Annotated in this window: 221 protein-coding genes, 3 tRNA genes and 2 riboswitches (2 of these 226 only partly in view); of the genes, 102 read left to right on the top strand and 122 right to left on the bottom strand. The window is 65.5% G+C overall.

Features of this window, described 5'->3' with window-relative positions; translation table 11 throughout:
* Window positions 1–360: the 5' portion of a glycerol-3-phosphate dehydrogenase gene (gene glpD / locus KTJ87_RS01695; RefSeq protein ID WP_267137332.1), read on the bottom strand. Its footprint begins 1,233 nt before the window's first position; 360 of the gene's 1,593 nt are visible here — the first part of the coding sequence; its start codon is at window positions 358–360; its stop codon lies beyond the left edge, outside the window.
* 245 nt (window positions 361–605) lie between these two features.
* On the opposite strand from glpD (KTJ87_RS01695), the gene KTJ87_RS01690 reads away from it, so the two are divergent.
* On the top strand, window positions 606–1,367 hold the full coding sequence (locus tag KTJ87_RS01690) for a DeoR/GlpR family DNA-binding transcription regulator (protein WP_267137331.1): 762 nt from the start codon (window positions 606–608) through the stop codon (window positions 1,365–1,367).
* A 44-nt stretch (window positions 1,368–1,411) separates the two neighbouring features.
* On the opposite strand, the gene cysG is transcribed toward KTJ87_RS01690, so the two are convergent.
* The 11 genes from cysG to KTJ87_RS01635 form a co-directional block, all read right to left on the bottom strand.
* Entirely contained in the window at window positions 1,412–2,851 is a 1,440-nt protein-coding gene (gene cysG, locus KTJ87_RS01685; RefSeq protein ID WP_267137330.1) for a siroheme synthase CysG, read from the bottom strand.
* Window positions 2,848–3,810: a glycosyl transferase family protein gene (locus KTJ87_RS01680; RefSeq protein WP_267137329.1), complete on the bottom strand. Its 963-nt coding sequence runs from the start codon at window positions 3,808–3,810 to the stop codon at window positions 2,848–2,850. The genes cysG and KTJ87_RS01680 overlap by 4 nt, the downstream gene beginning before the upstream one ends.
* Window positions 3,807–6,434 carry a nitrate reductase gene (locus tag KTJ87_RS01675; protein ID WP_267137913.1) on the bottom strand — a complete coding sequence of 876 codons (2,628 nt, stop codon included), beginning with the start codon at window positions 6,432–6,434 and terminating at the stop codon, window positions 3,807–3,809. Before KTJ87_RS01675 ends, KTJ87_RS01680 begins: the two co-directional genes overlap by 4 nt.
* Window positions 6,434–6,763 carry a nitrite reductase small subunit NirD gene (gene nirD, locus KTJ87_RS01670; RefSeq protein ID WP_267137328.1) on the bottom strand — a complete coding sequence of 110 codons (330 nt, stop codon included), beginning with the start codon at window positions 6,761–6,763 and terminating at the stop codon, window positions 6,434–6,436. The genes KTJ87_RS01675 and nirD overlap by 1 nt, the downstream gene beginning before the upstream one ends.
* Complete coding sequence (gene nirB, locus KTJ87_RS01665) at window positions 6,760–9,201, bottom strand: nitrite reductase large subunit NirB (protein ID WP_267137327.1); 2,442 nt, start codon at window positions 9,199–9,201, stop codon at window positions 6,760–6,762. Before nirB ends, nirD begins: the two co-directional genes overlap by 4 nt.
* Before the next feature lie 5 nt (window positions 9,202–9,206).
* Window positions 9,207–10,910: an ABC transporter ATP-binding protein gene (locus KTJ87_RS01660; RefSeq protein WP_267137326.1), complete on the bottom strand. Its 1,704-nt coding sequence runs from the start codon at window positions 10,908–10,910 to the stop codon at window positions 9,207–9,209.
* A gap of 10 nt (window positions 10,911–10,920) precedes the next feature.
* Window positions 10,921–11,991 carry an ABC transporter permease gene (locus KTJ87_RS01655; protein WP_267137325.1) on the bottom strand — a complete coding sequence of 357 codons (1,071 nt, stop codon included), beginning with the start codon at window positions 11,989–11,991 and terminating at the stop codon, window positions 10,921–10,923.
* A gap of 70 nt (window positions 11,992–12,061) precedes the next feature.
* Entirely contained in the window at window positions 12,062–13,417 is a 1,356-nt protein-coding gene (locus KTJ87_RS01650; protein WP_267137324.1) for a CmpA/NrtA family ABC transporter substrate-binding protein, read from the bottom strand.
* A gap of 249 nt (window positions 13,418–13,666) precedes the next feature.
* Window positions 13,667–14,839 (bottom strand): ABC transporter substrate-binding protein, encoded by a 1,173-nt coding sequence (locus KTJ87_RS01645; RefSeq protein WP_267137323.1) that lies wholly within the window; start codon window positions 14,837–14,839, stop codon window positions 13,667–13,669.
* Window positions 14,836–15,420, bottom strand: a complete 585-nt coding sequence (locus tag KTJ87_RS01640) for an ANTAR domain-containing response regulator (RefSeq protein ID WP_267137322.1) — start codon at window positions 15,418–15,420, stop codon at window positions 14,836–14,838. The genes KTJ87_RS01645 and KTJ87_RS01640 overlap by 4 nt, the downstream gene beginning before the upstream one ends.
* Before the next feature lie 131 nt (window positions 15,421–15,551).
* Window positions 15,552–16,166 carry a pyridoxamine 5'-phosphate oxidase family protein gene (locus KTJ87_RS01635; RefSeq protein ID WP_267137321.1) on the bottom strand — a complete coding sequence of 205 codons (615 nt, stop codon included), beginning with the start codon at window positions 16,164–16,166 and terminating at the stop codon, window positions 15,552–15,554.
* Window positions 16,167–17,013: 847 nt separating this feature from the next.
* Between KTJ87_RS01635 and KTJ87_RS01630 the strand changes: the two genes are divergently transcribed.
* From KTJ87_RS01630 to KTJ87_RS01615, 4 genes are all read left to right on the top strand, one after another.
* A complete protein-coding gene (locus KTJ87_RS01630; protein ID WP_267137320.1) occupies window positions 17,014–18,186 on the top strand; it encodes a C4-dicarboxylate TRAP transporter substrate-binding protein in 1,173 nt (390 codons plus the stop codon).
* Between the two features lie 94 nt (window positions 18,187–18,280).
* Complete coding sequence (locus KTJ87_RS01625; RefSeq protein WP_267137319.1) at window positions 18,281–18,832, top strand: TRAP transporter small permease; 552 nt, start codon at window positions 18,281–18,283, stop codon at window positions 18,830–18,832.
* Window positions 18,829–20,133 carry a TRAP transporter large permease gene (locus tag KTJ87_RS01620; protein ID WP_267137318.1) on the top strand — a complete coding sequence of 435 codons (1,305 nt, stop codon included), beginning with the start codon at window positions 18,829–18,831 and terminating at the stop codon, window positions 20,131–20,133. Before KTJ87_RS01625 ends, KTJ87_RS01620 begins: the two co-directional genes overlap by 4 nt.
* 46 nt (window positions 20,134–20,179) lie before the next feature.
* Window positions 20,180–21,091: an SDR family oxidoreductase gene (locus KTJ87_RS01615; protein ID WP_267137317.1), complete on the top strand. Its 912-nt coding sequence runs from the start codon at window positions 20,180–20,182 to the stop codon at window positions 21,089–21,091.
* A gap of 30 nt (window positions 21,092–21,121) precedes the next feature.
* Here KTJ87_RS01615 and KTJ87_RS01610 read toward each other — a convergent pair whose 3' ends face one another.
* Window positions 21,122–21,514 carry a YybH family protein gene (locus KTJ87_RS01610; protein WP_267137316.1) on the bottom strand — a complete coding sequence of 131 codons (393 nt, stop codon included), beginning with the start codon at window positions 21,512–21,514 and terminating at the stop codon, window positions 21,122–21,124.
* Window positions 21,515–21,638: 124 nt separating this feature from the next.
* Between KTJ87_RS01610 and KTJ87_RS01605 the strand changes: the two genes are divergently transcribed.
* The 5 genes from KTJ87_RS01605 to KTJ87_RS01585 are packed head-to-tail and all read left to right on the top strand — an operon-like array spanning window position 21,639 to window position 25,381.
* Entirely contained in the window at window positions 21,639–22,454 is an 816-nt protein-coding gene (locus KTJ87_RS01605) for a sugar phosphate isomerase/epimerase family protein (RefSeq protein WP_267137315.1), read from the top strand.
* On the top strand, window positions 22,451–23,119 hold the full coding sequence (locus KTJ87_RS01600; RefSeq protein ID WP_267137314.1) for an EthD domain-containing protein: 669 nt from the start codon (window positions 22,451–22,453) through the stop codon (window positions 23,117–23,119). The genes KTJ87_RS01605 and KTJ87_RS01600 overlap by 4 nt, the downstream gene beginning before the upstream one ends.
* Window positions 23,116–23,547, top strand: a complete 432-nt coding sequence (locus tag KTJ87_RS01595; protein WP_267137313.1) for a hypothetical protein — start codon at window positions 23,116–23,118, stop codon at window positions 23,545–23,547. The genes KTJ87_RS01600 and KTJ87_RS01595 overlap by 4 nt, the downstream gene beginning before the upstream one ends.
* Window positions 23,544–23,900, top strand: coding sequence for a MaoC/PaaZ C-terminal domain-containing protein (locus KTJ87_RS01590; RefSeq protein WP_267137312.1), 357 nt, complete (start codon window positions 23,544–23,546; stop codon window positions 23,898–23,900). Before KTJ87_RS01595 ends, KTJ87_RS01590 begins: the two co-directional genes overlap by 4 nt.
* Entirely contained in the window at window positions 23,897–25,381 is a 1,485-nt protein-coding gene (locus KTJ87_RS01585; protein WP_267137311.1) for a class I adenylate-forming enzyme family protein, read from the top strand. The genes KTJ87_RS01590 and KTJ87_RS01585 overlap by 4 nt, the downstream gene beginning before the upstream one ends.
* Here KTJ87_RS01585 and KTJ87_RS01580 read toward each other — a convergent pair.
* The 6 genes from KTJ87_RS01580 to KTJ87_RS01555 form a co-directional block, all read right to left on the bottom strand.
* Entirely contained in the window at window positions 25,378–26,139 is a 762-nt protein-coding gene (locus tag KTJ87_RS01580) for a sugar phosphate isomerase/epimerase family protein (RefSeq protein WP_267137310.1), read from the bottom strand. The genes KTJ87_RS01585 and KTJ87_RS01580 overlap by 4 nt on opposite strands.
* Before the next feature lie 29 nt (window positions 26,140–26,168).
* Window positions 26,169–26,876, bottom strand: a complete 708-nt coding sequence (locus KTJ87_RS01575) for an ABC transporter ATP-binding protein (RefSeq protein WP_267137309.1) — start codon at window positions 26,874–26,876, stop codon at window positions 26,169–26,171.
* A 1-nt stretch (window position 26,877) separates the two neighbouring features.
* On the bottom strand, window positions 26,878–27,642 hold the full coding sequence (locus tag KTJ87_RS01570; RefSeq protein WP_267137308.1) for an ABC transporter ATP-binding protein: 765 nt from the start codon (window positions 27,640–27,642) through the stop codon (window positions 26,878–26,880).
* Complete coding sequence (locus tag KTJ87_RS01565; protein ID WP_267137307.1) at window positions 27,623–28,525, bottom strand: branched-chain amino acid ABC transporter permease; 903 nt, start codon at window positions 28,523–28,525, stop codon at window positions 27,623–27,625. The genes KTJ87_RS01570 and KTJ87_RS01565 overlap by 20 nt, the downstream gene beginning before the upstream one ends.
* Window positions 28,522–29,412, bottom strand: a complete 891-nt coding sequence (locus KTJ87_RS01560) for a branched-chain amino acid ABC transporter permease (RefSeq protein WP_267137306.1) — start codon at window positions 29,410–29,412, stop codon at window positions 28,522–28,524. The genes KTJ87_RS01565 and KTJ87_RS01560 overlap by 4 nt, the downstream gene beginning before the upstream one ends.
* A gap of 83 nt (window positions 29,413–29,495) precedes the next feature.
* Window positions 29,496–30,641: an ABC transporter substrate-binding protein gene (locus KTJ87_RS01555; protein WP_267137305.1), complete on the bottom strand. Its 1,146-nt coding sequence runs from the start codon at window positions 30,639–30,641 to the stop codon at window positions 29,496–29,498.
* 303 nt (window positions 30,642–30,944) lie between these two features.
* Between KTJ87_RS01555 and KTJ87_RS01550 the strand changes: the two genes are divergently transcribed.
* Window positions 30,945–32,594 (top strand): class I adenylate-forming enzyme family protein, encoded by a 1,650-nt coding sequence (locus KTJ87_RS01550; protein WP_267137304.1) that lies wholly within the window; start codon window positions 30,945–30,947, stop codon window positions 32,592–32,594.
* An 88-nt stretch (window positions 32,595–32,682) separates the two neighbouring features.
* Here the strand turns inward: KTJ87_RS01550 and KTJ87_RS01545 are convergent, their stop codons facing one another.
* Window positions 32,683–33,000 carry a 2Fe-2S iron-sulfur cluster-binding protein gene (locus KTJ87_RS01545; RefSeq protein WP_267137303.1) on the bottom strand — a complete coding sequence of 106 codons (318 nt, stop codon included), beginning with the start codon at window positions 32,998–33,000 and terminating at the stop codon, window positions 32,683–32,685.
* A 63-nt stretch (window positions 33,001–33,063) separates the two neighbouring features.
* Window positions 33,064–33,588, bottom strand: coding sequence for a VOC family protein (locus tag KTJ87_RS01540; protein WP_267137302.1), 525 nt, complete (start codon window positions 33,586–33,588; stop codon window positions 33,064–33,066).
* 115 nt (window positions 33,589–33,703) lie between these two features.
* Between KTJ87_RS01540 and KTJ87_RS01535 the strand changes: the two genes are divergently transcribed.
* Genes KTJ87_RS01535 through KTJ87_RS01525 form a run of 3 tightly spaced genes read left to right on the top strand, consistent with a single transcriptional unit; the run spans window position 33,704 to window position 36,627 of the window.
* Window positions 33,704–34,960: an aromatic ring-hydroxylating oxygenase subunit alpha gene (locus tag KTJ87_RS01535; RefSeq protein WP_267137301.1), complete on the top strand. Its 1,257-nt coding sequence runs from the start codon at window positions 33,704–33,706 to the stop codon at window positions 34,958–34,960.
* A 6-nt stretch (window positions 34,961–34,966) separates the two neighbouring features.
* Window positions 34,967–35,758: an enoyl-CoA hydratase/isomerase family protein gene (locus KTJ87_RS01530; protein ID WP_267137300.1), complete on the top strand. Its 792-nt coding sequence runs from the start codon at window positions 34,967–34,969 to the stop codon at window positions 35,756–35,758.
* Window positions 35,755–36,627, top strand: coding sequence for an SDR family oxidoreductase (locus KTJ87_RS01525; protein WP_267137299.1), 873 nt, complete (start codon window positions 35,755–35,757; stop codon window positions 36,625–36,627). The genes KTJ87_RS01530 and KTJ87_RS01525 overlap by 4 nt, the downstream gene beginning before the upstream one ends.
* Here KTJ87_RS01525 and KTJ87_RS01520 read toward each other — a convergent pair.
* Window positions 36,624–37,364, bottom strand: a complete 741-nt coding sequence (locus KTJ87_RS01520; RefSeq protein ID WP_267137298.1) for an SDR family NAD(P)-dependent oxidoreductase — start codon at window positions 37,362–37,364, stop codon at window positions 36,624–36,626. The two genes, KTJ87_RS01525 and KTJ87_RS01520, sit on opposite strands and share 4 nt — an antisense overlap.
* Before the next feature lie 110 nt (window positions 37,365–37,474).
* Between KTJ87_RS01520 and KTJ87_RS01515 the strand changes: the two genes are divergently transcribed.
* Window positions 37,475–38,392: an AMP-binding protein gene (locus KTJ87_RS01515; RefSeq protein WP_267137297.1), complete on the top strand. Its 918-nt coding sequence runs from the start codon at window positions 37,475–37,477 to the stop codon at window positions 38,390–38,392.
* A gap of 84 nt (window positions 38,393–38,476) precedes the next feature.
* Window positions 38,477–40,234, top strand: a complete 1,758-nt coding sequence (locus KTJ87_RS01510; protein ID WP_267137296.1) for an FAD-dependent oxidoreductase — start codon at window positions 38,477–38,479, stop codon at window positions 40,232–40,234.
* A 3-nt stretch (window positions 40,235–40,237) separates the two neighbouring features.
* Here the strand turns inward: KTJ87_RS01510 and KTJ87_RS01505 are convergent, their stop codons facing one another.
* The 6 genes from KTJ87_RS01505 to KTJ87_RS01480 are packed head-to-tail and all read right to left on the bottom strand — an operon-like array spanning window position 40,238 to window position 47,546.
* Window positions 40,238–41,611, bottom strand: coding sequence for an FAD-dependent oxidoreductase (locus tag KTJ87_RS01505; RefSeq protein WP_267137295.1), 1,374 nt, complete (start codon window positions 41,609–41,611; stop codon window positions 40,238–40,240).
* A complete protein-coding gene (locus tag KTJ87_RS01500; RefSeq protein WP_267137294.1) occupies window positions 41,604–43,235 on the bottom strand; it encodes a GMC family oxidoreductase in 1,632 nt (543 codons plus the stop codon). The genes KTJ87_RS01505 and KTJ87_RS01500 overlap by 8 nt, the downstream gene beginning before the upstream one ends.
* Window positions 43,232–44,167, bottom strand: a complete 936-nt coding sequence (locus KTJ87_RS01495; RefSeq protein WP_267137293.1) for an aldo/keto reductase — start codon at window positions 44,165–44,167, stop codon at window positions 43,232–43,234. The genes KTJ87_RS01500 and KTJ87_RS01495 overlap by 4 nt, the downstream gene beginning before the upstream one ends.
* A 10-nt stretch (window positions 44,168–44,177) precedes the next feature.
* Window positions 44,178–45,605 carry a dihydrolipoyl dehydrogenase gene (gene lpdA / locus KTJ87_RS01490; RefSeq protein WP_267137292.1) on the bottom strand — a complete coding sequence of 476 codons (1,428 nt, stop codon included), beginning with the start codon at window positions 45,603–45,605 and terminating at the stop codon, window positions 44,178–44,180.
* 2 nt (window positions 45,606–45,607) lie between these two features.
* Window positions 45,608–46,381 carry an enoyl-CoA hydratase-related protein gene (locus KTJ87_RS01485; protein ID WP_267137291.1) on the bottom strand — a complete coding sequence of 258 codons (774 nt, stop codon included), beginning with the start codon at window positions 46,379–46,381 and terminating at the stop codon, window positions 45,608–45,610.
* 22 nt (window positions 46,382–46,403) lie between these two features.
* Window positions 46,404–47,546 (bottom strand): thiolase family protein, encoded by a 1,143-nt coding sequence (locus KTJ87_RS01480; protein ID WP_267137290.1) that lies wholly within the window; start codon window positions 47,544–47,546, stop codon window positions 46,404–46,406.
* A 273-nt stretch (window positions 47,547–47,819) separates the two neighbouring features.
* Here KTJ87_RS01480 and KTJ87_RS01475 point away from each other — a divergent pair, with 273 nt between their 5' ends.
* The 3 genes from KTJ87_RS01475 to KTJ87_RS01465 are packed head-to-tail and all read left to right on the top strand — an operon-like array spanning window position 47,820 to window position 51,099.
* On the top strand, window positions 47,820–48,581 hold the full coding sequence (locus KTJ87_RS01475; RefSeq protein WP_267137289.1) for an SDR family NAD(P)-dependent oxidoreductase: 762 nt from the start codon (window positions 47,820–47,822) through the stop codon (window positions 48,579–48,581).
* A gap of 6 nt (window positions 48,582–48,587) precedes the next feature.
* On the top strand, window positions 48,588–49,403 hold the full coding sequence (locus KTJ87_RS01470) for a ThuA domain-containing protein (protein ID WP_267137288.1): 816 nt from the start codon (window positions 48,588–48,590) through the stop codon (window positions 49,401–49,403).
* A 22-nt stretch (window positions 49,404–49,425) separates the two neighbouring features.
* Entirely contained in the window at window positions 49,426–51,099 is a 1,674-nt protein-coding gene (locus KTJ87_RS01465) for an AMP-binding protein (RefSeq protein WP_267137287.1), read from the top strand.
* A 10-nt stretch (window positions 51,100–51,109) separates the two neighbouring features.
* Here KTJ87_RS01465 and KTJ87_RS01460 read toward each other — a convergent pair whose 3' ends face one another.
* Window positions 51,110–51,913: an SDR family oxidoreductase gene (locus KTJ87_RS01460; protein ID WP_267137286.1), complete on the bottom strand. Its 804-nt coding sequence runs from the start codon at window positions 51,911–51,913 to the stop codon at window positions 51,110–51,112.
* Window positions 51,914–51,923: 10 nt separating this feature from the next.
* The gene (locus KTJ87_RS01455) at window positions 51,924–52,466 is read right to left on the bottom strand and encodes a VOC family protein (protein ID WP_267137285.1); all 543 of its coding nucleotides are present in this window, start codon (window positions 52,464–52,466) and stop codon (window positions 51,924–51,926) included.
* Between the two features lie 226 nt (window positions 52,467–52,692).
* Here KTJ87_RS01455 and KTJ87_RS01450 point away from each other — a divergent pair, with 226 nt between their 5' ends.
* Window positions 52,693–53,379: a GntR family transcriptional regulator gene (locus tag KTJ87_RS01450; protein ID WP_267137284.1), complete on the top strand. Its 687-nt coding sequence runs from the start codon at window positions 52,693–52,695 to the stop codon at window positions 53,377–53,379.
* Window positions 53,380–53,448: 69 nt separating this feature from the next.
* Here the strand turns inward: KTJ87_RS01450 and KTJ87_RS01445 are convergent, their stop codons facing one another.
* From KTJ87_RS01445 to KTJ87_RS01435, 3 genes are read right to left on the bottom strand one after another with little or no spacing between them, the layout of a single operon-like run.
* Window positions 53,449–54,870 carry a 2-oxo acid dehydrogenase subunit E2 gene (locus tag KTJ87_RS01445; RefSeq protein ID WP_267137283.1) on the bottom strand — a complete coding sequence of 474 codons (1,422 nt, stop codon included), beginning with the start codon at window positions 54,868–54,870 and terminating at the stop codon, window positions 53,449–53,451.
* Between the two features lies 1 nt (window position 54,871).
* Complete coding sequence (locus tag KTJ87_RS01440) at window positions 54,872–55,885, bottom strand: alpha-ketoacid dehydrogenase subunit beta (RefSeq protein ID WP_267137282.1); 1,014 nt, start codon at window positions 55,883–55,885, stop codon at window positions 54,872–54,874.
* A gap of 12 nt (window positions 55,886–55,897) precedes the next feature.
* Window positions 55,898–56,863 (bottom strand): thiamine pyrophosphate-dependent dehydrogenase E1 component subunit alpha, encoded by a 966-nt coding sequence (locus tag KTJ87_RS01435; RefSeq protein WP_267137281.1) that lies wholly within the window; start codon window positions 56,861–56,863, stop codon window positions 55,898–55,900.
* Window positions 56,864–56,989: 126 nt separating this feature from the next.
* Here KTJ87_RS01435 and KTJ87_RS01430 point away from each other — a divergent pair, with 126 nt between their 5' ends.
* Together KTJ87_RS01430 and KTJ87_RS01425 are read left to right on the top strand one after the other, a co-directional pair.
* On the top strand, window positions 56,990–58,153 hold the full coding sequence (locus tag KTJ87_RS01430; protein WP_267137280.1) for an acyl-CoA dehydrogenase family protein: 1,164 nt from the start codon (window positions 56,990–56,992) through the stop codon (window positions 58,151–58,153).
* Window positions 58,154–58,162: 9 nt separating this feature from the next.
* Window positions 58,163–58,489, top strand: a complete 327-nt coding sequence (locus KTJ87_RS01425; protein ID WP_267137279.1) for a Rieske (2Fe-2S) protein — start codon at window positions 58,163–58,165, stop codon at window positions 58,487–58,489.
* Here KTJ87_RS01425 and KTJ87_RS01420 read toward each other — a convergent pair.
* From KTJ87_RS01420 to KTJ87_RS01400, 5 genes are read right to left on the bottom strand one after another with little or no spacing between them, the layout of a single operon-like run.
* Window positions 58,479–59,357 (bottom strand): alpha/beta fold hydrolase, encoded by an 879-nt coding sequence (locus KTJ87_RS01420; RefSeq protein ID WP_267137278.1) that lies wholly within the window; start codon window positions 59,355–59,357, stop codon window positions 58,479–58,481. The two genes, KTJ87_RS01425 and KTJ87_RS01420, sit on opposite strands and share 11 nt — an antisense overlap.
* On the bottom strand, window positions 59,354–60,103 hold the full coding sequence (locus KTJ87_RS01415; RefSeq protein ID WP_267137277.1) for a ThuA domain-containing protein: 750 nt from the start codon (window positions 60,101–60,103) through the stop codon (window positions 59,354–59,356). The genes KTJ87_RS01420 and KTJ87_RS01415 overlap by 4 nt, the downstream gene beginning before the upstream one ends.
* On the bottom strand, window positions 60,100–60,570 hold the full coding sequence (locus KTJ87_RS01410) for a MaoC family dehydratase (RefSeq protein WP_267137276.1): 471 nt from the start codon (window positions 60,568–60,570) through the stop codon (window positions 60,100–60,102). The genes KTJ87_RS01415 and KTJ87_RS01410 overlap by 4 nt, the downstream gene beginning before the upstream one ends.
* Window positions 60,554–61,837 carry an aromatic ring-hydroxylating oxygenase subunit alpha gene (locus KTJ87_RS01405; RefSeq protein ID WP_267137275.1) on the bottom strand — a complete coding sequence of 428 codons (1,284 nt, stop codon included), beginning with the start codon at window positions 61,835–61,837 and terminating at the stop codon, window positions 60,554–60,556. Before KTJ87_RS01405 ends, KTJ87_RS01410 begins: the two co-directional genes overlap by 17 nt.
* A gap of 19 nt (window positions 61,838–61,856) precedes the next feature.
* Window positions 61,857–62,618, bottom strand: coding sequence for an SDR family NAD(P)-dependent oxidoreductase (locus KTJ87_RS01400; RefSeq protein ID WP_267137274.1), 762 nt, complete (start codon window positions 62,616–62,618; stop codon window positions 61,857–61,859).
* A 176-nt stretch (window positions 62,619–62,794) separates the two neighbouring features.
* Between KTJ87_RS01400 and KTJ87_RS01395 the strand changes: the two genes are divergently transcribed.
* The 5 genes from KTJ87_RS01395 to KTJ87_RS01375 all read left to right on the top strand — a co-directional run bounded on the left by KTJ87_RS01395 (window position 62,795) and on the right by KTJ87_RS01375 (window position 67,006).
* A complete protein-coding gene (locus KTJ87_RS01395; protein ID WP_267137273.1) occupies window positions 62,795–64,078 on the top strand; it encodes a CaiB/BaiF CoA transferase family protein in 1,284 nt (427 codons plus the stop codon).
* Window positions 64,079–64,088: 10 nt separating this feature from the next.
* Entirely contained in the window at window positions 64,089–64,463 is a 375-nt protein-coding gene (locus tag KTJ87_RS01390; protein ID WP_267137272.1) for a Zn-ribbon domain-containing OB-fold protein, read from the top strand.
* Window positions 64,460–65,608, top strand: coding sequence for a thiolase (locus KTJ87_RS01385; protein WP_267137271.1), 1,149 nt, complete (start codon window positions 64,460–64,462; stop codon window positions 65,606–65,608). Before KTJ87_RS01390 ends, KTJ87_RS01385 begins: the two co-directional genes overlap by 4 nt.
* A 14-nt stretch (window positions 65,609–65,622) precedes the next feature.
* On the top strand, window positions 65,623–66,180 hold the full coding sequence (locus KTJ87_RS01380) for a nuclear transport factor 2 family protein (RefSeq protein WP_267137270.1): 558 nt from the start codon (window positions 65,623–65,625) through the stop codon (window positions 66,178–66,180).
* Window positions 66,181–66,313: 133 nt separating this feature from the next.
* The gene (locus tag KTJ87_RS01375) at window positions 66,314–67,006 is read left to right on the top strand and encodes an NYN domain-containing protein (protein ID WP_267137269.1); all 693 of its coding nucleotides are present in this window, start codon (window positions 66,314–66,316) and stop codon (window positions 67,004–67,006) included.
* A 39-nt stretch (window positions 67,007–67,045) separates the two neighbouring features.
* On the opposite strand, the gene KTJ87_RS01370 is transcribed toward KTJ87_RS01375, so the two are convergent.
* Together KTJ87_RS01370 and KTJ87_RS01365 are read right to left on the bottom strand one after the other, a co-directional pair.
* Window positions 67,046–67,627: a rhodanese-like domain-containing protein gene (locus tag KTJ87_RS01370; protein ID WP_267137268.1), complete on the bottom strand. Its 582-nt coding sequence runs from the start codon at window positions 67,625–67,627 to the stop codon at window positions 67,046–67,048.
* A gap of 66 nt (window positions 67,628–67,693) precedes the next feature.
* Entirely contained in the window at window positions 67,694–68,233 is a 540-nt protein-coding gene (locus KTJ87_RS01365; RefSeq protein ID WP_267137267.1) for an excalibur calcium-binding domain-containing protein, read from the bottom strand.
* A 143-nt stretch (window positions 68,234–68,376) separates the two neighbouring features.
* On the opposite strand from KTJ87_RS01365, the gene KTJ87_RS01360 reads away from it, so the two are divergent.
* Complete coding sequence (locus KTJ87_RS01360; protein WP_267137266.1) at window positions 68,377–69,045, top strand: hypothetical protein; 669 nt, start codon at window positions 68,377–68,379, stop codon at window positions 69,043–69,045.
* A 3-nt stretch (window positions 69,046–69,048) separates the two neighbouring features.
* Here KTJ87_RS01360 and KTJ87_RS01355 read toward each other — a convergent pair whose 3' ends face one another.
* The 3 genes from KTJ87_RS01355 to KTJ87_RS01345 form a co-directional block, all read right to left on the bottom strand.
* Entirely contained in the window at window positions 69,049–69,618 is a 570-nt protein-coding gene (locus tag KTJ87_RS01355) for a hemerythrin domain-containing protein (protein ID WP_267137265.1), read from the bottom strand.
* A gap of 112 nt (window positions 69,619–69,730) precedes the next feature.
* On the bottom strand, window positions 69,731–72,013 hold the full coding sequence (locus KTJ87_RS01350) for a glycosyl hydrolase family 28-related protein (protein ID WP_267137264.1): 2,283 nt from the start codon (window positions 72,011–72,013) through the stop codon (window positions 69,731–69,733).
* Window positions 72,014–72,187: 174 nt separating this feature from the next.
* The gene (locus tag KTJ87_RS01345) at window positions 72,188–72,589 is read right to left on the bottom strand and encodes a DUF4864 domain-containing protein (RefSeq protein WP_267137263.1); all 402 of its coding nucleotides are present in this window, start codon (window positions 72,587–72,589) and stop codon (window positions 72,188–72,190) included.
* 97 nt (window positions 72,590–72,686) lie between these two features.
* On the opposite strand from KTJ87_RS01345, the gene KTJ87_RS01340 reads away from it, so the two are divergent.
* Window positions 72,687–73,592 carry a CHAD domain-containing protein gene (locus KTJ87_RS01340; RefSeq protein WP_267137262.1) on the top strand — a complete coding sequence of 302 codons (906 nt, stop codon included), beginning with the start codon at window positions 72,687–72,689 and terminating at the stop codon, window positions 73,590–73,592.
* Here the strand turns inward: KTJ87_RS01340 and KTJ87_RS01335 are convergent.
* Window positions 73,571–75,151, bottom strand: coding sequence for a lysine--tRNA ligase (locus KTJ87_RS01335; RefSeq protein ID WP_267137261.1), 1,581 nt, complete (start codon window positions 75,149–75,151; stop codon window positions 73,571–73,573). The two genes, KTJ87_RS01340 and KTJ87_RS01335, sit on opposite strands and share 22 nt — an antisense overlap.
* Window positions 75,152–75,313: 162 nt before the next feature.
* On the opposite strand from KTJ87_RS01335, the gene KTJ87_RS01330 reads away from it, so the two are divergent.
* On the top strand, window positions 75,314–75,685 hold the full coding sequence (locus tag KTJ87_RS01330; protein WP_323371631.1) for a tellurite resistance TerB family protein: 372 nt from the start codon (window positions 75,314–75,316) through the stop codon (window positions 75,683–75,685).
* Here KTJ87_RS01330 and dacB read toward each other — a convergent pair.
* Window positions 75,682–77,166 carry a D-alanyl-D-alanine carboxypeptidase/D-alanyl-D-alanine endopeptidase gene (dacB, locus tag KTJ87_RS01325; protein WP_267137259.1) on the bottom strand — a complete coding sequence of 495 codons (1,485 nt, stop codon included), beginning with the start codon at window positions 77,164–77,166 and terminating at the stop codon, window positions 75,682–75,684. The two genes, KTJ87_RS01330 and dacB, sit on opposite strands and share 4 nt — an antisense overlap.
* Window positions 77,167–77,220: 54 nt before the next feature.
* Window positions 77,221–77,832 carry a nicotinate-nucleotide adenylyltransferase gene (locus tag KTJ87_RS01320; RefSeq protein ID WP_407650444.1) on the bottom strand — a complete coding sequence of 204 codons (612 nt, stop codon included), beginning with the start codon at window positions 77,830–77,832 and terminating at the stop codon, window positions 77,221–77,223.
* A gap of 127 nt (window positions 77,833–77,959) precedes the next feature.
* Between KTJ87_RS01320 and KTJ87_RS01315 the strand changes: the two genes are divergently transcribed.
* Complete coding sequence (locus KTJ87_RS01315) at window positions 77,960–78,907, top strand: MBL fold metallo-hydrolase (protein WP_267137258.1); 948 nt, start codon at window positions 77,960–77,962, stop codon at window positions 78,905–78,907.
* A 110-nt stretch (window positions 78,908–79,017) separates the two neighbouring features.
* Window positions 79,018–80,673 (top strand): energy-dependent translational throttle protein EttA, encoded by a 1,656-nt coding sequence (ettA, locus tag KTJ87_RS01310; RefSeq protein WP_267137257.1) that lies wholly within the window; start codon window positions 79,018–79,020, stop codon window positions 80,671–80,673.
* A gap of 85 nt (window positions 80,674–80,758) precedes the next feature.
* Here ettA and KTJ87_RS01305 read toward each other — a convergent pair whose 3' ends face one another.
* Window positions 80,759–81,325, bottom strand: a complete 567-nt coding sequence (locus tag KTJ87_RS01305; RefSeq protein ID WP_267137256.1) for an REP-associated tyrosine transposase — start codon at window positions 81,323–81,325, stop codon at window positions 80,759–80,761.
* Between the two features lie 227 nt (window positions 81,326–81,552).
* On the opposite strand from KTJ87_RS01305, the gene KTJ87_RS01300 reads away from it, so the two are divergent.
* The 5 genes from KTJ87_RS01300 (at window position 81,553) to KTJ87_RS01280 (ending at window position 84,433) form a co-directional block, all read left to right on the top strand.
* Window positions 81,553–81,759: a cold-shock protein gene (locus KTJ87_RS01300; protein ID WP_267137255.1), complete on the top strand. Its 207-nt coding sequence runs from the start codon at window positions 81,553–81,555 to the stop codon at window positions 81,757–81,759.
* Between the two features lie 191 nt (window positions 81,760–81,950).
* Window positions 81,951–82,532 (top strand): L,D-transpeptidase, encoded by a 582-nt coding sequence (locus KTJ87_RS01295; RefSeq protein ID WP_267137254.1) that lies wholly within the window; start codon window positions 81,951–81,953, stop codon window positions 82,530–82,532.
* Between the two features lie 63 nt (window positions 82,533–82,595).
* The gene (locus tag KTJ87_RS01290) at window positions 82,596–83,090 is read left to right on the top strand and encodes a histidine phosphatase family protein (protein WP_267137253.1); all 495 of its coding nucleotides are present in this window, start codon (window positions 82,596–82,598) and stop codon (window positions 83,088–83,090) included.
* Window positions 83,091–83,184: 94 nt separating this feature from the next.
* Window positions 83,185–84,174, top strand: a complete 990-nt coding sequence (locus KTJ87_RS01285) for a DUF2254 domain-containing protein (RefSeq protein WP_267137252.1) — start codon at window positions 83,185–83,187, stop codon at window positions 84,172–84,174.
* A 7-nt stretch (window positions 84,175–84,181) separates the two neighbouring features.
* Window positions 84,182–84,433 carry a hypothetical protein gene (locus KTJ87_RS01280; protein ID WP_267137251.1) on the top strand — a complete coding sequence of 84 codons (252 nt, stop codon included), beginning with the start codon at window positions 84,182–84,184 and terminating at the stop codon, window positions 84,431–84,433.
* Window positions 84,434–84,442: 9 nt separating this feature from the next.
* On the opposite strand, the gene gcvP is transcribed toward KTJ87_RS01280, so the two are convergent.
* The 3 genes from gcvP to gcvT are packed head-to-tail and all read right to left on the bottom strand — an operon-like array spanning window position 84,443 to window position 88,844.
* Window positions 84,443–87,286 carry an aminomethyl-transferring glycine dehydrogenase gene (gene gcvP / locus KTJ87_RS01275; RefSeq protein ID WP_267137250.1) on the bottom strand — a complete coding sequence of 948 codons (2,844 nt, stop codon included), beginning with the start codon at window positions 87,284–87,286 and terminating at the stop codon, window positions 84,443–84,445.
* A gap of 57 nt (window positions 87,287–87,343) precedes the next feature.
* Complete coding sequence (gcvH, locus tag KTJ87_RS01270) at window positions 87,344–87,703, bottom strand: glycine cleavage system protein GcvH (protein WP_267137249.1); 360 nt, start codon at window positions 87,701–87,703, stop codon at window positions 87,344–87,346.
* Between the two features lie 10 nt (window positions 87,704–87,713).
* Entirely contained in the window at window positions 87,714–88,844 is a 1,131-nt protein-coding gene (gcvT, locus tag KTJ87_RS01265) for a glycine cleavage system aminomethyltransferase GcvT (RefSeq protein WP_267137248.1), read from the bottom strand.
* 66 nt (window positions 88,845–88,910) lie between these two features.
* A riboswitch (glycine riboswitch) is annotated at window positions 88,911–88,984 on the bottom strand.
* Window positions 88,985–89,076, bottom strand: a riboswitch (glycine riboswitch).
* A 74-nt stretch (window positions 89,077–89,150) separates the two neighbouring features.
* On the opposite strand from gcvT, the gene KTJ87_RS01260 reads away from it, so the two are divergent.
* Window positions 89,151–89,714 carry a gamma-glutamylcyclotransferase family protein gene (locus KTJ87_RS01260; RefSeq protein WP_267137247.1) on the top strand — a complete coding sequence of 188 codons (564 nt, stop codon included), beginning with the start codon at window positions 89,151–89,153 and terminating at the stop codon, window positions 89,712–89,714.
* Window positions 89,715–89,780: 66 nt separating this feature from the next.
* Here KTJ87_RS01260 and gltX read toward each other — a convergent pair whose 3' ends face one another.
* Together gltX and KTJ87_RS01250 are read right to left on the bottom strand one after the other, a co-directional pair.
* Entirely contained in the window at window positions 89,781–91,103 is a 1,323-nt protein-coding gene (gene gltX / locus KTJ87_RS01255; RefSeq protein WP_267137246.1) for a glutamate--tRNA ligase, read from the bottom strand.
* 54 nt (window positions 91,104–91,157) lie between these two features.
* Window positions 91,158–91,586 (bottom strand): DUF1801 domain-containing protein, encoded by a 429-nt coding sequence (locus KTJ87_RS01250; RefSeq protein WP_267137245.1) that lies wholly within the window; start codon window positions 91,584–91,586, stop codon window positions 91,158–91,160.
* A gap of 45 nt (window positions 91,587–91,631) precedes the next feature.
* Between KTJ87_RS01250 and KTJ87_RS01245 the strand changes: the two genes are divergently transcribed.
* Both KTJ87_RS01245 and KTJ87_RS01240 read left to right on the top strand, forming a co-directional pair.
* A complete protein-coding gene (locus tag KTJ87_RS01245) occupies window positions 91,632–92,039 on the top strand; it encodes a metallopeptidase family protein (RefSeq protein WP_267137244.1) in 408 nt (135 codons plus the stop codon).
* 60 nt (window positions 92,040–92,099) lie between these two features.
* Complete coding sequence (locus KTJ87_RS01240) at window positions 92,100–93,050, top strand: 1-phosphofructokinase family hexose kinase (protein WP_267137243.1); 951 nt, start codon at window positions 92,100–92,102, stop codon at window positions 93,048–93,050.
* Here the strand turns inward: KTJ87_RS01240 and KTJ87_RS01235 are convergent.
* Together KTJ87_RS01235 and KTJ87_RS01230 are read right to left on the bottom strand one after the other, a co-directional pair.
* Complete coding sequence (locus KTJ87_RS01235; RefSeq protein WP_267137242.1) at window positions 93,047–93,640, bottom strand: NAD(P)H-dependent oxidoreductase; 594 nt, start codon at window positions 93,638–93,640, stop codon at window positions 93,047–93,049. The two genes, KTJ87_RS01240 and KTJ87_RS01235, sit on opposite strands and share 4 nt — an antisense overlap.
* 222 nt (window positions 93,641–93,862) lie before the next feature.
* A complete protein-coding gene (locus tag KTJ87_RS01230) occupies window positions 93,863–95,521 on the bottom strand; it encodes an NAD+ synthase (protein ID WP_267137241.1) in 1,659 nt (552 codons plus the stop codon).
* 212 nt (window positions 95,522–95,733) lie between these two features.
* On the opposite strand from KTJ87_RS01230, the gene KTJ87_RS01225 reads away from it, so the two are divergent.
* Window positions 95,734–97,140, top strand: a complete 1,407-nt coding sequence (locus KTJ87_RS01225) for an MORN repeat-containing protein (RefSeq protein WP_407650465.1) — start codon at window positions 95,734–95,736, stop codon at window positions 97,138–97,140.
* Window positions 97,141–97,252: 112 nt separating this feature from the next.
* On the opposite strand, the gene KTJ87_RS01220 is transcribed toward KTJ87_RS01225, so the two are convergent.
* Entirely contained in the window at window positions 97,253–98,782 is a 1,530-nt protein-coding gene (locus KTJ87_RS01220) for a cryptochrome/photolyase family protein (protein WP_323371564.1), read from the bottom strand.
* Window positions 98,776–99,453 carry an SDR family oxidoreductase gene (locus KTJ87_RS01215; RefSeq protein WP_267137238.1) on the bottom strand — a complete coding sequence of 226 codons (678 nt, stop codon included), beginning with the start codon at window positions 99,451–99,453 and terminating at the stop codon, window positions 98,776–98,778. Before KTJ87_RS01215 ends, KTJ87_RS01220 begins: the two co-directional genes overlap by 7 nt.
* A gap of 106 nt (window positions 99,454–99,559) precedes the next feature.
* On the opposite strand from KTJ87_RS01215, the gene KTJ87_RS01210 reads away from it, so the two are divergent.
* The 9 genes from KTJ87_RS01210 (at window position 99,560) to KTJ87_RS01170 (ending at window position 109,362) form a co-directional block, all read left to right on the top strand.
* Window positions 99,560–100,321 carry an NHL repeat-containing protein gene (locus tag KTJ87_RS01210; protein WP_267137237.1) on the top strand — a complete coding sequence of 254 codons (762 nt, stop codon included), beginning with the start codon at window positions 99,560–99,562 and terminating at the stop codon, window positions 100,319–100,321.
* A gap of 241 nt (window positions 100,322–100,562) precedes the next feature.
* Window positions 100,563–102,128: a 2-isopropylmalate synthase gene (locus KTJ87_RS01205; protein ID WP_267137236.1), complete on the top strand. Its 1,566-nt coding sequence runs from the start codon at window positions 100,563–100,565 to the stop codon at window positions 102,126–102,128.
* A 196-nt stretch (window positions 102,129–102,324) separates the two neighbouring features.
* Entirely contained in the window at window positions 102,325–102,636 is a 312-nt protein-coding gene (locus tag KTJ87_RS01200; RefSeq protein WP_267137235.1) for a hypothetical protein, read from the top strand.
* Between the two features lie 162 nt (window positions 102,637–102,798).
* Window positions 102,799–103,836, top strand: coding sequence for a rod shape-determining protein (locus KTJ87_RS01195; RefSeq protein ID WP_267137234.1), 1,038 nt, complete (start codon window positions 102,799–102,801; stop codon window positions 103,834–103,836).
* Between the two features lie 77 nt (window positions 103,837–103,913).
* Window positions 103,914–104,822 carry a rod shape-determining protein MreC gene (gene mreC, locus KTJ87_RS01190; protein WP_267137233.1) on the top strand — a complete coding sequence of 303 codons (909 nt, stop codon included), beginning with the start codon at window positions 103,914–103,916 and terminating at the stop codon, window positions 104,820–104,822.
* A complete protein-coding gene (locus tag KTJ87_RS01185) occupies window positions 104,815–105,351 on the top strand; it encodes a rod shape-determining protein MreD (protein WP_267137232.1) in 537 nt (178 codons plus the stop codon). Before mreC ends, KTJ87_RS01185 begins: the two co-directional genes overlap by 8 nt.
* Complete coding sequence (mrdA, locus tag KTJ87_RS01180) at window positions 105,348–107,285, top strand: penicillin-binding protein 2 (RefSeq protein WP_267137231.1); 1,938 nt, start codon at window positions 105,348–105,350, stop codon at window positions 107,283–107,285. Before KTJ87_RS01185 ends, mrdA begins: the two co-directional genes overlap by 4 nt.
* Window positions 107,282–108,430 carry a rod shape-determining protein RodA gene (gene rodA / locus KTJ87_RS01175; protein WP_267137230.1) on the top strand — a complete coding sequence of 383 codons (1,149 nt, stop codon included), beginning with the start codon at window positions 107,282–107,284 and terminating at the stop codon, window positions 108,428–108,430. The genes mrdA and rodA overlap by 4 nt, the downstream gene beginning before the upstream one ends.
* A complete protein-coding gene (locus tag KTJ87_RS01170; RefSeq protein ID WP_267137229.1) occupies window positions 108,427–109,362 on the top strand; it encodes a 2-hydroxyacid dehydrogenase in 936 nt (311 codons plus the stop codon). The genes rodA and KTJ87_RS01170 overlap by 4 nt, the downstream gene beginning before the upstream one ends.
* 68 nt (window positions 109,363–109,430) lie before the next feature.
* Here the strand turns inward: KTJ87_RS01170 and KTJ87_RS01165 are convergent, their stop codons facing one another.
* The gene (locus KTJ87_RS01165) at window positions 109,431–110,210 is read right to left on the bottom strand and encodes an SseB family protein (RefSeq protein WP_267137228.1); all 780 of its coding nucleotides are present in this window, start codon (window positions 110,208–110,210) and stop codon (window positions 109,431–109,433) included.
* The gene (locus KTJ87_RS01160) at window positions 110,207–110,809 is read right to left on the bottom strand and encodes a uracil-DNA glycosylase family protein (RefSeq protein WP_267137227.1); all 603 of its coding nucleotides are present in this window, start codon (window positions 110,807–110,809) and stop codon (window positions 110,207–110,209) included. Before KTJ87_RS01160 ends, KTJ87_RS01165 begins: the two co-directional genes overlap by 4 nt.
* A 223-nt stretch (window positions 110,810–111,032) precedes the next feature.
* Here KTJ87_RS01160 and KTJ87_RS01155 point away from each other — a divergent pair, with 223 nt between their 5' ends.
* From KTJ87_RS01155 to KTJ87_RS01140, 4 genes are all read left to right on the top strand, one after another.
* Complete coding sequence (locus KTJ87_RS01155) at window positions 111,033–111,686, top strand: ABC transporter ATP-binding protein (RefSeq protein ID WP_267137911.1); 654 nt, start codon at window positions 111,033–111,035, stop codon at window positions 111,684–111,686.
* Complete coding sequence (locus KTJ87_RS01150; RefSeq protein ID WP_267137226.1) at window positions 111,670–113,337, top strand: capsule biosynthesis protein; 1,668 nt, start codon at window positions 111,670–111,672, stop codon at window positions 113,335–113,337. Before KTJ87_RS01155 ends, KTJ87_RS01150 begins: the two co-directional genes overlap by 17 nt.
* A 2-nt stretch (window positions 113,338–113,339) precedes the next feature.
* Window positions 113,340–114,170, top strand: coding sequence for a 3-deoxy-8-phosphooctulonate synthase (gene kdsA / locus KTJ87_RS01145; RefSeq protein WP_267137225.1), 831 nt, complete (start codon window positions 113,340–113,342; stop codon window positions 114,168–114,170).
* A gap of 67 nt (window positions 114,171–114,237) precedes the next feature.
* A tRNA-Gln gene (locus tag KTJ87_RS01140) sits at window positions 114,238–114,312 on the top strand.
* Between the two features lie 55 nt (window positions 114,313–114,367).
* Here KTJ87_RS01140 and KTJ87_RS01135 read toward each other — a convergent pair.
* Entirely contained in the window at window positions 114,368–114,982 is a 615-nt protein-coding gene (locus KTJ87_RS01135) for a TetR/AcrR family transcriptional regulator (RefSeq protein ID WP_267137224.1), read from the bottom strand.
* Between the two features lie 162 nt (window positions 114,983–115,144).
* On the opposite strand from KTJ87_RS01135, the gene KTJ87_RS01130 reads away from it, so the two are divergent.
* Window positions 115,145–116,110, top strand: a complete 966-nt coding sequence (locus KTJ87_RS01130) for an NAD(P)H-binding protein (protein WP_267137223.1) — start codon at window positions 115,145–115,147, stop codon at window positions 116,108–116,110.
* Window positions 116,111–116,151: 41 nt separating this feature from the next.
* Here KTJ87_RS01130 and KTJ87_RS01125 read toward each other — a convergent pair whose 3' ends face one another.
* Together KTJ87_RS01125 and KTJ87_RS01120 are read right to left on the bottom strand one after the other, a co-directional pair.
* Window positions 116,152–117,006, bottom strand: coding sequence for a DMT family transporter (locus KTJ87_RS01125; RefSeq protein ID WP_267137222.1), 855 nt, complete (start codon window positions 117,004–117,006; stop codon window positions 116,152–116,154).
* A 50-nt stretch (window positions 117,007–117,056) separates the two neighbouring features.
* Entirely contained in the window at window positions 117,057–117,950 is an 894-nt protein-coding gene (locus tag KTJ87_RS01120) for a LysR family transcriptional regulator (protein WP_267137221.1), read from the bottom strand.
* A gap of 141 nt (window positions 117,951–118,091) precedes the next feature.
* Between KTJ87_RS01120 and KTJ87_RS01115 the strand changes: the two genes are divergently transcribed.
* From KTJ87_RS01115 to KTJ87_RS01055, 13 genes are all read left to right on the top strand, one after another.
* A complete protein-coding gene (locus KTJ87_RS01115; RefSeq protein ID WP_267137220.1) occupies window positions 118,092–118,604 on the top strand; it encodes a hypothetical protein in 513 nt (170 codons plus the stop codon).
* 162 nt (window positions 118,605–118,766) lie between these two features.
* The gene (gene ffh / locus KTJ87_RS01110) at window positions 118,767–120,257 is read left to right on the top strand and encodes a signal recognition particle protein (RefSeq protein WP_267137219.1); all 1,491 of its coding nucleotides are present in this window, start codon (window positions 118,767–118,769) and stop codon (window positions 120,255–120,257) included.
* Window positions 120,254–120,769 (top strand): GNAT family N-acetyltransferase, encoded by a 516-nt coding sequence (locus KTJ87_RS01105; protein WP_267137218.1) that lies wholly within the window; start codon window positions 120,254–120,256, stop codon window positions 120,767–120,769. The genes ffh and KTJ87_RS01105 overlap by 4 nt, the downstream gene beginning before the upstream one ends.
* Entirely contained in the window at window positions 120,766–121,311 is a 546-nt protein-coding gene (locus KTJ87_RS01100; protein WP_267137217.1) for a GNAT family N-acetyltransferase, read from the top strand. The genes KTJ87_RS01105 and KTJ87_RS01100 overlap by 4 nt, the downstream gene beginning before the upstream one ends.
* Window positions 121,308–121,604 carry a chorismate mutase gene (locus KTJ87_RS01095; RefSeq protein ID WP_267137216.1) on the top strand — a complete coding sequence of 99 codons (297 nt, stop codon included), beginning with the start codon at window positions 121,308–121,310 and terminating at the stop codon, window positions 121,602–121,604. Before KTJ87_RS01100 ends, KTJ87_RS01095 begins: the two co-directional genes overlap by 4 nt.
* Before the next feature lie 45 nt (window positions 121,605–121,649).
* The gene (gene rpsP / locus KTJ87_RS01090; RefSeq protein WP_267137215.1) at window positions 121,650–122,057 is read left to right on the top strand and encodes a 30S ribosomal protein S16; all 408 of its coding nucleotides are present in this window, start codon (window positions 121,650–121,652) and stop codon (window positions 122,055–122,057) included.
* 52 nt (window positions 122,058–122,109) lie between these two features.
* Window positions 122,110–122,253, top strand: a complete 144-nt coding sequence (locus KTJ87_RS01085) for a hypothetical protein (protein ID WP_267137214.1) — start codon at window positions 122,110–122,112, stop codon at window positions 122,251–122,253.
* Window positions 122,254–122,264: 11 nt separating this feature from the next.
* Window positions 122,265–122,774, top strand: coding sequence for a ribosome maturation factor RimM (gene rimM, locus KTJ87_RS01080; protein ID WP_267137213.1), 510 nt, complete (start codon window positions 122,265–122,267; stop codon window positions 122,772–122,774).
* 65 nt (window positions 122,775–122,839) lie between these two features.
* Window positions 122,840–123,001, top strand: coding sequence for a DUF1328 family protein (locus tag KTJ87_RS01075; RefSeq protein ID WP_267137212.1), 162 nt, complete (start codon window positions 122,840–122,842; stop codon window positions 122,999–123,001).
* A 40-nt stretch (window positions 123,002–123,041) separates the two neighbouring features.
* The gene (gene trmD / locus KTJ87_RS01070) at window positions 123,042–123,866 is read left to right on the top strand and encodes a tRNA (guanosine(37)-N1)-methyltransferase TrmD (protein ID WP_267137211.1); all 825 of its coding nucleotides are present in this window, start codon (window positions 123,042–123,044) and stop codon (window positions 123,864–123,866) included.
* 49 nt (window positions 123,867–123,915) lie between these two features.
* Window positions 123,916–124,302: a 50S ribosomal protein L19 gene (rplS, locus tag KTJ87_RS01065; RefSeq protein WP_267137210.1), complete on the top strand. Its 387-nt coding sequence runs from the start codon at window positions 123,916–123,918 to the stop codon at window positions 124,300–124,302.
* Between the two features lie 11 nt (window positions 124,303–124,313).
* Complete coding sequence (gene rpmE, locus KTJ87_RS01060; RefSeq protein WP_267137209.1) at window positions 124,314–124,535, top strand: 50S ribosomal protein L31; 222 nt, start codon at window positions 124,314–124,316, stop codon at window positions 124,533–124,535.
* A gap of 178 nt (window positions 124,536–124,713) precedes the next feature.
* Window positions 124,714–125,523, top strand: coding sequence for a division plane positioning ATPase MipZ (locus tag KTJ87_RS01055; protein WP_323371555.1), 810 nt, complete (start codon window positions 124,714–124,716; stop codon window positions 125,521–125,523).
* Between the two features lie 58 nt (window positions 125,524–125,581).
* Here the strand turns inward: KTJ87_RS01055 and KTJ87_RS01050 are convergent, their stop codons facing one another.
* Entirely contained in the window at window positions 125,582–125,950 is a 369-nt protein-coding gene (locus tag KTJ87_RS01050; protein ID WP_267137207.1) for a carboxymuconolactone decarboxylase family protein, read from the bottom strand.
* Window positions 125,951–126,131: 181 nt separating this feature from the next.
* Here KTJ87_RS01050 and purU point away from each other — a divergent pair, with 181 nt between their 5' ends.
* Window positions 126,132–127,016, top strand: a complete 885-nt coding sequence (gene purU, locus KTJ87_RS01045) for a formyltetrahydrofolate deformylase (RefSeq protein WP_267137206.1) — start codon at window positions 126,132–126,134, stop codon at window positions 127,014–127,016.
* A 51-nt stretch (window positions 127,017–127,067) separates the two neighbouring features.
* Here purU and KTJ87_RS01040 read toward each other — a convergent pair.
* The 4 genes from KTJ87_RS01040 to KTJ87_RS01025 all read right to left on the bottom strand — a co-directional run bounded on the left by KTJ87_RS01040 (window position 127,068) and on the right by KTJ87_RS01025 (window position 130,778).
* Window positions 127,068–127,144 (bottom strand) — tRNA-Arg (locus KTJ87_RS01040).
* A 53-nt stretch (window positions 127,145–127,197) separates the two neighbouring features.
* The gene (locus KTJ87_RS01035) at window positions 127,198–128,607 is read right to left on the bottom strand and encodes a sensor histidine kinase (RefSeq protein ID WP_267137205.1); all 1,410 of its coding nucleotides are present in this window, start codon (window positions 128,605–128,607) and stop codon (window positions 127,198–127,200) included.
* 18 nt (window positions 128,608–128,625) lie between these two features.
* Window positions 128,626–130,044: a dihydrolipoyl dehydrogenase family protein gene (locus tag KTJ87_RS01030; RefSeq protein WP_267137204.1), complete on the bottom strand. Its 1,419-nt coding sequence runs from the start codon at window positions 130,042–130,044 to the stop codon at window positions 128,626–128,628.
* 2 nt (window positions 130,045–130,046) lie between these two features.
* Window positions 130,047–130,778, bottom strand: a complete 732-nt coding sequence (locus KTJ87_RS01025) for a TVP38/TMEM64 family protein (RefSeq protein ID WP_267137203.1) — start codon at window positions 130,776–130,778, stop codon at window positions 130,047–130,049.
* Between the two features lie 312 nt (window positions 130,779–131,090).
* Between KTJ87_RS01025 and rpmH the strand changes: the two genes are divergently transcribed.
* The 3 genes from rpmH to yidD are packed head-to-tail and all read left to right on the top strand — an operon-like array spanning window position 131,091 to window position 131,885.
* On the top strand, window positions 131,091–131,225 hold the full coding sequence (gene rpmH / locus KTJ87_RS01020) for a 50S ribosomal protein L34 (RefSeq protein ID WP_267137202.1): 135 nt from the start codon (window positions 131,091–131,093) through the stop codon (window positions 131,223–131,225).
* A 28-nt stretch (window positions 131,226–131,253) separates the two neighbouring features.
* On the top strand, window positions 131,254–131,667 hold the full coding sequence (gene rnpA / locus KTJ87_RS01015; RefSeq protein WP_407650441.1) for a ribonuclease P protein component: 414 nt from the start codon (window positions 131,254–131,256) through the stop codon (window positions 131,665–131,667).
* Window positions 131,664–131,885 (top strand): membrane protein insertion efficiency factor YidD, encoded by a 222-nt coding sequence (yidD, locus tag KTJ87_RS01010; RefSeq protein ID WP_267137200.1) that lies wholly within the window; start codon window positions 131,664–131,666, stop codon window positions 131,883–131,885. The genes rnpA and yidD overlap by 4 nt, the downstream gene beginning before the upstream one ends.
* A gap of 5 nt (window positions 131,886–131,890) precedes the next feature.
* Here the strand turns inward: yidD and KTJ87_RS01005 are convergent, their stop codons facing one another.
* Window positions 131,891–132,532 carry a class II aldolase/adducin family protein gene (locus KTJ87_RS01005; RefSeq protein WP_267137199.1) on the bottom strand — a complete coding sequence of 214 codons (642 nt, stop codon included), beginning with the start codon at window positions 132,530–132,532 and terminating at the stop codon, window positions 131,891–131,893.
* Window positions 132,533–132,658: 126 nt separating this feature from the next.
* Here KTJ87_RS01005 and glpD (KTJ87_RS01000) point away from each other — a divergent pair, with 126 nt between their 5' ends.
* Both glpD (KTJ87_RS01000) and glpK read left to right on the top strand, forming a co-directional pair.
* Entirely contained in the window at window positions 132,659–134,233 is a 1,575-nt protein-coding gene (glpD, locus tag KTJ87_RS01000) for a glycerol-3-phosphate dehydrogenase (RefSeq protein WP_267137198.1), read from the top strand.
* Window positions 134,234–134,245: 12 nt separating this feature from the next.
* The gene (gene glpK / locus KTJ87_RS00995) at window positions 134,246–135,733 is read left to right on the top strand and encodes a glycerol kinase GlpK (RefSeq protein ID WP_267137197.1); all 1,488 of its coding nucleotides are present in this window, start codon (window positions 134,246–134,248) and stop codon (window positions 135,731–135,733) included.
* Window positions 135,734–135,746: 13 nt separating this feature from the next.
* Here glpK and KTJ87_RS00990 read toward each other — a convergent pair whose 3' ends face one another.
* Window positions 135,747–137,267, bottom strand: coding sequence for an AMP-binding protein (locus tag KTJ87_RS00990; protein ID WP_267137196.1), 1,521 nt, complete (start codon window positions 137,265–137,267; stop codon window positions 135,747–135,749).
* Window positions 137,268–137,359: 92 nt separating this feature from the next.
* Between KTJ87_RS00990 and KTJ87_RS00985 the strand changes: the two genes are divergently transcribed.
* The 4 genes from KTJ87_RS00985 to arsJ are packed head-to-tail and all read left to right on the top strand — an operon-like array spanning window position 137,360 to window position 141,507.
* Window positions 137,360–138,208 (top strand): arsenate reductase/protein-tyrosine-phosphatase family protein, encoded by an 849-nt coding sequence (locus tag KTJ87_RS00985; protein WP_267137195.1) that lies wholly within the window; start codon window positions 137,360–137,362, stop codon window positions 138,206–138,208.
* Window positions 138,209–138,212: 4 nt separating this feature from the next.
* The gene (locus KTJ87_RS00980) at window positions 138,213–139,226 is read left to right on the top strand and encodes an ArsJ-associated glyceraldehyde-3-phosphate dehydrogenase (RefSeq protein WP_267137194.1); all 1,014 of its coding nucleotides are present in this window, start codon (window positions 138,213–138,215) and stop codon (window positions 139,224–139,226) included.
* Window positions 139,227–139,244: 18 nt separating this feature from the next.
* Window positions 139,245–140,234 carry a DUF1036 domain-containing protein gene (locus KTJ87_RS00975; RefSeq protein ID WP_267137193.1) on the top strand — a complete coding sequence of 330 codons (990 nt, stop codon included), beginning with the start codon at window positions 139,245–139,247 and terminating at the stop codon, window positions 140,232–140,234.
* Window position 140,235: 1 nt separating this feature from the next.
* Complete coding sequence (arsJ, locus tag KTJ87_RS00970) at window positions 140,236–141,507, top strand: organoarsenical effux MFS transporter ArsJ (protein WP_267137192.1); 1,272 nt, start codon at window positions 140,236–140,238, stop codon at window positions 141,505–141,507.
* Between the two features lie 109 nt (window positions 141,508–141,616).
* On the opposite strand, the gene KTJ87_RS00965 is transcribed toward arsJ, so the two are convergent.
* Together KTJ87_RS00965 and KTJ87_RS00960 are read right to left on the bottom strand one after the other, a co-directional pair.
* Window positions 141,617–143,398 carry an IlvD/Edd family dehydratase gene (locus KTJ87_RS00965; RefSeq protein WP_267137191.1) on the bottom strand — a complete coding sequence of 594 codons (1,782 nt, stop codon included), beginning with the start codon at window positions 143,396–143,398 and terminating at the stop codon, window positions 141,617–141,619.
* A 63-nt stretch (window positions 143,399–143,461) separates the two neighbouring features.
* On the bottom strand, window positions 143,462–144,109 hold the full coding sequence (locus KTJ87_RS00960; RefSeq protein WP_267137190.1) for a YjbF family lipoprotein: 648 nt from the start codon (window positions 144,107–144,109) through the stop codon (window positions 143,462–143,464).
* 266 nt (window positions 144,110–144,375) lie between these two features.
* Between KTJ87_RS00960 and KTJ87_RS00955 the strand changes: the two genes are divergently transcribed.
* The 3 genes from KTJ87_RS00955 to KTJ87_RS00945 are packed head-to-tail and all read left to right on the top strand — an operon-like array spanning window position 144,376 to window position 148,814.
* Window positions 144,376–147,183, top strand: coding sequence for a molybdopterin oxidoreductase family protein (locus KTJ87_RS00955; RefSeq protein WP_267137189.1), 2,808 nt, complete (start codon window positions 144,376–144,378; stop codon window positions 147,181–147,183).
* Window positions 147,184–147,207: 24 nt separating this feature from the next.
* Window positions 147,208–147,948, top strand: a complete 741-nt coding sequence (locus KTJ87_RS00950) for a 4Fe-4S dicluster domain-containing protein (RefSeq protein WP_267137188.1) — start codon at window positions 147,208–147,210, stop codon at window positions 147,946–147,948.
* Window positions 147,948–148,814, top strand: a complete 867-nt coding sequence (locus tag KTJ87_RS00945) for a dimethyl sulfoxide reductase anchor subunit family protein (RefSeq protein ID WP_267137187.1) — start codon at window positions 147,948–147,950, stop codon at window positions 148,812–148,814. The genes KTJ87_RS00950 and KTJ87_RS00945 overlap by 1 nt, the downstream gene beginning before the upstream one ends.
* 141 nt (window positions 148,815–148,955) lie before the next feature.
* Here KTJ87_RS00945 and dtd read toward each other — a convergent pair whose 3' ends face one another.
* Entirely contained in the window at window positions 148,956–149,393 is a 438-nt protein-coding gene (dtd, locus tag KTJ87_RS00940; RefSeq protein ID WP_267137186.1) for a D-aminoacyl-tRNA deacylase, read from the bottom strand.
* The gene (locus tag KTJ87_RS00935; RefSeq protein WP_267137185.1) at window positions 149,393–151,126 is read right to left on the bottom strand and encodes an ABC transporter ATP-binding protein; all 1,734 of its coding nucleotides are present in this window, start codon (window positions 151,124–151,126) and stop codon (window positions 149,393–149,395) included. The genes dtd and KTJ87_RS00935 overlap by 1 nt, the downstream gene beginning before the upstream one ends.
* Before the next feature lie 138 nt (window positions 151,127–151,264).
* Here KTJ87_RS00935 and KTJ87_RS00930 point away from each other — a divergent pair, with 138 nt between their 5' ends.
* The gene (locus KTJ87_RS00930) at window positions 151,265–152,479 is read left to right on the top strand and encodes an MFS transporter (protein ID WP_267137184.1); all 1,215 of its coding nucleotides are present in this window, start codon (window positions 151,265–151,267) and stop codon (window positions 152,477–152,479) included.
* A gap of 26 nt (window positions 152,480–152,505) precedes the next feature.
* Here KTJ87_RS00930 and KTJ87_RS00925 read toward each other — a convergent pair whose 3' ends face one another.
* On the bottom strand, window positions 152,506–154,854 hold the full coding sequence (locus tag KTJ87_RS00925) for a mechanosensitive ion channel domain-containing protein (protein WP_267137183.1): 2,349 nt from the start codon (window positions 154,852–154,854) through the stop codon (window positions 152,506–152,508).
* Between the two features lie 107 nt (window positions 154,855–154,961).
* The gene (gene mtnA, locus KTJ87_RS00920) at window positions 154,962–156,062 is read right to left on the bottom strand and encodes an S-methyl-5-thioribose-1-phosphate isomerase (protein ID WP_267137182.1); all 1,101 of its coding nucleotides are present in this window, start codon (window positions 156,060–156,062) and stop codon (window positions 154,962–154,964) included.
* A 149-nt stretch (window positions 156,063–156,211) separates the two neighbouring features.
* Here mtnA and KTJ87_RS00915 point away from each other — a divergent pair, with 149 nt between their 5' ends.
* Complete coding sequence (locus tag KTJ87_RS00915; protein WP_267137181.1) at window positions 156,212–158,224, top strand: vWA domain-containing protein; 2,013 nt, start codon at window positions 156,212–156,214, stop codon at window positions 158,222–158,224.
* A 52-nt stretch (window positions 158,225–158,276) separates the two neighbouring features.
* Here KTJ87_RS00915 and KTJ87_RS00910 read toward each other — a convergent pair whose 3' ends face one another.
* A complete protein-coding gene (locus KTJ87_RS00910) occupies window positions 158,277–158,888 on the bottom strand; it encodes a hypothetical protein (RefSeq protein ID WP_267137180.1) in 612 nt (203 codons plus the stop codon).
* Between the two features lie 107 nt (window positions 158,889–158,995).
* On the opposite strand from KTJ87_RS00910, the gene KTJ87_RS00905 reads away from it, so the two are divergent.
* A tRNA-Met gene (locus KTJ87_RS00905) sits at window positions 158,996–159,072 on the top strand.
* Between the two features lie 74 nt (window positions 159,073–159,146).
* Here KTJ87_RS00905 and KTJ87_RS00900 read toward each other — a convergent pair.
* From KTJ87_RS00900 to KTJ87_RS00850, 11 genes are all read right to left on the bottom strand, one after another.
* A complete protein-coding gene (locus tag KTJ87_RS00900; RefSeq protein ID WP_267137179.1) occupies window positions 159,147–159,950 on the bottom strand; it encodes a competence protein CoiA in 804 nt (267 codons plus the stop codon).
* Window positions 159,951–160,089: 139 nt separating this feature from the next.
* The gene (locus KTJ87_RS00895; protein WP_267137178.1) at window positions 160,090–160,776 is read right to left on the bottom strand and encodes a hypothetical protein; all 687 of its coding nucleotides are present in this window, start codon (window positions 160,774–160,776) and stop codon (window positions 160,090–160,092) included.
* The gene (locus KTJ87_RS00890; RefSeq protein ID WP_267137177.1) at window positions 160,773–161,021 is read right to left on the bottom strand and encodes a hypothetical protein; all 249 of its coding nucleotides are present in this window, start codon (window positions 161,019–161,021) and stop codon (window positions 160,773–160,775) included. Before KTJ87_RS00890 ends, KTJ87_RS00895 begins: the two co-directional genes overlap by 4 nt.
* Window positions 161,021–161,170, bottom strand: coding sequence for a hypothetical protein (locus KTJ87_RS00885; RefSeq protein WP_267137176.1), 150 nt, complete (start codon window positions 161,168–161,170; stop codon window positions 161,021–161,023). The genes KTJ87_RS00890 and KTJ87_RS00885 overlap by 1 nt, the downstream gene beginning before the upstream one ends.
* Window positions 161,171–161,565: 395 nt before the next feature.
* Window positions 161,566–161,748 (bottom strand): hypothetical protein, encoded by a 183-nt coding sequence (locus KTJ87_RS00880; protein WP_267137175.1) that lies wholly within the window; start codon window positions 161,746–161,748, stop codon window positions 161,566–161,568.
* A 244-nt stretch (window positions 161,749–161,992) separates the two neighbouring features.
* A complete protein-coding gene (locus KTJ87_RS00875; protein ID WP_267137174.1) occupies window positions 161,993–163,276 on the bottom strand; it encodes a hypothetical protein in 1,284 nt (427 codons plus the stop codon).
* 242 nt (window positions 163,277–163,518) lie between these two features.
* A complete protein-coding gene (locus KTJ87_RS00870; RefSeq protein WP_267137173.1) occupies window positions 163,519–163,794 on the bottom strand; it encodes a helix-turn-helix transcriptional regulator in 276 nt (91 codons plus the stop codon).
* A 103-nt stretch (window positions 163,795–163,897) separates the two neighbouring features.
* The gene (locus tag KTJ87_RS00865; protein ID WP_267137172.1) at window positions 163,898–164,482 is read right to left on the bottom strand and encodes a hypothetical protein; all 585 of its coding nucleotides are present in this window, start codon (window positions 164,480–164,482) and stop codon (window positions 163,898–163,900) included.
* Window positions 164,483–164,490: 8 nt separating this feature from the next.
* Window positions 164,491–164,892, bottom strand: coding sequence for a hypothetical protein (locus KTJ87_RS00860; RefSeq protein ID WP_267137171.1), 402 nt, complete (start codon window positions 164,890–164,892; stop codon window positions 164,491–164,493).
* A complete protein-coding gene (locus KTJ87_RS00855) occupies window positions 164,892–166,187 on the bottom strand; it encodes a tyrosine-type recombinase/integrase (RefSeq protein WP_267137170.1) in 1,296 nt (431 codons plus the stop codon). Before KTJ87_RS00855 ends, KTJ87_RS00860 begins: the two co-directional genes overlap by 1 nt.
* 207 nt (window positions 166,188–166,394) lie before the next feature.
* Entirely contained in the window at window positions 166,395–167,303 is a 909-nt protein-coding gene (locus KTJ87_RS00850; protein ID WP_267137169.1) for an AraC family transcriptional regulator, read from the bottom strand.
* Between the two features lie 196 nt (window positions 167,304–167,499).
* Between KTJ87_RS00850 and KTJ87_RS00845 the strand changes: the two genes are divergently transcribed.
* From KTJ87_RS00845 to KTJ87_RS00795, 11 genes are all read left to right on the top strand, one after another.
* The gene (locus KTJ87_RS00845; RefSeq protein ID WP_267137168.1) at window positions 167,500–168,900 is read left to right on the top strand and encodes an aldehyde dehydrogenase family protein; all 1,401 of its coding nucleotides are present in this window, start codon (window positions 167,500–167,502) and stop codon (window positions 168,898–168,900) included.
* Between the two features lie 55 nt (window positions 168,901–168,955).
* Window positions 168,956–170,161 (top strand): amino acid ABC transporter substrate-binding protein, encoded by a 1,206-nt coding sequence (locus KTJ87_RS00840; protein WP_267137167.1) that lies wholly within the window; start codon window positions 168,956–168,958, stop codon window positions 170,159–170,161.
* 97 nt (window positions 170,162–170,258) lie between these two features.
* Window positions 170,259–171,125, top strand: a complete 867-nt coding sequence (locus tag KTJ87_RS00835; RefSeq protein WP_267137166.1) for a branched-chain amino acid ABC transporter permease — start codon at window positions 170,259–170,261, stop codon at window positions 171,123–171,125.
* Window positions 171,122–172,063, top strand: a complete 942-nt coding sequence (locus tag KTJ87_RS00830; protein ID WP_267137165.1) for a branched-chain amino acid ABC transporter permease — start codon at window positions 171,122–171,124, stop codon at window positions 172,061–172,063. The genes KTJ87_RS00835 and KTJ87_RS00830 overlap by 4 nt, the downstream gene beginning before the upstream one ends.
* Window positions 172,060–172,797, top strand: a complete 738-nt coding sequence (locus tag KTJ87_RS00825) for an ABC transporter ATP-binding protein (protein ID WP_267137164.1) — start codon at window positions 172,060–172,062, stop codon at window positions 172,795–172,797. The genes KTJ87_RS00830 and KTJ87_RS00825 overlap by 4 nt, the downstream gene beginning before the upstream one ends.
* Window positions 172,790–173,953 carry an ABC transporter ATP-binding protein gene (locus tag KTJ87_RS00820; protein WP_267137163.1) on the top strand — a complete coding sequence of 388 codons (1,164 nt, stop codon included), beginning with the start codon at window positions 172,790–172,792 and terminating at the stop codon, window positions 173,951–173,953. The genes KTJ87_RS00825 and KTJ87_RS00820 overlap by 8 nt, the downstream gene beginning before the upstream one ends.
* A gap of 11 nt (window positions 173,954–173,964) precedes the next feature.
* Entirely contained in the window at window positions 173,965–175,437 is a 1,473-nt protein-coding gene (locus KTJ87_RS00815; RefSeq protein WP_267137162.1) for an aldehyde dehydrogenase family protein, read from the top strand.
* Window positions 175,437–176,243, top strand: coding sequence for a coniferyl-alcohol dehydrogenase (locus KTJ87_RS00810; protein WP_267137161.1), 807 nt, complete (start codon window positions 175,437–175,439; stop codon window positions 176,241–176,243). The genes KTJ87_RS00815 and KTJ87_RS00810 overlap by 1 nt, the downstream gene beginning before the upstream one ends.
* A gap of 13 nt (window positions 176,244–176,256) precedes the next feature.
* Complete coding sequence (locus KTJ87_RS00805; RefSeq protein ID WP_267137160.1) at window positions 176,257–177,840, top strand: flotillin family protein; 1,584 nt, start codon at window positions 176,257–176,259, stop codon at window positions 177,838–177,840.
* A 92-nt stretch (window positions 177,841–177,932) separates the two neighbouring features.
* A complete protein-coding gene (gene plsY, locus KTJ87_RS00800) occupies window positions 177,933–178,529 on the top strand; it encodes a glycerol-3-phosphate 1-O-acyltransferase PlsY (protein WP_267137910.1) in 597 nt (198 codons plus the stop codon).
* An 84-nt stretch (window positions 178,530–178,613) separates the two neighbouring features.
* On the top strand, window positions 178,614–179,006 hold the full coding sequence (locus KTJ87_RS00795; RefSeq protein ID WP_267137159.1) for a DUF805 domain-containing protein: 393 nt from the start codon (window positions 178,614–178,616) through the stop codon (window positions 179,004–179,006).
* Here the strand turns inward: KTJ87_RS00795 and KTJ87_RS00790 are convergent.
* From KTJ87_RS00790 to KTJ87_RS00780, 3 genes are all read right to left on the bottom strand, one after another.
* A complete protein-coding gene (locus KTJ87_RS00790; RefSeq protein ID WP_267137158.1) occupies window positions 179,003–180,373 on the bottom strand; it encodes a glutamate--cysteine ligase in 1,371 nt (456 codons plus the stop codon). The two genes, KTJ87_RS00795 and KTJ87_RS00790, sit on opposite strands and share 4 nt — an antisense overlap.
* Before the next feature lie 63 nt (window positions 180,374–180,436).
* The gene (locus KTJ87_RS00785; RefSeq protein WP_267137157.1) at window positions 180,437–180,961 is read right to left on the bottom strand and encodes a hypothetical protein; all 525 of its coding nucleotides are present in this window, start codon (window positions 180,959–180,961) and stop codon (window positions 180,437–180,439) included.
* 120 nt (window positions 180,962–181,081) lie between these two features.
* Window positions 181,082–181,819: a 16S rRNA (uracil(1498)-N(3))-methyltransferase gene (locus KTJ87_RS00780; protein ID WP_267137156.1), complete on the bottom strand. Its 738-nt coding sequence runs from the start codon at window positions 181,817–181,819 to the stop codon at window positions 181,082–181,084.
* Between the two features lie 13 nt (window positions 181,820–181,832).
* Between KTJ87_RS00780 and ubiA the strand changes: the two genes are divergently transcribed.
* The 3 genes from ubiA (at window position 181,833) to KTJ87_RS00765 (ending at window position 185,189) form a co-directional block, all read left to right on the top strand.
* Window positions 181,833–182,798, top strand: a complete 966-nt coding sequence (gene ubiA / locus KTJ87_RS00775) for a 4-hydroxybenzoate octaprenyltransferase (protein ID WP_267137155.1) — start codon at window positions 181,833–181,835, stop codon at window positions 182,796–182,798.
* Window positions 182,799–182,867: 69 nt separating this feature from the next.
* Entirely contained in the window at window positions 182,868–184,826 is a 1,959-nt protein-coding gene (locus KTJ87_RS00770; protein ID WP_267137154.1) for an OmpA family protein, read from the top strand.
* A 36-nt stretch (window positions 184,827–184,862) separates the two neighbouring features.
* A complete protein-coding gene (locus tag KTJ87_RS00765) occupies window positions 184,863–185,189 on the top strand; it encodes a hypothetical protein (RefSeq protein ID WP_267137153.1) in 327 nt (108 codons plus the stop codon).
* Between the two features lie 97 nt (window positions 185,190–185,286).
* Here KTJ87_RS00765 and KTJ87_RS00760 read toward each other — a convergent pair whose 3' ends face one another.
* From KTJ87_RS00760 to KTJ87_RS00680, 17 genes are all read right to left on the bottom strand, one after another.
* Complete coding sequence (locus tag KTJ87_RS00760) at window positions 185,287–185,727, bottom strand: molybdenum cofactor biosynthesis protein MoaE (protein ID WP_267137152.1); 441 nt, start codon at window positions 185,725–185,727, stop codon at window positions 185,287–185,289.
* 2 nt (window positions 185,728–185,729) lie between these two features.
* On the bottom strand, window positions 185,730–185,981 hold the full coding sequence (gene moaD, locus KTJ87_RS00755) for a molybdopterin converting factor subunit 1 (protein WP_267137151.1): 252 nt from the start codon (window positions 185,979–185,981) through the stop codon (window positions 185,730–185,732).
* Entirely contained in the window at window positions 185,978–186,646 is a 669-nt protein-coding gene (pgsA, locus tag KTJ87_RS00750) for a CDP-diacylglycerol--glycerol-3-phosphate 3-phosphatidyltransferase (RefSeq protein ID WP_267137150.1), read from the bottom strand. The genes moaD and pgsA overlap by 4 nt, the downstream gene beginning before the upstream one ends.
* Window positions 186,647–186,694: 48 nt before the next feature.
* The gene (gene uvrC, locus KTJ87_RS00745) at window positions 186,695–188,566 is read right to left on the bottom strand and encodes an excinuclease ABC subunit UvrC (protein WP_267137909.1); all 1,872 of its coding nucleotides are present in this window, start codon (window positions 188,564–188,566) and stop codon (window positions 186,695–186,697) included.
* A gap of 343 nt (window positions 188,567–188,909) precedes the next feature.
* Window positions 188,910–189,695, bottom strand: a complete 786-nt coding sequence (locus tag KTJ87_RS00740) for an SDR family oxidoreductase (RefSeq protein ID WP_267137149.1) — start codon at window positions 189,693–189,695, stop codon at window positions 188,910–188,912.
* An 18-nt stretch (window positions 189,696–189,713) separates the two neighbouring features.
* Window positions 189,714–190,658, bottom strand: a complete 945-nt coding sequence (locus tag KTJ87_RS00735; RefSeq protein ID WP_267137148.1) for a calcium/sodium antiporter — start codon at window positions 190,656–190,658, stop codon at window positions 189,714–189,716.
* Window positions 190,659–190,661: 3 nt separating this feature from the next.
* Window positions 190,662–190,823 carry a hypothetical protein gene (locus tag KTJ87_RS00730; RefSeq protein ID WP_267137147.1) on the bottom strand — a complete coding sequence of 54 codons (162 nt, stop codon included), beginning with the start codon at window positions 190,821–190,823 and terminating at the stop codon, window positions 190,662–190,664.
* Between the two features lies 1 nt (window position 190,824).
* Entirely contained in the window at window positions 190,825–191,625 is an 801-nt protein-coding gene (locus KTJ87_RS00725) for a S49 family peptidase (protein ID WP_267137146.1), read from the bottom strand.
* A 76-nt stretch (window positions 191,626–191,701) separates the two neighbouring features.
* Window positions 191,702–192,463 carry an ABC transporter permease gene (locus tag KTJ87_RS00720; protein ID WP_267137145.1) on the bottom strand — a complete coding sequence of 254 codons (762 nt, stop codon included), beginning with the start codon at window positions 192,461–192,463 and terminating at the stop codon, window positions 191,702–191,704.
* Window positions 192,460–193,386, bottom strand: a complete 927-nt coding sequence (locus tag KTJ87_RS00715; RefSeq protein ID WP_267137144.1) for an ABC transporter ATP-binding protein — start codon at window positions 193,384–193,386, stop codon at window positions 192,460–192,462. Before KTJ87_RS00715 ends, KTJ87_RS00720 begins: the two co-directional genes overlap by 4 nt.
* A gap of 121 nt (window positions 193,387–193,507) precedes the next feature.
* Window positions 193,508–194,284 carry a Hint domain-containing protein gene (locus tag KTJ87_RS00710; protein ID WP_267137143.1) on the bottom strand — a complete coding sequence of 259 codons (777 nt, stop codon included), beginning with the start codon at window positions 194,282–194,284 and terminating at the stop codon, window positions 193,508–193,510.
* A 195-nt stretch (window positions 194,285–194,479) separates the two neighbouring features.
* Window positions 194,480–195,082 carry a hypothetical protein gene (locus tag KTJ87_RS00705; protein ID WP_267137142.1) on the bottom strand — a complete coding sequence of 201 codons (603 nt, stop codon included), beginning with the start codon at window positions 195,080–195,082 and terminating at the stop codon, window positions 194,480–194,482.
* A gap of 36 nt (window positions 195,083–195,118) precedes the next feature.
* Complete coding sequence (locus KTJ87_RS00700) at window positions 195,119–196,390, bottom strand: MFS transporter (RefSeq protein WP_267137141.1); 1,272 nt, start codon at window positions 196,388–196,390, stop codon at window positions 195,119–195,121.
* Window positions 196,391–196,513: 123 nt separating this feature from the next.
* Window positions 196,514–198,469 (bottom strand): OmpA family protein, encoded by a 1,956-nt coding sequence (locus KTJ87_RS00695; protein WP_267137140.1) that lies wholly within the window; start codon window positions 198,467–198,469, stop codon window positions 196,514–196,516.
* 97 nt (window positions 198,470–198,566) lie between these two features.
* Entirely contained in the window at window positions 198,567–199,349 is a 783-nt protein-coding gene (locus KTJ87_RS00690) for a metal ABC transporter permease (protein WP_267137908.1), read from the bottom strand.
* 12 nt (window positions 199,350–199,361) lie between these two features.
* Entirely contained in the window at window positions 199,362–200,099 is a 738-nt protein-coding gene (locus tag KTJ87_RS00685; protein ID WP_267137139.1) for a metal ABC transporter ATP-binding protein, read from the bottom strand.
* Window positions 200,096–200,581, bottom strand: a complete 486-nt coding sequence (locus KTJ87_RS00680) for a transcriptional repressor (RefSeq protein WP_267137138.1) — start codon at window positions 200,579–200,581, stop codon at window positions 200,096–200,098. Before KTJ87_RS00680 ends, KTJ87_RS00685 begins: the two co-directional genes overlap by 4 nt.
* A 70-nt stretch (window positions 200,582–200,651) precedes the next feature.
* Between KTJ87_RS00680 and KTJ87_RS00675 the strand changes: the two genes are divergently transcribed.
* Window positions 200,652–201,536 (top strand): metal ABC transporter solute-binding protein, Zn/Mn family, encoded by an 885-nt coding sequence (locus tag KTJ87_RS00675; protein WP_267137137.1) that lies wholly within the window; start codon window positions 200,652–200,654, stop codon window positions 201,534–201,536.
* Here the strand turns inward: KTJ87_RS00675 and KTJ87_RS00670 are convergent.
* The 4 genes from KTJ87_RS00670 to KTJ87_RS00655 all read right to left on the bottom strand — a co-directional run bounded on the left by KTJ87_RS00670 (window position 201,533) and on the right by KTJ87_RS00655 (window position 205,145).
* Window positions 201,533–202,165 (bottom strand): nucleoside triphosphate hydrolase, encoded by a 633-nt coding sequence (locus tag KTJ87_RS00670; RefSeq protein ID WP_267137136.1) that lies wholly within the window; start codon window positions 202,163–202,165, stop codon window positions 201,533–201,535. The genes KTJ87_RS00675 and KTJ87_RS00670 overlap by 4 nt on opposite strands.
* Window positions 202,162–202,938, bottom strand: coding sequence for an ATP-binding cassette domain-containing protein (locus KTJ87_RS00665; RefSeq protein WP_267137135.1), 777 nt, complete (start codon window positions 202,936–202,938; stop codon window positions 202,162–202,164). The genes KTJ87_RS00670 and KTJ87_RS00665 overlap by 4 nt, the downstream gene beginning before the upstream one ends.
* Window positions 202,935–204,002, bottom strand: a complete 1,068-nt coding sequence (locus KTJ87_RS00660; protein WP_267137134.1) for an ABC transporter permease — start codon at window positions 204,000–204,002, stop codon at window positions 202,935–202,937. The genes KTJ87_RS00665 and KTJ87_RS00660 overlap by 4 nt, the downstream gene beginning before the upstream one ends.
* 135 nt (window positions 204,003–204,137) lie before the next feature.
* Window positions 204,138–205,145 (bottom strand): sugar ABC transporter substrate-binding protein, encoded by a 1,008-nt coding sequence (locus KTJ87_RS00655; protein ID WP_407650464.1) that lies wholly within the window; start codon window positions 205,143–205,145, stop codon window positions 204,138–204,140.
* A gap of 223 nt (window positions 205,146–205,368) precedes the next feature.
* Between KTJ87_RS00655 and KTJ87_RS00650 the strand changes: the two genes are divergently transcribed.
* Window positions 205,369–206,583 carry an ROK family transcriptional regulator gene (locus KTJ87_RS00650; protein ID WP_267137133.1) on the top strand — a complete coding sequence of 405 codons (1,215 nt, stop codon included), beginning with the start codon at window positions 205,369–205,371 and terminating at the stop codon, window positions 206,581–206,583.
* A 56-nt stretch (window positions 206,584–206,639) separates the two neighbouring features.
* On the opposite strand, the gene KTJ87_RS00645 is transcribed toward KTJ87_RS00650, so the two are convergent.
* Genes KTJ87_RS00645 through ectA form a run of 4 tightly spaced genes read right to left on the bottom strand, consistent with a single transcriptional unit; the run spans window position 206,640 to window position 210,385 of the window.
* On the bottom strand, window positions 206,640–208,082 hold the full coding sequence (locus tag KTJ87_RS00645; RefSeq protein ID WP_267137132.1) for an aspartate kinase: 1,443 nt from the start codon (window positions 208,080–208,082) through the stop codon (window positions 206,640–206,642).
* A 39-nt stretch (window positions 208,083–208,121) separates the two neighbouring features.
* Window positions 208,122–208,508 carry an ectoine synthase gene (locus KTJ87_RS00640; RefSeq protein ID WP_267137131.1) on the bottom strand — a complete coding sequence of 129 codons (387 nt, stop codon included), beginning with the start codon at window positions 208,506–208,508 and terminating at the stop codon, window positions 208,122–208,124.
* Between the two features lie 5 nt (window positions 208,509–208,513).
* Window positions 208,514–209,806, bottom strand: a complete 1,293-nt coding sequence (gene ectB / locus KTJ87_RS00635; protein ID WP_267137130.1) for a diaminobutyrate--2-oxoglutarate transaminase — start codon at window positions 209,804–209,806, stop codon at window positions 208,514–208,516.
* A 51-nt stretch (window positions 209,807–209,857) separates the two neighbouring features.
* The gene (gene ectA, locus KTJ87_RS00630; protein ID WP_407650437.1) at window positions 209,858–210,385 is read right to left on the bottom strand and encodes a diaminobutyrate acetyltransferase; all 528 of its coding nucleotides are present in this window, start codon (window positions 210,383–210,385) and stop codon (window positions 209,858–209,860) included.
* 263 nt (window positions 210,386–210,648) lie between these two features.
* Here ectA and KTJ87_RS00625 point away from each other — a divergent pair, with 263 nt between their 5' ends.
* Window positions 210,649–211,131 carry a MarR family winged helix-turn-helix transcriptional regulator gene (locus tag KTJ87_RS00625; protein WP_267137128.1) on the top strand — a complete coding sequence of 161 codons (483 nt, stop codon included), beginning with the start codon at window positions 210,649–210,651 and terminating at the stop codon, window positions 211,129–211,131.
* 1 nt (window position 211,132) lies between these two features.
* Here the strand turns inward: KTJ87_RS00625 and KTJ87_RS00620 are convergent, their stop codons facing one another.
* Both KTJ87_RS00620 and KTJ87_RS00615 read right to left on the bottom strand, forming a co-directional pair.
* The gene (locus KTJ87_RS00620; RefSeq protein ID WP_267137127.1) at window positions 211,133–213,649 is read right to left on the bottom strand and encodes an ABC transporter permease; all 2,517 of its coding nucleotides are present in this window, start codon (window positions 213,647–213,649) and stop codon (window positions 211,133–211,135) included.
* Window positions 213,646–214,341, bottom strand: a complete 696-nt coding sequence (locus KTJ87_RS00615; protein ID WP_267137126.1) for an ABC transporter ATP-binding protein — start codon at window positions 214,339–214,341, stop codon at window positions 213,646–213,648. The genes KTJ87_RS00620 and KTJ87_RS00615 overlap by 4 nt, the downstream gene beginning before the upstream one ends.
* On the opposite strand from KTJ87_RS00615, the gene KTJ87_RS00610 reads away from it, so the two are divergent.
* A complete protein-coding gene (locus KTJ87_RS00610; protein ID WP_407650436.1) occupies window positions 214,340–215,041 on the top strand; it encodes an arylesterase in 702 nt (233 codons plus the stop codon). The genes KTJ87_RS00615 and KTJ87_RS00610 overlap by 2 nt on opposite strands.
* On the opposite strand, the gene ccoS is transcribed toward KTJ87_RS00610, so the two are convergent.
* From ccoS to KTJ87_RS00580, 6 genes are all read right to left on the bottom strand, one after another.
* A complete protein-coding gene (ccoS, locus tag KTJ87_RS00605; protein ID WP_267137125.1) occupies window positions 215,038–215,199 on the bottom strand; it encodes a cbb3-type cytochrome oxidase assembly protein CcoS in 162 nt (53 codons plus the stop codon). The two genes, KTJ87_RS00610 and ccoS, sit on opposite strands and share 4 nt — an antisense overlap.
* A gap of 3 nt (window positions 215,200–215,202) precedes the next feature.
* On the bottom strand, window positions 215,203–217,386 hold the full coding sequence (locus KTJ87_RS00600; protein WP_267137124.1) for a heavy metal translocating P-type ATPase: 2,184 nt from the start codon (window positions 217,384–217,386) through the stop codon (window positions 215,203–215,205).
* Complete coding sequence (locus KTJ87_RS00595) at window positions 217,383–217,841, bottom strand: FixH family protein (RefSeq protein ID WP_267137123.1); 459 nt, start codon at window positions 217,839–217,841, stop codon at window positions 217,383–217,385. The genes KTJ87_RS00600 and KTJ87_RS00595 overlap by 4 nt, the downstream gene beginning before the upstream one ends.
* Complete coding sequence (gene ccoG, locus KTJ87_RS00590; RefSeq protein WP_267137122.1) at window positions 217,838–219,262, bottom strand: cytochrome c oxidase accessory protein CcoG; 1,425 nt, start codon at window positions 219,260–219,262, stop codon at window positions 217,838–217,840. Before ccoG ends, KTJ87_RS00595 begins: the two co-directional genes overlap by 4 nt.
* Window positions 219,263–219,358: 96 nt before the next feature.
* Window positions 219,359–220,567 carry a lipid-A-disaccharide synthase-related protein gene (locus KTJ87_RS00585; RefSeq protein WP_267137121.1) on the bottom strand — a complete coding sequence of 403 codons (1,209 nt, stop codon included), beginning with the start codon at window positions 220,565–220,567 and terminating at the stop codon, window positions 219,359–219,361.
* A 32-nt stretch (window positions 220,568–220,599) separates the two neighbouring features.
* A protein-coding gene (locus KTJ87_RS00580) for a LysR family transcriptional regulator (protein WP_267137120.1) crosses the window boundary here: on the bottom strand, window positions 220,600–221,122 show its 3' portion. Its footprint extends 353 nt past the window's final position; only the last 523 of its 876 coding nucleotides appear in the window; its start codon lies off the right edge, out of view — the gene reads right to left on this strand; its stop codon occupies window positions 220,600–220,602.

Genomic DNA, 221,122 nt, shown 5'->3' with positions numbered 1-221,122 from the left:
GCCTTTCATCCACGGCATGACGACATTAAGCAGACGCGAGGTGGGCGTGTTGGATTCGAAACGCATATCTTTATGAAATGGCAGAACGAATCTCATCGGCCAGCTGATGTGGGGCATCGCTGCCAGCAACACTTCGCGCTCGACCAATGCCTCTCGGACCAGCCTGAACTCGAAATATTCGAGATAGCGCAGCCCCCCGTGGAACAGCTTGGTCGAGGCCGAGGACGTGGCAGAGGCCAGATCGTTCATCTCGGCAAGGGTCACGGACATACCGCGGCCAGCAGCGTCTCGGGCGATGCCGCATCCATTGATGCCGCCCCCGATCACGAACAGGTCGTCCACTGCGGTCTCGGTCGTCATCGAGCCCTCCCCTGCTCGTTTTGCGATAGCGGGACTGTGCCGCGAGACGCGCAACGACGCAATCCAAAATATTCGTTTCTGTTCCTTTTTTGAAAAACACGCACAAATCAAGCGGTCTGGGTGGGCTCACCCCCTCTCGCAGGACCCGCGAAACAGGGATAATTTGGAATAATTCGAATCCCCATTGTGTTCCTCGGCGCATTCACGCACCGTCAGGCCCACAACGAAGACAAACGAAAACGTCGATGTCACAAAGCTTTCGTCATCCCGAGATCCTCGAAATCGCCCGGCGCCAGGGGCAGGTCACTGTCGAAGGGCTGGCACAGCATTTCGGCGTGACGCTTCAGACGATACGGCGCGACCTGACCGACCTTGCCGATGCCGGTAAGCTTGAACGTGTCCACGGCGGTGCCGTCTTGCCTTCAGGCACCATCAACATCGGATACGAAGCGCGCCGGGCCCTCAACATCGCGTCCAAGGCCGCCATCGCCAAGGCGTGTGCATCGCGCATTCCGAACGACATCTCGCTGTTCCTCAACATCGGCACCAGCACCGAGGCCGTCGCAAGGGACTTGCTGCACCATGAGAACCTGATGGTGGTCACCAACAACATGAACGTCGCCAACATCCTTGTGGCCAATCCGTCCTGCGAGATCGTCGTGACCGGCGGGCACTTAAGGCGCCTCGACGGCGGCCTGATCGGGAATCTCGCCACCGACACGATCCGGAAATTCAAGTTCGATCTTGCCGTGATCGGGTGCTCGGCGCTGGACGGGGAAGGCGACCTGCTGGACTTCGACATTCAGGAGGTCAGCGTCAGCCAGGCCATCCTGAAACAGGCGCGGCGCACGTTCCTGGTCGCCGACCATTCAAAGTTCAAGCGCAGCGCCCCCGCCCGCATCACCTCGCTCTCGGAAATCGACGAGTTCTATACAGATCGGCCGCTTCCCGGAGACCTTGAACGTGCCTGTGCCGAGTGGGGGACCAAGGTGACTGTGGCGCCCTGATCGCCCGGGCGTGCCGATAGGGGCAAAGGTCGCTGTAGAGCGTGTTAGACACTTGCCAGTCCGGTCGCCTCACCACGAGGTGCCTCTTGAAGGACAGGAACGTGCACCCGGGGGGCGGCATGGGCACCCAAGGAGGCAGGCCAGGTGATGAGAAGAATGGCACAGCCGCCAATCTTCTCGCTCTGCATGATCGCGCCAATCCGGTCGAGCGGCACGCTCAAGAGCCTCTGGTTCGGCTTTGACAGCTCCACGCACACCCTTACGACCGTATCGCCCGCAAGACCTTGGGCAAAAAGCGCGGCGGCCACCCGGTCAGCCTGCCGCGCGCCCATGTAGATCGCCGTGGTCGTCCCCGGCCCTGCGAACCGCGTGCAATCTGGCAGCGGGTCTTCGGCCCGTCCCGTGGCGGTCGCAAGGATCAGCGTGTCGGTGATGCCGCGCTCGGTAAGGCTTTGGCCCAGCGCGGCACCGGCGGCGGACGCTGCGGTCACGCCGGGCACAATCTCGACCGGGATGCCCGCTGCCATTGCCGCCGCGATCTCCTCGCCTGCCCGCCCGAAGATGCCCGGATCGCCGGATTTGAGGCGAACCACGCGACGTCCCTTGCGCGCCTCGGCCACGATCACGGCGTCGATCTGCGCCTGCGGCCAGGCATGTGCGCCGACATGCTTGCCGACATAGACCCTTTCAGCGTCGCGCCGGGCCAGTTCCAGAACGTCCTTGTCCACCAATCGGTCGTAAAAGATCACGTCGGCTTCCTGCAATCTTTGGACGGCGCGCAGCGTCATCAGGTCCGCCGCTCCGGGTCCGGCGCCAACGAGCGCAATGGACCCCGCCTCGGACAATCCGGGCGCGGTGCCTTGACCGATGGCGTCCTTTATCATCCGGGCCGCGTCGCGTTCCGCCCCGCGCGTCCAGGCTGCGCGGGGGGCACCCTTGAACACCCAGGCCCAGAACGCGCGGCGACTGTCACGCGGAACGCTTGCGGCCACGGCGCCGCGCAGACGGCCAGCCAGTTCGGCCAATCCGCCGATCCTGGCAGGCAGCAGCGCCTCGATCCGTGTCTTCAGATCGCGCGCAAGAACCGGCGCCGTGCCCTCGGTTCCGATGGCGACCACCACGGGGTCGCGGTCTACGATGGACGGCGTGGTGATGTCGCACAGATCGGGCCTGTCGACGACATTGACGGGGCAGCGCGCCGCCTGTGCAAGGGCATGCAGGCAACTGTCCCAGCCGGGGCAGCCCGTCGCGACAAAGGCCATCGCCGCGCCTTCGAACAAGGCGGCGCTGACCGCGCCCGCGTGATGCGACGCGCTGCCATTTGCGACCAGCGCCGTCAGTTCGTCGTCGAGAGCGGACGAGGCCAGCACGATGACCGCATCGGTCTTGAGCATGAGGCGCGCCTTCTGCGCCGCCTGCTCGCCGCCTCCGGCTATGACAACACGGCGGCCCGTGGTCCGGATGAACATCGGAAAGCTCTTCATGCGGCGGCCTCCTGTCGATGCGGCCGTGTGGTCCACAGGTGCCGCGCCATATCCTCGGGCGCGGTCACGCCGAGCGTGTCAAGCGCAAGGGCCGCAGTCCCGATCACCACCGCCTCTGCGAAGGCATCATGCATGCGCCCCGACCACAGGCCCTCAAGCGTCGTCTCGGGCCGGGGCCCTTCGGCAAGCCGCACAGCGCCCGCTTCCATATCGGAGAATACACGTTCGAACGGGATGCCGCCGCGCAGGCCAAAGCCCGTGACCGGTTTGCCCGGATGTCTTTCGAACTCGCCGCCGCCGCCCTTGATGACGGTCAGGGACGGCCAGCCAAGCGCCCGTGCGGCGTCGGCCTGAAGCAGCCGGTAGGACGGATGGAACACACCCTGCACGCTTGCAGGTGCACGGGCGGGATTCAGCATCCGGGCAACGGTGTTGACGCAGGACCGAAGCCCAAGCTTCGACCGCAAGGACAACAGCGCGAAGAGCGTCGGATGAACTGCCTCGAGCGGCAGGTAGACAAGCCCATCACGATCAAGGGCGCTGTGCGCCTCGGCGGCGGTGGACGCGGCCGGAATGCCAGCGCCTGCAAGATGCGCGCGCACGGCGGCGTCGGTCCCGTTCCAGCCATGCAGCACCACGCGGTGCCCCGCCTGCGCCACCAATCGCGCTGACAGCAGGAACCACGGCAGCCCCCGCGTGCGCCCCGCGGCATAGCTTGGCCAGTCGAGCGCGGCCGCAGGCAGCGCGGGGCAAGCGTCTTGCGCGGCGCCAGCAAGCCCTGCGATCTCGTCCGCCGTTTCGCCCTTCATGCGCAGCAGCATCAGCAGCGCACCGACAGCCTCGGGCGCGGCCTGCCCCGACAGCATGAGCGTCATCGCATCCGCAGCCTCGTCGCGGGTCAGCGACCGCGACCTGCCGGGACCGCGACCCAGCGTGGCGACATGCACGGCGAGGCTCATTCTGCGGCTTCCCGGTGATGCAGCCGCTCCAGAAGGGCCGCGATTTCCGGCCTGCAAGAGCCGCAGTTCGTCCCGGCCTCCAGCGCGGCCCCTACCGCCTCGACGTTCATCAGCCTGCCGGTCTCGATAGCAGCCGCGATGGTGTTGACCCCCACGCCGAAGCAGGCGCACAGCACCGGGCCGGGGTCGGGCACATCGGCAGGCGTGCGGCCCGTCAACACGGCGGCGGGGGACGTGCCGGGCAAGCCGGAAAGATAGTCACGCATCACCGCCACTGGCTGCGGAGCGACGAACAGGGCGGCCAATAGGCGGCCCTCCTGCATCAAAGCGATGCGCGCCGTGCCGCGCGCGGCGTCGAGGATCGACGTCACCTGCGCGCCGGGAACGCCGAACAGGCGGCGCGCCTCGGCCTCCCAGTCTGACGGGACGCTGCGCCCCGCCAGTTCCGCGCGGTGCCCGGCGCCTGTCGGGGCAAGCGCCCAATAGGTGCTGTTGGGGCGGATCGGCTGCGCCGAGACGGCAAATCCATACCATGCGGCGGCGAACCTGCGAACCGACACGGCGGCGCCCTTGCTTTCGGGCTGGCCGGACACCGGGTCGGTCGCGGCGGGGACAAGGGCATCAATACGCCCCGTAGGTGCCGTCTCGCCGGTCCAGTGCATCGGTGCGAACAGTTGCCCGGGCCGCACGCTGTCGGTGACGCGCACGCGCAGGATCGCGCTGCCATGCGGGCTAGTCACCTCGGCGAGATCGGCGGCCTGCAAGCCCAGTCGCGCTGCATCGCCCGGATGAATGTCGAGGAACGGCTCGGCCAGATGCGCCGACAGCCGGGGGCTGAGACCGGTGCGCGTCATCGTGTGCCACTGGTCGCGCACGCGGCCGGTGTTCAGGCGGAAGGGATAGGCGGGCGATTCAGAGGCGGCGGGCGGGCGCGAGGTGACGGCGATCAGCCGGGCCTTGCCGCCGGGATGATAGAACGCGCCATCCGCGAAGAACCGCCCGCCTTTGCGGGACGACGTCACCGGCCAGCGGGTCGGCGGCAGGGCGGTGTATCCTGCGTCATCGAGGTCTGAGAGGCCCGAGATGTCGAAGTCGAGACCAAACCGCCCCGCGATCCCCGACAGCGCCGCATGCTCGCGAAAGATCTCGGCGGGCCCGGCATAGTCGAATGCCAGAGGCCAGCCCATGCGCTGCCCCACCTCGGCCAGGATCGCCCAGTCGGGGCGTGCGATGCCCGGCGGGGGCAGCACGGCGCGCTGGCGGCTGATGGTGCGGTCGGAGTTGGTGACGGTGCCGTCCTTTTCTGCCCAGGCGGCGGCGGGCAGCAGCACATCGGCCAGCCGCGCGGTATCCGTCGCGCCGGTCACGTCGCTGACAACGGTGAAATCGCACCCGGCGATGGCCGCGCGCACTGCGTCAGCCTCGGGCATGGATACGGCAGGGTTGGTGTGGATGATCCACAGCGCCTTGATCTGGCCAGCCCCCACAGCACGGAACATGTCGACGGCCTTCAGGCCGGGCGCCGTGGGCATCGCCGGGGAATTCCAGTGGCGGCGCACCGCCTCGCGGTGATCTGCATTCTCAAGATCGAGGTGGCAGGCGAGCATGTTCGCAAGCCCGCCAACCTCGCGCCCGCCCATCGCGTTGGGCTGGCCGGTGACGCTGAACGGCCCCATGCCGGGCCGCCCGATGCGCCCCGTAGCGAGGTGACAGTTCAGGATCGCGTTCACCTTGTCGGTGCCGCTGATCGACTGGTTCACCCCCTGGCTGAACACGGTGACGACACGCTCGGTGCCGGTCCACAGCTTGCAGAATGCGGTGATCTCGGCTTCGGTCAGGCCGGTGTCGCCCGCGTCCTGCCGGGCAGAGGCCAGCGCCGTCTCGAAACCCTCGGTGTGGCGCAAGTAGCCTGCCTCGACAGCGCCCGCCTCGTGCACCGCAAGAAGAAGCCTGTTGAACAGCGCCACATCGCCCCCCGGCGCGATGGCAAGGTGCATCTCGGCCCCGTCACAACTAGCCGTGCGGCGCGGATCGATGACCACGACCCTCGTGCCGCGCGCCTTATTGGCCGCCATCACGCGCTGGTGCAGCACCGGGTGGCACCACGCCAGGTTGGAGCCGACAAGGACCACCAGGTCCGCCTCGTCGAGATCCTCATAGGTGCCCGGCACCGTGTCGGTGCCAAAGGCCCGCCGGTGCCCCGCCACGCTGGACGCCATGCAGAGCCGCGAGTTGGTGTCGATGTTGGCGGACCCGATGAACCCTTTCATCAGCTTGTTGGCGACGTAGTAATCCTCGGTCAGCATCTGGCCCGACAGGTAGAAGGCCACGGCATCCGGCCCGTGCGCGGCGATGGTGTCGCGGAACCGGTCGGCGACCAGTTGCAGGGCGTCGTCCCAGCCGGTTTGCCTGCCATTCACCACAGGCGCGGTCAGCCTGTGTCCCAGTCCCACCGTCTCGCCCAGCGCCGACCCCTTGGAACAAAGCCGCCCGTGGTTCGCTGGGTGCGCGGGATCGCCCCGCACCAGCAGCCCGCCTGCCCCATCCGTGCGCAGCAGCACGCCGCAGCCGACGCCGCAATAGGGACAGGTCGAGCGGACTTCGGGCAAGGCGGCGCCGTCCATCATGCGGCGCTCCTCTGGCCCACCGCGGCGCCGTCGATCAGGATGCGGCCCGCCTCGATGCGGACCGGGAAGACGTCGATGCGAGCGTCCTCGCCCACTGCCGCCCCGGTTTCCAGATCGAAGACCCAGTTGTGCAGCGGGCATGTCACGCGGGTGCCGTGCACGATGCCTTCGGACAAAGGCCCGCCCTTGTGGGGGCAGGTGTTGGACGCGGCGAACACCTCTGCCGCGCCGGTGCGGAAGACCGCCACGCAGCCCGCGCGCGTCTTGACCAGGCGGGCGCCGCGCAGGGGAACGTCGTCGAGGGCGCCGATGTCGATCCAGCTCATTCCGCAGCCTCCAGCGTCAGGTCGGCAAGGGGGGCATAGCTTTGCGCGCGCGTGGCGGCGTGCTCGGCCCAAGGGTCCTTGCGATAGATGGATTGCGACAGCTCGAACGCGTCGATCAGGCGGCGACGCTCGCCCGGATCATCGACGACGCGCGCCTTGATCCAGTCGAGCCCGACCTTGGCGACCCATTTGTAGGGCCGGTCGAGATAGCGGGCATTCTCGCGGTAAAGCTGGATGAAGGCGACCGTCAGGTCGATCGCCTCCTGTTCGGTGCGCACATCGGCAAGGCGCCGGGTTTCCTTGAGATCCATGCCAGCCGCGCCGCCGACGCCCACCTGAAACCCTGAATCGACGCAGATGATGCCCACGTCCTTGCACGTCGCCTCGGCGCAGTTGCGCGGGCAGCCCGACACGGCAAGCTTCACCTTGTGCGGCGTCCACGACCCCCAAAGGATCTGTTCCAGCTTGATCCCAAGGCCCGTCGAATCCTGCGTTCCGAACCGGCAATGGTCGGTGCCGACGCAGGTCTTCACCGTACGCAGCCCCTTGGAATAGGCGTGGCCGCTGACCAGCCCGGCCTTGTTCAGATCGGCCCAGATCGCGGGCAGGTCTTCGCCCTTCACGCCCAGCAGGTCGATGCGCTGGCCGCCCGTCACCTTGACAGTCGGCACCTTGTACCTGTCGGCAGCATCCGCGATGGCGCGCAATTCGTCCGGTGTCGTGATGCCGCCCCACATCCGGGGCACGACCGAGAACGTGCCGTCCTTCTGGATGTTCGCGTGTTTGCGTTCGTTGATGAAGCGGCTTTGCGGATCGTCGAGGTAGTCCAGCGGCCAGTCGGCCAGCAGGTAGAAATTGATCGCCGGGCGGCAGACGTGGCAGCCATTGCGCGTCTTCCAGCCCAGTTCCTGCCAGACGGCCTCTTGCGATTTCAGCGGCATGGACTTGATCAGCCGCCGCACGTCCTCGTGGGTGTGATCGGTGCAGCCGCAGATCGCTTGGACGGCGGGCAACTTGAACGCATCGCCCAGGGTCACTTGCAACACCTGTTCGACCAGCCCGGTGCAGGTGCCGCAGGACGCGCTGGCCTTGGTCGCGGCGCGCACCGCCGCCAGGTCGCCAGCGCCGCCTTCGATCGCCGCGACGATAGTGCCCTTGCAGATGCCGTTGCAGCCACAGATTTCCGCCTCAGGCGGCAAGGCTGCAACGGCCGACAAAGGGTCCGCCGGGGCGCGCCCCTGATAGGCAGGTCCGAAGATCAACGTCTCGCGCATCTCCTCGATGTCGGTCTCGTCCTTGATAAGGCCGAAGAACCAGTTGCCGTCCGCGGTGTCGCCATACATCACTGCGCCGACCAGCCGGTCGCCTTCGATCACCAGCCGCTTGTAGATGCCGCGCGCCGGGTCGCGGTAGACGATATCCTCGCGGCCTGGCCCGTCCTTGAAGTCGCCCGCGCTGAACAGATCGCAGCCGGTGACCTTGAGCTTGGTCGCCACGTCCCTGACGACGAACGCGTTTTCCCGGTCCATGAGGCTGTCGGCGACGATCTTCGCCTGATCGTAGAGCGGCGCGACAAGCCCGAAGAGATGCCCGTCGAATTCCACACATTCGCCCACGGCCAGAATGTCGGGATCGCTCAGGCTTTGCATCTGGGCGTTGACGGCGACCCCGCGCGCGACCTCAAGTCCGGCGTCCGAGGCCAGCCGCGTTTCGGGCCGGATGCCCACGGCCATCACCACCAGGTCAGCCTCGAGGCCGGTGTTGTCCTCAAGCAGCACGCCCTCGACCCTGTCCGTGCCAAGGATCGCGGCGGTCGAGGCGCCGGTCATGATGGTGATGCCGCGCGCTTCCAGGTCGCGGCGCAGCAGATACCCCGCCGCCTCGTCCAGTTGCCGCTCCATCAGGTGGCCCATCAGGTGAAGGACGGTCACGTCCATGCCGCGCTCGGCCAGCCCTGCGGCGGCTTCCAGCCCCAAAAGGCCGCCGCCGATGACCACCGCCTTGCCGCCTTTGGCCGCCGCCGCGATCATCGCCTCGGTATCGTCGAGATCGCGGTAGGTGATGACACCCGGCAGGTCGCGCCCCTCGACCGGAATGATGAAGGGGGCGGAACCGGTGGCGACCAGCAGCTTGTCATAGGGCACCGTGCCGTTCTCGCCGGTGACGGTCTTCGCCGCGCGGTCAATGCTCACGACATGCTCGCCGAAGCGGCAGGTGATCCCGCGCGCGGCGTACCATTCGTCGTCATGGGTGACGATGTCGGCATAGGTCTTGTCGCCCGACAGCACCGGCGACAGCATGATGCGGTTGTAGTTGCCGCGTGGCTCGGCGTTGAACAGCGTGATGTCCCATGTGCCGGGCGCGGCGTCGGTCAGATGCTCCAGCACCCGGCCCGAGGCCATGCCAGCGCCGATCACGACGAGGTTCTTCGGTGTCATGTCATTCACTCCGCCGCTACGGCCCGGCGCGCCTTGGGCGAGCGGGCATCGGGTTTCGGGGGCTCGCCCGACGCAGGCGCAGGGTTGCCGTGTTCGTATTCCTCCAGGAAATCGAGCACGTCCTGCCGGTAGGCGTAGTAATCGGGGTGCTCCAGCAGCGCCTTTCGCGTGCGCGGGCGGGGCAGATTTACATCGGTGATCCGGCCAATCGTCGCGCGCGGCCCGTTGGTCATCATCACGACGCGGTCGGCCAGAAGGATCGCCTCGTCCACGTCATGCGTCACGCAGATTGCCGTCACCTTGGTGCGGCTCCAGACCTCCATCAGCACTTCCTGCAACTCCCAGCGGGTCAGGCTGTCGAGCATCCCGAAGGGTTCATCCAGCAGCAGCAGCTTGGGTGACAGCGCGAACGCCCGCGCGATGCCGACGCGCTGCTTCATACCGTTGGACAGATCGGCGGCGGGCTTGTTCATGGCATCCGCCAGCCCGACGCGTTCTAGGTAGTATTCCACCACGTCCTGCCGTTCCGCCCGGCTGGCCCTTGGATAGACCTTGTCGACGCCGATGGCGACGTTCTCTCGCGCGGTGAGCCACGGGAACAGCGACGGAGACTGGAACACAACCGCACGCTCGGGATCGGCGCCACGCACCTCTCGACCATCCAGCTTGATCGCGCCTTTCGAAATCTCGTTCAGCCCCGCCACCATCGTCAGCGCAGTGGACTTGCCGCATCCCGAATGGCCGATCAGGCTGATGAACTCGCCCTTGCGCAGCTTGAGGTCGAAATCCTCGACCACGGTCAGCGGACCCTTGGGTGTCGGATAGACCTTGTGAACCTGCGAGAATTCCACATAGCGCTCGTCCAGCGCCGATTGCGCCGCCGTGGCGACGGCCGCCGGCACGCCGTGGATCGGGGTCACGTCGGGCAGAAGGCGCGTGCCTTCCACCTTGGCCTCGATCCCGACATCCATCAGGTAGCTCGTTACCTGAGCGCGAAGCCGCTTGAAGGTCTGGTCGTTGTTCATCGCTGTGCGGTCGCGGGGCCGCGGGATCGTCACACGGATCTCGTCGCCCAGCGTGCCGTCGGGGTTGAGCGGAATGATCCGGTCCGCCAGTAGGATCGCCTCGTCGACATCGTTGGTGATCAGCACGCAGGTCTTCCTGTCGGCTTCCCAGATACGTTCGATCTCTTCGGCAAGATTGCCGCGCGTGAGAGCATCGAGCGCCGACAACGGCTCGTCCAGAAGCAGCATCTCGGGGTCCATCGCCAGCGCGCGCGCCACGTTCACCCGCTGCCGCATCCCGCCTGACAATTCCGCCGGACGCCGCCCGGCGGCGTGGCTAAGCCCCACCATGCCGACGTAATGCGCGACCTTGGCCGCCCGTTCGGCGCGTGGCAGGCCGGGAAATATCGTATCGACCGCAAGGCCCACGTTCCCGTTCACCGTCAGCCAGGGCATCAGCGAATAGTTCTGAAAGATCACCCCGCGCTCGGGCCCCGGCTGCGTCACCGGCTTGCCCTTGAAGGTGACGGTGCCGCTGGTCGGCTTCTCCAGCCCGGCCATCAGGTTGATGAGCGTCGTCTTGCCCGTCCCCGAAAAGCCGAGCAGCACGAGGAATTCTCCCTCCTCGACGGACAGGTCGATGTTCTTCAGCACCGGCGTCTCGCCATAGCTTCTGGACACGTTCTTCAGTTCGAGAAATGCCATTGCCCCGACCTCAGCGATTGTTGGTGAAGGTAAAGAGCGACTGGATCGTGAACATCAGCCGGTCCAACAGGAAGCCGATGATGCCGATGGTGAACACCGCCACCATGATCCGGCCAAGGCTGTCGGAACTGCCGTTCTGGAACTCGTCCCAGACGAACTTGCCCAGACCGGGGTTCTGCGCCAGCATCTCTGCCGCGATCAGAACCATCCAGCCCACACCAAGGCTCAGGCGCAGTCCAGTGAAGATCAGCGGCAGCGCGGACGGCAGCACCAGCTTCTGTATCTTGGTCCAGGTGTTCATCTTGAGGACCTTCGAGACGTTCACGAGATCCTTGTCGATGCTTGCCACGCCCAGCGCCGTGTTGATGAGCGTCGGCCAGAGAGAACACAGCGTCACCGTGATCGCCGAGACCAGAAAGGATTTCTCGAACCAGCCGTCATCGGTGACGTAGACCGCCGAGACAACGATCGAGACGATGGGAAGCCAGGCCAGTGGGCTGACCGGCTTGAACACCTGCACGATCGGGTTGAGCGCGGCATTGGCCGTCGCCGACAGCCCCGCCGCGATGCCAAGCGGCACGGCAACCACGGTGGCCAGCAGAAAGCCGAAGAACACCGTTTTGATCGAGGTCCATATCTGTTGGTAGAACGTCGGCGCGCCGGTGAAGGCGCGTTGCACCGGCTCTTCGCCGTTGGCGATCCGCTCGGCGTTGCGTTCGTCTTGCCGCGCCTGGAAATCGGCGGCCCGCTCGCGGGTGCGCACGGCATCCTCGTTCAGTCCGACCGCCTGTTCCCAGACCTGCGCAGGCCCCGGTATCGCGCCAAGCGACGTCTGCACCTGCGGTGCAAGAGTACCCCAGAGGACAAGGAAGGCGAGGATCGCAAGGATCGGCACGCCCAGCAGGCGCCAGACTTCCCCCAGGTGCGCCTTGGGGTTGTCGCCTGCCCCGATGCGCAAAAGCGGCGTGATCCAGGCTAGGCCGAGCACCCTGAACCAGGTGTCGGCCTTGGTGATGACGGCAAAGCGCCGCTCTCGGCGCGCCTCGCGGTCGGCGTCATAGTTCGGGTCGACGATCGTCATGACGGTTTGGCCCTGTTCTGAAGAATGAAACAAGGCGGCAGCGGGCAGACCCCGCCGCCGCCGGTTTGGGTCAGCCCTGCACTTCGCCGTCGACGACCAGTTGCTCGCCGGTCAGGCCGATGGGAAAGCTGTCGATATAGGCGTTCGGTGTCCGGCCATCATAGGGGATGCCGTCGATCAGGTCGGACGTCGCGGGCCGGAACCCGTCAGAGTCCCAGGGGAAATCCGCCTCGTTGGCCAGCCCGTCCTCGACAAGGCTGCGCGCCGAATCAAGGTAGATGTCGGGCCGGTAGACCGACTGCGCGACGTCCTTGTACCACGCATCTGTCTGCGGCTCTGCGATCTGGCCCCAGCGGCGCATCTGCGTCAGATACCACACCGCGTCCGAGTAATAGGGATAGGTCGCGTTGTAGCGGAAGAAGACGTTGAAGTCGGGAACCTCGCGCACATCGCCCGGCTCGTATTCGAACGTGCCGGTCATCGAGGCGGCAAGCGTGTCCACGTCCGCGCCGACGTAATCGGGATAGGACAGGATCTCGACCGCCTCCATCCTGTTGGCGTTCTCTTCGGCGTCCAGCCACATCGCGGCGCGGATCAGGGCGCGCACCAGGGCCTTGGTGGTGTTGGGGTTCTGTTCCACGAACTCGGCGGTCAGGCCGAAAACCTTTTCGGGGTTGTTCGGCCAGATCTCGTAGTCGGTGATGACCGCGACGCCGATGCCGCGCTGCACGGCGGCCTGGTTCCACGGCTCGCCAACACAGTAGCCAAAGATCGTGCCCGCCTCGAGCGTCGAGGGCATCTGCGGCGGCGGCGTGACCGACAGGAAGACGTCGGCGGCGATCTGGCCCGAGATGTCCTGCGGGCTGTAATAGCCGGGGTGCAGGCCGCCAGCGGCCAGCCAATAGCGCAGCTCGTAGTTGTGGGTCGACACCGGGAACACCATGCCCATGTCGAAACGGGTGCCTTCGTTGCGGAACTGTTCGACCACGGGCGCGAGGGCCGAGGCGCTGATCGGGTGCACCGGGCGGCCATCGTCCATCGAGGGGATGTGCGGGCGCATAAGGTCCCAGACATCGTTGGAGACCGTGATGCCGTTGCCGTTCAGGTCCATCGAGAACGGCGTGACGATATGCGCCTCGGTGCCATAGCCGATGGTCGCAGCAATCGGCTGGCCCGCCAGCATGTGTGCGCCGTCGAGGGTGCCGTCGATCACGCCGTCCAGCAGAACGCGCCAGTTGGCCTGCGCCTGAAGCGATACGAAAAGGCCCTCATCCTCGAAATATCCGCGTTCATAGGCGATGGCGAGCGGCGCCATGTCGGTCAGCTTGATGAAGCCGAAGGTCAGCGTGTCGACCTCGAGATCCTGCGCCGCAAGCGGAGTAGACAGCGCGGTCGTCGCGATCAGGGTTGCGATCATCCGTTTCATTCGGGTGTGTCTCCTTGGGTGCGTCCGGCCTGGAAAGGACCCGGACAAATGACAAAAAGCCGCCAACCAAGTCGCCATGGGCGACAGGGTCGAGCGGCTTTGCTCAGCAATCCCGTGCGGTGGGAAAATTCTTGCCGGAGACGCCATTGCCTTCCGTGCACTTCGACGGTGCGCAGAGGCCTGAAGGGGATCAAGTGGGAATTGCTGCAATGCCGCATTCCCGGACGCGCAGTGCCGGGAATTTGTGCGTCAGTCCGCGAAGGGATCAAAAATCCGTCCGTCGAAAAACCTGTCCCGCTCCAGAATCAGGCGTCCCGAGGCAGAGGCAACGGCGGTCCTGTGGCTCAGCGAGCCTTCCAGCTTGTCCGAGGCGCCCGGCATCTCGGCGCCGGTTCCCTGCAGGGCATTGCGGTAAAGATCGCTGCGAAAGACTGCGGCGGCCCGCGTCATCGCATCCGCCTTGTCCAGCCCCGCGCGCCCGGCCAACTGTTCCGCGATCCACCTGGCCTGGCTGCGCCATGGAAAGGTGGCAGCGCCCCGGTGGAACTCCACAAAGCCCGGAACCTCGCGCACGTCGCCCTTTGGCGAGATCGTCAGATGGCCCGAGAGCGCCCGGTCGAGGATCTCGGACGGCACGCCCAGCCAGCGGCGGCGCGACAACAGCTCGGCGGCGGCCGTCCGGCTTTCGGGGTGCGACAGCCACCGGCCCGCGCGCCAGACCGCCCGCATGAGGCGACCCAGCAGATGCGGTTCGGTCTCGGCCCAGTCGGTGCGCGTGGCCAGTACCTTTTCTGGCGCGAATGACCAGATCGCACAGCCCGGAAGCAACAAGGCACCCGATCCACGCTCGACCGACACCGACCCCCATGGCTCGCCCACGCAAAAGGCGTCGATCTCGCCAGCAGCAAGGGCCTGCGCCATCAGCGGCGGCGGGATCGTCCTGATCTCGAATCCGATGTCCGCCAGCGGGGTCGCCGACCGCCAGACATGCAGCAATTCGACATGCATCGAGAACGGGAACGGCACGCCAATCACGAGGGACGGCCCCGCCACCCGCGCAAGCGCCGCCCCTGCCGCGCCCGCATCGGCGAAATCGAAGGCATATCCCGAAGCCGCAAGCGCAGACTCGAGCGCGCGGCTGATGCCGATCACGTTGCCATTGGCCGACAGCACCGACACCGCGGAAATCGCCGTCGTGACCCCGCCTATCCCCAGCGCCATCGCCACCGGGACCGGCGAGGGCAGGTGCGCCGCGTCGACGCGGCCAAAGGCCAGCATGTCGCGCACCGATGACCACGAGGGCGCCGCGACCAGATCGAGCGACAGCCCCTCGGCCTCTGCAAAGCCAAGCTCTTGCGCGACGATCAGCGGGGCGGCATCGACCAGCGGGATATAGGCCACAGGCAGCGAAACCGCCTTCATCGCAAGAGCCCCGCAGCCGTCACCAGCGCCTCTGCGACCTCGGCCACCCGGCGGCCCTGGTCCATGGCCGCCTTGCGCAACAGCGCATAGGCGTCGTCTTCTCCGATCCCCTTTGCCTTCATCAACAGACCCTTGGCCCGGTCGATTACCTTGCGCTCTTCCAGCGCGCGCCGCGTCTCGATCAGTTCGGTGCGCATCTGCCGGATCATCTGGAAACGGGCGATGGCGGTGTCCATCACCGGCTTCAGCCGTTCGGGCTGCAGGCCGTCGACGACATAGGCCGAAACCCCGGCCTCGATCGCGGCGCGGGCAAGGCCGCCCGCCGCACCCGAGACGAACATCGCCACCGGGCGTTCCAGCGGGCCGGTCGCCAGCGTCAACTCCTCAAGCATGTCGCGCGTCGGATTGTCGATGTCGATCAGCACGACGTCGGGCATGAACGCCGCGATCCGCCGCGACAGCCCGGTGACATTGCCGATGACGTGGACATCGTAGTCGCCGCTGTCCTTCAAGGCATCGACAATGGCGATCGCGCGGTCACGATCCTCTTCGACGACAACGATGGTCAGGGGGGCGGTCATGGCCCCCGAATGCTGCGGTTGCACGCAGCGCGCAAGACCGGCGATCGCCCACATCGCGCGGCGTCCTCGCCGCGCTTATTTTTTGCGCAAGGACTGACGGGTTCGCCCGTTTTGTAGCGACCCGCTGGGTTTCACCAAAGCCGCGTCCTGTAGGATTCGTCCAGAAGGCAGTCGACCTCATCCGCAGAGACGGGCATTTCTGCCTGGTCCTTCAGCATCTCGCCAAGCGTCGGCATGTCGGAACGCGCAGGCCAAGTCTCGGGCGCCCAGAGCTTCGAGCGAATGAACGCCTTGGCGCAGTGCAGATAGACCTCGTGAACCTTCACGACCAGGACAGCGCGCGCGGGGCGGGTGTTGACGTGCATCTCGCGGCACAGATCGCCGTCCAGCGTCAGCCGCGCCTCGCCGTTGATCCGAAGCGTCTCGTTCATGCCGGGGATCATGAACAACAGCCCGACCGCCGGGTTCTCGACAATGTTCTCCCAGGTATCGAGCCGATTGTTGCCGGGGCGATCCGGGATGGCGAGGGTCCGGTCGTCCAGCACGCGGACAAATCCTGGCTGGTCCCCCTTGGGCGAGACATCGCCCGTGCCCGATCCGCCCTGCGAGCCGATCAGGACAAATGGCGATCTTTCGATGAAACGGCGGGAATGCACGTCGATGCTGCGAAGCTGCTTGCGAATGGCGACGTCATGGGCCGGCTCGAAAGCATCTCGCAACTCTTGCCGGGAGGTGACGAATTTCATGGGGCGTGTTCCGTATGCGTTAGGGGCTCTGTGCGCATTCGATGTTAGCCGCCATCGGCCAATGCCATCAAGGATGCCGCGCCGAACCCGACACGCGAAAGCGTCAACGATTCCGTCTTCGCCCAGAGAGACATCGAGATCGTCGTCGGCGATCTGAACTTCAGCTATGACGACGAGCGCATTCCGAACTACGGAACGAACGTGCCGATGGTCCACGACGGCGAGTTTGTGATCGCCCCGGAATAGATGGGAACGAAACAGCGCCGGTCGCATCGGGCGACACCCTTGAATACATGCCTTCCGGGTCCTCGTTCGGGAGGCATTTCGTTTGCGGCAGGATACCTGCGAGGTTCTGCCCGCCAACGCGAAAAAGTCGGGCGCCGCACGCATCTTCGCCTTGGGCATGGCAGGCTTGTATCCGTGCATCCTGTCTGGCGTATGCGGCACTTGGAGGCGCATGGCAGCCTGCCGCCCCCGCCATAGCGCATGCGACGCCCTCTCTTGCTTCCGTGATGCACGGACTGCGGCTCCGCAAGGGACGTAGCAATCAGAGGGTGGTGCATCTCACTTGCATACTTAAACCACCTTATTGCATATTGACTTGCCGTCAATCTTACACAAGGATCGAGCGCATTACGATTTGGATGCCCGGGGACATCCCGGTGACCGACACGGCACGAACAGGGGACACGTCCGCCGGACCCGCGCAGGTCAGACCGTCGGAGCGGGAGGAACACCAGCCCCAGGCCATCGTCGGAACGAACTCGAAGACTTCGGACTGCGCGGGCAAAGCGACCGCCGAGATGGCTCGCCTTGTGCCGCGCGCATATTTTCCAGGGAGGGAAACATGAAGATCAAAGTGGGAAACCCAGCATTCTCCAGCCTGTCGAGGCTTGCACTCGCCGCCGCCGCGATGGGCTCGATCGTCGCCGCACCGGCGACGGCAAAGGAACTGCGCTATGCCGTCGGCCTGCCGGAGAGCAGCTACAACTACGATGCCGCCGTCGCCTTTTCCGAAGAACTCGCGGAAACCACCGATCTCGACGTGAAGGTGTTCGGGATGTCGCTGCTCAGCCTGAACGAGATCCCGGGCGGGATCCGTGACGGGTTGGCGGATCTCGGTTACACGCTGTTTCCCTACTTTCCGGCTGAATTTTCAGAGCTGAACCTTCCGGCGAACCTGTCGATGCTTGCCACCTCGGGCACCCCGGCCACCCATGCCGGGCCCGCGATGATCGGCGCGTCGATGGAATACATCATGCTGAACTGCGAGGATTGCCAGACGCAGCTCAAGAGCCTGAACACGGTCTACCTCAGCGGCGGCGCGGCCGTGGACTACGGGCTGGTGTGCAACACCCCCGTGCGCACCATCGAGGATATCGCAGGCAAGCGGGTCCGCACCGGCACGCCCGACATGGGCCGCTTCGTCGAGTTCTACGGAGGCACGCAGGTCGCGCTTTCCGGCAACGAGATCTATGACGCGCTCAGCACCGGCAACGTCGACTGCTCGACCAACTCGCCAGAGAACCTGACGGGCCTGCGCTACATCGAAGTGGTGGATTCGATCACCCACCTGATGCCCGGCAGCATGTTCTCGGGACTTGGCACAGCGAACATCAACCGTGACACTTGGGCCGGCCTGACGGAAGACGAACGCCGCGCCGTCATGGAGGCCGGGGGCCGCCTCGCCCTCACCGCCTGGCAGATCCTCAAGGAACGCAACGAAGCGGGTCTCGAGGCGATGAAGGCCGAAGGCAAGGACGTGTTCCTTGTTTCCGACGCAGACCAGGCGAAGATCACCGCGTTTGCCGAGCAGGATTTCGCGACGGTCGTTGCGCAGTTCACCGAGCAGTACGGGCTGAACGACGTCGAGGCGAAAGCAGAGACGATCAGAGAGCTTGTCGAGAAGTGGAAGGGCCTGACCAACGAGGTCGAGGGCACGGACATCCAGGCCTTCTCGGACCTCTACGTGCAGGAAATCTATTCGAAGATCGACACGTCCGAATACGGGCTGAACTGATCCACAGGGGCGGGGCGCCGCGCGCGCCCCGCCCCCTCTCCTGCACCCTGCTCGAACCCGGTTCCACGAGGGCCGTCAACCAAAGGTCCGGCACATGCGATTCCTGATGTCGTTCATCGACAAGGCGACTTTCGTGCTGGCGATCATCGCCGCGCTCGCCGTCGTCATGATGATGGTCCAGGTCAGCCTCGACGTGCTGCTGGACCTGCTGTTCAACACCCCCGTGCCCGGGACGCTGACGCTGGTATCCAGCTACTACATGCCCCTCATCACCTTTTTGCCGCTGGCCTTCGTCGAGCGGAACGAGAACCACATCGCGGTCGAAGTCGTGACCCAGTTCTTTGCGCCGCGGGGCCAGAAGCACCTGTTTGGCTGGACGTTCCTGTTCTGCTGCATCGTCTGCGGGATGCTGACGCATGCGACGTGGATCGAGGCGGTCGACAAGTTTCATATCGGGTCCTTCAGCATCGAGCGGGGGGTGAAGATCGTGAACTGGCCGGTGCGGTTCTCGGCCCCTGCCGGATACGGCCTGATGTGCCTGCTCTTCGCGCTGAAGTTCCTCGCCTACCTGCTCGGCGCCAAGACCCTGACGGCCGCCAATCCCCACCATGGCGTCTTCCAGGAAGACATCGGAGCCAAGGAATGACCAACGTCGAGATCGGGCTTCTGGGCCTCACGGTCCTGATCATTCTGATCGGCCTGCGCGTGCCCATCGCCATCGCGCTGTTCTCGGTCCCCTTCGTCGGGATCTATGCGATGTTCGGCTGGCGTCCCGCGCTGGGGGCCCTCAAGGTCATCCCCTACGATTTCGCCGCAAGTTGGGAGCTGAGTTCGATCCCGATGTTCCTGCTGATGGGCTACCTTGCCTATCACACGGGGATCACGGCGGGGCTTTTCGACGCGGCGCGGGTGTGGTTGGCCCGATTGCCCGGCGGACTCGCGATTGCCAGCATCTTCGGGGCGTCGGGCTTTGCCGCCGTCACCGGGTCTTCCGTCGCCACCGCCGCCGCGATGGGCAAGATCGCGGTTCCGGAAATGCAGCGCCACGGCTACGACCCAAGGCTGTCCACAGGCACGGTCGCGGCGGCGGGCACCATCGGTGCGCTCATACCGCCCAGCATCCTGCTGATCCTCTATGGCGTCATCGCCGAGGTTCCGATCAACAAGCTGTTCCTCGGCGGTGCCGGTGTCGGGCTTGTGTCGGCTGTCGCCTACATCCTGGTCGTCATGATCTGGGTTCTGGTCAACCCGGCCATCGCCCCGAGGTCGGACGAGACACATACGATGCGCGAACGTCTGACCATGCTGCGCAAGGTCCTTCCCGCATTGCTGCTGGCGCTGATGGTGTTCGGTGGCCTGTTCGCGGGGCTGTTCACCCCCACCGAGGCGGGCGCGGTCGGGGCGACGCTGTGCACCCTGATCGCGGCGGCCCAGCGCAAGCTGACCTTTCACAAGTTCCGCATTTCGGTCGGCGAGGCCTTTGCGACCACGTCGGCGCTTCTGTTCATCGTGATCGGCGCGAACCTGCTGGCCCGCTTCGTGGCCCTCAGCGGCGTCGATGCCTACATCGCCGACGTGGTCGCAGCCATGAGTTCCTCGACCATCCTGTTCCTCATCGGGATCGTCGGCATTTACCTCGTGCTCGGCATGTTCCTCGAACCGACCGGGGCGATGATCATCACCCTGCCCATCGTGTTGCCCGTGGCCGCGACGCTTGGCGTGAACGAGCTGTGGCTCGGCATCTTCCTCGCGAAGATCCTCGAGGTCGGGATGATCACGCCGCCCATCGGGTTGAACGTCTTCGTGCTGAAGAACGTCGTCGACAAATCCATTTCGCTCGGCACGATCTTTCGCGGAACGACCTGGTTCCTTGTGGCCGACCTTCTGGTCCTTGCCCTGATCGTCGCCGTTCCCGCCATCGTGCTCTTTCTGCCGGGTCTGCTGTGACCCGGCCTTGCGCGCCCAACTTCAAGAAGACCGAAAGGCCCCGATCATGAAAGTCGCCGTCTTTTCCGCCACCGGGGATCAGGGACTGGCCCAGGTCCACGCCCTTGTCAAAGCCGGGCATACTGTGACCGCGATCGCGCGTCGTCCCGAGGCTGCGGCGCTGCCCGAGGGCGTGACGCCCTGTGCGGCCGACTACGCCGATCACGACAGCCTGCGCGCCGCGATGGACGGGGCCGAGGCCGTTCTTCTGAACCTTCCGTCCACGTCATTTCAGGCGGCCGAGCCGCTGATCGACGCGACGCGGGTGATCGCAAAGGCCGCGGCTGAATCGCCCACGCTTCAGACGCTCGTCTTCAACACCAGCATGCCGGTGCCGAAGGTGCGCATGAACATCGCCGCGCAGGACGCGCGGCTGGAAATGCGCGAGATCCTGTTGGCCTCGGGGGCGCCCGTGATCGTGGTTCAGCCTGTCGTCTACATCGACAATCTGCTCAAGGCCTGGGCCTGGCCCGAGATCGACCGCGAGAACCTGATCCACTATCCGCACGAGGAAACGCTCGAGGTCTGCTGGATCTGCCATGCCGACCTTGCCAGCCTCATGGTCGCCGCCGCAGAGCGCCCGCATCTTGCTGGCCGCGTCCTTGATGTCGGGGGCCCCGAGGCGATCCGGGGGCCGGACCTTGCGCGCAGGCTTGGCGCGGTCTGGAACCGGCCGCTTCGGTTCCAGAGCATGCCCGTGGCCACCTGCGGCGAGGTGATGGCAGCGGTGTTCAAGGCATCCGCATCGCTGGACAGCGCCACCCTCGCCCGCGAGATGACGCTCAAGTATACATGGTACAACGACCCCGTGGATCGCCCGTTCTACGTGGACATGGCGCCCGTGCTGCAAGACCTGCCGGTCCGGCTCACGTCGCTCGAGGATTGGGCGGCGCGTCAAACCCTGCCCGAAACGGTGTGATGGCGGCCTTCGGCAGCCAGCTTTCCGCCTTCAGCGGGCGCCGCGAACCCGGAACGCGCGCCGCGCAAAACGGCACGTCTCCCCCTGTCGGCGGAACAGGTCATCGTATTCCCCGAACTGGGTCCGTGTCGTCCCGTCCGCGGTCGTCAGGTATTCCACCGTGTAGACCCGCGCCGTCGCGCTGTTGCCCGACACTTCAAGCCGCCCGAGATGGGAAAAGAAATGCACCGCGGCATACCCCGCCATCGCGGTTTCCCATGCCGACAGGATTGCAGGCGCCCCGGCGATTTCGCGGTCCCGGATTGACCACACGGCATCTTCTTCCCAGCAGGCAATCCACGCCGCGCCGTCCCGCCGGTTCACCGCATCACCATAGGCCGCAATCACCTCAAGGATCGCGAGTTTCTCGGTCGTGTCTTGCATGTCATGGTCTCCCAAGCCCTGTTTCCCAAGTGCAGGATATCTGTATTTCTCTGAGGCTTTCAAAGTATACCTGACTCCCCATCCCGCGTCATGAGCCGCACCCCGAAAAGAAGGATCGCCCCGCTTGGACCGACTTTCCCTCCATCCGCTGACCGCACTCCGATCCACCCCGTCGGAGTTCCTCGACATCGCCGGACGGCTTGGCTGCCAGACGGTGTCGTTCTTCGTCCACGCCGGGCGCAGCGCCTGCCCCCATGTTGACTCGCTGGAACAGGCGCGGGACCTGCGGCGACAGGCCAAGGCTCTTGGTATCCGCATCTGCAGCTTGGACGTCTTCTCCATCGGTCCCGACGGATTGCCCGACAGTTTCGCCCATGCGCTCGACCGGGGCGCGGCGCTTGGCGGCGAGCGGGTGACGGTGACCATTGGCGATCCGGACCTTGCCCGGGCGCGGGACAGCTTCGACGACTTCTGCGCCATGGCTGGCGAACGCGATCTTGCGGTGCATGTCGAGTTTCACGCCTTCGGAACCCTGAACACGCTGGCCGCGACCCGGGATTTCCTTGCGCTGGCCCCGACCCCGGCGACGATCAGCGCTGACGTGCTTCACTTTTATCGAAATGAGGGTGGTCTGGCCTCGCTTCTCGGAGACCACACCGGCTCCATCGGCCATGGCCAGCTGTGCGACGGCCCGCTCGTGCTACCACGCGAGAACTGGCTGGACGAGGCTGTGACGGACCGGCGGCTGCCCGGCGAGGGCGAGTTTGACCTTGTCGCTTTCCTGCGCGCCCTGCCCCCGACCGTCGTCATCGACATCGAGGCGCCTACCCTCGCCCATCCCGGCGCATCCGATTTTGACATGTGCGACCGCGCCCTGTCGGGCGCCCGGGCCGTGATGGCGCGCGCCTTCGACGCGGAACCGCGCGAGGCCGGGGCATGACGGACCGCGAGGCAAACAGGCGCATCACCTTGATCGAGAAACGTGCGGACATGACGGACAAGGCGTTTCACGCCCATTGGTCCGGGCCCCATGCCGAGATCGCCCGCGACCTGCCCGGCCTGGTCTGGTACGTCCAGAACCATGTTCAGAACGTGCTCTGGCCTCAGGGCCAGGAGGTGCGGCACCTCGGCATCGCCGAGATCGCCTTTCGCGACCCCAAGGACATCTTCCACCGCATCGACGGATGGGCGCGTGTGGACGAGTTGCGCAAGGATGAGGGGCGGTTCCTGTCCGCCCGCTACGGTTGCTGGACACATGCACATGACGCGCCGGTCCTGCCATCGCAGCGCAGGATCGTCGTGCAGTTCGGCCAGCCAACGGGCGACAGCGCCGACAAGGTCCGGCGCAGGATCGCGGACCAGGCGGCATGGATCGCGACGGAATTTCCCTGCCACGTCGAAGACTGCATCGGGGGCTCGCCGGATGTTCTTGACGATCCGCCGGGCTGCTTCCTGTTCGTCGAGCTTCCCGCTACCGGGGACATCGGATCGCTCATGTCGAACGGCCTTGCGCCCCTGCGTGACCTTGGCGTCAGCGCCATCGCGCACGTCGTTCATGCCGAGGCAAAGCGTCTGCCCATCGACCTGACCCTGACAGCACCATGACGCAAGAGGGCAAGCAGATGGGCCACGAGTCCCTCCCTCTTGGCCGGTTCGATCTGACGCCAGAGCGGGACGATCTGGTCCGCCGCATGTCCGGCGCGCCAGTGCGGCTGGACATGCGTGCACATCCCATCTTCGCCTTCGTCGGCGCGCTTGGCGGGTTGCCGTTGCCGATCAAGGACCTGAGCGAGGGCCTTGGCCTTGCCTTCGACAAGGGGCCGGTGCTGGCCGGATGCCGCATCGACATCACCCGCCCGCTGGAGGTCGCTCGAAGCTATGCGGTCGCGGCGCGTGTCGAGGGGATCGAACGCAAGCCGAGCCGCCGCTTTGGCTGGGCCGACCATCTGCACCTTGCCATTGCGCTGTCCGACAGCGCGCCCTTCACCGATATCCGTCTTCACATCATCTTTCCGGCAACGGAGGCGCCATGACCGAATTTCCCGACACCCCCTTCGGCCCCGTCTCGGGCGAAGACATGGCCACCTGGTGCGACCTGTTGTCCGACGACAACCAGATCCATTTGTCGCGCGCCGCCGCCGAGGCTGCTGGCTTCGGCCCCAACCGCGTGAACCCCGGCCCCGCGAACCTTGCCTTTCTGCTGAGCGCCGCGATGGCCGCCGATCCCGAAGCCGGGGTCACCCGGATCGACGCGCGGTTCGAGGGTAACGTGGTCGAAGGCGATCATGTCATCGCCCGAAACGAGGGGAAGGCGCTGGCGCTCTACCGCGACGGAGACGACCGGCCGGTCGTGACTGCCAGCATCCAGTTCGGAGCAATAGAATGACCGACATGATCGCGCAGGCCGCCAGTACGACAGTCTATCCCCTGATTGCCATGCGCGCGCGGACGGCGCCGGACGCGCTTGCCCTGACGGATGGCACCACCGACCTGACCTTTCGGGACCTCCTTGCCGGGGTCGATCGCTGCGCCGCAGCGCTTGCGGCGCGCGGCCTGACGCGCGGTGACCGGGTCGCCGTGATCTCGGAGAACCGGATCGAATACACGCTTGTCGAACTGGCAGGGGCAAAGCTCGGGCTTATGACGGCCTGCCAGAACACGCGGCTTGCGCCTTCGGAACTTGCCTACTGCACCGCCCTCGTCGATCCTACGCTGATCGTCGCCTCGCCCCGCCACATGCAGACCGCGCAGGAGATCGCAGGCGACGTGCCGGTCGCGGGGTTTGACGACCTCTCCGCGCCCGGCGAGACCACCTGCGTTGCCCAGCCTGAGGACGGTCTGTTCATCATCTATACCTCCGGGACCACGGGCCGCCCCAAGGCCGCCGTCATCAGTCACCGCGCGCAACTGGCTCGGACAAGCGCGATGCGGCTCGACCTCGGCATCCTGCCCGGCGATGGCTATATCTCGTGGGCGCCGATGTATCATATCGGCGGCACCGAGCATCTTGTCTCGGCGCTGCTGTCCGGCGCGCCCGGATATATTGTGGATGGCTTCGACGCAGATCGGATCATCGACGCGCTGGAACGGTTTCCTGTGGGATGGCTGATGCTGGTTCCCGCCACCATCGAGCCGCTGATCGAACGGCTCAAGGAACGCAAGCCCGCGATCCGGGGCGTGCGAGCGGTCGGCTGCATGGCCGATCTCGTCCCGTCGGACGTGATCGCGGAAATCACCTCGCTTGTCGGCGCGCCCTATCTGGATTCCTTCGGGGCGACCGAGACGGGGATGGGTCCGCTATCTGGGAACCTGATCCCGCAAGGAACGCGCCCCACGGTGTTTCCCAAACGCCTGACGATGCTTACCGAATTGCGCCTGTGCGACGCGGCGGGCCGTGATGCTGCGGACGGCGAACCGGGCGAGGCATGGGTGCGCGGGCCGACCGTGTTCTCGGGCTACTGGAACAACCCCGAGGTCAACGCCAAGGATTTCGCCGAAGGCTGGTTCCACATGGGCGACATGTTCCGGCGCGAGGCCGAGGGCTACATCTTTGTCGGCCGGTCGAAATACCTCATCAAGTCCGGGGGCGAGAACATCTATCCCGCCGAGATCGAGCGCGTGCTTCTGTCGGACCCGCGCGTCGCCGACGCCATCGTGGTGCGCAGGCCAGACCCGAAATGGGGCGAGGTGCCGGTGGCGGTCGTGGTGCGTGCCTCTGCCATGACCGAGGATGACGTGATGACGCTCTGCCGGGCCGAGCTTGCCGGATACAAGCGGCCCAAGGGCGTGCTGTTCGTGGGGATGGACGACCTGCCGCGGTCTGTCAGCGGCAAGATCCTGCGCGAAGAGGTGGAAAAGCTGGTCTAGCGGATCAGCGCCCGGGTGGCATCGACAAGCCGTTGGGCACGCTCCACCGTGCCGACACCTGCGGTCGCCAGACGCTTCATCGGCACTTCCATGTCGATGGGGATGTCGGCGGGCAGCGCGTCGATGAAGGCGGCAAGCGGAAACGCACCCTCGCCCGGAATGCCGCGATCGTGGACCGCTTCGGCAAAAGCGCTTTTGGGAGCGTCGAGAGGTCCGTCGCACAGCTGCGCCGCACCGATCAGCGCAGGATCGCAGGCCGCAAGATCGGCAATCGTGCCGCCGGTGCGAAACAGGTGCAGCGGATCGACCAGAAGGCTGAGGGTGTCATGCCCGATCTCGCGCAACAGCGCCTCGCCCGCACCGATGGACCGGCATTCCGAGAATTTCATGAACTCGATGCTGACCGCGATCCCGCGCGCCGCCGCCGCATCGGCCAGGGCGGCGAGGCCGTCTGCCGCTCTTCGTTCGTCCCTGTCCTGCACCAGCGCGGTCAGTCGTGTCGCGCCGATCTCTGCCCCGAGGTCGAGCGCGCGAGCGAACGCGGCGACATCCGTATCGGGCCCGATCGAGAAGACCTCGATGTTGTGTACACCGACTCCGTTTTCGGCGCACGCGGAACGGAACGACGCCAGGTCGCTGTGCTGCACCTTCGGAAAGATGTCGAGGTCCGGCGACGGCGGGGTCACGAAGACCGACACCGTGTCGATACCAACGGCCCGCGCGACGCCCGGAAGGTCAACCGGTGCAACGTCGCGCAAGCTCAGTTGATGCAGCGCAAGCCGATGCATCAGGCGCCGAGATAGCTGTCGATGACCGCTTTATTGCCCGCCAACTCGGCACTTGGTCCCTCGAAGGCGATCTTGCCGCGATCCAGCACATAGGCCCGGCTGGTCGCCTCGAACGCCCGGTGCGCGTTCTGTTCGACCAGAAGCACAGTCAGGCCCTCGGCGTTCAGTTTCTTTAAGGCATCGAACACCTGGTCGGTGATGATCGGCGACAGGCCCAGGGACGGCTCGTCCAGCAACAACAGGTGCGGCCCACCCATCAGCGCGCGCCCGATGGCAAGCATCTGCTGCTGACCGCCCGACAACGTTCCCGCGATCTGCTCGCGCCGTTCCTCGAGCACCGGGAACAACTCGTAAACATAGTCCAGCGAATAGATCGTCGGGCGTTTTCCCCGCGCGATCATGCCGACCTGAAGGTTCTCGTAGACGCTCATGTCGGACAACACCTGCCGACCTTCGGGCACATGCAGCAGGCCCGCGCGCGAGACCGCGTATGGCGACATGCCCCGCGTGTCGCGGCCCTCGAACGAGACGTCCCCTGACTTGCGTTTCACCACGTTGGACAGGGTATTGAGCAGCGTCGATTTGCCGGCGCCGTTGGACCCGATCAGGGCGACCATCTCGCCCTCCTCGACACGAAGCGACACACCCCGCAGCGCGTGCACGCCGCCGTAGGACACATGCAGATCGTTGATCGAAAGTTTGCTCATCTCAATGCCCCGATGTTCCGATGTAGGCCGCGATCACCTGCGGGTCGCGTATCACGGTTTCCGGACTACCCGCGGCGATCATGCGCCCGCTGTCGAGTACGTAGACCTGTTTGCACAGGCGCGTGACAAAACCGACGTTATGCTCGATCAGCAAGAGAGCCATGCCGCTGGCGGCGAGTTCCTTGAAGATCGTGGCAAGCTCTTCGCTCTCGACGTCGTTCATGCCAGCCACTGGCTCGTCCAGAAGGACGATGTCGGGATCGGCCGCGATAGCGCGCATCATCTCGACGCGGCGCTGGTGGCCATAAGCAAGGTTGCCCGCCTCGTAGTCCGCGTATTCCTCCATTCGGAAGCGCCGCAGAAGATCCCAGGTCTTTTCCTCGAACCGCCGCGTCTCGCGGTGTGCGGCGGGCAGGCCCAGGATCTGGCTCAGGATCGACGCCTCCTCGCGCCGGTGGAACCCGATCAGCACGTTCTCCAGCACGGTCGCCTCGGGCAGCAGACGGATGTTCTGGAACGTGCGTGCCACGCCCTTGCGTGCGACCACGTCGGCGCGGTCCGTGGCAAGGCTGACCCCGTCGACAGTGATGTCGCCTTCGGTCAGGGCCAGCACGCCCGAGATCATGTTGACGACCGTGGATTTGCCCGCGCCGTTGGGGCCGATCAGCCCGGTGATCTCACCCGGGCGCACTTCCATCGTCACCTCGTCGACCGCCTTCAGGCCGCCGAAGTGCTTGGATACGTTCTCAAGATGAAGTGACGGCATCGCGGGCCTCCTTTTCACTGGCGCGCTTGCGCTGCTGACGGGCCTGTTTGCGGCGGCGGAACCAGAACACGATCTCGTCGCCCACGCCGTTCGGCAAGAAGGTGATGACGAGGATCAGGATGACCCCGTTCACGGCCTGCCGGTTCTCGGCCAACGGCCGCGCGATCTCGGGCAGTAGCGCCATGATGAGCGCCCCCATGATCGGCCCAAGGAGCGTGGTGCGCCCGCCCAGGATCACGACCGTCAGGATATTCACGATGAAGGCAAAGCCATAGTTATGCGGCTCGATCTGGAAGGTGTAGAGGCTCTGAAGCCCGCCGAACAAACCGCCGATCGCACCCGACAGGATGAACGCGATGATGTGGTACTTGCCGATGTTCACGCCAAGCGACGAGGCAACGCTTTCCTCCTGCCGGAGCGCGTTGAACACCCTGCCCATTCCGGAACGCCCGATGTTCCAGAGCACATACATCGTGACGGCCACGACCAGCAGCAGGATCCAGGTGTTCACTTCGCGCGGGATGCCCACGATGCCAAGCGCACCGCCGGTAAATCCTTCGCCGTAAAGCAGAAGCGACAGGATGATCTGCACGAATGCCAACGTTGCGATGGCTTGGAACGCGCCTCTCAGCCGGGCCAGGGGCAGCGCCAGAAGACCGCCGACAGCAGCGGCAAGAAGCGTTGCGAGGATCACCGTCATGAAGATCGGCACCTCGGTCCGGGTGGCAAGGATCGCCACGCAATAGGACCCGATCGCCGCGAAACCCGCCGTCGCGATCGAGAACACACCGGCCCGGAACGCGATCTGCTGGCTGTAGCCGAACCCGACGGCCAAAAGGAAGAAGTCGATGATCGGCTGGTAGGCGAGATAGAACTGGATCATTGGCGGGTTCCCCCTGCGACGGCATTGATGTCACCGAAGAGCCCGTTCGGCCGCACCAGAAGGACGAGGAACAGCAATCCGAAGATGATGGCGTCGGTCAGTCCCGAAGGCAGGTATGCGACGGTCAGCGACTGCGCCACGCCCAGCATCAGAGACGCGATGATCGCCCCCTGAACGCTGCCCAGCCCGCCGATCACCACGACAACGAACGCCCGCAACATATAGGGTTCGCCCATCAGGAACTGGATCGAATTGAACAGAAGACCGATAAGGACGCCCGCCAGACCGGCCAGCGCCCCGGCGATGAAGAAGGTCTGCAGGTAGACGCTTTGCGCATTCACGCCCAACAACGCCGCCGCGCGTTCGTTCGTCGCGACCGCGCGGACCTGCCGCCCGAAAGTCGTCTTCTTCAGGTAGAAGATCAGTGCCGTCACCAGGACGGCAACCACGCCAAGGATCACGATCTGCAAGAGCGAGATGCGCAGGCCGAACACGTCGTAGAACTGGATCGGAAACGTCCCGAACGGAAAGTTCAGGACCTGCGTGTTCGACACCTGCTGCGCGATGGACACAAGGATGAGGTCCACGCCGATGGAAGACACCAGCGCCGGAAACTCGGCATTGCCGCGCTTGCGCAGGGCCCGGAAGGCGATCAAGTCGATCAGGATCGCGATCAGGCCAGTGGCCAGCATCGAAAAGCCGATGGCCATGACGAAGGGCAAGCCATTGATCGTGCAGTAATACGCGATGAACGCACCCGCCATGAACGTGGCGCCATGCGCGAAATTGAGAAGCTTCTGAACCCCGAAAATCAGGGTGAACCCCAGGGAAAAGAGCGCGTAGACCGATCCGGAGACCAGCCCGTTCAGGATTTGCTGTGTAAGCATGCCATCCACCAGTTGTGGGAAAAAGGGACCCCGGTCGTCGAGTGAGGGGTGGCGGCAGGGCCTGCGCCCCGCCGCCAGGGATGCTAGTTGTCGACGAGGGTGAACTCGCCGTCCTTGACCTGCATCACCCGCATTCCGAAGTGCGGAACGCGCTCTTCATCGAAGCTGTAGGTGCCTCCACCGATCACCACCGGCACGTCCTTTTGCGCCGTCAGGGCCGCGAGGACCGAAGCCCGCGTCGCGCCGCCTTCGCTCGCGGCGGCATCCCGCACGGCTGACGCCACAACCTGCATGCCGGAATAGCCATTGGCGTGCCATTCGTCCGGCGCAATGCCGGTCTTCGCCTCGAAGTTCGCGGCAAAGGCCTCGCCGAATTCGCCGTCACCGCCCGGCACCCAGGCACCGATCAGATAGACATCCTCGACGGCCGCTCCGCCCTTCTCGATGAAGGTCGGCGAGGCAAAGGCATTGTGGCCGAGGATCGCGGTCGACGGATCAAGCCCGGCCTGCTTGAGCTGCAGGATGATGTTGGCCCCCTGCGACGCAGGCGTGCCGACGAAGACGCAGTCTTGCTCCGATGTCGCGATCTTGGTTGCAAGGGCGGAAAAGTCGCTGTCCGCGAGGGCGACGCCATCGACGGAGGCGAGGTTCACCCCCTGCTCCTGCACAAGCTCCTCGAACTTACGCTGAAGCGCGACGTAGGATTCATTGTCCTTGACGCCGATGATCGCGCAGTTCTTCACGCCGAGGTCCTGCGCCGCGAAATCGGCGATATAGGGAATGGTCACGGTTCCGGGCTGGGTCAGGATGTTGGACCACGGACCGGCCTCGATCACCTCGAAGGTGTTCGTGGTGGTGATAATCGGAAGCTCGCGCTCGTTCGCGACGCTTGCGCCCGCCATCGCCACGGAACCGGACGTCGGCCCCATCACGAGCAGCAGTTCAGGATCGGCGGCAAGCCGGGTGATGAGCGACAGGGTCTGGGTTCTGTCGGTCGCATCGTCGGCGACCTCGAAATCCATCCGGTTGCCTTCACCGAAATAGCCGTTCTCGTTCATCTCTTCGGCAGCCATCGCTGCGCCTTCCGCGACGTTCTTGCCGATGAAGGCGGCGCCGCCGGTGAGCGACTGTAGAATCACGACCTTGTAGTCCTCGGCATGTGCACCGGGCGCAGCGGCCGTCACAGCCGCCCCGCAGGTTGCCGCAAGCATAAGCGTACGAATTTTCATAGTTTCCTCCCTTTGCTTGGCCGCGTTTGTCGTCCGATAGCAGCCCGGATCGGGTTAGCGGCCTTCCCCCCAAGGGCATTCCGGCATGTCGTCCCTTGTATGGTGGATTTGCTCATAAATATACATCTCAATCAATCAGATTCTCTCATCGACCGCATCTCGACGGGCATAAAACCTCTGGAACGCGCCGCCTTTCCGGGCGATAGGACACCCCCACGTCGCTGTTTCAAAGGGGTTTCCCGCAGTTTTCCCTTGTATACGGATCAACAGTTTTTCATACTCAATATCCTCAGGGAGACCAAAATGACGGCGACGGAAGGAACAGGCATGCTCGATTTCAAGGCGTTCACCGCCATCACGACGATCGGTGACCTGCTGCTCCGGACGGCGTCGATTCATCCCGACAAGGACGCGATCGTCTTTCCCGACCACAGGTTGTCCTTCGCCGAACTCGAGCGCCGCGCGCTTGACCGTGCCCGCGGCCTGCGCGCGTTCGGTGTCGGGCCGGGCGACCATGTCGGTATGCTTCTCCCTTCCTGCCTTGAAGCGGTCGAGACCTTTTTCGCGATTGCGTTTCTTGGCGCGGTCTCGGTCCCGATCAACGCGCGCTATCGGAGCGCCGAGCTGGGGTTCGTGATCGAGAACGCGGATCTCGCGGCCATCGTCACGCAAGGAGAGGTTGCCGAAGGACTGAACTTCATCGAGCGCCTGAACGAGGCGTTTCCATCGCTGGCCGACCAGCCCGCCGACGCGGCGCTCGACCTCGCAGAGGCGCCGCTGTTGAAACGGGCGATCCTGACCGGCAACGACAGCGCACCCGGCTTTACAAGCGATGCGGCCTTCCGTGAGGCCGTCAACAGCGTCACGGATGACGAGATCCATGTCTTGCGCAACCGTGTTCGCGTCGCGGACACCGCGCTGATGCTCTACACTTCGGGGACGACGTCTCGCCCGAAGGGCTGCATGATCTCTCATGAGAGCCTGATCCGCACCGGCCAGGCGATGGCGAAACGCTACGAGATGACCGAAGCCGACGTGTTCTGGTCGCCTCTGCCAATGTATCACATCGGCGCGATGTTTCCCCTCTGCGCGGCCTATTCGGTCGGCTCCACCTACCTTTCGATGCACTACTTCGAAGCAGGCGTGGCGCTGGAAATGATCGAGGCCGAAAAGGCGACCGTGACTTATCCCAGCTTCGGCACGTTCATCGGCGACATGATCTACCACCCCGATTTCGAGAAGCGCGACCTGTCCTCGATCCGCATCATGAATTCCAACATGGCGATGCAGCCCGCGAGTTTCGCCCGGGCGATCCAGGAAAAGATTCCAAACGCGATCCAGGTCGGCACATTCGGCATGACCGAGACCTCGGGCACCGTGACCACCAGCTTTCCGACCGACAGCTACGAGGAACGCACCCGCCGGCTTGGCAAGCCCTTCGACGGGCTTGAGGTCCGCATCGTCCACCCCGAAACCGGCCCCTGCGGCACGGACGAGATCGGCGAGATTTGCGTGCGAGGCTTCTCGATCTTCACCGAGTATTACAAGGACCCCGAGAAGACCGCCGAGGCCAAGCGTGATGGCTGGTTTCACACCGGCGACCTTGGCGCCTTCGATGCGGCGGGGTCTTTGATGTTCCACGGCCGCCTCAAGGACATGCTGAAGGTCGGCGGCGAGAACATCGCCGCGCAGGAGATCGAGGCGCTGGTTACGGGCCACGAGGCCGTCAAACTGTGCCAGGTGGTCGGCAAGCCCGATCCACGCCTGCAGGAAGTGCCCGTCGCCTTCGTCGAGCTTGTTCCGGGCAGCACGGTAGATCCCGACGAGATCATCGCCTTCTGCAAGGGCAAGATCGCCAGCTTCAAGGTCCCGCGCGAGGTGCGCTTTGTGACCGAATGGCCGATGTCGTCGTCGAAGATCCAGAAATTCAAGCTCAAGGAAATGCTGGACTGAACGGCCCGGGCATCCCGGAAATGCGAAAGGGCCCCGTGGTTCCGCGGGGCCCTTTTTCATGTGCCGCGCCCAGTTGCGCGCCGGTCCGTCACTCCTCGGGGGCGAGGGTCACCTTTATGCCGTCCAGCTCGTCGGACATCTCGATCTGACAGGACAGGCGCGACGTCTCCCGGTAGTGTTCCGAGAATTCGACAAGCTCGTATTCATCGCGCGACTGCTCGCCGGTCTTGTCCAGCCAGTCCTTGTCCACATAGACATGGCACGTCGCGCAGGAACACATCCCGCCGCAGATCGACGCGATGTCGAGCCCGCCCTTGTCGCGCAGGTTGAGCATCAGCGAGAGGCCGTTCTGCGCGTCGATGACCTTTTCCGACCCGTCGCGGTCGACAGCATTGATCTTGGGCATGATATCCTCCCTGTTTCGGACTTGAAGTTATTGTATCCAGAACAGGCGGTCAACGCATACAGACTACAAGTCGATCCGCGGTGTCTGTCCGTCCCATGCCGCACAGGTCTGGTCGATCTTGTCGAAGAATTTCAACAGGCCCGGGCTTGGCTGCACGAGTTCCAGAACCCGCCCGGCGTTGTCGGGGTCGGTATCGAGGTAGGCAAAGGGGATCTTCGCTTTCGTCACGCCCCCCTGCAACACGCCAACGCCGCGTTCGGCCCACCTTGCCAGATCGGCCTCAAGGTCTTCTGACAGCGCGCAGACATGGTGCAGTCCTCCGCCCGTCGCGGACAGGAACTCGGTAAAGATCGACGCGCCGCCTCCGGTCTGCTGTATGATTTCGATCTGCATCCCGTCATGGCTTGAAATCGCCACGCGGGTCTCGGCATCGCAGGGCCTTCCCCGGAACGTCACCGAGGCATAGGGAACGGTTCCCGTGACGAAAAACGGCCCCACGCCCATGATCTGGACCCAGTGATCCACGGCGGCATCAAGCTCGTCGACAACGTAGCCCAACTGCATGATCCGGCCAAAGTGTCTGCCCATGTCGGCACCCTTAAAAATACAGAACTTAGCGTTTGCATATACGAGGATGGCTGGTAAAATACAACAAATTCAGATCTTGCGCCCCACCACAGCCGCGAGGCGAGGAGGAACACACATGAATCCGAGCGAAGTCCAGTCCATCAAGGACCAGCAAGCCTACGAATCCCAGCGCGGCGGTCCGCCCGAAGGATTCCCCAAGCTTCCCGACATTCCCGGTGGTCGCTACGTCGATCCCGAGTTCAACCGCCTCGAAATCGAACGGATGTGGCACAAGACGTGGGTCTACGCGATCCATGCCGACGAGGTGCCCGAGGTCGGATCGTACATCCAGTGGACCCGGCTGGGCGAGCCGCTGTTCTTCATCCGGGGCGAGGACCAAGAGGTTCGCTGCTTCTACAACACCTGCCGCCATCGCGGCGCGCCCGTTGTGACCGAGGAGTCCGGCAAGTCGCGTGGCGTCACCTGCAAATACCACGGTTGGACCTACAACACGCGCGGCGAGCTGATCAATCTGCGCGACCGCCGCGATTTCGTCGATCTCGACATGTCCTGCCGTGGCCTGATCCAGGTCCGGTGCGAGAACATCGGCAACCTCTATTTCGTGAACCTCGACCCCGAGGCCGAACCGCTGCGCGACTTTCTGGGCCCGGCGGCGCGCGACCTTGATGAGGTCAAGCCGGACACGCTGATCTTCGTCGACAAGACGTCGATCAAGGTGAACTGCAACGTGAAGATCCTGCTGGATGCCTTCATGGAGACGTATCACCTCAAGTCTATCCACCAGAACACCGTCGACCGCTTCCTTGATCATCGCGGCACCGCCATCACGCTTTGGGACAAGGGCCACAGCCGCATGGTCACGCCCTACAAGCGCGAAGGCTGGAAGGACCCCGGCGTCAAGGGCCTGCCGGAAGTCGAAGGCGTGGACCCGTATTTCGAGACCACGAACTATTCGCTGTTCGCCTACCCGAACTTCGTCTCGCCAATCGCGCCCGCCGGTATCCCGGTGCTGTGCTTCTGGCCGGACACCATCGACACGATGACCATCGAAGTGCACTGGTTCGCCCCCTCATGGGGTGACGGCGAGCGCCCTGAGCGGTGGGACATGCGGCTCAAGAACTTCCTCGATATTCTCGATGAGGATCTTCAATTCGCGGACAAGATCCAGACCTCGGTGGAAAGCGCGGGCCTGCGCGGCTTTCCCCTGAACTACCAGGAGCGGCGCATCTACCACTGGCACGCCGAACTCGACAAGCGGATCGGTGCGGGTGACGTGCCCGACGACCTGCGCGTTCCCGACAGGCTTGGCGACTGGGTCACGGCGTTCGATCCGGCCGAGGCGCGCAAGACCGCCGAACCGGTCGAGAGCTGACGCAGCATGGCCGTCGCAGCCCATGAGCCGCCGGTTCTTGCCGTGCGGCACGGGTCGGTTTGCGTCATCACGCTGAACCGCCCCCATGTGTCGAACGCGATGGATGCCGAAGGCTCCTACCTCGTGGATCGTCACGTGCGAGAGGCCGAGGCCGACCCGGACATCGGCGCGATCATCCTGACGGGCGCGGGCGACAGGGCGTTCTGCGCGGGCATGGACCTCAAGGAAGCCGCTGCAAGGGGTGCGGGCCACGGCCTTGTCCCCGGCGCAGGGTTTTGCGGCGTGACCGAACGGGTGATCGAGAAACCCGTGATCGGGGCGATCAACGGGGCTGCGGTCGCGGGCGGCTTCGAGATCGCGCTGGCCTGCGATTGCCTGATCGCCGTTCAGGGCGCGCTGTTCGGCCTGCCCGAGGTCAAGCGCGGCATGGTCGCCTTCACCGGCGGCGTGCAGCGCCTTGCGCAACAACTGCCCCGCCAGATCGGGATGGAGATCATCGCCTGCGGCACGCTCCTCCCCGCCGAACGGCTGGAGGCGCTTGGCGTGGTCAACCGCACCGTACCGCAGGACCGGCTGATGAGTGAGGCGCTGGCCTTTGCGGGCGCCATGCTGACCAATTCGTGGCACGCGATCCGCTTTGCCAAGGCGCTGTTCAACGACGCGCAGAATGAACCGCTTCCCGCCGCGATTGCGCGCGGGCACGCCAATGCAGACCGGCTTATGCGGTCGGACGAAAGCCGCGAGGGGATCGCGGCCTACGCCGAAAAGCGTGACGCCGATTTCGGGAGGATAGGATGAACGACGAAACCGCGCAAAAGCCGAACTGGGGCCTGACGCCCGAGGAACTGGCGACGCACAAGACGATCTTCGCACCCGACCTGCTTGCCGGTCAGCGGTTTCTCATCACCGGCGGGTCGATGGGCATGGGCAAGGCGATGGCCTTTCTCTGCGCCCGGCTGGGGGCCAAGGTGATGATCTGCGGGCGGCGCGAGGAACTGCTGCAAGAGACGCAGAAACAGGCGAAAGAGCTTATCGGCGCCGACATCCATTATCGCCCCATGTCGATCCGCGACGAGGATCAGGTCGACGCGCTGCTGAACGACACGTTCGAGGAATTCGGCGGGCTCGACACGCTGGTGAACAATGCGGGCGGGCAGTATCCGCAGGACGCCATCGACTTCACGCACAAGGGCTGGAAATCGGTCATCGACCTGAACCTGAACGGCACTTGGTGGATGATGCAGGGCGCGGCGCAACGCTGGCGTGACCGGGGCGCACCGGGCCACGTGGTGTCCAACGTCGCCCATGTGGAGCGCGGGATGCCGCAGGCCGCCCACACCTGCGCCGCGCGCGCGGGCGTGATCTATCTCAGCCGCACGGTGGCGACGGAATGGGGCCCGCTCGGCATCCGCGTGAACTGTGTCGCCCCCGGCGCCATCGCGACCGAGGGGCTGTCGAACTATCCGCCTGAGGCAACCAAGCGCTTCAACAACGTGAACCCGATGTTCCGCATGGGCGACAGCTGGGACGTGGCCGAAGGTGTCGTCTACCTGTCGGCCCCGTCGGGCGATTTCATCACCGGCGAGGTCTTGACCATCGACGGCGGGATGCGGATGTGGGGCACGGTCTGGCCCGCAGGCGTGCCCGAGGCGTTCCAGAAGTACTAGTCGCGCGGGATCATCGACATGGTGGCCTTGGTCAGGCCGCCATCCACCACCAATTCGTGCCCGTTGATATAGGCCGCCTCGTCCGAGGCGAGCCACAGGACCGCGTTGGCAATATCGGCTTCCGTGCCCAGACGGCGCGACGGCACCCCGGCGGTGCGCCGTTTCTCGATGGCCGGATCGACATAGACTTGCGCCGACATCCCGCCCCTGTTCATCCCCGGCGCAACCGAGTTGATCCGAAGCCCGAGCGGCCCCCATTCCTGCGCCATCATCTCGGTCATCGCGGCCAGCCCGCGCTTGGCCCCGGCGTAGGCATTGACGCCCGGCGACGTCGCGATGCCCGCCGAAGACGTGATGTTGATGATACAGCCGGACCCGCGCGAAATCATCCGCGCCGCGACCAGCCGGGCGACGTTCACCGCAGCCGTGAGGTTGACGTTCACGATCCGCGCGAAATCCTCGAACGAGGTGTCCTGCAACAGCGCGAATTTCAGGATGCCCGCGTTGTTCACCAACAGGTCCGGTGTCTCGCCAAGGGCATCGAGCGCCGCAACGACCGTCTCTTCTCGGGTGACGTCCCCTTCGAAGAACCGCACACCGGGCAACTCGTCCAGAAGCGGCTGGGCAGCCTCACGCGAGAGATCGAGGATCGCGACATCCCAGCCTTTCGCCACGGCATGGCGCGCCGTCTCGGCGCCCAGCCCTTTGCTTCCGCCCGTGATGAATGCCAGTGCCATTGCGACGCCCTCTTGTATATTGTATTGACGATTATGAACACAGAATTGGCCTGTCGGGAAAGCGTGAAATGGTCCGCCTGAATGATTTGCCGATAGTGTCGCCTTCGGAGATGGACGGATTTAAGGCTGTCATTGCCTGCTGGGCCGACGCAGCCGCCACATCCTTCGCCTTGGGCGACATCACCTACAAAGAGCTTGCGGAACGGGTAGGCCGTGCGCCCGCCACGCGCGCACCGGTCACTGCCCTGCCAAACGGGGACCGAATCGGCACGATCATCGCGGCGCTTCAGGTGCTCGGCGGTGGCGCGGCGCTGATCGGGCCGGACGGTCCGGCACGCTTCGCACGCCCCGGCGACCTTGTCCTGCCAGTCCGCCGCGCCGATGGAACCCAGAGGCTCGCCCGCTTCCCTCAATCGAACATGATGCGAATGGGGACCGCTCTGGCCGAACGCTTCGGGCTGTCGCCGACGGATCGCGTCTGGACGGACGGATCGCTCGACCAACCGGCGACCTGGCAGATACTGGCTGCGGCATTCGCCGCCGGAGCCCAGATCCTTCAGGAACCCGAGGATGCGACCGTCGCCTGGATGCTGAACGGAGGTCAGGTGCCAGTCGGCGCATCCCTCCGGCTAGCCTACCTCAACGCCCCCCGCCGCGCGCTTGCGGACCTGCAATCGGAACGCCCCGGATTGACTGTGGTCAATGGCCTTCCCCTGCCGGAAGCAGGCGGCCTGCCTGTCTGTTCCGATCCCCGCGATCCCTCCGCCACCGTGCCCACCACTCAGGGGCGTCCGCTGCGGGGCGTGGAAGTAATGATCGTCGATCCGCGCACCGGGATGGACCTGCTGCTGTACCAGACAGGGGAAGTCTGGCTGCGGGGACCGGGCATGACGGTGGGGTTCACAGACGGCTCCACCCCGTTCGAGCCGGGCCGCTACCTGCGATCCGGCGTCCTTGGTCACCTCGACAGCGAAGGGCGCCTTGTCCTTCCCCGGGTCGAAGAGGACATGCTGCGAAACCCGATCTAACGTATATATATTTTCCATTTCTGCATACAATTTGCGCCATTCCATGATACTCTGCACCGACACATCCGAGGCGGGAGGCATGTGATGGCGAGGAAATCAGACCTTACAGTAGACGTTCTTGTGATCGGCTCCGGCGGTGCGGGGCTGACCGCGGCCGCCACGGCCCGCAAGGCAGGCCTCGATGTGCTTGTGGCCGAGAAGGAGGCTGTCTTCGGCGGCACCACCGCCACGTCCGGTGGCGTCATCTGGATCCCCGGAAACAGGCACGCGCAGAAGCTGGGACAGGAGATCGGGATCGACGACACCCTCGCGGACGCGCGCAGATACCTCATGATCGAAGCGGGGCAATATGCCGATGAACCGCGTCTCGATGCCTATCTGAAATACGGCCCCGAGATGGTCGATTTCATAGAGGCGCAGACCGAGGTCCGTTTCCACGCGATGGAGTTTCCCGACTACCACCCCGAAGAAGACGGCGCATCCAGCATCCGCTCGCTTGGCACGCTGGAATACGACGCCTGCAAGATGGGGCCGTTGATGAATTCGCTGAAGGGCGAGCTGCCGCAGACGCTTTTCCTTGGCCTCGCGCTTGGGTCCTCGCTCGAGATGAAGACCTTCATGAAGGCGGGGCGGTCAGCCAAGGCGATGGGCTTTGTGATGAAACGCATGGTCCGGCATTTCCGTGACCTTGCCCGGCACGGATCGTCGCAAAGCATCGTGCGCGGGCGGGCCCTCATCGCGCGGCTGGCGCGAACGCTGTCGGACGATGGCGTGCCCTTCTGGCTGGAAAGCCCGGCGCGCGAGCTGATCGCGGAAGACGGCCGGGTCGTGGGCGCGCGGCTCGCCACGCCCGACGGGATGGTCGAGGTGCGCGCGCGCCACGGCGTGATCCTCGCCGGCGGCGGCTATCCCCGCGACCGCGACCGGCGGCGAGATCATCACCCCGGCGTCACCGCGACGATGGAGCCTGTGCTGCCCGTCCCGATGGGCAACACCGGCGACAGCGCGCGCATGGCCGAGGCTGTCGGCGCGCGGTTCAATGGCCACCTCTCCTCTGCCGCCGCCTGGATGCCGACGTCGAAATTGCCCGGCGCGACCGACGACACCGGCGTCTGGCCGCATCTTGTCGACCGTAATAAACCGGGGTTCCTGATGGTGACACCGGATGGCCGCCGGTTCGTGAACGAATCCGAGAATTACCGCGACCTCGGGCTGCACATGATCGACGCCTTCGAGGAGCGAGGCACCGACACCTGCTGGCTGATCGGAGACCGCCGCGCCATCCGGCGTTGGGGCATCGGCTTTGTCCGCCCCTTCCCGATCCTGCACGGGCACTACGTGCGCAGCGGATACTTGAAGCAGGGCAAGACGCTGAACGACCTCGCGCGGGTCTGCGGCATTGACGCTGTAGAGCTTGAGGCGACCGTGACCCGGTTCAACGGTTTCGCCAGAACCGGCGTCGACGAAGACTTCGGGCGCGGCGCATCGGATTACGACAAGCACCACGGCGACGACGAGAACCGGCCGAACCCCGCGCTTGGCGCGCTGGAGACCGAACCGTTCTACGCGGTGCGCATCTATCCGGGCGAGATCACGTCCTACAAAGGTCTGGCGGTAGACGTGCATGCGCGCGTGCTCGGCCACGACGACCAGCCCATCGCGGGGCTTTATGCGGTGGGCAACGATCAGGCCAACGTCTTCGGCGGTGGCTATCCCGGCGCTGGCGGCACAATCGGGCCGGGCATGGTGTTCGGCTGGCTCGCCGCTAAACACATCGCGGAAAGCGCGGGGCGCGTGCTTCCCGGTGTGCCGCCTGAGGCAAGCGACGTCGCGGCGCAGTAGGCCCTATCCCTTCAGCGCCATGCGCGCCGCGTTGGCCCCGGCCACGCGGCCAAAGATCACCGCGTTGCCGATCGACGCCCCGCCCCCCGCATAGCACGGGCCCGCAAATCCGCCGGTCGTCTCGCCTGCCGCGAACAGGCCCGGCATCCACCGGTCGGCCTGATCCAGCACCCGCGTCTCGGCGTCGATGCGCAGCCCCGTTCCCGTCCAGCACACGATGGCAGGCCGGATGCGTACTCCGTAGAACGGCGGCGTCTCGATGGGGCGCAGGTGAGCAGGGGCCTTGAAATAGGCGCTGTCCTGCCCGGCCCGCGCATCCGCCGAATACCTCTCGGCGGTCGTCACAAGCGTGGCGGGGCGCACCCCGATCCTTTCGGCAAGGTCGGCAAGGGTATCGGCCTTCACGACCGGCCCCTTCGCGGCGAATTCCGCCAGACGGTCGGCGGCCCAGTTGGGCGCCGGGTGCGCTTTGGCATCGGCGCGTGCCGCCTCGTCGAATATGGCAAAGCATTCGCCTGCGGTCTGCGTGGACAGCACCTCGGACAGAACAGAGTATTCGGTGGATTCGTCGATGAACCGCCGCCCTTCGTGGTTCACATGGATGACCCAAGGCGGCAGGTAGCTTTCGACGTCATGGGCAAAGCCCGGCGTCATCAGCAACAGCCCCCGGTCATGGCCGACAAGGTCCGCCCCCGCACGCTGCGCCATTTCCAGCCCGTCACCGCGACATTCATCCGCACCGATATACCACGCAAGCTCACCCTGCTTGGCGGCGGAGGGATAAAGTTCTGCCCAAAGCCTGCGGTTGCTCCCAAACCCGCCAGACGCGATCACCACGGCCCCTGCCCGGATAGCTTCACCGCCGACACGCACGCCAGCAACGCGCCCGTCCTCGATCAACAGGTCTTGCACCCGCGTGTGGGTAGCAAGATCGACGGAGCGCCCCGCAAGGGCACCTTCCAGCACTTCGGCGATCTCGGCCCCGTGCCCCTTGGCGCGATGTCCCCGCCGGATCTTGTCGACGCCAGAGACATAAAGGTTCTCGGCCGGGAAATTCACGCCAAGCCCGACCATCCATTCGAACGTCGGGCCGGACAGATCGCAGTAGCGGCGCACCAGCGCGGGATCGACCTTGTACTGGTTCACCGTCATGTAATAGCCGAACTGGCTGTCGGCATCGTCCTCGACCCCCTCGGCCCGCTGGAGCGACGTGCCCGCGCCCCAGAAGACGCCGCCCGACAGCGCGGTCGATCCGCCCGCCTTTGCCCCCGCCTCGATCAGCAAGACGCGCGCGCCCGCATCTGTCGCTTCGATGGCGGCGGCCAGTCCGGCGCCGCCCGCCCCCACGATGATGACGTCGAAATCGGTGTCAGCCATGGGGCCCTTCCTTTCGGTCCTGCTTCATCATGTCCGCCGCTTTCTCGGCGACCATGATGATCGGAGCGTTGGTATTTCCATGCGGCAGGCGCGGCATCACCGCCCCGTCCACGACGCGCAGGCCACCGATCCCGTGGACGCGCAAACGGGGATCGACCACCGCGCCCGACGCCGGGTCCGGCCCCATCTGGCAGGTGCCGACCGGATGCAGGTTGGCGATGGCCGCGCCGCGCAGCCAAGTCTCGATCTCGTCGTCTGTCGCATGTTCAGCCCCTGGTGCGATCTCGTGGTCCATGTAGGCCGACAGCGCAGGCTGTGACGCGATCCTGCGCACCAGCCTGACCGCACGCACCATGGTGTCGCGGTCGACGGGATCGCGAAAGAAGTTCATCCGGATTTCGGGCGCGGCGGTGGGATCGTTCGATTTCAGCCGGATCGTTCCGGTTGATCTTGGGTCGAGATGCACCGGGCTCATGGTGAAGCCCGGGAAAGGGTGCGCTTTCATGCCAGCGCTGGTGCGCGCCGCAACCGACCACATGTTGGTGTTGATCTGGATGTCGGGGCGGTGCTTATCGGGCGAGGACCGCGCGAATACCCCGGCGAAGATCCCGTTCGACGCCAGCGGCCCCTGCTTGAACAGCACATACTGCGCACCGGCGATCAGTTGCCGCAGGCGGCTGTTGGCCAACTCGTTGATCGTCACCGGCTTGCGGCACCGGAACATGAGAGAGCAGTAGAAATGGTCGCGCAGGTTCTCACCCACGCCGCGCAGGTCATGGACGACCGGCACGCCCCTGTCGTTCAGATGATCCGCCGGGCCAATGCCGGATTGCAGCAGGATTTGGGGCGACCCGAAGGACCCCGCCGACAGGACGACCTCACCCCTCTCGGAGAGACGGACCGTCTCGATCAGGCCCCGGCGACGGTATTCCACGCCGACGGCACGCCGCCCTTCGGTCAGCACCCGCGTCGTCTGGGCACCCGTCACGACGGTCAGGTTGGCGCGCGTGCGCGCCGGTTTCAGATAGGCGCGCGCGGTGGAATGGCGGCGCCGGTCCTTCGTCGTGGTCTGGAAATACCCGGCCCCGTCCTGCGTCGGACCGTTGAAGTCCGGATTGCGCGGCAGGCCCGCCTCGCAGGCCGCGGCGACGATGGCATCCGCCACCTCGGACCCGCCCGCCTGATCGGAGACGTGCAGCGGCCCGCCGGTGCCGTGCAGGTCATCGGTCCCGCGCGCGTTGTCCTCGGCCTTGCGGAAGTAGGGCAGCACATCATCCCAGCCCCAGCCGGTATTCCCCAGCTGCCGCCAGCCGTCATAGTCCTCGGGGTGGCCGCGGATGTAGAGCATACCGTTGATCGCCGACGAGCCGCCCAGCACCTTGCCGCGCGGCTGATACATCCGGCGGTCGTTGAGTTCGGCCTCTGGCTCGGTCTCGAACATCCAGTTCACCTTCGGGTCGGTAAACAGCATCGGATAGCCCATGGGCGGCGTGATCCAGAACGCGGTATCCTCCGGCCCCGCCTCCAGCAGCAAGACGCGGGCATCGGGTATTTCCGACAGGCGCGCAGCCATCACCGCCCCGCCCGATCCGGCGCCTACGACAATGTAGTCGTAGTTGGTCACGCCGCACCCGTGATCTTGTCGATCTCGATCAGGTCGGCGTCGCCCAGCACCCAGCCGGTCGCGGCCACGTTCGCCTCGATCTGGGCGGGCTTGGTCGCGCCTGCCATGACACTGGCCACGGTGGGACGGGTCAGTAGCCACGAGAAGGCGAGTTCGACCAACGTCCGCCCCTGCGCCGCGCAGAACGCGGCAAGTTTCTCGGTCTTGTCCCAGTTCTCGTCCGTCAGGTAGCGCCCGGCCATCCCTTCGAGCTTGGCGAAGCGGCTGCCTTCGGGGATTGCGTCACGCTTGTATTTCCCGGTCAGAAGCCCGCTCGCCAGCGGAAAATACGGCAGGAACCCGATACCATATGCCTGAAGCGCCGGGATCAGCGCCGCCTCATTCCCGCGCTTCAGCAGGCTCAGTTCGGCCTGCGCCCCGATGAACCGGTTGGTGCCAAGCTCGCGCGCGATGTAGTCCGCTTCGACCACCTCCCACGCCGCAAGATTGCAACAGCCGATATAGCGCACCTTGCCCGCACGGATCAGGTCATCCAGCGCGCGAAGCGTCTCGTCGATGGGCGTATCGGGGTCGGACCAGTGAAGCTGGTAGAAATCGACATAATCCGTCTTCAGTCGCCTCAGGCTTTCGTCGAAGGCGCGCAGGATATTGGCGCGGCTGCCGCCTTTCGATCCGTCCGGCATCTTCAGCCCGGCCTTTGTCGCAAGGACGATGTCCTTGCGCCGGTCTCCCAGAACCTCGCCAAGGATCGTCTCTGACCCGCCGCCGTCGCCGTAGACGTTCGCGGTATCGAAGAACGTGATCCCCGCGCCGATGGCCGCGTCGATCACCGCGCGGCTGTCCTCGAGCCCGATGGTCCAGCCGAAGTTGTTGCAGCCGAGGCCCACGGTAGAGACCTTGAGGCCCGAGCGGCCCAGATTGCGATAGTCCATGGCGCGCTCCTCAGATGTTCATGGCCCGGCCATAGGCGGCCATGACGGCCTCTTTCATGACCTCGGAAATGGTCGGATGCGGATAGATCGTGTCGATGATCTCGGCCTCGGTCGTTTCCAGTTCCATCGCGGTCGCGAAGCCGTGGATCAGTTCCGTCACCTCTGGCCCGGCAAGGTGCGCGCCGATCAACTCACCGGTGTCGGCGTCAAAGATTACCTTGGCCATGCCCTGATCTTCGCCCATGGCGATGGCCTTGCCGTTGGCGAGGAACGGGAACCTGCCGATCCTGACCTTCCGACCGCTGTCCGTGGCCTGAGCCTCGGTCAGGCCGATGGAGGCGACCTGCGGATCGCAATAGGTGCAGCCGGGGATACGGTTGCGGTTCAGCGGATGCACCGCCTCGCCCGCGATGGCCTCAACGCACAGGGCCGCCTCATGCTCGGCCTTGTGGGCCAGCATCGGCGCACCGGTGATGTCGCCGATGGCATAAAGGCCCGCGACGGACGTCGCCCCGGCGCCGGTCGTTGGGATCAGGCCGTTCTCAAGCGTGAGCCCGATGCTTTCCAGTCCCAGCCCCTCGGTATTGGCGACGACGCCCGCAGCGGAAATCACCCGCTCCACGGTCAGCGTATCGCCCCCTGCGAGTGATAGCGTCACGTCTTTCTTGCCGGTCTTCGCAGCTTCGATCTTCGTGCCCGTCCGGAACGCGATCCCCCGCTTTTCCAGCGCCTTCTGCATGAAGGCCGACACTTCGGCATCTTCGGCGGGCAGGATGCGGTCGACCATCTCGATCACCGTGACTTCTGTGCCCATCGCGGCGTAGAAGCTGGCGAATTCAACGCCGATGGCCCCCGACCCGATGATGGCAAGGCTTTTCGGCACGCTTGAGGGCTTGAGCGCCTCGAAATAGGTCCAGATGCGGTCGCCGTCCGGGTCCAGCCCCGGCAAGACGCGAGGACGAGCGCCGGTGGCTATGATGACGTGGGCTGCGGTGTAAGTGCCGTGCAGCTTCACGCCCTTGGGCGCGGGTGCCTGCGGCTCGACCGCCGGCTTGTCCGCCGCGCCGACCTCGACGGTTCCGGGCGCAGTTAGCCGTGCCTGCCCCCAGATCACGTCCACCTTGTTCTTGCGCAGCAGCATCGCCACACCGCCGTTCATCCGCTCCGCGATCCCGCGTGAGCGCTTGACGATTGCCGCGATGTCCGGCGTGGCCTTGCCCGACAGCGAGATCCCGAAATCGCTGGCGTGCTGCATATGCGTCAGCATCTCGGCGGACCGCAGCATCGCCTTGGTCGGGATGCAGCCCCAGTTGGAACAGATGCCGCCCAGATGCTCGCGCTCGACCACGGCGGCCTTCAGGCCCAGTTGCGCCGCGCGGATCGCTGCGGTGTAGCCGCCCGGGCCACCGCCGATGACGAGGATGTCGTAGTCTGCCATGATTATCGTCCCTTGAACTCGGGCTTGCGCCGCGCTGTGAAGGCCGCGACGCCTTCGCGAAAATCCTCGCTTTGCGCCGCCGCCACAAATGCAGCGCGTTCGGCGGTCAGCTGATCGGCCAACATGCTGTGCGGGGCGGCGTCGATCAGCCGTCGGAACCGCCCGAAGCTGGCGGTCGGCCCTGTGGCGACGCGGGCGGCCAGCGCGCGCGCGGTGCCATCGACCTCATCCGCAGGACAGAGCCGGGACACCAGCCCCGCACCCTGAGCCTCAATCGCCGTAAGCGGCGCCCCGGTCAGCATCATGTCCATCACGCGCGCGCGGCCCAGCCGGTGGGTCAGGAACCACGAGCCTCCGCAATCGGGCACGCCCGCCACCTGGTCGTAGGCCATGACAAATGTCGCTCCCTCATCAGCCACGACGACATCGGCATTGGCGACAAGCGACAGCCCGGCGCCTGCCGCCACGCCGCGCACGGCCGCGATCACCGGGGCGTCGTTCTCGCGCAGCGCAAGGATCGCGGGGTTCAACACCGCGCGCAACGCGTCTACCACCTCGTGCCCACGCGCAGGGTCAGCCGCCATCGCCGAGACGTCGCCGCCCGCGACAAAGGCGCGGCCTTCGCCCGACAGCAGGATCGCGCGGATTTCGGGATCACCCGCCACATCTGCCACGGCCGCCGCAAAGGCCTCGGCCACCGGCAGGCTCAACGCGTTCAGGGCTTCGGGCCGGTTGAACCGCAGCTCGGCCACCGCGCCGGTCTTCGTCAGTTTCACAAGATCGGTGATGTCTTTATCCTCATACCCGTTCGATGAGCATCGCCATGCCCTGACCGCCCCCAAGGCACATGGTCAGCATGGCAAAGGTCCCATCCGTTTCGTGCAGATGCTGCGCCGCGGTCATTGCCATCCGCAGTCCGGTGACCGCAGGCGGGTGCCCCAGCGAAATGCCCCCGCCATAGAGGTTGTGGCGGTCGCGCGGGATGCCGAGTTCGGCCTCGGCATGCAGGTTCACGACGGCGAACGCCTCGTTCACCTCGAAATAGTCGATGTCGCCGATGCCCATCCCGGTTTCGGCAAGCACCGCCCGCACGGCGGGAACGGGGCCGATCCCCATGATCTCGGGCGGCACGCCGACGGCTTTCCACGCCTTTACGCGAAAGGCGTTCGCAGGCGTTGTCGTGCCCGGGGCGCAAGCGATCATCGCCGCAGCGCCGTCGGTCACTCCGCTTGCGTTGCCCGCAGTCACACGGCCGCCGTCCCGAAACGCCGGCCGCAGGCTGGCCAGCTTGGTCAGAACCGCGTCTTCGCGAGGGCTTTCGTCCTCTGCCAGCATCGGCATTGGTGCGATCTGCCGCGCGAGAAACCAGCGCGACCCAAGCGCGCGGGCCTGGCTCATGGCTGCCCATTCGTCCATCGCCGCGCGGGAATAGCCGTGGCGATCCGCAAGCGTCTCTGCGGTGTCGCCCATGTATTCCTGACTGAAGGGACAGCGATAGGCCCAGTCCAGCATGTCCTCGAACACCCGCCCGCCGCGCGCCGCGTTCCAGCGCAGGTCCGACACGACATGTGGCACGCGTGAGAACGCCTCTGCCCCTGCGACGACGGACAGGCGGCTTTGCCCGTCCGCGATCTGCTGCGCGGCAGAGAGGATGGCCTGAAGGCCCGACGCGCAGGCACGGGTGACACACAGGGCGGGCGCGGTTTCAGGCAAACCGGCCCGCATCGCGACGACGCGGGCGGCGAACAGGCTGTCCCGATCCGTCGGCACAGTGGTGGAGAACACGCAATGATCGACGTCGCCCGGATCGACCGCCGCCGCAGTCAAGCTGGCACGGATCGCATGGGCGGCCTGATTGGCAAGCGGCACATCGCGCAGCGCCCCGCCGAAATTGCCCAGGGGCGTCCGCTGCCCCGCGCCGATGATAACGTCACCGGGCAACATTGCGTGTCCTCTGGCGCGTCTCGGGCATCATTGGCCTTCATCCTCCCGCTTTTTGTATACTGATTTTCCGTCTTGTGTGTAAAGAAGCCATTTTTTGTATTCAAGGCGTGACTGGATATTCTTGTTGAATTGTAAATGTTTATCGCATTTCTCAAGGTGTGATTGGCCGAATTCTCTGAGCCGATCCCTTGCAAATGGACAGGAAGTCGTATTCTCTGTATACGGAAATCGAAGGGTCGAACGAGGCCGGAATCATCGGGAGGAACAGGCATGGATCTTGGCCTGAAAGGTAAGAAGGCAATCGTCACCGGGGGCACCAAGGGCATTTGCCGGGCGCTTCTGGACATTCTCGTCGCCGAAGGCTGCGACATCGCCTTCTGCGCACGCTCCGAGGACGACGTGAAGCGGACCGTTGGCGAGTTGGAAGGCAACGGCGTCAAGGTCATTGGCGGCACGGCCAACGTGAAAGAGGTCGAAGGCTACCAGCAGTGGCTCAAGGACGCCGCCGAGGAACTGGGCGGCTGCGACATCTTCGTGCCAGGCGTTTCTGCTGGGGGCGGCATGGAGGGTGAAAAGAGCTGGTACAAGGCGTTCGAGATCGACCTCATGGGCTGCGTGCGCGGCTTCGACGCGCTGTTCCCCTACATGAAGGCTTCGGGCAACGCGTCTGTCGTGTTCATCTCGACAACGGCTGCGGTCGAGACCTTCATCGCCCCGATGCCCTACAACTCGATCAAGGCGTCGCTGATCACCTATGCCAAGCAGATGAGCCAGTTTCACGGCAAGCGCGGCATCCGGTTCAACGTTGTCTCGCCAGGGCCGATCCTGATCGAGGGCGGCAGCTGGGACCAGATCCGCCAGTCGGACGAGGCGTTCTTCAACTCGATCCTCGCGCAGCAGCCCGACGGGCGCATGGGCGAGGCTGACGAAGTTGCCAAGTGCATCGCCTTCCTCGCCTCCGACGCGGCAAGCTGGGTGACGGGGACGAACCTGATCGTGGACGGCGGCTTTACCAAGCGCGTGCAGTTCTGACCGGACATGGTCATCCGCTATGACGCGCCTCTGAACCTGCTGGTTTCAACCAAGGGGCACCCTTTCGACAAGCCGGCCTTTTTCGGCATGTTCGACGACATGCGCGGGATGACCTGGACCCATGTGGAGCAGCCCGCCACGGCGGCGCTCATGTCACCAGAGGGCGCGTCGGACTTCGATGCGCTCTTGTTCTACGACGTGCCGGGGCTTCAGTTCAAAACGCCCAAAGCGCCGAACCTGATCGAGCCGTCCGAGACGTTCAAGACCGGGTTCCGGGGCCTTCTGAACGCGGGCAAGCCGATGGTGTTCCTGCACCACGCGGTCGCGGGCTGGCCCCTGTGGGACGACTATGCAGAAGCGATCGGCACCCGGTTCTTCTACCAGCCGGGGCGCTACAAGGGGCGCGCGTATCCCGACAGCGGCTACCTGTTCCCGGTGGACTTCACCCTGACGCCCGAGGGCGACCATCCGGTGACGCAAGGTCTGGGCAGCTTCACGCTGACCGACGAGCTGTATCTGATGGACATGCTCGAGGACGACATCGTTCCGCTGCTGCGCGCCGACTACGCCTTCGAGCAGGCGAATTTCTATTCCGCCGCCAACGCGCTGGAAGCGCGGATGTGGACGCGGGATGGCTGGGACCACGGCCCCGGCACCAATCTGATCGCATGGGCTCGGGCGGCGGGCAATTCGCCCACCGTGACGATCCTGTGCGGCAACGATGCCGGAACCTACGGCAACGAGAATTTCCGCAAGCTGCTGCGCAACGCGATCGACTGGGTGACCAGCGAAGACGCGGCACAGTGGGCCAAGGCCCGCTGACGCCCGCGCGCGAGGAGGCACGATGAAAGACGCAAGCGACACCGTTCTGGCAGCGGGGAACGCAACAGCAGCCACGATGCTGGCCAAGGCCGCGCGGGAGTGGCCTGACACCACCGCGATCATCGTTGATGACGAGCGCCTGACATGGTCCGAGCTCTATGCCGAAGCCAGGCACTGGGCGCGGGCGCTACGGGGTGCAGGGGTCGCCCCCGGTGCCCATGTCGGCGTCCTGATGCCCAACTGCATGGACTATGTCCGCCTGTTCTACGCCGCAGGCATGGTCGGGGCTGTCACCCTGACCATCAACGCGCGGTTCAAGGACGGCGATCTTGCCTACGCGGTCCACCATTCCGACATGGACGTGTTGCTCATCGGTGGCCATGCCCTGCCGCACATGGATTTCCGCACGATGCTGACGCGGATCTTTCCCGACCTCGACATCTGGAACGGCGGACCGCTCGACCTGGAAGAGGCGCCGCGCCTGCGCGCGGTCTACAACCTATCCGACGCGCGCGAAAAGGCATGGCCGACGCGCGAGACGTTCCTGCAAGGCGCCGATGCCGTGCCCGAGGCCCGGATCGACGCCCTGATGGCCAGCACATCGCCGGATGACCACGCCCTGATGATGTATTCCTCGGGCACGACGGCGCATCCCAAGGCCTGCATGCTGACGCACCGCACCCTGTCGATGATCGGGCAAAGCTTTGCCGAGCGGTTCGAGTTGACCGCTGCGGACAGCGTCATGAACCCGCTGCCGTTCTTCCACATGTCCACGATGCTGCCGATGGCCGCCTGCCGCGCCTCGGGGGCGACCCAGATCTGCACGGCGCATTTCGACGCGGGTCGGACACTGGAACAGATGGAGGCCGAGCGCGTGAGTTTCGGCTACCTGTCCTTCCCGACGCTGGTGAACCAGGTGATCCAGCACCCCGACTTCCGAACGCGCGACCTGTCGGCCCTGCGCTATCTGCACACGGTCGGACCTGCCGACCTTATGGAGAAGTACACCCGCGCCTTCCCGTCCGCGCAATACGTCAACGCCTACGGCCTGACAGAGGCGACGGGGGTGTGCTGCTACACCGACCCGCGCGACACGCCCAAGGATGCCACGCGTGTCTCGGGGCGCGTGTTCGACGGGGTCAAGGCCAAGGCAGTCGATCCGGCGACCGGCAAGGATGTCGCCCCGGGCGAGCGGGGCGAAATCTGGATCGGTGGGTTCTGCCTCTTCGACGGATACTACAAGGACGCCAAGAAGACCGCCGAGACGCTGGTCGATGATGGCAAATGGCTGCGCACCGGCGACATGGGCTATGTCTCAATCGACGGGCACATCGTCTATGACGGGCGCCTCAAGGACATGCTCAAGATCGGGGGCGAGAATGTCGCCGCCTTGGAGATCGAGACCTATCTGTGCTCACATCCCGACATCCAGATCGCGCAGGTGATCGGGGTCGAGGATGACCACCTGTTCGAGGTGGCTGCGGCCTATGTGGAACTTGTGCCCGGCTCTGCCCTGAGCGGCGAAGAGATCGTCGCCTACTGCATCGATCATATCGCCAGCTACAAGATCCCGCGCTATGTGCGGATCGTCGAAAGCTGGCCCATGTCGACGACGAAGATCCAGAAATTCAAGCTTTCGCGTGACTTCGCGCGGGCGGACAAGATCGACCCGAAGACCGTCGCCCGCGCGTCCTGACCCGCCAAGGTCACTCCGCCGTTCGCGCCGCCTTCGTAGCCTTGGCCGCCGCCACGATCTCGGCGTTCGTCGGGTTACGCCGAAGCGTCACGCCGCCGTTCACCTGCAACACCTCGCCGGTGATGAAACAGCCGTCCGAGCACAGCCAAGTGATCGCCTCGGCGGTGTCTTGCAGCGTGCCGACCCGGCCCAGCGGGTATTCCTTTTCAAAGGCCCCCACGACCGCCGGGTTCCTTGCCGCCCGTTCGGTCATCGGTGACGCGGTGAAACCGGGCGCGACGCTGTTGGCCCGGATGCCGCGCGCCCCGAACTCGTTGGCAATGCAGCGGATGACGTGATCCATGCCAGCCTTGGTTCCCATGTAGGCCGCGTGGTCGTCCATCATGATCTTGGCGGTGGCCGAGGACACCTGCACCACCGCGCCCCCGTCGGCCATCTCGCGCAGCACGGCCTGAAAGAACTGGAACGGCCCGGTGAACTGAAGCGCCGCCATCTTCTCAAGCTCTGCCCGCGTGTTGTCGAGGAACGGCGTGAGCAGCCCCCAGCCGGTGCAGTTCACCGCCAGATCGACGCCGCCGAACGCATCGACGCAGCGCCCGACCATTGCAGCCAGTTGCGCCTCGTCGGTGATATCGCAGATCGCCCACGCCCCGCCGATGTCCTTGGCCAAGGCCTTGAGCGGCTCCTCGTGGCGCCCTGCCACCAGCACCTTCACGCCCTCGGCAGCGAACTGGCGGGCGGTGACCTGGCCAAGGTTCCCGGCGGCTGCGGCCCCCAGAATGATCGCACGTTTGTCCTGCAGTCTTCCGGTCATCGTGTCCTCCTCAGACATCGGGGATCGGCCAGTCCTCGCGGATCGGCACATTGCCATCCCAGTCGGCCGCGGCCTTCTGGATCTGGCGAAAAATGGATTGGCGGGCCGGCGTGTACTCCGTCACCTCATGGGCGAAGTGCGGTCGGTCCGGGTGTTCGAAATAGGCGATACGGCCCAATCCGGTACAGGCGTCAAAGACCTGCCGGAACCCGCAGGCCTGCGCCCGGGCAGCCACCGCATCGACGTCCGAGACCCAGGACGACGTGCTGTGCGGCACCAGTACGTCGCCGAAGCGTTCCAGAAAGCGCGAGTAGAGCGTAGGAGCCGCGCTTTTCTGCACGATCACTTCAAGCTGCAGGCCGCCGCTATAGGCCAGTGCGGCATCAACAACCACCTGCGTGGCCACTCCGTCGATGTGGCAATCGGGCACTTCGAAGTCGCGCTTGACGAACCACGGTCCGACCCCGAGTCTCCCGGCAAGATGGCCGAGCGCACCATCGAGATCCGCGCTCACATAGGCGATCTGCCGGGTGTCGCCAAAGATGTTGGCCATATTCTCACCCTCAGTTTCGTATACTCTTGCAGCTTTTTCTGCATACAAAAACCCCTGATTTGAAGGTCGGGTCTTGGAGGGCTCTGCATCGGGCGTGCAACATCTGGCCGGGTCACACACGAAACCGGCCGCAAGCAGCGCATAGTTCTGGATCAACGCGTATTCGCAATGTTATGATAAAAAACACAGATGAAAATCAGATCACTGCGGAAAGGGCTGATCGCCAATGGCCAAAACTTCGGGCGTGACTCACGCGCAAACGGTTCGACTTGCCCTGGAAGACGACATCTTTACGGGACGGCTGGCTCCAGGAGCGTCGCTTGACGAAGAAGCCTTGGCTCGACGGTTTTCGGTTTCACGGACTCCCGTTCGCGAAGCAATGCTGCAACTCATCCAGTCCGGCCTGGTAGAAAAGCGCCCGCGCCAAGGCGCCATCGTCGCCCAAATCGACTTGTCGGACATGATCCGTCTGTTCGAGGTCATGTCCGAACTCGAAGGCATTTGCGCGAAATTCGCGGCCCGGCGCATGACGCCCAAGGAACGCAGCGCCCTGCGCAAGCTGCACGAGGCATCGGAAGCCGCCTACCAGGCCGACAAGCACGACGAATACTATCACCTCAGCCGCAAGTTTCACCTGATGGTGATCGAAGGAACCCACAATCACGAGCTGATCGAGACGACCAATCGCCTGGGGATCAAGCTGGTGCCCTACCGGCGGTTCCAGTTGTCCTATCCGGGCCGCTCCGAGAACAACTTGCGTGACCATGAATTCATCATGGAGGCGATCTGCGCCGGTGAATATGAGAAGGCCGCAGACCTGTTCCGCAAGCACACGAACGTGCAGGGTGACGTTCTTGCCGAATACATCGCACTCGGGGATCGGGACGCCGGCAAGTTGAGATCGGCGGGCTGAATCCACAATGCCAGAATTGGGAAAGCCGCCGGGGAGGAGAGTCCGGCGGCTTTCCTTGATCGCGAGCGCCTAGGAGACGAGTTTGAGCGGCGCTTCGACCAATTCCTTGAGCGTCGACAGAAATTGTGCGGCCAACGCTCCATCGACGGCCCGGTGGTCCGATGACAACGTGACCGACAGGACGCTGACGAACCCGACACCGCCGTCTGTCTCGCGCGCTTCGCGGCGGGGGCCGCCCACGGCAAGGATCGCGGCCTGTGGCGGATTGACGATCGCGTCGAACGCGCGGACCCCGAACATGCCGAGATTGGACAGGGTAAAGGTGCCGCCGCTCAGATCCTCTGCCGTCAGGCTGCGGTCTCGTGCGCGCGTGGCCAGGTCCTTTGCCTCTGCCGCAATGTCGCGCAATCCTCGGCTGGCGACATTGCGCACGACGGGCGTGACAAGCCCGCCCTCTATCGCCACGGCCATGGCGATATCGGCCTGATCGTACGGCGTGATCCCGGTCTCGGTAACGTGCACATTCACGTCCGGATGCTTCATCAGGGCCAGTCCGCAGGCCTTGAGCAGCAGGTCGTTGACCGAAACCTTCGGATCATCGTCCTCGGCCGCGCCGTTCAGGCTGCGGCGCAGGTCCGTCAGCGCATCGATCTCGATGTCCATGGTCGTGTAGAAATGCGGGACCGTCTGCTTGGAGTGGGTCAGCGCCCTCGCAATGGATTTGCGCATCCCGGTGAACGGCTGTTCGGCCCCGGCCCGCCCAGGGCCAGCGGACGGCGCGAGCGCCCCACGCGCAGCCGGTGCGGGCCGGGTCCAAAGCCCTGCGGCGATGGCGGCATCCTGCACATCCCCCAGCGACACACGGCCCTTTCGCCCTGTGCCAGTCACCCCCGCAAGACCGACGCCAACTTCATTGGCGAACTTGCGCGCGATCGGGCTGGCATGGACCGAGGCGTTCTCGGCCCGGATCTCGTCGGGGCTGCGTTCAGGCGCCTTGCCCGAAGCGCGGGCCACGTCATCCTTCATCACCTTGCCGCCCCGGCCCGTGCCCTGCACCGATCCGATATCGACACCGCTCGACTGCGCGGCCCGCTTGGCAAGCGGCGTGGCCTTGACGGCTTTCGCAGGCGCGGCCGCGGGTTCGTCCCTCGCGGGCGCCTCGGCCTTTTCCTCGTCCGCGGGATCGAACGACGCGTCCACCGGCTTGTAATCGCTGATGAAGCCTTCGATCGCGGCATCGTCCACCGACGCATCCGCCATGACGGCGATCAGCGTGCCGACCGCAACCGTTTCGCCCGCCGGCACCAGAATGCGCCGCAGCGTGCCGCCCTGATCCAGTTCGACGGCGTTGACGATCTTGTCGGTCTCGATATCGACAAGTTCTGCGCCCTTCTCGGCTTTATCGCCCTCGTTCAGGTGCCATCCGGTCACCGTCCCTTCGGACATCTCCAGACCCCATTTCGGGAGTGTGATCGGTGTAATCTCGGTCATCTCACACTCCTTCCATCACGCGGCGGATCGCGGCTTCGATATCGCCGGGGCTGGGCACATACATGCGTTCCAGTTCCCTGGCGAAGGGCACCGGCGTATGCGGCGCGGTCACTTTCTGAACCGGGGCGCGGAGGCTGTGAAAGCCCTTCGACGCGGCGATCCCGGCGATTTCGGAGGCGATGGAACACATCGGATTGGACTCGTCCACGACGACCAGCCGCCCGGTCATCGACAGGCTTTCAAGCACCGTCTCCTCGTCCAGCGGCGATGTCGTGCGCAGGTCGATGAGATCGCAGGTGATCCCTTCCTCGGCCAGCTTGTCGACCGCCTTCATCGCGAAGGGCACCATGCGGGCCAGGGCCACGACCGTGACGTCCTTGCCTTCGCGCACAAGGTCTGCCTCGCCGAAGGGGACAAGAAATTCACCGTCCGGCACCTCGCCTTTCTTGGAATAAAGCGCCTTGTGCTCGAAGAAGATCACCGGATCGTCGTCCCGGATCGCCTGCTTCATCATGCCTTTCGCATCCGCCGGGTTCGACGGCACGACGACCTTGAGGCCCGGAACGGCGGTCAGCATCGGATAGATCGTCTGGCTGTGTTGGGCGGCGGCGTTCATGCCAGCGCCCATGCTCATGCGCAGCACCACTGGCGTCTTGGCCTTACCGCCGAACATATAGCGGAACTTGGCCATCTGGTTGAAAATCTGGTCGAGCGAGACACCGACGAAATCCGCGAACATCAATTCCGCCACGGGCCGCATCCCGGCCAGGGCCGAGCCGTTCGCAAGCCCGACGATGGCGCTTTCCGAGATCGGCGTGTCGATCACCCGGTCGGCGCCGAATTTCGTCTTGAGGCCCTTGGTCACGCCAAAGATGCCGCCCGCGGCCTCGATGTTGCCCGAGCTTCCGCCCGAGCCACCGGCCACGTCCTCGCCCATCACGATCACGCGCGGATCGCGTTCCATTTCCTCGTGCAGCGCCTGGTTCAGCGCGTCGCGCATCGTCAATACGGCCATTCCGCGCCTCCCTCAGTAGTCGATGTAGACATCGGACATCATGATGTCCGCGCCCGGAACCGGGCCATTGCGCGCGCTCTCGACGCTCGCGTCGATCAGCTTCAGAACCTCGTCGTCGATGGCGTCCAACTCCTCCTCGGTGAAGATACCTGCGCCCGTGACCTTCTTGCGGATCTGCATGAGCGCGTCCTTGGTCTCGCGGAACGTCTTGACCTCGTCCTTGGCGCGGTAGTTCTGCGGATCGCCCTCGAAATGCCCGAAGTAGCGCGTCGCGGTGGCCAGGATGGCGCTTGGGCCCTTGCCCGCGCGGGCATGGTCGATGGCCTTGGCCGCCGCTTCGTATACAGAGAAGTAGTCGAATCCATCCGCTTCCCACACCGGGATGCCGAATCCTTCCGTGCGGGTCTTGAGGTCGCCGCCGATGCCATAGCTGGCTCCGGTGTGTTCCGAGTAGCCGTTGTTCTCCAGCACGAACACCTTGGGCAGTTTCAACACCACCGCCATGTTCATGGCTTCGAACACCGTGCCCTGGTTCGACGCACCATCGCCAGTGAAGCTGACCGAGACCGACCCGTCGCCCCGCGCCTTGCAGGCTACCGCCGCGCCCACGGCGATGGGCTGCCCGCCGCCAACGATGCCGTTCGCGCCAAGCATTCCCTTGTCGAGATCGGCAATGTGCATTGACCCGCCGCGCCCTTTACCAAGGCCATCGGCGCGCCCATAGATCTCGTGCATCATTCCCTTGGGATCACATCCGCGCGCAAGGCAATGGCCGTGTCCCCTGTGGGTCGAGATGATGAAGTCGCTGTCGCGCAGGTTCTCGCACACGCCGACGGCGATGGCCTCCTGCCCGGAATAGAGGTGGGTGAAGCCCGCGATCTCACCCTTTGGGCTTTCGACATGCAGCCGCTCTTCGAACTCGCGGATCAACCGCATCTGCCGATAGGCCTGCCGAATCTGGTCTGGACTTTGCTGCATTGTATCCTCCCGCGGCACGCCACAGTGTCAATTTTTGCGCTTTTTCGGCGATTGCATATATTCATTTCAGATTTTCCTGTATATGAAAAGACCTGTTTTTGTATCCAGAGCGGAGGAGACGGCTCCATGGACTTCCAACTGACCGAGGATCAGAAGAGCCTCCAAGAGGCCGCCCGGCGCTTTGCGCAGGAACAGCTGCCGGACCTGGCCAAGGAGCTTGAGAGTTCCAACAAGCCCGTCCCGGCTGAATGGCTCGCGCGGTATGCAGACATGGGCTTTCTCGGGATCAACGTGGCCGAGAAATACGGCGGGCTCGGCCTTGGCAACCTCGAGGCCCTGCTGGTGGTCGAAGAGTTCGCCAAGATCAGCTCGGCGGTGGCCTTCCCGATCTTCGAATCCTGCGTCGGCCCGATCCGCGCCATCGAGCATTTCGCGCAGGAAAGCCTGAAAGAGCGCGTGATTCCACGCGTCTGCGCAGGCAAGGCCGTCGTGGCCGTGTCGATGTCCGAACCGGATGCAGGGTCTGCCCTCACCGACCTCAAGACCAAGGCGGTCGTCCAGGGGGACAAGGTCATTCTTAACGGCACCAAGCGCTGGTGTTCGGGCGGCGGCCATGCCGACGGCTACGTCGTGTACTGCCGGATGTCCGACGATCCCGGCGCCAAGGGAATCGGCGCGGTCTTTGTCGAAAAGGGCACGCCCGGCCTGTCCTTCGGCCCGCAGGAAGAGCTCATGGGCTTTCGCGGCATCCCGTCGTCGGATCTCAACTTCGACGACGTGGAATTGCCGCTCGATGCCGTGATCGTGCCCGCCGGAGGCTTCAAGAAGCTGATGGAAGCCTTCGATCTCGAACGCTGCGGCAATGCGACCATGTCGCTGGGCCAGGCCTCGGGCGCGCTCGAGAACGTGCAGGCCTATGTGCAGGAGCGCAAGCAGTTCGGGCGCCCTATCGTCGAATTCCAGGCCGTGCAGATCAAGCTGGCCGAGATGAAGATTCGCGTCGAAGGCGCCCGCCTTCTGATTCACCGCGCCGCCAGCAACGCCGAGAACGGCATGCCGTCGATCCTCGAAAGCTCGATCGCGAAATGCTACGCCAACGAGATCAGCCGCGAAGTGACCGGCACCGCCGTGCAGCTGATGGGCGGCTACGGTTATTCCAAGGAATACCCGATGGAACGGCGCCTGCGCGACAGCTGGGGCTGGGGGATTGCCGGCGGTGCCATCGACATTCAGAAGGTGAACATCGCCTCGGCCATGATCGGGCGGCGGTTCAACCAGCGGACCGGATAAGGGGACAGGATGCTACCCGGCGGACAGAAGGACTATGAAGACGCCTGTTCCACCATGCAGGTGCCGAAGACGGGCGTCTTCTTCACCACCATCGGCAGCCAGGAGGTCATGCTGGCCCGTGACCCGGCGGGCGAGATCGTGGCCTTCTCGGGGTTCTGCACCCATTCCTTCGGCAAGCTCGAAGGCGGCAAGGTGGAGGGCGGCGAAATCACCTGCCCCCACCACGGTGCGCGGTTCGACATCCGCACGGGCAAGGCGAAATCCGCCTGCCCGAACCTGCCGAAGTTCGACGTGAAGATCGAAGGGCGCCGCGTGCTCGTGCGCCCTAGTCGCTGAGGCTGGCGAGGAATTCCTCCAGCGCCTGAGCGAAGGCGTCATTGCGGTCGCCCACGATCATGTGCCCCGCACCCGTTACGTCGCGAAACATGGCATGGGGAGCGACGCGCTGGAATTCGGCGACACTCTCGTCATTCACCAGATCGCTGTTCGATCCCCGGATCAGCAGGATCGGCACCTCGATCGCGCCCAGCGCCGCGTTCAGCTGGTCAAGCGTATCGGAACTCAGCCGCGACGACTTGCGGCCCATGATGAAGGCGGGGTCCCAATGCCAGCGCAGGCGTCCGTCGGGCCGCTCTCGCAGGTAGCGCGCCAGCGAGGTGACGTTTGATTTGCGGCCCGTCCGATCCGGCATGTAGGCCGAAATCGCCTCGGCGGCTTCCTCGTAGCTTGCAAAACCGTCTTCCAGGTGCTTGCCCATGAACCCGATGATCTTGTCCACGCCGCGTTCGTCGATCTTCGGCGTGATGTCGACCAGGACCAGCGCGCGGAATACGCCCTTGGCGAACCGTCCGGCAGCGAGAAGCCCCGCGTTTCCCCCCAGCGACGCGCCGACCAGGACAGGCGGTTTGGCAAAATGCGCGGCGACCGTGACCAGATCGCGCCCGTAGCGGTCCAGCGCATAGTTGGCACCGTCGTGCCAGTCGCTCTCACCATGCCCGCGCAGATCGAGCGCCATCGCATACCAGCCATCGTCGCCCAGCCGCTTGGCCACGCGGCTCCAGGCATAGCGGGTCTGCCCGCCGCCATGGGCGAGCAACAGACCGGGCGCGTTAGGGTTCCCGAACACCTCGGCCCGCAGGACCACCCCGTCGTCCATCGCAAGCTCGACCAGCGTGGCGCCGTCTTCGACAATCGCCTGTTTCATGCGAAAGGGTCCTCTTTCATTGCCCAGCTCAGGCTGCGGCGGATCAGGGTCTGGAACGTCGGATGGGTCCATGACCCGCGTTCGACGAAGGGATAGAATTCTGTCACGGGCCGCATGTCATAGCGCCCCCGCGTGTGCCCAAGCGTCAGGTACAGCACCGCCCCCGGCCCATGATCGCGCCGGTACATCACCTGATGCTCTGACAGGGGCCAGTCACGCATTTCGAACAGCGGCGTCTCACCCTCGAAACTCGTGGTCAACAGCACCTCGTTGCCGGGCAGATGGTGCTGCAGGTACTGCTCGTCCTCGACAAAGAACGTGCCGATGTCATCGGTCAGCGGGTGCCCCCCCACTGGTTTCACCTTGACCCGTCCGGGGGCCGGATGGGCGGCGAACTGGCTGCCCAGCAGATGCAGGAACCGCGCAGGCAGGGGCGGGCAGATCACCGGATCGTCGCCGTTCAGGATCATCCGCGAATTCGTGCCGTGCAGCGCGAACCAGCGCCCGCCGCGCGCGAGGAACGCCTCCAGCGCATCCAGAGCCGGCCCGTCCGGCACCATGTCACAGGTATAGGTGACAAGGACGTTCACTTCGGAAATGGCTGCCGGATCGTAGCTGTCGCGCACCGTGACCCGCATCCGCTCACGCTCGGCCATATAGCCCAGCAGCATGAGCCGTGCATGGTCCATGTCGTGATATGGCCCGCCGGTGATGAGCAAAGTCTCGCAGCGTGGCGGGTATGTCATTCGCCGACGCGCCGATAGACCAGATCGGTCGAGGAAAAGCTGAACACCACTTCGTCGTCCTGGTTGGTCACCCAGTGCGCCAGCACCGCAAGACCCACGCCGGGGCGGCTTTGCGAGGGGCGCTTCGACATCACACGCGACGACGCGACAAGCGTGTCGCCCGCCCGCACCGCGCGGCGCCAGCGCACGTTGTCCCACTGCACGCCACAGACCCAGTCGATATTTCCGTTCACCTCATGATCCATGATCCGCCAGAGCGCGGCGGTGTGAATGCCGCTGGCCACAAGCTCGCCGAACAGCGACTCCTTCGCCGCCTCGGGGTCGTTGTGGAAGTACTGCGGATCGTAGCGGCCCGCGAAGGCGACGATGTCCTCGGCGGTCACGACCAGCGGCGAGGATCGCGTCTCTTCGCCGATTTCAAGGTCTTCCCATTTCCGCTCAGGGTGCGGATCAATCCTGTCCGACATAATCCATCAGCACCTTGTGGAAGTGACGGATGCGCAGTTCCTGATCGCCCAGCCACAGCCCGTCAAAGGCCGCCGAGTGCATCCCCCGCTGGACACCCGGCAGGTTTGCCGCATCCTGGTCGAGGACCAGCCCCATCGACCGCTCGCCATGCTTGAAGCGCTCGTTGCGCGGCTTGCGCGGGCGTTCCTCGTCCTTGCGCAGCAGTTTGAACATCTGCACGTCGAAATACATCCGGTCCGGGTCGGTCTCATGCGGGCGCTGGCGGAACATCATCAGGTCTTCGGCGTGGGTGTTCATCGTGATGTTCGGGAAGATCATGTAGTGGTAGTCGTCCGTCAGCTGCTCGTCGTTCAACTCTGAATAGTCGATGCCCATGGCGGGGCCGTTCTCGCGCTTGAACTTTTGCAGCGCGCCGCGGATCTCGCTCACCCGACCGTCGAAATCCGCGGGGTCCATGCCCGCCTCCTTCATCGCGTGCTTGATGAGGTGCGGGATTTCGGTCGTCTCGTTCACCCGGTGACTGATCGTCGCGAAGGGGATGAGATAGCGGTTGTGCTTCTCATAGGTGTCGATCTGAAGGTGCTTGTCCTCGATGAAATACAGCAATTCGGGGTGGATGCCCTGAACGTGGTAGCTTTCGTTGAAGGCGTCCACGCTGGTCTTCCAGTTGCAGTCCCACTCCACGGTCCAGTCGGTGACCTTGACCATCCGCTCGAAGTGATAGGGGCCCAGATGCTCCTTCAGCGGGTGGATGAAGTCGTCGAAGGACTCGCCGTCGGGGTCGAGCGAGAAGAACACGAACCCGTTCCATTCCTGCACCCGCACCTCGGTCAGCCCGCCGCAAGGCGGCTTGCCTTGCGGAAAGCTGTCGGCGTCGGGGATGTTCTCGAACTCGCCGTTCAGCCTGTATTCCCAGTGGTGATAGTTGCACCGAAACGTGGTCGCGTTGCCCTGCCCCATCATGATGCGGTTCCCGCGATGCTGGCAGACGTTGTAGAACCCGCGCGCGGTCCCGTCCGGCTGGCGCGTCAGCAGGATTTCTTCCTTGCCAATCGACGTGACGATGTAGTCGCCCGGTTCCTCGATATCCTGCGAGGCACAGCCCCAAAGCCAGGCCTTCGTCCAGAGCCGATCCCATTCCTTCTGCATGAAGTCGCGGCTGGTGTACCGTTCCTTCGGGATCACGTCGGTGCCGAAATCTGGGTCATCCGTCTTTTCGACCGGGGTCTTGGTGAAGTCGCCCGGCTTGACGCGTTGAATGGTCATCTGTGTCTCCTCACGCGAATTAGAATTGCACGCCCTTGGTGTAGCCGCCGTCGACCCGCAGGGTCGCGCCCGTCACCCAGCGGGCGGCGGGGCTGGCAAGGAACACCGCTGCGCGGGCGATCTCTTCGGCCTCGCCCATCCGGCGCGTCGGCTGTTGCCGCAGCACGCCCGAGTAGATGCGAGACCGCGCGACCTTTATCATCTCCCAGTTCGACCCCGGAAACATCGTCGGCCCCGGCTGAAGGCAGTTCACCCGGATGCCCTTGGGCGCGTAGTGCTCGGCCAGTTGCTTGGACCATGTCACCAGCGCCGCCTTCATCGCGTTGTAGGCCATCGGCGACACGAACGTCTCTGCCGCAGCCATGCTGGAAACGATGAGGATCGAGCCGCTCCCGCTTGCCTTGAGGTGCGGATAGGCTTCCTCCACCGCGCGCGTCGCGCTCATCAGGTCGATCTCGAAAGACCGGTACCAGTAGCGTTCATCGTTGGTGCCGCCCCCGGCCGAAAGACTGCATACAAGAACATCGAGTCCGCCGAACGTCTCGCAGGTGTCGCGCATCCATGTCCGCACCGATTCTCCGTCGCGGCCCTGCAGCGCGGTGCCGAAACTTTGCACCCCGTGACCCTCGATCTCGGCCCGGGTGGCCGCAATCGCATCCTGTCCGCGCGCGCAGATCGAAACGTCGCAGCCTTCCTGGGCAAGCAGCGTGGCGATGGACTTTCCGATGCCCCGGCTGCCACCGGTTACTGCAGCCTTCTTCCCCTTCAGGCCAAGGTCCATGCCCGTTTTCCTCCCTTTCCCACATGCTGGGTCGCCAGGCGGAGCGACGCAACAGGCATGCCGATGATTGCTCTTTACATGTATATCGCGGCCAACCTATTGTATACCAATAAGCCATCCTTCGCATAATGCGCAACCTTGGCGCAGCCTGCAGCGAAGACAATGGGAGGAACTTGATGAGCGACAGTTCGGTGAAGCTGGCAGCGGCGGACGATTCTGCTTCGAAGCCGAAGTCGATGTCCGGCGGCATCCTGGCGGGAACGAAGGTTCTCGACCTCAGCCGGGTGGTCGCAGGCCCCCTTGCCGGCCAGACACTCGCGGACCTTGGGGCGGACGTCGTCAAGATCGAGCGCGTCGGCGGCGGTGACGATCTGCGCACGCTTGGCCCGCCTTGGGTGTCTTCCCCGGACGAGACGATCCAGCAAAGCACCTATTGCCAGACCGTCAATCGCGGCAAGCGTTCCCTGACCCTGGACTTCGCCTCTCCGGACGGCGCCGAAATCCTGCGTGGTCTCGTGAAGGAAGCGGATATCCTGATCGAGAATTTCCGCACCGGGACGCTTGCGCGCTACGGGCTTGGATATGAGGACCTCGCCAGGATCAACCCGCGCCTGATCTACTGCTCGATCACCGGCTTTGGCCAGACAGGCCCGTATTCCGATCGCTCGGGCTATGACTACCTCGTGCAGGCGATGGGCGGACAGATGGCCGTCACCGGCCTGCCCGACGGCGCGACAGGCGCAGGTCCGATGCGGGTCGGCGTGCCGATTGCAGACATCACCGCAGGCAACAACGCAGTCATCGGCATTCTCGCCGCCATCATCGACCGCGAGAAGACCGGCAAGGGTCAGCACATCGACATCTCGCTGTTCGATTCGCAGGTGGCCCTGCTGCTCAACTCGCTGTCGTCCTGGCTCAACACCCGCGCGCTCCTGCCGCGCACCGGCAACGAACACCCCACCGCCGTGCCGAACGGGGTGTTCGAGGTCGCGGACGGCCACGTCCTGATCGCAACCTTCAACGACCGCGAGTTTGCCCGACTGGCCGAGGTACTGGGGCATCCTGAATGGGCCAGCGACGCAAGATATGCGCGGTCTCGGGACCGGCTCGCCAACCGCGAATCCCTGTCCCGCGACATGACCGAGGCGCTGTCCCACCACGGCAAGCTGCACTGGATGAAGGTCATAAACGAGGCAAAGGTGTCCTGTGGCCCGATCAACGACATGCCCGACATCGAACAGGATGAACAACTCGCCGAACGCGGCATGTTCGTGACGCTGACACATGACAAGGTCGGCGATGTGCGGGTCGTGGGCAGCCCCCTGAAATTCTCGGGAACGCCCGTCGTCTACAATTGCGCGCCGCCCCTTGCGGGCGAGCATACCGAAGACCTGCTGCGGGAACGCTTGTCGCTGAGCGACGAGAAGATCAAGGACCTGCGCAAGCGCAACATAATCTGAGGGGAACACCGTGAACGACACCGGCACCGAAGCTCGGTATCTGGCCTGCCTTGCAGATGGACGCTTCATGCTGCAACGCGATCCGGTTTCAGGACTGACCATCTTCCCCCCCCGCCTGCGCCGACCCGGTGGTGGCGGAGAGCTTGGCGACTGGACCGAGGTATCGGGACGGGGCACCGTTCACGCGGTCACGATCCAGCGAAAGCGTGACGCCGCAGCGCGCGCCATCGTCCTCGTCGACCTTGAGGAAGGCGGGCGAATGCTGTCCGAGGTTGTCGGCACGGACCCCGAGACGGTCACGATCGGAATGACCGTTCAGGCCCATATCGTTACAGAGGCCGACGTGCCCCATGTTCTGTTCGAACCCGCAGGAGACCGCACATGACCGGCTTTCCGCGCGCTCGGACGTCCGTTGTCGGGGCTGCGACCTTCGGCATCGGCGAATGCCCCGGACATACCGCGCTCGAGATGACCGCGCAGGCCGGATACCTCGCCCTCGATGACGCCGGGATCGGCCTTGACGAGGTGGACGGTCTGTTCGTCGCCCTGCCCGACGACTACCTCGGCGGGCTGGCGGTGGCCGAATACCTGGGCATTCAGCCGAAGATCACCGACAACAACCGCACTGGGGGCTCGTCTTTCCTGTGCCATGCGATCCACGCGGCGCTGGCGCTGGACGCCGGGCTGATCGACGTCGCCCTTATCACCTACGGCTCGAACCAGCGCACCGCGTCGGGGGGGCTGGTGTCGGCGCTGAAATCGTCGGCCTACGAGGCGCCGCACCGAGCGATGATGCCGGTCGGCGGCTATGCCCTTGCCGCCAGTCGGCACATGCACGACTTCGGCACCACGCGCGAGGATCTGGCGCAGGTCGCGCTTGCCGCCCGGGCATGGGCCAACCTGAACCCCGAGGCTTTCCGCACGGGTCCACTTGGCCTCGATGACGTACTCGGCTCGCGCATGGTGTCGTCGCCCCTCACCGCCCGCGACTGTTGCCTTGTCACCGATGGCGCCGCTGCCGTCGTCATGACCCGCGCCGATCGCGCGCGCGACTCCCGCGCGCCGATCCCGCTTTTGGGCGGGGCGCAGACCGTGACCCACAAGGAAATCGCATCGATGCCCGACCTGACAGTCACTGGCGCCGCGATCACCGGACCGCAGGCCATGGCGCAGGCCGGGATCACCCCGGACGAAGTCGATTGCGTGCAGCTCTATGACGCCTTCACCATCAACACGATCCTGTTTCTCGAAGACCTCGGCTTTTGCCCAAAGGGCGAAGGCGGTCGCTTTGTCTCCTCGGGCGCCATCGCGCCGCAAGGGACGCTGCCGGTCAACACGAACGGCGGCGGCCTCTCTTGCTGTCACCCCGGCATGTACGGCCTCTTCACCATGGTCGAGGCCGTGCGCCAGCTTCGGGGCGAGGCGGGGGCACGTCAGCTCGACTCTCCCGAGATCGCCGTAAGCCACGGCAACGGGGGCGTGCTGTCCAGTCAGGCGACGCTGATCTTCGGCTCACCCGCGACCGTCTGAACAGGGAGGACCCAATGACCGACGACATTCTGAAACGCCTCGACCGGCTGGAAAGCCGCAACGAGATCCTGGAACTGATCGCGAAGTATTGTCAGGCCTGCGACGACCGCGATGTCCCGCTCCTGCGCTCGATCTTCACCGATGATGCCGAGGTCCGCTCTCAGGACGGCATGATGCAAGGCAAGGGCATCGACGCGATCATGGAGATGTATCGCAAGCGGTTCGAAGTGCTTGCGATCTCGGTCCACTGGACCCACGACAACATGATCGTCTTCGACGACACGGACACCGACCGTGCAACCGGCCAATGCTTTTGCCACGCCGAAGCGCACCGCAACGGCCAGACCCTCGTCGGGTCTTTGCGCTACGAGGACGAATACCGCCGCACGAACGGCGTCTGGCAGTTCTCGCGCCGCCTCCTGAAGTTCCTCTATTATGTTCCGGTGCAGGAATACCCCGAGGCGCTGGGATCGAAGAAACGGATGCGCGCCTACGGCGACCAGCGCGACGCCGACTATCCCGAAACGCTCGACTGCTACAACACATGGGCCCGTCACTACGAAGGCGCATGACACAAGCCCTGGGCCGGGAACGCATCCGTATGCGCCCGGCCCCGATCGTTGCAGACAGCAACCGCACGTTGCCGAACTTTTGGCTCATTTCCCTGAAAGGCTACCCGCAGGTCTTGGTCTGGGGAGGCGCCCGATGTCGGTATCCGTGCTGGTCGATGGCGACAACATCAGCGGCAAGCACGCCGCGCGTATCCTGTCTGTCGCCGCGCAGCATGGCGATCCTTCCATCATCCGCGTCTATGCCGACGCCCAGCGCCCTTCGGACTGGCACGGGGCGCCCGGCTACCAGATGTTGCACGCCGGAACCGGCAAGAACGCAGCGGACATCCTGCTGGCCCTCGATGCGCTCGAGCAGCTTCTCTGTCGCGGGATGCGCAGGTTCGTCATCGCAAGCTCTGACGGCGATTTCACCCATCTGGCCACACGGCTGCGGGAACACGGGGCAAAGGTCATCGGCATCGGCGAGGCGAAGGCGCCGGGCGCCTTCCGGGCCCGCTGCACGGCATTCGTTCAGATCGGCCCTGCCCCGGCGATCGCGCTTGTGCCCTCAACGGCGCCAAATGTGTCGGACCTCGATATCAGGATTCGCGACATGATCGCCGCGCACGGCAAGGGCGGCGCGGGCATGCGGATCGCGGTACTGGGTGCGAAGATGCACGCTGCCCACGGTGTGCGGATCAGCACCCGCACCGAAGGCAACTGGCACGCCTACCTGTCCGCGCGCCCGCAGCTTTTCGACCTCGATCCGCGCGGCCCAGAGGCGATGGTGCGCTTTCGCCCCGGCGGCTTTGGCGGCGTGGTCCAGAAGGCAGTCAGGACCGCGTAGGCCAATCGCTTTCGGCAGCCGTCGCCTTGCCCGCCGCCGCTACGGCGCGGCCACCGTCAGCCCCAGCATCCGCCAGCCCTGCATCCCCCAGCGATAGTAGGAAATCCGCTCTGCCGGATAGCCCGCCTCGATGATGCGCCGGATCGCGGTCGGGGACTGGCCGCACCACGGTCCGTTGCAGAACAGCACGATCTGCCCCGCGTCGTCGCAAATGAACCCGTCGAAGTCCGGCTCGCATCCCAATTCGTGCAGGCGGTCGGCCATCTCGGTGTAGGGCATCGAGACAGCGCCGGGTATCGTGCCGGTCTGCCAGTCGGGGCGCACACGGCTGTCGATCACCGTCACGTCCGGGTCCTGCAAGGCGTCGAGCAGTTCCAATTCGCCAATGGTCCGCACGCCCGGCGCAGGCTCCATCGGCTGGATGCAGAAGTTCGGGCAGTCGCGCGAGGTGCGGGCGAACTCGCCGGTGATGACGTTGCTCGTGTCCTGAATGCGGGAAATCTCGACCGGGCCGCGCGGAGTTTCGACCGAGACAGACGCCACGCCGGGGCTGATGTTCACGGCGTCTTCGGCGTGCAGCGGCGCGGCGACCAGCGCCGAGAGAAAAAGAAACATGCGCATGTTTGAACCTCTTGTCTGGACGACGTCCAGCGAAACAGGTCGGGCGCCGTCAGGCAAGCCTTGCGTCTAGGGTTTGACGAACTTCGCGCCACCCACGACCCGAAGCGCCGTCTCTTCGCCGGGAAGGCGTTCCTGTTCGGCCGCTGCGATCTGGTCAGCCGTCTCGCAGGCCACGCCGTTGCCATCTGGATCGTTGCGGTCGTGATACCCCAGCCGCCCTTTCGTCGCCGGGGCCAGTCCGACAAGCGCCGCGCCCTCGCAACCGGACATGGCGACAAGGTGCATCAGCGCGTTCTCGGGCGCGTGCGGGCTGGTGCGGATGTAGAGCGAGATCGTGACCGCAACGGCGATCACCGGGATCGAAAGGATCGCCGTGATGATGCGGGTCGGCGAGAACAGCTTGTCCCGGATACGCTGCGCCCTGCGGGCCCGGCGCGACATCGGTGCGGCCTTGTTCAAGGGCGGCAGGACCGACCGTGCGGGCGCGAATTGCGGTTTGGGCTCTGCCTTGGCTTTCGTTTTCTCGGCTTGCGCTGCGCGTTTCCGGTCCCGGCGGCTTGCGGCTGCGGGTTCACGGAAAACGGCCTTGAGCGAGTCCTCTGACATGGCGGAAATTCTGCCCGGTCTTTGTGACCGCAGCGGGGCATTTGCGGGGCAGCGCAATGATCGAGCCGTGATCCTGCGGGCGCCGGGCCTTAATCAGCTGTTTACCATGTGGCAGGCAGAGTTGCGGTGGAAAGGTCCCGCCGATGCGCCTGCTTGCCCTCTTGATGATGCTGTTTCTGGCGACCCCGGCGCAGGCCGGGCCGTGGCCAAGGGACAAGGGCGAGACGTTTGTCGCCCTCTCGCAGCGCCTGTCGGGCGATCCGGTGCTGGTGTTCACCGGCCGCGCCCGCCCCGGCAGCACCGCGATGCTTTACGCCGAACACGGGCTGACGCCGCGCCTGACATTCGTGCTGGACGGCGGCTATGACCAGGGCACCGGGCGTATGGACGTGACTGTTGCGCTCCGGCGCGGGCTGACGCTTGGCGCACACAAGCTGGCCGTCACGGCGGGTGCGGGCGCCGAAGGCCCGGCATGGGAGGCGCGCGGCCTGATTGGCGCGCATTGGGGGCGCGGATTTGCACTTGGCAACCGCCGAGGCTGGGTTGCGGCGGATGCGGCTGCGCTGTGGCGGCAGACCTCGGGCGTGGCGGTAAAGGCCGACCTGACCGTCGGGCTTGCGCTTTCCGAGGCGTGGAGCATCCTGCTGCAAGCCAACTGGGGCGAATATTCAGGCGGCGGCGACCACTTGCGCGTCGGGCCTGGCCTGATCTGGGCCGTCGATGATCGCAGGCGCCTTGCCCTGAGCGTCGACAAGGACCTGATGCGACAGGATGCCTATGGCATCACGCTTGGGGTGTGGCAGACGTTCTGAGCATCACAGCCCCGGCGCCCCGTGTTTCAGCAGCACGGGAACGATCAGGTCTTCCTCATCCTCCAGATGCCGGTGGATAAGGCCGCCAAAGCGCGCCAGTTCGGTCTGGAAGGCCGCGACGGTATCCCTGGACGGCTTGCCCTCGACCTGCAGCACGCCGTTCGCCCCCTCGGCGAAACCCTGCATGAACCCGTCGAGCGCATGGTGGTCTGAGTCCAGCAACTCGAACCCGCGCTCGATGCGCCGGTCCAGCGGCACCAGCTTGGGGAAGTAATGCGTGTCCTCGATGGTGTGATGCTCGTGCAACTGGCCCAGAAGGATGTTCCCGAACCGCGACAGGCGCGGCCGAAACTCGGCATCGGGCATCTTGCCGTCCAGCACCTTGTCGACGTCATGCGAGATCGTTCCGATCAGCTTGCGGAACATCAGGTGCCGCTCCAGCCAGAACTGCACCAGCCCGGCAAAGTTGGGATGTGTCTCCCAGCTTTCGCGCGGATAGCTTTCGATCAGGATGCGAAGTGCATCGGGCAGATGCTCGCGGCTGTCGAGCGGTTGAAGGTCGATGTCGGTCAAGGGGCACCTCTTGTGCGGTTGCCCCTTGATGTAAGCGCTGCGTCGAAACTTTAACCCCCTGACGCGCACAGGGTCGGCGCGTCAGGGCAGATCAGCCGCGTGCCAGGCCCGCCTAGATCGGCGTGTCCATCCTCGCCGTGATCTGGACGGTCCCGCGGCAGGCCTCGGGCCAGCTGAGTTGAACCTGGTTCTCGTTCGCCCCGACGCGTGTGGTCGCATAGGGCATGGCCCAGACCGTCGCGCCCGCTGCGTTGCGGATCACGCCTTGCGTCGTTACCGCCTCGACGGTGCGCGAGAAGCCCTCGAACGGCAGGTAGGCCCCGACATTGAGCACCCAGTTGGATTGGTTGGTGTTCTGGTTGAACTCCAGCGTCACAGGGTTGAAGCAGGTCTGATCCACGCCGTTGAACGTGTTGCCCGAGAACACGATGTTCCGCATCCGCCCCAGGTCCAGCCCCGCGATGCTGTCGTCGATCCCTTCGGCCCGCGCGATGTTGCCGTTGATCGTGCGGAACGTGTTGCCGATGACGCTCATGCCCTGGATGAAATGCCCCGCGCCATAGGGCTTGACCACGATCCAGCGGAACCAGCTGGCCGCGCCGTTGCAGGTAAAGATGTTCCCGGTGATCGTCAGCCCGCCAAACGAGAATTCGACCCCCAGATCGGGCGTCGCATCGTGCTCGTTCGTCATCTCGATCGACGAATTGTCGACATAGTTGCCCGTCACCACCGACTTGAGGTTCTTGCCGGTGAACACGATCCCTGCGCGGCGAAGTCCGCTTGTCGCATCGTCGCCCTGGAACCAGTGATTGCCGACGATCATGTGCCCGGTTCCGCCCAGAACGGCGGTGTGCCGGAAATGCTGGAACCACGAGCCGCGCAGCTTGAGGTCGTTGGAATTGACGTTGAACGCAATCGACGTGCGGTCCGCGACGGTCAGCGGGCTTTCGTTCGACGAAAAGCGGCAGTTGTCGATGGCCATACCCTGGCAAGCCCCACCCGCCGAAGTGATCCCGCGATCCTTCGGCTTGGTGATGTCGCATTCGTTCAGGCCGAACAGCGATCCGTCCTGCGGCAAGAGGATCGCGCTGCATTCGCCCGCGCATTGCAGGTTCACGTTCGAGATCACCAGCTTGGACAGGCTATCAAAGCCCGAGAAGTCCAGCATGTAGCGGAACCTGCGGAACGTGTAGCTTTGCGTCGCCGCCGGGGCGTAAAGCTGCTGGGTCAGCGTCACCTCGCCCGCCGCCACGTTCACCGCCTTGACATAGACCTCGCGGCCGACGCCGTTGCCTTCCACCAGCGATCCCACCGCGATATTTGCGATGTTGGTGACGTTCTGCAGCTTGCCGGCACTCGATGTCGAATAGGTCGCCGAAGCGGTGACGACCGATGTCGCCCAACTTGCCGACGCTTCGGCGTTCAGCGTGCCGTTGGTGATGACGCGCCGGGTGGCAAAGCTGGTCTTGTTGGCGACCGCTGCCTGCATGTCGATGGGGGCGTCGACCTGGATCTGCCGCCCGTTGAGGTTCAATTCCTCGTGGTCGGTGAAATTGAGCAGCGCCTGAAACGCCTTCTTGAACCCGGTCACCTCGCTGCCGAAGGCCGCTGCATAGGCGTCGAGATAAAAGTTCCGGCGCAGCGACAGGATGCGGTCGACCGGCATCACCACCTGCCCCTCGAAACGGACCTCGCTTTCAAAGGTGACGTTGGTGCCCAGATAGTAGGTGCCCGCAGGCACCAGGACGCGCCGCCCCTGGCCGTCCGAATCCGCCGCCTCGAAGGCCGCGCTGTCGTCCGTGACGCCGTCGCCGACCGCGCCGTAGTCGCGCACATCCACCCAGTCGAGCAATTCGCGCGCATATTCGCCGGTGATGTCCGCGATCTCGATATCGTCGATCCGCACGACGCCGCCGTTCGGCCCGGTCAGGTCGATCCCGAAATAGCCGTACTCCGGCACCTGCCCCCACACCAGATCGACGCCGTCGCGCTGGCCGGACCCGATCACGGCAGTCAGCGTCACCTCTTCGCCGTAGCTTGTCAGCGCCACGGAACCCGCCGTCTCGACCAGCCCGCCGACATGGATGTCGTTGCCGCGCCCGGCCCAGCCCGCAATGCGGATCGACGGCATCGGCCCCGAGATCGCCTTGGCGCGGACAGTGATCCGCAGGTAATATCCGGTGCGCATCGGCGTCTGGCACATATGCCGCAGCTTCTGCGTGGTCTGTGTCTTCTGCAGCTCAAGACAGCCGCCGAAATCCTCGTCCGCAGGCACAAGTGCGGCGTCAGCGGCATTCGCGTAGGTCGCGCTGCCCGCCGTTCCATCCGCGCGCGACCACAGGTGCAGGCCGTCCGCAAAGGGTGACGGCATCACCGTGCCGGGGGTATTGGTCATCGTCTGATCCCTTTCCATGGGGCGGCGCGACCCGCCCCATGTCCCAACGCGGCAGCCGGAAGGGCTGCTGCGCGAGGGATCGAAAAGGACATTGGACACGCCGCGAAGGCGCGCAAAGACCTAGAAGGGATGCCTGAACACGGGCTGACGGCACCGCGCGCAAGGTGCGCAGTGTCACGCGGCGGGCGCTGGCGCCCTCAGAAGGCTCACACCGTCGATCTGCCAGCCGTCGTCGGTCTGGATCATCTCGTATTCGAGAATGTGGATCGCCCCGTTCGCGTCCGTCACCAGAACCGTCTGAACCTGTTGGCCATCCTCGGCGCGCAGCCCGAGGAATTCGACCTCGGCCGGGCGCCACACCATCGGATAACCGTTGCGGACCATCATGCCAAAGCGTTCGGGCGTGCCGAAGATGCCCTTGATCATCGGCGAGGCATGGCTGAACGCGCCGTTCAGATCGTCGGCGCGAAAGGCATCGAACTGCGATGTGATTACGGATTGGATATCCGCATCTTGCGCGGCGACGGGGCAGGCGAGTGTCACGGCGAACGTCGTGGCGAGCAACAGGCGGGTCATGGCGCGTCTCCTCTATCCTGACCAAGATACGGTAGCGCGGCAGCTTCGGTTTCAAATTTCAGCCGGAACGCCTGCGTTCTGGTGTAGTTTCCTTCACATGAGCTATCGCATCAAAGCCTCCGACCCGACTCTTGCCGATGCCCTGCGCCGCATCGCGGCCGAACAACTGGACAAAGCAATCGCCGCCCTCGACGGCGGCGCGCCCACCGGCGATGACATTCACACCGCGCGCAAGTCCGCCAAGAAGCTGCGCGGGCTGATCCGGCTCGTGCGCCCCGGATTCAAGCCTTACAAGGACGTGAATGCGGACTTGCGGGACGCTGCGCGCGCCATCTCGGGCGTCCGGGACCGCGCTGCCCTGATCGACACCTACGACCGCCTCGCCGATCTTGCATCAGACAGCGTGGACCGGCCCGCCATCGCGCCCGTGCGCCGTGAACTGACACTCCGGCTCGACGCCGCCGAGCGCGACGGCACCCTGCCCGCCCGCGCCGCAGAGGCACGGCGCGCGTTTCAGTCCTTGCGCCACGATGTCCCCGACTGGACCCTGCGCGGAAGCGAAAAGGCCATCTTGCGCGGCGGTCTGGAACAGACGCTGGACCGCGCCCGTGATGCCTGCCGCAGCGCCGCTAGCAGCCGTGACCCGGAAGACCTGCACGATTGGCGCAAGCGCGTGAAATACCACTGGTATCACCTTCGGCTCCTGCGCGACGTCTGGCCCGAGATCACCAGACCTCACATCGACGTCGCGGACCGGCTGAGCGATCTCTTGGGCGATCAGCACGACCTCGTGGTGTTCGAGGCAGAGCTTCACGACCCCGGCCTGCCCGACACCGCGCGGCGCACGCTGCTGCATCCCGCGCGGTCCGAACGCTTTCGGCTTGAGAGCGAGGCGATCACGCTTGGCGCCTTCGTGCACGCCGCCAAGCCGGACCATCAGGCCAGGACTTGGGCACGCTGGTACCGGCTCTGGCGGCGCGATCAGGCTGCCGGCTTGTCCTGAAGCGCGTCCTCGATCAGCCGCACAGTCTCGTCCACGCCGTAAAGCGCGATGAACCCGCCGAAACGCGGCCCCTGGCTGGCGCCCAGCAGCACCTCGTAAAGCGCCGTGAACCAGTCGCGCAGCGGCTCGAACCCGTGGTCCTTGCCGACCGCGAAGACCATCGACTGAAGCGCCTCAGCATCCATGCCGCCGTCCCAGACCTTCAGCCGGGCGACAAGATCCTCCATCGCCGCGCGCTCGGTGTCCGTGGGGGCACGGAAGACGCGGTGTGGCTTCACGAAGTCGTTGAAATACTTCACCGCATGGCCCGCCGCTTCATCCAGATCGGGATTGGTCTCGGCGCTTGCATCGGGCGCATAGCGGCGGATGAAGCCCCACAGCGTCTCCTTGTCTTCGGCCGAGGCAACGGAAGCTAGGTTGAGCAACATCGCGAACGGCACCACCAGGCGGCTTTCCGGCGGGGCGCCGCCGTGGATGTGCCACACCGGGTTGGCCACCTGCGCCTTGGCGTCCTGATCGGGGTAGGCCCGAAGCTGCTGGTGGTATTCATCCTCGGCCTTCGGGATCACGTCGAAATACAGACGCTTTGCCGTCTTCGGCTTCTGGAACATGAAATAGCTGAGGCTCTCGGTCGACGCGTAGGTCAGCCATTCGTCGATCGAGATGCCGTTGCCGGACGACTTGGAAATCTTCTGCCCGCTGTCGTCAAGGAACAGCTCGTAGGTGAAGTGTTCGGGCGCCTTCATGCCAAGGATCTCGCAGATGCGGTCGTAGATCGGCGTGTTGGTCGAATGATCCTTGCCATACATCTCGAAATCGACGCCCAGCGCAGCCCAGCGAGCACCGAAATCCGGCTTCCACTGCAGCTTGACCTGCCCGCCCGTGACCGGCAGCGTCCATTCGCGCCCGGTCTCGTCGTCGAAGGTGACCGTGCCCTCCCTGGCATCGACGTTCTTGATCGGCACATACAGGACGCGCCCCGTCTCGGGGTGGATCGGCAGGAAGATCGAATAGGTCTGCTGGCGCTCTTCGCGCAGCGACGCCAGCATGACCTCCATCAGCGCGTCGTAGCGTTCCGCCGCAAGGCGCAAGGTGTCGTCGAACTGTCCCGACTTGTAGAACTCGGTCGCCGAATAGAACTCGTACTCGAACCCGAAGGTATCAAGGAACCGGCGCAGCATTGCGTTGTTGTGGTGGCCAAAGCTGTCATGCGTTCCGAACGGATCGGGCACCGAGGTCAGCGGCTTTTGCAGATGCTCGCGCAGCATGTCCTGGTTGGGCACGTTGCCCGGCACCTTGCGCATCCCGTCCATATCGTCCGAGAAACAGATCATCCGCGTCGGAATGTCCGAGATCAGCTCGAACGCGCGCCGGATCATGGTGGTGCGCAAGACCTCGCCAAAAGTGCCGATATGCGGCAGGCCCGACGGGCCATAGCCGGTCTCGAACAGCACATGACCCTTCGCGGGCGGCGCCTTTTCATACCGTTTCAACACGCGGCGCGCTTCTTCGAAGGGCCAGGCCTTGGAGCTCATCGCGGCGTCGCGAAGATCGGACATGATGTCGCCTTCCATGATAGGGTCGCGTTGTGGACGGTGCGCCTACCTATTGCCGCCTGCCGGAAGCGTCAATATTCTGCACGCGCAACATGATCCTGGAAGGTGCCCCAAGTGTCCAAGTTTCCGCCCGAATGGTCCCCGCAAGACGCGCTCGTCGCCGTGATGATCGCCGTCTCGGCCTCGGACGAGGACGTGCGCACGGTCGAGTTGATCACCATCGAGCAGATCGTCAATCACCTGCCGGTCTTCGCCGAGTATGACCCCGAGCGTCTGAAGGTCGTCAGCGAGGTCGTGTTCGACCTTTACGCAGACGAGGACGGGCTCGACACCCTGCTTGCGCTCATCCTCGAAAACCTTCCCGACCGGGTGCACGAGACTGCCTATGCGCTGGCCTGCGATGTCGCGGCGTCGGACGGACGGCTTGGCGACGACGAGCTGCGCCTGCTCGACGAGTTCCGCTATGCCTTCAACATCGAGCGTCTTGCCGCCGCCGCCATCGAACGCGCCGCGCGGGCCCGGCACATCACGCTTTAGGCGCCATAGGCGATGCCCCAGCGCTCCAGCAGCTTGAGCTGCAGCGCGCGCGACCGCCCGATCCACTCTCGCGATCCGTCGGGCCGTTCACGGTCTTGGGGCGCGATGCGCGCCCGCGCGTCCATGTCCGCCGTGAAGATGGCGAATGCCAGGTCGCGCCCACCCACCGCGGTGACGTAACCGGCCAGCGCGCTTGCGAAATTCAAGGTTCCGGTCTTTGCCTGAACCGCAACGGGATGCCCCGTCATCGGCGCACCATTGTCATCGCGCAGCGGGATGTCCTTCATCAGGGACCGCAAGGCACCCGAAGGGCCGGCCTGCACCAGCACCCGCACCATGTCGACGGCGGCGGCACGCGATCCGTCGCCCAGCCCCGAATGATCCACGAACCGAAGCCGGTTCACGCCATAGCGGTCGCGCAGCCACACGTTCATCTCGCGCGCCGAATCGTCCAGTGAACCAGCCTCGCGGTCCGCCATCTGCGTCGCCGTCAGACCCACCACCTCGGCAGTCAGGTTGGTTGACCACTTCATCATGTCGCGCAAGACGTCGAGCAGGGGCGCGCTTGGCCGCTCGACCATGATGCGGCCCCGCACAGGGCCGTCATCGACCTCGGCGCGCGGCAGGACGATGCCATGCGAGCGGGCCAGCGTCTGGAACACTTCGGCGGCATAGAGTTCGGGCTTGCGTACCGGCAACCACCGGCTTCCACCATTGCCCAGCGCGGGGCGCGCCACGGTCCACAGATCCGATCCGCCTTGATCGGCATAGGTGTAGACCGGCAAGTCGCGGTCGACGACCGTCATCCGGGCGATGCCGACCTCGGGGCTGAACCGACTGGCCCGCGCATCCATGCTGACGGTGTAGCCGTTCGCCTCTTTGGCCCACTGGAAATGCACTCGGTTGTAGTTGAGGTTCAGCCCGGACACCGCGGGACTGTAGCCAAGATGATCCGGCTGGCCGGGATCGATGGAAAAGATCGAAGGCAGCGCATCGGTGTGAACGACGAACCGCCCGGTGATCTCGCGCAGCCCGGCCTCTTTCAGCTGCTGCGCCATGTCGCCGAGTGCGTCGGTGTCGAGCGTAGGATCGCCGCCGCCCTCAAGGCACAGATCGCCGTCGAGTTTGCCGTTTTTCATCTCGCCCAGCGCGCGCAAACGCGTCTTGAACCGGTATCCGGCCCCCAGCCTGTCGAGCGCATAAAGAGCCGAGATCGCTTTGGTCGTGCTTGCAGGCGGAAGGCTGACCAGCGGGCTGTGCGTTTCCAGAACCTCGCCAGACGCGGCATCCGCGACGACATAGCCGATCTTGCCGCTCAGCGCGGCCTCGGCGATCAGATCCTCGGGGGAGCGGACGGCGCGCTTGTGAAAATCGGCTGGGCGCGCGACAGGGCGCGACGACAGGGTCGGCGCTCCCGCCCACGCGGCGTTCGCTGCGGTGGCAGCCGCAGACCCCAGGAAGATGCGGCGGGTCAATGCCACGGTATCACCTCCTGCCCCCGCGCACCTCTAGGTTTTGCAGCCTGAGTCGCGCAACTATCTGACCCATCCACCCTGTGAACGGATTTCCGTAGATGACATTTTTACCATAGGCACATTCAGAAAGCACCAACAGGGCGCAGCCATCACAGCTAAGAGACCTGCCCTCGCGGCAGGCAGGCGCGCACGGTCGAACTTCGCCGCAGCAGGTGAATGGCGCGCTCCCATCCGGTCGCCGGGACGCGCGATCACGCCGATGGGCACGTTGGACATGATCCACTGCCAGCGGTCCCAGCGGTGAAAGCTGGCAAGGTTGTCCGCGCCCATCAGCCATGCAAACCGGACGCCCCGGTAATGGTGGAACAGGGCTTCCAGCGTCTCGGCGGTAAAGCGCGTGCCAAGCCGGGCCTCCAGATCGGTGACGACGATGCGCGGATCGTGCACCAGATCCCGGGCCGCCGCCATCCGCAGCGGCAGGTCCGCCGGTCCCTCGGACTTGAGCGGGTTGCCCGGCGACACCAGCCACCACACGGCATCCAGCCGGAACCGCTTCAACGCCTCCCGCGAGATATGCAGGTGCCCGGCATGCGGCGGATCGAACGACCCGCCCAGGAGACCGATCCTCTGGCCCCTTGCCGCCATCGGCATATCCGGCCCGTGCGCGTTCATGAAAACGGGTTCCCTTCGCTGCGTCCGCACAGGTCTAGCGCCGCGCCGCGCCTTGGGCAACGCGGGCCATTGGCCGGGGCGCCGCGTGCGCTACCTCTCGCAGTGCCACAACCGAAAGGGAGCTATCATGCACCGCAGAGATTTCCTTGCCGCCACCGCCGCCGCCAGCCTTGGCCTCGGGCTTCCCCGGGTGACCTTCGCCGCGGCCCACGGCGGCGGCGCCCCCGCGATCCCGGCCGCCCGGAAGTTCCGAGTCGGCGAGATGACCGTCACCGCCCTGAACGACGGCTTTCTTCACATCGGTCCCGAAGCCCTGAGCGGCATCGACGCCGCGGGCTATGACGAGTTGATGCGCGCCGCCTTCCGCGATCCCGAAACATATCCCTCGGCGGTCAACGCCTTCCTCATCGAATCGGGCGATCTGAAGATCATGGTCGATGCGGGCACGGGCGGCGCCATGGGCGACACGCTCGGCAAGCTGCCGATGAATCTGGCAGGGGCGGGCATCGACCCCGCGCAGATCACCCACCTGGTCGCCACGCACCTGCACCCCGACCATGTCGGCGGCGCCGTGCTGGAGGGCAGCGCGCTGTTCCCGAATGCCGAACTGGTGGTATCCGAGACAGAGCGCGGCTTCTGGATGGACGACAGCAACTTCGACGACGCCTCGCAGGGCTTCAAGCAGATCGCGCAAGGCGTGCTGTCCGCCTATGGCGACCGGCTTAGCCCGTTCTCGGGCGAGACCGAGATCGCGCCGGGCATCACCTCGATGCCGCTGCCGGGCCACACCCCCGGGCACAGCGGTTTCATGCTGACCTCGGGCGACGACGCGCTGCTGATCTGGGCCGACATCGTGCATGTCCCGCCGGTGCAGTTCGCCCGCCCCCCGGTCACCATCGGCTTCGACGTCGATCCAGCACAGGCGGCCGAGACGCGCGCCCGCATCCTTGACCGCGCCGCAGCGGACCGGCTGATGGTGGCAGGCAGCCACATGACCTTCCCCGGGCTGGCCAATATCACGCCCGACGGCGACGGCTTTCGCGCCGTGGAAGCCAACTACGACTATCAGGCCTGAACGCCTGTTGCGGGGGCCCGGCACCGGGCCCCCGCGCAACCTTGCGCTCCCCCCGTCCTGACCAATACACACGGGCCTGACCACGACCTTTGACGCCCGGAGACTTCGCAATGGCATCTTACCAGTACGTCTATCACATGGACGGTCTGTCCAAGACCTATCCCGGCGGCAAGAAGGTGTTCGAGAACATCCGACTGTCGTTCCTGCCGGGCGTGAAGATCGGTGTCGTCGGCGTCAACGGCTCGGGTAAATCCACCCTGCTGCGCGTCATGGCGGGCATGGACAAGGATTTCACCGGCGAGGCCTGGGCCGCAGAGGGCGCGCGCGTCGGTTATCTGCCGCAGGAGCCGCAGCTTGACGAGTCGCTCGACGTGCGCGGCAACGTGATGGAGGGCGTCGCCGCCAAGAAGGCCAAGCTCGACCGCTTCAACGAGTTGGCGATGAACTACTCGGACGAGACCGCCGACGAGATGGCCGCGCTTCAGGACGAGATCGACAGCCAGAACTTGTGGGATCTCGACGCGCAGATCGACGTCGCGATGGAAGCCCTGCGCTGCCCGCCGGACGAGGCCGACGTTTCGACCCTGTCGGGCGGCGAAAAGCGCCGCGTCGCGCTGTGCAAGCTGCTGCTCGAAGCGCCCGACATGCTGCTTCTGGATGAACCGACCAACCACCTCGACGCAGAAACGATCTCGTGGCTGCAACAGCACCTCATCGCCTACAAGGGCACCATCCTGATCGTGACCCACGACCGCTATTTCCTCGACGACATCACCGGCTGGATTCTGGAACTGGATCGCGGGCGCGGCATTCCCTACGAGGGCAACTATTCCGCCTGGCTGGAACAGAAGGCCAAGCGGCTTTCGCAGGAAGCGCGCGAGGACAAGTCGCGCCACAAGACGCTGGAACGCGAACTGGAATGGATCCGCCAGGGCGCCAAGGCGCGGCAGGCCAAGTCCAAGGCGCGGATCAACGCCTACAACGACCTCGCCAACCAGTCCGAGCGCGAAAAGCTGGCGAATGCACAGATCATCATCCCCAACGGCCAGCGCCTTGGCTCCAAGGTGATCGAAGTCGAAGGCCTGCAAAAGGCGATGGGCGACAAACTATTGGTCGAGAACCTGACCTTCTCGCTGCCCCCCGGCGGCATCGTCGGCGTGATCGGCCCCAACGGGGCGGGCAAGACCACGCTGTTCCGGATGCTGACCGGGCAGGAAGCGCCAGATGCGGGGACGGTCGAATACGGCGATACGGTCAAGCTGTCCTATGTCGACCAGTCCCGCGATGCGCTCGACCCGAAGAAGACCGTCTGGGAAGAGATTTCCGGCGGCGGCGAGGTGATCCAGCTGGGCGACGCCCAGATGAACAGCCGCGCCTATTGCTCGGCCTTCAACTTCAAGGGCGGCGACCAGCAGAAGACCGTCGGCCTGCTGTCGGGGGGCGAACGCAACCGCGTCCACATGGCCAAGCTGTTGAAATCGGGCGGCAACGTGCTGCTGCTCGACGAACCGACGAACGATCTCGACGTCGAAACCCTGCGCGCGCTGGAAGACGCGCTGGTGGATTTCGCCGGCTGCGCCGTGGTGATCTCGCACGACCGTTTCTTCCTCGACCGCATCTGCACCCACATCCTCGCCTTCGAGGGCGAGGCGCATGTGGAATGGTTCGAAGGCAACTTCGAGGACTACGAGGAAGACAAGAAACGCCGGTTGGGGGCTGATGCCGTGGAGCCGAAGCGGATCAAGTACAAGAAGTTTGCGAGGTAGACCCGTAGGGCGGGACTTGTCCCGCCTCCCCCCGGCTCTATCGCTCTGACTTCCCGGCCGTGCACAAGGCGGGACAAGTCCCGCCCTACGCTGCCTCGCCGAAATTGCCCGCGTCCGGCTCCCCGGACCATTCCGCTTCGACCAGACCGCGCCGGATATCGCGGTGGATCGACGAGGCCGCCCAATCCGATGGCTTGGCGCAGTAGCCATGCTTCACCGGGTTCGCCCAGCAATAGCGCAGATGAGTCTGCAGATCGCGCTCGCTTTGGCAATGATGCTCACAGAAGCGGGGCTGCCAGATCCCGAGTTCGCCCTTGCGCCGCAATGCGGGGTTCACGCCGCCGTTTGCGGTGCCGACAGGGGGCGGCGGGACAAGTCCCGCCCTACAGGCGTCGCGGCTGAAGCGCGCCTTGACCCGCCCCCAGCGCTGGGAATAGTTGGGATCGCTTTCAGGAAGGCGCCAGATCGCATGCATGTGGTCGGGCAGGACCACCCAGGCGAGAATTTCGCAGGGGCGGGCCGCCAAAGTAACACGCACCGCGTTTCGCAGAACATCCAGATGATCCACAAGCGCGGTGCTTCCGCGCCTGGCAAGGCAGACGGTGAAGAAGACGGGGGCCGGTGTCGGTTCGGGGCGAAGATACCTTGGCATCGCGCAAGCGTCCGGCATCGACATTGAGGAATCGTGAATCCCGGAACCGGGGCCGTCCCACCTGCACGCCCCCTTGCCAAAGCCCACCGGAACGCGCATATTGATGGTCGCTACCGATCTTCTCTTCGACCATCTGTTTTCCGACCACGGCTCACAGCATTCGAATTCTTGACGTGACGAGCCGGGCTGCCGCACTTCCGCGGGCAGCGAAATGAAGGAAAACTCACATGGCCACTGGCACCGTGAAATGGTTCAACACCACCAAAGGCTTCGGCTTCATCGCACCTGACACCGGCGGCAAGGACGTGTTCGTGCACATCTCTGCAGTCGAGCGCTCGGGTCTGACCGGTCTCTCCGACAACCAGAAGGTCACCTTTGACCTCGAGACCGGCCGCGACGGCCGCGAAAACGCGACGAACCTGTCGCTCGCCTGATCCGTCCGCAAGGACACTGATCTGATTGACGGCGCGTGCCCCACCGGGCGCGCGCCGTTTTGCATGGAGGGGTGACCAAGCGGCAACCCCTGCCACGCCCCGGAACCCATCCATATGCACACGGCGTTGCCTGACCAGACATGAGCGTGGCATTCTGGATGCCACACCAGCCGTTCCGGAGGACAGCCCCCATGCCCAGCCGCCGCAGATTTCTTGCCAATGGTCTTGCCACAGGGGTCGCCGCGCTGGCCGCGCCAACCCTCGCCGCCGCGCAGGTCAAGGAGTTCGAGCTCGCCGAACCGCTGCGTCCACGCTACGTCCGCACCGCAGACGAGATCACGCCCGGGCAGATCATCGTCATGCCGCAAAAGCACTTCCTCTACTGGGTGGTCGAGCAGAACAAGGCGATCCGCTACGGCGTCGGCGTCGGCCGCGCTGGGCTGTCGTTCCAGGGCAAGGCGGTCGTCGGGCGCAAGGCCGAATGGCCAAGCTGGCGCCCCACCGCCGCGATGATCGAACGCAACCCGCAGCAGTATCCGAAATTCGTCGGGGATGATGACTACATCATGCCGGGCGGCCCCGGGAACCCGCTGGGCGCGCGGGCGCTCTACCTCTTCAAGGACGGCCGCGACACTTATTACCGCATCCACGGCACGACCCAGCCCGAGTCCATCGGACGCTCGGATTCGTCGGGCTGCATCCGGATGCTGAACAGCCACGTCAAACATCTGTATGATCAGGTGCCGGTCGGAACGCCGGTGACGGTGGTCTGAAGACTGGAAAAATTGCCCGCCTTACGCTATCCTTGACGCAACGGAAGGGATGCGGGGGCGACGATGGCACCAGCGACACGGCGCACAGTGTTGATCCTTGGGGCGGCAAGTCTGGCGGCAGCCTGCGCCGGTGGACGTGCGGCAAGCTACCCCGCAGGGATGCGCCTGATCGCCCTGCGCCACGCCGACCGCAGCGGCGATGATCTGAACGAGGCTGGCCGCGCCCGCGCCGCTGCCCTGCCTGCGGCGCTGTCCGATCAGAAGATCGACGCGATCCTCTCTCCCGGGATTCAGCGCAATCTGGACACCGCCGCGCCCCTTGCCGCCGCGACGGGCCTGACGATCACCCGTATCCCGGCAGAGACCGCTGCCAAGGGCATCGCAGCGCAAGGCGACCGGACGGTCGTCTGGGTCGGCAACAAGGACAACCTGACGGACATCTGGTCCGCCTTCGCCCTGCCGGGCGATCCGCCGCTGGACTACGGGCAAATCTTCGTCGTCACGCAAGGCGGCAGGGGCTTCTCCGTCGAGCAAAGGCAGTTCGGCCCCCCGGTCTAGCTGGCGAACCACGCTGTAACCCCCTAGAACCGGGGCGAAACCGTTCACGATGGGAACGAACCGGATGCTCTCGTCTCTTGCATGGAATCTGCGTGTGTTCGCGCGCCGCCTTTGGGTGCGCACCTCGCTGTTCGCGCTTCTGGCGCTGGTGACGGCGCTTCTGGCGCCCTTCTTCACGCTCTTGCCGTTCAGCCTGCCCTTTGCCATCGAGCCGGGCGCGCTGGAGCGTCTGTTGGCGATCCTGACCAATTCGATGCTGGCCGTCACGACCTTCTCGCTGTCGATCATGGTGTCGGCGCATCTTGCCGCCGACGGTTCGGCCACGCCGCGCGCGCACCGTTTGCTGCGCGAAGACGGGCGCACCCATGCCGTGATCGCCACTTTCGTGGGAGCCTTCATCTACGCCCTGACCCTTACCGTGATGCTCAGCGTCGGGCTGATCCAGGGACGCGAGGTCGCGCTGATCTACCTCGTGTCCATCGCCGTGATCCTGCTTGTGGTGATCGCGATCCTGCGCTGGGTCGCGCATCTCACAGGGCTTGGCAGCGTGGAATCGACGCTCGACCGGGTGGAGGACTGCGCGCGCGGCACCTTGCGCGGCCATCTTGAACGGCCCTTCCTCGGCGCACGGTCCCTGGCCGATGCGCCCCCGGTCCCTGCGGACGCCTCCGCGGTGCTGGCCCGCGGCTTTGGCCATGTGCAGAACATCGGCACCGCCGCGCTGTCATCAGTCGCCGAGGCCGAAGGCGCCGCGATCTGGCTCGCCGTCGCGCCCGGTGATCTGGTGGGCAAGGGCGATGTGCTGGCCTGGATCAGCATCGCCGATCTGGACGACAGCATCGCTTCCAGCATCGCGGCGGCGATCACGCTTGGCCAGAGCCGCGACTACGGCCAGGACCCGGTCTTTGCCCTGATGGTGATGACCGAGATCGCAGAGCGCGCCCTGTCGCCCGGTATCAACGATCCCGGCACGGCCATCGACGCGGTGGCCCGCCTGACCGGGCTGATCGACGACATCGAGGTCGAGCGCGTTTTGGATACCCCCCCCCGCGCCAGCGGTCTACGCGCCGGGCCTCGACCTTGAACAGCTGATGCTGGCGGTCTTCGATCCCATCGCGCGGGACGGACGCGGGTTCCGCGAAGTGCAGATGTCCGTGCAAGCCGCCTACAGGCGCCTGTCGCGCCACCGCGACCCGGCGATTGCCAAGGCAGCGATGGCGCTGTCGTCGCGCGCGCTGACCTATGCGAGGGGCGGCATCCCGCTGGTCGAGGACCTTGACCAGATCACGGCGCTTGCCCCGGCCAAGGACGGCGTTCCGAAGATGCCAGTCAACGAAGCCTGACGCCCAAGGCTACTCGGCCGCCTCGGCGTAGCTTTCCACTGGTGGACAGATGCACACGAGATTCCGGTCGCCGTAAACGTTGTCGACCCGGTTCACCGGCGGCCAGTACTTGTCGACCCGGAACGCGCCGGGCGGATAGCACGCGGCCTCGCGGCTGTAGGGACGATCCCAGTCGCCGATCAGATCCTCGACGGTGTGCGGCGCGTTCTTGAGAGGATTGTTCGCGGCATCGAGCCGTCCGTCTTCCACGTCGCGAATCTCGTCCCGGATCGCCAGCATGGCGGTGCAGAAGCGGTCGATCTCTGACTTGGTCTCGGATTCCGTCGGCTCGACCATCAGCGTTCCCGCCACCGGCCAGCTCATCGTCGGGGCGTGAAAGCCGTTGTCCATCAGCCGCTTGGCGATGTCGTCCACAGTCACGCCTGCGCCGTCCGCAAATGGCCGGGTGTCAAGAATGCACTCGTGCGCGACGCGCCCGCCGCGCCCCTTGAACAGGACGTCATAGGCACCTTCCAGCCGCTTCGCGATGTAGTTGGCGTTCAGGATCGCAACCTTGGTCGCCTGCGTCAGCCCGGCGCCGCCCATCATCAACACATAAGCCCAGCTGATCGGCAGGATCGAGGCGGACCCGAAGGGCGCCGCACTTACCGGACCCTCGCCGCCGGTCGCCGGATGACCCGGCAGGTGCGGCGCGAGATGCGCCTTGACCCCGATCGGCCCCATCCCCGGCCCGCCGCCACCATGCGGGATGCAGAACGTCTTGTGCAGATTGAGGTGGCTCACGTCCGCGCCCAGCTCGCCCGGCTTGGCCAGCCCGACCATCGCGTTCAGGTTCGCACCGTCCAGATACACCTGCCCGCCGTGGTCATGGGTGATCTTGCAGACCTCACGCACGGTTTCCTCGAACACGCCATGCGTGGACGGATACGTAATCATGCAGGCGGCCAGATCGTCGCCCGCCGCCTCGGCCTTGGCCCGGAAATCCTCCACGTCGATATCGCCGTTCTCTGCCGACTTCACGACCACCACTTTCATGCCCGCCATCTGGGCGCTGGCGGGGTTGGTTCCATGCGCCGACATCGGGATCAGGCACACGGTGCGGTGTCCCTGTCCCCGCGCGCGGTGAAAGGCGGCGATGGACATCAGCCCGGCATATTCGCCCTGCGCGCCGGAATTGGGCTGCATCGACATCGCGTCGTAGCCGGTGATCTCGCACAACTTGGCCGACAGATCGTCGATCATCTCGGTATAGCCCTGCGCCTGATCGGACGGCGCAAAGGGGTGCAGCGAGGCGAAGGACGGCCAGGACACCGGCATCATCTCGACCGCCGCGTTCAGTTTCATCGTGCAGGACCCCAGCGGGATCATCGCCCGGTCCAGCGCAAGGTCGCGGTCCGCCAGGCGGCGCATGTAGCGCATCATCTCGGCTTCGGCGCGGTTCATGTGGAAGATCGGGTGATCGAGATAGCCGGACTGGCGGATCAGGGCATCGGGAAAGCCGATGTCCTGCGCCCGGCTGCCCGCGCTCGCCTCGATGCCGAAGGCGCGCCACACCTTCTCGATGATCTCGCTGCCGACCGTCTCGTCGATGGACATGCCGATCCGGGTCGTGCCGATCCTGCGCAGGTTGATCCCTTCGGCCACGGCAGAGCGCAGGATCACGCCCTGCATCGCGCCGACTTCGACCGTGATCGTGTCGAAGAACGCGCGCGGCGACACCTTGAAGCCCGCGCCCTTCAGGCGGTCCGCAAGCCGGACGGTGTTGAAATGCACCATCTCGGCGATGGCGCGCAGCCCCTCGGGCCCGTGGAACACCGCGTAGAACGACGCCATCACCGCCAGAAGCGCCTGCGCGGTGCAGACGTTCGACGTCGCCTTTTCACGGCGGATATGCTGTTCGCGCGTTTGCAGCGCCAGCCGGTAGGCACGGTTGCCCCGGCTGTCCACCGAGACCCCCACGATGCGCCCCGGCATCGACCGCTTGTACTCCTCGCGGCAGGCCATGAAGGCGGCATGCGGGCCGCCATAGCCCATCTGCACCCCGAACCGCTGCGCGCTCCCGATGGCGATGTCCGCGCCCATCGCGCCCGGTTCCTTGAGGATAGTCAGCGCCAGAAGGTCGGTCGCCATGATCGCAATGGCCTTTGCCTCGTGCAGCGCGGCGATCAACGGGGTGAAATCCTGCACATCGCCGTAGGTGCCAGGATAGGCCAGGATCGCCCCAAACACCTGCGCCGGGTCAAGCGCGTCCGGCGTACCGGTCAAGATGCCGATACCAAGGGGTTCCGCCCGCGTCCGCATCACCGCGATCACTTGGGGATGGCAATTCTCGTCGACAAAGAACGCCTTGGCCTTCGACTTCGACACCCGCTCGGCCATGACCATCGCTTCCGCCGCCGCCGTCGCCTCGTCCAGAAGCGACGCGTTGGCGATCTCGAGGCCGGTAAGGTCGGACACCATCGTCTGGAAGTTCAGAAGCGCCTCAAGACGCCCCTGCGCGATCTCGGGCTGATAGGGCGTATACGCCGTATACCACGCCGGGTTCTCAAGGATGTTGCGCTGGATCGCCGGCGGCGTGACGCAGCCATAATAGCCCTGCCCGATCAGCGAGGTCATGACCTTGTTCTTCGCCCCCACCTCGCGCAGCCGGTTAAGCACCGCGAACTCGGTCATCGGCGGCCAGTTCAGCGGCGTCTCCTGCCGGATCGAGCGCGGCACGGTTTCCTCGATCAGCGCATCGAGGCTGCCCGCGCCAACGACTTTCAGCATCTCGTCCATCTCGGACGGCGAAGGGCCGATATGCCGCCGGTTCGCGAAATCGTAGGTGTCGTAGCGTGTCGCGCGATAGCTCATGACTGCTCCTTCCGGCCGCGGGGGCACGGCATGCATCACTCGGACGGGCCAGAGGCCCTAGCCGATCAGGTCCTTGTATTCGTCCTCGTCCATCAACTCGTCGAGCACCGACAAATCGTCGACCTTGAGCTTGAAGAACCACGCGTCGCCGGTCGGGTCCTCGTTCACGAGGCCCGGGTTGTCGACCAGCTTGTCGTTCACCTCGACAACCTCACCATCGACGGGTGCAAGGATGTCCGACGCGGCCTTGACCGATTCGATCACCACCACCTCGTCGCCCTTGGAAACCTGCGTTTCCAACTCGGGCAATTCGACAAAGACGATGTCGCCAAGCTGCTCGCTGGCGTGTTCCGTGATCCCGACCAGGACCAGGTCGTCCTCGACGCGGAGCCATTCGTGGTCTTCGGTATACTTCATGTGGGTCCTCTCAGCGTTTGTAGGCATGGGGGTGGAACGGCATCGCGGCCACCAGCGCAGGAAGCCGCTTGCCGCGCACCTCTCCCCACAGCTTGCGACCTTTTTCGGCGCAGTCCACCGAAACATACGCCATCGACATCGGCTGGCCGATCGAAGGGCCGAACGCCCCGGACGTGACCGTTCCAACCGGGTGGCCGCCGCTCTCTTGGGCATAGATTTCCGTGCCTGCCCGCATCGGTGCGCGCCCGTCCGGAAGCAGCCCGACGCGCTTGCGACTGGCCCCTTCGTCGATCTGGCGAAGGATCGTCTCGGCGCCCGGGAAACCGCCTGCGCGCGCGCCGCCGGAACGCCGCACCTTCTGGATTGACCAGACCAGATCGGCCTCGACCGGCGACGTGCCGGTGTCGATGTCCGCCCCATAAAGGCAAAGCCCCGCCTCCAGCCGCAGCGAATCGCGCGCACCAAGGCCGATGGGTTGCAGGTCGTTGTCTGCCAGCAGCGCCTCGGCAAAGGCGACGGCATGCGCTTCGGGCACCGACACCTCATAACCGTCCTCGCCGGTGTAGCCCGAGCGCGAGACCCAGAGCGCGCCGAACTGGCTGTCGAAGACCGCGCTGTCCATGAACCGCATCCCAGCCGCACCCGGCAGCAGCGCGGAAAGCACCCGCTCTGCCTCGGGTCCCTGCAGCGCAAGAAGCGCCCGGTCGGTGATTTCCTCGACCGTCACCTGGTCCGGCAGATGCGCCCGCAAATGCGCGATGTCCTCGGCCTTGCAGGCCGCGTTGACCACCAGGAACAGATGATCCGCCCGCCGCGCGATCATCAGATCGTCCAGGATGCCGCCATCCTCGGCGGTGAACACGGCATAGCGCTGCCGCCCCTCGGCCAGCCCCGCCACATCGACCGGCACCAGCGCCTCAAGCGCAAGCGCCGCGCCCTCCACATCCCCCGACGCGGGCCGCAGGATCACCTGCCCCATGTGGCTGACATCGAACAGCCCGGCCTTCTCGCGCGTGTGAAGATGTTCCTTCATCACGCCGGATGCGTATTGCACCGGCATGTCATATCCGGCGAACGGCACCATCCGTGCGCCCAGCGCCAGATGCATGTCGTGCAGGACCGTGCGTTTCAGATCGCCCATAGCGCCCCCGTTTCCAAAACCGGGGGCATTGCCCGACCGGCACCAATCGCGGGCAATATACCCGCCGGTGCCCCCTCTGTCCTTTCGCCTGAGATCGTTATCCCTTCGGCGCCCCCTTGCAGGGGTCTCTCCAGAGTGTTCGGCCCGCAAAGGTCCCTTGTGCCTGAGAGTTTACCGGGGCGGTTGCTCCTTCGGCCCGGGCGTTTCGGCCCGTGTCTCCCCTTGCGGATGACGCGGACGCTACGACAGGCCTTGGCTCATGGCAAGCGGCTTGCATTTCGGCCGTGCACCGCCATCTTCGGGCGCATGTCAGATCCGTTTTTCTTCGGCTACGGCTCGCTCGTGAACCGCGCGACCCATGCCTACACCGACGCCCACCGCGCACGCCTGACCGGCTGGGGCCGCGCCTGGGTCACTGTCGATTCGCGCCACCCGGCGACGCTGACCGGCATCCGCGCCGAGGGCCGCACCATCGAGGGGCTGATCGCGGGCGTGCCCGGCAACGACTGGGCCGCTCTCGACACGCGCGAGGCGGGCTATGGCCGCCACCATGTCACCGAGACGGTGGCGCATCCCGTGGACCGCCCCCTTGCGGTGCAGGTCTATGCCGTGCCGCGCGCCAGCTTTCTGGCGGTAGAGGCCCCCGCTCCGATCCTGCTCAGCTATCTCGACGTCGTGGTCCAGGGCTACCTGCGCGAATTCGGCGAAGACGGCGTGCACCGCTTCTTTGGCACCACGGAAGGCTGGGACCGCCCGGTGCGCGACGATCGGGCCGCGCCGCTTTACCCGCGCCACCAGACCCTGACGCCGGACGAGCGCGCGCTGGTCACGGACCTCCTTGGCGAGACAGGGACGGTCATCGTCAGATAACCGTCCCTCGTTTCTTCTTTGCTCAAATACGCATATCCGCGCCCTCAACCGGCGCGACGTGGGTAATCAAAGCGACGGCTTCACCTGCATCAGCGCCATGACATCGGCCATTTCAGGGCCGCGTGACTGCCCGGTGATCGCGTGGCGCAGCGGCAGGAACAGCCCCTTGCCCTTGCGCCCGGTCTTGTCCTTGACCGCGTTCGTCCAGGCGCTCCAGGTGCCCGCGTCATAGGGCGGCTCGGGCAGCATGGCGAAGGCTTCGGCGACGAAATCGCGGTCCTCATCAGCCACCTGCGGCGTGATCGCGCCGCGCAGCACGTCCCACCATCCGGCCATCTCGGCCTTGACCGTGATGTTGTCGCGCACGACCTCCCAGAAGCGCGGCGCGACCGCGTCCGGCACACCCAGCGCCGCGATCTCGTCCTTCACCGCCTCGAACGGCGTGCCTTGCAGCACGCGGGCGGTCAGCGGGAACAGGTCGCGCTCGTCGAACTTCGTGGGCGCCGAGCCGAAGCGCGCGATGTCGAAGCCTTCGACCAACTCGTCGACCGAGCCGCGGACTTCCACCGGATCGGCGGACCCCAGCCGGGCCATCAGCGACAACAGCGCCATCGGCTGAACGCCCTGCGCGCGCAGGTCACGCAGCGACAGGGTGCCCAGCCGCTTCGACAGCGCCTCGCCCTGCGGCCCGGTCAGAAGCGAATGGTGCGCGAAGGACGGCACATCGCCGCCCAGCGCCTGAATGATCTGGATCTGGGTCGCGGTATTGGTGACGTGGTCCGACCCGCGCACGACATGGGTCACGCCCATCTCGGTGTCGTCCACGACCGAGGCGAGCGTATAGAGAACCTGACCGTCCTGCCGGATCAGCACGGGATCGGATACGCTGGCCGCGTCGATGGAAATCGGGCCAAGGATGCCATCGGTCCATTCGATCCGCTCGTGATCCAGTTTGAACCGCCAGACGCCCTGTCCGCGCTCGCCCCGCAGCGCGGCGCGCTCATCCTCGGACAGCGCCAGCGCCGCGCGGTCGTAGACCGGCGGCTTGCCCATGTTGAGCTGCTTCTTGCGCTTGAGGTCCAACTCGGTCGGCGTCTCGAACGCCTCGTAGAACCGGCCCTTGTCACGCAACGCGTCTGCGGCGGCGGCGTAGCGGTCCAGCCGCTGCGACTGCCGCTCGACCCGGTCCCATGTCAGGCCCAGCCATTCGAGGTCGTCCTTGATCGCGTCGACGTATTCCTCTTTCGACCGCTCGGGGTCGGTATCGTCGAGACGCAGGATGAAGGTGCCCCCCGCCTTGCGCGCGATCAGGAAATTGAACAGCGCGGTGCGAAGGTTCCCCACATGGATATAGCCGGTGGGCGACGGCGCGAAACGGGTCACGGTCATGGGTGTCTCCTGTCGCGCGGGTGATTGTCATGCGTAGCGGGGGAAGTCCAGAAATCAGGTCGGCTGCACCGGCCAGCGCCGCGCAAGATCCGCCAGCCCCGCCGCGATCAACTCGCGCAGCGCGCCCTCGTCGACCCTGGCCAGCGAGGTGAGGTAAAGGCAGGACTTGCCAGCCTTGTGCGGCCCCAGCCGGTTCAGGATATCGCCGAAATCGGCGTATCCGGGCAGAATGTAGACCACCAGATTGGTCTTGCGCGGCGCGAATCCGGTGGCAAGGAAATCGCCCTCGTGCCCGCTGTCGTACTTGTAGTGGTAGCGGCCGTATCCGATTATCGACGGCCCCCACATACGCGGCGCAAAGCCCGTTGCGTCCCGAAAGATCGCATCCAGCCGCAGCGCATCGCCGCGCCGACGTTCGGGTTCCACCGCCGCAAGGAACTCGGCGACCGAGGCGCCGGTCTCGACTGTCTTGTTCGTGCTCATGGTCTCACCCTAGCACAGGCCGCGCCGAGGCGGCATATAGCGGGCATGGACAATCCCGCCGATCTCGTCGCCCCCGATCTTGCCGCCTTCGAGACGCTGTGCGACGCCGCACGCGCCGCGATGCCCGAACCCTTCGCCAGCGCCACCCGCGAGGTCCGCGTGCGGATCGAGGATTTCGCCCCGGACGACTTGCTGGACGATATGGAGATCGATGATCCCTTCGGCCTCACCGGTCTCTATGACGGGGTTCCCCTCACGCAGAAATCGGTGATGGATCAGCCGATGGGCCCCGACACGGTCTGGCTGTTCCGGCGCCCGATTCTCGACGAATGGGCGGAACGGGGCGACGTGACGCTGGGCCAGCTTGTCACCCATGTGCTGGTTCACGAGATGGCCCATCATCTTGGTTGGGACGACGACGATATCGCGTCGATTGACCCGTGGTGGCTGTAGGCGCGTCTTTTCATCCCTGACCGTCTTGGGTAGCGATGGGGCAACCCGAGGAAACCGCCCATGCGCACCGACATCGTCACCATCACGCTGAACCCGACCGTCGATTTCTCGACCTCCGCCCCGCGCGTCTATCCCGAGGAGAAACTGCGCTGCTCGGAGCCGCAGATCGATCCGGGCGGCGGCGGCATCAACGTGGCGCGGGCCGTGCGCCTCTTGGGCGGGCAGGCGACTGCGCTGGTGGCCATCGGCGGGGCGGCGGGCGCGCAACTGTTGCAGCTTCTGGCGCTGGAAGGCGTGCCGACGGTCGCCTTTCAGGGCCCCGGCGAGACGCGGCAAAGCACCTCTGTCATCGACGAGACCAGCGGCGAGCAATACCGCTTCGTCATGCCCGGTCCGATCTGGACGGAAGAAGACGTGCAGCGCGGCCTGCGGTCCATAGACCAGGCCGCAGGCGAGGATACCTATGTCGTGCTGTCCGGCAGCCAGCCGCCGGGCGTCGCCAAGGATTTCCCCTCGATCCTGTCCAGCCACGTCGAGGGACGCGGCGCGCGTCTGATCGTCGATACCTCTGGCCCGGCCCTGCACCATCTGGCCGCCGAGCCGCACGAGGCGATCTCCGTCCTGCGGATGGATGGGGCCGAGGCCGAAGAATTGGCGGGGCGCGTTCTGCCGGAACGCACCGACACGGCGGACTTCGCGCGCGGCCTCGTGGACCGGGGGGTCGCCCGCACCGTTATCGTCGCGCGCGGCGCGGACGGATCGGTGATGACGACAAGCGGGGAAAGCTGGCACGCCGTCGGCGCACCGGTGCAGGTCGTGTCAAAGGTCGGCGCGGGCGACAGCTTTGTCGGCGCCTATACGCTGTGGTCCGCGCGCGGCGCATCGCCCGAGGATTGCCTGCGGGCGGGGGTGGCGGCGGCAAGCGCCGCCGTGGCGTCCGAGGCCACACGGCTGTGTGACCCCGAACTGACCCGGCGCCTCATGGAAGAGACGCGCGTGACCCGGCTTTAGCCTGCGATCTTGGCGGTGAACTCGACCAGACGCTTGGCCTGGTGCGCCACGGCTGCCTTGCCCTTGTCGTCGAACTGCCCGGCTTGCGCCGAATAGCCGTAGGGATTTCCGCCCGACTCGAACAGCGCAGGATCGGTGTAACCGGGTGCGACGATGATCGCGCCCCAGTGCATCGCGGTGACGTAAAGGCTTTGCAGCGTGGTTTCCTGACCGCCGTGCACGTTCTGCGCCGAGGTGGTGCCGGTGAAGGTCTTGTTCGCCAGCTTGCCTTCCATCCAGAGCGGGCCAAGCGTGTCGATGAACGCGCGCATCTGGCTGGCCACGACGCCATAACGCGTCGGCGCCGAAAGGAAATAGCCGTTCGCCCATTCCATGTCGGCGTGGGTCACTTCGGGGATGTCCGACGACTTTTCGGCCTGCGCCTTCCAGGCGTCCTGGCCTTCGACAACGTCCTTGGGGGCGGTCTCGGGCACGCGCAGCAACCGAACCTCGGCGCCGGCCTCTTCAGCCGCGCGCTTGGCTTCAGCGGCGATCTGGTGGTTGGTTCCGTAGGTCGAATAGAAGATGATCGCGATCTTGGGGGTAGCCATGGGAAACACTCCTTTGGTGGGTCAATTCCTCCACCCTCAGGTATGGTTCCCGGCGCCACTTGTCCCGTGCGGGCGCGCGCCGCACCTGTGCGGGAATTCAGATCATGCGGCAGCGCACAGACCGTTGCGCGCAAAGTGTTCGGTCAACTTCGACCTTGCCGATCATGGAACACGGCGCGTTCGGCATCCCGATCCCCGCTCCGCAGGCCAGCTCTTTCGCGCTCAGCCCGGATCGCGCCAACGGTTCACGATGGGATAACGCCGGTCGAGCCAGAAGCTGCGCTTGGTCAGCCGGGTGCCCGGCGCCGACTGGAACCGTTTGTATTCAGAAATGTAGATCAGGTGCTCGATCTTGCGCACGGTATCGGCATCAAAGCCTTCCGCAACCAGCTCCTGCAGCGACGCCTCGCGGTCGATCAGCCCTTCGAGGATCGCGTCAAGGACGTCATAGGGCGGCAGGCTGTCCTCGTCCTTCTGGTCCGCGCGCAGCTCTGCCGATGGCGGTTTCGAGATGATGCGCGGCGGGATCACCTCGCCTGCGGGCCCCAGCATCCAGTCGCGGTGGTTGGCATTGCGCCAGCGGCAGGTCTCGAACACCCGTGTCTTGTAAAGGTCCTTGATCGGATTGTAGCCGCCCGCCATGTCGCCGTAGATCGTGGCATAACCAACCGCGACCTCGGACTTGTTGCCGGTGGTCAGCAGCATGTGCCCGAACTTGTTCGACAGCGCCATCAGCAGAAGGCCGCGCAGCCGTGATTGCAGGTTCTCCTCTGTCAGGTCCGGGGCCAGCCCCTCGAACACCGGCGCCAGCGTCTCGGTCACCGCCGCCCGTGCGCCGGTGATCGGCAGCGTCCGCAAGGGGCAACCCAGCGCGCGGGCCACGCCCGCCGCATCCTCCAGCGAATGCTCTGACGTGTATTCCGACGGCAGCATCACGCAATGCACGTTGCCTGGCCCGATGGCGTCGACAGCAATGGCGGCGACCAGCGCAGAATCGATCCCGCCCGACAGCCCCAAAACGACCGATTTGAAGCCGGTCTTGGCCATGTAGTCGCGCAAGGCCTGCACCATGACGTGATAGTCGAATTCCCAGGCATCGGGCAGCATCGCCTTGTCGGACGGCTGAATGCGCCATCCCTCGGGGCCACGATCAAGATCGACATGGGCGATGCAGCGCTCCATCGCGGTAAGCTGGACGGCAAGCTGGCCGCCGGGATTGAGCGCGAAACTCGCCCCGTCGAACACCTGGTCATCCTGCCCGCCGATCATGTTGAGATAGATCAGCGGCAAGCCGGTCTCGACCACGCGGGCGACCATGTGGGACATCCGGGTGTCGTGCTTGCCCCGGTAATAGGGCGACCCGTTCGGCACGAGCAGGAACTCGGCCCCGGTCTCGGCCAGCGTCTCGGCGACATCCTCGTGCCAGGCATCCTCGCAGATCGGGGTGCCGATGCGCGTGTTGCCAACGGAATAGGGACCGCCCAGCGGCCCGGCATCAAAAACGCGCACCTCGTCGAACACCGTCTCGTTCGGCAGATGATGCTTCAGCACCCGGCTCTTCACCTTGCCGCCGCCAAGGATCCAGTAGGCGTTGAACAGCTGCCCGCCTTCGGCCCAGGGGCCGCCGATGCCCATCGCGGGACCATCCGCCGTGCGCACCGCCAGCGCCTCGATCGCGCGCATCGCGTGCAGGTGGAAGGCCGGCTTCGTCACCAGATCCTGCGCATTGTAGCCGGTGATGAACATCTCGGGCAGCGCGACCATGTCGGCGCCCGCCAATCGTGCCTCTTCCCAGGCGAGGAACGCCTGGTCGGCATTTTCCTCGATCGCGCCCATCACCGGATTGAGCTGTGCCAGCGTCAGTCGAAAGCGGTCGGACATTCACATCTCCGTCAAATGCGCGGCCTGTCTAGCAGAACCGGTGGCGGTGGAAAGCCGAGCAGCCGTCAAAAGCGTTGTAAGGCGGGATGGCGTCCTCTAGGTTCGGGCGGCATCCGTTCACGACAGGCTTGGGGCATTACCACATGGCGGACCTGGGGCGACGCTTTCCAGATACAAGAGCCTTCGCACGCGCCGTGGCGCTGGCGCTGGTCATGGCGGCGCCCGGCGCCGCGCTGGCACAGGACGACAGCGAGATCGTCGTCAAGCAATACGACGACGGCGGCGTCTACGAGGGCACCTTCAGGGACGGCAAGCAGCACGGCACCGGCACCTACATCCTGCCGAACGGCTATGAATACACCGGCGAATGGATCGACGGCGAGATCCGCGGCCAGGGCACGGCACGGTTCCCCAACGGATCGCTCTACGAGGGCAGCTTTGCCCGCGGCAAGCCCGAGGGATTCGGGAAGATCACCTTCGCGGACGGCGGCACCTATGAAGGCGACTGGACCGATGGCAAGATCACCGGCGAGGGCCGCGCCGAATACGCCAACGGCGTCGTCTACGAGGGCGGCTTTCTGAACGCCGAACATCACGGGCGCGGCCGGATGGAAAGCCCCACCGGCTATGTCTACGAAGGCGACTGGGTGAACGGCGTCAAGGAAGGCTCGGGCCGCGTCGTCTATTCCGACGGGGCGATCTATGAGGGCGACCTTGTCGCGGGCGAGCGTGAGGGTCAGGGCACGCTGACGATGCCTGACGGGCTGCGCTATACCGGCGGCTGGAGCGGCGACCAGATCAGCGGGTCGGGCACGCTGACCCAGGCCAACGGCGATGTCTACGAAGGCGATCTGGCGGGCGGCGAGCGCGAGGGCACCGGCAAGGTGATCTACGCCAACGGCGACGTCTACGAGGGCCAGTTCCTGAACGACAAGCGCCACGGCACCGGCACGTTCACCGGCATCGACGGCTACACCTACAACGGCGAATGGGTGTCGGGCCGGATCGAAGGCGAAGGCCAGGTGACGTATCCCGACGGGTCGGTCTATGTCGGCAGCTTCGAGAACGGCCTTGCCCACGGCACCGGACGCATCACCTACCCCGATGGTTCTTCGTACGAAGGCGAATGGCGTGAGGGTGTGATCGAGGGCACCGGCGTCGCCCGCTACCAGGGCGGCATGGTCTACGAGGGCGAGTTCCTCAACGCCAAGAACCACGGCCAGGGCACGATGACCTATCCCGACGGCTATACCTACGTCGGCCAGTGGCAAGAGGGCCAGCGCCACGGCACCGGGACAGCCACCTATGCAGATGGCACCGTCTACGAGGGCGAGTTCGTCGACGGCGTTCGCGAAGGCGAGGGCACGATCACGATGGCCGACGGCTTTACCTACACCGGCGGCTGGACCGACGGCGAGATCGAAGGCCAGGGCGTGGCCACCTATGCCAATGGCGACGTCTATGAAGGCACGTTTGCCAACGGCAAGCGGCAGGGCCTCGGCACGATCCGCTACGCCAGCGGCGAGACTGCGACCGGCCAGTGGGAACGCGGCGCGCTGATCGAGACGGTGGCGCAGGACACCGGAGAGGGCAGCGGCGAGGACGAGGCGCAGAACTGAAGCGGGTTGGCGCACTTGCTTGTCGGGATGCGACGGTACGAGTCCCGCCCTACAGGACGGCATGCGCGGCTCGTCCCCTTCGTAGAGCGGGATTTATCCCGCCTTCCCGGCCCTAAACCCGCTCTCCTTTCGTCAGCCGGTCCAGAAACACAGCAGCTTCTCGCCGGATCGTGTCTTTCCGGTCGTCCTTCATCCGGTCCCAGGTGGCATACATCTGGCCCATGCGGGGGTTGCTCCCGAACCTGTCGCGGTGGCGGACAAGGAAGTCCCAGTACAGCAGGTTGAAGGGGCACGCCCCCGCGCCGGTCTTGGTCTTGACCGAGTACGCACAGGCCCCGCAGTAGTCCGACATCCGGTCGATGTACGACCCCGACGAGACATACGGCTTTGATCCCACGATACCGCCGTCGGCGAACTGGCTCATCCCGATGACGTTCGGCGCCTCGACCCACTCATAGGCATCGGCGTAGACAGCCAGATACCATTCATGCACCTCATAGGGGTTCACCCCGGCCAGAAGCGCGAAGTTGCCCGTTACCATCAGGCGCTGGATATGGTGGGCATAGGCCTCGTCCCGGGTCTGCTGCACCGTCTTTGCGACGCACAGCATGTCGGTGCCTGCATCCCAGAAGAACCCCGGCAGCGCCCGCTGATGGTTCAGCACGTTGCGGCGGACATAATCCGGTCCTTCGAGGAAATATATCCCGCGCATGTATTCGCGCCAGCCGATGATCTGGCGAATAAACCCCTCGGCCGCGTTGATCGGGACGTCTCCGCGCCGGTAAGCGGCTTCGGCTGCCTCGCAGATCTCCATGACCGTAAGCAGCCCGGCGTTGAGATACATTGAGATGACCGAGTGGTAGAGGAACCGATCGTCGCGCAGCATCGCGTCCTGATAATCGCCAAACCGCGGCAGCGCACCGCGAATGAAATGCGCCAGCGCGCGGCGGGCCTGCCCACGGTCCGTAGCAAACCAGAAATCGTCGAGACTGCCGAAGTTGGACCCAAAGCGATCGCGCACCAGCGCCAGCACATCCTCGGTGATCTCGTCGGGCGTGAACCGCATCGGACCGCCGAACTCCACCTCGCCGGGCGCCGGTTTGCGGTTGTCGTGGTCGAAGTTCCACTTGCCGCCCGCCGGATCGCCCTCGTCCATCAAAAGGCCCGTCTTGCGGCGCATGTCGCGATAGAAATACTCCATCCGCAGCGCCTTGCGGCCCTTGGCCCAGTCCTCGAATTCCCCGTGGCTGGCCAGAAACCGGTCGTCGGGCAACTGCCGCACCTTGAGCGGCGCGTCGTTCAGCACCTCGATCAGCCGCCATTCGCCGGGTTCCGTGACGATGACCTCATCCGCGCCATGCGCCTCGGCGCGGCGCAATAATTCCCTGTCGATGGCCTGTGTGTTCTCGGGATCGTCCAGCGCGGTGTAATCGACACGCCAGCCGTCCTCCTTCAAGGATTGCGCGAACTTGCGCATCGCGGCGAACAGGAACGCGATCTTCTTGGGATGGTGCGGCACATAGGACGCCTCGCCCATCACCTCGGCCATGACCACCACGTCGCGGTCCATGTCGGCCTCGCGCAGCGCCGACACCTCGGGCGACAGCTGGTCGCCCAGCACAAGGATCAGGCGTGTCACCACGGGATGGGCTTGCCCGCGTAGTCGTAGAAGCCGCCCGACTGGTCCAGCGTCAGGCCGTCCAGCACGTCCAGCAGGTTTCGCGCCGCCTGTTCGGGCGGTGTCGCGTTGTCCGGGCTGACGAAATCGCGGGTGAACGACGTGGCAACCGTGCCCGGGTGCATCGCCACGCAAATCGCCCGTTTGTGGGTGCGTCCAAGCTCGATCGCCGCCGTATGGACGATCTGGTTCACCGCCGCCTTGGCCGTCCGGTAGCCGTACCAGCCACCCTTGCCGTTGTCGCCGATCGACCCGACGCGCGCCGACATAACGGCAAAGACCGCGCGGCGGTCCCTGGGCAAAAGCCGAACACCGTGCTTCAAGAGCAACGCCGGGCCAAGCGCGTTCACCTCGAACTGGTCGCGCATCGCACGCTCGGTGATGTGCTTGAGGGCCTTTTCGGGCTGCTGGCCGTCGATCTGAAGCGCCCCCGTCGCCACGAAGATCAGATCGAATTCCCCTTCCAGGCGGTTCATCACCGCCTCGACCGAAGGCTCACGCGTGATGTCGAGTCCATGCCCGCTGCGCGACAGGCCGACCACGTTTCCCGCGCCGAGACGCCGTTCCAGCTCGGCGAACAACGCGCTGCCGATGCCGCCGGTCGATCCGATGATGAGTGCGCGTGCCTGTGTCATGAAGGCGGAAGTATCGCGGCGCAGGGCATGGTCAATCACGATGTGATTTGACCCAAGGTCACGGCGCGCCATCCTTGTGCCATCCGCCCCGACAAGGACCGCCCTGATGCGCCGCCTTGCCCTTGCCGCCAGCCTCGCCGCCCTGCCCGTGCAGGCGCTGGAGCTGCGGCTGTCGGGCTTCTACGATCTGAACCGCCCGGCCAGCCTTGACTACGATCCCGGCTTCTGTGGCCTCTGGATCGCCAACGAAGGCCCCGAGACGATCCTTGTGACCCTGGACGGGCTGGAACTGCGGCGGTTCGGCAGCGATCTTTACCGGATCAAGGCGATCAGCCTCGACGGCGACGGGCTTCTGGTGTCGGACGGCTCGGGCAGCTATCAGCGCCTGTCCAAGGACGGCGCGGCGCGGGGCGCGCCGTTTCAACTTGCCGGGGTCCGTGCGATGACCGAGGGCATCGCGGTCGACGACGACGGCACCCTGATCCTTGTCGAGGACGATCCCGCCCGCATCCTGTGGGTCACGCCGGGCGGCGAGGTGCTGCGCGAAATCGACGGCAACAGCTATGAGCCGCGCCTGACCGAACCACAGGGCATCGCGCGTGATCCGCGCACCGGGCATCTTCTGGTGGTTGACGACTGGGAAGGCACCAACAGCCTGTTCGAACTGGACGCCGAGGGGCGGCTTCTGGGCGTCACGCCTCTGATCCAGTATGGCCGCGACCCCGAGGGCATCGCCATCCGTCCCGGCGCGAACCTTGTCTTCATGGCCTTCGACGGCGGCGCGCGCATCGCGGCCTTCGACTATGTGCCAACGGTGGCCGAGGGGGCAGAGCCACCCGATCCCGGCGCCGATTGCGCGATATCCTGAGTGGGAGAGGCCCAAACGGGGCGACTCGATTCGGGGGTTTCCAAGTCTCTCAGTTGGCGCTAGCTTTCGCCCCATGACACGGTTTGGCCATATCACGACCCTGACGCGCTCCGGCGCGGCATTGTCGCTGCGTGGCCTGCTGCTCCTTAGCCGCCTCTGAGCGTGCCGTCTCGGCGCGACCGCTCAGAGGAGGAGAGACCGCGCCAGAGACCCCAAGGCTAAGGCTACAAGGAACACCCAAATGACCGATACGACCAAAGATCGCGTGCTGATCTTCGATACCACCTTGCGTGACGGCGAACAGTCGCCCGGCGCGACCATGACCCACGGCGAAAAGCTCGAGATCGCGCAGCTTCTCGACGAGATGGGCGTCGACATCATCGAGGCGGGCTTTCCCATCGCATCCGAAGGCGATTTCGCCGCCGTCAGCGAGATCGCCAAGCGCAGCCAGAATTCCACCATCTGCGGTCTGGCGCGCGCGAACCTCAAGGACATCGACCGCTGCTGGGACGCCGTGAAACACGCGAAATCCCCGCGCATCCACACCTTCATCGGCACCTCGCCGCTGCACCGCGCCATTCCGAACCTGACCATGGACGAGATGGCCGACCGTATCCACGAGACAGTGACCCACGCCCGCAACCTGTGCGACAACGTGCAGTGGTCGCCGATGGATGCGACACGGACCGAGTGGGACTATCTCAAGCGCGTCGTCGGCATCGCGATCAAGGCGGGCGCCACGACGATCAACATCCCAGACACCGTCGGCTATACCGCGCCGGTGGAATCGGCCGACCTGATCCGCCGCCTGATCGCCGAAGTGGACGGCGCCGAGGACGTGGTCTTTGCCACTCACTGCCACAACGACCTTGGCATGGCGACGGCCAACGCGCTGGCCGCTGTCGCGGGCGGCGCGCGGCAGATCGAATGCACCATCAACGGCCTTGGCGAGCGGGCGGGCAACACCGCGCTGGAAGAGGTGGTGATGGCGCTGCGCGTGCGCGGCGACATCATGCCCTACACCACCGGCGTCGATCCGACGAAGATCATGAACATCTCACGCCGGGTCGCGGCGGTGTCGGGGTTCGCGGTGCAGTTCAACAAGGCGATCGTCGGCAAGAACGCCTTTGCCCACGAATCCGGCATCCACCAGGACGGCATGCTCAAGAACGCCGAGACGTTCGAGATCATGCGCCCCGAGGATGTCGGGCTCAGCGCCACCAACCTCGTCATGGGCAAGCATTCCGGCCGGGCCGCGCTGCGCGCGAAACTGCGCGACCTTGGTATCGAGTTGGCGGACAACCAGTTGCAGGACGTGTTCGTGCGGTTCAAGACCCTCGCCGACCGCAAGAAGGAAGTCTACGACGAGGATCTCGTCGCCCTGGTGCAGGATTCGGGCGCAGCGGGGGACGATCACCTGCAGCTCAAGTTCCTGCGGGTGATCTGCGGCACCGAGGCGCCGCAATCGGCCGACCTGACGCTGAGCGTGGGAGGCACCGACCAGCAAGTGACCGCCACCGGCGACGGCCCCGTGGATGCGGTGTTCAACGCCGTGACCAAACTGTTCCCGCACCACGCGAGCCTGCAGCTTTACCAGGTGCATGCGGTGACCGAAGGCACGGACGCGCAAGCCACTGTCAGCGTGCGGATGGAGGAAGACGGCAAGATCGCCACCGGGCAGGCGGCGGACACCGACACCGTCGTCGCCTCGGCCAAGGCCTATATCATGGCGCTGAACCGGCTGGTGATCCGGCGGGCGAAGACCGGCGGCGACGCCAAGGAAGTGTCCTACAAGGACGTGGTCTGAGGGGTGTCGCCCTGGCCTTCGGCCGGGGCGATCCGGCTGGGGGGCTCTGCCCCGTCGCCATTGTCTCTCGGACCAATGGCGCGACAATGGCGACCCCCCCGGAGGTATTTGTGGACCAAAGATGGTAAAGCCACGCGCGGGATCACGGCGCGTGGCTTGCCGTGCCCGGAACAGTTTTCCTTCAAGGACGTGTCACATGATCCGGACCATGCATCGGCAAATGATCAGGTATCTTTCCGTAGCTGGCGCATTCAGCCTCGTGGGCCTTGGCCCTGCCGTTGCGCAGGACGCCAAGACAGATTATCCGAAAGCGGACCCCGCCTGTGTCGTGACCGAGGACCAGCTGTTCGCGTTCTTCGTTGCTCAAAGTGGTGGCGGCATGGCCTATGCCAATTCGGCGGTCATCGCGCTGTCGAACGATCCGGCCACAGAGGTCATCGGCCGCGCCCCCTTCACCTACCGGATTCGGGACGCCGAGATCTGCGCGGTCGTTGAGCAGGCAGGGTGACCGGGCGCTGTTCCCTGGCAAGCCGATGGCGAAAACGTGCTGATTTGACCACGCGTGCCCCTTTCGTTTGCGCCGCGCCCTTTCTATAAGTCGCGCGATGGTCTACGAGGCGCCGCGATCACGCGCGCCCCGAGCAGAACGACCCAAACGAAAGCGCCGCACATGTTCAGTATCTCCGGCTTGTTCTCGTCCGACATGGCCATCGACCTCGGCACGGCGAACACGCTCGTCTATGTCAAGGGACGCGGCATCATCCTGAACGAGCCTTCGGTCGTCGCCTATCACGTCAAGGACGGCAAGAAGCAGGTGCTTGCCGTGGGCGAGGACGCCAAGCTGATGTTGGGGCGCACCCCCGGCAGCATCGAGGCGATCCGCCCGATGCGCGAGGGTGTCATCGCCGATTTCGATGTGGCCGAGGAGATGATCAAGCACTTCATCCGCAAGGTACACAAGCGCACGACCTTCTCGAAGCCGAAGATCATCGTTTGCGTGCCGCATGGCGCCACCCCCGTCGAGAAGCGTGCGATCCGGCAGTCCGTTCTGTCGGCGGGCGCGCGCCGGGCCGGGCTTATCGCCGAGCCCATCGCCGCCGCAATCGGCGCAGGCATGCCGATCACCGATCCCACCGGCAGCATGGTCGTCGACATCGGCGGCGGCACCACCGAGGTCGCCGTCCTGTCGCTGGGCGACATCGTCTATGCCCGCTCGATCCGGGTCGGCGGCGACCGCATGGACGAGGCGATCATCAGCTACCTGCGCCGCCAGCAGAACCTTCTGATCGGCGAGGCCACCGCCGAACGCATCAAGACCTCGATCGGCACGGCGCGGATGCCCGATGACGGGCGCGGGGCGTCGATGCAGATCCGCGGCCGCGATCTGCTCAATGGCGTGCCGAAGGAAACCGAGATCAACCAGGCCCAGGTCGCCGAGGCGCTGTCGGAAACCGTGCAGCAGATCTGCGAGGCGGTGATGACCGCGCTCGAGGCGACGCCGCCTGATCTGGCGGCCGATATCGTCGACCGCGGCGTGATGCTGACCGGCGGCGGCGCGCTTTTGGGCGAACTGGACCTGGCGCTGCGCGAACAGACCGGCCTTGCGATCTCGGTGGCGGACGAGTCGCTGAATTGTGTGGCGCTCGGCACCGGCAAGGCACTGGAATATGAAAAACAACTGCGGCACGTTATAGACTACGACAGCTGAGAGGCCGCAAAGGCCCGCAAGCACCTGTCGGGGCGAGGGACGCCCAACAAGAACCCGAGGACGGTTCGGAGCAAGCCGTGGCACGAGACCGAGGCACAGGCGAGAACTACGGACGTCCGATCAGGCGCATCCTGACCGGACTTGTCGTTCTTGTGCTGCTTGCGACCTTCCTTCTGTGGCGGATCGACAGCCCGCGCGTCGAACGGTTCCGCATGGCGCTGGTCGACCGCGTGGTGCCGTCCTTCGACTGGGCGATGGCGCCGGTGAGCTTTGCCGCCGGGATGGTGCAGGATTTCCAGTCCTATTCCCGGATCTACGAGCAAAACCAGCAGCTTCGACGCGAATTGCAGCAGATGAAGGCCTGGAAAGAGGCCGCGCTGCAGCTTGAACAGCAGAACGCCAAGCTTCTTGATCTCAACAAGGTGCGGCTTGATCCCAAGCTGACCCATGTTACCGGAATCGTCCTTGCCGATGCGGGATCGCCGTTCCGGCAGTCGGTCCTTCTGAACGTGGGGCGCCGCGACGGGATCGTCGATGGCTGGGCGACGACGGACGGGCTTGGCCTTGTCGGGCGGATCGCGGGCGTGGGCGAGAATACCGCGCGCGTCGTCTTGCTGACCGATTCCAACAGCCGCGTTCCGGTGACGATTCAGCCCTCGGGCCAGCGCGCGCTGGTATCGGGCGACAACACCAAGCTTCCGCTGCTCGACTTCATCGAGGACGACGACCAGATCCGTCCGGGCGACAGGATCGTGACCTCGGGCGATGGCAGCGTGTTCCCGGCGGGAATCGCGGTGGGACAAGTGGCGCGGGCGCCGGACGGACGTTATCGCGCCCGGCTTGCGGCTGATTATGAACGGCTGGATTTCCTTCGCGTGTTGCGGGCGATGCCGAAAGAGCCGATCACCGATCCTGGCAGCCTTTTGGCACCGGAGGGCGCAGCGCTGCTGATCGAGAGCCTGACGACGGAGGCCACCGATGGTTGATCCGCGCACCCTGCGCCGCATCGGCTATGCCGCGCTGTACGTGGCGATCTGTCTTGGGCTGATGATCTACAACATCCTTCCGATCGACCTGCAGGCCGGGACGATCCCGGGCCCCGACCTGATGCTTTGCGTCACCTTTGCCTGGGTGCTGCGCCGTCCGCGCTGGGTTCCGGTGCTGCTGATCGCTGCCATGTTCCTGGTGGCGGACCTGATGTTCATGCGTCCGCCCGGGCTATGGGCTGCGCTGGTGGTGCTGGCGTCGGAATACCTGCGCAACCACGACAACGGCGGCGGAGAGCTGACCTTCGGCAACGAGATGCTGATGGTCGCGGCCACCATCCTTACCATCTCACTTGCGGACCGGCTGGTGTTGTCGCTTCTGCTGGTCGATCAGGTGCCGGTCCGGCTTACGCTGCTTCAGTTCCTCACCACCATCGTGGCTTACCCGGTCGTCGTCCTGATAAGCCATCTTGGTCTTGGGGTCCGCAAGATGTCCCCGACCGAGGACGCGCTGGAGGCCCGGCTATGAGACGCACGCCCAAGGATCTTGAGGCATCGTCGCGCATGATCACCCGGCGCGGGCTGGTGCTTGGCGGCGCGATGGTGGGCTTCATGGGCCTTCTGGCGGCACGGATGCGGTTTCTGCAGGTCGATCAGGCGGACCAGTTCCGCCTGCTGGCCGAGGAGAACCGGGTCAATATCCGCCTTCTTCCCCCTGCACGCGGCCTGATCTTCGATCGCAACGGCGTTCCGCTGGCCGAGAACGAAAGCAACTACCGTATTGTCCTTGTGCCCGAGGACGCCGGCGACGTGGACGAGGTGATCGAGCGGCTAGCACGGCTGATCCCGATGACCCCCGAGGATATCGAGCGCGCCAAGGCCGAGGCGCGCCGCCGCAGCCCCTTCGTGCCCGTGACCATCGCCGACCGGCTCAGCTGGGAGGACACCGCCGAGGTTGCGGTGAATGCCCCCGCCCTGCCCGGCGTGAACCCCGAGGTTGGCCTGTCACGGCATTATCCGCGCGGCGCCGATTTCGCGCATATCGTCGGGTATGTCGGGCCCGTCAGCGACTACGACCTTGGCCGCATCCAGGACCCCGATCCCCTGCTGCTGATCCCGAAATACCAGATCGGCAAGACCGGGGTCGAGGCCAGGCAAGAGGATGATCTGCGCGGCAAGGCGGGCACCCGCCGGATCGAGGTGAACGCCGTCGGCCGCATCATGCGCGAACTCGACCGGCAAGAGGGCACGCCGGGCGACAATTTCCAGCTAACGGTCGATGCCGAACTGCAGAACTACGCGCTGGCCCGGCTTGGCGGCGAAAGCGCCAGCGCCGTGGTTCTGGACACCGAGACCGGCGATATCGTCGCGTTGGCCTCATCGCCCAGCTATGATCCCAACAAGTTCATCCGCGGCATCTCGTCGGCCGACTACAGTCTTCTGACGGACAATCTTTATCGCCCGCTCGCCAACAAGGCGGTGCAGGGCATCTATCCGCCCGGCTCGACCTTCAAGATGGTGACTGCATTGGCCGCGCTGGAAGACGGCGTGATCCAGCCCGAGGAAACCGTGTATTGCCCCGGTCACGCCGAGGTTGGCGGGCGCCGGTTCCACTGCTGGAAGGGCGGCGGGCATGGTGCGATCGACCTGATGAACTCGCTCAGCCAGTCCTGCGACGTCTATTATTACGACATCGCGCAGCGCGTCGGGATCGAGAAGATCGCGGCGATGGCGCGCAAGCTGGGCATCGGCGAGCGCCATGATGTTCCGCTGTCCGCCGTCGCGGCCGGTCTGACCCCCGACAAGCAGTGGAAGCGCGAGAACCGGGGCGCCGAGTGGGTGATCGGCGACAGCCTGAACGCGGGGATCGGTCAAGGCTATGTGTTGGCCTCGCCGCTGCAACTGGCGGTGATGACCGCCCGGCTGGCCAGCGGCAACGGCATCTCCCCCCGCCTGATAAAAACCGTCGACGGTGTCGAGCAGCCGCTACGGTCGACCGGTCCGCTGGACATAGACGAAGGGTTCCTGCGGCTGATCCGGCGCGGGATGTATTCGGTGTCCAACAATCGCACGGGCACCGCCTTTGGAAGCCGGATCGAGGCGGCCGAGCTGCGCATGGCCGGCAAGACCGGTACGAGCCAGGTCCGCAACATCAGCGCCGCAGAGCGCGCGCGCGGCGTGTTCCGCAACGAGGATCTCCCTTGGGAGCGCCGCGACCACGCGCTGTTCGTCAGTTTCGCCCCCTACGAGCAGCCGAAATATGCCGTGTCCGTGGTCGTCGAGCATGGCGGCGGCGGGTCGGCGACGGCCGCGCCCATCGCGCGCGACATCATGCTTCAGGCGCTTTATGGCGGCACCCCGCCGCTCGAGGCCTACCCCTCGACCCAGCGCCGCGAGATCGAGGAACGCCAACGCACCCTGCCGCAGCACGCGCGGCCGGGCGAGGGGCCAACCCGCGCATGAGTTATCTTGAATATTCCGTCCAGCGGGTTCCGACCGGCCTGCGCAAGCTGCTGTATCTCAACTGGCCGCTGATCCTGTTGCCGGCCTGCGTGGCGGCGATCGGCTTCATGATGCTCTACTCGGTCGCGGGCGGCAATCTGGGCCGCTGGGCCGAGCCGCAGATGATCCGCTTCGGCATGGGGCTGGGGTTGATGCTGGTCGTGGCGATGGTGCCGATCTGGTTCTGGCGCAACCTGTCCGGCGTTGCCTTCGGTGTCTCGCTGCTGCTGCTTCTGATCGTGGAATTCTTCGGCGCGACCGGGATGGGCGCCCAGCGCTGGATCAACCTTGGCTTCATGCGGCTGCAACCGTCCGAGTTGACCAAGATCACGCTGATCATGGTGCTGGCCAGCTACTACGACTGGCTCGACGTCAAGAAGGTGTCGCGCCCCCTGTGGGTGCTGGTTCCGGTGCTTATCATTCTGATGCCGGTGGCGCTGGTGCTCCGCCAGCCTGACCTTGGCACCGCGATCCTTCTGCTGTCGGGCGGCGGGATCGTGATGTTCATCGCGGGCGTCCACTGGCTTTATTTCGCGGTGGTCAGCGGCGCGGGCGCCGGGCTGGTCACCGCCGTGCTGTCGTCGCGGGGAACGCCCTGGCAACTGCTCAAGGACTACCAGTATCGCCGCATCGACACCTTTCTCGATCCGGCCAGCGATCCGCTGGGCGCCGGGTATCACATCACCCAGTCCAAGATCGCGCTGGGATCGGGCGGCTGGGCCGGGCGCGGCTTCATGGAGGGCACCCAGTCGCGGCTGAACTTCCTGCCCGAGAAGCACACCGATTTCATCTTCACGACGCTGGCCGAGGAATTCGGCTTTGTCGGTGGGGCGTCGCTGCTGATCCTCTACGCGCTGATCGTGGTGTTCTGCATTGCGGCGGCCCTGTCGATGAAGGACCGCTATTCGGCGCTCTTGTCCCTTGGCATCGCGGCGACGTTCTTTCTGTTCTTCGCGGTCAACATGTCGATGGTGATGGGCATGGCGCCGGTGGTCGGCGTGCCGCTGCCGCTGGTCAGCTATGGCGGGTCAGCGATGATGGTGCTGCTGCTGGCCTTCGGGCTGGTGCAAAGCGCCCATGTCCACAAGCCAAGGAACAAGACATGACCGTCAACGTCCTGTTCGCCGCGGGCGAGACCCGGTGGGAGCAATATCGCGCGCCGCTTGATGAGGCTTTTGCCGAGGCAGGCATCGACGCAGACCTGTCGCTGAACCATCCGCCGGACACGGTCGACTACATCGTCTTTGCGCCGAACGGGCCGATCGACGACTTCACCCCCTACACCCGCACCAAGGCGGTGCTGAACCTGTGGGCCGGGGTCGAGAAGATCGTCGGCAGCCGCACGCTGACCCAACCCTTGTGCCGCATGGTCGATTCCGGTCTGGAGGAAGGCATGATCGAGTGGGTCACCGGCCATGTCCTGCGCCATCATCTTGGCATCGACGCGCATATCAACGGGCAGGACGGCGTCTGGCGCAACGGGATCATCCCTCCGCTGGCCCGTGACCGCCGGGTTGGCGTGCTCGGGCTCGGCGCCCTGGGCCGCGCCTGCGCCGAGGCACTGGCTGCCCTGAGGTTCGATGTCGCCGGGTGGAGCCGGTCGCAAAAGGACATCCCCGGCATCGCCTGCCACAGCGGCGACGACGGGCTGTCCGCTGTGCTGGAGCGGGCGGAGATCCTGGTGCTGCTGATGCCGCTGACGCCCCATACCGAGAACGTGATCGACGCGGGCACGCTGGCCCGGATGCCGCGCGGCGCGATGATCGTGAATCCCGCGCGCGGACCGCTGATCGACGATGACGCGCTCTTGGCGGCGCTGGACTCCGGCCAGATCGGCCATGCCACGCTGGACGTGTTCCGCGACGAACCGCTGCCCCCCGAACACCCCTACTGGGCGCATCCGCGCGTGACGGTAACGCCGCATATCGCTTCGGAAACCCGGCCCGCATCCGCCGCCCGTGTCATTGCCGAGAACGTGCGGCGCGGCGAGGCGGGAGAGTCGTTCCTGTTCGAGGTGGACCGCGACGCAGGGTATTGATCCCGGCGCTGGGGGGCTCTGCCCCCCAGACCCCCCGGAGGTATTTTTGGACCAAAGATGAACGGGGCTTAGCGGAGCTTTGGGGGGCGCGACGGATCGCTTCCGGGCGCTTGCAGGGGTTCCGGCATCGCTGGCACCGGCAAGTCGAAGCGCAGGGCGACGCGGGCCAGCCGTTCGGTGATCGGATCGCCCGACGCGAAAAAGGCGACATCGAGTTCTGCCGCATCGAGGCCCGAGAAGGTTAGCGCCTCGCCTGTCGCCTGTGCCAGCGCATCTTCGGCGCCGCGCGCGGCATCGACGAAGGCCAGCATGTGCCCGCCCCGCCCGTCGTCATAGGTGACAGCCGCCAGGAGCGCGAGACGGGCCAGCCCCTCGGCGGCGCTCAGCTTCTGGTCCAGCGCCTCGATCAGGCGTTCCGGCAGGCCGGCGGGCGCGCGCAGTTCGGACGGGCGCGCCGCGATCTCGGCAGGGCGCGCTGCGAGGGTCGCAGCCAGCCAGTCGACGGCGGCGGGCGCCACCAGCTCCTCGGACGCAGCGTCGAGGTTCAGCGCGATGCCATAGCCCTGCCCCGTGATCATCTGCGCCAGCACACGCCCCGACAGCGCCGCCATGGGCGCGGCGCGGCGCGCGAAGCCCGACAGCCGGTCCTCTCGGTCGAAGGCGAGCAGGAACGGACCATCGCCTGTCTCGGCGATCTCAGGCGAGATGTCGTCGCCTTTCGGCTCTTCGGTGAGCAAGAGGAACAACTCGGCATCTGCAAGGCGTTCGTAGAACTTCAGCCGGGCGGCATCGTCATCAGGCGCGGCGCGCATCGCGGCATGGGCGCGGTCGATCGGGGTATCGCTCATCTGGCCAGCACCTCTGTCACGCGGGTGCGGAGCGCGGGGACAAGATCGGTCTCGAACCACGGGTTCCGCTTGAGCCACCCGGTATTGCGCCAGGACGGGTGGGGCAAGGGGAACACGGTGGGCGCATGGTCGCGCCATGCGGCAACGGTCCGGGTGACACCGCCCCGCGCGGCCGGCCCAAGATGCCATTTCTGCGCATGGCCGCCGATCAGAAGGGTCAGGTCGGCGTCCGGCAGTGCGTCGAGGATGCGGGCGCGCCAGGTTTGGGCGCAAATCCGCGGCGGCGGCAGATCCGCCCCCTTGGCGTCATACCCCGGAAAGCAGAAGGCCATCGGCACGATGGCAACGCGGGAGCGGTCGTAGAACGTCGCCTCGTCGATCCCAAGCCAACCCCGCAAGCGCTTGCCCGAAGCATCGAGAAACGGCGTGCCGCTTTGGTGAACGCGCAGCCCCGGCGCCTGTCCCGCGATCAGAAGGCGCGCGCCGCTGTCGAACCACACCACTGGGTTCGGCGCATGCCGGGTGGCGGTCGCGGCGAAGCGGTCCTCGCACAGGCGGCAGGCAGCGAGATCACGTTTGAGGCGGGACAGATCGGACACACCCCGCCAGATAGGATGCGGGGCGAGGATGCGCAAATCGCGGGAACCCGAGGCGGCAAGCGGCTGCGAAGTGCCGCTGCGACACCGTTGCGGCCGAAAACCGTGGACCGGCACCAATCGATCGGACATAATCTTGTCTAAAATGCGCTGCATAAACGGCCATTAACAGAAATCCGGCAACACTGGATCCAACTGGCTTGAGGCATTGGCCGCGATGAAAACGCTGCTCGAGTTCGAAAACGTGAGCAAGTCGTTCTGGACGGGACAACGCCGCAAGGTGATCCTTGACCGTGCGTCGTTCCATGTCGAGGCCGGGCGGTCGTTCGGCATCCTTGCGCCCAACGGCACCGGCAAGAGCACGATCGTCAACATGATGTCCGGCCTTGAGAAACCCGACGAAGGCACCGTGCGCCGCTATGGCCGGGTGTCATTCCCGCTGGGGTTCATGGGCGGGCTCAACAGCAAGCACGACGCCAAGGAAAACGTGCGCTACATCGCGCGGCTCTACGGGCTTGATCCCGATTACGTCGAGGCGTTCTGCCGCTGGGTCTGCGGGCTGGACGAATACTTCGACATGCCGGTGGCGACCTATTCGACCGGCATGCGCTCGCGGCTCAGCTTCGCGCTGCTTCTGGTGCTGGATTTCGACCTGTATCTCATCGACGAAGGCATGCCGAATTCCACCGATGTGGAATTCAACAAGAAAGCCGGGGACATCCTGCGAGAGCGGCTGGAAAACCGGACGGTCGTGGTCGTGTCGCACCAGGCCAAGACACTTGAAAAGCTCGTGAGTTGTGCTGCGGTGCTGCGCGACGGTAAACTGCACATGTTCGACAGTCTGGAAGAGGCGAAGGCACTTTATGACTATCAAGCCTAAGGCCAAGAAATTCCGAATTCGCCGGAACGCCCCCGCCGCGTCGACACCCTCTGGCGACGAGCGCACGGTCACGCCCGCACGCCCGCCTGCCGCACCGCCGCGCCAGCCTCAGTCGCACGGCATCTTCGATCAGGACGACGACGGCTTTGGCACGCAAAGCTTTCCGACCGCGCGCCGCGCCGCGCCCTCTCAACGCGCGCCGGAACCGCCCCACGCCCCGCAACCGAGCGAAACCGATCTTGACGCGATCCGCCGCGAGGGGCTGACCGGTCGGCAACTGCGCATGGCGCGGCGCGTGGCACAGAAACACGGGCTTGCCCCGATGTCGGATTTCGACGCGGTCAAGCAGCTTCGCGAACGCGGGATCGACCCGTTCGACCGCGCCAACATGCTGGAACTGGTGTCGAACCAGTCACGGCAGGACGCACCCGTCACGCCCAACCTGCCGCAGACGGTCCGCCAGCAGCCGCAACTGCCCTCGACCGAGGTTCTGGGCCGCGACGAGCGTGCCAAGGAAATCATCCGGATGCAGCGCGATATCGCGCGGCGTCGTCGCCGCAAGCTGGCGCAGCTTGGCGCGCGTCTTGCGTTCTTCGTGGGCCTGCCGACGCTCCTGGTGGGGTATTACTACTACAACATCGCGACGCCGATGTTCGAGACCAAGACCGAATTCGTGATCCAGCAGGCCGAACCCCAAAGCACCGGCGGGCTTGGCGGCCTGTTGTCGGGCACCGGATTTGCCACCTCGCAGGATTCGATCACCGTGCAGGGCTATCTGCAATCACGCGAGGCGATGCTGCGCCTGAACAAAGACCTCGATTTTCGCGCCCATTTCGAGGACCCGGCGATCGACCCGCTTCAGCGTCTCGACCCCGAGGCCTCGATGGAAGACGCCTTCGATGTCTACCAGAAGGCGGTCAAGATCGGATACGATCCGACCGAAGGCGTCATCAAGCTGGCAATCACCGCCGCCGATCCCGACCTGAGCGAGCAGTTCGCGCGCCAGCTTGTCGATTATGCCGAGGAACAGGTCGACCAGTTGACCCAGCGCCTGCGCGAAGACCAGATGCGCGGCGCGCGCGAAGGTTTTGAAGAGGCCGAGGCCAAGGTGCTGGCCGCACAGCAGCGCGTTCAGGATCTGCAGGAACGGCTGGGTGTCTTCGACCCGATGGCCGAAAGCTCGACCATCATGACACAGGTGGCGCGGTTCGAGACGCAGGCGCAGGAAAAGCAGTTGCAGCTGAGCCAGCTTCTAAGCAACCCGCGCCCCAACCAGGCGCGTGTCGACGGGGTCCGCAGCGACATCGAACGGCTGGACGCCCTTGTCGCCGATTTGCGCAGCCAGCTGACCAATTCCACCACGCCGGGCAACTCTATGGCGCAGGTCACGGGCCAGCTCCGGATCGCGGAAAGCGAATTGCAGACCCGGCAACTGCTGCTGACGCAGGCGCTGCAACAGATGGAGAGCGCCCGGATCGAGGCGAACCGCCAGACGCGCTATCTGTCGATGGGCGTGTCCCCGGTCGCCCCGGACGAGGCGACCTATCCGCGCAAGCTGGAGAACACCGTTCTGGCACTGCTGATCTTCGCAGGCATCTACCTGATGGTGTCGCTGACCGCCTCGATCCTGCGCGAGCAGGTGTCGTCCTGACCATGCAGTCCGTCGATGTCGGCGGGGTGAGCCTTGGCAACGACCGCGCTCTGACGCTGATCGCGGGGCCGTGCCAGTTGCAGGGCGCGGACCACGCTCAGATGATCGCCGGAACACTGGCCGAGGCCTGCCGCGCGGCGGGCGCCGGGCTGGTGTTCAAGGCCAGCTTCGACAAGGCGAACCGCACCAGCGGCGCATCGGCGCGGGGGCCGGGACTGGACGCGGGGCTTGCGATGCTGGCCTCGGTGCGCGCGATGGGCATTCCGGTGACGACGGATGTGCACGACGCCGTGCAATGCCCCGAAGTTGCGAGCGTGGTCGACCTGATCCAGATCCCCGCGTTCCTGTGCCGCCAGACCGATCTTCTGATGGCGGCTGCAGGAACGGGGCGGCCGGTCAACGTCAAGAAGGGACAGTTCCTGTCGCCCTGGGACATGGCCGCCGTCGTGACCAAGCTAGAGGCGGCACAGGCGGGCGGCATCGTCCTGACCGAGCGCGGGTCGTCCTTTGGCTACAACGCGCTGGTGGCCGACATGCGCGGCCTGCCGGTCATGGCGCAAACCGGTTGGCCGGTGGTGATGGACGCCACGCACGCGGTGCAGACCCCCGGCAGCGCAGGGACCGGCACGGGGGGCGACAGGCGCTTTGCGCCGATGCTGGCCCGCGCGGCGGTGTCGCTGGGCATCGCCGGCGTCTTTCTGGAAACACACGAAGATCCGGACAGCGCGCCATCTGACGGAGCGAACATGATCGCGCTTGCCGAGATGCCCGCGCTGATCGCGTCGTTGATGGATTTCGACCGTCTGGCCAAGGCCGCTCCGCTGCGGCTGTAAGCCTGCATTTTTCCGCGAGCCGGGACTTGCAGCCAGACGAATCCCGGCGTATCACCCCCGCCACCGTTGGGGTGTAGCCAAGTGGTAAGGCATCGGTTTTTGGTACCGTGTACCGTAGGTTCGAATCCTACCACCCCAGCCACTTCTTTCCGCATCAAGACCACGCGGGCGCTCGCGCGCGTCGGCGACACCACGCTCTAGCCGGGTTGCCGGATGACCGTGCCGACTGCAACGCGGGCGACCGCATTCAACGTGCAGGCCGGTGCACCGGACCGCGCGCTAAGCGTGATGCCGCGCGCCACCGCCGCGATCATCCCCGCAAGCGCCCGCAGGTCGTCCGAGGCGCAACGCTCCGGGTCGGCAGCAAGGCGGCGCTCGATCTTGTTCTCGATGGTGCGGAACCGCAGGTCGAGCAGGTCGCGGAATGTGGTGTTCGCGCCCGCCGCGTCGGCCAGCGCACAGGTCACGAGGCATCCCGGCGTTTCGGGATCACGCGTCGCCAAGGCAACGATTTCGGCAAAGAACGCGGCAAGATCGGCGTCGAGCGGGCCGGACGGCCCCAAAGCCGCGTGCACCGTGGCCACCCGGGTCTCGACGTAGTGCCCGACGGCAGACAGGAACAGGTTTTCCTTGTCCTGGAATTCCCGGTAGAGGCTCGCGCGCGACAACCCGGTCTTCAGGCACAGCGTGTCGATCGACGCCGCCGCGTATCCTTCGGCCCAGAAGACGCGCATCGCCGCGTCCAGAGCTTCGGTCGCGTCGTAGCCGCGCGGGCGTCCGCGCGGTCTGGTCTTGGTAAGGGGGGCGTTCATGGCATACCTTGACCCGAAATCGACACCTGGAACGCTAGTTCCTGTCGCCCGTTCGCGCAACACCGGCCCTGAGACGTGCTTACGGTTGACAAGGTCGGCGCGGATCGGCGCTCTTGCAGGCCACAGCGGGCGACACGCAACACACTTGGGATACCGCGCGCCATGACCGCAGAGACACGGACCATCCTTGTGCTGGGCGCGACCGGGACCATCGGGCGGGCCACGACGGCGGCCCTTGTGCTGGGCGGGCACCGGGTGATCTGCCCGGTGCGCCGCATCGCGCCAGACCTGCCGGACAGCGCCGAGCAACCCCAGTGCGATGTCACCGACCGCACCGCCCTGGCCGCGCTGATCGCGCAGACGGGGCGCGTCGATGCCATCGTGTCGTGCCTTGCCTCGCGCAGCGGCGCACCGCAGGACGCCTGGGCGATCGACCATGATGCGCATGTCAGCGCGCTGGAGCTGGCCGAGGATGCCGGGGTCAGCACCTTCGTCCTTCTGTCGGCGATCTGTGTGCAGCGGCCTGAGCTTGCCTTCCAGAAGGCCAAACTCGCCTTCGAGAACAGGCTGATGGCCTCGCGCCTGACCTGGTCCATCGTCAGGCCCACCGCCTATTTCAAGTCGCTGTCCGGCCAGATCGCGCGGGTGCGCGACGGCAAGCCGTTCCTCGTGTTTGGCGACGGAAGGCTGACGGCCTGCAAGCCGATCAGTGACCGCGACCTTGGGCGCTACATGGCCGATTGCGTGTCGCGGGTGGACCGCCGGAACCGCGTGCTGCCCATCGGCGGCCCGGGTCCGGCGATCACGCCCCTGGATCAGGCAGAGATGCTGTTCGACCTGTTGGGGGCGCCGCAGCGGTTGCGCCATGTGCCCGTGGCCATGATGAACGCGATCATCGGCGGGCTGCGTGTGGGCGGCGCGCTGTCGCCGCGCCTGCGCGCCAAGGCAGACCTGGCGCGGATCGGGCGCTACTATGCCACGCAGTCAATGCTGGTCTGGGATGCGCAAGCGGCGCGATATGATGCAGAGGCTACGCCGTCCTTCGGCACCGACACTCTGCGCGATCACTACGCGGCGGTGCTGCGCGGCGAGGCAGAGGTAGACCTTGGCGAACACGCGGTGTTCTGAATTGAGGGGGCGGCGCGGACGAAGGCGGGACAAGTCCCGCCCTACGCGTCCTCGTCCTTGAGCAGCAGGACCAGCGCCAGCACGGTGGCGGTCACTCCAACCAGCACCATCGGGCGCGGCACGTCGTTGCCCAGCGCGATCTCCCACAGGATCACCCAGCTAGGGGTCAGATAGGTGTAGGCCATCACCTTGGCCGAGGGCAGCCGCTGGGTCGAGAACTGCAGCAGCGTGAACGTCAGCGCGCTGGCGATCACCGCCGTGTAGAGGATCGCGATCCAGGCGATGGCGGGAAGCCCGATCCAGTCGGTCTGCAGCAGCGTCTCCCACCCCCATGCAAGCATCGCGACGATCCCGCCCAGCAGGACGTAAAACACCATCACCACGCCCGGCTCGCCCCGGTTCAGCTTGCGCAGAAGCGGGGTATAGGCGGCATGGGCGACGCAGCCGACGAAATAGATCAATTCTCCGCGCCCGATCTCCAGCGCCAGCAGCGCCGACAGGTCCGCGCGAAAGATCACCCACAGCGCGCCCACCGCGCCGATGGCCAGCGCAAGCGCCATGCGCGGTGTCGTCACCTGCCGCAGCAGCAACCATCCGAACACACCGCTCATCACCGGGGTCAGGGTAAAAACCGCCGAGGCCGACACCGGCGCCGCCGTCTTCAGTCCCTCGAACATCAGCACGAAATAGCTGGCAAAGATCGCGCCCAGGACAAGGTAGCGCCACGGCGCCTTGGGCACGCCTCCGCGCAGGTTCCCGGTGGCCGCCGCGACGGTGCCCATAATCGCGGCAGCTATGACGAAGCGCACGATGTTCAGCGCCGCGGGCGCGATCTCGTTCGCGGCCATGGAGCCCAGGCTGAACGATCCCGCGACCAGCGCCGAGAAGCTCAGCATCGCAAGATGTCCCTGTGCGGCGGGGCTCAGCCCCCGGCCCGGCTCGCCCGTTACACCCCTGGCCAGCTCTTGACCTCGTCCTTCAGGAATTGCGTGAAGGTCTGCACCTTGGCAGAGCGGTGCAGATCGACATGCGTCACCAGCCAAAGCTGCGCTGTGAATTCTTCGCGCGGCGCGATCATCTCGATCAGTTGCGGCTCGGTCTGCGCATGCCACAGCGGGAAGAACCCGATGCCCGCGCCTTCCAGCACCGCCTGCTTGATGTGGTTCTGTGACGTGGCGCGATAGGTCACCTGCGAACGGTGGACGTTGGCGCGCAGCCACACGTCGAACGGCGCGCGCGCGGCCTCGTTGTCATGGGCGACAAAGCGGTGCCCGGTCAGATCGCCATCCTTCACCATGCCGTGCCTGTCGACATACCGCTTCGAGGCGTAAAAGCCCCCGCCCTGCCGGATGAATTTCTGCACGACGTTGTCAGGCTGGTCGGGCGCCGCCCCGGCGCGAATCGCGACATGCGCCTCGCCGTATTCCAGCCGGAACAGCCGCTCGTCGGTCAGGAACCGCACGATCAGCTCGGGATGCTGTTCCTGGAATGCGACCAGCGCCGGGGTCATCAGCGTGGCGATCTCGGGCAGCGTCGTGACGATCAACTCGCCCGTCATCGCCTCGCCCAGCCCCTTGATGCGCCCGGCAAGCTGGGTGAACTGATCGTCGGTGGTTTGCGCCACCTGCAGAAGGTCGCGCCCCGCCTCGGTCGCAGTATATCCGCGCGCGTGGCGTTGAAACAACTTGGTGCCAAGCCGTTGTTCCAGCGCGTCAATATGCCGGATCACCGTCGCGTGGTGCACGCCAAGCACATCGGCCGCGCCCGATACCGTGCCCATGCGCGCCACCTGAAAGGCGGTGCGGATTTCATCCCAGTTGCCGAGGGACCCAAGGGACATCATGCGCTCCGAAACATATCGCAATGACTGTTCCACCTGAGGTGCAAAGTTGCAATGCCTCCCGCCTGCGAACTCTGGGGCCGCGGGGCTGCCCGGATCACGGGCTTGACCGGCCTCGGCGCGCGGTGGACTGCTTGCGCCATGAAGATCACGCGCGACACACCGGACATGCTGATCGCCGAGGATATCCCTTGGGGCTTTGGCATCGGCATCGTGATCTTCATCCTGATTTTCGCCGGGGTCGGCCTGTTCCTGCTGACCGAGGGAATCATCGCGGGCCTTGTGTTCCTGCTTGGTGGCGGCGGGCTTGGGCTTGGGGCGTTCTGGGCCATTGTGCGCCGGGTGCAGGTCATCCTCGACGGCGCATCCGACACCCTCATCCTGCGCCGTGCGTCGATTTTCGGGCGATCCGAAGAGCGCCACCCGCTTGGCAAGCTGCAACGCGCCGATATCGAGACAAGCACCAGCCGGGACAGCGACGGCAATCCGTCCCGCCTGCAGCGCGTGGCGCTGGTCTTCGATGAGGGCCGTCTGCCGCTGTCCGAAAGCTATTCCAGCGGCTCCGGCCATCTGAATGTCGCGCGGCAGGTCAACGCATGGCTCGACGCGCGGCGCAGCCCGCCCGGGCTTGACTCGCACCCCCGCAGCGCATAACCCGCACGACATCCCGGAACCCTGTCAAGGATTCCGGTCCCATGGGCATTGTCCCGGGATCGACACCCGTCAGCGAGCGTTCGCCCGCGGGTGCCGTTGGTGTTTGAGCGGTCGGCCCTTACATCGGGCGGATCAAGGGGTAACGGGCGAAGGAGCCGCGAGATGTTCGAGAACCTGTCAGAACGCCTCTCTGGCGTCTTCGACCGGCTGACCAAGCAGGGCGCGCTGTCCGAGGACGACGTGAAAACCGCCCTGCGCGAGGTGCGCGTCGCGCTGCTGGAGGCTGACGTATCGCTGTCGGTCGCCCGTGACTTCGTCAACGCCGTTCAGGACAAGGCGACCGGGCAGGCGGTGACGAAATCGGTCACGCCGGGCCAGCAGGTCGTCAAGATCGTCCATGACGAGCTGGTGCATGTGCTGGCGGGCGACGGCAGCCAGTCCGGAACGCTCAAGATCGACAACCCGCCCGCGCCGATCCTGATGGTCGGCCTGCAGGGCTCGGGCAAGACCACCACCACCGCCAAGCTCGCCCGCCGCCTGAAAGAGGTGAACGGCAAGCGCGTGCTGATGGCGTCGCTCGACACCAACCGCCCCGCCGCGATGGAACAGCTTGCCGTTCTGGGCCAGCAGATCGGCGTCGACACGCTGCCCATCGTGCCGGGCCAGTCCGCCACCGACATCGCACGCCGCGCCAAGCAGCAGGCGGCGCTTGGCGGCTACGACGTGTTCATGCTCGACACGGCAGGTCGCCTGTCCATCGACGACGCGCTGATGGCCGAGGTCGAGGCGGTGCGCGACATCGCCACGCCGCGCGAAACGCTGCTGGTCGTCGACGGCCTGACCGGTCAGGACGCCGTCAACACCGCCGAGAATTTCGACGGGCGTATCGGCATCTCGGGCGTCGTGCTGACCCGGATGGACGGCGACGGCCGCGGCGGTGCGGCCCTGTCCATGCGCGCCGTTACCGGCAAGCCGATCAAATTCGTCGGCCTTGGCGAGAAGATGGACGCGCTGGAAGAATTCCACGCCGAACGCATCGCGGGCCGCATCCTTGGCATGGGCGATATCGTGTCGCTCGTCGAGAAGGCGCAAGCCACCATCGAGGCCGAACAGGCCGAGCGGATGATGAAGCGGTTCCAGAAGGGTCAGTTCAACATGAACGACCTCAAGGCGCAGCTTGAACAGATGCTCAAGATGGGCGGCATGGAAAGCATCATGGGCATGATGCCGGGCATGGGCAAAATGTCGAAACAGATGTCCGATGCAGGCTTCGACGACGCCGTGATCCGTCGCCAGATCGCGCTCGTGCAGTCGATGACCAAGAAGGAACGCGCCAACCCCGCGCTTCTGCAGGCCAGCCGGAAAAAGCGGATCGCCAAGGGTGCGGGCATGGACGTCAGCGACCTGAACAAACTGCTCAAGATGCACCGCCAGATGGCGGACATGATGAAGAAGATGGGCAAGGGCGGCATGCTGAAACAGGCCATGAAGGGCATGTTCGGCAAGGGCGGCGGCATGCCCAGCGAGGCCGAGATGCAGGCCGCGCAGAAACAGCTTGGCGCCGGTAGCGGCATGCCCCCGAATTTCCCCGGCATGGGCGGCGGCGGTATGGGCCTGCCACCCGGCCTGTCGGGCTTTGGCAAGAAGAAATGATACAGGCCGCGCCCACCCTGACGACCGCGCGCCTGACGCTGCGCCAGCCGCAGGCAGGCGACCTGCCCGCGTATTCGGCCTATTGCGTCTCTGACCGCACCGCGCATGTGGGCGGCCCCTATTCCGACGTCCAGGCCTTCGACAAGTTCGCGGCGATGATCGGGCATTGGACCCTGCGCGGGTTCGGCCGCTATGTCATCCTCCATGAGGGGCGCGCCATCGGCCATGCGGGACCGCTCGCGATGGACGTGTCGCATGCTCCCGAAATGACATGGACCCTCTGGACGGCAGATGCCGAAGGTCAGGGCCTTGCGACCGAGGCTGCGAAAGCCGTTGTCGCGCATCTTTTCAACGACCTTCAGATGCCTGCCCTGATCGTTCGCATCGCCGCCGACAATGCCGCCTCGCACAAGATGGCCGTTCGGCTGGGCGCAACGCCCACGGATGATCCGGCGCCGCACTGGTTGCCCGGGGCCCGGACGTATTGGCTGCGCGCAAAGGTGAACGCATGACCCGCGCGGACATCACCTTGCATACCGAGCGTCTGCTGCTGCGGCGCCCCGACGCGCGCGACGCCGATGCGGCGACGCGGTTCTTCGTGTCGGACCGTGCCAAGCTTATCAACGATTACACCGAGGCGCAGGCATGGCGCGCCTTTGCCGCCGAGATCGGCCATTGGGAGATCATGGGCTTCGGCATGTTCGCCGTCTGCCAGCGCAGTGATCCCGATACCGCGCTTGGCCTTGTCGGACCGTGGTTCCCGCCGGACTGGCCGGAAACCGAAATCGGCTGGATGATGTTTCAGGGGTCCGAGGGCAAGGGCTTTGCCCATGAGGCCGCCGAGGCATCGTTGCGCTTTGCCTTCGACACGCTCGGCTGGGCGCAGGCCGTCAGCTACATCGACCCGGCGAACGCGCGGTCCATCGCGCTGGCAGAACGCCTCGGTGCGGTGCGCGACGATGCCTGCGCGCGGCCCGAACCGCACGATCTTGTCTACCGGCACGACCCCGCGCTCTGGCGCAGCACGGTGCCCGCGATGGAGACCACCGCATGACCGATCACGTCGCCATCGCCCGCGACCTGCTGGCAGGACACCGCGATTCCATCGACCGGCTGGACGCGATCCTCGTCTACACGCTGGCCGAGCGGTTCAAGCACACCCAGGCCGTCGGGCGGCTCAAGGCCGAACACGCGCTGCCGCCCAGCGATCCCGACCGCGAATCCAAGCAGATAGAGCGGCTCGAATGGTTGTCGAAAGAGGCCGACCTCGATCCCGAATTTGCCAAGAAATTCCTGACCTTCATCATCTCGGAGGTCATCCAGCACCACAAGAAGTTCCAGGAATGACCGGGCCAGCCCCGGCACACAGCCAGATCTGAAGGAGATATACTCATGGCTATGAAAATCCGTCTCGCACGCGGCGGCTCGAACAAGCGCCCGTTCTATTCCATCGTCGCAGCCGACAGCCGGATGCCCCGCGATGGCCGCTTCATCGAGAAGCTGGGCACCTACAACCCGCTTCTGCCGAAGGATTCCGAAGACCGCGTCAAGATGAACGTCGAGCGTGTCCAGCATTGGCTGACCGAGGGCGCACAGCCCACTGACCGCATACAGCGCATGCTGGAAGCCGCCGGCGTGATCGAGAAGAAGACGCGCAGCAACCCCAAGAAGGCCGAGCCGGGCACCAAGGCGAAAGAGCGCGCGCAAGAGAGGGCCGACAAGGCCGCTGCCGCCGCCGAGGCCGCAGCAGCTCCGGCGGAAGCACCTGCTGAAGCGCCTGCAGAAGAAACCACCGAGTGATCCGCACAGGTGCCCGGTTCACCGACCGGGCACCGCGTGAGGGCGCCGGGCGATGATCCGCAGGCTGTTCACCACGATCATCCTGTGCGGCATCGCCTATGTGGCGGGCATGATGGCCGAGCGCGGCAATCAGAAGGACTTGTGCGAGGCGTCGGGCGGTGTCTGGATGCGCGCAGGGTTCTGCGCGCAAGGCTGAAGGGGGCAAGCATGACCGATCGCGTCTGTGTCGGGGCCATCGCGGGCGCCTTTGGCGTCAGGGGCGAGGTGCGGCTGAAAAGCTTTTGCGCCGACCCCGAGGCGATTGCCGCGTATGGTCCGCTGTGGACCGAGGCGCAGGATCGCCGCTTCGAGGTCAGCATCACCGGCGTCATTCCGCAGGGCCTGTCCGCGAATTTGACCGGGGTTGCGACCAAGGAACAGGCCGACGCGCTGCGTGGCCTGCGCCTTTATGCCGACCGGGACGCCCTGCCCCCGGCCGAGGATGACGAATTCTATTTTGCCGACCTGATCGGCCTTGCGGTGATGGACACCGGCGGCGCGCGGCTTGGTACGATAAAGGCGGTGCTGGAAAACCCCGGCAATGACCTTCTTGAGGTATCGCTTGACGGTCATGGCAAGACCGCGCTCTTGCCGTTCACGCAGGCGGTGGTTCCGACAGTCGATCTTGAGGCCGCGCTCGTGGTCATCGACCCGCCCGAGGGGCTGCTTCCGGACTGACGCTGTGGAACCCGGCGGGCGTGGGCGGGCTTGTCCCCCCGACATCACCTTTTCGGGAGCCCCCCATGTTCGAGCTTATTCTGATCCTGCTAGTCGTCGGCGCCATCGCGTCGCTTCTTGGCTTCAACTTCATCTCCGGCGTTGCGCTCACCGGCGCGAAATTCCTGATCGGCGTCGTGCTGGTCTTGTTCCTTCTGGTGCTTCTGGGCGTCATAGCGCTTGCATGACGCTTGACATGCGCGGCGTTCAGGGCCACCCGAACGCCGCATGTCCCAACCCACCAGATCCCACGGCCAGAAATCCATCACAGCGTCGCTCAAGCCTCGCGATCTGATGGAAGAGCGCCCGCGCGCAGGCTGGACCGCCAAGGTCATCACCCTGTTCCCCGAGGTCTTTCCCGGCGTGCTGGGGGCATCCCTAACCGGCAAGGCACTGAACGACCGGCTGTGGGATCTCGAAACACTCGACCTGCGCCAGTTTGGCGAAGGCAAGCACCGCAACGTCGATGACACCCCGTCGGGCGGAGGCGCGGGCATGGTTCTGCGGGCCGACGTGGTGGCGCGCGCGCTCGATCACGCCGCCATCGGTACACCCGCAGACCGCGCACGCTGGCCGGTCATATACCTCTCGCCGCGCGGCAAGCCGATGACCCAAGCCATGGCGCAACGGTTTGCGCAGGGCGACGGCCTGACCCTGCTCTGCGGTCGGTTCGAGGGCGTGGACGAGCGTGTGATCGAGGCTTACGGCATCGAAGAGGTCAGCCTGGGCGACTTTGTCCTCACCGGTGGCGAGATCGCTGCTCAGGCCTTGATCGACGCCACGGTCCGGCTTATACCCCGCGTGCTCGGGAATCAGGCGTCCGCCGAGGAGGAATCCTTTTCAGGCGGGCTTTTAGAGTTTCCGCAGTATACACGACCCGCCGACTGGAACGGCCGTGCGATCCCCGAGGTGCTTCTCTCGGGTCATCACGGCAAAATCACTGACTGGCGGCGGGCAATGGCCGAACGGCTGACGAAAGAACGGCGACCTGATCTCTGGCGGGCTTACTGTGCGGCGCATGGTAGGGACCCGGACGAAGACCAAGAGCTCTGAGGTGCCCTCACGTCGCGGAGAAAACCGCGAGCATAATTGGAGAGATGCGATGAACCTTATCGCACAGCTGGACGCCGAGCAGATCGCCTCGCTTGGCAAGACCATTCCGGATTTCAAGGCGGGCGACACCATCCGTGTCGGCTACAAGGTGACCGAAGGCACGCGTTCGCGCGTTCAGAACTTTGAAGGCGTATGCATCAGCCGCAAGAACGGCAGCGGCATCGCCGGATCGTTCACGGTCCGCAAGATTTCCTTCGGCGAAGGCGTGGAACGTGTGTTCCCGCTGTATTCGACCAACATCGACTCGATCGAGGTCGTGCGCCGTGGCCGCGTGCGCCGGGCAAAGCTGTACTACCTGCGCGCCCGTCGCGGCAAATCGGCCCGTATCGCCGAAGTCACCAACTACAAGCCGAAGAACGACGGCGCGAAAGCCTGAGGAGCGTAGCGATGAAAAAAGACATCCATCCCGACTACCACCTCATCGAGGTGAAGCTGACCGACGGCACGCTCGTTCAGATGAAATCGACTTGGGGCAAGGAAGGCGACACCCTGTCGCTCGACATCGACCCGTCGTCGCACCCGGCCTGGACCGGTGGCTCGTCGCGCCTGATGGACGCCGGCGGCCGCGTGTCGAAGTTCAAGAAGAAATACGAAGGCCTCGGGTTCTGAACCTAGGCTTTCGACGCGATCCGAATGCGCCGCCCCTTGGGGCGGCGTTTTCATGTCAGGCTGCAACAGATGCCCCTGCCCTGTGCGCCGACCTGTTTTCTTTGACCGCGCCGCAACATATAGTATCGGCACAGCAAGAAACCGCCACCAAGGCGTAGTCGGGCAGGGAATGGGCAACATGGCGCATATCATCGTCGTCGGTAACGAAAAGGGCGGCGCGGGCAAATCGACGATGGCGATGCATGTCGCCACGGCGCTGGCGCGGCTTGGGCACAAGACCGGCGTGATCGACCTTGACCTGCGGCAGCGGACCACGGCGCGCTACCTCGAGAACCGCGCGGCCCATGCCGCAAAGTACGGGCTCGACCTGGCCTCCCCCGTCTCGCAGGATCTTCCCGAGGTCGACAAGGCCGTCCTGTCGGAGGGCGAGAACCTGTTCGACCGGCGGCTCAGCATGGCCGTGGCGGCGCTCGAACAAGGCTGCGAATTCATCCTGCTGGACTGTCCCGGTTCGCACACCCGGCTTAGCCAGGTGGCGCATTCGCTGGCCGACACGCTGATCACGCCGCTCAACGACAGCTTTGTCGATTTCGACATGCTGGCCCGCACCGATGCGGACGGCGAGGTCATCACCGGCCCTTCGGTCTATGCCGAAATGGTCTGGAGCGCGCGGCAGCTGCGGGCACAGGCAGGGCTGAAGCCGATCGACTGGATCGTCCTGCGCAACCGCCTTGGCGCACAGCAGATGATCAACAAGAAGAAGATGGGCGAGGCGCTGGAAAAGCTGGCAAAGCGGATCGGATTCCGCACCGCGCCGGGGTTCTCGGAACGGGTCATCTTCCGCGAGCTGTTCCCGCGCGGGCTGACCCTGCTCGATCTCAAGGATGTGGGCGTGCAGCAGCTCAACATCTCGAACGTGGCCGCCCGGCAGGAACTGCGCGAATTGATGATCGCGCTCGCCCTGCCCGGCGTGAAGATCAGCTTCTGAGGCCCCACACCGATCTCTTTGAAAGAGATCGTCGCAAATCCTTTCAAAGGATTTTCCCTCACTCCTCGTCCAACACCTTTTTCGCGGCACGGAAGCATTCCAGCGCCTGCGGCACGCCGCAGTAGATGCCGATGACATGGATGATCGCGCGGATCTCGTCCCTGGTCACGCCGTTGCGGATCGCACCCCGGCAATGCAGCTCCCATTCGGTCATCTTGCCAAGCGCACCGATCATCGACAGGTTCATCATCGACCGTGTCTTTGCGTCGATCACGTCGTCGCCCCAGCCAAACCCCCAGCACCACGCCGTCATCGCCTCCTGGAAGGGACGGGTGAAATCGTCCGCCCCCGCAAGGCTTGCCTCGACATACTCGGCGCCCAGCGTTGCCTTGCGCTGTTCCAGCCCTTTTTCGAATAGATCGTCCATCTGCCCCTCCGTTTTGTGCGGCCCACAGTAGACGGAGTTTTCCGATGGGAAAGAGGCGGGGCCAGCTTTCTGGCGCAAGGTCGGTTTCAGGAGCGAAAGCGCCGCGTCCCCCGCTGGACGGAACCCCGCCACGCTCGCATAAACCGCACAAATCGCTTGCCACTTTCAGGGAACATCGACCATGGACACGATCGCGCTGACGGTCACCTGCCCCTCCACGCGCGGCATCGTCGCCGCGATCTCGGCCTTCCTTGCTGACCGGGGCTGCAACATCGTCGATTCGGCCCAGTTCGACGACATGAAGACGGGCCGGTTCTTCATGCGCCTGTCGGTCAGGTCCGAGACCGGCGCGTCTGTCGCCCAGCTGGAAACCGATTTCGCCGCCGTGGCCGAAGCCTTCGCGATGGATTTCGCCTTTCACGACGAAAGCCGGAAGATGAAGGTCGTCGTCATGGTGTCGCGCTTTGGCCACTGCCTGAACGACCTGCTCTATCGCTGGCGGATCGGCGCGCTGCCCATCGACATCGCAGCGGTGATCTCGAACCATCTCGACTACCAGAAGGTCGTCGTGAACCACGACATCCCGTTCCATCATGTCCGCGTCACCAAGGACAACAAGCCCGAGGCCGAGGCCAAGCAGATGGAGATCGTCGAGGAAAGCGGCGCCGAGCTGATCGTGCTGGCGCGCTACATGCAGGTGCTTTCGGACCGCATGTGCCGCGAGATGTCAGGGCGGATCATCAACATTCACCACTCGTTCCTGCCGTCCTTCAAGGGGGCGAACCCCTACAAGCAGGCGTATGAGCGGGGCGTGAAGCTGATCGGCGCGACGTCGCACTATGTCACCACCGACCTCGACGAAGGCCCGATCATCGAACAGGACACGGTGCGCGTCACCCATGCCCAGTCGAACGACGACTACGTCTCGCTTGGCCGCGATGTCGAGGCGCAGGTGCTGGCCCGCGCGATCCATGCCCACGCCAACCACCGGGTCTTCGTCAACGGGAACAAGACGGTCGTCTTCCCGGCCTCGCCGGGGTCCTACACGTCCGACCGGATGGGCTGAGGCGGAATGGAAAGGGGGCCTAGCGAGTGATCGCTAAGCCCCTGAATTCCTTGGCGCGCTGGGGAGGATTCGAACCCCCGACCCCTTGATTCGTAGTCAAGTACTCTATCCAACTGAGCTACCAGCGCGCAGAGTGGGGTGGAGATAACGCCTCCCCTCCGGCTCTGCAAGGGCGAATTCGTCATTCCGCCGCAGCGTCCAGCACTCCGACCGCCTTGGGCATCAGGATGGTGAAAACGGTGCCTTCGTCGCCTGTGCGCGTCAACTCGAGCCGCCCGCCGTGGCCCCGCACGAGATCGGACGCGATGGCAAGGCCAAGCCCGATACCGCCCTTGCGCGCCCCGCCCTGGAACGGCTGGAACAGGAACTCTCGGGCACGCGGGGGCAGGCCCGGCCCGGTGTCGGACACGGTGATGGTCCAGTAGCTGTCAGTCTCCGAGGCGGCGATGGCGATCTCGCCTGGCTCGCGCGTGGCGACCAGCGCCTGCCGCGCGTTGCGCACGAGGTTCGACAGGACGCGGTACAGCTGTTCGGGGTCGGCGCGCACCGTCAGCGCGTTCGGCACATCGCAGCCAAAGCTCACCGGATCGTCCGGCCCGGCCAGCCGCTCGCTTTCCAGCACGTCCTCGACGATGCGCGCCAGCGGAACGTGCTGCAGCGTCGGCGGGGGTTCTTCCGCCTTGCCGAAGGCGAGGGTGGATTCGCACAGGTTGACCGCGCGGCTGATCGAGCCCACCAGCTTGGGCGCCGCGCGCTTGACCGCCGGATCCTCGCTGCGCTCCATCCGGTCGGCGAACAGCTGCGCCGTGGTCAGGATGTTGCGCAGATCGTGGCTGATCTTGGCGACGGCGCTGCCAAGCTGCGCCAGACGCTCCTTCTGGCGCAGGGCGCTGGTCAACTGCGTCTGCAGCGATTGAAGCGCCGTCTCGGCGTCGTGCAGTTCGCTGACCGCCGCTGAGGGCTGGATGATCCGGCGGCTGTCTTCGGGGGCTTCCGCGTAGCTGGTCATCGCATCGACCACGCCCTTGATCGGCACGACAAGGAACCGCCGCACCGCGAGGAACAAGAGGAACGCTGTCACCACCGAGATGATCGCGGACAGCAAGAGGATGCGCGCGCCGTATTCCAGCATCGCGGCTCGCAGCGGCACCGCGTTCATCGTGACCTCGATCAGCAGCCCCGCCTCGCGCACGGGATCACCGATCACCCGGATCACCCGTTCCTCGCTGTCGACCATGCGCACGATCGCGTCGCGCATCAGCATCAGCGCACCGGGATTGCGCAGATCATAGGTCGCCGCGATGGGTTCGGGGATCGGCGAGGACAGCACAAGCTGCCGCACCTCGTCGCGGCGCAGCACGACGTTGTAGACGCCTGCGTTCTTCAAAAGCTCCTGTTCCAGTTCCGGCGAGATCATGTCGCTGGCCAGAAGTGTCAGCGATGCGATCTGCGCCCGTTCAAGCCGCGAGAGCAGATAGTTTTCACGGAACCGCGCGACCGAAGGCACGAAGATCAGCACCTCCGCCAGCATGACGAAGATCAGGGTCAGGATCAGGAACCGGCCCGAAAGCGAGTTCAGAAATTTGCGCATCTCTTGCGTCTTTACCCCTTACGGCACCAGGCGCTGCACCACTCGTACCACGCGCTTCACCCATGGATTATCAAACAACTTCGGACTGAAATAGGCACTTGCGGCGCGTTTGCTAATTTCGCCCAGCGTCGGATACGGCAAAACGGTGTTCGTGATGGCCGTCATCTTCAGCCCGTTGGCAATCGCCATCGCCCAGATCGAGATCAACTCGCCCGCCTGCGCGCCGACGATGGTGGCGCCGATGGGCTTGCCCTTGTGGACCACGACCTTGATCCTGCCAGTCGTCTTGCCTTCCGTCACCGCGCGGTCGTTGCCGCCGAAATCGGCGCTGACAACGGTGATCGCGTCGCCATGTGCCTTGCGCGCGTCAGACTCAAGCATTCCGACATGGGCAAGTTCGGGGTCGGTATAGGTGGCCCAGGGAAGATGCGCGGTCTTGGCCTTGGCGGGCAGCCCCAGCACCGCAGAGCGCACGACGATCCCGGCGTGATAACCTGCGACATGGGTGAACATCAGCCCGCCCGCCGCGTCGCCGACAGCGTAAACCCGCTTGTTGGTGGTCGAACGCAGGTCGGCGCCGACCTTCACCGCGCGGTCATGCGCGACATTTCCGGCCTTTAGGTCCAGCTTGTCGATGTTCACCTTGCGCCCGACGGCGACCAGAAGATGCGAGCCGGTGAAGCTCTGGCTGTCCTCGGTCTCAACGGTCACGCTGCCCTCACCGCCGCTGATATTCTTCGCCTGCGCGCCCTCGATGATCTCAAGCCCCTCGCTGCGCAGCCGGTCGAGCACGATCGCCGCCATTTCTGGATCGTCCTTGCCCAGCGCCTTCTGCCCCTCGATCACGGTCACCTTGCAGCCGAGCCGCAGATGCGCCTGCGCCATCTCCATCCCGATGGGACCGCCGCCGACAACGATCAGGTGCTCGGGCCGCTCGCGCAGGTCGAAGATCGTTTCGTTGGTGAAATACGGAACGCTGTCGATCCCCTCGATCGGCGGCACGAACGGGGTCGAGCCGGTGGCGATGACGAACCGGCGCGCCTTGATGATCGTGTCGCCCGCCTGCACCTCACGCTCTGATATAAAGCGGCCATAGTCGCGGATCACGGTGATGCCGAAGCCTTCGAACCGTTCCTGGCTGTCATGGGGCGCGATGGTGGCGATGGCCTGCTGCACATGGTCCTTGGCGGCGGCATAGTCGACCTCTGGCGTGACCGGCGCGACGCCGTAGGAGCCGGAATGCGCCTGCGCATGCGCCGCCTTGGACGCCGCGATCAGCGCCTTGGACGGAACGCAGCCATAGTTCAGGCAATCGCCGCCCATCTTGTGGCCTTCCAGCAGAACCACGCGCGCGCCCATCTGCGCCGCGCCCGAAGCCACCGAAAGCCCGCCCGAGCCTGCCCCGATCACGCAGATATCCGTCTCGATGCGGTTCATCGTCAAAGTCCTTTCTTGCCGCGCACGGCCTTGATGAGGATGGGAAGCGCCGCAAGAACGCACAGCCCCAATATGGGGAAAAGCACCTCGGGCGCGAAAATGATCCCGAGATCGGGCGTCTCGCCGCGCGCGAACACCTCGCCCAGCCCCGCCCCGACAGAGGTGTAGACCACCGTGCCGGGGATGATCCCGATGAAAGTGGTGACCGCAAAGCGCCACAGCGGCACGTTGACGAACGCGGGCAGCAGGTTCGCCACGAAGAACGGCACCGCCGGAACAAGCCGGATCAGGAACAGCATCGACCACTGGTTCTCGTCGAGACCCGTCTTGATGCGCCGCACCATGCCTTCGCTGGCATCCATCTTGTCGGCCAGGCGCTTGCCCAGCCCGTATTTCGCCGCAAGAAAGATCACGATGGCCCCGACAGTCGCAGAGGTGATCGTGATGACAGACCCGGCAGCGGTGCCGAACAGGAAGCCCCCGGTCAGGGTGGCCACGGTCGCGCCCGGCAGCGAAAAGCCGACGATGGCGACATAGGCCGCAAAGTAGATCAGCACGGTCAGGGCGTAGTTGCTGTCCCGAAACGCCAGAAGCGCCTCGCGGTTGTCGGCAAGCGTCTGGAAATTCAGATAATCGCTCAGCGTGAAGGCGCCGACAATGGCGACAAGGGCGATGGCGATGATCGGCAGGCGCTGTCTGAACCCGCCCTTGCCCGTGGTCTTGGTGTCGCTCATGTCTGCCGTGTCCCTTTGCGTCATTGGTGTCGTGCCTGTCATGGCGTCAACATGCGTCCCGGCGCCAGCGCACCACAGGCCGATCACGCCCGGTTGATCGCAGGTGAAGGATTGCGGCATCTCGCCACGGCCCTCGCGCGGAACTGAAACATTCGGCAGGGCGCAAACCCCGAGCGGGATGCAAATGTTGCAGATTCTCGCCGCCAACCGAATTGACAGCCTGCGTGCGACCCCCTAGACACCGGGCTTCGACACATTCCGGCCCTCGAATCCACCGTTGGGGTTCGGGCCACCTGAGACGGAGCAGACGCGATGAAGCGCACCTACCAACCCTCGAACCTGGTCCGCAAGCGGCGCCACGGCTTCCGCGCGCGCATGGCGACCAAGGCCGGCCGCAAGATCCTGAACGCCCGCCGTGCGCGTGGCCGCAAGAATCTCTGCGCCTGAGGCGCAGACCAACCCCGTTCCTGACGGCATGACGCCGCCGGATCCGTCCATGCCCCCGCCCTGCGCAGAGGTATCGCCGGGACCGGCGGCTTTTCCGCGTCTTGTCACCCTGACCGAGCGCGCGGATTTCCTGAGCGCCGCGCGGGCGCGGCGTCAGGCGATGCCCGGCTTCATCCTGCAAGCACGCAAGCGCAGCGAAGGCGACCCCGCACCGGGCGCTGTCCGCATCGGCTATACTTGTTCAAAGAAGGTCGGCAACGCCGTCGCCCGCAACCGTGCCAAGCGCCGTCTGCGCGCCATTGCACGCGAGGTGATGCCACAGGCCGCGCGCCCCGGCTGGGACTATGTGCTGATCGGGCGATCCGGCGCGACGGCGGACCGACCCTATCTGGACCTCGTGAACGATCTGAGGCTGGCGCTGCACAAGGCGCACGGCAAGTGACTCCGCTGGCCCATGTCGCGGCGCTCCCCGTGCGCGCCTATCGGCTGATCCTGTCGCCCTGGGTGGGCATGAACTGCCGCTATCAGCCGACCTGCTCTGCCTATGCGCTGGAAGCTCTTGAAAAGCATGGCGCATTCAGAGGCGGCTGGCTGACCATTCGGCGCATCGGGCGCTGTCATCCCCTAGGCGGCTCTGGCATCGACAACGTGCCCGACTGAATGCGTCAGTCGTCCGCGATCCCGTAGCCTGCGAATTTCTCCAGCACCCGGTCGATCTCGTCCAGCGACAGTTCCGGCGGCTCGCCCAGCATCAAAGCTTGCGCATACTGGCGCGCCAGCGTCTCGACCTCGGTGGCCAGCCACATCGCCTTGTCCAGCGTGCCGTGCGCGGCCAGCATCCCGTGATGCGCCATCAGGCAGGCGCGCCGTCCGTCCATCGCCGCCAGCACATGCGCCGACAGCTCCGGCGTGCCATAGGTCGCATACTTCGCAACCCGGATGTCGTGCCCCCCGGCGGCGGCGATCATGTAATGCACCGGCGGGATCGGCCGCGCATGGATGGCCAGCGTCGTGCAATAGCTGGGGTGCGCGTGCACCACGGCGTTCAGGTCGTCCCGCGCACGCAATAGATCGAGGTGAAAGCACCATTCGCTCGACGGCCTGCGCGTGCCCTGCACAGCGCCGTCGAACCCGACCCAGACGATATCCTCCGGCGTCATGCGGGCATAGGGCAGCGCCGTCGGCGTGATAAGCGCCCCCTTGCCCGACCGGACCGAGACATTGCCGGACGTGCCCTGGTTGAGCCCGCTGCGGTTCATCGCAAGGCAGGCGTCGATGATCGCCTGCCGCGTGTCCAGGTCGTCCATGTGGGCCCCCATGTCTTTTGCCCTAGCTAACCGCGCGGGGCCCGATCTGCAAAGCCTCGGCGTTGACATCGCCGCCCCGGCGGGGTGACCTCGCCCCGAACGCCGATAGCGCGAACAGGAGCCGACGTGACCGACCAGAACGACATCGTCGATCTTTTCATCATCGGCGGCGGCATCAACGGCTGCGGCATCGCGCGCGACGCTGCGGGGCGCGGGCTGTCGGTGACGCTGGCCGAGATGGACGACCTTGCGTCGGCCACCTCGTCGGCCTCGACCAAGCTGTTTCACGGCGGTCTGCGCTATCTCGAGTACTTCGAGTTCCGCCTCGTGCGCGAGGCGCTGATCGAGCGCGAGACGCTCTTGCGCGCGATGCCGCATATCTCGTGGCCGATGCGGTTCGTGTTGCCCCTGTCGCCCGACATGCGGTTCGAGAACGAGACGCCGACATCGAAACTGCTCAACACCGTCATGCCCTGGATGAAGGGCCGCCGCCCCGCGTGGCTGATCCGGCTCGGGCTGTTCCTCTATGACACGCTGGGTGGGCGCAAGATTCTGCCCGGCACATCGTCGCTGGACCTGACGCGCGCGCCCGAGGGGGCGCCGCTCAAGGACAGGTTCAAGCGCGCCTACGAGTATTCCGATTGCTGGGTAGAAGATTCGCGGCTTGTCTCGCTGAACGCCCGCGATGCGGCCGAACGCGGCGCAACGATCCTGACACGGCACACCGTGCTGTCCGCAGAGCGCACCGAAGGCCACTGGACGATCACCGTCAAGGACGGCCATGCAGGCCTGACCCACACCCACCACGCCCGGATGCTGGTGAACGCAGGCGGTCCCTGGGTCGGTGAATTGCTGTCGGGCGCGGTGCGCTCGAACGCACCCGAACAGGTGCGCCTTGTCCGCGGCAGCCACATCGTGACGCGCAAGCTGTTCGAACACGACAAGTGCTATTTCTTTCAGGGCACCGACGGGCGCATCATCTTCGCCATCCCGTACGAGCGGGATTTCACCCTGATCGGCACCACCGACGCCGAAGTGACCGACGGCAACCGCCGCCCCCAGATCACCGAGGACGAAAGGCGCTACCTGATCGATTTCGCCAACGCCTATTTCAAGGACGCGATCACCGAAAAGGATATCGTCTGGACCTATTCGGGTGTTCGGCCTCTTTATGACGACGGCGCATCCTCGGCCACGGCGGCAACGCGCGACTATGTGCTGAAGGTCGACACGGCCGGCGGCGCACCGCTCCTGAACGTGTTCGGCGGCAAGATCACCACCTACCGCCGCCTCGCGGAAAGCGCGCTGACGCGGATCGCCGAACACCTGCCCAAGACGGGCAAGGCATGGACGGCGGGCGTGCCCCTGCCCGGCGGGGATTTTCCGGTGGACGGGGTTGCTGCGCAGATCGACGCGCTGGTCGCGGACTATCCGTTCCTTGACCCAGAATGGGCGGGGCGGCTGGTGCGCGCCTATGGCACCGAGGCGCGGCAGGTGCTGGGCGCCGCCACCAACGAGGCAGAACTTGGCGACGATTTCGGCGCATCGCTGACCGCCGCCGAGGTGCACTGGCTGATGAACCGCGAATTCGCCCGCAGCGCCGAGGATGTCGTTTGGCGCCGCAGCAAGCTGGGCCTACGGATGACGAAGGCGCAGATCACCGCGCTGGAGGCGTGGATGAAGACGGCCAAGGCCGCGTAAGGGAGGACCGCCATGACTCACGTGCTTGCCATCGACCAAGGCACCACATCCAGCCGCGCGATCCTGTTCGACGGATCGCTGCGGGTCGTCGCCTCGGCACAAGAGGAATTCGCGCAGCATTACCCTGCCTCGGGCTGGGTGGAACATGACCCGTCCGACCTGTGGTCGACCACCGCCGCCACCTGCCGCGCCGCGATCGAGAAAGCCAGCGTCAGCGCGCATGACATCGCCGCAATCGGCATCACCAACCAGCGCGAAACCGTCGTCGTCTGGGACAAGGCGACCGGCCAGCCGATCCACAACGCGATCGTCTGGCAGGACCGCCGCACCGCGCGGATGTGCGATACCCTCCGCGATGCCGGGCACGAGCCACGCGTGACCGAGATCACCGGCCTGCTGCTCGATCCGTATTTCTCGGGGACCAAGCTGAAGTGGCTGCTCGACGAGGTGGACGGGGCCCGCGCCAAGGCCGAGGCGGGCGATCTGCTGTTCGGCACAGTTGACACCTTCCTGATCTGGAAGCTGACGGGCGGCGCGTCCCATGTCACCGACGCCACCAACGCCGCGCGCACGCTTTTGTATGACATCCGCCAAGGTGCATGGTCCGAAGAGATGTGCGATCTGTTGGACATCCCCATGGCGATGCTGCCCGAGGTGAAGGACAGCGCCGCAGACTTCGGCGTGACCCGCCCTGACCTGTTCGGACGCGAAATCCCGATCCTTGGCGTCGCGGGCGACCAGCAGGCGGCGACCGTGGGGCAGGCGTGTTTCCAGCCGGGGATGCTGAAATCGACCTATGGCACCGGGTGCTTCGCGCTGCTCAACACCGGAGACACCCCGGTTGCGTCGAAGAACCGGCTGCTCACGACCATCGCCTACCAGCTGGACGGCAAGCCGACCTATGCACTGGAAGGCTCGATCTTCATCGCGGGTGCCGTGGTGCAATGGCTCCGTGACGGGCTCAAGATCATCCGAGAGGCGAAGGAGACGCAGCCGCTGGCGGACTCCGCCGATCCCGGCCAAGAGCTGATCCTCGTTCCTGCCTTCACCGGCCTTGGCGCGCCCTACTGGCAGCCCGACTGCCGCGGCGCGATCTTTGGCCTCACCCGCAATTCCGGCCCCGCCGAGTTCGCCCGCGCCGCGCTGGAAAGCGTCGGTTTCCAGACGCGCGACCTGCTCGAGGCGATGCAGGCGGACTGGCAGGCGGGCGATGATCCGGCGGTGCTGCGCGTCGACGGCGGCATGTCGGCGAGCGACTGGGCGATGCAGTTCCTGTCGGACATCATCGGCGCGCCGGTGGACCGGCCCGAGGTGCTGGAGACGACCGCGCTTGGCGCCGCGTGGCTGGCCGGGATGCAGGCGGGCGTCTACCCGGACGCCGAGACCTTCGCCAAGGACTGGGCGCTCGACCGCCGGTTCGAGCATTCGATGGACGAAAGCGCCCGCGACGCGCGGTATGAACGCTGGAAGGCGGCGGTGACGGCGACGATGTCGGTGTAGGCCGCGAGCGCCGTCAGCCCGCCTCATCCTCAAGCCGGGCACGCAGGTCGGTCTTGAGCACCTTGCCATAGGCGTTCTTGGGCAGATCCTCGACGAACCGGTAGGCCTTGGGCCGCTTGAACCGAGCGATCTCGGCGCGGCAATGGGCGTCGAGCGTCGCCTCGTACGGCGTCTGGCCCGGCGCGGCGACCACAAAGGCGACGACATCCTCGCCCCACTCGGCAGAGGGCCGCCCCACCACCGACACCTCGTGGACCGCCGGATGGGTCAAAAGCGCTTCTTCCACCTCGCGCGGGTAGATGTTGGTACCGCCCGATACGATCACGTCTTTGGACCGGTCGGTCAGCGTCAGATAGCCGTCCGCGTCCAGCCGCCCGACATCCCCCGTCATCAGCCAGCCGCCGCGCAGTGTCTTTGCGCTTGCCTCGGGGTTCTTCCAGTAGCCCGGCATCACTGGCAGGCCGCGCACCATGATCTCGCCGGTTTCGCCCAGCGGCAGAGGTTCGGCATCCACGCTGCCGATGGCGACCTCGACGGTGGATTGCGCGCGCCCGACCGACGCGAGCCTCTCGCGCCAGCGTGGATGATCGCGATCCGCGACCTCTGCCCGGGACAGCGCGGTGATGCCCATGGGGCATTCGCCCTGCCCGTAGATCTGGACGAACTTCGGCCCGAACCAATCCACCGCCTCGACGATATCGGCGACGTACATCGGCCCGCCGCCATAGACGATGGTCTTGATCCCCTCGCCCGTCTCTTCCGCGGCTTTGGCAGCATCGGTCAGGCGGCGCACCATGGTCGGCGCCATGAACATCGACGTCGGCCCCAGCTTGCGCGACAACTCCAGCACTTCGCCCGCGTCGAACCCGCCAGAGGCCGGGACAAGGTGTCGCGCGCCGCGCAGCACATGGACCAAGGCATATAGCCCCGCGCCGTGGCTCATCGGCGCGGCATAAAGCGCGGCGTCTTCGGGTTCTACCGGGTCGACATCGACCGGATAGGCCAGCGACGTCGCCATCAGCATCGCGTGGGTGATCTCGACGCCCTTGGGCCGCCCCGTGGTGCCCGAGGTGTAGAACAGCCACGCCAGATCGCCCGGCTTGCGCGGATGGATCGCCGGAGCGCCGCCGGACCGCAGCATGGCGCCCCAGTCGTCGCCGCCGGTCTCGACCACCGCGACAGAGGATGCGGCGCGCACGCCGGTTACCAGATCACTCGACACGAAGGCCAGCTTGGCCCCGCTGTCATCGAAGATGAACGCCGCCTCCTTGGGGTGCAGCTTTGCATTGACCGGCACCGCTACGGCGCCTGCCCACCAGATCCCGAACAGGGCGATCAGATAGTCGGTGCTGTTCTTTGCGAAGATCGCGACGCGGTCTCCTGGCGCGATGCCGACCGTTGCCAGCGCGCCACCGAGCGTGGCCGCATCCCGTGCGAATCGGGCGTAGTCCGCCACCACAATCTCGCCCGCCAAAAGCGCGGGCGCGGCCCCCCGCAAGGCAGCCGTCCGAGAAAGCCAATGCGCGATGTTCATGTGATCCCTCCCGCTTTTCCTGCACTGAACCCGCTGCGCGCGGGCACCGCAAGCCGGTTGCCACACCTCATCAATTCTGGTATTCATGAATTATGGAATTGAATCGCGCCTCGGAAACGCTTACCGCACTCGGCCATCCCGGCCGACTGTCCGCATTTCGCCTGCTTGCCCGCCGCGCGCCCGAGGGTGTGCGCCCAAGCGAGATCGCGGACGCCCTGCAGGTGAAGCCGAATACGCTGTCAGTCTATCTGGCGACGCTGGAACGCGCGGGGCTGATCCATTCCGAACGGCAAGGAAAGTCCGTGTTCTACACCATCGACATGAGCGCCACCGGCGCGCTCATCGACTACCTCGCCGTCGACTGCTGCAGGGGCCGCCCGGACCTGTGCGCAACGGCGACGGCCAAGGCCCTGTCCCAAGCCCCATCGAGGTCCATCATGCCCGACACACCCTACAACGCCCTGTTCATCTGCACCGGCAACTCCGCCCGCTCGATCTTTGCCGAAGTTCTCTTGCGCGACATGGCAGGCAACAAGTTCGTCGCCTACTCGGCAGGCACCAACCCGAATTCTGAACTGAACCCGTTCGCCATCGACCTGCTCAAGCGCAACGGCTTTGACACGAGCGGCCTGCGATCCAAGACCGTGGCCGAATTCCAGACCGAGGATGCGCCCAAGCTGGATTTCGTCTTCACGGTGTGCGACCGCGCCGCGAACGAGGAATGCCCGCCCTGGCCGGGCCAGCCGATCACCGCACATTGGGGCCTGCCCGACCCGGTGAAGGCGACCGGCACCGAGGCGGAAAAGGCCCTGGCCTTCTCGCAGGTGTTCCAGGCAATGCGCCGGCGCCTCGCCGCCTTCACCGCCCTGCAATTCGACCAGTTGGACCGGCTTTCGCTCCAGCGCCAACTTGACGACATCGGCCAGACCGAGACGGAGTAGACCCTTGACGAAAATTGCCCTGAACGGCCTCGGCCGGATCGGAAAGCTGGTCGTGCGCGCCCTCATCGACGAGGGTGCAGGCGACGCAGAGCTTGTCCTGCTGAACGATCCAGTCGGCACGCCGGAACAGCATGCCATGCTTCTGGAATTCGATACCGTGCACGGCCGCTGGCTTGCCGATATCGCGTCCGGCGACGGAACGCTTACGGTGGATGGGCAGAACATGCGCCTGACCCACGAGACCGAGATCAAGGCCCTGCCGCTGGCTGAAATGGGCATCGATGTCGTGATCGACTGCACCGGCGTCTTCAAGACCGAGGCCAGGATCGCCCCCTACTTCGAGGCTGGGGTGAAAAAAGTCGTCGTCTCGGCGCCCGTCAAGGATGGCGGCGCGCTGAATGTAGTTTACGGCGTAAACCATGACCTCTACGACCCCGAAATCCACCGCATCGTCACCGCCGCCTCCTGCACCACCAACTGCCTTGCCCCGGTGGTCAAGGTCATCCACGAAGAGATCGGCATCCGCCACGGCTCGATCACGACGCTTCATGACGTGACGAACACCCAGACGATCGTGGACCGCCCCGCCAAGGACCTGCGCCGCGCGCGCTCGGCACTCAATTCGCTGATCCCGACGACCACCGGATCGGCGACCGCGATCACGCTGATCTACCCCGAACTCAAGGGGCGGCTGAACGGCCACGCGGTGCGGGTGCCGGTGCTGAACGCCTCTCTCACCGACTGCGTGTTCGAGGTGGAACGCGAGACAACGGCGGAAGAGGTCAACGCGCTGTTCGAGAAATGGGCGAACGGCCCGCTCGACGGTATTCTCGGCTACGAGACCCGGCCCCTGGTGTCCGCCGACTACGTCAACGACACGCGATCGTCGATCATCGACGCACAAAGCACCATGGTAACCAACGGAACACAGGTGAAGATCTACGCATGGTATGACAACGAGTACGGTTATGCTTGGCGAATGGCGGACATCGCGCGCATGATCGCGGCATCCCTCTAGGCATTTTGGAGACGTGCCATGCGCTGCCTTGCCCTTCTTCCGCTGCTGTTCGCCGCACCTGCCCATGCGGCCCTCACCGTCTGCAACCAGACGGACGCCACGGCGTCCGTCGCCATCGGCTATTCCGAACAGGACACCTGGGTGTCCGAAGGCTGGTGGGTGATGGCAGCGGGCGACTGCAAGATCGTCGTGGGGGGCGATCTGCCCAAACGCTACTACTACTGGCGCGCCACGTCCGACCGCTACGACTGGGAGGACGAGGACTACTACTTCTGCACCACGCCGACCGAGTTCACCATCGAAGGCGACACCGACTGCGAGGCCCGCGGCCATGAGCGCCACAAGTTCAACGAGATCGACCTTGGCGATCTGACCGACTTCACGCTGAACCTCACGGCGGCGCCATCCCGGCAGGCGATACCCCGCGTCTCGGGCCCCGCTCCCGGGACCTTTGGCGAACCTTACAGCGTCAGCGGCCTGCTGAGCCACTGCCAGGTGAACGACGCCTCGATGGAATGCGAGATCCACGCGGACGGGTTCCGCTATCTCGCCTCTTCCGCCGGTCAGACCCCGCTGCCGCTGCTGGAAGACATGGACAGCCTCGGCGTGAATGCTCCCGTCACCATCGAGGGCGACCTGATCGGATATGACGACATCACCGCCATCGTGACCATCCGCGACTGGTCGCGCCGCCCCGCCGATCCCTACGCCCGCCTCCGCGCCGGTCTTCAGGGGCAATGGCAAAGTATCGATGACGATGCATTCTCGACCCTGATCCACGGCGCGACACTCGAGGACCGCTATGCAGGCGTTCCGGGTGCCACCGCGATCTTCGATGTCGGCGACACCTGCGAGGACGCGCTTGGCGCGGGGCCGGTGCTGCGCGTCACCTATCTCGACATGACCGATCAGGAACCCCTGTGCTGGGTCGTGATCGAGGTCACCCAGGATTACATGGAAATGCATGCCGTCGGCGCGATGGAGCCTTTCCGCATGCTCAGGAAATGACATGACCGACACCGCAGACCACCGCCCCCGTGGCCTTGCCGCCTATGCCGCCGTCACTGCCGCCTACTGGGCTTTCATGCTCACGGACGGCGCACTGCGGATGCTGGTCCTGCTGCACTTCCACACCCTCGGATTCACCCCGATCCAGCTCGCCTACCTGTTCCTGCTCTACGAGTTCATGGGCATGGTGACGAACCTGTCCGCAGGGTGGATCGCCGCGCGGTTCGGCCTCACGTCTACGCTGTACGCCGGGCTTGGCCTGCAGATCGCCGCGCTCCTTGCCCTCGCCGCGCTCGATCCGGGCTGGACCATAGCGGTCTCGGTCGTTTTCGTGATGCTGGTGCAGGGCGCGTCGGGCGTGGCCAAGGACCTTGCCAAGATGTCGTCCAAGAGCGCGGTAAAGATCCTCGCCCCCGAACAGGATGGCGGGCTGTTCCGCTGGGTCGCCGCCTTGACCGGATCGAAGAACGCGGTAAAGGGGCTGGGCTTCCTGCTGGGCGCGGCGCTTCTCGGCGCGGTCGGTTTCGCATCTGCGGTGCTGGCGATGGCGGCGGTGCTGGCGGTGATCCTGATCGCCATCGCGATCTTCATGCCCTCCGGCCTGCCGCGCGGCAAGAAGGGCGCGAAGTTCTCCGACGTCTTCTCCAAGGATCGCAACGTGAACGGCCTGTCGGCGGCACGGCTGTTCCTGTTCGGCGCGCGCGACGTGTGGTTCGTGGTCGGCATCCCGATCTATTTCTACAGCGTCCTGTCGGACGGGACAGAGGCGGGCAACCGCGCCGCCTTCTTCCAGATCGGCACCTTCATGGCGCTGTGGATCATCGGATACGGCGCGGTGCAGGGCTTTGCGCCGAACCTGTTGCGCGCCCGCGACAAGAGCGTCGCGCAGATCACCCGCATGGGCATCCTCTGGGCCGGGCTTCTGTCGCTGATCCCCCTCGCGCTGGCCGGGGCGGCGCTCGCATCAACCGGCCCGGCGCCGTGGCTCACGGCAACGCTGATCGGCGGCCTCCTGCTGTTCGGCGCGGTCTTCGCGCTCAATTCCTCGATCCACTCCTACCTGATCCTCGCCTTCACCAGGGCAGAGCGGGTCACGATGGACGTCGGCTTTTACTACATGTCCAACGCGGCGGGGCGCCTTGTCGGCACGCTCCTGTCGGGCGTCAGCTACCAGGTCGGCGGCCTGCCGCTGTGCCTCGGCACCGCGGGCGCGATGGCGCTGGCAAGCTGGCTCCTGATCGCCCGCCTCGGCAGGCACAGCACTCCGGCATAGTCCCTGCCGCTTCATCTTTGGTCCACAAATACCTCCGGGGGGTCTGGGGGGCAGAGCCCCCCAGCCGGTCGCCCCAGCGCAGCCGGGGCGAAACCGGATCAGTGCCCGGTCAGTGACTATCGCGCGGCAGTTTGTCGATCCGGCCGATGTCGCGGTATTTCACCGCCGGTTCCAGCACCATGCCGCGGTCAAGCTGCCCGACCATGCCGCGCTGGATCTCCTGCCACGGCGTCTGGTGCGCGGGATAGGCATAGCCGCCCGCCGCCTCCAGGACGCGGCGCCGCTCGGCCAGGACATCCTCCGGCACCATCAGCGTCGCCTCGCCCTTGCGCAGGTCGATGCGGATGCGGTCACCGTCCTCCACGATCGCCAGCATCCCCATCACCGCCGCCTCGGGCGACGCGTTCAGGATCGAGGGCGAGCCCGACGTTCCCGACTGTCGCCCGTCGCCAAGACAGGGCAGCGCGGTGATCCCGCGCCGGATCAGTTCGGCGGGCGGCTGCATGTTCACCACCTCCGCGCCGCCCGGATAGCCCACCGGCCCCGCGCCGCGCATGATCAGGATCGAATCCTCGGCGATGCCAAGAGCGGGGTCCTCGATGCGGCGGTGGTAGTCCTCGGGCCCGTCGAACACCGCCGCGCGCCCCTCGAACGCCTCTGGATCATCCGGGTTCGCCAGATAGCGGTCGCGGAACTCGGGCGAGATCACGCTCGTCTTCATGATCGCGCTGTCGAACAGGTTGCCCTTGAGGTTAAGGAACCCCGCGTTCTCGCGCAGCGGCGCGGCAAAGGGGCGGATCACGTCGGCATTGCTCACGGCGGCCCCGGCATAGGCCTCCGCGATGCTGCGGCCCGTCACCGTCACCGCGCCCGGATGCGGCAGCGCGCCAGCGCCCAGAAGCTCGGCCATGATCCCCGGCACGCCGCCCGCACGGTGGTAATCTTCGGCCAGGAACCGCCCGGCGGGCTGGATATCGGCCAGAAGCGGAATGTGATGCCCCAGCGCCTGCCAGTCATCGTTGGTCAACTCGATGCCCAGATGCCGCGCCAGCCCGTTGAGGTGAATGGGCGCGTTGGTCGACCCGCCGATGGCCGAGTTGACCACGATGGCATTCTCGAACGCCGCGCGGGTCATCACGTCGGCAGGGCGCAGGTCTTCGTGCACCATCTCGACGATGCGGCGGCCGGTGGCATAGGCCATCTGTCCGCGCTCTCGGTAGGGCGCCGGGATCGAGGCCGATCCGGGCAGCTGCATGCCCAGCGCCTCGGCCAGCGAGTTCATCGTGCTCGCCGTGCCCATGGTGTTGCAATAGCCCACCGACGGCGCCGAGGCGGCGGCGATCTCCATGAACTCGTCATAGTCGATCCGGCCTGCGGCAAGGTCCTGCCGCGCGGCCCAGATCGCGGTGCCCGACCCGGCCAGCTTGCCCTTCCACCAGCCGTTCAGCATCGGCCCCACCGACAGCGCGATGGCAGGCAGGTTCACCGTCGCCGCCGCCATCAGCAGCGCGGGCGTGGTCTTGTCGCAGCCGATCATCAGGACGGCGGCATCCAGCGGATAGCCGTGCAGCGTCTCGACGACACCGAGATAGGCAAGGTTGCGGTCCAGCGCGGGTGTCGGCCGCTTGCCGGTTTCCTGGATCGGATGCACCGGGAATTCGAACGCGATGCCACCCGCCGCCGTGATCCCGTCGCGCACCCGCTTGGCCAGTTCGATATGGTGGCGGTTGCAGGGCGACAGGTCGCTGCCGGTCTGGGCGATGCCGATGATCGGCTTGCCCGCCTGCAACTCCTCGCGCGTCAATCCATAATTGAAATACCGCTCGACATAGAGAGCGGACATCTCGGGATTGTCCGGGTTGTCGAACCAGGCTTGGGAACGCAGCTTCATGTCGGACCTCGCGGGGGACGGTTGCCCGCGAAACCTGCCGTCATAAGTGTTGCGCCGCAACCCTCACTGGATCAGGCGCAGCATCTCGACGGTGCCCATCTCGCGGCTGACCCACTGGCGCGACTGGCGCAGCGAACCTGCCTGATCGACCCAATAGGCATTCTGGAACGTCGCGCCTTCGGGGCCTTCACAGGACTCAACCAGCCGGGTCGTCGCGTAACTGACATCGAGGATCGTCAGATCCTCGTCGCCGCCCCGCTGCATCGCGCAGTCATAGCTGGTCACGATGATCTGCGACGGCGTGTTGTGCTCGTAAGAGCGCACGTAGCTTTGCCCGACGCGGTCCTGTGGCGGGGTGGTCGGCGCGCGGGTGCCGACAAGATCAGTGCCCAGCGCGGCAGTCGCCACGATCATGCCGTTCTCGGTGTAGAACCGCTTGCCATCCGGCGCGCTCCAGACGGTGGAGGCGGCGCGCGACCGCGCGGTGAGCGGCACGATGTCGGTTCCGCCGATACGCGCCAGCATCAGGGGCTGGCCATCGCCGCTGGCGGCCATCCGGCGAAGCTGATCGGGCGACAGCGCGATGGACGAGGCGGGCGTCAGCACGCCCGACGTCTCGGGTCCGAAATACTTGGCGCGGTTCACCTCTGCGCCGGCGCATGCGGCCACGAAGGCCAGCGCGGCAAGTCCGAAGGTCCAGGTCGGGGTCATCACCATTCTCCCATGCACGCCGGGCGCAGCCCGCGCGCGGCTTGAAACATATCTGCCCGACCACCCTTGCGGCGGGTCAGGCCGCCTGCCCGTGCGCAATACTACCTCGAAACGTGCATTTCTGTCGCCCCTGCTTGCCCCTGGAGCGAGAAACAGTGTGCGCCGACTGTTTCCAATGCGTCTATCGTCATGCGACATCACGCAAAATCGCTGTCGCATCACACCCGGTTTGCGGTTTAGCTGTGTCAAAACCGCAAGGAGAGGCAATGAGACCCGAGCCTCAGGTCGACACGCAGGTGCGAATCTCTGACGAGGTGCGCAAGACGACCTGCTACATGTGCGCCTGCCGCTGCGGCATCGACGTGCACCTCAAGGACGGCAAGCTTGTCTATATCGAGGGCAACCGAGACCACCCCGTGAACAAGGGTGTTCTGTGCGCCAAGGGCTCGGCGGGGATCATGCAGGTCAATTCACCCGCCCGCCTGCGCGCGCCCTTGCGCCGGGTCGGTCCGCGCGGGTCGGGCGAATTCGAGGAGATCAGCTGGGACGAGGCGCTGGACCTCGCGGTGTCCTGGATGAAGCCATTGCGCGACACCGCGCCCGAGAAGCTGGTGTTCTTCACCGGGCGCGACCAGTCGCAATCCTTCACCGGCTACTGGGCGCAAGCCTTCGGAACCCCGAACTATGCGGCGCACGGCGGCTTCTGCTCGGTCAACATGGCGGCGGCTGGCATCTACACGATGGGCGGCGCGTTCTGGGAATTCGGCGAACCGGACTGGGACCGCACCAAGCTGTTCCTCTTGTTCGGGGTGGCCGAGGATCACGCGTCCAACCCGATGAAGCTGGGCCTGTCCAAGCTGAAGGCGCGAGGCGTCAAGATCATCTCGGTCAACCCGATCCGCACCGGCTACAACGCCATCGCGGATGAATGGGTCGGCATCACGCCCGGCACCGACGGGCTGTTCGTTCTGTCGCTGATCCATGAATTGCTGCGGTCGGGCAAGATCGACCTCGACTACCTGTCGCGCTACACCAACGCGGGCGTCCTGATCGACTGCGATCCGAAGTCTGAGACCGAGGGCCTGTTCCTGCGCGACGACGAGGGCCGCCCGCTTTGCATCGACCGCAAGACCGGCAAGCCTGCCCCGCTGGACGGCAAGGCGGTCCGCCCGGATCTTGCCGGATCGCTGCGCCGCGCCGGGATCACCCACCGCACCGCGTTTCAACTGCTGGCGGAAACCTACCTGTCGGATGACTACGCCCCCGCAAAGGTCGCCAAACGCTGCGGGATCGAGGCGAACCAGATCCGCCGCATCGCCGCCGATCTGGCGCGCACCGCCTTTGAAGAAGCGATCACGCTGGATCGCCCCTGGACCGATTTCCGGGGCGAGCGGCACAAGACGATGACGGGCCGCCCGGTGTCGATGCACGCCATGCGCGGCGTCTCGGCCCATTCCAACGGCTTCCAGACCGCCCGTGCGATCCACGTCCTTCAGATCCTTCTGGGCAGCGTCGAGGTGCCCGGCGGGTTCCGGTTCAAGCCACCCTACCCCAAGCCTGCCCACGCTCACCCCGTGCCGCACCACAAGGCAACGCCGGGCGCGCCGCTGGGCGGCCCGCACCTTGGCTATCCGCAGGGGCCGGAACATCTGGCGCTGAAGGACGACGGCACCCCGTCGCGCATCGACAAGGCGTTCAGTTGGGAAAACCCGCTGTCGGCGCATGGGCTGATGCACATGGTCATCGCCAATGCGGCGGCGGGCGATCCCTATCGCATCGACACGCTGTTTCTCTACATGGCGAACATGGCGTGGAATTCGTCGATGAACACACGCGGCACGATGGAGATGCTGTCCGCCACCGACGATAGCGGAGACTACACCATCCCGCACATCATCGTCTCGGATGCCTATTCGTCGGAAATGGTCGCCTACGCCGACCTTGTCCTGCCCGACACGACCTATCTGGAACGGCATGACTGCATCTCGCTTCTGGACCGCCCGATTTCCGACCCCGACGCGGCGGCGGATGCGATCCGCTGGCCGGTGCTCACCCCCGACCGCGACGTGCGCAGCTTTCAGTCCGCTCTGTGCGATCTTGGCCACCGCCTGAGCCTGCCGGGTTTCGTGGACGAGGACGGCGCGCCGCGCTTTGCCGACTATGCCGACTATATCCAGACCCATGAACGCCGTGCGGGTGTCGGGCCGCTGGCCGGCTGGCGTATCGGCGCGAAAGGCTATGCCCATGGGCGGGGCGAGCCGAACGGAGCGCAGATCGACAGCTACATCGCCAACGGCGGCTTCTTCACCGCGCATGTCCCGGACGAGGCCGCCTTTTTCAAACCGTGGAACGCGGCCTATCAGGACTGGGCCGTCGAGATGGGGTTCTACGACCGTCCCGAGCCCTACCTGTTCCAGCTGTACGTCGAGCCGCTGGCCAAGTTCCGCCTCGCCGCCAGCGGACGCGGCACCCGCCAGCCGCCAGACCACCTGCGCGCGCCGATCCTCGCCACATTCCATCCCCTGCCCGTGTGGTATCCGCCGCTGTCCGAGGGGTTCTCGGACCCGGTGGAATACCCGCTCCACGCCCTGACACAGCGGCCGATGGCGATGTACCATTCCTGGGGCTCGCAGAACGCCTGGCTGCGTCAAATCCACGGCGTGAACCCGCTGTTCGTGCCCACCGCCGTGTGGCAGGCGCACGGCTTCAAGGACGGAGATTGGGCGCGCGTCACCTCGACCCACGGCGAGATCGTCGTTCACGTCGCGCACATGGCCGCGCTGAACCCGCACACCGTCTGGACATGGAACGCCATCGGCAAGCGCAAGGGCGCATGGGCGCTGTCGCCCGGCGCGCCCGAGGCCACCAAGGGGTTCCTGCTCAATCACCTGATCCCCGAACTTCTGCCCGAACGCGGCGACGGGATGCGTTGGTCGAATTCGGACCCCGTGACAGGTCAGGCCGCGTGGTTCGACCTCAAGGTCAAGATCGAGAAGGTGGACCCGCAGGACGAGGCGTTTCCGGTGATCGCGGCGCAGACCTCGCCGGTGCCGCCGGGAGGACAAGACAGATGAGTATTTGGACCAGGAAGACGCTGCATGACCGCTCTGCCTGACAAGACCGACCGCACGCTGGGGCTGGTGATCGACCTCGACATCTGTGTCGGCTGCCATGCCTGCGTGGTCGCCTGCAAGGGCTGGAACGACACCAGCCAGACCTCGGGCCTGTCCGACAGCGATCCTTACGGCGAGGCGCCAGAGGGCGCGTTTCTCAATCGTATCCACTCCTACGAGATCACCCGCGAGGATGCGCCCGCGACGGTCGTGCATTTCCCGAAAAGCTGCCTGCATTGCGAAGATGCGCCCTGCGTGACGGTCTGCCCCACCGGCGCCAGCTTCAAGCGGCGCGAGGACGGGATCGTGCTGGTGAACGAGGACGACTGCATCGGCTGCGGCTTATGTGCCTGGGCCTGCCCCTACGGCGCGCGCGAGATGGACCCGACGACGCAGGTGATGAAGAAATGCACCCTTTGCGTCGACCGCATCTACAACGAGGAACTGCCCGAGATCGACCGCGAACCCGCCTGCGTGCGCACCTGCCCCGCCAACGCGCGGCATTTCGGCGACCTGTCGGACCCCGGCAGCGCGGTCAGCAAGCTGGTCGCGGCGCGCGAGGGGATGGACCTGATGCCCGAGATGGACACCCGGCCCGTCAACAAGTACCTGCCGCCCCGCCCGCGCGATGCCGAGATAGACGTGCTCGCCCCGCTGCTGGAACCAGTGGCAGAGGAGCCGCGCGGCTTCCTCAAATGGCTCGACGCGGCGCTGGACCGGATCTGATGCATCCCGCCCGCTCGCTCATCCTGTTCACCGTGCTGTCGGGCCAAGGCTTCGGGCTGCTGGTGTTCCTTGGGCTCGGCACGCCAGAGGTCGAGGGGTGGCGGGCGTTTGCCGCCTATGCGCTGGCCTTCGCGCTGGCGGGCGGGGGGCTGATGTCGTCCGCCTTTCACCTTGGCCACCCCGAACGCGCGCTGAAGGCGTTCCGCGAATGGCGCACAAGCTGGTTGTCGCGCGAGGCGTGGCTGTCGGTGGCAGCGCTGTCGGTGAACGGCCTCTATGGTCTGTGCCTGATGCTGGGGCTGCGCATTGCGCCGCTGGGTTGGCTAGGCGCGCTGCTGGCGATTGCCACGGTCGTGGCCACGTCGATGATCTATGCCTCGCTGCGCACCGTGCCGCGCTGGCACCGCCCCGAGGTGCCGGTGCTGTTCGTGGCGCTGGCCCTGTCGGGCGGTGCGCTGATCGCAGGGCAGCGATGGCTGGGGCTGTCGCTTCTGCTGATCGGCGCGGGATTGCAGCTCTTCGCCTGGATGCGCGGCGACCGGGCGCTGGCGGAAAGCGGCACCTCGATCCACAGCGCGACGGGGCTGGGCATGATGGGCACGGTGCGGTCACTGGAAGCGCCGCACACCGGCGAGAACTACCTGACCCGCGAGATGGTTCATGTGGTGGGGCGCAAGCATGCCGCCAAGCTGCGCGCGATCGGCGCGGCGCTGGCCTTTGCGGGACCGGCGTTCTTCCTGCTCTGGCCGGGCGGGGCGACGGTGTTCCTCGCCGCGCCGTTTCACCTTTTGGGGACCTGCGTGCTGCGCTGGCTGTTCTTTGCCCAGGCCGAACATGTCGTGGGGCTGTATTACGGACGGCGGTGAAGCGTTCGGGGGTGGCGGGACAAGTCCCGCCCTACGGAAGGATGGCAACCGGTCGCGCCCCGTGGGGCGGAACCTGTCCCGCCGCACCGCCTGCAAGTCGCGCCCTGTAGGGCGGGACTCGTCCCACCGCACCGGCCAGCCTCAACTCTCAATCCAGATCGTCACTGGCCCGTCGTTGACCAGCGCGACCTGCATGTCGGCGCCAAAGCGCCCGGTCTCGACCGGCACGCCCTCACCTACAAGCGCCTGCGCGAAACGCTCGTAAAGCGCCCTGCCCTCGTCCGGTGTGGCGGCGGCAGAAAACCCGGGACGGTTCCCGCGCGAGGTGTCGGCGGCAAGGGTAAACTGGCTGACCACCAGCGCAGCGCCGCCGATGTCGCGGACGGACCTGTTCATCTTGCCCGCGTCATCGGGAAAGATGCGCAGCTTGGCGATGCGCGCCGCCAGCTTGTCGGCCTCGGCCCCGGTGTCGCCCTGCATGGCGCAAACAAGGATCAGAAGGCCGGAGCCGCAGCGCCCGATCACAACGCCGTCCACCGCGACCTGCGCCTCGGTCACGCGCTGCAACAGCGCCCGCATCAAGCGGTGCCCAGGATCTCGCCGGACCGGGCGAGATCGGCGAACAGACCGCCCTGCGAGACCAGAGCGTCATGGGTACCCATCTCGACGATGCGGCCACGGTCAAGCACCACGATCCTGTCCACGTCGCGCACCGTGGACAACCGGTGCGCCACGATGATCGTCGTCCGCGCGTGGCTGACCTGCTGGATCGCGTCCGTCACCAGCCGCTCGCTTTCGCTGTCGAGCGCGGATGTCGGCTCGTCCAGCAGAAGGATCGGCGGGTCTTTCAACAACACGCGCGCAATGGCGATGCGCTGGCGCTGACCGACCGACAGGTTTGTGCCGCCGGGGTCGATCAGCGTGTCGTAGCCTTGCGGCAATTCCTCGGCGAACTGGTCGACGCGCGCCATCGCCGCGACTTCGCGGATACGCGCGTCGGTCGCGCCTTGCGCACCGACGATCAGGTTGTCGCGCAGCGAGGCGCGAAACAGGAACGGCTGCTGCAGCACCAGCCCGATCTGCCCGCGCAAATCGCGCAGCGGCATGGCGGCGATGTCGTTGCCGTCGATCTCGATCCGCCCGCCGTCTATGTTCAGAAAGCGCGGGATCATTTCCAAGAGCGTGGACTTGCCAGCACCGGACGGGCCGACCACGGCCACCCGTTCGCCGGGCGCGATCTCCAGCGTGAAATCCTCGAAGAACGCGCCCGATCCGTACGCAAAACGCACCTTGTCGAACCGCAGACCGCCCTTGCGCGGGATCGAGGCGGGCGACGGCTCGACATCACGCTCGGGCGGCAGGGTCAGAACGGTCTCGATCCGGTCCATGATCGTCGACAGTTGCACCACCCGGCTGATCGAGTTGGCGAATTCCTGCAACGGCGCATAGGCAAGGCCAAGGCAGACCACGAAGGCGGTGATGGCGCCGACTTCGACGCTGCCGCGCGCCAGAAGCCATGTCGCGGCAAGGATCAGGACCGAGATGCCCAGCGCCACCGTCAGCGACAGCACGAACGGGTGCATCGTGCCGTGGAATTCACGCCGGACATGCGCTTCGAGAGAGGCGGCGTTCAGCTTGTCGAACCGGCTGCGCACACGCGGCTCCATCTCGAACAGCTTGATCTCTTTCGCCCCCGTCAGCACCTCGCCCAACTGGTCGAGAAGGTTCGCCAGACGCGTCTGGCTGTCGGACGACGCCTGATACATCTTCTGCCCGTAGAAGCTGGTGACCAGCACCATCGGCAGCGCGATCAGCACCAGGACCAGCGACAGCTGCCAGCTGTAATAGACCGTCGCGGACAGGTAGATGACCATGAGGATCGCGCTGGGGATCGTCACCGACAGCACCTGCCGGATGGCATCGTTGAACACCTGCAGGTCGTTCGAGAAATTCGACAGGATCTGCCCGCCTTCCGCCTCTTGTAGGCTACGAGGCGATACGGTCAGCACACGCTCGAACAGGCGCGCGCGCATCGCGGTGGCCAGCTTGTGGCTGATCCGGTCCATCAGGAACTTGCGCAGCGCCATGAAGGCGAGTGCGAGGACGGCAATGAACAGGATCAGGCCCAGTTCGCGCGCGACGCGGGACACGTCGCCAGAGGGGAACGCCTCGCCGATCAGCACCTGCGCGCGTTGCGGCAGCAACAGGCCCGCAACCGAGGACAGGAACGTCGCAAGCAGGCCCCAGACGAAATCCGCCTTGCGAGTCCTGAACTCGGACCAGATCAGCGCGAAATGGCGACGCGGGAACATTGGGCGGTTTCGGTCCTTGCGCTGTGCAGTGGTGCGGGCCGTCTGCCGGGATGTAGCGGGGGGGCGGCCCTGCTGCAAGCGCAACGCCCCGTCGTTTGCGCTTGGCAGAGTGGCGCCTCCGCGCCTAACGTCCGCGCCATGAACCGCACCGACATTCACGACAGCGCCTATTCCTGGACCCGCCTTGCAGTCTCGCTTGCCATCGGCATCGTCGGGAACGTGGGCATGTGGTCCTTCATCGTCATCCTGCCTGCCGTGCAGGCGGAATTCGGCGTGGACCGGGGCGCGGCGTCGCTGCCCTATACCACGACGATGATCGGCTTTGCCCTGGGCAATCTGCTTATCGGGCGGGCGGTGGACCGGTTCGGCGTCAGTTGGGCGCTGTCGGGCGCCGCGGTGATGATCGGCGCGGGGTTCGCGCTGGCCAGCATCGCGCCCTCGGTCACGACGCTGGCGGTGCTGCAACTGGTTATCGGCCTCGGCACGGCGGCGTCGTTCGGCCCGCTCATCGCGGACGTGTCGCACTGGTTCCTGAAACGGCGCGGCATCGCTGTCGCCATCGCGGCCAGCGGCAACTACCTGTCCGGCGCGATCTGGCCGGTGGCCCTGGCCGGTGTGATGGCCGAAGGCGGCTGGCGTGCGGTCTACATGACCGTCGCGGTTCTGGTGCCCGCCATCGCGATCCCGCTGTCGCTGTTCCTGCGCCGCCGCCTGCCCGTCGAGGCGACGCAACGCGCCGATGCCGCCGCCGCCCTGCGCGCCAAATCGGTGCCGTTCAGCCCGCGCACGCTGATGCTGATCCTCGGCCTTGCCGGGGTCGCCTGCTGCGTGGCGATGTCGATGCCGCAGGTCCATATCGTCGCCTTCTGCGTCGATCTTGGCTATGGCCCCGCCGTCGGCGCCGAGATGCTGTCGCTGATGCTGATGGGCGGCGTCGTGTCGCGGCTGGCGTCGGGGTTCCTTGCCGACTGGCTCGGCGGCGTGAAGACGCTCCTGATCGGCTCGGCGGGACAGTGCCTTGCGCTGTTCCTCTACCTGCCGACGGACGGGCTGACGTCGCTCTATCTTGTCAGCCTGATCTTCGGGCTGTCACAGGGCGGCATCGTCCCCAGCTATGCCGTCATCGTTCGCGAATACATGCCCAGCCGCGAGGCAGGATCGCGGGTCGGGTTCGTCATCATGGCCACCATCGTCGGAATGGCGCTTGGCGGCTGGATGTCAGGCTGGATCTATGACGTGAGCGGATCCTACCAGTTGGCGTTCCTGAACGGCATCGCGTGGAACTTCGTCAACATCGCGATCATGCTGATGCTTCTGGTCCGCGCCCGGGGACCGCGCGCGCAAGTGGCCTGAGCCACCTCGCGCGCGCCGACGCCCCGTCAGTCTTCCCTGCCCGACCCGCGCGCCTTGAGGTCGTGGTCGGTCTCGCGGTGGTCCGGCTCTGATGCCGTGCCTTCGATCACCTCCTGACCGCCTTGGGTTTCCTTGTCCGAGGCCTTCGCGGACGCGATCTTGATCGCCTGCGTCGCGCCACTCTTGCTCTCGGCAAAGGTGATGGTCTGGTAGGGGAACGGGATCTCGATGCCGCGCTCGTCGAAAATGCGCTTGCAGATCGCATTATAGGCCCGGCCAACGCCCCATTGCGCGCCCGGCTTGGTCTTGATCCGCGACCGCAACACGATGGCGCTGTCGCCAAAACTGTTCAGGCCGAACCATTCCATCTCTGCGATGATGTTCGGGCCCACGGCCTCGTCCCCGCGCAGTTCCTCGAAAGCGTCGAACATCGCCTGTTTCACCTCGCCCACATCCTCGCGGTAGGCGACGCCCATGTCGGCGACGCAGTAGGCGAAATCGCGCATGTAGTTGGTGACCATGTCGACCGACGAGAACGGGATGATGTGATACGACCCTTGCAAATCGCGCAGGCTGACCGACCGGATCGTCAGCTTTTCGACCGTGCCGGTGGTGCCGCCCACGGTCACCACGTCACCCACGTTCATCGCGTTTTCGAACTGGATGAACACGCCGGTGATGATGTCCTGCACCATCTTCTGGGCACCGAAACCGATGGCCAAACCCAGAACACCGGCAGAGGCCAGAAGCGGCCCGATGTTCAGCCCGATCTCGGCCAAGACGAACATCAGCGTCACGATCACCAGCGCGATGGTGGCCGCATTCCGCAGAAGCGTCAGAAGCGTCTTCTCGCGCGACGACGGAGCCGATCCGAAATCGGGGTTGAGGCGATAATCCACCCAACTTGACAGCGCCAACCACACCGCGAAGGCCCCCAGAAGGATCAGCGTGACACTGACCACCATGCCCGAAGCGCGCAGGCCAAGGTCGGTCTCGAACCAACCGCCGACATCAAGAAAGCCCAGCAGATCAGCGGCAATCAGCGCGACGGCGATCACGATCACCACGCGCAGCGCGGTCAGGGCCCGGCGCACGAACTGGTTCAACCGCACCTCAAGCAGCGGCAGCCGCTGGTGAAGGCCGGACGGCAACGAGAAGCCGGACTTGATCGCCTTCGTCATCGCGTTCGACACGATGATACCCAGCACGATGACACCGGCCACCTTGAAGCTGTTGAAGATCGCGGTGAACACCTGCGGGCCGGGCTGGGTCATCACGATGAAGAACATCACCAAGAGGTATGCCAGCGCGAAAAGATGCCAGCTGCGCGCCAGCGTCTTGAGAGAGTTGCGCTTGGGCTTCGCCTCTTCGTCACCAAGCAGCCATTCGGTGACGGCCTGCCGTTTGTGCAGCACCAGCCCCACAAGGTAGATCAGCACCGCCAGCGCAAGGATCGCCGACACGCTGCGCCCCGCCGCGAACGACACGTTCTGGTTCAGGATCGGGATCACCAGAAGCTGCCCGTAGCCCAGCACGCTGAGGATGATGTTGATCCGCCCCGACAGGTATCTCGCCGCGCCGTCCGCCAACGGAAGAATCCGCAGCTTCTCGGTCGCGGGCGAGAACAGCAGCCGCACGCCGACCTTGGCCATCTCGACCAGCAGGAAGGCGTTGAGATACAGCGCCTGACGGATGCCGACCTGTCCGAAGTCGCCCAGCACCAGCGTGGCGATGGCATAGCCCGCAAGCCAGGCGATCACGACGATCAGCACATCCATGACCGCCGATCCGGCATACAGCAGCACGGTGCGCAGCAGCGGCGCCCCGTCCGCCCGCGCGCCCATCCGTCCGTAGATCGGCCGAGCCAGCATCCGCAGGGCGGTGAACACGACGACCGTGGCGACGATGATTGCGGCAAGCTGGGTCAGTGCCTCGAACAAGACGTCAAGCTCGCGGCCGCTGAGCGAGGTAAAGATACTGCCCGACCGCTGGAGCCGCGACCACGATTGCTGAAGCTCGCCCGTCACGGTCGTCGCGATGTCTTGCGTCAGGACTGCAACGCGGCGCCCGAAGGATGCGTTTTCGGTGGTGGTGCCCGGCAGCACTTCGTCGACGGTCTCGGCCGCCGCCTCTCCCGCCGTCTGGGGTGCGGCGACCGCCTCCAGCCGTGCGATCAGGGCATCCCGCGCCTCGGGGTTGCGCAGCACGTCCAGCAGCGCCTGCGCCTCGGGCGGAAGCTGCGCCTCTGCAGCACCGGCGGCGATGTCACCGCTGTCGGCAGCCGGAGTATCTCCGCTTTGTGCCCCTGCCGGACCGATTGACAGAATACTCATGACAAGCAGGGTGAACAGAACGCGCAGACATCTCACTGCCATCGGTAACCTCGTATATTGCTTCTTGGCCGCAGGGGTTCACCTTGCGGCAATCAGGGGCCAACGCGGCCCGGACGGAATAGGTTCAATTGGCCCTGCGGCCGCGCGGGTCAAGCCGCGCCGCGCTCGGGGAACAGGCCCGCAAGACCGGCAGCGGACGCCTCGCATACCCCGCGCTCGGTCACAAGACCGCTGACCAGACGCGCGGGCGTGACATCAAAGGCGGGGTTGCGGGCGCCCGTGGCATCGGGGGAAATCTGCACCTCGCCCGTTGTGCCGTCCGGCAGCTTGCCCTGCACATGCGTCACCTCGCGCCCAGCGCGTTCCTCGATCGGGATCTCGGCCAGCCCGTCCGATACCGTCCAGTCGATCGTGGACGACGGCAGCGCGACGTAGAAGGGCACGCCATTGTCCGCGGCGGCAAGCGCCTTGAGATAGGTGCCGATCTTGTTGCACACGTCGCCCGTCGCGGTCGTCCGGTCGGTTCCGACGATGCACAGGTCCACCTCGCCCCGCTGCATCAGGTGCCCGCCCGCGTTGTCCACGATCAGGTCATGCGGGATGCCGTGCCCCGCCATCTCCCACGCGGTCAGAAGCGCCCCCTGATTACGCGGGCGCGTCTCGTCAACGAAGACATGCACCGGAATGCCCGCCTCGTGCGCGTGATAGATGGGCGACGTGGCGGTGCCCCAATCGACCGTGGCAAGCCAACCGGCGTTGCAATGGGTCAACACGCGCACGGGCTGGCCCACAGGTTTCCGCGCCGCGATGTCCCGGATCAGCGTCAGGCCGTGCACGCCGATCATCCGGTTGGTTTCAACGTCATCGTCGCAGATCTCGGCAGCCTTGCGGAACGCCGCTGCCGCCCGCTCGGCCTCGGGCAACGGCAGCAGCTCGGCGCGCATCCGGTCGAGCGCCCAGCGCAGGTTGATCGCGGTGGGCCGCGTCGCGTGCAGGTCTTCGCGCGCGCTCGACAGGTTGGCATCCGACGGATCACGCTCCATCTCGCGGGCGATGGCATAGGCGGCGGTCGCCCCGATCAGCGGCGCGCCCCGCACCCACATGTCGCGGATCGCGGTCACGAAATCGGCGCGGCTGCGCAAGGACACGACGCGGAACTCGTGCGGCAGCCAGCGCTGGTCGATGATGCGCACCTCGTCCGCGTCCGCGTCATGCCAGATCGACCGATAATGCGTGTTTGCGACCTTCATGTCGGCCTCCTGATCCTGTGCAGGACCAAGGATCGCAGGCCTGCCCGCAATGTCAAACCGCCGAAACGAGGACGTGACCAGCTTCACAGACCCGCCATGATACCGGGGTTACGCTACGTCCATCTGATCTAGAAACGGTGGAGGGTGACATGAACTGGTTTCAACGTGTTTTGACGACAGCGGCGGTCGGCTTTGGCGTGCTTTCGGGCGCGGCGCAGGCTCAGACCAGCCAGAACGTGATTCTGGTGCTCGACGGGTCGGGCAGCATGTGGGGCCAGATCGGCGGCGTGTCGAAGATCGAGATCGCGCGCGACGTGATCGGCGACATGCTGGACGACTGGGACGAGGATATCGCCCTTGGGCTGATGGCCTACGGACACCGCCAGCGCGGCGTCTGCGAGGACATCGAACTTGTCGTGCCGCCGCAGCGCCTCGACAAGGCCGCCTTCGCCGCCGCGGTCAATGGCGTCAGCCCCGTGGGCAAGACGCCGCTGTCCGATGCCGTGCGGCAAGCTGCAGGTGCGCTGCGCTACACCGAGGAAAAGGCCACGGTGATCCTAGTCAGCGACGGGCTTGAGACCTGCAATGCCGATCCGTGCGCGCTGGGGCGCGAGTTGGCTGCAACGGGCATCGATTTCACCACCCATGTGATCGGCTTCGATCTTGGGTCCGAGGACGCGGCGCAGCTGGCCTGCCTTGCCGATGAAACCGGCGGTCTGTTCCTGGCCGCCGCCGACAGTGCGCAACTGACCGAAACGCTGGCCCGGACGGTCGAGGTCATCAAGGCCGAGGCGCCCGAACCGGAACCCATCCCCGAACCCGAGCCGGTCGTCGTCGCCCAGGCCGAACCGGAGCCGGTCGCGTCGGGTCCGCAAGGTCTGCGCGTGCGCGCCAAGCTGTGCGAAGACTGCGAGATCGTCACGGACGAGATGTTCTACTGGATCACCGACGACGAGGCCGACCTGAACGGCGACTTTGCCGAGGTCACGCGCAGCGGGTCCGCCGAGCCGTTGTTCGAGTTGCCCGCCGACACCTACAGGATCGTCGCGCGCTACGGCGTAGCATTCCAGACGGTGACCGCAACGGTCAGCCCGGGAACCCTGACCGAGTTGGTCGTCAACATGAACGCCGGTCACGCCCGGTTCAGCGCCGAGGCGACGGCGGGCGGCACGGCTCTCGATGACGAGATGTTCTACTGGGTCTACGAGAACCGTACCGACCTTGAAGGCAACCGAGAAGAGATCACCCGCTCCGGCAGTGCCGTGCCGCTGTTCCGGCTTCCGGTGGGCGAATACTACGTCGTCGCCCGCCACGGCGTGGCCTTCCAGAATGCGGTGATCGAGGTCGGGGCCGGGTCGCTCACCGAATTCGTCTTCGACATGGACGTCGGCTATGTCCGCGCCTCCGCGATCCCGACGACCGGCGCCGCGCCGCTGGACGACGACATGTTCTACTGGGTCTACGAGGCCCGGAAGGACCTCCAGGGCAACCGAAAGGAAGTCACCCGGTCGGGCAGCGCGGTGTCGCTGTTCCGGCTTCCGGCAGGTGACTATCACATGGTCGCGCGTCACGGCGTTGCCTTTGCCAGCCTCGATTTCAGCATCGACGCCGACAGCCTGCTCGAGCCTGTGCTGGACATGAACGTCGGCTATGTGCGGCTTGCGTCGGTCCTGACCGAAGGCATGGCCCCGTCAGAGGATGGCCCGTTCTGGTGGGTCTACGAAGCACAGACCGACCTGCAGGGCAACCGAAAGGAAGTCACCCGGTCCGGCAGCGCCAAGCCTATCTTCAAGCTGCCCGCCGGAGACTATCACCTCGTCGTCCGCCACGGCGATGCCATCACCTCGCGCGCCTTGTCGGTGGATGCAGGGTCGCTGGCGGACATCGAGGTCGACCAGAACGCGGCGCACCTGAAACTGACCGCGTTGGTGTCCGAGGGCGGCGCACCGCTGGACGGCGACATCTTCTGGTACATCCTGTCGCCCGAGACCGACCTTCAGGGCAACCGAGAGGAAATCACCCGGTCAGGCAACGCGGTGCCCATCTTCACCCTGACGGCGGGCGACTACATCGCGCGCCTTCGGCATGGCGGGGCGACCTATGACTTTCCGATCTCGCTGACGGCGGGCGACACGGCCGACACCAAGGTCGCGATCAACTGAACCGGCACGATCCGGTGCGGCGGCCCGTGCCCCAGTGGCGCGGGCCGCATCCTCACTTCAAGGTGCAGCAGCCCGCATACAGATCGTCCGGCGCCCAGCCGAGGACATAGACGGCATAGGCATGGCTGAAGTCCGACATGCCGTCACTGCACTGGCCGGTATGGGCGACGATGGCTTCGATGATCGGGCTTTCGGCGCCGGGATCGAGTCTGTAGCGCCGCACGTCCCGCCGCCCTGCCGCCGCCCGCCAGTCCGTGACGGTCAGATCGGTGGGCGCCGGACGGTCCATCTGCCGCGCCTCTCCCGTTTCGGCATCGAAGGACAGCGACCAGAACGGCTCGGTCCCGAAGCAGGAAAAGGCCGCCTCATTCGGGAACGGCGCCTCGATCCACAGGAAGGCGTCGTTGACCCAGCCCGTCACTCCGCCCGACCGCACCTCGCGCCAGGTCGAGCCGTTCAGCATCACGCTGCGGCCGGTGCCGCGCACGCCTTGCGCATCAGGCGCTATCACCCCGATCAACGGAGCATCGGCATAACTGTCATGGGCCATGATGTCGGCACGGATGTTCAGCGTGTCGCCCGGCGCAACGCCGGTCACGCTGAACTCCTGCGCAGTGGCGGGGAAGGCCAGACCGGCCAGAAGGGCGGGAACGAGGTGGCGCATGGTGAAGTCTCCTTGCGCGCAGCCTAGCACGGGCCGCCGATCGGGAAAACGCACCGAAAAGGCGCTTGACGGCGCGCGGTCGTTTCCGTACGTCCACCGCACTTCGTGGCGGAGTAGCTCAGTTGGTTAGAGCAGCGGAATCATAATCCGCGTGTCGGGGGTTCAAGTCCCTCCTCCGCTACCACATATCCTTGATTTTATTGAATAATTTCGAATAGCGCCGCATCTACCCACAATCTACCCCAATCTGGAACGGGTTCAGGCGGGCACAAGATTGGCGATGCGTGCGGCGGGCCAGTTGTAACCGGACGTGCTGAATGCGCGACGCGACGACACCTTTATCAACAGGTCTTCGGCTTTGAACGGCCCTTCTAAGGTTAGTTCCTTGAAACGTTTGGAATACTTGTAGAATCCGCCGCCGTAGTTTTCTTCACCACCTTCGGAATACCACGTCGTTTCTTCGACGTAGACTTGGTGCCCTGCGAGGCGTCCTAGCCAAAACACCTTGTCGGCGGGGTCATACATCCACATGCCGTTTTTGCCGTTGAAGCCATGCACCCAACGTTCGAAGTTGCGGGGCGAGTAGCGTTCGACAAACCAACCACCCTGCCGGGGCACGCCTTCGTCCCATACCTTCGACGTAAGGAAGGGTATCCAGATTTGCGTGACACCTGCGCGGGCGTAGGACGAAGCGCGACGCTCAATTTCGTCTAGCCCAATCGGCGTATGTTGCAGTTCAAACGCGATTTGTAGCCCCTTTGGCGACCACGCCATAACGTCGGCGCGTCGGTCGCCCGGCAACGTGTTGACGATGAATTCCAGTTCTGCCCGTAGCCCGCGTGCCGTGAGTGCGTCCGAAACGATTACCTTCGCTTCCATGTGGGCGCGTGTCTCGCCTGTCGCCCATGTGCAGTCCGTTGGCGGCTTGTGTGCGAAGTGGTGAACGACCTTCCGGCCCTTCTTAAGCACGACTTCGCCACGACATTTCGGGCAGTGGTAGGTTGGCCCGCGTTCGGCTGTGAACGCGTCGATTCGGTTTCCCTCAAGTTCAGCAACAAGCATCGCCACCCCTACATGTCGTCTTCAATAGCAATGCTACCATAGATACTGTAGAGAAAAGAAAAAGGCCGCGCCCGAAGACGCGGCAGTTGCCCGTGGCACACGGAACGGTTTGGGGTCGGCGACAGTCGAGCAAGCCCGATTAATCGACTTCAACCCGCGAGGCTTCGGCCTTGGCGACGACTTCGGCGGAATAGAAGCTATTGTGAATGTCGGATACGACGCTTTCGTAGTTGCCTACGATCTTCGAAAGGGCCGCGCCTTCGGTCAACAAAGCCGCCCCTTTCGGCGCGAACTTTTCGACGGCGGTTGCGGCCATCTTGCCGTGCAGCGCCTCGCTGATCCCAAGTAGGAAATACGGCGACGAATAGAGGACGGACGCGACGTTCTTATCCGACTTGTACAGGGTGCTGACTGCCTGCATTCCTTCGGGGGTCTTCACCTGATCCCTAATCCAACCGCGAATTTCGCTATCGACATAACCGTAGCCTTCGCGCGGCCCAAGCACGCTGTCGGCAAGCGCCTTGCCGTCGTCCATAAGTTCGACGGCCTTTCTTGCGAAAAGTTCGGCGTGCTGGCGTATGGGTGCGGACGCGCGCATGGCGATTTCCTTGCCAAGCAAATGCAGTTGCGGCTTGGTGCGCGTCAAATCGCCCGCAAGCGCCTTCGCCTTGGTGGCCGAACTGACAATGCTGTCTTGCAGCGCCGTCATTTGCGCCTTCACGCTCGGAAAACGTTCCGGGTCGCCAAGCTTGGTGCGCAGGTAAGTGCGGGCTTGCAAGCTGATTAGCTTCTCGGTCTGTCCGGGGACAAGATATGCGGTGTTCATTGTGCCGTTCCTTCTTCTGTTGCGACGGACGCTTCCGTGATTAGTCGAGCTTGCTGCGCCAAGAGCGCGACTTGCCATTCGTCGTCGGTGCCGTGGTCCGCTACGACCATGAAATGGCGCTTGGGCTTCGGGCCGATGATTGCGCCGGTCAGTGCGTCGATTGTCAGGACGGTATTGCGAACGACGCTTGGTCGCTTCCCGCGCTGTTCCAACTTCACCAATCTGCTTTTGAGGAAGCGGGCCATTAGCGTTCCCCCGCTTCCAAGGCTTCAAGCCGTTGCTCAAGGTCGCTACCTTCGATCATTCGACCGATAAGCATGAGAATGTTCGCCAACCGGCTGGCGTCCTGTATGTCGATCTTCCCGGCGCGGGCTTCGCGGTACAGCTTCGACATTTCCTTGCGGGCGTCTTGCACCGTCTCAAGCCGAACGCGCACACGGCGAGCGTTCGCCGGGGGGTGGGGGGTCTGACCCCAAGTGCTTGCTACTGCGGGATTTGCCATTGCCTGAAACCGTCAAAATCAGCCCGTTAAGGTGTCCTTATCTACGGCTTGCGGGCATTCCGATCTTCGGTCAAGAGCAAATCAAGTCGTTGGAAAACAATGGAAAAACTAGACAGTGATTGCCGTTGTTCCGGTCACGCCGAGGCCGTCGCAGGGGCGCAGGAACGGGCCGTACAGCGCCAAGTCGGCATCGGCTGTCACTACCCTTCCGGGAAGGCCGAAGCGCCTGCCATGGGGCGACACAGCGCGCGCGGCGGGATTGCCCACAGCGTGGCACATGCAGGCCGTCATTCGGGGTCACTGCGGGCCGCGCGTGCAGTCCGTTCGGCCTCTACGATATTAACCCACCGTGCGGCTTCGCCGATTAGCTTGATTGCCATGTCGTCGTTGTTCGTTTCCTGAATGCGACGCCACAGTTCGCGCAAGACTTGGCTTGGCGTCGGTGCGGTTTCTTCGTCGTTGCGCTTCATGTCTACGTTCCTTCTGTTTCGTCATGTGGTAGCCGTGGTATTCCGCCGATCTACAGATAAGTTAATGAAATAATTAATGTAATATATAAATGTAGTATGTAGTATTGTAGTATATATACCGTACGGTCTTATATTATGGGGTGGTTTGGTGATTTTACGCTACTACGGCACTACACATACTACTCGTTTGTTTTCAATCACTTAGACGCAGTAGGGCCACACTGCAATTCACTACATGACGGCACTACGACGACCCTTCGGAAGTAAACCGCTTCGCATTGGCAATTCCGTAGGCTTTTCCGCGCGTACCGTAACTCTGCAAATCCGCGCGTCCGAGTTCTTGCAGGTCGCCACCGTCAAGAAAGCTTTGAATTGTCCGCTTCAAAGCTACGTTGGCTCCAAGCCGATCTTTCTTGAATGCCGACTTCTGCAATAGGTCTTGCTGCAAATACGACAGCGGAACGATGTGGTCCGCGTGCATTTCCCGCGTAGCCCGCAAACGTGGCAGCTTGTGGTATTCTTCGGCGAGATACCGGACTACAGACGCGACGAAGACCTTTTCTTGTTTCGCTTCGTCCGTCGTCTCACCAACTTCGCCCGCGTCGAATTTACGGGCCAAAGCTTCGATACCGTGTTGCACAACCGCAAACGCCCATTGCGCTTCGGGTAGGCTGATTTCGGGCGCGGCGTGATCCCTGCCCACAGCGACAAGCGCAGCAAGTTTCAGGGTCTTGATATGGGCGCGGTTCCAAAGTTCGGCCATCACGCCCGCTTCGGCGTTGATTATGCCGTCGGCGATGCTATCGACGTATCCGCCCGGCCCTGCGAAGTCGTAGGCGTCGCGGGAAAGCGGGACATGCACGACGGCGTTGCGGGCGTTCAGATGCGCACAACGTGCGACAAGATCGGCGAACCGTCGCACTGTCTGGCCTGTGGGCAAGGCCCTTTGTGCGTCCGGGTTCTGTGCGGTGCGCGGCCCTTCGTAGACTATGGGCGTGAAGCGCGGCAGAAGGCCAAGGGCCACCATGCTTTCGCTAAGGTGCGGGTATAGGGCTTGCGGCGACGTTTCGCCGAACAGGCTGAACGCCGGGCTGTCTACGGCGTCGGTGTTGTTCGCTTTGTCGCTGTAGATTGTGGGGTGCAATACGTCGTGTTCGCCGCTCAAGTTGAACAGGTCTAGCAAAACCTTTCTAAGCGTCACGTCCGACGCCGAAGCGCGGGGATGGCATATACGTTCAATCGTGTGGCCGAATTCGCCGACGAACGCGACGAAGCTGCGAGACGTGCCAAGGTACTTTATTAGGGCTTGCCCCGACGCAATGTCGGCTGGCCCCATGTGTTCGTCTACCGTCGGCAGTTGGTTCGGAATGTCGCCGTCGTGCCACGCGCCGCTTTTGGTGTAGCCGACGAACCGCAGGACGCCGCTACGTGCGCCTTCTTTCCCGCGCCCGGTTTCCGCGACCAGCAACACGTACTGGTTCAACCCCGTGCCCGATACGTTGAACGCTCGCCCGGTGATACCCGACATGTACGCGACTGCACCCGCTAGCGCGATTTCGGGCACGGGTCGCGGTGCCGCGCGGTAGATGAAATCGGCCAGTTCGCCTAGAAGGCCGGGGGGTGGGTTTCGGAACGGATTTGCTGTCATTTCGGGCGTGCCTATGGGTAGCGCGTGGGTAGATCGCGCAAATAGACGCGTATCTAGGAATTTTATTCGTTATCGCAGTGGCTTGGATGATCGACGCGGTAGAGATATTCTCTGCCATGCCACTACCCGCGATGCTTGCGCGCTTCCATGAGTTCGCCGACAAGCACGCGAACTTCGTCGTCACACTTCCCGGCAATGCGGGCGTTCAAGATTGCCTGCACTTCGTCGGACGGCCACACGGCGAAACGCTCGCCCAACTTCACGGGGCGGGGGAACGTGCCCTTGTCGATATGGTTGTAGAGGGTGCTGCGCTTCATGCCGGTGATGCGGGACACGTCGGCGGGGCGCATGAGGGTGCAGGCGGCGGGCGGCGCGGGGGTATTGGCTTGGGTGTTCATAGGGTTGGCTCCTTGGTCACTAATAAGTCCAAGGTTTGCCAAGGTTCCCACAGGCAAGCTGCCACCGAACCCGTGGAATTGGTGGCAGACGCGTATCGCCTAGCTACATGATCGGTTTTCCCGGCCCCGCGCCGCCGGGAAACTGCCAGCCCATGTGCGTTACGGTATCTACGACGCTGCACGCCAGTTCTGCGACGTGCGCTTGCACTTGCTTTAAGTACGCAAGGTCAATTGCCGTATCGAACTTTTGCTTTTGTCGGTTGATAAATAGCGGCACGGATGCGCCGTTCACGTCCGGTGTTCGCCATGATCCATGGCAAAGCACATTGCGAACGACGGTCGCCTTCTTAATGTCTTCAACCAGTTCGTCTATGTTCGTCGTCGTGGTCGCAGGGTTATCGCGTGCGGCCTTTCCGTACGATTCGGCCAAGTTCCAAAGCTGATCGGTCAACGCGCGCTCAAGCTGCGGTAGCCATGCCTGATAGGCCGCATCGATTTCTTCGGCGGAGTAATTGCGCGTTGCTGTGAACGCGAAGATTGCCTTGCCTAAGACTTCTTCCAGAAACCCGAATGTTGCGACGGTGCGGCCAAGCTGTTCCCAAAACTGCGGAGAATGCCTGTGGGTAGGAAAATTTGCGGGCAGATTGTCCCGGTCAATAATGGAGCGGTTCACGTCGTCGTCGTTCATAATCGGCCTTATTCGGGGTTCAGCGCAGCATCGCGCGTCGCGCGGTATTCGTCACGAAGGTTTTGAAGCTGCGACCGGCTGAACATGTCGTCCGTCTCGGTAAGAACTTGCGCAAGGGCCTCTTCGGCCTTCATGCCTTCGTCTTCGAGTTCACACACGCGGCGACCGTACACGCGCCACGCGTCGGGGTTGCGCCTCGCCGCGCCGCGCCCGCGCTTCACGCCCAACCGGCGCAAAAATTCGTCGGGGTCTTGGCCCGAATACGCGATTGCGCCACCAAGCCACCGCGCCAAGTCGGGCGGGATAGGTTCGCCCGCTTCTAGGTGTTCATTTATGGTCGCTAGCTTCGTCCAAGCTTCGTCCGCTTCGTTCGGATTGTGGACGCTCACACCATATGGAACCTTCGCCATCACACGGCCCCCGCGTGAAGCTGCACAACGTTATCGGCGGTCGCCTCGCCACGACAATACCCCGCCCAATCCGCCATCATGGCGCGGCGGCGCTCTACCATGTCGCTACGCTGGTATGCCCGTTCGACGGTCGAGCCTACGTTGTGGGCAAGGGCCATTTCCGACATGTGGTGGTCGTAGCCCCGTTCTGCCGTCCATACGCGGAAGGTCGAGCGCAGGCCGTGGGGCACGGCAGGAAGCCCGCTGTCCGGGTCTAGCCACCCTTTCCGGCCCGCCTTCAATTCGGCGGCGTGCATCCGGCGCATGACGGCTGACAGGGCCGCATCGGACAGGGCACCGCCCCGGACGGCAGGGAACACGTAGTCTGACCCCTCGATACGCGGAAGCGCTTCTAGCACCGCAATAGCGGCGTCGGACAGCGGCACGCGGTGGTCGCGTTCCATTTTCATGCGCGCGCCCGGTATCTTCCACATGCGGGCGTCTAGGTCGATTTCTTGCCATGTCGCGCCGCGTATCTCGCCCGACCGCGATGCACACAACGTCAAGAATTCCAGCGCCCGTGCGGCCATGCCGTCGCGCTTGCGCATGTCGGCAAACCACTTCGGTAGGTCCGCTTGAGATAGGGCGGGTTGCTTCGTGACCTTTGCCACCTTGGAAGGTGTCGGCAGAAGTTCCTTTAGGTTGCCCATCCATCGCGCCGGATTGTCGCCGCTACGGAAGCCCGCGACCGTGGCCCACGACAGGACATTTTCAATGCGGCCACGAAGGCGCGACGCGGTTTCGGTTCTGTTTTCCCACAGGGTGCCATCGTCAACCGGCTGGTTCAGCACTCGCAGAATGTCTTGTGTCGTGACGTGCGCGACGTTCATGTCGCCAATGACCGGCACCGCATAGGCGTCCATGCTGCGACGCCAGTTCTTACGGTGCCTATCGCTGCGAAATTCGCCTTCCTTCCGCGCGATGCACTTTTCAACGGCGTCTTTGAACAGGATGGAAGTTGAGGCCTCTATCTGCGCTTTCAGCTTCGCGGCGTTGCGTGCCTCTATGGGGTCATTGCCTTCGCGCACGAGTTGACGAAGGGCTTCGGCTTCTTCCCGCGCCTTCTTGAGCGGCACAAGTTCGTACTGACCTAGCCCCATGGTGCGGGTCTTGCCGTGAAGCGTGAACCGGAATTCCCAAGACTTCGTGCCCCACGTGCTGACTTGCAGGTAAAGCCCGCCGCCGTCCGACAGTCGCCCGCGTTGCTTGTGTGCTTTGATTTGCCGATCCGAAAGCCGGTGAATGCCGCTTGCCATGGCTGATACCTACCCATTCTCTACCCCTAAAATATGGAGGAAACATGTAGGCTTATCAAGACCTATATGGACACAAAAATCATATAAATCTCTGATTTACATCGACAACGCAGGGTATCGGTAGACATCGTCGGACACTAACTTGGTGGCCTCCTCCGCTACCAAATCTTCCCGCCCGTTGCGCACCTTTACCGTTGATGCTGCCGCTCACGGCCAATCCGAGTAGCTACGCTTTTGAACTGCGGCGCGGGGCTCGCCGTCTTGGCGGACGGCCTTGCGCCAGGCACCCGGGGGGTGGCCTGTCTCGGCTCGGAAGAAGGCGCTGAACTGCGGTGTGCTGCGAAATCCGAGATAGGCGGCGATCTGGTCCAGTGTCTGGGTCGAGCGTTCCAGCAGCACCTCAGCCTCTTGTGCGGTGCGGCCGTGGATCAGTCGCAGCGGCGGGGTGCCCAGGACGCGCGCGCATATGCCGTGCAGACGGTCGGGCGACACGCCCAACTCGGCGCTGTAGCGGGCCACGGTCCAGCGGTCGCGGAAATGCGTCTCGACCATCTGGCGAAACCGCTGGAGGATCACCGCCGACGTCGCAGGCGCGGCGCGCAGGGCATCGGGGCGCGCGGTGTTGCGCCACAAGAGCACGAGCAGCACACGGATCTGCGCCTCGGTCACGGTCTCATAGCCCGGCGCGCGTCCGTAAGCCTCGCGCAGGATCAGGTCGAACGCGCGCTGCACGTCCGAGCGAAAGCCGTCGTCCCCCGCCAGCGACAGCCGAAAGCTGCGCCCCGCCAAGAGCCGCAGGTCCACCGCTTCGGGCTTGTGGCCGATGGCATTCGCCAGTGTCGTCTCGCCAAGGATCAGGTGGCCGACGGTGCTGCCCGCGCGCGCCCGCACCCGCACCGCATCCTGATCTGTGATCCACAGGATCGCGGGGCCCTCCACATGCTCTGCCACCTCCAAGCGGTCGAGCGTCAGGGCCCCCTGTTCCAGAAGGATGATCTGCTTGGAGCGTCCGGGGATCTCGACCAGCCCGCCCAGGTATCGGGGCGAAAGACCGGTGCGCACGACCTCGGCATGGAACGGAAGGCCGCTGCGCGGCAACGCGGAAACGCCCGTCATGGCTGTCTTGGTCGCGTGGGGTGAACAGGGCGCATCCCGCGATCATGCCCCCCGAATCCCGAAAATCAATATTCAATCGCCGGATATTCGTATTTTCAGCCAGCCTCGCCTGCCCAATGTTCAAAGGGCACGCCGGAAACGGCTGCACGCGGGAGAGATGACACTCTGCTCTACCGCGACAGGGGAGGAGACTTGAGTGTTCGAACCGGGACCGATCACGGATCGGCCGTCGGCGCTGTCGACGCGGGATACCGCGCAGGCAATGGCCGAGGCCGATCGCGCCGCGAACGCGGCCGCAGACGCGTTCAGCGCGTGGTCGATGCTGCCGCCCGGGGCGCGCGCTGCGCATCTGCATGCAGCAGCCGCGGCGCTCGACAGCGACCGCGCCACGCTCGTCGATCTGGCGTCGATCGAGATCGGCGCTGCGCCGTCCTGGACGGAATTCAACATCGACCTTGCCATGGCGGTGTTTCGCCAGGCCGCCACCCTCTGCGATGCGCTTGGCGATGAACCGGCGCCCGGCGATCCGGGATCGGTCCTGCGCCGCCAGCCTGCAGGCGTGGTGCTGGGGATCGCGCCGTGGAACGCACCCATCACGCTGGCCGCGCGCGCCATCGCCGCGCCGCTTGCCTGCGGGAACACCGTGGTGATGAAGGGGTCCGAACACTGCCCCCTGACGCACACTCGCATGATCGAGCGGATCAACGCCTCGGGCCTGCCCGCCGGGGCCGCGAATGTCGTCACTAACGCCCACGATCAGTCCGAGGGTGTCGTCGAGCGGCTGATCGCGCATCCGGCGATCCGGCGCATCAATTTCACCGGCTCGACCCGCGTGGGGCGTGAGGTGGCGGTGATGGCTGCGCGGCACCTGAAGCCCTGCCTGCTCGAGCTGTCGGGCAAGGCGCCGCTGGTGGTGCTTGACGACGCCGACCTGGACCGCGCGGTCGATGCGGCGGTCTACGGCGCCTTCTTCAACCAGGGCCAGATCTGCATGTCGACCGAGCGGATCATCGTCGTCGCCGGTATCGCCGACCGCTTTGCCGACGCGCTGGTCGCGCGGACCGCGATGCTGCGGGCGGCCGATCCCAAGACAGAGGCGGCGGACCTTGGCACGCTGATCCACGCGGCGGCAGCGGACAGGGTGCGCTCGATGATCGAGGACGCCGTGCGCAAGGGCGCGGTTCTGCGCACCGGCGGCGAGGTCGACGGCGCGGTGATGCAGCCTGCCGTCATCGACCGCGTGTCCTCGGCCATGCGGCTGTATCACGAGGAAAGCTTTGGCCCCGTCGCCAGCATCCTGCGGGTCCGCGACGAGGACGAGGCGCTGTCGGTGGCAAACTCGTCCGATTACGGGCTGAGCGCGGCGGTGTTTTCTGCCGACATCGCGCGCGCCCGGCGTTTCGCGGATCGGCTGGAAACCGGAATCGTGCAGATCAACGGGCCGACCGTCCACGACAACCCTGCGATGCCCTTCGGCGGCATGAAGGCCAGCGGCTATGGCCGCTTTGGCGGGCGCCACGCCATCCACGAATTCACCGAACTGCGCTGGATCGCGATCCGCGACCAGGCCCCCATTCCACAGTTTCCACCCCGGTAGCGTGCCGACAGAAGCACGCGCCATTCCCATCTGTTCCAAACCCGGAGGACGACACATGCAACGCAGACCCTTCCTGAAGCTCGCAACCGCGCTGGCCGTGGCTGGCACCATCGCCGGTGCCGCAAGCGCGGACACCATCCGCATCGGCGCCGTGGCGCCCAAGACCGGCGGGCTTGCCGGCGGCGCGGCCGTGACCCAGTGGCCGACCATCGCGCTGTGGGTCGACCAGGTGAACGCCGATGGCGGCCTGACGGTGGACGGCGAGAAGATGATGATCGAGCTGATCGAATACGACGACCAGACCAACCCCGGCGAGACCATCAAGGCCGTCCAGCGCCTTGCAACCCAGGACGAGGCGCATTTCATCATCGCGCCCTATGGCACCGGCCTGAACCTTGCCGCCGCGCCGATCTTTGCGCGCTACGGCTATCCGCAGATCGCGGTGTCCGCGATCACCGACCAGCAGCCCGAACTGTCGGCGCAATTCCCCGATATGTTCTTTACGCTGGGCACCACCTCGGCGCTGGCCGAGGACGCGGTGAAGATCCTGACCGACATGCGCGAGGCGGGCCAGTTGGGCAACAAGATCGCCATGGTCAACGTCGCCGACGCCTTCGGGATCGAACTGGCCACCGTCGCGCGCGAGCGCTTTGCCGAAGCCGGGTTCGAACTGGTCTATGACACGTCCTATCCGCTGGGCACGCAGGATCTGTCGCCGGTGATGAAGGCCGCCAAGGCCGCCGAGCCTGATGCCTTCGTGGCATGGTCGTATCCGCCGGACACCTTCGCGCTGACCGAGCAGGCGATCATCGAGGATCTGGACGTGCAGGCGTTCTACACCGCCGTCGCCACGCCCTTCCCAGCCTATGGCGCACGCTTCGGCGCGGCCGCAAATGGCAACCTCGGCGCGGGCGGCGTGAACCCCGACAGCGAGGCGTTCCAAGCCTATGCCACCGCGCACCAGGAAGTCACCGGAGTCGCGCCCGACAGCTGGGCGTCGGCCACCACCTATGCCTCGCTCGAGATCCTTCAGCAGTCGATCGAGGCTGTCGGCCTCGACCGCGCGGCGGTAGCGGATCACATCCGGGCGACCACCTTCGAGACGGTGCTTGGCCCGATGTCCTTTGCCAACAACAACTCGAACGAGGCGTTCTGGACCGTCGGCCAGTGGCAGGACGGCGTCTATCGCGGCGTTGCGGCACGCGGCCGCGACGGCGCGGCAGAGGTCCAGCTGAAAGACGGCTGGGGCAGCGACAGCTGATCCGATCATCAACCGGCGGGGGCCGTAACTGGCGGCCCCTGCCTTCCTGACCTGATGGCGCCCCACTGCGGCGCGCGAAACGGACGAGCACACCGGCATGGACATCCTCATCACTGGCCTGCTTCTGGGGGGCACCTACGCGCTGATCGCCGTGGGGCTGAACCTGCAATACGGCGTGGCGCGGATCATGAACCTTGCCAACGGCGAGATGCTGGTCGCGGGCGGCTTCGTGGCGTTCTGGCTATATACCGCAGGACAGACCAGCCCGCTTCTGACCGTGTTCCTTGTGGCACCAGTGGCCTTCGCGCTGAACTGGCTGATCTACCGCTTCATGCTGCAACCGCTTGTCAAACGCTCCAAGACGCGCGGCCAGCTTGAAACCGACAGCATCCTTGCCACCTTCGGACTGAGCTTTGTCGGCGTCGGGCTGATGCTGGCGGCCTTTGGCGGCGACTATTTCAGCTATTCCTTCCTCGCCGTTCCGGTCGAGATTTTCGGCGACAGCTATGGTGCGAACCGGGTGGCGTCCTTCGTCGCGGCTGTGGTGATCTGCGGCGCGCTGTATCTCTGGCTGAACCAAAGTCGCGCGGGGCTGGCGATCCGGGCCGTGGCGACCGCGCCCGCCTCGGCACGGCTGGTCGGCATCGACGTGCGCCACCTCGCAGCGATCGCCTTTGCGCTGGGAGGCGCGGTCACAGCCGTCGGCGGCGCGCTCATTTCGACCTACCTCACGCTCGACGCATCGACCGGCGTGGTGTTCACGCTCAAGGCGCTCATCATCGTCATCATGGGCGGCGTGGGTGACGTGCGCGGCACGATCCTTGCCGCGCTGCTGCTGGGCATCGTGGAAACCGCCGTGGCGTCCTTGATCGACCCCGGCCTGACGCTGGCCGCCGCCTACATCCTCTTTCTCGGCGTCCTGCTGTTCCGTCCGCAGGGCCTGTTCGGAAAGGCCCCGACATGACCCTGACCGCATCCGACCTGCGCAATCTGGTCCTTGCCGCGCTGGCCCTCGCGGTCTGTGCCCTGTTGCCGTTCGGCGGGTCGGGCTACTGGCTGGGCATCGGCGTGACGATCGTCATGTTCACGGCGCTGGCGACGTCATGGGCGCTGTTCTCGGGGCCCACGCACTACATCAGTCTCGCCACGGCGGCCTTCTTCGGCGTCGGCACCTACGTGACCGGGCTGGGGTTCGAAGTGCTACCGTTCTGGTCGTTGATCGGCATCGCGGGGCTTATCGGCGCAGTGCTCGCGGCGCTCGTCGGCTTCGCCACGCTGCGCCTGTCGGGCGTCTATTTCGTGATCTTCACGCTGGGGCTGGCGGAACTGGTGCGGCAGGTCATCACCTGGGGCCAGAACATGACCGGCCAGCGCGGGCTGTACGTTCTGACCGACATCACCGAGGCGGGCATCTACTGGTGGCTTTTGGGCCTGTCGGCGGCGGTCTATCTGGGCGGCTGGCTGATCGGACGCTCGCGCCTCGGCTTTGCGCTGCGGATCATCGGCGATGACGAAACCGTCGCGGCACATTCCGGCATCAACACGGCCTTTGCCAAGGTGATGCTGTTCATGGTGCCGGGTGCTGTCGCGGCAATGACCGGCGCAATCCTGGCCCCGCGCTATGTCTATATCGAGCCATCGCTCGCCTTTGCGCCGATCCTGTCCTTTCAGGTCGTCATCATGGCACTGCTGGGCGGCGCGTCGCGGCTGTGGGGGCCGCTGGTCGGCGTGATCCCGTTCACGCTCTTGCTGGAATCGATCAGCTCGAACTTCCCCAACCAGACGACACTGGTCCTGGGCGTCGCCTTTCTGGTGATCGTCTACTTCCTGCCGCGCGGCTTTGTCGGCCTGCTTGAGGATGCGCGCGGCGGCTTGCGCAAGCGGGCGGGGGGCATGGCATGAGACAGGCATCCCCCGTTCTGGCCGTGCGCGGCGCGACCAAACGCTTTGGCGGGCTGGTCGCGGTCAACGCGATGGATTTCGACGTGGCCGAGCACCAGGTGATGGGCCTGATCGGGCCGAACGGGTCGGGCAAGTCGACGACGCTCAACCTGATCTCGGGCGCGCTGCCGCTGACGGCGGGCACGATCAGCCTTCGCGGCACCCCGATCTCGGGCCTGCCCGCGCAGACGATCACCCGCAAGGGTGTGAGCCGCACCTTCCAGCTTGTCCGCCTGCTGCCGTCGATGACGGTGCTGGACAACGTCGTGGCGGGCGCGGTTTTCGGCCACCGCCGCCTGTGGGGCGCCGAGGCGCGGGCGCAGGCCGAGACGCTGCTCGAGCGCGTGGGCCTTGGCGGGCAAGGGCATCTGCCGGTGGGCCAGCTGACCTACATCGACACCAAGCGGGTGGAACTGGCGCGAACGTTGGCGGGCGATCCCAAGCTGTTGCTGCTCGACGAATGGCTGGCGGGGCTGAATCCCACCGAGTTGCAGATCGGCATCGATTTAATCCGGTCGCTGCGGGACGAGGGGCGGACGATCATCCTTGTGGAACACGTCATGGACGCGATCCGCTCGCTCTGTGACCGCTGCGTGGTGATGGCGGCGGGCACCAAGATCGCCGAGGGCACCCCGGCAGAGGTGCTGTCGGACGCCGAAGTCATCCGCGCCTACCTGGGGGACGACGATGCTTGAGGTCTCGAACCTGACGGTCCGCTATGGCCAGCACCGCGCGCTGGACGATGCCGCGATCCGCGTGGGTCGTGCCGAGATCGTGGTGATCCTTGGCGCGAACGGGGCGGGCAAGTCGACGCTGCTCAAGGCGGCAAGCGGCATCTGCGAGGGGCAGGTGACGGGATCGGTCGTGCTGGACGGCACAGAACTGACCGGCATGCCCGCCAACCGCATCGTCGACGAGGGGCTGGCGCTGGTGCCAGAGGGGCGCGGCGTCTTCGGTGACCTGACCGTGCGCGAGAACCTGACGCTGGGGGCCTATTCCGCCCGTGCCCGCGATGAAGAGGCCGCCAATCTTGACCGCGTCTACAGCCTGTTCCCCAAGCTCGCCGAACGTGGGCGGCAGGTGGTTCGCACCATGTCAGGGGGCGAGCAGCAGATGGTCGCCATCGGCCGCGCGATGATGTCGAACCCCAAGGTCCTGACGCTGGACGAGCCGTCGCTGGGCCTGTCGCCGCTGCTGTCCAAGGAGCTGTTCCAGAACCTGCGCAAGGTGCGCGATCTTGGGCTTGGGGTGCTTCTGGTCGAACAGAACGCCAAGCAGAGCCTCGCCATCGCCGATCGCGGTTACCTGCTGGAGAACGCGCATATTGTGCACGAAGACAACGCCGCCGCGCTGATGACCGACCCCGCGGTGCAGGCCGCCTATCTGGGCGCTGCCGGGGCCACCGCGCCGCGCAGCCATGACCAGCCCGGTCCTGCACCGGACATGGCGCAGCCGGACACGCAGCCCGCGTTCGAGGTGCGGCCAAGGTCTCTGCGCACGCAGTCGGCCGATACGCTTCTGGGCCGGTCGGTGTCCGATCTTGTGGCAAGCGCCAGCGCCCGCAGCGCCGAGACCGTGCATGCGGTCCGCAGCATGGCACCGGCGCCTGAGGCGGCGGGATCGGATCGCCTTGCCTCAACACTCGCCGGTATCGAACAGGCCGCGCAATCGGCGCGCCGGGCGCGACCCGCGCGCGCGCCCCTGCCAGAACGCCCTGCACTGGCCGCAGCCCCGTCTGCGCCCGCGCAGCGCCCCGAACTCGGCCCGGTCCCGGTGGTCGACGTCTACCGCGCCCCGCGTGTCGAGGTGTATCGCCGCCGCGATGGCGGCTCTGAATTCGAACGCTCCTGAGAGGATGTGACATGCTGGACAGCCCCACCAAGGCCAGGATCGAAGGAATGTATGTCGGCGGCCAATGGCTACAGACGACGCGCCATTTCGACGACATCAACCCGTCGGATGGCTCGGTCTATGCCCGCGTGCCCGACGGGGGCCGCGCCGAGACACGCGCCGCCATCGACGCCGCCCAAGCTGCGTTCCCGGCTTGGGCGGCGCTGATGCACACCGAGCGCGCGCGCTACATGCTCAAGATCGCGGACGTGCTGGAACGGCGAAAGATGGACTACGTCGCCGCCGCCGTCGCCGAGGGCGGCGGCTGGTTCGGCAAGGGCATGTTCGAGTCTGGCTATGTCCCCGAGGTGTTCCGCGCCGCCGCCGCCATGTGCTACAACGCCATCGGCGAGATGATGCCCTCGGACCACGGCAAGATCAGCATGGTCCAGCGCGTGCCCATGGGCGTCGTCGGCGTCATTTCCCCGTGGAACATGCCCGGCATCCTGACCGCGCGAGGCTTTGCCTTTCCGCTGGCTGCCGGCAACACCATCGTCCTGAAACCGTCCGAGGATACGCCCTATGCGGGCGGTCTGTTCTTTGCCGAGGTGCTGCACGAGGCGGGCGTTCCGCCGGGGGTGTTCAACGTCATCACCTGCTCGCGTGACCGCGTGTCCGAGATGGGCGACGAGCTTGTCGAGCACCCGCTGGTCAAGGGCATCTCGTTCACCGGGTCCACGCCGGTGGGCCGCCAGATCGCCGCCAAGGCGGGCGCGCATCTGAAAAAGGCGTGTGTGGAACTCGGCGGCAAGGACAGCCTGATCGTTCTGGAAGACGCCGACATGGACCGCGCGACATCCGCCGCCAGTTTCGGCGCATTCATGCACCAGGGGCAGATCTGCATGAGCGTCGAGAAGGTGCTGGTGCAGGAAAGCGTCTACCCCGAATTCCTGCGCGCCTTCGTGGCGCGGGCCTCGAAGCTCAAGACCGGCGATACGGCAAGCAAGGACAACGTGATCGGCCCGCTCATCAACGACCGGCAGGTCGCCCGCGTGAAGTTCCAGATCGAGGATGCACTGGCCAAGGGGGCAAAGGCGGTGCTGGGCGGGCGTGTCTGGGACCGCTTCGTCGAGCCCACGATCCTGACCAACGTGACCCCCGACATGGCCGTCTGGCAGGACGAGACCTTTGGCCCCGTCGCTATCGTGGTGCCGTTCAAGACCGACGCCGAGGCCATCGCGATGAACAACGACACCGAATACGGGCTGAGCGCGGGCGTCATCACCCGCGACGAGCACCGCGCGCTGGACATCGCGCGTCGGCTGGAGACGGGGATGTGCCACGTCAACTGCTCATCCGTGAACGACGAGCCCCATGTGCCCTTCGGCGGGTCCAAGGCCAGCGGCGTCGGCAAGCACGGCGGCAAGTGGTCGATGGAGACCTTTACCGAAACGCGCTGGATCACGCTCGACCGTGGCCACCGCCCGTTCCCGCCGGTGTTCTGATGGGCTGGGAGCGTGCACAGATACTAAAGGGCAAGACCATCGTCGTCACCGGGTCCGCCTCGGGGATCGGGCTGGAAACCGCCCGCGTCTTCACCGCGATGGGGGCGACCGTGCTGGGTGTCGATGTGACCAAGCGGTTCGACCATGTCGAGGAATTCTACCGCGCCGACCTGACGGACGGGCGCACCATCGACGCGCTTGTCGATGCGCTGCCAGACGGGATCGACGGGTTGGCCAACATCGCCGGTCTGCCGCCGACCGCGCCCGCCGACAAGGTGCTGGCCGTGAACCTCTTTGGCCTCAAACGCCTGACCCTCGGCCTGATCCCCAAGATGTCGGACGGCGCCAGCATCGTGAACCTTGCCTCGCTGGCGGGCTTCGGCTGGCCGCAGGCCATCGCCGCGATCCGCGCGTCCGAGGATGTCGATGTGGACGAAACCGCCGCCTTCGCGCGCGACCACGACATCACCAACGCGGGCGGGCGCAGCTATTTCTTCTCGAAAGAGGCGCTGATCGCTTGGACGATGCAGACCCGCTGGACCTGGCGCGATCGCGGCATCCGCATGAACACCGTCAGCCCCGGCCCGGTCGACACCCCGATCCTTGGCGATTTTCTGGAAACGCTGGGCGAACGCGCGGCGCAGGACGCCCGCATCATGGACCGCCCCGGCACTCCCTCCGATATCGCACCCATCGTCGCTTTCCTTCTGTCCGACATGACGACGTGGATTCGCGGCACCAACATTCCCGCAGATGGCGGCATGTCCTCACACATCCTGTGCGAAATGCACGGGTTGTCCGAATAAACGGAGACTTCTGATGTCTGTTCTCGGCTGGATCATCCTTCTTGTCCTCGTGGTCGCCGCCCTGGTGGTGCTCGCCGCCTGGTTCTACGAGCGCGCCACGAACGAGGTTGCGCTGGTGCGCACCGGGATCGGCGGCCGCAAGGTCGTGATCGACGGCGGCACCCTTGCCCTGCCCTATTTCCACGAGATCAACCGCGTGAACATGCAGACCCTGCGCATGAACGTGTCGCGCACCGGAGAGTCCGCGCTTATCACCAAGGACCGCCTGCGGGTGGACGTGGGCGCGGAATTCTACGCCAGCGTGATGCCGACCGACGACGCGATCACACGGGCCGCACAGACGCTGGGCAAGCGGGTGTTCCAGCCCGACCAGCTCAAGGCGCTGATCGACGGCATGATGATCGACGCGCTGCGGTCGGTCGCCGCGCAGATGACCATGGACGAGCTGCACGAGAACCGCGCGACCTTTGTGCGCGAAGTGCGCGAGGTGCTGAAGGACACGCTGGCGAACTACGGCTTGCAGCTGGATTCGGTGTCGCTGACCGCGCTGGACCAGACGCCGTTTTCCGCGCTGGACGAAAACAACGCCTTCAACGCCGTCGGCATGCGCAAACTGGCCGAGGTGATCGCCAAGTCCAAGAAGGAACGCGCCGAAATCGAGGGCGACAGCCAGGTGTCCGTCGCCCGCGCCGCGATGGAGGCGCAGCGCCGCAAGCTGGAGATCGACCTAGAACAGCGCCGCGCCGAGATCGCGCAGACGCAGGAAATCGAGACACTGATGGCCGCGCAACTCGCCGAAGTCGCCGCGCGCAAGGCCGACAGCGAACGCAGCGCCGCGCAGTCCCGCATCCGCATGGAACAGGACATCCAGTCCGCCGACATCGCCCGCGAACAGGCGGTGCGCGAGGCCGAGATCGCCCAGTCCCGCGCCATCGACATGGCCGAACGTGACCGGCTGATCCAGATCTCCGCGAAGAGCCAGGAGGAAAGTCGCGCCGAGGCCGAGGCCGACGTTGCCCGCGCCGAGGCCGTGAAGGCCGCCGAGGCGGTGCTGACTGCCCGCCAGATGGCCGAGGCCGAACGCCGCAAGGCGCTGGCGCTGATCGCCGCCGAGGAACGGGCCGAGGCCGCCGCGCGTCAGGCCGCCATCGCCGCGACCAGCGACAAGGCCACCGCCGCCGACCGCGCCGCCGCCCGCCGCGAAGAGGCCGAGGCGACCAAGGCCGTGCGTCTGGCCGAGATCGAGGCAGAGCGTGCAGGCATCGAGGCGCGCAATGCCCGGTCCGAGGCGCAGGTGGCGATGGAACTGGAACTCGCGCGGCTGGAGGCCATGCCAAAGATCGTCTCGGAAATGGTCAAGCCCGCCGAAAAGATCCGGGGCATCAACATCAACCACGTCTCGGGACTGGGCGGTGTGTCCGGCGGTTCGGACGGCGCGGCGAAGGCGCCGGTGAATCAGGTGCTCGATTCGATCATGGACATGGCCGTGCAACTGCCCGCGCTCAAGAAGATCGGCGACCAGATCGGGCTCAGCTTCGAGCAGGAGTTGGACGGCCTGGCGCGGGCGAAACGGCCGGCCGCGAAGGACGACCACTGAACCGCTGATCCCGCATATCGTGCCCCGAGGGGCTTGCCTTGGCGGCGCTGGCGCGCGACAGCAGGGGTAACGGCGATGACGTAGAGGCAGACATGGACCCGGTGACGCTTGGCGCGGTGGCGGCCTTCAGCTACCTGCTCGGTTCGGTGCCCTTCGGCATCGTCATGGCCAAGGTCTTCGGCCTTGGCGATCTGCGCGCCATCGGGTCTGGCAATATCGGCGCAACGAACGTGCTGCGCACCGGCAACAAGCCCGCCGCGCTGCTGACGCTGATCGGGGATGCCGGAAAGGGCGCGGCGGCCGTGCTGATTGCCCGCGCGGTTGGGGGCGAATCCGCCGCCGGGGTCGCCGGGCTGTTCGCCATGCTCGGGCACCTCTACCCGGTGTTCCTGCGCTTCAAGGGCGGCAAGGGCGTCGCGACGTTCCTTGGCACGCTGCTGGCGCTGTCCTTTCCGCTTGGGCTTGCAGCCTGCGCGACATGGCTTGTGATCGCTGCGATCTTCCGCTTCTCGTCGCTGTCCGCGCTGGTCGCGGCTGCGCTGTCGCCGGTCTATGCCGGGGCCTTCTACCACTGGCACGGCGCGATCCTGATCGCGGTCATGGCCGGTCTCGTGATCTGGAAACACCGAGAGAACATCGCACGGCTGCGCGCAGGGGCGGAGAGCAAGATCGGCCAGAAGGGCGCGTAGGCGCGTTTTCGAGCGACATCAAAGGCCATTGATCCGCGCGCAGTCCGGTAGGATACTTCACCCGGATTTGATCGGAGTGCCCTCATGGATTTCCAGACCGCCGTTTCCACCGTCTTTTCGAAATACGCCACTTTCGAGGGCCGCGCGTCCCGCTCTGAATATTGGTGGTTCGCCCTTTTCGGCCTCGTCGCCTCGCTCGGCCTCAGCTTCGTCGATTCCTGGGTGTTGGGAATGCAAAGCGTCCAGCCGCTCAGCTCGCTGTTTTCCCTCGCGATCCTCTTGCCATCGCTCGCCGTCGGCGCGCGGCGCCTGCACGACATTGGTCGCAGCGGCTGGTGGCTGCTGATCCTGCTCGTGCCGCTGATCGGCTTTCTGGTGCTCCTTTACTTCTTCGTCCAGCGCAGCGAAGGGCGCAGCAACATTCACGGTCCAGTTCCGCAAGAGGCCGAGGGCCACACAGCCCCGGCAGGCGCCTAGTAGCTGTATTCGGAGAAGACGCGGTTCACGTCGCCCGCCCAGTCGCCGTGATACTTGCCAAGCAACTCGTCCGCCGGGGTCTGCCCCGTCTCGACGCTTTCCTTCAGCGCGTTGAGGAAATGCGTCTCGTCCGCCAGCAGGCCGCCCGCGCCGGGACGGGCGCGCGCCTTGAGACCCGCCTCTGCGATGTCCACGACCTCGCGCGCGAGGTCGTGCATCCTGACGCCCGGCACCTCGGCCTGCAGCCCGTCCACCGACGCCGCAATGCGCAGCGCATCGCGCGTTTCGGCATCCCAGCCCTTCGCCAAATCCCACGCCGCATCCAGCGCGGTCTGGTCATAGGTCAGCCCCACCCAAAGCGCGGGCAGCGCGCAAAGGCGGCGCCACGGGCCACCGTCGGCGCCGCGCATCTCGATGAATTTCTTGAGCCGCGCCTCGGGGAAGATCGTCGTCAGGTGATCGGCAAAGTCCGACAGCGTCGGCACCTCGCCCGGCAGCGCGGGCAATTCGCCGCGCATGAAGTCGCGGAACGACTGGCCCAGCGCGTCGATATAGCGGCCATCGCGGTAGACGAAATACATCGGCACATCGAGCGCGTAGTCTACCCACGCCTCGAACCCGAAGCCTTCGTCGAAAACAAAAGGCACCATGCCGGTGCGGGCGGCGTCCAGATCGCGCCAGATGCGCGAGCGCCACGATTTGTGGCCGTTGGGCTTGCCTTCCCAGAACGGCGAATTGGCGAACAGCGCGGTGGCGACGGGCTGCAGCGCGATGGCGACGCGCAGCTTTTGCACCATGTCCGCCTCTGACCCGAAGTCGAGATTGACCTGCACGGTGCAGGTCCGGCGCATCATGTCGCGGCCCATCGTGCCGACCTTGGCCATGTAGGCGTCCATCAGCTTGTAGCGGCCCTTGGGCATCAGCGGCATCTCGTCATGCTGCCAGTCCGGTGCCGCGCCAAGGCCGATGAACCCCGCGCCGATGCGGTCGGCGACCTCCTTGACCTCGCGCAGGTGCAGGTTCACCTCGTCGCAGGTCTCGTGGATGGTCTGAAGCTGCGCGCCTGACAGTTCCAGCGCGCCGCCGGGCTCGAGCGAGACGTTCGCGCCGTCCTTTTCCAGCCCGATCAGGTGGCCGCCTTCCTCGATAGGTGACCAGCCAAAGCCGTCGCGCAGTCCTTCGAGCATCGCCCTGATCGACCGTTCGCCGTCATAAGGCAGCGGTTTCAGCGTGTCCTTGCAATAGCCGAACTTCTCGTGCTCGGTCCCGATGCGCCAGTCGTCCTTGGGCTTGGCGCCCGAGGCCAGGTATTCGGCAAGCTGTTCGGGACGTTCGATGGGGCCGCCACCGGATTGGGGGATCGACATGGGGTGACTGGCCTCGCCTTCGCCTCTGGTGCTGGGGACAGTTGGCCCGCCCCCCTTCCGAAGTCAATGCAGGGTGACCTGTGCGTTTTGCCGGTGCTGCCAGATCAGGACACGCCCGCGCGGGTTGCCCGCAAGCTGCCGCAGCATGTGCTCTGTATCGAGCCCGTCCAGCGCCGCAAAGACATCGAACAGCGCGTCCGCGTTCTCGGCATTTGTCGGGATTTCGAGGACCGCAGCGCCGGGTTCCGTCAGAATCCACGCGCCAGAGGGGCGGATTGCGGGGTCAAGCTCCAGCCGTTCGAGGTTGTCCACGGATACGACGCCGCCGTCATGGGGGCCGTAGTAGATCACCTGCCGTTCGTCGACCTGCACAAGCCCGGCGCCTGCCCCCGGCACGCGAAACCGTGCGCGCTGCAGCCCGGCGAAGATCAGAAGCGACGCGGCGACCGAAATCGACATGCCTGCGGCGGACAAGACGCCATAGGATGTCACCGCCCAATACATGCCGACAGCCGCCATCACGAGGCCGAACGCCGCCTCGCGAAATCGCCAGATCGCGGCCTTCACTTCGGGGCGGACAAGTTCCATCTCGGCGGCCTGCATCGGTAAACCGGAAGCTATTGGGGCGAGTGTCCCCTACCTTGCGGCCAAGGGCCAGAGCGTGGCGGGAATGTGTCTCAAATGTGAACAGGCGGCGCACCGCCGATCCTAGCGCCAGTCACCAAGCACCTGCTGCCAGACGGTCATGGCGGCCACCGCAGCGGTGTCAGCGCGCAAGATGCGGGGGCCAAGGCTGACGGGGGTGACGAAATCGCAACTGCAAAGCCGCGCGCGTTCCGCCGCCGAAAAGCCACCTTCGGGTCCGATCAGGATCGCCCAGGGGCCATGCGCCTGCACGCCCGCCGCCTGCCCAAGCGCCTCGGCCGCGCCGACCAACGCCTCGTCCGCGAACATGATCCGGCGCGCGGGCTCCCAGTCGTCCAGCAGCTTCGACAGCCCGACCAGATCGGCAACCTCGGGCACGAAGGTGCCGCCGCATTGCTCGGCAGCTTCGACGGCGTGGGCCTGCAAGCGGTCGCGGCGGATGCGCTCGGAATTGGTGAACTCGGTCTGCACCGGCACGATCCGCGCCGCGCCCATCTCGGTCGCCTTTTCCACGATGAAATCCGTGCGCGCCTTCTTGATCGGCGCGAACATCAGCCACAGGTCCGGCGGCACCTGCATAGGCCGCGTCTGCGCCTCGACGGCCAGCACGCCACCGCGCTTGCCCGCCTCTGCGACGCTGGCGCGGAACTCGCCGTCCTGCCCGTTGAACAAAAGCACGGGCGCGCCCGGCCCCAGCCGCATCACGCCGAACAGGTAATGCGCCTGCTCGCGCGACAGATCGACCGTTTGCCCCGGCCCCAAGGGGTGATCTACAAAGAGGCGGATTTTCGCGTCAGCCATGGGGGCAGTCTATATGACGACAGGGACCGGCAGACCAGAGACGGCAGGCAGCGTCGCCGACGCGGTCAAGGGCAACTGGGTCGACCAACTGGCGCCAGAGTGGACACGCCCCTACCTGCGATTGTCGCGCGCGGACCGGCCCATCGGCACCTGGCTCTTGCTGTTGCCCTGCTGGTGGGCGGTGCTGCTGGCAGCCAACACTACCGGGTTTCGCCTGTTCGACCTGTGGCTCATCGCGGGCGGGGGCGCAGGTGCCTGGCTGATGCGCGGGGCGGGCTGCACCTGGAACGACATCACCGACCGCGACATCGACGACAAGGTCGCACGCACCCGGTCGCGCCCGATCCCGTCGGGGCAGGTCAGCGTAAGGCAGGCGGCTGCGTGGATGTGCCTTCAGGCGCTAATCGCCTTCGGCATCCTGCTCACGTTCAACCCCCTGGCCATCGGGCTTGGCATCGCGTCGCTGGGGCTGGTGTGCATCTACCCCTTCGCCAAACGCTTCACCTGGTGGCCGCAGATCTTCCTCGGGCTGGCGTTCAACTGGGGCGCAATCCTGCTCTGGGCGGCGCAGACCGAAAGCCTCAGTTGGCCGCCGGTCCTGCTGTATCTGGCAGGCATCGCATGGACGATCTTCTACGACACGATCTATGCCCATCAGGACAAGGAGGACGACGCGCTGATCGGGGTGAAATCCACCGCCCTGCTGTTCGGCGATGCGACGCCGCGCATCCTGATGGCGTTCATGGTGGCAAGCGTGCTCTTGATGACCGCGGCGATCATCCTCGCCATGGCGCCGACCGCAAGCGTTCTCGCCCTTGTGATCGCGCTGGGGGCGCCTTGGGCGTTCGGCTGGCATATGACATGGCAGCTTCGCTCTCTCAGGATCGACGACGGCGAGCGGTGCCTGCGCCTGTTCCGGTCCAACCGGGACGCCGGGCTTCTGGCTGCGCTCTTTCTTGCCTGTGCGCTGCTGGTCTGATTGTCATCCCGGGGGCAAGGTGCTTAATCAAGGGATCGGCGCAAGGCCGATCGCAGGACGAAGACAGGTATGCGGCTAAGAACGATAATTCCCGTCCTCGGGGCATTTCTGCTGGGTGCGATCTTTTCGGTCGGAGTCGCCGTTCTGGCGAACGGCTCGATCGAGGTCAGCTCTCACTATGACGTGCGCACGCGGCTTGCCGAGGAAGGCATCGATTTCGCCAGCCTCGACACCGACGGGCTTCAGGTGTTCCTGCGCGGCGAGGCCCCGGACGAGGCGACAAGGTTCCGCGCCGTCGCCCTTGCCGGGCAAGAGGTCGACCCCACCCGCGTGATCGACCTGATGACGGTGACGCCCGCGCGCGAGATCGCGGCGCCCGAATTCTCGATCGAGCTTTTGCGCAATGACGACGGCGTGTCGCTGATCGGCCTGATCCCCGCCGCGATGGACCGGGACGAGACCCTTGCCACCATCGAACGGCTGACCGGCAACCCGAGAATCACGGATCTTCTGGAAACCGCCGACTACCCGGTGCCGCCCGGCTGGATCAGCGCGGTCAACTTCGCGCTCGACGCGCTCGAGGAGTTGCCGCGCGCCAAGATCTCGGTCGCGCCGGATGCCGTGGCGATCACTGCCATCAGCGCCAGTGCCGAGGAAAAGCGCCAGCATGAACAGCGCCTGAACCGGCTGGCGCCAGACAACGTGGCCGTGACCATGGACATCTCGGCGCCGCGTCCGGTCATCACGCCGTTCACGCTGCGGTTCCTGATCGACGACAAGGGCGCGCGGTTCGATGCCTGTTCGGCGCATACGACCGAAGGGCGCGACAGGATCGTCGAGGCGGCGCGTGCCGCCGGGGCGACCGGAACGGTCGATTGCAGGCTTGGGCTTGGCGTGCCAAGCCCGCGCTGGCCCGACGCGGTTGCCATCGGGATCGCCAAGCTGGCGCAGCTGGGCGGCGGCGCGATCACCTTCTCGGATGCCGACGTCACGCTGGTGGCGCTCGACACGGCCGAGCAAAGCGCCTTCGACCGCGTGGTCGGAGAGCTTGAGGCAGATCTTCCCGATGTCTTCTCGCTGCATTCCGTCCTTCCCGAGCCGGTGACCATCGACGGCACCGGCGATGGCGAGGGCGCGCCCGAATTCGTTGCCACGCTCAGCCCCGAGGGCCAGTTGCAACTGCGCGGGCGGGTCAGCAATGACCGCCTGCGCGCTGCCGTGGAAAGTTTTGCCAAGGCGCGCTTTGCCGGGGCCGAGGTTTACGGCGCGATGCGGCTCGACCCCGACCTGCCCGATGGCTGGTCGGCGCGTGTGCTGGCCAGCCTCGATGCGTTTTCGCATGTCACCCGGGGCAGCGTGATCGTTCAGCCCGATTTCGTCGAAGTGCGCGGGGACACCGGCGATGCGGACGCCAATGCCGAGATCGCGCGCATCCTGTCGGGACAACTGGGTGAGCAGGCGAACTTCTCGATCGACGTCGCCTACGAGGAAACCCTGTCACCGCAGCCCGAAGCACCCTCGCCCGAGCAATGCGTCGAGCGGGTGAACGCGATCCTTGCCGCGCGTCAGATCACCTTCGACCCCGGCTCTGCGAACATCGACTCGGATGCGTCGGACACCGTCGACCAGATCGCGGACGTGATGCGTGGCTGCTCGGGGATCCCGATGGAAATCGGCGGTTACACCGACAGCCAGGGCCGTGAAGAGATGAACCTGGGACTGAGCCAGCGCCGCGCCGAAGCGGTTGTCGAGGCGCTTCTGGCGCGCCGCGTGCTTACGTCCAGCCTTGTGGCGCAGGGATACGGCGAAGCCGATCCCATCGCCGACAACGAGACCGAGGCGGGCCGCGAGGCCAATCGCCGGATCGAATTCAGCCTGGTCTGGCCCGATGCCGAGACGCCGCCGGAGGGAGACGCCGCAGCAGAGGGCGAAACCCCGGACGAGGCGGCAGGCACCGCCGAAGACGGCGCTACCGGCGCGCCGGACGAAACATCAGGCGACGAACAGGAGCCTCCCCAGGATGGCTGACGTGCTTTCGACACCAAGTGGAGGCGCCGGGCGCCGATGAACAGAACCGAATTCATCATCGCCACGGCGATCATCCTGTTCGTGGCCTTTGCGCTGGGATGGTTCGCGCATTGGCTGGTCAACCGCTTCGCGCGGGTGAACCAGTCGGAGATGGGCGAGCTGGACAAGATGGCGCAGGCGCTGCACGAGGCCGAGGAACAACGCGACCAGGCGATCGAGTATTTCCAGGCGCGCGAGGGCGAGATGACCAACCAGTTGCACCAGACCGAGGCGGAGTTGCGTGCCGCGATGGGCGGCCTGCGCGATGCCCGGCAAGAAGCGGAAGAGCTGCGCGCCTATATCGAGCGCGTGCATCAGGGCTGAGGGGTTTCGCCCCAGCTTTGCCGGGGCGACCCGCTGGGGGGCTCTGCCCCCCAGACCCCCCGGAGGTATTTGAGGACCAAAGATGTGCAGGTGCGCGCTACCAGCGGGTGAGCGCGTTCTCGTCTTCGTCTTTTGCCGCCACCCACGCAGCACCGTCCGCGCCGTATTCCTTTTTCCAGAATGGCGCGCGGGATTTGAGGTAGTCCATCAGGAATTCGGCAGCCTCGAAGGCGGCGGCGCGGTGGCGCGCGGCGGTGGCCACCATCATGATGTGATCGCCGGGGCGCAGGGTGCCGTGGCGGTGGATCACCAGCGCATCGGTCAGCGACCAGCGGCGGCGCGCCTCATCTTCGATGGCGGCGAGCGCCCGTTCGGTCATGCCGGGGTAATGCTCGATCTCCATCCTCTCTAGCCTGCCGTCCTCGTCCCGCACGACGCCGGTGAAGGTGACGATGGCGCCGGTGGCCGCCAGACCGGTGGAAAAGGCGGCGATCTCGGCGCCGAGATCGAAGGGCGCCTTCTGCACGCGCACCGCCACTGTCAGCCGCCAGTCATCGGCGGGAAGAACGCCACCTCGCGCGCACCAGACAGGGACGCGCCGAAATCGGTCAGGTCCTGATCGACGGCCACGCGCAGGGCCGACAGGTCGGCGAAGGCAGCGGCATAGCGGTCTTCGCGCGCGATCAATTCCTCGACCAGCGCGGAGACCGTCGCGGCCTCGGTCTCGATCCGTTCCCTGGGCAGGCCGATGCGTTCCCGCACCCATGCGAAATAAAGCACATCAAGCGTCATGTCCGTGCCTCTGTCAGAAGCGGCAGCGCCTTGCGGAAATAGTCCCACCCGGTGACGACGGTCAGCGCCGCCGCCACCCACAGAAGCGCAAGGCCGCCATAGCTGGTGAGCTGCAGGCCAAGATACAGCGCGTTCAGACCGCCCTCGTCCGGGATCGCGCCGGACAGGATGCCGTCCACGGTCGCGCCGTCCATGCCGAAGACGCCCATGCCGAAGTAATGCGCGAAGATGCCTTGCGCGAACAGCAGCGAGATCGCCGTCATCTGCAGTGTCGTCTTCCACTTGGCCAGCCGCGTGACCTTCAGAAGGCCGGCTGCCGCGCCGAGGTATTCCCGCAAACCGCTTACGAACACCTCGCGGAACAGGATCAGCGACGCGGGCAGCAGCGTCCAGACCGACAGGCCCGACAGAGCTGCGACCACCAGAAGCGCCAGCGCCACCATCGCCTTGTCCGCAATCGGATCGAGCATCGCGCCGAACGCGCTTTCCTGTCCCCAGGCGCGGGCAAGGCGGCCATCCAGCCAGTCCGTCGCGGCGGCGCCCACGAACAGGATCAACGCCGCCCAATCGGCCAGCGGGCGCGGCAGAAGAAGGAACACCAGCGCAAGCCCCGGCGCAGTGGCCAGGCGGATCACGGTCAGCGTGTTGGGCAGGGTCCATGTCATGGGGAATACCTAGTCGGTCGGCGCGGCAAGGGAAAGACGCCCGGCGCGCTATCCCTTGTCATGGAAGAAATCGTAGATCGTCTGCGCCAACGCGCCCGAGACGCCATCCACCGCCTTGAGGTCGGCCAGGTTCGCGCGGGCCACCGCCTTCGCGCTGCCGAAATGGGCCAGCAGCGCGCGCTTGCGCGTCGCGCCCACGCCGGGCACGTCATCCAGCGGCGTCGCGCCAACCGCCTTGGACCGCTTGGCCCGGTGAGCGCCGATGGCAAAGCGGTGCGCCTCGTCGCGCAGGCGCTGCACGAAATACAGCACCGGATCGTTGTGCCGCAGCGCAAAGGGGCGCTGGCCCGGGCGGTGGAATTCCTCTTTCCCGGCGTCGCGGTCCACGCCCTTGGACACTCCGATGAACGGCACATCGTCGATGCCGAGTTCCGCCATGATCCCGGCGACCGCGCTGACCTGCCCGGCGCCGCCGTCGATCAGCAGCAGGTCGGGCCAGGCGGGGGTCTTGCGATCCGGGTCTTCCTTGAGCAATCGCTGGAAGCGGCGGGTCAGGACCTCTTTCATCATGCCGAAGTCATCGCCCGGCGTCAGGTCGTCGCCCTTGATGTTGAACTTGCGGTAGTGGCTTTTCTCGAAGCCCTCGGGGCCCGCGACGATCATCCCGCCGACCGCGTTGGTGCCCATGATGTGGCTGTTGTCGTAGACCTCGATCCGGAGCGGCGGGGCGTCCAGTCCGAACGCCTCGGCCAACCCTGTCAGAAGTTTCGTCTGCGTCGCGCCCTCGGCCATCCTGCGGGCAAGGCTTTCGCGGGCGTTGCGGGTGGCCCCGGCGACCAGTTCCAGCTTTTCGCCGCGCTGAGGCACGGCGATCTCGACCTTGCGGCCGCCCTTGTCCGACAGGATCTGTTCCATCAGGTCGCGGTCCTCGATGTCGTCGGACAGAAGCAGCAGGCGCGGCGGATCCTTCTGGTCATAGAACTGGCCAAGGAAGGCCTGCATCACCTCGGCCGCATCGGCGCCGGACCCGGTGCGCGGATAGAAATCGCGGTTGCCCCAGTTCTGGTTCGCGCGGATGAAGAACACCTGCACGCAGGCCTGCCCGCCATCCATGTGAAGCGCGATGACGTCCGCCTCGGCCACGCCCTGCGGATTGATGCCCTGTGCCGACTGAACCTGGGTCAGCGCGCGGATGCGGTCGCGCAGGGCGGCGGCGCGCTCGAACTCCATCGCTTCGGAAGCCTGCTGCATCTCGCCCGCCAGCTTGCCCTGCACGTTCGTGGACTTGCCCTGCAGGAAGCGTTCGGCATCCCCAACCAGACCGGCATAATCGGTCTCGGAGATGTAGCCGACGCAAGGCGCGCTGCAGCGCTTGATCTGATACAGCAGGCAAGGACGCGTGCGGCTTTCGAACATCGCGTCGGTGCAGTTGCGCAAGAGGAACACCTTCTGCAACTGGTTCAGCGTCCGGTTCACCGCACCGGCACTGGCGAAGGGGCCGTAATACGCCCCCTTCTCGCGCTTGGCGCCGCGGTGCTTCTTGATCTGCGGATAGGCGTGATCCTTGGACACAAGGATATTCGGAAACGACTTGTCGTCGCGCAGAAGCACGTTGTAGCGCGGTTTCAGCTGCTTGATGAGGTTCTGTTCGAGCAGCAGCGCCTCGGTCTCGGTGCGTGTCGTCAGGAACATCATCGACGCGGTGTCGGCGATCATCCGTGCGATCCGGGGGCTGTGACCGGATGGCCGGGCATAATTCGACACCCGCGCTTTCAGGTTCCGGGCCTTGCCGACATAGAGAACCGCACCCTTGTCATCGAGCATCCGGTAGACGCCCGGGCTGACGGGCAGCGTCTTGAGGTAGCTCTGGATACAGGCATGGCCGGTCGGGCGGCTTTCGCCGCCGTCGGTGGCATCCATCGACGCAAGGTTGCCGGTCTGGTCGGTAGGCGTTTCGGGCATTGCTCTAAGACTTTGATTCCTGCCGGGGGCTGCCATGTTGGCTAGCGGTTCTCAAGGAATATAATGTCCACCATTTCTGTGGATAAGGCTGCGGGGAACTTTCTGACGGGGCCGCAATTCCCTTGTTTTCTTGGCCTCCGATCGGATTGCCCATTTTTTGGGCGCAATCTCAAGCCATTGAAAATCCACGGTATATTTTTCGCAGGCCGCCAAGTTATTGACCTCGTTCACCTTTTTGTAACGCTCAGGAAACGCCCATGTGACAGGTGCACAAGTCACGGCAGGGTGTCAGTTTCCAGTGTCAGTCAAGGTCCGACACATCCGGGGTTTGCCATGCCAGATGCTGTCCGCCATCGACGCACAAAAGCTGCCCCGTGACACCCGGAGCGTCCAGGAAATACCCCAGCGCGCCGCAGATGTCGGACGGGTTCGACCCCCGCCGCAACACCGTGCTCGAGCGCTGGCGCGCGTATCCTGCTTCACTCTGCCCGTCGCCCTGAAGTGTCGGGCCGGGGCCGATGGCGTTGACCCGTACGCGAGGCGCAAGCCCCCGGGCTGCGGTCTGGGTAAAGGCCCACAGACCCATCTTGGCAATCGTGTAGGTCATGAAATGCGGCGTAAGCTTACGCACACGCTGGTCGACCATGTTCACGACAAGCGCCTGCGCCACCGGCTCGCCCATGTCGTCCGGCACCGGGTCCGGGACATGGCGCGCCATCTCCTGCGTCAGCACGAAGGGCGCGCGCAGGTTCGATCCGATGTGCTTGTCCCACAACGCCTTGGTGGCCGTCTGCACGGTGTCATGTTCAAAGATCGAGGCATTGTTGACCAGCACCGTCACCGGCCCGCCCAGCGCCTTCATGGCACGGGGGATCAGCGCCGCGCAGGCATCTTCGTCCAGAAGGTCCGCCTGCAGCGTCACCGTGTTCCTACCCATGCGCCGGATCTCGTCCGCGGTCTCCTCGGCGCCGTCGCCGGAACTGGCGAAGTGCACCGCCACGTCATAGCCGCGACTGCCCAGGTACACCGCCATCGCGCGGCCAAGCCGCTGTCCGGCACCGGTCACAAGGGCATGTCTGACGTGCATCGGCGTCTCCGTCTCAGATCACAGGATAAGCCAGACGTAGCCCACATAGAGCGCGGTCAACACGAAGCCCCAAACCCGCGTGATGTCCGACATCCTGAACACGAAGGGCGCCAGCAAGGCCGAGGCTGCAACCATCACCCAGATGTCGAAACCCAGCATCCTGTCCGACACCGGAAGCGGCCCGACAAGCGCCGCAACACCGATGATGGCCAGCAGGTTGAACATGTTCGAGCCGATGACATTGCCGAGGGCAACGTCCGCCTGGCGGCGATAGGCGGCTGCAAGCGTCGTGGCAAGTTCCGGCAGGGAGGTGCCGACGGCCACCAGCGTCAGGCCGATCACCTCGTCGCTGATGCCGTAGGATTGCGCGATCGACGTGGACCCTTCCACCAGAAGGTCAGCCCCGACCGGAAGCCCGATCAGACCGGCGACAAGGTATCCGATCACCTTCCACCAGGCCATGTCGGGCGCTGCGCCTTCCACGTCTTCGATATCGACGGCCGCAAGCCCGGCACGGCGGTGCCGCCGCGCGTCGATGAACTGATCGCCAAGGATCAGGGCAAGCGCGGCCAGCAACAGCAGCGCATGGACCCAGGTAAACCCGCCAAGGAAGGCCAGCACGACGAACCACGCCGTTCCCGCCATCATGAAGGAATAACTCTTCCGGGTTTCGCACCCTTTGGTCTGCAACCCCGTCAGAAGCGCGGGCAGACCCAGGACCAGCAGGATGTTCGCCGTGTTCGACCCGATCACGTTGCCCAGCGCGAGGCCAGGCACGCCCTTGAGCACCGCATCGACCGAGATCAGCATCTCGGGCGCCGAAGTGCCGAAGGCGACGATGGTCAGCGACACGATCAGCGCGGGGATACCAAGGCGCAGGGCGAGGTTCACCGCGCCCTTGACCAGCGCGTCCCCGGCCAGGATCAGAAGAACAAGTCCAATAGCGACATACAGGTAATCCAAGCCTCAAGCCCTCCCGCAGGGGCAGGGCCCCTTGCCGACACGCGGCGCGCCGCATGCGGCACATTTCTTCGATGCGATCCGCGGGACCTTGGGCATGCGCAGCTTGCCGAACATGCCAAGCACCCCGATGCCGACCAAAAACAGCATGACGATCTTGACGATCATGTCACAGCCCGAACCGTGCGTAGGCCGTGCGCTCGTCCAGCGTGGCAAGGGCATCGTCCGCGATCTGCATGCCGAAACGCCCCAGGAGGCTGCGTTTCTGCCCGTAGACCGCAAAGCGCACCTTGTCGCCAAAGCGGTCCTTCATCAGCGGCACCAGATGGCCGACGCCATCCGCAAGCCCGACGTCGACAGCCTTCTGGCCGACCCAGACCTCGCCGGTGAACAGATCGTCATTCTCGGACAGTTTCGCGCCGCGACGATCCTTCACATGGGTGATAAAGCTGTCGTGGATCTGCTCCATCAGGCGCTTGATGCGGTCCACGTCCTCGGCCTTTTCGGGGCGGAACGGGTCAGCCATGCTTTTCGACTTGCCGGCGGTGTAGACCCGCCTTTCGATCCCGTAGCGGCCGATGAAGTCATGCAGGCCGAAGCCTGCCGAAATCACCCCGATGGACCCGACGATGGACGATCCGTCCACCCATATCTCGTCCGCCGCCGCTGCCAGCCAGTAGCCGCCCGATGCGGCTACATCCTCGACGAAGGCGTAGACCGGCAGGTTCTTTTCCGTCGCCAGCCGCCGGATGCGCGCGCCGATCAGCGAGGATTGCACCGGCGATCCGCCGGGCGAATTGATGACCAGCGCGACAGCCTTGGGCTTGCCGCGCCGGAACGCCTTTTCCAGCAAGGGCGCGACAGAGGCGTCCGACAGCGACGGGCCACGCGTGCCCGATGCGATCACGCCGTTCATGCGGACGACGGCGACCACCGGGCCGTCCTTGAGGAAGGGGATAAACCGTTTCATGTCTTGCGATGTAGAGGCGCGCAGCGGGGGTAACAAGGCGCGCACCGCCCTGCCCGCGCGCTTTGTTGCGGCAATGCTAGTTGCGCAAGCGCCAGCCCGTCTTGAAGATCCACCAGATGACGGCAAGGCACAGCGCAAGGAACGCCGCGATCGCCAGCAGGCTCCACCCGATCGGCACATCGGCCATGCCAAAGAACGACCAGCGGAACCCCGAAATCAGGTAGACGACCGGGTTGAACAAGGCGACCGTCTGCCAGGCGGCGGGCAGCATCGAGATCGAATAGAACGACCCGCCAAGGAACACGAGCGGCGTGATGATCAGCAGCGGCACAAGCTGCAACTGCTCGAAATTGCGCGCCCATATGCCGATGATGAAGCCGAACAGGCTGAACGACACGCAGGTCAGCACCAGAAAGCCCAGCATGTAGACCGGGTGCGCGATGTCGATGTCCACGAAGAAATGCGCGGTGATCAGGATGATGACGCCGATCATCAGCGATTTCGTCGCCGCCGCCCCGACATATCCGATCACGATCTCGATGAAGGACACCGGCGCCGACAGGATTTCAAAGATCGTGCCGATGAACTTGGGAAAATAGATGCCGAACGAGGCCACAGTGATCGACTGGGTCATCACCGACAGCATGATGAGGCCCGGCACGATGAACGAGCCATAGCTTACGCCCTCGACCTGATCGATGCGACTGCCGATCGCCGCGCCGAACACCACGAAATACAGCGAGGTGGACAGCACCGGCGAGACGATGGATTGCAACAGGGTGCGGAAAGTGCGCGCCATCTCGAAACGGTAGATGGCCGCGACGGATTGCCAGTTCATGCCGCATCCTCCTTTACCAGATCGACGAAGATATCCTCCAGGCTCGACTGCCGCGTCTGCACGTCGCGCAACTGAAGCCCGGCGGCCTGCACGTCGTTCAGAAGCCGCGTGATCCCGGTGCGTTCGGACTGGGTATCGTAAGCGTAGACAAGCGTGCGCTCGTCCTTGCGTTCCAGATCGTAGCCGGACAGGCTGCCTGGGATCGCATCAAGCGGCGCCTGCAACTCGATCTCAAGCTGTTTGCGCCCCAGACGCTGCATCAGCGCGGCGGTTTCCTCGACGAGCAATATTTGCCCCTTGCGGATCACGCCGATCCGGTCGGCCATCGCCTCGGCCTCTTCGATGTAGTGCGTGGTCAGGATGATCGTGGTGCCCGCCTCCTGCAGCGCGCGCACGGTTTCCCACATGTCCTTGCGCAACTCGACATCGACGCCCGCGCTTGGCTCGTCCAGGAACAACACCTGCGGCTCGTGCGAGAGCGCCTTGGCGATCAGCACCCGGCGCTTCATGCCGCCGGACAATTCCATGATCTTGCTGTCGCGCTTGTCCCACAGCGACAGCTGCCGCAGGATTTTCTCGATATGCGCCGGGTTGCGTGGCAGGCCGAACAGCCCGCGCGAGAAACTTACGGTGTTGATGACCGTCTCGAAGGGTTCGAGGCTGACCTCTTGCGGCACCAGCCCGATCAGCTTTCGCGCGTTCCGAAAGTCTCGGATGGTGTCGTATCCGCCAACTTCGACCGTGCCGGAGGTGGGGTTGGCAATGCCGCAGATGATCGAGATCAGCGTTGTCTTGCCCGCCCCGTTGGGGCCGAGCAGCGACAGGATCTCGCCCGGCTCGATCTCGAGATCCACGTTGTCGAGCGCCGTCAGCCCCGAAGCGTAGACCTTGCTGAGGCCCTTGATGGAAATGCGCGCCGACATGAAGTGCTCCGCCTGTGATCTGCCGGGGGGACAGTAGCGGCGGCGCGCGCAAGGGCAACCGAATACGCCGCATGTCCTGCGGAACGCGGCAACACTCCTGACAAGGCGGACGGCGTGGGCTTCAGGCGGCGGCCAGAACCTCGGCCTCGTAGCCGTGCAGCAGACGGCGCGCGGTGGGGCCGAACGCTTCAGTTGCCAGCCCGTATTCGGGGAACAGCCCCAGCAAGGCGGCACGGGTGCCCTCATCCAGTCCCGAGACGGCGTCGCCGGTGACATGCATGCTTTCGGCCTCGACGCCGTTGGCCAGGACGATCTCGTGACGGGCGAACATCAGGTAGACGTAATCGGCGCTGGTCGCTTCGTGATCGATCATGATGGAATGATCGTTGAGAAGCGCGGTCACAGGCGCCAGAACCTCGTCCTCGCCGAACAGCAACTCGCAGCGCCAGTCGGACAGAAGGATCGACATCCGCTGCGATACGACCAGATCAAGCTGCGGCTGATCCTCGGCCAGCGCGTGGGCGCGGATGCGCACCGGGCGCAGCGACGGATCGCGGCGCAGCGCCTCGGAGCCAAAGCGGCGGCGGCCGACCCAGCGCAAAGGCTGAAATCCATTGTCGACGGTCCTGACAAGATCGCCCGCAACAAGATCCTCGGCGCGCTTGTGGCCGCCCATGATCTCGATCAGCGTGCCTGCGGCGAAACCGGCAAAGCCGTTGCCTGCGGGCGCCGTTGCGGTGTTGGCCGTGCGCGGCGCAGCGTTGCGCGCGGTTGCCCGCAGCAGGTCCATCGCGCTGACGCTTGGAACCTCGGCACGATCTGTGCCGTACGCTTCGCTATCCTGATCGCCGAACGTATAGAGCATCCGCTTGCCCGTCCCGTCTGTCAGCGCCTTCACCCAAGGATCAAACTGACCTTGGGCTGTGGTCGGTGCGCGGCTCGTGCGGGGCGGAATTGTGGCACGGGTGGCGTCATTTCGGGACTTGGTGACGGCATGGCGACAATCACGGCCAGGGGCCCGCATCTGTCACCTGATCCGGCAGCTTTCACACGGCGCGCCTGCCACCTGTGCCCTGCCCCGCAGCCCGGCGACTCACATCTCTGTCCAGAGCGGCGGATGCGCCTCGGCGGCGAGCGCCCAGGCGATCTTGAACTTGCGCCGGGTGATCGCGTTCCCCGCCTTCTGGCGCATCATCCGCTTGGTCACCAGCGCACCGGCCTTGACCTCGGCCAGGATCATCTTGGCGGTGTCGACGACGATGGGATCGCGCGTCGACTGGCTGGTCAGCTCCTCGTCGAGAAAGGTAAGCGACGATTCCACCCCGTTCGTCGGGATCGCAAGCGGCTGATAGAGGAACGCTCCGTAGCGCGATTGCGCCTCGGCGCGGTCCGCATCGGGCGAAGAGCCGACGACCCCCTGCCGCAGGTCGATGTGCCGGTTGTGCATCTTGCGCGGATCGTGCCAGGCAAGCAGCAGCTTGGATGCGGGCACCATCAGCCCGGTCGGCGTCATCGCGCCCACCTTGGTCGCCGCATCGCAGATTTCCCAGACCGAGATTGCGATGTCGGTCTGCATGACATCGGCCGTTGGCAGCGCCGTGCCGCCCTGCGCCCGCGCCGCGTGGAACGCCTGCACCCGCTCGGTCACCTCGTCGGTCACGTCCGCGACCGTCGTCCAGCCTTCTTCGAAGAACATCGCCGCCCCCTGCTCACCCAGCCTTGTAATGACGCGTCAGGGCGTCCCTGCCAAGCCTTCGGCGTCGTCCTGGGGCGGATCCTCGTCGACGGACATGGCGATGGTTTCGGGCGTGCTGTTGCGCGGCATCGGCGCGAACTTGAAGTCCGTCTTGTCCTCGGTCGCGACCGCATCGCGCTGACGCATCCGCCACAGGGCATAAAGCGCGGTCAGGCCATGTGCGACCAGCGTGGTCATGAACAGACCCGTCGCGCCCAGTTGCCCCATCGCCGCGCCCGCGATGAACGGCCCGATGATCGACCCCAGCCCGAACACCATCAGAAGGCCGCCGCTGATCTTGATGAAGTTGCCGTCCGCGGCGTGATCTGACGCGTGGGCCACGATCACCGGATACATCGCGAAGATCGACGCGCCGAACAGCGCCGACAGCGCCAGGTTGGTCGCCCGGTCTTCGGGGCGCAGGATGATGAAGGCCAGGTCGGCCACCATCGCCAGTGCCGCAAGCAGCACCAGCAACAGCCGACGGTCCATCTTGTCCGACAGGATGCCGACGGGGATCTGCGCGACCGCCCCCGCCAGGACCGGCAGGCTGGCGAACAGCGCGACGCCGGTGACCAACAGTCCCACGCGGTCGGCATAGACCGGCGACAGCGTGCCGAACGCCCCGTTCGACAGACCAACCATGAACACCGCGAACACCGCGACCGGCGAATTGCGCCACAGGGTGCCGATATCGAGGCCAACCGAATACAGCGGCTGCGGGCTGGCCGAGCTCGACACCGCCGTCGGCACCAGAGCAAGGCAGTAGAACATCGCGGGCAACACGAAGAACAGGAACCCCGCCGGATCGCCCATCGTCAGCATCAGTTGCCCGCCGGTCGACGCGCCAAGGTTTATCATGGTGTAGGCGCCGAAAATGCGCCCGCGCGTCGTCGGCTCTGACCGCTCGTTCAGCCAGCTTTCCACGATCATCGCAGCGCCCGCAAAACAGAAGCCTGACAGCGCGCGCAGGATGATCCAGGCGACCGGGTTCAAGAGCAACAGAGAGGCCAGGATCGCCACCGAGGCGAAGGCCGCCATGACGCTGAAGGACCGTATGTGCCCCACCCGCCCGACAAGGCGCGGCGTATACAGGCAGCCCGAGACATAGCCGATGGCCCAGCCCGTGCCCAAAAGCCCCAGCGAGAACGCCGAGAACCCTTCGGCCGAGCCGCGCACCGGCAGGATCAACCCGTTGATGCCCCCGGCAAACAGCAGGAACGCCGAGCCAAGCAGAAGCGCGCCGATCGGCAGGATTTGCCGGACCATGTCAGTCTCCGATTGTATCCGCGTGCCCCGACCCTAGCAGGACGCCCCCGGGATGAAAGCCATCACCGACAGGAAAAGGGGCCGGTCGGGCCGGCCCCTTTCAAGCTGCATACCTGCGCAGGATCAGTTGTTCGATGCGGTCTGCAACAGCGGCGTGATCCGGCGCACCGCCGCGCGGCGATTCTCGCGCTCTGCATCAAGCGTGCGGACCTTGAGGTTCGATTCGCCGTAGCCCTGGATCACCATGTTCTCGGGCGGCACGTCGAAATACTCGGTCAGCGCCAGCGCCACCGATTCCGCACGGCGGTCCGACAGCGTCAGGTTGTAGGTCGCCGATCCGACGGCATCGGTGTGGCCCTCCACAAGGAAGATTTCGCCGGGGTTCTCCTCGATCAGGTCGCGCATGGCCAGCCCGAGTGTCCGAAGCTCTTCCGCCTGTTCGGGACGGATCACCGCCGATCCGGTGTCGAAGGTCACGGTATCAAGCTCCAGCACCGGCATCAGCGACCGCACGGCGCGGATATTGCGCACCTGGTTGAGCGAGTAGCTGCGAGCGACGTCTCCGGCCTGGGCGCTGCGAAGCGCATCGCGCAGGGCCCGGTCGTCCATGCCGGTGTTGTATTCGACACGGCGCGTTTCGGGTTCGGGCAGGTCATTGACCTCGACCGGCTGATATTCGCGCGTGTCGTCGATCATCAGCACCTCGCGCCCGTCGGGCAGGATGCGCGTGCGGCGCAGGATGCGCCCGTCCGCGGCGCGGATCGTCCTGATCTGCACACCGTTCTCACGGGTTGCCACCGTTTCGGTCGATCCGTCGCTGTAGGTGCGCGTCTCGATCTCGGTGCCCGGACGGCGCAGCAGCGTGTTGTCGTCCTTGATGATGTAGTAATCACCGTTGTCCCGGCGCGCGACGACGCGGTCACCGGTGTTCGACACCACGCGGTCGCCGTTGTTCAGGACCGCCCCGACCGCAAGGACACCAAGCGCGCCCAGCGCGAACTTTTCAAAGTTCGACATGCCTTGCTGGCCTTCGGCTGCTGCCTGACCGCTGGCCTGCGCGTTCGACTGCGCCTCGACGTTCTGGTTCGCCTGGGTCTCGAAATCCTCATCGCTGGAGCGCGCCGTTTCCTCGGTGACGGTCTCGGACGTGACCTCCGCCGCCTCGGGATTCTCGGTCGCCGCGGCGGCCTCTACCGTCTCGTTCGCCGCAGCGGTGCTTTCGGCGGTGTCTTCCTGTTCGACGGCCTGCTGCGCGGCGGCCTGCGCCTCGGCTTCGGCGTCTGTTTCGGCTTCGGCTTCGGCCTGACCTTCTTCCGCTGCATCACCTTCGGCTTCTGCGGTTGCTTCTGCCTCGCCGGTCGCTTCTGCGTCGGCATCGCCAAGGTCTTCCGCGATGTCCTCGGCGCTTGGCGTGTCGGCCGGCGGGGTCTCGGTTTCCGCCGTGGTATCGGCCTCGATGGTGCTTTCGCCCTCTGCGGTCGCTTCGGCTTCCGCTTCAGCTTCGGCCTCAGGTGTCGCCTCTTCGGCGGTGTCCTGAGCAGCATCCGCCGCGTCTTCGGCGGTATCTTCAGCGGTGTCCTGAGCGGCATCCGCCGCATCGCCTGCCGTCTCGGCAGCCTCATCTGCGGCTTCGTCCGCGCCCTCTACGGCGTCCTCGCCTGCCTCGGCAGCCTCATCAGCGGTGTCTTCGGCCGCCTCAGTGGCCTGCTCAGCCGTCTCACCCACTGTTTCTTCCGCCGATTCGGCGGTGTCTTCGCCCGTCTCGGCCGCCTCGTTCGCGGCATCGCCGGTGCCTTCGATCACGTCGTTGACGGCGTCACCAGCCGCATCGGCGCCTTCTTCTGCGGCGCCCGTGATGTCGTCGACAACGCCGCCCACGGCGTCACCGACACCGTCGAGCAGGCCGCCGCCTTCGGCCCCGGCTTCACAGTCTGCGGCGGCACGTTCTTCGTCGGTCATCGCCGCGCATTCGGCAGCGGCGGCGCCAGCGGCATCCGCCTGCGCGATGGCGAGATGCGGCACGGCAAGCGAGAAGCTCATGACGGCTGCTGTCGTCGATTTCAGGAAAGTGCGTTTCATTTGGGTATCCTCCGGTCGCAGGAATGGTCTGCGGATCGGCAAGACAACGTGCCCGATGACATGCAGGTTCCAGAGGCAGCGGGAAACCGCCGCTGCGTCACGGGCGGCGCAACCCCAGAGACAGCGCAAACGCCGCCGCCGCCGCGCAGACAACGCCCGGCCCCGCCGGAATGTCGAAGGTCCAGCTTGCCCAAAGCCCGGCACCGACCGCACAGGCCGCGACGATCACCGCCCAAAGCGCCATCACCTCGGGAGAGCGGGCCCAGGCGCGCGCCGTCGCCGCCGGTATGATAAGCATCGCCCCGATCAGAAGCGCGCCGACAACCTTGATCGACACCGCCACAGTCAGCGCCATGGCCAGCGTCAGGATCAGCTTTTCCCGGCGCGGGTCGATACCGTCCGACACTGCCAACTCGTCGCTGACCGTCGCTGTCAGAAGACGCGACCAGCGCCAGCCGATCAGCGCAACCACACCTGCGGCCCCGGCCCACATCACCGCCACATCGGCCCAGCCCACGGCAAGGATGTCGCCGAACAGGAACGCCGTCAGATCGACTCGCGCCCCGCCCGACAGCGCGACGGCGACCAGCCCGGCAGCCAGCGCGCCATGCGACAGGACGCCAAGCGCCGTGTCCGCCGCATGGCCCCGGTCCGACAGGGCGGCGGCAGCGGCCCCGATTGCCAACGCAGCGACCAGCACCCCGGCGACCAGCGGCAGCGACAGCCCAAGCGCCAGCGCGATGCCAAGGATGGCGGCATGGGCGGTCGCATCGCCGAAATACGCCATCCGCCGCCAGACAACGAACACGCCCAGCGGCCCGGCAGCCAGCGCGACCGCCAGCCCCGCCAGAAGTGCGCGGATCAGGAACGCATCCATCAGGAGCACCTCGGCCTAATGTGCATGATCGTGGTGATGATGATGGTCGTGGTCATGGTCGTGGTCATGTCGGTAGAGCGCCAGCGCCCCGCCTGTGCCCAGCCCGAACAGCGCGCGATATTCCGGCGCCTCGGACACCACGCGCGGCGTGCCCTCGCAGCAGACATGCCCGTTCAGACAGATCACCCTGTCGGACGCGCTCATCACCACGTGCAGATCGTGGCTGACCATCAGGACGGCGCAGCCAATCTCGGCCCGCACTTCCTCGATCAGCCGGTAGAAGGCGGCGACACCGGGCTGGTCGAGCCCCTGCGTCGCCTCGTCCAGGATCAGGATCTGCGGCCCTGACAACAGCGCCCGCGCCAGAAGCACGCGCTGGGTCTGCCCGCCCGACAGCCGCGCGATGGGGCGGTCCGCCACCCCGCTTACGCCGACGCGCGCCAGAACCGCGTCGATCCGGGCGCGCGTCTGGCGCAACGGCAGCGACAGGAACCGCGCCACCGTCATCGGCAGCATCGCGTCGATCGACAGCTTTTGCGGAACATAGCCGATGCGCAGCCCCGCGGCCCGCGTCACGTCGCCCGTTGTCGGGGACAGCACCCCCAGAAGCGCCCTCACCAGCGTCGACTTGCCCGACCCGTTCGGCCCGACGATGGTGACGATCTCTCCCGCTTCGATGGACAGCGACACATGCGACAGCACGGGTGCGCCGTCATAGGCGACCGACAGGTCGCGGGCGGCGACAAGGCTCATGCCGCCTCCGCGCAGTTCGGGCAAAGCCCCACCGCCTCGACGTTCGCGCGTTTCAGGCGGAACCCGATGGCCTTGCCCGCTGCATCGAGCGCACCGCGCACCGCCTCGCCCGGCGCCTCTGCCACGAGGTTGCAGACCTCGCAGATGAAGAACGCAGGCGCATGGTCGATCTCGGGGTGCATGCAGGGCGCAAAGGCGTTCAGCCTGCGGATGCGGTGCGCAAGGCCGTGTTCGACCAGGAACTCCAGCGCGCGATAGGCCACCGGCGGCTGCGCGCCAAAGCCTTCCGCCGCCAGCCGATCCAGCACCTCGTAGGCGCCCATCGCGCGGTGCCCTTCCAGCAGGATTTCCAGAACCCGCCGCCGCACCGGCGTCATCCGCAAGCCGCGGTCCGACGCAAGGCGATCGACCTTGGCCAGCACGTCCTGCGTGCAGTCGTCATGGTCGTGGTCATGAAAGGCGGTCGGCTGTGCGTCGGTCATGGCTTGTCAATTGTTATATTATCACATAACAGGCTAATCCATTCACCTGCCGCCGACAAGAGGTCCCCCGATGCGCGCCCTGCTTTCCCTGCTTCTGACCGCCGCCCCCGCCGCCGCAGAGGTGCCTGCCGTCGTGACCGACATTCTGCCGGTGCAGTCGTTGGTGGCGTCGGTCATGGGCGATCTTGGCACGCCCGTGCATCTGGTGACGGGCGGCGACGCGCACAGTGTCCAGTTGCGCCCATCCGAGGCGCGGACGCTGTCGAAGGCCGACATTCTGGTCTGGATCGGGGCCGAGTTGACGCCCTGGCTGGACGATGCGCGCGGTGCGCTGGCGCCGAACGCGGTGTCGCTGGCCCTGCTGGACGCCCCCGGCACTGCCGAGCGCGCGCCGATGTTCGGGGACGCCGGCGACGAGCACGGCGACCATGACCACGGCCACCACCATGACCACGACCCGCACGCCTGGCTCGATCCGCAGAATGCCATGGCCTGGGCGCCGCTGATCGCCGGGGCGCTGGCCGAGGCGGACCCGGACAATGCGGCGACCTACCGCGCCAATGCCGACGCGCTGGTCGCCGGGCTGGAAACCCTGACAAGCGATATGGCGGGACTGCTGGACCCAGGTGATCTTTCGCCGATGATCGTCCAGCACGACGCCTATGCGCATCTCGCCGCGCGCTTCGATCTGCCCATCGTGGCCAGCGTCGCGGATAGCGAGGCGGCGGCGCCCGGCGGTGCCTCTGTCTCGGCGCTCGCCGATCTGGTGGCCTCGGGCGGCGCGGGTTGCGTCGTGACCGAGGCAGGCGGCAACGACAGCATCGCACGGCGGCTGGCGGGCAGCGACATTCCGGTGGTCGAGATCGACCCGCTGGGCCTGCGGCAGATGCCGGGGCCGGATGGCTATGCCGAGACGCTGCGCGCGCTGGCCGCAGAGCTTGCGCGCTGCGGCTAAAGTGTGACGTCCGCAGGCGCGCTATGCGCCACGATGCGGCGGGCGTTGGGGATGTCGTTGCCCATCGCCCGCGCGCGCGCCGCGTCGGCACTGTGCCCGTGAGCCTGCCAACGTCTGATGAGCCGATCCTCGAGCACAGGCATGGGAACATCCAGCGCCACCGACAGATCCCACAGCGGACGCAAACCCGACCACGGCGCATCGTTCAGCAGCAGGTAATTTCCCTCGACCACCGCGATCCGGTGGGCGGGCGCGATGACCTGCGCCCCGGCGATGGCGATATCTCGGACCCGGTCGAACACCGGCGCGATCACGTCCGCCTCGGAGCCAAGCCTCTGGATCAGCGTCAGAAATCCGTGCGCATCGAAGGTCTCGGGTGCGCCCTTGCGCGCGCGCAGCCCACGCGCGTCCAGAACCCGGTTATCAAGATGAAAGCCGTCCATCGGCACCAGCACCGCCTGTTCGGCCTCGCGGTTCAGGCAGGCCACCAGCGCCTCGGCGAGGGTGGACTTGCCCGACCCCGGCGGCCCTGAAACGGCGATCCGAAGCCGCAGCGCGGCGGGCGGCAGCGCAAGGATGCGCGCCGCCAGCCCTTCGACGATCTGCTCGTCCGGCCTCTCTTCGATCACGCCGCGACGGCCTCGGGCGGTTCCATCGCGCCGGTCATCAGCGCCACCGCGTCCGACATCGTGCAGTCCTTGGGATTCACCACGCACAGCCGCTTGCCCAGCCTGTGAACGTGGATGCGATCGGCGACCTCGAACACATGCGGCATGTTGTGCGAGATCAGGATGATCGGGATGCCGCGCGACCGCACGTCCTGGATCAGTTCCAGCACACGGCGGCTTTCCTTGACGCCCAGCGCCGCCGTCGGCTCGTCAAGTATGATGACCTTGGACCCGAAGGCGGCGGCGCGCGCCACGGCGACCCCCTGCCGCTGGCCGCCCGACAGCGTCTCGACCGGCTGGTTGATGTTCTGGATCGTCATAAGGCCAAGGTCCGCCAGCTTCTTGCGGGCGAAATCCTCCATCGCCGCCTTGTCGAGTTGCCGGAACACCTGCCCCATGACGCCGGATTTGCGGATTTCGCGGCCCATGAACATGTTGTCCGTGATCGACAGCGCGGGGCTCATCGCGAGGGTCTGATAGACCGTCTCGATGCCAACGCCCCGCGCATCGTTCGGCGAGCCGAAGGCGACCGCGTTGCCGTCGAGGTAGATGGTGCCGCCATCGGGCTGCACCGCCCCCGACAGCGCCTTGATCAGCGTCGACTTGCCCGCGCCGTTGTCGCCGATCACGGCAAGGATCTCACCCGGGAACAGCTCGAAATCGCAATGATCGAGAGCGGTGACCTTGCCATAGCGCTTGGTCAGGCCGGTTGCCTTGAGAATGGGATCGCTCATGCTGTCACCTTTCTGATCCACTGGTCCACAGCCACGGCCGCGATGATGAGTGTGCCGATAAGAAGGAAGGTCCATTGCGGGTCGGCCCCGGCCATCCGCAGGCCCAACTCGAACACGCCGACGATCAGCGCGCCAAAGAACGCCCCCATGATCGACCCGCGCCCGCCGAACAGCGAGATGCCCCCGATCACCACGGCGGTGATCGACTGGATGTTGCCGATCACGCCCGTCGTCGCGGACGGCGAGACGGACCCGAAGCGCCCGATCATCACCCAGCCCGCAAGCCCGCAGATGAAGCCGACCAGCATATAGACCGACATCAGCGTCTTGTGGCGATCCACCCCGGCCAGTTGCGCCGCCTCTGGATCGTCACCCACGGCATAGACATGGCGGCCCCATGCGGTCGCGCGCAGCATGTAGGCAAGGATCAGCACAAGGGCGACCATCAGCACGACACCCAGCGTGAATGTCGCACCCGCAACCTGGAACTTGTTGCCAAGGAACTGCAGGAACGGCGCCTGCGCCTCGATGTCCTGGCTGCGCAGCGTCTCGTTGGCGGAATAGAGATAGTTGGCGGCCAGCACGATCTGCCACATCCCCAGCGTGACGATGAACGGCGGCAGCTTCATCCGGCTGACCAGCCAGCCATTCGCCGCGCCGATGGCCGTTCCGATGGCCAGACCGGCAGCGACGGCCATCGGGGCCGGGATGCCGTAGCGAAACGCGAATTGCCCCATCACCACCGACGTCAGCACCGCGATGGCGCCGACCGACAGGTCGATGCCCGCCGTCAGGATGATAAGCGACTGCGCCGCCGCCAGAACGCCGACGATCTGCACCTGTTGCAGGATCAAGGTCAGCGCGAAGGGCGAAAAGAACTTGGACCCCAGCAGAAGGCCGAACACCGCCACCGCCGAGACAAGAACGATCAGCGGCACCAGCGCGGGCGTCGTGTGCAGCGCGTGATGCACCCTGTGCAGCAGGCCCTTTTCCTCGGCGAACGCAGCGAAGGATTCCTCGCGGCGGGTCTTGACGACATCTTCATATCCGTCGGCGTCGCTCATGGCGCGTGCCTCCCCTGGTGAAAGCGCAGGGCGCGGGCAGCGATGCCGCCGCGCCCTGCGGTTTCAGTCTGTGTGGATTGTGTAGAGCGGATCAAGCGCGCCGGGCGAACATCGCCGCCCGGCGCCCCATGAGGCTTAGCCCCAGCAGAGATCCATACCCTCGGCCACCGAGATCGACTCGACGCCATCGGCAGGCTGGTCGGTGACAAGCGCGACGCCGGTGTCGAAGAAGTTCTTGCCGTCGGTCGCTGCGGGCTTGGTGCCGTCTGCGGCGAAGGCTGCGATCGCCTCGATGCCCTTGGACGCCATCAGCAGCGGATACTGCTGCGAGGTCGCGCCGATGACACCGTCGGCGACGTTCTGCACGCCGGGGCAACCGCCGTCGACCGACACGATCAGCACGTCGTTCTCACGTCCGATGGATTTCAGCGCCTCGTAGGCACCGGCGGCGGCGGGTTCGTTGATGGTGTAGACCACGTTGATCATCGGGTCCTGCGCCAGCAGGTTTTCCATCGCGGTGCGCCCGCCTTCTTCGTTGCCTGCGGTCACGTCGTTGCCGACGATGCGCGGGTCTTCCTCGTCGCCCCACATGTTCGGGTCACCCAGTTCGATGCCAAAGCCCTGCAGAAAGCCCTGGTCGCGCAGCACGCCGACAGTCGGCTGGCTGATGGCGAGGTCGAGCATGCCGATCTTGGCATCGGCTGCGGCGTCGCCCAGCTTGGCGGCGGCCCATTTGCCGATCAGCTCTCCCGCAAGGAAGTTGTCGGTGGCAAAGGTCATGTCGGCGGCTTCAAGAGGGCTGAGCGGGGTGTCGAGCGCGATGACAAGGATGCCCGCATCGCGCGCCTGCCGCACCGAAGGAACGATGCCCGAGGTGTCGGAGGCGGTCAGCAGGATGCCCTTGGCACCATTGGCGATGCAGGTCTCGATGGCCGCGACCTGGGTTTCGTTGTCGCCGTCGATCTTGCCTGCGTAGCTGTTCAGCGTGATGCCAAGCTCTGCGGCCTTGGCCTCGGCACCTTCGCGCATCTTCACGAAGAAGGGGTTGGTGTCGGTCTTGGTGATGAGGCAGGCGCTGACGCCATGCGCTGCGGCCATGGCCGATCCGGCAACGGCGAAGCTGCCCAGAATGGTTGCGCCCATGAGCGCGGTCTTGAATGTGTTGGTCACTAGAATTTCCTCCCGTTAGCGACGCTGGACGGCCCTGACCGCCCAGGGGGCCGGCGCCTCCTGCACCGGGCACCCCTTGGGAGTATGAACTGCGAATCGCGGCTTGCTGTCAATAAATAAATCACTCTGATTTATCATTGACGAAGGGGCTGACACTTCGGCAGAGTTAGGTCATCGTGGCGCAAGGAGACGTGCGATGACCCCCGAGGGACTGCCCATATTCGATGCCGCACCGGGCCTGCGCGGCTCGAACCAGAGCGGCATGCGCGCGTATAACGAACGGCTGGTCCTGTCGATCCTGCGGCAACGCGGCCCGCTGTCGAAATCCGACATCGCGCGGATTACCGGGCTGTCCGCGCAGACCGTGTCCGTCATCATGCGCTCGCTGGAATCGGACGGTTTGCTCCTCAAGGGCGATCCGGTGCGCGGCAAGGTCGGACAACCATCCGTGCCGATGCGTCTTGCCGAGGATGGCGCCTTTTTCTTCGGCCTCAAGATCGGGCGGCGCAGCGCCGAATTGATCCTGACGAACTTCCTGGGAACCGTCCTCGGCCGGGTCCACGCGACTCACCGTTTTCCGACCCCCGAAAGCACCGTGACCTTCATGCGCGCGGGCCTCGACCAGCTGGCCGGGCAATTGTCGCCCGCCGACCGTCTGCGGATTTCGGGCGTCGGGATCGCCATGCCGTTCCAGATCTGGGACTGGGCCCGCACGATCAACGTCCCCGCCTCTGCCATGGCCGCCTGGCGCGAGGTCGACATCCGCGCAGAGATCGCCGCGCTGTGCGACTGGCCGGTGTATCTGCAGAACGACGCGTCCGCCGCCTGCGGGGCAGAGGTCGTGTTCGGCTCGGACGTGGACGTGCGCGAGTTCCTGTATTTCTACCTTGGCTACTTCATCGGCGGCGGCGTGGTCCTGAACGGCAGTCTCTACACCGGGGTGACCGGCAATGCGGGCGCGCTTGGCACCCTGCCCGTGCCGGGACCGAGCGGCGGCACGGTGCAACTGATCGACGTCGCGTCTCTCCAGCAGCTCGAGGAAGCGATCCGCGCCGCCGACGGTGACAGCGAGGCGCTGTGGCAGTCGCCGGATGGCTGGGCGGTCGATCCTGCGATCATGAACCGCTGGCTGGACCGCGCGGCGTCGGGGATCGCTTACGCCATCGCATCTGCCTCGTCGGTGATCGACTTTCGCGCGGTGCTGGTCGACGGCTGGCTGCCCGCGCAGATGCGCCGCGATCTGGTCGCCCGCATCAGGACGTGCCTCGAAAGCATCAACCTTGCCGGCATCATCCCGCCCGACGTGCGCGAGGCGACGGTTGGCCCTGATGCGCGCGCGCTGGGCGCTGCCAGCCTGCCGCTGTCCGAGCGGTTCCTCGTCGATCCCAGCGCGATCCTGAAGGCTTCATGACAAAGGGGCGGCGCCGATCCGGCACCGCTCCTCTATCGTGACCGAAATGGCTTCCGTCAGGCTGCCTTGACCTCTGCTGCAGTCTCAAGCTTCTCGACAAGCGCCTGGTGCAGAACCTTGATTGCATGGTCCATCTGGTCACGCGGAACGATGAACTGCGCGTCCACCGTGCGCGACGTTTGCTGCATGCCCACGGGATAGATCCCCGCCGCATCCAGCGCCTGAAGGCCCCGCATCATCACCTTGAGCCCCGCCAGATCGCGTCCGATCGCGGCGACGACACCAAGGTTGCGCACGTTCAGCGTGGCGCTTGGATACTTCCGTTCCAGGTCGTTCTCGACCCGGCGCACCAGCTTGAGCGGGGCATCGACGTAATGCGTGATGGTGTTCGCGTTCGAGCTTTTCGACACGATCCGCACGTTGTGGCGCGTCAGCACGTCAAGCACCGTGGCGTCGTAACCCTTCACGCCGACCATGTCCTGTTCGAACAACTCAAGCGCATAGACGCCGATGCCCGTGACCATCTCGACGCGCGGGGCGTCGGTGGGTTTGTCGTCGATCAGCGTGCCGGGGTCTTCCGGCTCGAAGGCATTGGTGACGCGCAAGGGAATGCCCGCCTGGCGCAGCACCTTGGCCGCCTTGGGGTGGATCGCCTCCATCCCCATGTTCGACAGCTGGTCGGCCACGTCGTAGTTGGTGTGCCCCAGCTTCACCACGTTGTCCGCGCCCACCAGCTTGGGGTCGGCGGAAGACAGGTGAAATTCCTTGTGGATGATCGCCTCGCCCGCGCCGGTCAGGGCGGCGATGCGGCTGAACGTGACCTCGGAATAGCCCCGGTCGAATTCACGCATCAGGCCTTCGTTGCACTGGGCATAGCCGGTGACGATGGGCAACTCGCTGGTGAAGTCGACTTCGCGCAGCCCTTCGACGATGCGGTCCTCGAGCGTATAGTCGCCCTCGTCCCGCCAACCCGACAGATCGACATAGCGCCCGTTCACGCCATTCCGCTTGAGCAGCAGGACGGTGACATAGGCCGAATGCGCCTCGCCCAGTCCCGACAAGAGCTCGCGCGTCTGGTCCATGTGCTGGCTCAGCCGGAAATGCCCGTAGGAACACAGCCGCTGCAGGTCGATCAGGCAGGACCGCGCGCCCTCGATCCGGTCACGGACGAAGTCGTCGGCGTCCTTGATGTCGGCGGGGTGGTCTAGGACAGTGCGATGCGCCTCGCCCATCGCCTGCGCGGCGGTGGACAGCGCGTCCATCCAGCCGTGATCGTTGTCGGCATTGGCGAACAGCCCGAAGGCGCCGGGCTCGCCGGATTTCTTGTCCTCAAGCAGCAGGTTGGTGATGCCGCCATAGGCCGAGACGACGAAAATCCGGTTGTAGATCTGTTCGTCATTCCGGTCGCCGACGAACAGCGCATCGAGAAGCTCGCGCGAGCGGCTCATCGACGTGCCGCCGATCTTTTCGACCGTGTGGTGTTTGCGGGTTTGTCCCATGGGTTTCGCGCCGGGCAACCCCGGCGCGCCTCCTGTCAATTAGGCTTCTGCGGCGGCGTAAGAGCCGTCTTCAAGGTGCACTTCGTTGCCGGTCACCGGCGGGTTGAAGCAGCACGCAAGGATCAGTTCCTCTTCGGCCCGCAGGACATGCTTGTCGTGCTGGTCGAGCGCATACATCACGCCTGGCTTGATCTCGTGGATCTGGCCGGTGGCGAGGTCGGTGATGTTGCCGCGCCCCGAGATGCAATAGACGCTCTCAAAGTGGTTCTTGTAGTGGAACGTATGCTCTGACCCGCCCTGGATGGTCGTGATGTGGAACGAGAAACCCATTCCGTCATCGGCCAGCAGCATTCGGACCGAGTTCCATTTCGCATCCGAAACGGAGCGGTCGGTGTTCTTCAGCTTGTTGAAATCGCGAACGATCATTCGTGTTACTCCGCAGCAATCTTGTGGTTCTGGGCGCATTCGCGCGCAGCGGCTTCGAGGATATCGAAGCCCTTGTTCAGCACGTCATCGGGGGTCGTCAGCGCACCGAGGAATTTGACCACCTCGTCATGCGCGCCCGACGTCTCGATGATCAGGCCATTGTCGAACGCCTTGGCGCAGATGTCACCGGCCAGATCGCCGGAACCGACGTCGATGCCGCGCATCATGCCGCGCCCCTTGAGCGAGGCGCCGGGCAGGAAATCGGCAATCGCCTTGAAACGGTCTTCGACCAGCTTTGCCTTGCGCTGCACGGCGGACTGAAAGGTGTCGTCCGACCAGAACTTCTCGATCGCAACGCGGGCGGTCACGAAGGCATGGGTATTGCCCCGGAAGGTGCCGTTGTGCTCGGCGGGCTTCCAGATGTCATGCTCTGGCTTGATGAGAAGCGCGGCAAAGGGCAGGCCCATGCCGCTGAACGACTTGGCCATGGTAATCATGTCGGCGTCGACGTCCCAGTCTTCGAAGGAAAAGAACGTGCCGGTCCGGCCACAGCCCGACTGGATGTCGTCGATGATCAGCATCGCGCCGTGCTTCTTGGCGAGGCGCGAGATGCCTTCCAGCCACTCACGCGACGCGGCGTTCAGACCGCCTTCGCCCTGCACAGGCTCGACGATGAACGCGGCGGGGGTGTCGACGCCCGAGGACGGGTTGTCGAGCATGATCTCGATCTGTTTCAGCGTATCGACATCGTCGCCGAACGCGCCGTCATAGGGCATCCGCGACGTGCCGCACAGCGGTGCGCCGGTGCCTGCGCCGTCACGCTTGCCTTGGTTGCCGGTGCACGCGAGCGCGCCCAGCGTCATGCCGTGAAAGCCGTTGGTGAAGGCGATGATGTTCTTGCGCCCCGTCACCTTGCGCGCCAGCTTCATCGCGGCCTCGACGGCGTTGGTGCCCGTTGGGCCGGTCATCATCACCTTGTGGTCCATCCCGCGCGGTTTGAGGATTTTGTCCTCAAACGCCTGCAGGAACTCGGCCTTGGTGTCGGTGAACATGTCGAGGCCGTGGGTGATACCGTCGGCCTGGATATGTTCGATCAGCGCCGCCTTCATGTCGGGATCGTTGTGTCCGTAGTTGAGCGACGAGCACCCGGCAAGAAAGTCGATGTATTCACGCCCCGACGCATCGGTCAGGATCGAGCCTTGGGCCTTGGTGAAGGACGTCGGGAAGCTGCGGCAATAGCTGCGCGCTTCGGATTCCCGACGTTCGAATATGGCATGGTCTGCTGTCTGAGCAGTCATGGGAAACCTCGTGGGTTGCTGAAGTCTGGATGAGCGGGGCGGACGCGCGCCTCAGGCGACTGCCTTGAGGGGCGCGGCCAGCTTGATGGTCAGCATGTGCTCGGTCGCATGTGCCCCGCGGAAGTGTTCGTCGCGGGTGTAATGCGGATCGCTGTCAAGCTCTGCACCGACGCGGTCGGCGAACCGGGTGAAAAGCGCCCAGGACGCCGCGTTGTCAGCGGTGATGGTGGTCTTCATCGCGGTCACGTCCTTGCAGGCGTCGCGCTGAAGAAGGTTGCGCAGCATACGGTAGCCAAGGCCACGGCCACGGGCATCCTCGCCCACGGCGACCTGCCACACGAAGACCGCGTCCTCGTTCGGAACCAGATGCCCCGAGATCCAGCCGACGATCTTGCCCTCAAGCTCGGCCACGACGCAGGTTTCCGCGAAGTGGTCGCACTGCACGAGATTGCAGTAGAGCGAGTTGGTATCGAGCGGAGGGCAGCTTGCAATCAGCTCGTGAATCGCCGCGCCGTCCTCGTGGGTCGGTTCGCGGAAGGTGATTCCATCGGTTTTCATCGGGCCGGTGTCTTTCGGCATGTCCTTCGGCCTTCCTTCGTTTTGTCTGGCGACTGTCGCCTCGCGGCGGAAGATATATACTTAGCCATACGAAATTTCAATCGGCTAAGCAAAATCGCGCAGTTTTCTAGTTTCTTGTTGTTTATCAGATTGTTATTGCGATGCCAAACGCAGCTTTCGCGATGTCAACGCGGCTTCTACCCTTCAGTTCCATATAATTGTTGTTTTTTCTTGCGGATTGCAGGAAATGCACTGAAATCTAAGGAAATCATGCAGGAGCGCGGATGGACCGGACCGATACGAGCCTCATCGCCATCAGGCGCATCCTGCGGGCGACAGAACTTTATGGACGCGAACTGGCGCGGGCGGCTGGCCTGACGGCGGCGCAGATCCGTGTCCTTCAGGTGATCGCTGAAACCGGAATATCGAATCCCACCGCCATCGCGACCCGGATGGGCGTCAGCCAGGCGACGATCACCGCTCTGATCGACCGCCTTCAGGCCAAGGGCCTGGTGCAGCGCGAACGGTCCCTGCGCGACCGCAGGCAGACCGACCTGACGCTGACGCCCGAGGGCAGGGCCGCCATCGACCGCGCCCCCGACGCGCTTCAGCAGCGCTATGTCAAACAGTTCGAGGCGCTGGAGGATTGGGAGCAGTCGATGATCGTCGCCGCGCTGGAACGCGTGGCGGCGATGCTGGGCGCCGACCAGATCGACGCGTCCCCCGTGCTCGACCACGGCGAGATCCGGCGGGAGGAAAGGGGCTAAGTCATTCGCTGGCGCGCAGCACCCGGGCCGGGCGCGCAGCCAGCGGACGCCAGGCAAAGGCCAGACCCGCCAGCAGCGTCATCGCCGCGCCGCCCACAACGATGGCGATGGCCGATCCCGGTTCGAACCGGAATTCGGCCTCCATCACGAAGGTGGTGACGGCCCAGCCCGCGACACCGCCCGCGACGATGGCCACGATCCCCGCCGCCAGCCCGAACATGGCGGACCGCAGCGCGAAGTTGACCAGCACGGTGCGCCGTGACGCGCCCAGCGTCTTGAGGATCGCCGCCTCGTAGGTGCGCGCCCTCTCGCCCGCTGCAGCCGCGCCGATCAGCACGATCAACCCGGTGATAAGCGTCGCAAGTGCGCCGTAGGTGACAGCGGCGGCAACTCCCGCCAGGATCTCGGACACCCGGTCGATGGCGTCGCGTACGCGAATCATGGTGATATTGGGATAGGCCTGCCCGATGTCACGGATCAGCGCCGCCTCGGCCTCTGGCTCGGCGTAGATCGTGGCGATGGACGTATGCGGCGCGCCCGCCAGGGCGTTGGGGCTCATCGACATGACGAACCCGATCCCCGCGGTCGAGAAATCAACGACGCGAAAGCTGGTCACGGTGGCGCTGATGTCGCGGCCAAGGATGTTCACCGTGATCTCGTCGCCCAGTTGCAGGCCGATCTCTGCTGCCTCCTCGGCGGCGAAACTCACCTGGTTGGGGCCGTCGTAATCCTCTGGCCACCATTCGCCCGCCGTGATCGTGGTGTTCGGCCCCGGCGTTGCGGAATAGGTCACGCCCCGGTCGCCGCGCAGCACCCAATGATCCGCAAAGTCGCGCGCGGGCGTTCCGTTGACCGACGTGATGACCCCGCGCAGCATCGGCGCGGTTTCGACCTTCTCGACGCCGGGGTCGTTCTGCACCCGGTCCATGAACCCGCCAAGCTGGTCGTTCTGGATGTCGACCACGAAATAGGACGGCGCGATGTCCGGCAGCTCGCGCTGGATCGCGCCGCGCAGGTTGGCGTCGATCTGGCCGACTGCGGCCAGCACCGTAAGGCCCAGCCCCAGCGACAGGACGACCGACACCGCCTCGCTGCCGGGCCCGCCGACAGAGCCTAGCGCCAGCCGCAAGGCAGAGCGCCCGCGCACGGCAGTCGACCGCGCAGCCCGGCGGGCAAGCCGACGGATCAGCCGCGCCGCCAGCACCAGTGTGAAGAAGGCTCCGACGATCCCTGCCGCCGCCCAAAGCGTCAGGTCTGGTACGCCGGACAGCAGCGCCGCGCTGCCGACGAGCGCGGCGAACAGGATCACCGACAGAAGAATATAGCGCGGGCGCGGCCAGCCCTGCGCCGCCCCGCCCGCATCGCGGAACAGCGTCGCCGCGCGCACCTGCTCCGTCCGCGCCAGCGGCCAGAGCGTGAACAGCGCCGCCGCCAGAAGCCCGTACAGCGCCGCCTCGGCCAGGGGTTGCCAGTAGATGCTGATCTCTGCGGGCACGGGCAGCTGATCGGCCAGCACCGGGGCCAGCGCGATCGGCACCAGCGCGCCAAGGATCAGGCCCACCACGACCCCCGCCAGCGTCAGCAAGCCGATCTGCACCGCGTAGACGGCAAAGATCGTCCGCGTCTCGGCCCCCAGCGTCTTGAGCGTGGCGATCACGGCGGTCTTGCGGTCGATGTAGGCGGTCACCGCCGCCGATACGCCGACACCGCCCACGGCCAGCCCCGCCAGCCCGACCAGCACCAGGAATGCGCCCAGCCGGTCCACAAAGCGCGACACGCCCGGCGCGCCGTTGCGGCTGTCGCGCCAGCGCACGGCCCCCTCGAAACGGGTCTCGGTCTGGCGCTTCAACTCGTCCAGCGACGCGCCCTCGGGCAGGTTCAGCCGATACTGGCTCTCGAAAAGCGTGCCTGTGGCCAATAGCCCTGATCCGTCCAGCGCCTCGGTGCGCACCAGAGTGCGCGGCCCAAGCTCCAGCCCGCCGACGGTGTTGTCGGGTTCCCGCGTCAGCACGGCAGACAGGGTAAAGTCCTTCGACCCCAACCGGAACGTGTCGCCCACCGCCAGACCAAGCCGGTCGATCAGCACGCGGTCCATCACCGCGCTGTCGCCCGCCAGCGCCTGATCCAACGGCATCGGCGGATCAAGCTGAACCTCGCCCAGAAGCGGATAGGCCCCGTCGACACCCTTGATCTGCGTCAGTCCGCGCAGCGTCTCGCCGCCCTCCTGCACCGTCGCCATGGACCGGAAATCGACCACCTCGGACACGCGGGTTGCGAGGCTGTCGAAATAGGCGCGTTCTTCCTCAGTGGCGAAACGATAGGTCAGTTCCACCTCGGCATCGCCGCCCAAAAGCACTGCGCCTTCCCGCGCCAGCCCCTGTTCGATGCTTGCCCGAACCGATCCGACAGCGGCAATCGCCGCCACGCCCAGCGCGAGGCAGGCAAGGAACACACGAAAGCCGCGCAGGCCGCCGCGCAACTCGCGCAGCGCGATCCGAACCGGGACGGGCAGCGTCATTCCGCCGCCTCGGCCATGTCCTTTGCCGCGATCAGCCCGTCGCGCAGGCGGATCGTCCGGTCACAGCGCGCCGCAAGGTCGGGCGCGTGTGTGACCATCACCAGCGTCGATCCGTGCCGTTCGCTGAGGCCAAACAGCATGTCGATGATCGCCCCGCCCGTCGCGGCATCGAGGTTCCCGGTGGGTTCGTCCGCCAGCAGGATCTCGGGCCGCATCGCCGCCGCGCGCGCCAGCGCCACGCGCTGCTGCTCGCCGCCCGACATCTGCGCGGGATAGTGATGCGTGCGGTCCTTGAGGCCGACGCCTGCCAATTCCGCCTCGGCACGCTCGAACGCGTCCGGCGCGCCCGCCAGTTCCAGCGGGGTCGCGACATTTTCAAGCGCCGTCATCGTCGGGATCAGGTGGAAGGACTGGAACACCACCCCCATATGATTGCGGCGGAACCGGGCCAGCGCGTCTTCGTCCATCGCAGTCAGATCCTGACCGAGGACAGACACGCTGCCGCCCGTCGCACGGTCAAGACCGCCCAGAAGCATGAGGAGAGACGACTTGCCAGACCCCGATGGCCCAACCAGCCCCACCGTTTCCCCGCGCGCCACGTCCAGCGTGATGCCCTTGAGGATGTCCACCCGCCCCGCATTGCCGTCGAGCGAGAGCCGCGCATCGCGCAGAGAGATCACCGTATCCGTCATGGGCCGTGCCTTCCGGTCGTTGCGTCACTTGGCATATGGCGCGGGCCACGCCGTTCGCAAGCACGGCATCGCGGCGCTTGGCGTCATCGTGATGCTTCCCGGCCTCGCTGCTGCCGAAACGGTCACCATCGCCGCGCTTGGCGACAGTCTGACCCAAGGCTACGGCTTGCCGCAGGAAGAGGGGTTCGTGCCTCAGCTGCAGGCATGGCTTACCGATCAGGGAGCCGACGTGGTGGTGCAGAACGCGGGGGTCTCGGGGGATACCACGCGCGGCGGGCTGGCGCGCGTGGACTGGACGCTGACGGGCGACGTGGACGCGATGATCGTGGCGCTTGGCGGCAACGACCTTTTGCGGGGCATCGATCCGGCGTCGAGCCGCGAGAACCTCGACGGCATCCTTGCCGCTGCCGAGGCCAAGGGCGTCGAGACGATGCTGGTCGGCCTGTCCGCACCCGGCAACTACGGCCCCGAGTTCAAGGCCGACTTCGACGCGATGTATGCAGAGCTAGCGCAAAGCTACGACGCGCTTCTGGCGACCAATTTCCTCGGCCCCATTCAGGCGGCGGTGGACGAGGGCGCAACGATGGGCGACCTGATGCAATCCGACGGCATTCACCCCAGCGCGCAGGGTGTGGCGCTGATGGTCCAGGCACTTGGACCGCAGGTGTTGGACCTGATCGAGCGGGCGCGCGCCGACTAGGAAGGCGGCGGCGCGTCGTCCCAGTCGTCGGTCAGGATACGGTGGCTGTCGCCTTCGGGGTCGTCGTACTGGTCGGATTTCAGCGTCCACCAGAACGCCGCCAATCCGACCAGTCCAAGGATCAGCGACACCGGGATCAGGTAGGCAAGCACGTTCATGGATCACCTCAGCCGTAGCGCGTTCAGCGACACGCAGATGGAAGAGCCGGACATCGCCAGCGCCGCCATCAGCGGGGTCGCAAAGCCCGCCAGCGCGATCGGGATCGCCACCGCGTTGTAAAGCGCGGCGATGGCGAAGTTCTCCTTGATGCGCCGCGTCGCCTTGCGGGCGGTGCGCACGGCGTCTGGCAGCACAGCAAGCGACGCGCCGGTCAGCACGATGTCCGACACCACGCGCGTTGCCTCCAGCGCCGACGCCGGCGAGATCGACACATGCGCCGCCGCCAGTGCCGCCGTGTCGTTCAGCCCGTCGCCGACCATCAGAACGCGGCGGCCTTCGCCCGCCAGCGCTGCCAGCACGGCGACCTTGTCCTCGGGGCGCTGCGATGCGTGCCAATCGTCAATCCCGACCTCGCGTGCCAGCGCCGCGACGGCGCCTTCGGTGTCGCCGGACAACAGGATAACCCGCATGCCTTGGGCGCGGAACTCTGCCACCGCTTCGGCTGCACCATCCCGCAGGCGGTCCACCATGCGGATGGCGCGCGGCGCGGCATCGCCAAGGCGCAGGTATGTCGCCGTGGAACTGGCGGTCTCGGCACCGGTCCAATCGGCCCGGCCCAGACGCACAAGCGTTTCGCCGCGCCGCGCCTCGACGCCTGCACCGGGCACCTCGCGGATATCGTCCAGCGCAGCGGCCCGGACGCCCGCACCGCGCAGCGCCTCTGCCAGTGCGCGGGCCAGCGGATGCGCCGAGCCTTCGGCCAACGCCAGCGCCACGCTCCGTTCATCCCGGTCCAGATGCGCGATGCTGTTCACGCGCGGCGCACCTTCGGTCAGGGTGCCGGTCTTGTCGAAGACGACGGTATCGGCCTCGGCCAGTCGTTCCAGCGCGGTCGCGCTCTTGATGAGCAGGCCCTGCCGGAACAGCCGTCCCGATGCGGCCGTGACAACGGCGGGCACCGCTAGGCCCAGGGCGCAGGGGCAGGTGATGATGAGCACGGCAACAGCGATGTTCAGCGACAGGCGCACATCGCCGCTGGCGGCCAGCCAGCCAAGGAACGCCAGAAGCGCCAGCAGATGCACGGCGGGCGCATAGATGCGCGCCGCCCGGTCCGCCAGCGAGGTGTAGCGGTTGCGCGCGGTTTCCGCGACAGCCACCAGATCGGCCAGCCGGTTCAGCGCGGAATCGCGCGCCGCCGCGGTCGCCCGCAGTGTCAGCACACCCGTCAGGTTGACCTCTCCGGCATGGACGGCATCGCCAGCCCCCACGGCCACCGGCAGGCTTTCCCCCGTCAGAAGCGAGCGGTCGAGTTCGGACGCGCCTACCATCACCGCGCCGTCGACAGGCACCCGCGCACCCGGCGGCACCCGCAGCGTGTCGCCCGCCGCGATCTCGCCCACCGGCACCATGCGTTCCTCGCCGTCCACCAGCTTCAGCGCGCGCGACACCTCCAGCGCGGCCAGCTCGCCCGCGGCGGACCGCGCGACGCTGCGGGTGCGGTGATCCAGATACCGGCCCGCAAGCAGGAAAAAGGTCAGCGACAACGCAGCGTCGAAATAGGCATGCGCGCCGCTTTGGGTGGTTTCATAGACCGACATCGCCACGGCCAGCAGGATCGCCAGCGAGATCGGCACATCCATGTTCAGCCGCCCGGCCCGCAGCGCGCCGAGGGCGCTGCCAAAGAACGGCTGCGCCGAGAAGGCGACTGTCGGCAACGCGATGGCGGCGCTGATCCAGTGGAACAGATCGCGCGTCGCGTCGGTGGCGCCGGACCAGACGGCGACCGACAAGAGCATGACGTTCATCATGGCAAAGCCCGCGACGCCCAGCCGCATCAGCAGGTCGCGCCCGTGCCGGTCGGTTCCCGTCGCGGACAACGTGTCGGCGTCAAGTTCGTGCGCCTCGTATCCCGCGCGGGTCAGGGCGGCGGCAAGCTCCGCGCCCTCGGCGGCCTTATCGGTGTCCAGGATCGCGCGTTTCAGCGTCAGGTTCACCCGCGCCTTGCGCACGCCGGGCATTGCCGCCAGCGCCCGCTCTGCGCCCGAGATACAGGCGGCACAGTGAATGTTCGGCAGCGACAGGATTACCTGTTTGTCGCCGGTGCCGCCAAGCGCGGCAGCCTCGCGCGCGGCAGGGGCGACGGCGCAGGCCGGACAGGCCGCGAAACCGGGGGCCTCGGCGGTCATGGCGCCACGCTGAACGTCAGGCGCTGCCGGAACGGCGTGCCGTCGGCGGCTGTGGCGGTGACATGCAGGACCCAGTTGCCGCGATCCAGCGCCTCGGACGCGACATAGGCCGCGCCGTCAAACGCAAATCCCGGAACCCGGTCATCGCGTGCCTCTGTCGCGCGTCCAAGGTTCGCCATGATCGAAGCGGCCTCGACCGGCTTGCCGTCCTTGCCGGTCAGGGCAACGCGCAAAAGGCCGTCCGAATAGCGCAGATCGCTCGTCCATCCGAGGGCTTCCTGCGCGGCGCGTTCGGCGTCGAAGCTTTGGCTGGCGACATAGGAGTTCTTGACCTCGAGTCCCGGGAATGTCCCGACCGCCTTGAACGCCATGGTCAGATTGACCGCGATGATGACGCCGAAGAACGACACGGCGATGAACAGGACGGTGCGGCCCGTCAGCGGTTTGGTGGTCATTGCTCTCTCCCGTTGAAGGTGCTGTCGCGCCAGGCGCGTTCGTCTCCGCCGTTGTCCGACACCCAGAACCGGATCTCGGTCGCTTCTGCGCGCGCCGGGCCAGAGGCGGGCGGCGCGACGACATAGACGCGGGCCATCGTCGTTTCGTCGGCGGCAACGGTCACCGTCTCGTAGGGCGTGCCCTCGATCTGGATCCGCAGCGCCGGATCGCCCTTGACGGACAGCCGGAACACCCGCTCTTCGGCGTGCATGTTGCGCAGCCGCACATCATAGGCATTGCGGATCGACCCGTCCGACAGGGTGACGAAGGTCGGGTTACGGATCGGCGCAACGGTCACGTCGATATCGGATCGCATGAACAGCGCGGCGACAAGGCCGACGCCAACCGCAGTCCAAAGCGCCGTGTAAAGGATCGTGCGCGGGCGCAGCACATGGCGCCAGACCGGACGCGGCGCGCCGCCCGTCCGCTCGCGGTTCTCGTCCGACAGCGCGATATAGTCGATCAGGCCACGCGGCTTGCCCACCTTGGCCATCACGTCGTCGCAGGCGTCGATGCACAGCGCACAGGTGATGCAGGCCATCTGTTGTCCGTCGCGGATGTCGATCCCCATCGGGCAGACGGCAACGCAGGCATTGCAGTCGATGCAGTCGCCCAGCGCCTCGGCGCCTTCCGCCTTGCGGTGCTTGCCCCGCGGCTCTCCGCGCCAGTCGCGGTAGGCGACGGTCAGCGTCTCCTCGTCCATCATCGCGGCCTGGATGCGCGGCCACGGGCACATGTAGATGCAGACCTGTTCGCGCATGAAGCCGCCAAAGACAAAGGTCGTCGCGGTCAGGACGGCGATGGTGGTGTAGGCGACGGGGTGCGCCTGCAGCGTGACAAGGTTGGCCATCAGCGTGGGTGCGTCGGTGAAATAGAACACCCAGGCCCCGCCGGTCGCCAGCCCGATCAACAGCCACAGAGCCCACTTGGTCAGCCGCAGCCGCGCCTTGCGCAGGCCCATCTTCTGGTTCCACAAGCGCACGCGGGCGTTGCGATCACCCTCGATCCATCGTTCCACAAGGATGTAAAGGTCGGTCCAGACCGTTTGCGGGCAAGCATATCCGCACCACACCCGGCCCAGCGCCGAGGTGAACAGGAACAGCCCAAGCCCCGCCATGATCAAAAGGCCCGCGACGAAATAGAACTCGTGCGGCCAGATCTCGATCCAGAAGAAAAAGAACCGCCGGTTCGCCATGTCGACCAGAACCGCCTGGTCGGGCAGGTTCGGGCCGCGGTCCCACCTGATCCACGGCGTGACATAGTAGATGCCAAGCGTGAGGATCATCAGCACCCATTTGAGGGTGCGGAACTTGCCCGAGACCCGCCTTGGAAAGATCGGTTCGCGGGCGGCATACAGGCTGGGGGTCTCTGAGGAACTCATCTCGACTCGCTTGAAGGCTGGAGTGTCGAGGGTGTTCTGTCAGGTCGGTGCGGGGCGCTCCTTGACCTGAATCAAGTATCTGCGCCGCAGGTTTTCCTAGGCCTCGAATTGCCCAAGGTCATCCGCGTCCAATCGCCCGCGATCGAGGACCTCCAGGACCATCCGCGCGATGCGCTCTGCGCCGCCCGGCGTGCCCAGCCGCCTTGGCCCCTCGGTCGCGCATCGTGCAAGGTAGTCGGCATCGTCCAGCGTCTCCGACAGCAGCCGCGCGGCCTGATCAAGCTCGGCGTCGCCCGCCGCGCGCGTGCCCACAAGCCGCGCGTTCACGCCCAGAAGCCGCGTCTGCGCCTCGGCGAATTTCCAGGTGTATTGCGGGCCCGTTCCCGGGATCTGGATCACCGGCTTGCCCGCCACCACCGCCTGTTCGGCCGCCAGACCTGCCATCGCCGCCACGGCATCCGACCGGGTCAGGATGTCGGCGAAGGCATCGGGCGGACAGATGACCGTTGCGGCCCCCCGCGTCAGTCTGTCGCCGTCCAGCGCCCAGCCGCTGGCCTCGGCCAGCGTCCCGAGACGATCCCGCAGGCGCGGCACCAGGGCGGCCCGGAACGCCAGATCGCCGCGCAGCGCCGACGCTTTCTCGGCCAGCCGCAGAAGCGTCGCAAGGTTGCGATCCGCCTCGGGCGGGCGCGATCCGGGCAAGAGCGCGACCATGCGCGCGCCCTTGGGCACCGCAAGGTCGCGCCCCGTGGGAACGATGGAATCCGTGGACGGCAGGCCGCCGAACCGCACCTTGGCATATCCTTGCGCCGTCAGGTTCCGGGCGGTGAACAGATCGCGGGTCACAAGCGCAAGGCACCGGTCGCGCCGCACTTCCCACCGCAAGATCGGCTCCAGCGTCAGATGATCCTCGTAAAGCGCGGACAGCGACGTGATGAAGGCGATGAACGGCCGCCCGGTGATCGCGGCAAAGCTTTGCGCCACGCCGTCGCCGATGCCCAGCACCAGGTCGAACTCGGCCCGGTGCCGCCGCGCCGCGCGGATCTGCCCTATGGTGAGCCCGACCAGCCCGCCCGCCGCATCGCCCAGCAGTCGCAAGCGGTTGGTCTTGGTGAACCCGCCCGACGGCAGGTCGGCGACGGGGCCGATGATCGGCACGTCCCGGCGGCGATATTCGGCGCCCTGCCCGACGATGGGAAGCGCGGCCAGTTCCAGCTCCGGGCGCAACCGGCGCAAGGCTTCGATGATGAAGCCCGCGTCGTTGTCCTCGCCGTGTCCGTTCGAGATAAGCAGAACCTTTGCCATACCGCGCCCTTTGACCGCTCTCGCCGCCGCGATCAAGCCTCTCGCTGTCGCCGCAGCCAGGCCGCGAACGCCTTGGCAGAGGGTCGCAGCACGCCCGGACGGGTCACGATGTGATAGCCGCTGGTCGGGTCTTCGTCCTCGAACAGCACGACCACATCGCCCGAGGCGATGTCCGTCTCGACAAAGGCGCGGGTGGTCGCGGCCACGCCATTGCCCGCGCGCAGCGCGTCCAGAAGCAGGTTGCCGGGAAGCTGGGTGAGGCCGCGCATCAGGCGGACGGTCACGCCGTGTCGGCGCAGCCAGTCGGTCACCTCGTTGGTGCCGTATTCCTGAAGCCAGGGCATCCCCACCAACTCGCCCGGATCGTCGATCTGGCGGTCGCCCACCAGCTTGCGCGAGGCGACGATGACGAAGTGGCTGCGCAAGAGCAGTTCCGATCGAAGCCCCGGCCATGGCCCGCTGCCATAGCGCACGGCAAGGTCGATCCCGCCGGGATCAAGCGGCACAAGCTGCGCGCTGGGGTTCAGCATCAGGTCGATCTCGGGATGGCGTTCG

This window comes from Anianabacter salinae (genome assembly GCF_019061145.1).
GTDB classification, from domain to species: Bacteria; Pseudomonadota; Alphaproteobacteria; order Rhodobacterales; family Rhodobacteraceae; genus Anianibacter; species Anianibacter salinarum.
Note: the sequence above shows the minus strand (reverse complement) of the source record. Positions and strands in the feature narration are given on the sequence as shown.

What these genes read in the sequence shown, in the direction of transcription:
- KTJ87_RS01690 (WP_267137331.1), top strand. Translation starts at nt 606, where the DNA reads ATGTCACAAAGCTTTCGTCATCCCGAGATCCTCGAAATCGCCCGGCGC.
- cysG (WP_267137330.1), bottom strand. Translation starts at nt 2,851, where the DNA reads ATGAAGAGCTTTCCGATGTTCATCCGGACCACGGGCCGCCGTGTTGTC.
- KTJ87_RS01680 (WP_267137329.1), bottom strand. Translation starts at nt 3,810, where the DNA reads ATGAGCCTCGCCGTGCATGTCGCCACGCTGGGTCGCGGTCCCGGCAGG.
- KTJ87_RS01675 (WP_267137913.1), bottom strand. Translation starts at nt 6,434, where the DNA reads ATGGACGGCGCCGCCTTGCCCGAAGTCCGCTCGACCTGTCCCTATTGC.
- nirD (WP_267137328.1), bottom strand. Translation starts at nt 6,763, where the DNA reads ATGAGCTGGATCGACATCGGCGCCCTCGACGACGTTCCCCTGCGCGGC.
- nirB (WP_267137327.1), bottom strand. Translation starts at nt 9,201, where the DNA reads ATGACACCGAAGAACCTCGTCGTGATCGGCGCTGGCATGGCCTCGGGC.
- KTJ87_RS01660 (WP_267137326.1), bottom strand. Translation starts at nt 10,910, where the DNA reads ATGGCATTTCTCGAACTGAAGAACGTGTCCAGAAGCTATGGCGAGACG.
- KTJ87_RS01655 (WP_267137325.1), bottom strand. Translation starts at nt 11,991, where the DNA reads ATGACGATCGTCGACCCGAACTATGACGCCGACCGCGAGGCGCGCCGA.
- KTJ87_RS01650 (WP_267137324.1), bottom strand. Translation starts at nt 13,417, where the DNA reads ATGAAACGGATGATCGCAACCCTGATCGCGACGACCGCGCTGTCTACT.
- KTJ87_RS01645 (WP_267137323.1), bottom strand. Translation starts at nt 14,839, where the DNA reads ATGAAGGCGGTTTCGCTGCCTGTGGCCTATATCCCGCTGGTCGATGCC.
- KTJ87_RS01640 (WP_267137322.1), bottom strand. Translation starts at nt 15,420, where the DNA reads ATGACCGCCCCCCTGACCATCGTTGTCGTCGAAGAGGATCGTGACCGC.
- KTJ87_RS01635 (WP_267137321.1), bottom strand. Translation starts at nt 16,166, where the DNA reads ATGAAATTCGTCACCTCCCGGCAAGAGTTGCGAGATGCTTTCGAGCCG.
- KTJ87_RS01630 (WP_267137320.1), top strand. Translation starts at nt 17,014, where the DNA reads ATGAAGATCAAAGTGGGAAACCCAGCATTCTCCAGCCTGTCGAGGCTT.
- KTJ87_RS01625 (WP_267137319.1), top strand. Translation starts at nt 18,281, where the DNA reads ATGCGATTCCTGATGTCGTTCATCGACAAGGCGACTTTCGTGCTGGCG.
- KTJ87_RS01620 (WP_267137318.1), top strand. Translation starts at nt 18,829, where the DNA reads ATGACCAACGTCGAGATCGGGCTTCTGGGCCTCACGGTCCTGATCATT.
- KTJ87_RS01615 (WP_267137317.1), top strand. Translation starts at nt 20,180, where the DNA reads ATGAAAGTCGCCGTCTTTTCCGCCACCGGGGATCAGGGACTGGCCCAG.
- KTJ87_RS01610 (WP_267137316.1), bottom strand. Translation starts at nt 21,514, where the DNA reads ATGCAAGACACGACCGAGAAACTCGCGATCCTTGAGGTGATTGCGGCC.
- KTJ87_RS01600 (WP_267137314.1), top strand. Translation starts at nt 22,451, where the DNA reads ATGACGGACCGCGAGGCAAACAGGCGCATCACCTTGATCGAGAAACGT.
- KTJ87_RS01595 (WP_267137313.1), top strand. Translation starts at nt 23,116, where the DNA reads ATGACGCAAGAGGGCAAGCAGATGGGCCACGAGTCCCTCCCTCTTGGC.
- KTJ87_RS01590 (WP_267137312.1), top strand. Translation starts at nt 23,544, where the DNA reads ATGACCGAATTTCCCGACACCCCCTTCGGCCCCGTCTCGGGCGAAGAC.
- KTJ87_RS01585 (WP_267137311.1), top strand. Translation starts at nt 23,897, where the DNA reads ATGACCGACATGATCGCGCAGGCCGCCAGTACGACAGTCTATCCCCTG.
- KTJ87_RS01575 (WP_267137309.1), bottom strand. Translation starts at nt 26,876, where the DNA reads ATGAGCAAACTTTCGATCAACGATCTGCATGTGTCCTACGGCGGCGTG.
- KTJ87_RS01570 (WP_267137308.1), bottom strand. Translation starts at nt 27,642, where the DNA reads ATGCCGTCACTTCATCTTGAGAACGTATCCAAGCACTTCGGCGGCCTG.
- KTJ87_RS01565 (WP_267137307.1), bottom strand. Translation starts at nt 28,525, where the DNA reads ATGATCCAGTTCTATCTCGCCTACCAGCCGATCATCGACTTCTTCCTT.
- KTJ87_RS01560 (WP_267137306.1), bottom strand. Translation starts at nt 29,412, where the DNA reads ATGCTTACACAGCAAATCCTGAACGGGCTGGTCTCCGGATCGGTCTAC.
- KTJ87_RS01555 (WP_267137305.1), bottom strand. Translation starts at nt 30,641, where the DNA reads ATGAAAATTCGTACGCTTATGCTTGCGGCAACCTGCGGGGCGGCTGTG.
- KTJ87_RS01550 (WP_267137304.1), top strand. Translation starts at nt 30,945, where the DNA reads ATGACGGCGACGGAAGGAACAGGCATGCTCGATTTCAAGGCGTTCACC.
- KTJ87_RS01545 (WP_267137303.1), bottom strand. Translation starts at nt 33,000, where the DNA reads ATGCCCAAGATCAATGCTGTCGACCGCGACGGGTCGGAAAAGGTCATC.
- KTJ87_RS01540 (WP_267137302.1), bottom strand. Translation starts at nt 33,588, where the DNA reads ATGGGCAGACACTTTGGCCGGATCATGCAGTTGGGCTACGTTGTCGAC.
- KTJ87_RS01535 (WP_267137301.1), top strand. Translation starts at nt 33,704, where the DNA reads ATGAATCCGAGCGAAGTCCAGTCCATCAAGGACCAGCAAGCCTACGAA.
- KTJ87_RS01530 (WP_267137300.1), top strand. Translation starts at nt 34,967, where the DNA reads ATGGCCGTCGCAGCCCATGAGCCGCCGGTTCTTGCCGTGCGGCACGGG.
- KTJ87_RS01525 (WP_267137299.1), top strand. Translation starts at nt 35,755, where the DNA reads ATGAACGACGAAACCGCGCAAAAGCCGAACTGGGGCCTGACGCCCGAG.
- KTJ87_RS01520 (WP_267137298.1), bottom strand. Translation starts at nt 37,364, where the DNA reads ATGGCACTGGCATTCATCACGGGCGGAAGCAAAGGGCTGGGCGCCGAG.
- KTJ87_RS01515 (WP_267137297.1), top strand. Translation starts at nt 37,475, where the DNA reads ATGGACGGATTTAAGGCTGTCATTGCCTGCTGGGCCGACGCAGCCGCC.
- KTJ87_RS01510 (WP_267137296.1), top strand. Translation starts at nt 38,477, where the DNA reads ATGGCGAGGAAATCAGACCTTACAGTAGACGTTCTTGTGATCGGCTCC.
- KTJ87_RS01505 (WP_267137295.1), bottom strand. Translation starts at nt 41,611, where the DNA reads ATGGCTGACACCGATTTCGACGTCATCATCGTGGGGGCGGGCGGCGCC.
- KTJ87_RS01495 (WP_267137293.1), bottom strand. Translation starts at nt 44,167, where the DNA reads ATGGACTATCGCAATCTGGGCCGCTCGGGCCTCAAGGTCTCTACCGTG.
- lpdA (WP_267137292.1), bottom strand. Translation starts at nt 45,605, where the DNA reads ATGGCAGACTACGACATCCTCGTCATCGGCGGTGGCCCGGGCGGCTAC.
- KTJ87_RS01475 (WP_267137289.1), top strand. Translation starts at nt 47,820, where the DNA reads ATGGATCTTGGCCTGAAAGGTAAGAAGGCAATCGTCACCGGGGGCACC.
- KTJ87_RS01470 (WP_267137288.1), top strand. Translation starts at nt 48,588, where the DNA reads ATGGTCATCCGCTATGACGCGCCTCTGAACCTGCTGGTTTCAACCAAG.
- KTJ87_RS01465 (WP_267137287.1), top strand. Translation starts at nt 49,426, where the DNA reads ATGAAAGACGCAAGCGACACCGTTCTGGCAGCGGGGAACGCAACAGCA.
- KTJ87_RS01460 (WP_267137286.1), bottom strand. Translation starts at nt 51,913, where the DNA reads ATGACCGGAAGACTGCAGGACAAACGTGCGATCATTCTGGGGGCCGCA.
- KTJ87_RS01455 (WP_267137285.1), bottom strand. Translation starts at nt 52,466, where the DNA reads ATGGCCAACATCTTTGGCGACACCCGGCAGATCGCCTATGTGAGCGCG.
- KTJ87_RS01450 (WP_267137284.1), top strand. Translation starts at nt 52,693, where the DNA reads ATGGCCAAAACTTCGGGCGTGACTCACGCGCAAACGGTTCGACTTGCC.
- KTJ87_RS01445 (WP_267137283.1), bottom strand. Translation starts at nt 54,870, where the DNA reads ATGACCGAGATTACACCGATCACACTCCCGAAATGGGGTCTGGAGATG.
- KTJ87_RS01440 (WP_267137282.1), bottom strand. Translation starts at nt 55,885, where the DNA reads ATGGCCGTATTGACGATGCGCGACGCGCTGAACCAGGCGCTGCACGAG.
- KTJ87_RS01435 (WP_267137281.1), bottom strand. Translation starts at nt 56,863, where the DNA reads ATGCAGCAAAGTCCAGACCAGATTCGGCAGGCCTATCGGCAGATGCGG.
- KTJ87_RS01430 (WP_267137280.1), top strand. Translation starts at nt 56,990, where the DNA reads ATGGACTTCCAACTGACCGAGGATCAGAAGAGCCTCCAAGAGGCCGCC.
- KTJ87_RS01425 (WP_267137279.1), top strand. Translation starts at nt 58,163, where the DNA reads ATGCTACCCGGCGGACAGAAGGACTATGAAGACGCCTGTTCCACCATG.
- KTJ87_RS01420 (WP_267137278.1), bottom strand. Translation starts at nt 59,357, where the DNA reads ATGAAACAGGCGATTGTCGAAGACGGCGCCACGCTGGTCGAGCTTGCG.
- KTJ87_RS01415 (WP_267137277.1), bottom strand. Translation starts at nt 60,103, where the DNA reads ATGACATACCCGCCACGCTGCGAGACTTTGCTCATCACCGGCGGGCCA.
- KTJ87_RS01410 (WP_267137276.1), bottom strand. Translation starts at nt 60,570, where the DNA reads ATGTCGGACAGGATTGATCCGCACCCTGAGCGGAAATGGGAAGACCTT.
- KTJ87_RS01405 (WP_267137275.1), bottom strand. Translation starts at nt 61,837, where the DNA reads ATGACCATTCAACGCGTCAAGCCGGGCGACTTCACCAAGACCCCGGTC.
- KTJ87_RS01400 (WP_267137274.1), bottom strand. Translation starts at nt 62,618, where the DNA reads ATGGACCTTGGCCTGAAGGGGAAGAAGGCTGCAGTAACCGGTGGCAGC.
- KTJ87_RS01395 (WP_267137273.1), top strand. Translation starts at nt 62,795, where the DNA reads ATGAGCGACAGTTCGGTGAAGCTGGCAGCGGCGGACGATTCTGCTTCG.
- KTJ87_RS01385 (WP_267137271.1), top strand. Translation starts at nt 64,460, where the DNA reads ATGACCGGCTTTCCGCGCGCTCGGACGTCCGTTGTCGGGGCTGCGACC.
- KTJ87_RS01380 (WP_267137270.1), top strand. Translation starts at nt 65,623, where the DNA reads ATGACCGACGACATTCTGAAACGCCTCGACCGGCTGGAAAGCCGCAAC.
- KTJ87_RS01375 (WP_267137269.1), top strand. Translation starts at nt 66,314, where the DNA reads ATGTCGGTATCCGTGCTGGTCGATGGCGACAACATCAGCGGCAAGCAC.
- KTJ87_RS01370 (WP_267137268.1), bottom strand. Translation starts at nt 67,627, where the DNA reads ATGCGCATGTTTCTTTTTCTCTCGGCGCTGGTCGCCGCGCCGCTGCAC.
- KTJ87_RS01365 (WP_267137267.1), bottom strand. Translation starts at nt 68,233, where the DNA reads ATGTCAGAGGACTCGCTCAAGGCCGTTTTCCGTGAACCCGCAGCCGCA.
- KTJ87_RS01360 (WP_267137266.1), top strand. Translation starts at nt 68,377, where the DNA reads ATGCGCCTGCTTGCCCTCTTGATGATGCTGTTTCTGGCGACCCCGGCG.
- KTJ87_RS01350 (WP_267137264.1), bottom strand. Translation starts at nt 72,013, where the DNA reads ATGACCAATACCCCCGGCACGGTGATGCCGTCACCCTTTGCGGACGGC.
- KTJ87_RS01345 (WP_267137263.1), bottom strand. Translation starts at nt 72,589, where the DNA reads ATGACCCGCCTGTTGCTCGCCACGACGTTCGCCGTGACACTCGCCTGC.
- KTJ87_RS01340 (WP_267137262.1), top strand. Translation starts at nt 72,687, where the DNA reads ATGAGCTATCGCATCAAAGCCTCCGACCCGACTCTTGCCGATGCCCTG.
- KTJ87_RS01335 (WP_267137261.1), bottom strand. Translation starts at nt 75,151, where the DNA reads ATGTCCGATCTTCGCGACGCCGCGATGAGCTCCAAGGCCTGGCCCTTC.
- KTJ87_RS01330 (WP_323371631.1), top strand. Translation starts at nt 75,314, where the DNA reads ATGATCGCCGTCTCGGCCTCGGACGAGGACGTGCGCACGGTCGAGTTG.
- KTJ87_RS01320 (WP_407650444.1), bottom strand. Translation starts at nt 77,832, where the DNA reads ATGAACGCGCACGGGCCGGATATGCCGATGGCGGCAAGGGGCCAGAGG.
- KTJ87_RS01315 (WP_267137258.1), top strand. Translation starts at nt 77,960, where the DNA reads ATGCACCGCAGAGATTTCCTTGCCGCCACCGCCGCCGCCAGCCTTGGC.
- ettA (WP_267137257.1), top strand. Translation starts at nt 79,018, where the DNA reads ATGGCATCTTACCAGTACGTCTATCACATGGACGGTCTGTCCAAGACC.
- KTJ87_RS01305 (WP_267137256.1), bottom strand. Translation starts at nt 81,325, where the DNA reads ATGCCAAGGTATCTTCGCCCCGAACCGACACCGGCCCCCGTCTTCTTC.
- KTJ87_RS01300 (WP_267137255.1), top strand. Translation starts at nt 81,553, where the DNA reads ATGGCCACTGGCACCGTGAAATGGTTCAACACCACCAAAGGCTTCGGC.
- KTJ87_RS01295 (WP_267137254.1), top strand. Translation starts at nt 81,951, where the DNA reads ATGCCCAGCCGCCGCAGATTTCTTGCCAATGGTCTTGCCACAGGGGTC.
- KTJ87_RS01290 (WP_267137253.1), top strand. Translation starts at nt 82,596, where the DNA reads ATGGCACCAGCGACACGGCGCACAGTGTTGATCCTTGGGGCGGCAAGT.
- KTJ87_RS01280 (WP_267137251.1), top strand. Translation starts at nt 84,182, where the DNA reads ATGCTGGCGGTCTTCGATCCCATCGCGCGGGACGGACGCGGGTTCCGC.
- gcvP (WP_267137250.1), bottom strand. Translation starts at nt 87,286, where the DNA reads ATGAGCTATCGCGCGACACGCTACGACACCTACGATTTCGCGAACCGG.
- gcvH (WP_267137249.1), bottom strand. Translation starts at nt 87,703, where the DNA reads ATGAAGTATACCGAAGACCACGAATGGCTCCGCGTCGAGGACGACCTG.
- gcvT (WP_267137248.1), bottom strand. Translation starts at nt 88,844, where the DNA reads ATGGGCGATCTGAAACGCACGGTCCTGCACGACATGCATCTGGCGCTG.
- KTJ87_RS01260 (WP_267137247.1), top strand. Translation starts at nt 89,151, where the DNA reads ATGTCAGATCCGTTTTTCTTCGGCTACGGCTCGCTCGTGAACCGCGCG.
- gltX (WP_267137246.1), bottom strand. Translation starts at nt 91,103, where the DNA reads ATGACCGTGACCCGTTTCGCGCCGTCGCCCACCGGCTATATCCATGTG.
- KTJ87_RS01250 (WP_267137245.1), bottom strand. Translation starts at nt 91,586, where the DNA reads ATGAGCACGAACAAGACAGTCGAGACCGGCGCCTCGGTCGCCGAGTTC.
- KTJ87_RS01245 (WP_267137244.1), top strand. Translation starts at nt 91,632, where the DNA reads ATGGACAATCCCGCCGATCTCGTCGCCCCCGATCTTGCCGCCTTCGAG.
- KTJ87_RS01240 (WP_267137243.1), top strand. Translation starts at nt 92,100, where the DNA reads ATGCGCACCGACATCGTCACCATCACGCTGAACCCGACCGTCGATTTC.
- KTJ87_RS01235 (WP_267137242.1), bottom strand. Translation starts at nt 93,640, where the DNA reads ATGGCTACCCCCAAGATCGCGATCATCTTCTATTCGACCTACGGAACC.
- KTJ87_RS01230 (WP_267137241.1), bottom strand. Translation starts at nt 95,521, where the DNA reads ATGTCCGACCGCTTTCGACTGACGCTGGCACAGCTCAATCCGGTGATG.
- KTJ87_RS01225 (WP_407650465.1), top strand. Translation starts at nt 95,734, where the DNA reads ATGGCGGCGCCCGGCGCCGCGCTGGCACAGGACGACAGCGAGATCGTC.
- KTJ87_RS01215 (WP_267137238.1), bottom strand. Translation starts at nt 99,453, where the DNA reads ATGACACAGGCACGCGCACTCATCATCGGATCGACCGGCGGCATCGGC.
- KTJ87_RS01210 (WP_267137237.1), top strand. Translation starts at nt 99,560, where the DNA reads ATGCGCCGCCTTGCCCTTGCCGCCAGCCTCGCCGCCCTGCCCGTGCAG.
- KTJ87_RS01205 (WP_267137236.1), top strand. Translation starts at nt 100,563, where the DNA reads ATGACCGATACGACCAAAGATCGCGTGCTGATCTTCGATACCACCTTG.
- KTJ87_RS01200 (WP_267137235.1), top strand. Translation starts at nt 102,325, where the DNA reads ATGATCCGGACCATGCATCGGCAAATGATCAGGTATCTTTCCGTAGCT.
- KTJ87_RS01195 (WP_267137234.1), top strand. Translation starts at nt 102,799, where the DNA reads ATGTTCAGTATCTCCGGCTTGTTCTCGTCCGACATGGCCATCGACCTC.
- KTJ87_RS01185 (WP_267137232.1), top strand. Translation starts at nt 104,815, where the DNA reads ATGGTTGATCCGCGCACCCTGCGCCGCATCGGCTATGCCGCGCTGTAC.
- mrdA (WP_267137231.1), top strand. Translation starts at nt 105,348, where the DNA reads ATGAGACGCACGCCCAAGGATCTTGAGGCATCGTCGCGCATGATCACC.
- rodA (WP_267137230.1), top strand. Translation starts at nt 107,282, where the DNA reads ATGAGTTATCTTGAATATTCCGTCCAGCGGGTTCCGACCGGCCTGCGC.
- KTJ87_RS01170 (WP_267137229.1), top strand. Translation starts at nt 108,427, where the DNA reads ATGACCGTCAACGTCCTGTTCGCCGCGGGCGAGACCCGGTGGGAGCAA.
- KTJ87_RS01165 (WP_267137228.1), bottom strand. Translation starts at nt 110,210, where the DNA reads ATGAGCGATACCCCGATCGACCGCGCCCATGCCGCGATGCGCGCCGCG.
- KTJ87_RS01150 (WP_267137226.1), top strand. Translation starts at nt 111,670, where the DNA reads ATGACTATCAAGCCTAAGGCCAAGAAATTCCGAATTCGCCGGAACGCC.
- kdsA (WP_267137225.1), top strand. Translation starts at nt 113,340, where the DNA reads ATGCAGTCCGTCGATGTCGGCGGGGTGAGCCTTGGCAACGACCGCGCT.
- KTJ87_RS01135 (WP_267137224.1), bottom strand. Translation starts at nt 114,982, where the DNA reads ATGAACGCCCCCCTTACCAAGACCAGACCGCGCGGACGCCCGCGCGGC.
- KTJ87_RS01130 (WP_267137223.1), top strand. Translation starts at nt 115,145, where the DNA reads ATGACCGCAGAGACACGGACCATCCTTGTGCTGGGCGCGACCGGGACC.
- KTJ87_RS01125 (WP_267137222.1), bottom strand. Translation starts at nt 117,006, where the DNA reads ATGCTGAGCTTCTCGGCGCTGGTCGCGGGATCGTTCAGCCTGGGCTCC.
- KTJ87_RS01120 (WP_267137221.1), bottom strand. Translation starts at nt 117,950, where the DNA reads ATGTCCCTTGGGTCCCTCGGCAACTGGGATGAAATCCGCACCGCCTTT.
- KTJ87_RS01115 (WP_267137220.1), top strand. Translation starts at nt 118,092, where the DNA reads ATGAAGATCACGCGCGACACACCGGACATGCTGATCGCCGAGGATATC.
- ffh (WP_267137219.1), top strand. Translation starts at nt 118,767, where the DNA reads ATGTTCGAGAACCTGTCAGAACGCCTCTCTGGCGTCTTCGACCGGCTG.
- KTJ87_RS01105 (WP_267137218.1), top strand. Translation starts at nt 120,254, where the DNA reads ATGATACAGGCCGCGCCCACCCTGACGACCGCGCGCCTGACGCTGCGC.
- KTJ87_RS01100 (WP_267137217.1), top strand. Translation starts at nt 120,766, where the DNA reads ATGACCCGCGCGGACATCACCTTGCATACCGAGCGTCTGCTGCTGCGG.
- KTJ87_RS01095 (WP_267137216.1), top strand. Translation starts at nt 121,308, where the DNA reads ATGACCGATCACGTCGCCATCGCCCGCGACCTGCTGGCAGGACACCGC.
- rpsP (WP_267137215.1), top strand. Translation starts at nt 121,650, where the DNA reads ATGGCTATGAAAATCCGTCTCGCACGCGGCGGCTCGAACAAGCGCCCG.
- KTJ87_RS01085 (WP_267137214.1), top strand. Translation starts at nt 122,110, where the DNA reads ATGATCCGCAGGCTGTTCACCACGATCATCCTGTGCGGCATCGCCTAT.
- rimM (WP_267137213.1), top strand. Translation starts at nt 122,265, where the DNA reads ATGACCGATCGCGTCTGTGTCGGGGCCATCGCGGGCGCCTTTGGCGTC.
- KTJ87_RS01075 (WP_267137212.1), top strand. Translation starts at nt 122,840, where the DNA reads ATGTTCGAGCTTATTCTGATCCTGCTAGTCGTCGGCGCCATCGCGTCG.
- trmD (WP_267137211.1), top strand. Translation starts at nt 123,042, where the DNA reads ATGTCCCAACCCACCAGATCCCACGGCCAGAAATCCATCACAGCGTCG.
- rplS (WP_267137210.1), top strand. Translation starts at nt 123,916, where the DNA reads ATGAACCTTATCGCACAGCTGGACGCCGAGCAGATCGCCTCGCTTGGC.
- rpmE (WP_267137209.1), top strand. Translation starts at nt 124,314, where the DNA reads ATGAAAAAAGACATCCATCCCGACTACCACCTCATCGAGGTGAAGCTG.
- KTJ87_RS01055 (WP_323371555.1), top strand. Translation starts at nt 124,714, where the DNA reads ATGGCGCATATCATCGTCGTCGGTAACGAAAAGGGCGGCGCGGGCAAA.
- KTJ87_RS01050 (WP_267137207.1), bottom strand. Translation starts at nt 125,950, where the DNA reads ATGGACGATCTATTCGAAAAAGGGCTGGAACAGCGCAAGGCAACGCTG.
- purU (WP_267137206.1), top strand. Translation starts at nt 126,132, where the DNA reads ATGGACACGATCGCGCTGACGGTCACCTGCCCCTCCACGCGCGGCATC.
- KTJ87_RS01035 (WP_267137205.1), bottom strand. Translation starts at nt 128,607, where the DNA reads ATGCGCAAATTTCTGAACTCGCTTTCGGGCCGGTTCCTGATCCTGACC.
- KTJ87_RS01030 (WP_267137204.1), bottom strand. Translation starts at nt 130,044, where the DNA reads ATGAACCGCATCGAGACGGATATCTGCGTGATCGGGGCAGGCTCGGGC.
- KTJ87_RS01025 (WP_267137203.1), bottom strand. Translation starts at nt 130,778, where the DNA reads ATGAGCGACACCAAGACCACGGGCAAGGGCGGGTTCAGACAGCGCCTG.
- rpmH (WP_267137202.1), top strand. Translation starts at nt 131,091, where the DNA reads ATGAAGCGCACCTACCAACCCTCGAACCTGGTCCGCAAGCGGCGCCAC.
- rnpA (WP_407650441.1), top strand. Translation starts at nt 131,254, where the DNA reads ATGACGCCGCCGGATCCGTCCATGCCCCCGCCCTGCGCAGAGGTATCG.
- KTJ87_RS01005 (WP_267137199.1), bottom strand. Translation starts at nt 132,532, where the DNA reads ATGGACGACCTGGACACGCGGCAGGCGATCATCGACGCCTGCCTTGCG.
- glpK (WP_267137197.1), top strand. Translation starts at nt 134,246, where the DNA reads ATGACTCACGTGCTTGCCATCGACCAAGGCACCACATCCAGCCGCGCG.
- KTJ87_RS00990 (WP_267137196.1), bottom strand. Translation starts at nt 137,267, where the DNA reads ATGAACATCGCGCATTGGCTTTCTCGGACGGCTGCCTTGCGGGGGGCC.
- KTJ87_RS00985 (WP_267137195.1), top strand. Translation starts at nt 137,360, where the DNA reads ATGGAATTGAATCGCGCCTCGGAAACGCTTACCGCACTCGGCCATCCC.
- KTJ87_RS00975 (WP_267137193.1), top strand. Translation starts at nt 139,245, where the DNA reads ATGCGCTGCCTTGCCCTTCTTCCGCTGCTGTTCGCCGCACCTGCCCAT.
- arsJ (WP_267137192.1), top strand. Translation starts at nt 140,236, where the DNA reads ATGACCGACACCGCAGACCACCGCCCCCGTGGCCTTGCCGCCTATGCC.
- KTJ87_RS00965 (WP_267137191.1), bottom strand. Translation starts at nt 143,398, where the DNA reads ATGAAGCTGCGTTCCCAAGCCTGGTTCGACAACCCGGACAATCCCGAG.
- KTJ87_RS00960 (WP_267137190.1), bottom strand. Translation starts at nt 144,109, where the DNA reads ATGACCCCGACCTGGACCTTCGGACTTGCCGCGCTGGCCTTCGTGGCC.
- KTJ87_RS00955 (WP_267137189.1), top strand. Translation starts at nt 144,376, where the DNA reads ATGAGACCCGAGCCTCAGGTCGACACGCAGGTGCGAATCTCTGACGAG.
- KTJ87_RS00950 (WP_267137188.1), top strand. Translation starts at nt 147,208, where the DNA reads ATGACCGCTCTGCCTGACAAGACCGACCGCACGCTGGGGCTGGTGATC.
- KTJ87_RS00945 (WP_267137187.1), top strand. Translation starts at nt 147,948, where the DNA reads ATGCATCCCGCCCGCTCGCTCATCCTGTTCACCGTGCTGTCGGGCCAA.
- dtd (WP_267137186.1), bottom strand. Translation starts at nt 149,393, where the DNA reads ATGCGGGCGCTGTTGCAGCGCGTGACCGAGGCGCAGGTCGCGGTGGAC.
- KTJ87_RS00935 (WP_267137185.1), bottom strand. Translation starts at nt 151,126, where the DNA reads ATGTTCCCGCGTCGCCATTTCGCGCTGATCTGGTCCGAGTTCAGGACT.
- KTJ87_RS00930 (WP_267137184.1), top strand. Translation starts at nt 151,265, where the DNA reads ATGAACCGCACCGACATTCACGACAGCGCCTATTCCTGGACCCGCCTT.
- KTJ87_RS00925 (WP_267137183.1), bottom strand. Translation starts at nt 154,854, where the DNA reads ATGGCAGTGAGATGTCTGCGCGTTCTGTTCACCCTGCTTGTCATGAGT.
- mtnA (WP_267137182.1), bottom strand. Translation starts at nt 156,062, where the DNA reads ATGAAGGTCGCAAACACGCATTATCGGTCGATCTGGCATGACGCGGAC.
- KTJ87_RS00915 (WP_267137181.1), top strand. Translation starts at nt 156,212, where the DNA reads ATGAACTGGTTTCAACGTGTTTTGACGACAGCGGCGGTCGGCTTTGGC.
- KTJ87_RS00910 (WP_267137180.1), bottom strand. Translation starts at nt 158,888, where the DNA reads ATGCGCCACCTCGTTCCCGCCCTTCTGGCCGGTCTGGCCTTCCCCGCC.
- KTJ87_RS00900 (WP_267137179.1), bottom strand. Translation starts at nt 159,950, where the DNA reads ATGCTTGTTGCTGAACTTGAGGGAAACCGAATCGACGCGTTCACAGCC.
- KTJ87_RS00895 (WP_267137178.1), bottom strand. Translation starts at nt 160,776, where the DNA reads ATGAACACCGCATATCTTGTCCCCGGACAGACCGAGAAGCTAATCAGC.
- KTJ87_RS00890 (WP_267137177.1), bottom strand. Translation starts at nt 161,021, where the DNA reads ATGGCCCGCTTCCTCAAAAGCAGATTGGTGAAGTTGGAACAGCGCGGG.
- KTJ87_RS00885 (WP_267137176.1), bottom strand. Translation starts at nt 161,170, where the DNA reads ATGTCGAAGCTGTACCGCGAAGCCCGCGCCGGGAAGATCGACATACAG.
- KTJ87_RS00880 (WP_267137175.1), bottom strand. Translation starts at nt 161,748, where the DNA reads ATGAAGCGCAACGACGAAGAAACCGCACCGACGCCAAGCCAAGTCTTG.
- KTJ87_RS00875 (WP_267137174.1), bottom strand. Translation starts at nt 163,276, where the DNA reads ATGTCGGGTATCACCGGGCGAGCGTTCAACGTATCGGGCACGGGGTTG.
- KTJ87_RS00870 (WP_267137173.1), bottom strand. Translation starts at nt 163,794, where the DNA reads ATGAACACCCAAGCCAATACCCCCGCGCCGCCCGCCGCCTGCACCCTC.
- KTJ87_RS00865 (WP_267137172.1), bottom strand. Translation starts at nt 164,482, where the DNA reads ATGAACGACGACGACGTGAACCGCTCCATTATTGACCGGGACAATCTG.
- KTJ87_RS00860 (WP_267137171.1), bottom strand. Translation starts at nt 164,892, where the DNA reads ATGGCGAAGGTTCCATATGGTGTGAGCGTCCACAATCCGAACGAAGCG.
- KTJ87_RS00855 (WP_267137170.1), bottom strand. Translation starts at nt 166,187, where the DNA reads ATGGCAAGCGGCATTCACCGGCTTTCGGATCGGCAAATCAAAGCACAC.
- KTJ87_RS00850 (WP_267137169.1), bottom strand. Translation starts at nt 167,303, where the DNA reads ATGACGGGCGTTTCCGCGTTGCCGCGCAGCGGCCTTCCGTTCCATGCC.
- KTJ87_RS00840 (WP_267137167.1), top strand. Translation starts at nt 168,956, where the DNA reads ATGCAACGCAGACCCTTCCTGAAGCTCGCAACCGCGCTGGCCGTGGCT.
- KTJ87_RS00835 (WP_267137166.1), top strand. Translation starts at nt 170,259, where the DNA reads ATGGACATCCTCATCACTGGCCTGCTTCTGGGGGGCACCTACGCGCTG.
- KTJ87_RS00830 (WP_267137165.1), top strand. Translation starts at nt 171,122, where the DNA reads ATGACCCTGACCGCATCCGACCTGCGCAATCTGGTCCTTGCCGCGCTG.
- KTJ87_RS00825 (WP_267137164.1), top strand. Translation starts at nt 172,060, where the DNA reads ATGAGACAGGCATCCCCCGTTCTGGCCGTGCGCGGCGCGACCAAACGC.
- KTJ87_RS00820 (WP_267137163.1), top strand. Translation starts at nt 172,790, where the DNA reads ATGCTTGAGGTCTCGAACCTGACGGTCCGCTATGGCCAGCACCGCGCG.
- KTJ87_RS00815 (WP_267137162.1), top strand. Translation starts at nt 173,965, where the DNA reads ATGCTGGACAGCCCCACCAAGGCCAGGATCGAAGGAATGTATGTCGGC.
- KTJ87_RS00810 (WP_267137161.1), top strand. Translation starts at nt 175,437, where the DNA reads ATGGGCTGGGAGCGTGCACAGATACTAAAGGGCAAGACCATCGTCGTC.
- KTJ87_RS00805 (WP_267137160.1), top strand. Translation starts at nt 176,257, where the DNA reads ATGTCTGTTCTCGGCTGGATCATCCTTCTTGTCCTCGTGGTCGCCGCC.
- plsY (WP_267137910.1), top strand. Translation starts at nt 177,933, where the DNA reads ATGGACCCGGTGACGCTTGGCGCGGTGGCGGCCTTCAGCTACCTGCTC.
- KTJ87_RS00795 (WP_267137159.1), top strand. Translation starts at nt 178,614, where the DNA reads ATGGATTTCCAGACCGCCGTTTCCACCGTCTTTTCGAAATACGCCACT.
- KTJ87_RS00790 (WP_267137158.1), bottom strand. Translation starts at nt 180,373, where the DNA reads ATGTCGATCCCCCAATCCGGTGGCGGCCCCATCGAACGTCCCGAACAG.
- KTJ87_RS00785 (WP_267137157.1), bottom strand. Translation starts at nt 180,961, where the DNA reads ATGGAACTTGTCCGCCCCGAAGTGAAGGCCGCGATCTGGCGATTTCGC.
- KTJ87_RS00780 (WP_267137156.1), bottom strand. Translation starts at nt 181,819, where the DNA reads ATGGCTGACGCGAAAATCCGCCTCTTTGTAGATCACCCCTTGGGGCCG.
- ubiA (WP_267137155.1), top strand. Translation starts at nt 181,833, where the DNA reads ATGACGACAGGGACCGGCAGACCAGAGACGGCAGGCAGCGTCGCCGAC.
- KTJ87_RS00770 (WP_267137154.1), top strand. Translation starts at nt 182,868, where the DNA reads ATGCGGCTAAGAACGATAATTCCCGTCCTCGGGGCATTTCTGCTGGGT.
- KTJ87_RS00765 (WP_267137153.1), top strand. Translation starts at nt 184,863, where the DNA reads ATGAACAGAACCGAATTCATCATCGCCACGGCGATCATCCTGTTCGTG.
- moaD (WP_267137151.1), bottom strand. Translation starts at nt 185,981, where the DNA reads ATGACGCTTGATGTGCTTTATTTCGCATGGGTGCGGGAACGCATCGGC.
- pgsA (WP_267137150.1), bottom strand. Translation starts at nt 186,646, where the DNA reads ATGACATGGACCCTGCCCAACACGCTGACCGTGATCCGCCTGGCCACT.
- uvrC (WP_267137909.1), bottom strand. Translation starts at nt 188,566, where the DNA reads ATGGATGCCACCGACGGCGGCGAAAGCCGCCCGACCGGCCATGCCTGT.
- KTJ87_RS00740 (WP_267137149.1), bottom strand. Translation starts at nt 189,695, where the DNA reads ATGCACGTCAGACATGCCCTTGTGACCGGTGCCGGACAGCGGCTTGGC.
- KTJ87_RS00730 (WP_267137147.1), bottom strand. Translation starts at nt 190,823, where the DNA reads ATGATCGTCAAGATCGTCATGCTGTTTTTGGTCGGCATCGGGGTGCTT.
- KTJ87_RS00725 (WP_267137146.1), bottom strand. Translation starts at nt 191,625, where the DNA reads ATGAAACGGTTTATCCCCTTCCTCAAGGACGGCCCGGTGGTCGCCGTC.
- KTJ87_RS00720 (WP_267137145.1), bottom strand. Translation starts at nt 192,463, where the DNA reads ATGAACTGGCAATCCGTCGCGGCCATCTACCGTTTCGAGATGGCGCGC.
- KTJ87_RS00715 (WP_267137144.1), bottom strand. Translation starts at nt 193,386, where the DNA reads ATGTCGGCGCGCATTTCCATCAAGGGCCTCAGCAAGGTCTACGCTTCG.
- KTJ87_RS00705 (WP_267137142.1), bottom strand. Translation starts at nt 195,082, where the DNA reads ATGTTCTTCGAAGAAGGCTGGACGACGGTCGCGGACGTGACCGACGAG.
- KTJ87_RS00700 (WP_267137141.1), bottom strand. Translation starts at nt 196,390, where the DNA reads ATGGTCCGGCAAATCCTGCCGATCGGCGCGCTTCTGCTTGGCTCGGCG.
- KTJ87_RS00695 (WP_267137140.1), bottom strand. Translation starts at nt 198,469, where the DNA reads ATGAAACGCACTTTCCTGAAATCGACGACAGCAGCCGTCATGAGCTTC.
- KTJ87_RS00685 (WP_267137139.1), bottom strand. Translation starts at nt 200,099, where the DNA reads ATGAGCCTTGTCGCCGCCCGCGACCTGTCGGTCGCCTATGACGGCGCA.
- KTJ87_RS00680 (WP_267137138.1), bottom strand. Translation starts at nt 200,581, where the DNA reads ATGACCGACGCACAGCCGACCGCCTTTCATGACCACGACCATGACGAC.
- KTJ87_RS00675 (WP_267137137.1), top strand. Translation starts at nt 200,652, where the DNA reads ATGCGCGCCCTGCTTTCCCTGCTTCTGACCGCCGCCCCCGCCGCCGCA.
- KTJ87_RS00665 (WP_267137135.1), bottom strand. Translation starts at nt 202,938, where the DNA reads ATGAGCGATCCCATTCTCAAGGCAACCGGCCTGACCAAGCGCTATGGC.
- KTJ87_RS00660 (WP_267137134.1), bottom strand. Translation starts at nt 204,002, where the DNA reads ATGAGCGACGCCGACGGATATGAAGATGTCGTCAAGACCCGCCGCGAG.
- KTJ87_RS00655 (WP_407650464.1), bottom strand. Translation starts at nt 205,145, where the DNA reads ATGGGCGCAACCATTCTGGGCAGCTTCGCCGTTGCCGGATCGGCCATG.
- KTJ87_RS00650 (WP_267137133.1), top strand. Translation starts at nt 205,369, where the DNA reads ATGACCCCCGAGGGACTGCCCATATTCGATGCCGCACCGGGCCTGCGC.
- KTJ87_RS00645 (WP_267137132.1), bottom strand. Translation starts at nt 208,082, where the DNA reads ATGGGACAAACCCGCAAACACCACACGGTCGAAAAGATCGGCGGCACG.
- KTJ87_RS00640 (WP_267137131.1), bottom strand. Translation starts at nt 208,508, where the DNA reads ATGATCGTTCGCGATTTCAACAAGCTGAAGAACACCGACCGCTCCGTT.
- ectB (WP_267137130.1), bottom strand. Translation starts at nt 209,806, where the DNA reads ATGACTGCTCAGACAGCAGACCATGCCATATTCGAACGTCGGGAATCC.
- ectA (WP_407650437.1), bottom strand. Translation starts at nt 210,385, where the DNA reads ATGCCGAAAGACACCGGCCCGATGAAAACCGATGGAATCACCTTCCGC.
- KTJ87_RS00625 (WP_267137128.1), top strand. Translation starts at nt 210,649, where the DNA reads ATGGACCGGACCGATACGAGCCTCATCGCCATCAGGCGCATCCTGCGG.
- KTJ87_RS00620 (WP_267137127.1), bottom strand. Translation starts at nt 213,649, where the DNA reads ATGACGCTGCCCGTCCCGGTTCGGATCGCGCTGCGCGAGTTGCGCGGC.
- KTJ87_RS00610 (WP_407650436.1), top strand. Translation starts at nt 214,340, where the DNA reads ATGGGCCGTGCCTTCCGGTCGTTGCGTCACTTGGCATATGGCGCGGGC.
- KTJ87_RS00615 (WP_267137126.1), bottom strand. Translation starts at nt 214,341, where the DNA reads ATGACGGATACGGTGATCTCTCTGCGCGATGCGCGGCTCTCGCTCGAC.
- ccoS (WP_267137125.1), bottom strand. Translation starts at nt 215,199, where the DNA reads ATGAACGTGCTTGCCTACCTGATCCCGGTGTCGCTGATCCTTGGACTG.
- KTJ87_RS00600 (WP_267137124.1), bottom strand. Translation starts at nt 217,386, where the DNA reads ATGACCGCCGAGGCCCCCGGTTTCGCGGCCTGTCCGGCCTGCGCCGTC.
- KTJ87_RS00595 (WP_267137123.1), bottom strand. Translation starts at nt 217,841, where the DNA reads ATGACCACCAAACCGCTGACGGGCCGCACCGTCCTGTTCATCGCCGTG.
- ccoG (WP_267137122.1), bottom strand. Translation starts at nt 219,262, where the DNA reads ATGAGTTCCTCAGAGACCCCCAGCCTGTATGCCGCCCGCGAACCGATC.
- KTJ87_RS00585 (WP_267137121.1), bottom strand. Translation starts at nt 220,567, where the DNA reads ATGGCAAAGGTTCTGCTTATCTCGAACGGACACGGCGAGGACAACGAC.